Source organism: Pseudooceanicola spongiae (genome assembly GCF_014899185.1).
Classification (GTDB): domain Bacteria; phylum Pseudomonadota; class Alphaproteobacteria; order Rhodobacterales; family Rhodobacteraceae; genus Pseudooceanicola; species Pseudooceanicola spongiae.
In genome coordinates, this window is sequence record NZ_CP045201.1 from 3,049,196 (window position 1) to 3,279,231 (window position 230,036).

At 62.8% G+C, this 230,036-nt stretch carries 205 protein-coding genes, 1 tRNA gene and 1 riboswitch (2 of these 207 running past the window's edge); of the genes, 113 read left to right on the top strand and 93 right to left on the bottom strand.

Going from position 1 to position 230,036, the window contains the following annotated elements:
- From dnaA to gyrB, 7 genes are all read left to right on the top strand, one after another.
- Positions 1–252, top strand: the 3' portion of a protein-coding gene (gene dnaA / locus F3W81_RS14410; RefSeq protein ID WP_193079820.1) for a chromosomal replication initiator protein DnaA. 1,188 nt of this gene lie to the left of the window's left edge; only the last 252 of its 1,440 coding nucleotides appear in the window; its start codon lies off the left edge, out of view; the stop codon is at positions 250–252.
- Between the two features lie 189 nt (positions 253–441).
- Positions 442–1,215, top strand: a complete 774-nt coding sequence (locus F3W81_RS14415) for a transglutaminase-like domain-containing protein (protein ID WP_193079821.1) — start codon at positions 442–444, stop codon at positions 1,213–1,215.
- 459 nt (positions 1,216–1,674) lie between these two features.
- A complete protein-coding gene (dnaN, locus tag F3W81_RS14420) occupies positions 1,675–2,793 on the top strand; it encodes a DNA polymerase III subunit beta (RefSeq protein WP_193079822.1) in 1,119 nt (372 codons plus the stop codon).
- 68 nt (positions 2,794–2,861) lie between these two features.
- Positions 2,862–3,977, top strand: coding sequence for a DNA replication/repair protein RecF (gene recF / locus F3W81_RS14425; protein ID WP_193079823.1), 1,116 nt, complete (start codon positions 2,862–2,864; stop codon positions 3,975–3,977).
- On the top strand, positions 3,974–4,402 hold the full coding sequence (locus tag F3W81_RS14430) for a VOC family protein (RefSeq protein ID WP_193079824.1): 429 nt from the start codon (positions 3,974–3,976) through the stop codon (positions 4,400–4,402). The genes recF and F3W81_RS14430 overlap by 4 nt, the downstream gene beginning before the upstream one ends.
- Before the next feature lie 16 nt (positions 4,403–4,418).
- On the top strand, positions 4,419–5,039 hold the full coding sequence (locus tag F3W81_RS14435; protein WP_193079825.1) for a LysE family translocator: 621 nt from the start codon (positions 4,419–4,421) through the stop codon (positions 5,037–5,039).
- A 125-nt stretch (positions 5,040–5,164) separates the two neighbouring features.
- The gene (gene gyrB, locus F3W81_RS14440; protein ID WP_193079826.1) at positions 5,165–7,582 is read left to right on the top strand and encodes a DNA topoisomerase (ATP-hydrolyzing) subunit B; all 2,418 of its coding nucleotides are present in this window, start codon (positions 5,165–5,167) and stop codon (positions 7,580–7,582) included.
- An 81-nt stretch (positions 7,583–7,663) separates the two neighbouring features.
- On the opposite strand, the gene F3W81_RS14445 is transcribed toward gyrB, so the two are convergent.
- Complete coding sequence (locus F3W81_RS14445; protein WP_193079827.1) at positions 7,664–8,326, bottom strand: DsbA family oxidoreductase; 663 nt, start codon at positions 8,324–8,326, stop codon at positions 7,664–7,666.
- Between the two features lie 475 nt (positions 8,327–8,801).
- Here F3W81_RS14445 and F3W81_RS14450 point away from each other — a divergent pair, with 475 nt between their 5' ends.
- Complete coding sequence (locus F3W81_RS14450; RefSeq protein ID WP_193079828.1) at positions 8,802–9,782, top strand: alpha/beta fold hydrolase; 981 nt, start codon at positions 8,802–8,804, stop codon at positions 9,780–9,782.
- A 110-nt stretch (positions 9,783–9,892) separates the two neighbouring features.
- Here the strand turns inward: F3W81_RS14450 and F3W81_RS14455 are convergent, their stop codons facing one another.
- From F3W81_RS14455 to F3W81_RS14510, 12 genes are all read right to left on the bottom strand, one after another.
- On the bottom strand, positions 9,893–10,258 hold the full coding sequence (locus F3W81_RS14455; RefSeq protein ID WP_193079829.1) for a response regulator transcription factor: 366 nt from the start codon (positions 10,256–10,258) through the stop codon (positions 9,893–9,895).
- Between the two features lie 77 nt (positions 10,259–10,335).
- Entirely contained in the window at positions 10,336–10,983 is a 648-nt protein-coding gene (locus F3W81_RS14460) for a response regulator transcription factor (protein ID WP_193079830.1), read from the bottom strand.
- Positions 10,980–12,443 (bottom strand): sensor histidine kinase, encoded by a 1,464-nt coding sequence (locus tag F3W81_RS14465; protein WP_226941692.1) that lies wholly within the window; start codon positions 12,441–12,443, stop codon positions 10,980–10,982. The genes F3W81_RS14460 and F3W81_RS14465 overlap by 4 nt, the downstream gene beginning before the upstream one ends.
- A gap of 152 nt (positions 12,444–12,595) precedes the next feature.
- Positions 12,596–13,261, bottom strand: coding sequence for a sensor histidine kinase (locus F3W81_RS14470; RefSeq protein ID WP_193079832.1), 666 nt, complete (start codon positions 13,259–13,261; stop codon positions 12,596–12,598).
- A 190-nt stretch (positions 13,262–13,451) separates the two neighbouring features.
- A complete protein-coding gene (locus F3W81_RS14475; RefSeq protein ID WP_226941693.1) occupies positions 13,452–15,017 on the bottom strand; it encodes an MFS transporter in 1,566 nt (521 codons plus the stop codon).
- A 119-nt stretch (positions 15,018–15,136) separates the two neighbouring features.
- Positions 15,137–15,835, bottom strand: coding sequence for a YoaK family protein (locus F3W81_RS14480; protein WP_193079834.1), 699 nt, complete (start codon positions 15,833–15,835; stop codon positions 15,137–15,139).
- A 27-nt stretch (positions 15,836–15,862) separates the two neighbouring features.
- Entirely contained in the window at positions 15,863–16,300 is a 438-nt protein-coding gene (locus F3W81_RS14485) for a DoxX family protein (RefSeq protein ID WP_193083902.1), read from the bottom strand.
- Positions 16,300–17,214 carry a glyoxalase gene (locus F3W81_RS14490; protein ID WP_193079835.1) on the bottom strand — a complete coding sequence of 305 codons (915 nt, stop codon included), beginning with the start codon at positions 17,212–17,214 and terminating at the stop codon, positions 16,300–16,302. The genes F3W81_RS14485 and F3W81_RS14490 overlap by 1 nt, the downstream gene beginning before the upstream one ends.
- Before the next feature lie 25 nt (positions 17,215–17,239).
- Complete coding sequence (locus F3W81_RS14495) at positions 17,240–19,084, bottom strand: amidohydrolase (protein WP_193079836.1); 1,845 nt, start codon at positions 19,082–19,084, stop codon at positions 17,240–17,242.
- Positions 19,085–19,132: 48 nt separating this feature from the next.
- On the bottom strand, positions 19,133–19,378 hold the full coding sequence (locus tag F3W81_RS14500) for a XapX domain-containing protein (protein ID WP_193079837.1): 246 nt from the start codon (positions 19,376–19,378) through the stop codon (positions 19,133–19,135).
- 28 nt (positions 19,379–19,406) lie between these two features.
- A complete protein-coding gene (locus F3W81_RS14505) occupies positions 19,407–20,249 on the bottom strand; it encodes an alpha/beta fold hydrolase (RefSeq protein WP_193079838.1) in 843 nt (280 codons plus the stop codon).
- Positions 20,250–20,616: 367 nt separating this feature from the next.
- Positions 20,617–21,606, bottom strand: coding sequence for a pirin family protein (locus tag F3W81_RS14510; protein WP_193079839.1), 990 nt, complete (start codon positions 21,604–21,606; stop codon positions 20,617–20,619).
- A 225-nt stretch (positions 21,607–21,831) separates the two neighbouring features.
- Here F3W81_RS14510 and F3W81_RS14515 point away from each other — a divergent pair, with 225 nt between their 5' ends.
- From F3W81_RS14515 to F3W81_RS14560, 10 genes are all read left to right on the top strand, one after another.
- The gene (locus F3W81_RS14515; RefSeq protein ID WP_193079840.1) at positions 21,832–22,416 is read left to right on the top strand and encodes an ANTAR domain-containing response regulator; all 585 of its coding nucleotides are present in this window, start codon (positions 21,832–21,834) and stop codon (positions 22,414–22,416) included.
- A complete protein-coding gene (locus tag F3W81_RS14520; RefSeq protein ID WP_193079841.1) occupies positions 22,413–23,594 on the top strand; it encodes an ABC transporter substrate-binding protein in 1,182 nt (393 codons plus the stop codon). Before F3W81_RS14515 ends, F3W81_RS14520 begins: the two co-directional genes overlap by 4 nt.
- A 273-nt stretch (positions 23,595–23,867) precedes the next feature.
- Positions 23,868–25,235: a CmpA/NrtA family ABC transporter substrate-binding protein gene (locus tag F3W81_RS14525; RefSeq protein ID WP_193079842.1), complete on the top strand. Its 1,368-nt coding sequence runs from the start codon at positions 23,868–23,870 to the stop codon at positions 25,233–25,235.
- 181 nt (positions 25,236–25,416) lie between these two features.
- Positions 25,417–26,499 carry an ABC transporter permease gene (locus tag F3W81_RS14530; RefSeq protein ID WP_193079843.1) on the top strand — a complete coding sequence of 361 codons (1,083 nt, stop codon included), beginning with the start codon at positions 25,417–25,419 and terminating at the stop codon, positions 26,497–26,499.
- Positions 26,500–26,504: 5 nt separating this feature from the next.
- Positions 26,505–28,193, top strand: a complete 1,689-nt coding sequence (locus tag F3W81_RS14535) for an ABC transporter ATP-binding protein (protein WP_193079844.1) — start codon at positions 26,505–26,507, stop codon at positions 28,191–28,193.
- Complete coding sequence (locus F3W81_RS14540; protein WP_193079845.1) at positions 28,193–29,134, top strand: GAF domain-containing protein; 942 nt, start codon at positions 28,193–28,195, stop codon at positions 29,132–29,134. Before F3W81_RS14535 ends, F3W81_RS14540 begins: the two co-directional genes overlap by 1 nt.
- 15 nt (positions 29,135–29,149) lie before the next feature.
- Positions 29,150–31,582 (top strand): nitrite reductase large subunit NirB, encoded by a 2,433-nt coding sequence (gene nirB, locus F3W81_RS14545; protein WP_193079846.1) that lies wholly within the window; start codon positions 29,150–29,152, stop codon positions 31,580–31,582.
- The gene (gene nirD, locus F3W81_RS14550; protein ID WP_193079847.1) at positions 31,579–31,911 is read left to right on the top strand and encodes a nitrite reductase small subunit NirD; all 333 of its coding nucleotides are present in this window, start codon (positions 31,579–31,581) and stop codon (positions 31,909–31,911) included. Before nirB ends, nirD begins: the two co-directional genes overlap by 4 nt.
- Entirely contained in the window at positions 31,911–34,538 is a 2,628-nt protein-coding gene (locus tag F3W81_RS14555) for a nitrate reductase (protein WP_193079848.1), read from the top strand. Before nirD ends, F3W81_RS14555 begins: the two co-directional genes overlap by 1 nt.
- Positions 34,535–35,497, top strand: coding sequence for a glycosyl transferase family protein (locus F3W81_RS14560; protein WP_193079849.1), 963 nt, complete (start codon positions 34,535–34,537; stop codon positions 35,495–35,497). Before F3W81_RS14555 ends, F3W81_RS14560 begins: the two co-directional genes overlap by 4 nt.
- Here the strand turns inward: F3W81_RS14560 and glmM are convergent.
- Positions 35,494–36,834 carry a phosphoglucosamine mutase gene (glmM, locus tag F3W81_RS14565; RefSeq protein ID WP_193079850.1) on the bottom strand — a complete coding sequence of 447 codons (1,341 nt, stop codon included), beginning with the start codon at positions 36,832–36,834 and terminating at the stop codon, positions 35,494–35,496. The two genes, F3W81_RS14560 and glmM, sit on opposite strands and share 4 nt — an antisense overlap.
- A gap of 225 nt (positions 36,835–37,059) precedes the next feature.
- On the opposite strand from glmM, the gene F3W81_RS14570 reads away from it, so the two are divergent.
- On the top strand, positions 37,060–38,556 hold the full coding sequence (locus F3W81_RS14570; protein ID WP_193079851.1) for a phosphomannomutase/phosphoglucomutase: 1,497 nt from the start codon (positions 37,060–37,062) through the stop codon (positions 38,554–38,556).
- A gap of 91 nt (positions 38,557–38,647) precedes the next feature.
- On the opposite strand, the gene F3W81_RS14575 is transcribed toward F3W81_RS14570, so the two are convergent.
- From F3W81_RS14575 to F3W81_RS14595, 5 genes are all read right to left on the bottom strand, one after another.
- Positions 38,648–39,760: a flagellar basal body P-ring protein FlgI gene (locus F3W81_RS14575; RefSeq protein ID WP_193079852.1), complete on the bottom strand. Its 1,113-nt coding sequence runs from the start codon at positions 39,758–39,760 to the stop codon at positions 38,648–38,650.
- Positions 39,760–40,767, bottom strand: a complete 1,008-nt coding sequence (locus F3W81_RS14580) for a flagellin (protein ID WP_193079853.1) — start codon at positions 40,765–40,767, stop codon at positions 39,760–39,762. The genes F3W81_RS14575 and F3W81_RS14580 overlap by 1 nt, the downstream gene beginning before the upstream one ends.
- 3 nt (positions 40,768–40,770) lie before the next feature.
- Complete coding sequence (flgK, locus tag F3W81_RS14585) at positions 40,771–42,225, bottom strand: flagellar hook-associated protein FlgK (RefSeq protein ID WP_193079854.1); 1,455 nt, start codon at positions 42,223–42,225, stop codon at positions 40,771–40,773.
- Positions 42,226–42,283: 58 nt separating this feature from the next.
- Entirely contained in the window at positions 42,284–43,585 is a 1,302-nt protein-coding gene (locus F3W81_RS14590) for a flagellar hook protein FlgE (protein WP_226941694.1), read from the bottom strand.
- 133 nt (positions 43,586–43,718) lie between these two features.
- Positions 43,719–44,552, bottom strand: coding sequence for a flagellar motor protein MotB (locus tag F3W81_RS14595; RefSeq protein ID WP_193079856.1), 834 nt, complete (start codon positions 44,550–44,552; stop codon positions 43,719–43,721).
- A 187-nt stretch (positions 44,553–44,739) separates the two neighbouring features.
- Between F3W81_RS14595 and F3W81_RS14600 the strand changes: the two genes are divergently transcribed.
- From F3W81_RS14600 to F3W81_RS14610, 3 genes are all read left to right on the top strand, one after another.
- The gene (locus tag F3W81_RS14600) at positions 44,740–45,633 is read left to right on the top strand and encodes an NAD-dependent epimerase/dehydratase family protein (protein WP_193079857.1); all 894 of its coding nucleotides are present in this window, start codon (positions 44,740–44,742) and stop codon (positions 45,631–45,633) included.
- On the top strand, positions 45,630–46,280 hold the full coding sequence (locus tag F3W81_RS14605) for a sugar transferase (protein WP_193079858.1): 651 nt from the start codon (positions 45,630–45,632) through the stop codon (positions 46,278–46,280). Before F3W81_RS14600 ends, F3W81_RS14605 begins: the two co-directional genes overlap by 4 nt.
- 88 nt (positions 46,281–46,368) lie before the next feature.
- Positions 46,369–48,219, top strand: a complete 1,851-nt coding sequence (locus F3W81_RS14610) for a polysaccharide biosynthesis protein (RefSeq protein ID WP_226941695.1) — start codon at positions 46,369–46,371, stop codon at positions 48,217–48,219.
- On the opposite strand, the gene F3W81_RS14615 is transcribed toward F3W81_RS14610, so the two are convergent.
- The 6 genes from F3W81_RS14615 to F3W81_RS14640 form a co-directional block, all read right to left on the bottom strand.
- Positions 48,216–49,274: a dipeptidase gene (locus tag F3W81_RS14615; RefSeq protein ID WP_193079859.1), complete on the bottom strand. Its 1,059-nt coding sequence runs from the start codon at positions 49,272–49,274 to the stop codon at positions 48,216–48,218. The two genes, F3W81_RS14610 and F3W81_RS14615, sit on opposite strands and share 4 nt — an antisense overlap.
- Positions 49,275–49,411: 137 nt before the next feature.
- The gene (locus F3W81_RS14620) at positions 49,412–50,158 is read right to left on the bottom strand and encodes a siderophore-interacting protein (protein WP_193079860.1); all 747 of its coding nucleotides are present in this window, start codon (positions 50,156–50,158) and stop codon (positions 49,412–49,414) included.
- Positions 50,159–50,347: 189 nt separating this feature from the next.
- Positions 50,348–51,232 carry a formyltetrahydrofolate deformylase gene (gene purU / locus F3W81_RS14625; protein ID WP_193079861.1) on the bottom strand — a complete coding sequence of 295 codons (885 nt, stop codon included), beginning with the start codon at positions 51,230–51,232 and terminating at the stop codon, positions 50,348–50,350.
- Positions 51,233–51,268: 36 nt separating this feature from the next.
- Positions 51,269–52,171 carry a bifunctional methylenetetrahydrofolate dehydrogenase/methenyltetrahydrofolate cyclohydrolase FolD gene (gene folD / locus F3W81_RS14630; protein ID WP_193079862.1) on the bottom strand — a complete coding sequence of 301 codons (903 nt, stop codon included), beginning with the start codon at positions 52,169–52,171 and terminating at the stop codon, positions 51,269–51,271.
- Positions 52,172–52,326: 155 nt separating this feature from the next.
- Complete coding sequence (locus F3W81_RS14635; RefSeq protein ID WP_193079863.1) at positions 52,327–53,532, bottom strand: CaiB/BaiF CoA transferase family protein; 1,206 nt, start codon at positions 53,530–53,532, stop codon at positions 52,327–52,329.
- A gap of 126 nt (positions 53,533–53,658) precedes the next feature.
- On the bottom strand, positions 53,659–53,964 hold the full coding sequence (locus F3W81_RS14640; RefSeq protein ID WP_193079864.1) for an antibiotic biosynthesis monooxygenase family protein: 306 nt from the start codon (positions 53,962–53,964) through the stop codon (positions 53,659–53,661).
- A gap of 260 nt (positions 53,965–54,224) precedes the next feature.
- On the opposite strand from F3W81_RS14640, the gene F3W81_RS14645 reads away from it, so the two are divergent.
- The 3 genes from F3W81_RS14645 to F3W81_RS14655 all read left to right on the top strand — a co-directional run bounded on the left by F3W81_RS14645 (position 54,225) and on the right by F3W81_RS14655 (position 58,143).
- A complete protein-coding gene (locus tag F3W81_RS14645) occupies positions 54,225–55,649 on the top strand; it encodes an alanine/glycine:cation symporter family protein (protein WP_193079865.1) in 1,425 nt (474 codons plus the stop codon).
- Between the two features lie 124 nt (positions 55,650–55,773).
- Complete coding sequence (gene lhgO, locus F3W81_RS14650) at positions 55,774–56,964, top strand: L-2-hydroxyglutarate oxidase (RefSeq protein ID WP_193079866.1); 1,191 nt, start codon at positions 55,774–55,776, stop codon at positions 56,962–56,964.
- A 177-nt stretch (positions 56,965–57,141) separates the two neighbouring features.
- A complete protein-coding gene (locus F3W81_RS14655; RefSeq protein WP_193079867.1) occupies positions 57,142–58,143 on the top strand; it encodes an Ldh family oxidoreductase in 1,002 nt (333 codons plus the stop codon).
- Here the strand turns inward: F3W81_RS14655 and F3W81_RS14660 are convergent.
- The 6 genes from F3W81_RS14660 to F3W81_RS14685 form a co-directional block, all read right to left on the bottom strand.
- A complete protein-coding gene (locus tag F3W81_RS14660; protein ID WP_193079868.1) occupies positions 58,140–58,895 on the bottom strand; it encodes a sulfite exporter TauE/SafE family protein in 756 nt (251 codons plus the stop codon). The genes F3W81_RS14655 and F3W81_RS14660 overlap by 4 nt on opposite strands.
- A 39-nt stretch (positions 58,896–58,934) precedes the next feature.
- Complete coding sequence (locus F3W81_RS14665) at positions 58,935–59,903, bottom strand: D-2-hydroxyacid dehydrogenase family protein (RefSeq protein WP_193079869.1); 969 nt, start codon at positions 59,901–59,903, stop codon at positions 58,935–58,937.
- A gap of 69 nt (positions 59,904–59,972) precedes the next feature.
- On the bottom strand, positions 59,973–61,031 hold the full coding sequence (locus F3W81_RS14670) for a 4-oxalomesaconate tautomerase (RefSeq protein ID WP_193079870.1): 1,059 nt from the start codon (positions 61,029–61,031) through the stop codon (positions 59,973–59,975).
- Between the two features lie 13 nt (positions 61,032–61,044).
- On the bottom strand, positions 61,045–61,716 hold the full coding sequence (locus tag F3W81_RS14675; RefSeq protein WP_193079871.1) for a 4-carboxy-4-hydroxy-2-oxoadipate aldolase/oxaloacetate decarboxylase: 672 nt from the start codon (positions 61,714–61,716) through the stop codon (positions 61,045–61,047).
- Between the two features lie 51 nt (positions 61,717–61,767).
- On the bottom strand, positions 61,768–62,721 hold the full coding sequence (locus F3W81_RS14680; RefSeq protein ID WP_193079872.1) for a VOC family protein: 954 nt from the start codon (positions 62,719–62,721) through the stop codon (positions 61,768–61,770).
- A 12-nt stretch (positions 62,722–62,733) separates the two neighbouring features.
- The gene (locus F3W81_RS14685; RefSeq protein WP_193079873.1) at positions 62,734–63,465 is read right to left on the bottom strand and encodes a PIG-L deacetylase family protein; all 732 of its coding nucleotides are present in this window, start codon (positions 63,463–63,465) and stop codon (positions 62,734–62,736) included.
- Positions 63,466–63,659: 194 nt separating this feature from the next.
- Between F3W81_RS14685 and F3W81_RS14690 the strand changes: the two genes are divergently transcribed.
- Together F3W81_RS14690 and F3W81_RS14695 are read left to right on the top strand one after the other, a co-directional pair.
- Positions 63,660–64,847, top strand: coding sequence for a LysR family transcriptional regulator (locus F3W81_RS14690; RefSeq protein WP_193079874.1), 1,188 nt, complete (start codon positions 63,660–63,662; stop codon positions 64,845–64,847).
- Positions 64,848–64,950: 103 nt separating this feature from the next.
- Positions 64,951–65,424, top strand: coding sequence for a MarR family winged helix-turn-helix transcriptional regulator (locus F3W81_RS14695; RefSeq protein WP_193079875.1), 474 nt, complete (start codon positions 64,951–64,953; stop codon positions 65,422–65,424).
- A 127-nt stretch (positions 65,425–65,551) separates the two neighbouring features.
- On the opposite strand, the gene F3W81_RS14700 is transcribed toward F3W81_RS14695, so the two are convergent.
- From F3W81_RS14700 to glgB, 5 genes are all read right to left on the bottom strand, one after another.
- Positions 65,552–67,315 carry an ABC transporter ATP-binding protein gene (locus F3W81_RS14700; RefSeq protein ID WP_193079876.1) on the bottom strand — a complete coding sequence of 588 codons (1,764 nt, stop codon included), beginning with the start codon at positions 67,313–67,315 and terminating at the stop codon, positions 65,552–65,554.
- Positions 67,316–67,500: 185 nt separating this feature from the next.
- The gene (gene glgX, locus F3W81_RS14705; RefSeq protein ID WP_193083906.1) at positions 67,501–69,555 is read right to left on the bottom strand and encodes a glycogen debranching protein GlgX; all 2,055 of its coding nucleotides are present in this window, start codon (positions 69,553–69,555) and stop codon (positions 67,501–67,503) included.
- 116 nt (positions 69,556–69,671) lie between these two features.
- Positions 69,672–71,144, bottom strand: a complete 1,473-nt coding sequence (glgA, locus tag F3W81_RS14710) for a glycogen synthase GlgA (protein WP_193079877.1) — start codon at positions 71,142–71,144, stop codon at positions 69,672–69,674.
- 34 nt (positions 71,145–71,178) lie between these two features.
- Positions 71,179–72,450, bottom strand: coding sequence for a glucose-1-phosphate adenylyltransferase (gene glgC / locus F3W81_RS14715; protein ID WP_193079878.1), 1,272 nt, complete (start codon positions 72,448–72,450; stop codon positions 71,179–71,181).
- A gap of 79 nt (positions 72,451–72,529) precedes the next feature.
- Positions 72,530–74,734, bottom strand: a complete 2,205-nt coding sequence (gene glgB, locus F3W81_RS14720) for a 1,4-alpha-glucan branching protein GlgB (protein ID WP_193079879.1) — start codon at positions 74,732–74,734, stop codon at positions 72,530–72,532.
- A 263-nt stretch (positions 74,735–74,997) separates the two neighbouring features.
- Here glgB and F3W81_RS14725 point away from each other — a divergent pair, with 263 nt between their 5' ends.
- The 11 genes from F3W81_RS14725 to F3W81_RS14775 all read left to right on the top strand — a co-directional run bounded on the left by F3W81_RS14725 (position 74,998) and on the right by F3W81_RS14775 (position 89,463).
- Positions 74,998–76,638: an alpha-amylase family glycosyl hydrolase gene (locus tag F3W81_RS14725; protein WP_193079880.1), complete on the top strand. Its 1,641-nt coding sequence runs from the start codon at positions 74,998–75,000 to the stop codon at positions 76,636–76,638.
- Positions 76,639–76,692: 54 nt separating this feature from the next.
- Entirely contained in the window at positions 76,693–78,492 is a 1,800-nt protein-coding gene (gene treZ, locus F3W81_RS14730; protein WP_193083908.1) for a malto-oligosyltrehalose trehalohydrolase, read from the top strand.
- Positions 78,492–80,777, top strand: a complete 2,286-nt coding sequence (gene treY, locus F3W81_RS14735; RefSeq protein WP_193079881.1) for a malto-oligosyltrehalose synthase — start codon at positions 78,492–78,494, stop codon at positions 80,775–80,777. The genes treZ and treY overlap by 1 nt, the downstream gene beginning before the upstream one ends.
- 118 nt (positions 80,778–80,895) lie before the next feature.
- On the top strand, positions 80,896–81,141 hold the full coding sequence (locus F3W81_RS14740) for a hypothetical protein (protein WP_193079882.1): 246 nt from the start codon (positions 80,896–80,898) through the stop codon (positions 81,139–81,141).
- Entirely contained in the window at positions 81,134–82,111 is a 978-nt protein-coding gene (locus F3W81_RS14745) for a GGDEF domain-containing protein (protein WP_193079883.1), read from the top strand. Before F3W81_RS14740 ends, F3W81_RS14745 begins: the two co-directional genes overlap by 8 nt.
- Before the next feature lie 453 nt (positions 82,112–82,564).
- Complete coding sequence (locus F3W81_RS14750; RefSeq protein WP_193079884.1) at positions 82,565–83,923, top strand: ABC transporter substrate-binding protein; 1,359 nt, start codon at positions 82,565–82,567, stop codon at positions 83,921–83,923.
- Positions 83,924–83,951: 28 nt separating this feature from the next.
- On the top strand, positions 83,952–85,202 hold the full coding sequence (locus tag F3W81_RS14755) for a carbohydrate ABC transporter permease (RefSeq protein ID WP_193079885.1): 1,251 nt from the start codon (positions 83,952–83,954) through the stop codon (positions 85,200–85,202).
- A gap of 28 nt (positions 85,203–85,230) precedes the next feature.
- A complete protein-coding gene (locus F3W81_RS14760; protein ID WP_193079886.1) occupies positions 85,231–86,436 on the top strand; it encodes a carbohydrate ABC transporter permease in 1,206 nt (401 codons plus the stop codon).
- A gap of 4 nt (positions 86,437–86,440) precedes the next feature.
- Positions 86,441–87,487, top strand: coding sequence for an ABC transporter ATP-binding protein (locus F3W81_RS14765; protein WP_193079887.1), 1,047 nt, complete (start codon positions 86,441–86,443; stop codon positions 87,485–87,487).
- 116 nt (positions 87,488–87,603) lie between these two features.
- Positions 87,604–88,305, top strand: coding sequence for a glutathione S-transferase (locus F3W81_RS14770; RefSeq protein ID WP_193079888.1), 702 nt, complete (start codon positions 87,604–87,606; stop codon positions 88,303–88,305).
- A gap of 87 nt (positions 88,306–88,392) precedes the next feature.
- On the top strand, positions 88,393–89,463 hold the full coding sequence (locus F3W81_RS14775) for a D-alanine--D-alanine ligase family protein (RefSeq protein WP_193079889.1): 1,071 nt from the start codon (positions 88,393–88,395) through the stop codon (positions 89,461–89,463).
- 9 nt (positions 89,464–89,472) lie between these two features.
- Here F3W81_RS14775 and F3W81_RS14780 read toward each other — a convergent pair whose 3' ends face one another.
- The 6 genes from F3W81_RS14780 to F3W81_RS14805 form a co-directional block, all read right to left on the bottom strand.
- Entirely contained in the window at positions 89,473–89,859 is a 387-nt protein-coding gene (locus tag F3W81_RS14780; protein ID WP_193079890.1) for a DUF302 domain-containing protein, read from the bottom strand.
- A 152-nt stretch (positions 89,860–90,011) separates the two neighbouring features.
- The gene (locus tag F3W81_RS14785) at positions 90,012–90,956 is read right to left on the bottom strand and encodes a dihydrodipicolinate synthase family protein (protein ID WP_193079891.1); all 945 of its coding nucleotides are present in this window, start codon (positions 90,954–90,956) and stop codon (positions 90,012–90,014) included.
- Positions 90,957–91,080: 124 nt separating this feature from the next.
- Positions 91,081–92,394 carry a TRAP transporter large permease gene (locus F3W81_RS14790; protein WP_193079892.1) on the bottom strand — a complete coding sequence of 438 codons (1,314 nt, stop codon included), beginning with the start codon at positions 92,392–92,394 and terminating at the stop codon, positions 91,081–91,083.
- Between the two features lie 5 nt (positions 92,395–92,399).
- On the bottom strand, positions 92,400–92,915 hold the full coding sequence (locus tag F3W81_RS14795) for a TRAP transporter small permease subunit (protein ID WP_193079893.1): 516 nt from the start codon (positions 92,913–92,915) through the stop codon (positions 92,400–92,402).
- Between the two features lie 59 nt (positions 92,916–92,974).
- Complete coding sequence (dctP, locus tag F3W81_RS14800; protein WP_193079894.1) at positions 92,975–94,036, bottom strand: TRAP transporter substrate-binding protein DctP; 1,062 nt, start codon at positions 94,034–94,036, stop codon at positions 92,975–92,977.
- Positions 94,037–94,337: 301 nt separating this feature from the next.
- A complete protein-coding gene (locus tag F3W81_RS14805; RefSeq protein WP_226941697.1) occupies positions 94,338–95,054 on the bottom strand; it encodes a GntR family transcriptional regulator in 717 nt (238 codons plus the stop codon).
- 363 nt (positions 95,055–95,417) lie between these two features.
- On the opposite strand from F3W81_RS14805, the gene F3W81_RS14810 reads away from it, so the two are divergent.
- Both F3W81_RS14810 and F3W81_RS14815 read left to right on the top strand, forming a co-directional pair.
- Positions 95,418–97,391 carry a putative bifunctional diguanylate cyclase/phosphodiesterase gene (locus F3W81_RS14810; protein ID WP_193079895.1) on the top strand — a complete coding sequence of 658 codons (1,974 nt, stop codon included), beginning with the start codon at positions 95,418–95,420 and terminating at the stop codon, positions 97,389–97,391.
- Positions 97,392–97,518: 127 nt separating this feature from the next.
- Positions 97,519–97,818: a hypothetical protein gene (locus F3W81_RS14815; protein ID WP_193079896.1), complete on the top strand. Its 300-nt coding sequence runs from the start codon at positions 97,519–97,521 to the stop codon at positions 97,816–97,818.
- A 159-nt stretch (positions 97,819–97,977) separates the two neighbouring features.
- On the opposite strand, the gene F3W81_RS14820 is transcribed toward F3W81_RS14815, so the two are convergent.
- Positions 97,978–98,631: a LuxR C-terminal-related transcriptional regulator gene (locus tag F3W81_RS14820; protein WP_193079897.1), complete on the bottom strand. Its 654-nt coding sequence runs from the start codon at positions 98,629–98,631 to the stop codon at positions 97,978–97,980.
- Positions 98,632–98,634: 3 nt separating this feature from the next.
- Complete coding sequence (locus F3W81_RS14825) at positions 98,635–100,839, bottom strand: sensor histidine kinase (RefSeq protein ID WP_193079898.1); 2,205 nt, start codon at positions 100,837–100,839, stop codon at positions 98,635–98,637.
- Between the two features lie 172 nt (positions 100,840–101,011).
- On the opposite strand from F3W81_RS14825, the gene F3W81_RS14830 reads away from it, so the two are divergent.
- Both F3W81_RS14830 and F3W81_RS14835 read left to right on the top strand, forming a co-directional pair.
- Positions 101,012–101,704, top strand: a complete 693-nt coding sequence (locus F3W81_RS14830; protein ID WP_193079899.1) for a hypothetical protein — start codon at positions 101,012–101,014, stop codon at positions 101,702–101,704.
- Positions 101,705–101,788: 84 nt separating this feature from the next.
- Positions 101,789–103,012, top strand: a complete 1,224-nt coding sequence (locus tag F3W81_RS14835) for a surface lipoprotein assembly modifier (RefSeq protein ID WP_193079900.1) — start codon at positions 101,789–101,791, stop codon at positions 103,010–103,012.
- A gap of 63 nt (positions 103,013–103,075) precedes the next feature.
- On the opposite strand, the gene F3W81_RS14840 is transcribed toward F3W81_RS14835, so the two are convergent.
- The 7 genes from F3W81_RS14840 to F3W81_RS14870 form a co-directional block, all read right to left on the bottom strand.
- Positions 103,076–104,482 carry a YncE family protein gene (locus tag F3W81_RS14840; protein WP_193079901.1) on the bottom strand — a complete coding sequence of 469 codons (1,407 nt, stop codon included), beginning with the start codon at positions 104,480–104,482 and terminating at the stop codon, positions 103,076–103,078.
- Positions 104,483–104,510: 28 nt separating this feature from the next.
- A complete protein-coding gene (locus tag F3W81_RS14845; protein ID WP_193079902.1) occupies positions 104,511–105,797 on the bottom strand; it encodes a flavodoxin domain-containing protein in 1,287 nt (428 codons plus the stop codon).
- On the bottom strand, positions 105,794–106,774 hold the full coding sequence (locus F3W81_RS14850; protein WP_193079903.1) for an FAD:protein FMN transferase: 981 nt from the start codon (positions 106,772–106,774) through the stop codon (positions 105,794–105,796). Before F3W81_RS14850 ends, F3W81_RS14845 begins: the two co-directional genes overlap by 4 nt.
- Positions 106,771–107,406, bottom strand: coding sequence for a PepSY-associated TM helix domain-containing protein (locus tag F3W81_RS14855; protein ID WP_193079904.1), 636 nt, complete (start codon positions 107,404–107,406; stop codon positions 106,771–106,773). The genes F3W81_RS14850 and F3W81_RS14855 overlap by 4 nt, the downstream gene beginning before the upstream one ends.
- Before the next feature lies 1 nt (position 107,407).
- Entirely contained in the window at positions 107,408–107,926 is a 519-nt protein-coding gene (locus F3W81_RS14860) for a DUF2271 domain-containing protein (protein ID WP_193079905.1), read from the bottom strand.
- 4 nt (positions 107,927–107,930) lie between these two features.
- A complete protein-coding gene (locus F3W81_RS14865; protein WP_193079906.1) occupies positions 107,931–108,470 on the bottom strand; it encodes an EF-hand domain-containing protein in 540 nt (179 codons plus the stop codon).
- A 66-nt stretch (positions 108,471–108,536) separates the two neighbouring features.
- Positions 108,537–110,486 carry a TonB-dependent receptor plug domain-containing protein gene (locus tag F3W81_RS14870; RefSeq protein ID WP_226941698.1) on the bottom strand — a complete coding sequence of 650 codons (1,950 nt, stop codon included), beginning with the start codon at positions 110,484–110,486 and terminating at the stop codon, positions 108,537–108,539.
- Positions 110,487–110,778: 292 nt separating this feature from the next.
- On the opposite strand from F3W81_RS14870, the gene F3W81_RS14875 reads away from it, so the two are divergent.
- Entirely contained in the window at positions 110,779–111,222 is a 444-nt protein-coding gene (locus F3W81_RS14875) for a GNAT family N-acetyltransferase (RefSeq protein ID WP_193079907.1), read from the top strand.
- Positions 111,223–111,274: 52 nt separating this feature from the next.
- Here F3W81_RS14875 and F3W81_RS14880 read toward each other — a convergent pair whose 3' ends face one another.
- On the bottom strand, positions 111,275–111,742 hold the full coding sequence (locus tag F3W81_RS14880) for a DUF1203 domain-containing protein (protein WP_193079908.1): 468 nt from the start codon (positions 111,740–111,742) through the stop codon (positions 111,275–111,277).
- A 106-nt stretch (positions 111,743–111,848) separates the two neighbouring features.
- The gene (locus F3W81_RS14885) at positions 111,849–112,760 is read right to left on the bottom strand and encodes a LysR family transcriptional regulator (protein ID WP_193079909.1); all 912 of its coding nucleotides are present in this window, start codon (positions 112,758–112,760) and stop codon (positions 111,849–111,851) included.
- A gap of 127 nt (positions 112,761–112,887) precedes the next feature.
- Here F3W81_RS14885 and F3W81_RS14890 point away from each other — a divergent pair, with 127 nt between their 5' ends.
- From F3W81_RS14890 to F3W81_RS14925, 8 genes are all read left to right on the top strand, one after another.
- On the top strand, positions 112,888–113,859 hold the full coding sequence (locus F3W81_RS14890; RefSeq protein WP_193079910.1) for a Bug family tripartite tricarboxylate transporter substrate binding protein: 972 nt from the start codon (positions 112,888–112,890) through the stop codon (positions 113,857–113,859).
- Between the two features lie 91 nt (positions 113,860–113,950).
- Positions 113,951–114,445, top strand: coding sequence for a tripartite tricarboxylate transporter TctB family protein (locus F3W81_RS14895; RefSeq protein WP_193079911.1), 495 nt, complete (start codon positions 113,951–113,953; stop codon positions 114,443–114,445).
- Positions 114,446–114,457: 12 nt separating this feature from the next.
- Positions 114,458–115,948 (top strand): tripartite tricarboxylate transporter permease, encoded by a 1,491-nt coding sequence (locus tag F3W81_RS14900; RefSeq protein ID WP_193079912.1) that lies wholly within the window; start codon positions 114,458–114,460, stop codon positions 115,946–115,948.
- Positions 115,945–117,153: an acetylornithine deacetylase gene (gene argE, locus F3W81_RS14905; protein WP_193079913.1), complete on the top strand. Its 1,209-nt coding sequence runs from the start codon at positions 115,945–115,947 to the stop codon at positions 117,151–117,153. Before F3W81_RS14900 ends, argE begins: the two co-directional genes overlap by 4 nt.
- 105 nt (positions 117,154–117,258) lie before the next feature.
- Entirely contained in the window at positions 117,259–118,377 is a 1,119-nt protein-coding gene (locus tag F3W81_RS14910) for an exonuclease domain-containing protein (RefSeq protein WP_193079914.1), read from the top strand.
- Between the two features lie 89 nt (positions 118,378–118,466).
- Positions 118,467–118,678, top strand: a riboswitch (cobalamin riboswitch).
- 56 nt (positions 118,679–118,734) lie between these two features.
- Positions 118,735–119,778 (top strand): ABC transporter substrate-binding protein, encoded by a 1,044-nt coding sequence (locus F3W81_RS14915; protein WP_193079915.1) that lies wholly within the window; start codon positions 118,735–118,737, stop codon positions 119,776–119,778.
- Between the two features lie 71 nt (positions 119,779–119,849).
- Positions 119,850–120,824 carry a FecCD family ABC transporter permease gene (locus F3W81_RS14920; RefSeq protein WP_193083914.1) on the top strand — a complete coding sequence of 325 codons (975 nt, stop codon included), beginning with the start codon at positions 119,850–119,852 and terminating at the stop codon, positions 120,822–120,824.
- Positions 120,825–120,873: 49 nt separating this feature from the next.
- Entirely contained in the window at positions 120,874–121,134 is a 261-nt protein-coding gene (locus F3W81_RS14925) for an ATP-binding cassette domain-containing protein (RefSeq protein ID WP_193079916.1), read from the top strand.
- Positions 121,135–121,352: 218 nt separating this feature from the next.
- On the opposite strand, the gene F3W81_RS14930 is transcribed toward F3W81_RS14925, so the two are convergent.
- The 5 genes from F3W81_RS14930 to F3W81_RS14950 form a co-directional block, all read right to left on the bottom strand.
- Positions 121,353–123,209 carry a hypothetical protein gene (locus F3W81_RS14930; protein ID WP_193079917.1) on the bottom strand — a complete coding sequence of 619 codons (1,857 nt, stop codon included), beginning with the start codon at positions 123,207–123,209 and terminating at the stop codon, positions 121,353–121,355.
- 1 nt (position 123,210) lies between these two features.
- Entirely contained in the window at positions 123,211–124,494 is a 1,284-nt protein-coding gene (locus F3W81_RS14935; RefSeq protein WP_193079918.1) for a J domain-containing protein, read from the bottom strand.
- Positions 124,487–126,214, bottom strand: coding sequence for an Hsp70 family protein (locus F3W81_RS14940; protein WP_319022264.1), 1,728 nt, complete (start codon positions 126,212–126,214; stop codon positions 124,487–124,489). Before F3W81_RS14940 ends, F3W81_RS14935 begins: the two co-directional genes overlap by 8 nt.
- Before the next feature lie 849 nt (positions 126,215–127,063).
- Positions 127,064–127,816, bottom strand: a complete 753-nt coding sequence (locus F3W81_RS14945; protein WP_193079920.1) for an isocitrate lyase/PEP mutase family protein — start codon at positions 127,814–127,816, stop codon at positions 127,064–127,066.
- On the bottom strand, positions 127,813–128,886 hold the full coding sequence (locus F3W81_RS14950) for a bifunctional transcriptional activator/DNA repair enzyme AdaA (protein WP_193079921.1): 1,074 nt from the start codon (positions 128,884–128,886) through the stop codon (positions 127,813–127,815). The genes F3W81_RS14945 and F3W81_RS14950 overlap by 4 nt, the downstream gene beginning before the upstream one ends.
- 195 nt (positions 128,887–129,081) lie before the next feature.
- Here F3W81_RS14950 and F3W81_RS14955 point away from each other — a divergent pair, with 195 nt between their 5' ends.
- Positions 129,082–129,522 (top strand): GNAT family N-acetyltransferase, encoded by a 441-nt coding sequence (locus tag F3W81_RS14955; protein ID WP_226941700.1) that lies wholly within the window; start codon positions 129,082–129,084, stop codon positions 129,520–129,522.
- Between the two features lie 130 nt (positions 129,523–129,652).
- On the opposite strand, the gene F3W81_RS14960 is transcribed toward F3W81_RS14955, so the two are convergent.
- The 4 genes from F3W81_RS14960 to F3W81_RS14975 all read right to left on the bottom strand — a co-directional run bounded on the left by F3W81_RS14960 (position 129,653) and on the right by F3W81_RS14975 (position 133,626).
- A tRNA-Thr gene (locus F3W81_RS14960) sits at positions 129,653–129,728 on the bottom strand.
- Positions 129,729–129,815: 87 nt separating this feature from the next.
- Positions 129,816–131,381, bottom strand: a complete 1,566-nt coding sequence (locus F3W81_RS14965) for a heme biosynthesis protein HemY (RefSeq protein ID WP_193079922.1) — start codon at positions 131,379–131,381, stop codon at positions 129,816–129,818.
- 12 nt (positions 131,382–131,393) lie between these two features.
- A complete protein-coding gene (locus F3W81_RS14970) occupies positions 131,394–132,848 on the bottom strand; it encodes a COG4223 family protein (RefSeq protein ID WP_193079923.1) in 1,455 nt (484 codons plus the stop codon).
- 49 nt (positions 132,849–132,897) lie between these two features.
- Entirely contained in the window at positions 132,898–133,626 is a 729-nt protein-coding gene (locus F3W81_RS14975; protein WP_193079924.1) for a uroporphyrinogen-III synthase, read from the bottom strand.
- Between the two features lie 105 nt (positions 133,627–133,731).
- Between F3W81_RS14975 and tsaD the strand changes: the two genes are divergently transcribed.
- The 6 genes from tsaD to F3W81_RS15005 all read left to right on the top strand — a co-directional run bounded on the left by tsaD (position 133,732) and on the right by F3W81_RS15005 (position 139,113).
- A complete protein-coding gene (gene tsaD, locus F3W81_RS14980) occupies positions 133,732–134,823 on the top strand; it encodes a tRNA (adenosine(37)-N6)-threonylcarbamoyltransferase complex transferase subunit TsaD (RefSeq protein ID WP_193079925.1) in 1,092 nt (363 codons plus the stop codon).
- Positions 134,820–135,785 carry an NAD(P)H-dependent glycerol-3-phosphate dehydrogenase gene (locus F3W81_RS14985; RefSeq protein ID WP_193079926.1) on the top strand — a complete coding sequence of 322 codons (966 nt, stop codon included), beginning with the start codon at positions 134,820–134,822 and terminating at the stop codon, positions 135,783–135,785. Before tsaD ends, F3W81_RS14985 begins: the two co-directional genes overlap by 4 nt.
- 4 nt (positions 135,786–135,789) lie before the next feature.
- Positions 135,790–136,062, top strand: coding sequence for a YciI family protein (locus F3W81_RS14990; protein ID WP_193079927.1), 273 nt, complete (start codon positions 135,790–135,792; stop codon positions 136,060–136,062).
- On the top strand, positions 136,062–136,484 hold the full coding sequence (locus tag F3W81_RS14995; RefSeq protein WP_193079928.1) for an EVE domain-containing protein: 423 nt from the start codon (positions 136,062–136,064) through the stop codon (positions 136,482–136,484). The genes F3W81_RS14990 and F3W81_RS14995 overlap by 1 nt, the downstream gene beginning before the upstream one ends.
- 634 nt (positions 136,485–137,118) lie before the next feature.
- On the top strand, positions 137,119–137,553 hold the full coding sequence (locus F3W81_RS15000; RefSeq protein ID WP_193079929.1) for a universal stress protein: 435 nt from the start codon (positions 137,119–137,121) through the stop codon (positions 137,551–137,553).
- An 18-nt stretch (positions 137,554–137,571) separates the two neighbouring features.
- Positions 137,572–139,113, top strand: a complete 1,542-nt coding sequence (locus F3W81_RS15005) for an alanine/glycine:cation symporter family protein (protein ID WP_193079930.1) — start codon at positions 137,572–137,574, stop codon at positions 139,111–139,113.
- A gap of 79 nt (positions 139,114–139,192) precedes the next feature.
- On the opposite strand, the gene ahcY is transcribed toward F3W81_RS15005, so the two are convergent.
- Positions 139,193–140,587, bottom strand: a complete 1,395-nt coding sequence (gene ahcY, locus F3W81_RS15010) for an adenosylhomocysteinase (protein ID WP_193079931.1) — start codon at positions 140,585–140,587, stop codon at positions 139,193–139,195.
- 109 nt (positions 140,588–140,696) lie between these two features.
- Between ahcY and F3W81_RS15015 the strand changes: the two genes are divergently transcribed.
- Entirely contained in the window at positions 140,697–141,290 is a 594-nt protein-coding gene (locus F3W81_RS15015) for an HD domain-containing protein (RefSeq protein WP_193079932.1), read from the top strand.
- A complete protein-coding gene (locus F3W81_RS15020) occupies positions 141,287–141,775 on the top strand; it encodes a GNAT family N-acetyltransferase (protein ID WP_193079933.1) in 489 nt (162 codons plus the stop codon). The genes F3W81_RS15015 and F3W81_RS15020 overlap by 4 nt, the downstream gene beginning before the upstream one ends.
- Positions 141,776–141,847: 72 nt before the next feature.
- On the opposite strand, the gene F3W81_RS15025 is transcribed toward F3W81_RS15020, so the two are convergent.
- Both F3W81_RS15025 and F3W81_RS15030 read right to left on the bottom strand, forming a co-directional pair.
- A complete protein-coding gene (locus F3W81_RS15025) occupies positions 141,848–142,396 on the bottom strand; it encodes an ActR/PrrA/RegA family redox response regulator transcription factor (protein ID WP_193079934.1) in 549 nt (182 codons plus the stop codon).
- A 106-nt stretch (positions 142,397–142,502) separates the two neighbouring features.
- Positions 142,503–143,135, bottom strand: a complete 633-nt coding sequence (locus F3W81_RS15030; protein ID WP_193079935.1) for an SCO family protein — start codon at positions 143,133–143,135, stop codon at positions 142,503–142,505.
- Between the two features lie 103 nt (positions 143,136–143,238).
- Here F3W81_RS15030 and regB point away from each other — a divergent pair, with 103 nt between their 5' ends.
- The 8 genes from regB (at position 143,239) to trxA (ending at position 155,207) form a co-directional block, all read left to right on the top strand.
- A complete protein-coding gene (regB, locus tag F3W81_RS15035; protein ID WP_193079936.1) occupies positions 143,239–144,627 on the top strand; it encodes a sensor histidine kinase RegB in 1,389 nt (462 codons plus the stop codon).
- Between the two features lie 101 nt (positions 144,628–144,728).
- Entirely contained in the window at positions 144,729–146,303 is a 1,575-nt protein-coding gene (locus F3W81_RS15040; RefSeq protein ID WP_193079937.1) for a PAS-domain containing protein, read from the top strand.
- 65 nt (positions 146,304–146,368) lie between these two features.
- Positions 146,369–146,854: a tRNA (adenosine(37)-N6)-threonylcarbamoyltransferase complex ATPase subunit type 1 TsaE gene (tsaE, locus tag F3W81_RS15045; protein WP_193079938.1), complete on the top strand. Its 486-nt coding sequence runs from the start codon at positions 146,369–146,371 to the stop codon at positions 146,852–146,854.
- A complete protein-coding gene (locus tag F3W81_RS15050; RefSeq protein ID WP_193079939.1) occupies positions 146,847–147,866 on the top strand; it encodes an aminoglycoside phosphotransferase family protein in 1,020 nt (339 codons plus the stop codon). Before tsaE ends, F3W81_RS15050 begins: the two co-directional genes overlap by 8 nt.
- Entirely contained in the window at positions 147,842–148,534 is a 693-nt protein-coding gene (locus F3W81_RS15055; protein ID WP_193079940.1) for a nucleotidyltransferase family protein, read from the top strand. Before F3W81_RS15050 ends, F3W81_RS15055 begins: the two co-directional genes overlap by 25 nt.
- On the top strand, positions 148,527–151,448 hold the full coding sequence (gene addB, locus F3W81_RS15060; RefSeq protein ID WP_193079941.1) for a double-strand break repair protein AddB: 2,922 nt from the start codon (positions 148,527–148,529) through the stop codon (positions 151,446–151,448). Before F3W81_RS15055 ends, addB begins: the two co-directional genes overlap by 8 nt.
- Entirely contained in the window at positions 151,445–154,825 is a 3,381-nt protein-coding gene (gene addA, locus F3W81_RS15065; protein WP_193079942.1) for a double-strand break repair helicase AddA, read from the top strand. The genes addB and addA overlap by 4 nt, the downstream gene beginning before the upstream one ends.
- Before the next feature lie 61 nt (positions 154,826–154,886).
- Positions 154,887–155,207 (top strand): thioredoxin, encoded by a 321-nt coding sequence (trxA, locus tag F3W81_RS15070; RefSeq protein WP_193079943.1) that lies wholly within the window; start codon positions 154,887–154,889, stop codon positions 155,205–155,207.
- Between the two features lie 69 nt (positions 155,208–155,276).
- Here trxA and F3W81_RS15075 read toward each other — a convergent pair whose 3' ends face one another.
- Entirely contained in the window at positions 155,277–156,176 is a 900-nt protein-coding gene (locus F3W81_RS15075; protein WP_226941701.1) for a hypothetical protein, read from the bottom strand.
- Between the two features lie 110 nt (positions 156,177–156,286).
- Between F3W81_RS15075 and hslV the strand changes: the two genes are divergently transcribed.
- Together hslV and hslU are read left to right on the top strand one after the other, a co-directional pair.
- Entirely contained in the window at positions 156,287–156,841 is a 555-nt protein-coding gene (gene hslV / locus F3W81_RS15080; protein WP_193079944.1) for an ATP-dependent protease subunit HslV, read from the top strand.
- A gap of 28 nt (positions 156,842–156,869) precedes the next feature.
- Positions 156,870–158,177: an ATP-dependent protease ATPase subunit HslU gene (gene hslU, locus F3W81_RS15085; RefSeq protein ID WP_193079945.1), complete on the top strand. Its 1,308-nt coding sequence runs from the start codon at positions 156,870–156,872 to the stop codon at positions 158,175–158,177.
- A 7-nt stretch (positions 158,178–158,184) separates the two neighbouring features.
- On the opposite strand, the gene F3W81_RS15090 is transcribed toward hslU, so the two are convergent.
- The 3 genes from F3W81_RS15090 to F3W81_RS15100 are packed head-to-tail and all read right to left on the bottom strand — an operon-like array spanning position 158,185 to position 160,507.
- Positions 158,185–158,793, bottom strand: coding sequence for a Smr/MutS family protein (locus tag F3W81_RS15090; protein ID WP_193079946.1), 609 nt, complete (start codon positions 158,791–158,793; stop codon positions 158,185–158,187).
- Positions 158,790–159,851 carry a murein transglycosylase A gene (gene mltA, locus F3W81_RS15095; protein WP_193079947.1) on the bottom strand — a complete coding sequence of 354 codons (1,062 nt, stop codon included), beginning with the start codon at positions 159,849–159,851 and terminating at the stop codon, positions 158,790–158,792. Before mltA ends, F3W81_RS15090 begins: the two co-directional genes overlap by 4 nt.
- Positions 159,848–160,507, bottom strand: coding sequence for a Tim44/TimA family putative adaptor protein (locus F3W81_RS15100; RefSeq protein ID WP_193079948.1), 660 nt, complete (start codon positions 160,505–160,507; stop codon positions 159,848–159,850). The genes mltA and F3W81_RS15100 overlap by 4 nt, the downstream gene beginning before the upstream one ends.
- Before the next feature lie 105 nt (positions 160,508–160,612).
- Between F3W81_RS15100 and F3W81_RS15105 the strand changes: the two genes are divergently transcribed.
- Positions 160,613–161,092, top strand: coding sequence for an FxsA family protein (locus tag F3W81_RS15105; RefSeq protein ID WP_193079949.1), 480 nt, complete (start codon positions 160,613–160,615; stop codon positions 161,090–161,092).
- Between the two features lie 114 nt (positions 161,093–161,206).
- Positions 161,207–161,701 carry a protein-export chaperone SecB gene (gene secB / locus F3W81_RS15110; protein ID WP_193079950.1) on the top strand — a complete coding sequence of 165 codons (495 nt, stop codon included), beginning with the start codon at positions 161,207–161,209 and terminating at the stop codon, positions 161,699–161,701.
- Between the two features lie 6 nt (positions 161,702–161,707).
- On the opposite strand, the gene dnaQ is transcribed toward secB, so the two are convergent.
- The 4 genes from dnaQ to F3W81_RS15130 are packed head-to-tail and all read right to left on the bottom strand — an operon-like array spanning position 161,708 to position 164,412.
- Positions 161,708–162,400, bottom strand: coding sequence for a DNA polymerase III subunit epsilon (dnaQ, locus tag F3W81_RS15115; RefSeq protein ID WP_193079951.1), 693 nt, complete (start codon positions 162,398–162,400; stop codon positions 161,708–161,710).
- The gene (gene coaE / locus F3W81_RS15120; RefSeq protein ID WP_193079952.1) at positions 162,393–162,986 is read right to left on the bottom strand and encodes a dephospho-CoA kinase; all 594 of its coding nucleotides are present in this window, start codon (positions 162,984–162,986) and stop codon (positions 162,393–162,395) included. The genes dnaQ and coaE overlap by 8 nt, the downstream gene beginning before the upstream one ends.
- Complete coding sequence (locus F3W81_RS15125) at positions 162,983–163,816, bottom strand: shikimate dehydrogenase (RefSeq protein ID WP_193079953.1); 834 nt, start codon at positions 163,814–163,816, stop codon at positions 162,983–162,985. Before F3W81_RS15125 ends, coaE begins: the two co-directional genes overlap by 4 nt.
- A complete protein-coding gene (locus F3W81_RS15130) occupies positions 163,813–164,412 on the bottom strand; it encodes a Maf family protein (RefSeq protein ID WP_193079954.1) in 600 nt (199 codons plus the stop codon). Before F3W81_RS15130 ends, F3W81_RS15125 begins: the two co-directional genes overlap by 4 nt.
- A 434-nt stretch (positions 164,413–164,846) precedes the next feature.
- Here F3W81_RS15130 and hemJ point away from each other — a divergent pair, with 434 nt between their 5' ends.
- From hemJ to F3W81_RS15165, 7 genes are all read left to right on the top strand, one after another.
- A complete protein-coding gene (gene hemJ, locus F3W81_RS15135; RefSeq protein WP_193079955.1) occupies positions 164,847–165,293 on the top strand; it encodes a protoporphyrinogen oxidase HemJ in 447 nt (148 codons plus the stop codon).
- A 126-nt stretch (positions 165,294–165,419) separates the two neighbouring features.
- Positions 165,420–166,691: a transcription termination factor Rho gene (gene rho / locus F3W81_RS15140; protein ID WP_193079956.1), complete on the top strand. Its 1,272-nt coding sequence runs from the start codon at positions 165,420–165,422 to the stop codon at positions 166,689–166,691.
- Between the two features lie 29 nt (positions 166,692–166,720).
- Positions 166,721–168,013, top strand: a complete 1,293-nt coding sequence (gene mnmE / locus F3W81_RS15145) for a tRNA uridine-5-carboxymethylaminomethyl(34) synthesis GTPase MnmE (protein WP_193079957.1) — start codon at positions 166,721–166,723, stop codon at positions 168,011–168,013.
- A gap of 12 nt (positions 168,014–168,025) precedes the next feature.
- On the top strand, positions 168,026–169,894 hold the full coding sequence (mnmG, locus tag F3W81_RS15150) for a tRNA uridine-5-carboxymethylaminomethyl(34) synthesis enzyme MnmG (RefSeq protein WP_226941702.1): 1,869 nt from the start codon (positions 168,026–168,028) through the stop codon (positions 169,892–169,894).
- The gene (gene rsmG / locus F3W81_RS15155; RefSeq protein ID WP_193079960.1) at positions 169,891–170,505 is read left to right on the top strand and encodes a 16S rRNA (guanine(527)-N(7))-methyltransferase RsmG; all 615 of its coding nucleotides are present in this window, start codon (positions 169,891–169,893) and stop codon (positions 170,503–170,505) included. The genes mnmG and rsmG overlap by 4 nt, the downstream gene beginning before the upstream one ends.
- Entirely contained in the window at positions 170,495–171,304 is an 810-nt protein-coding gene (locus F3W81_RS15160; protein ID WP_193079961.1) for a ParA family protein, read from the top strand. Before rsmG ends, F3W81_RS15160 begins: the two co-directional genes overlap by 11 nt.
- A gap of 16 nt (positions 171,305–171,320) precedes the next feature.
- On the top strand, positions 171,321–172,226 hold the full coding sequence (locus F3W81_RS15165) for a ParB/RepB/Spo0J family partition protein (RefSeq protein ID WP_193079962.1): 906 nt from the start codon (positions 171,321–171,323) through the stop codon (positions 172,224–172,226).
- A 343-nt stretch (positions 172,227–172,569) separates the two neighbouring features.
- On the opposite strand, the gene hemW is transcribed toward F3W81_RS15165, so the two are convergent.
- The 3 genes from hemW to rph are packed head-to-tail and all read right to left on the bottom strand — an operon-like array spanning position 172,570 to position 175,037.
- Positions 172,570–173,727 (bottom strand): radical SAM family heme chaperone HemW, encoded by a 1,158-nt coding sequence (hemW, locus tag F3W81_RS15170; RefSeq protein ID WP_193079964.1) that lies wholly within the window; start codon positions 173,725–173,727, stop codon positions 172,570–172,572.
- A complete protein-coding gene (gene rdgB / locus F3W81_RS15175; RefSeq protein ID WP_193079965.1) occupies positions 173,720–174,328 on the bottom strand; it encodes an RdgB/HAM1 family non-canonical purine NTP pyrophosphatase in 609 nt (202 codons plus the stop codon). The genes hemW and rdgB overlap by 8 nt, the downstream gene beginning before the upstream one ends.
- Positions 174,321–175,037, bottom strand: coding sequence for a ribonuclease PH (rph, locus tag F3W81_RS15180; protein WP_193083920.1), 717 nt, complete (start codon positions 175,035–175,037; stop codon positions 174,321–174,323). Before rph ends, rdgB begins: the two co-directional genes overlap by 8 nt.
- A gap of 112 nt (positions 175,038–175,149) precedes the next feature.
- Between rph and hrcA the strand changes: the two genes are divergently transcribed.
- Both hrcA and F3W81_RS15190 read left to right on the top strand, forming a co-directional pair.
- Positions 175,150–176,205 carry a heat-inducible transcriptional repressor HrcA gene (hrcA, locus tag F3W81_RS15185; protein WP_193079966.1) on the top strand — a complete coding sequence of 352 codons (1,056 nt, stop codon included), beginning with the start codon at positions 175,150–175,152 and terminating at the stop codon, positions 176,203–176,205.
- A gap of 23 nt (positions 176,206–176,228) precedes the next feature.
- The gene (locus tag F3W81_RS15190; RefSeq protein ID WP_193079967.1) at positions 176,229–176,786 is read left to right on the top strand and encodes a nucleotide exchange factor GrpE; all 558 of its coding nucleotides are present in this window, start codon (positions 176,229–176,231) and stop codon (positions 176,784–176,786) included.
- Positions 176,787–176,840: 54 nt separating this feature from the next.
- Here F3W81_RS15190 and mutS read toward each other — a convergent pair whose 3' ends face one another.
- On the bottom strand, positions 176,841–179,498 hold the full coding sequence (gene mutS / locus F3W81_RS15195; RefSeq protein WP_226941703.1) for a DNA mismatch repair protein MutS: 2,658 nt from the start codon (positions 179,496–179,498) through the stop codon (positions 176,841–176,843).
- A gap of 126 nt (positions 179,499–179,624) precedes the next feature.
- On the opposite strand from mutS, the gene F3W81_RS15200 reads away from it, so the two are divergent.
- The 4 genes from F3W81_RS15200 to F3W81_RS15215 all read left to right on the top strand — a co-directional run bounded on the left by F3W81_RS15200 (position 179,625) and on the right by F3W81_RS15215 (position 184,134).
- The gene (locus F3W81_RS15200; protein ID WP_193079968.1) at positions 179,625–181,880 is read left to right on the top strand and encodes an NADP-dependent malic enzyme; all 2,256 of its coding nucleotides are present in this window, start codon (positions 179,625–179,627) and stop codon (positions 181,878–181,880) included.
- On the top strand, positions 181,881–182,738 hold the full coding sequence (locus tag F3W81_RS15205; RefSeq protein WP_193079969.1) for a ribokinase: 858 nt from the start codon (positions 181,881–181,883) through the stop codon (positions 182,736–182,738).
- A gap of 171 nt (positions 182,739–182,909) precedes the next feature.
- Entirely contained in the window at positions 182,910–183,272 is a 363-nt protein-coding gene (locus F3W81_RS15210; RefSeq protein WP_193083923.1) for a DUF7282 domain-containing protein, read from the top strand.
- 142 nt (positions 183,273–183,414) lie between these two features.
- Positions 183,415–184,134, top strand: coding sequence for a sulfotransferase-like domain-containing protein (locus tag F3W81_RS15215; RefSeq protein WP_193079970.1), 720 nt, complete (start codon positions 183,415–183,417; stop codon positions 184,132–184,134).
- 37 nt (positions 184,135–184,171) lie between these two features.
- On the opposite strand, the gene F3W81_RS15220 is transcribed toward F3W81_RS15215, so the two are convergent.
- Together F3W81_RS15220 and F3W81_RS15225 are read right to left on the bottom strand one after the other, a co-directional pair.
- Entirely contained in the window at positions 184,172–184,459 is a 288-nt protein-coding gene (locus F3W81_RS15220; protein WP_193079971.1) for an SCP2 sterol-binding domain-containing protein, read from the bottom strand.
- Between the two features lie 80 nt (positions 184,460–184,539).
- Positions 184,540–185,763, bottom strand: coding sequence for an argininosuccinate synthase (locus tag F3W81_RS15225; protein ID WP_193079972.1), 1,224 nt, complete (start codon positions 185,761–185,763; stop codon positions 184,540–184,542).
- 104 nt (positions 185,764–185,867) lie between these two features.
- Between F3W81_RS15225 and ilvA the strand changes: the two genes are divergently transcribed.
- Positions 185,868–187,094 carry a threonine ammonia-lyase IlvA gene (gene ilvA, locus F3W81_RS15230; protein ID WP_193079973.1) on the top strand — a complete coding sequence of 409 codons (1,227 nt, stop codon included), beginning with the start codon at positions 185,868–185,870 and terminating at the stop codon, positions 187,092–187,094.
- Here ilvA and F3W81_RS15235 read toward each other — a convergent pair.
- Positions 187,091–187,414: an Hpt domain-containing protein gene (locus F3W81_RS15235; protein ID WP_193079974.1), complete on the bottom strand. Its 324-nt coding sequence runs from the start codon at positions 187,412–187,414 to the stop codon at positions 187,091–187,093. The genes ilvA and F3W81_RS15235 overlap by 4 nt on opposite strands.
- 171 nt (positions 187,415–187,585) lie before the next feature.
- On the opposite strand from F3W81_RS15235, the gene F3W81_RS15240 reads away from it, so the two are divergent.
- Positions 187,586–188,890 (top strand): PP2C family protein-serine/threonine phosphatase, encoded by a 1,305-nt coding sequence (locus tag F3W81_RS15240; RefSeq protein WP_226941704.1) that lies wholly within the window; start codon positions 187,586–187,588, stop codon positions 188,888–188,890.
- Positions 188,891–188,910: 20 nt separating this feature from the next.
- Here F3W81_RS15240 and F3W81_RS15245 read toward each other — a convergent pair whose 3' ends face one another.
- Positions 188,911–189,342 (bottom strand): NUDIX hydrolase, encoded by a 432-nt coding sequence (locus F3W81_RS15245; protein WP_193079975.1) that lies wholly within the window; start codon positions 189,340–189,342, stop codon positions 188,911–188,913.
- Between the two features lie 83 nt (positions 189,343–189,425).
- On the opposite strand from F3W81_RS15245, the gene hslO reads away from it, so the two are divergent.
- The 6 genes from hslO to F3W81_RS15275 all read left to right on the top strand — a co-directional run bounded on the left by hslO (position 189,426) and on the right by F3W81_RS15275 (position 195,924).
- Positions 189,426–190,409 (top strand): Hsp33 family molecular chaperone HslO, encoded by a 984-nt coding sequence (hslO, locus tag F3W81_RS15250; protein ID WP_193079977.1) that lies wholly within the window; start codon positions 189,426–189,428, stop codon positions 190,407–190,409.
- On the top strand, positions 190,399–191,004 hold the full coding sequence (locus tag F3W81_RS15255; RefSeq protein WP_193079979.1) for a CoA pyrophosphatase: 606 nt from the start codon (positions 190,399–190,401) through the stop codon (positions 191,002–191,004). Before hslO ends, F3W81_RS15255 begins: the two co-directional genes overlap by 11 nt.
- Entirely contained in the window at positions 191,001–192,158 is a 1,158-nt protein-coding gene (locus F3W81_RS15260; RefSeq protein ID WP_193079980.1) for a CCA tRNA nucleotidyltransferase, read from the top strand. Before F3W81_RS15255 ends, F3W81_RS15260 begins: the two co-directional genes overlap by 4 nt.
- Before the next feature lie 81 nt (positions 192,159–192,239).
- Entirely contained in the window at positions 192,240–194,090 is a 1,851-nt protein-coding gene (locus tag F3W81_RS15265; RefSeq protein ID WP_193079981.1) for an ABC transporter ATP-binding protein, read from the top strand.
- Between the two features lie 39 nt (positions 194,091–194,129).
- The gene (locus F3W81_RS15270) at positions 194,130–195,347 is read left to right on the top strand and encodes a class I SAM-dependent RNA methyltransferase (protein ID WP_193079982.1); all 1,218 of its coding nucleotides are present in this window, start codon (positions 194,130–194,132) and stop codon (positions 195,345–195,347) included.
- A 208-nt stretch (positions 195,348–195,555) separates the two neighbouring features.
- Positions 195,556–195,924 carry a L,D-transpeptidase family protein gene (locus F3W81_RS15275; RefSeq protein WP_407692450.1) on the top strand — a complete coding sequence of 123 codons (369 nt, stop codon included), beginning with the start codon at positions 195,556–195,558 and terminating at the stop codon, positions 195,922–195,924.
- 81 nt (positions 195,925–196,005) lie between these two features.
- Here F3W81_RS15275 and dalA read toward each other — a convergent pair whose 3' ends face one another.
- Entirely contained in the window at positions 196,006–196,503 is a 498-nt protein-coding gene (gene dalA / locus F3W81_RS15280) for a divisome-associated lipoprotein DalA (protein WP_226941705.1), read from the bottom strand.
- Between the two features lie 226 nt (positions 196,504–196,729).
- On the opposite strand from dalA, the gene F3W81_RS15285 reads away from it, so the two are divergent.
- Together F3W81_RS15285 and F3W81_RS15290 are read left to right on the top strand one after the other, a co-directional pair.
- Positions 196,730–197,350 (top strand): L,D-transpeptidase, encoded by a 621-nt coding sequence (locus F3W81_RS15285; protein WP_193079985.1) that lies wholly within the window; start codon positions 196,730–196,732, stop codon positions 197,348–197,350.
- Between the two features lie 146 nt (positions 197,351–197,496).
- Positions 197,497–197,679: a hypothetical protein gene (locus tag F3W81_RS15290; RefSeq protein WP_193079986.1), complete on the top strand. Its 183-nt coding sequence runs from the start codon at positions 197,497–197,499 to the stop codon at positions 197,677–197,679.
- A gap of 77 nt (positions 197,680–197,756) precedes the next feature.
- On the opposite strand, the gene hemH is transcribed toward F3W81_RS15290, so the two are convergent.
- Positions 197,757–198,803 (bottom strand): ferrochelatase, encoded by a 1,047-nt coding sequence (gene hemH / locus F3W81_RS15295; RefSeq protein ID WP_193079987.1) that lies wholly within the window; start codon positions 198,801–198,803, stop codon positions 197,757–197,759.
- 87 nt (positions 198,804–198,890) lie between these two features.
- Positions 198,891–199,718, bottom strand: coding sequence for a methyltransferase domain-containing protein (locus F3W81_RS15300; protein ID WP_193079988.1), 828 nt, complete (start codon positions 199,716–199,718; stop codon positions 198,891–198,893).
- A 37-nt stretch (positions 199,719–199,755) separates the two neighbouring features.
- On the opposite strand from F3W81_RS15300, the gene F3W81_RS15305 reads away from it, so the two are divergent.
- Genes F3W81_RS15305 through F3W81_RS15320 form a run of 4 tightly spaced genes read left to right on the top strand, consistent with a single transcriptional unit; the run spans position 199,756 to position 202,042 of the window.
- A complete protein-coding gene (locus tag F3W81_RS15305) occupies positions 199,756–200,475 on the top strand; it encodes a double zinc ribbon domain-containing protein (protein WP_226941706.1) in 720 nt (239 codons plus the stop codon).
- A gap of 45 nt (positions 200,476–200,520) precedes the next feature.
- Positions 200,521–200,781, top strand: a complete 261-nt coding sequence (gene grxC / locus F3W81_RS15310; RefSeq protein ID WP_193079992.1) for a glutaredoxin 3 — start codon at positions 200,521–200,523, stop codon at positions 200,779–200,781.
- Entirely contained in the window at positions 200,778–201,611 is an 834-nt protein-coding gene (locus F3W81_RS15315) for a carbon-nitrogen hydrolase family protein (protein WP_193079993.1), read from the top strand. Before grxC ends, F3W81_RS15315 begins: the two co-directional genes overlap by 4 nt.
- A complete protein-coding gene (locus F3W81_RS15320; RefSeq protein WP_193079995.1) occupies positions 201,608–202,042 on the top strand; it encodes a MarR family winged helix-turn-helix transcriptional regulator in 435 nt (144 codons plus the stop codon). The genes F3W81_RS15315 and F3W81_RS15320 overlap by 4 nt, the downstream gene beginning before the upstream one ends.
- 9 nt (positions 202,043–202,051) lie before the next feature.
- Here the strand turns inward: F3W81_RS15320 and ubiG are convergent, their stop codons facing one another.
- Positions 202,052–202,798 carry a bifunctional 2-polyprenyl-6-hydroxyphenol methylase/3-demethylubiquinol 3-O-methyltransferase UbiG gene (gene ubiG, locus F3W81_RS15325; RefSeq protein ID WP_193079997.1) on the bottom strand — a complete coding sequence of 249 codons (747 nt, stop codon included), beginning with the start codon at positions 202,796–202,798 and terminating at the stop codon, positions 202,052–202,054.
- Between the two features lie 53 nt (positions 202,799–202,851).
- On the opposite strand from ubiG, the gene pip reads away from it, so the two are divergent.
- The 5 genes from pip to infB all read left to right on the top strand — a co-directional run bounded on the left by pip (position 202,852) and on the right by infB (position 209,401).
- Positions 202,852–203,820 (top strand): prolyl aminopeptidase, encoded by a 969-nt coding sequence (pip, locus tag F3W81_RS15330; RefSeq protein WP_193079999.1) that lies wholly within the window; start codon positions 202,852–202,854, stop codon positions 203,818–203,820.
- A 203-nt stretch (positions 203,821–204,023) separates the two neighbouring features.
- The gene (gene rimP, locus F3W81_RS15335; RefSeq protein ID WP_193080000.1) at positions 204,024–204,608 is read left to right on the top strand and encodes a ribosome maturation factor RimP; all 585 of its coding nucleotides are present in this window, start codon (positions 204,024–204,026) and stop codon (positions 204,606–204,608) included.
- Positions 204,609–204,613: 5 nt separating this feature from the next.
- On the top strand, positions 204,614–206,236 hold the full coding sequence (nusA, locus tag F3W81_RS15340; RefSeq protein WP_193080002.1) for a transcription termination factor NusA: 1,623 nt from the start codon (positions 204,614–204,616) through the stop codon (positions 206,234–206,236).
- Positions 206,237–206,260: 24 nt separating this feature from the next.
- Positions 206,261–206,851 carry an RNA-binding protein gene (locus F3W81_RS15345; RefSeq protein ID WP_193080004.1) on the top strand — a complete coding sequence of 197 codons (591 nt, stop codon included), beginning with the start codon at positions 206,261–206,263 and terminating at the stop codon, positions 206,849–206,851.
- Positions 206,852–206,893: 42 nt separating this feature from the next.
- Positions 206,894–209,401, top strand: coding sequence for a translation initiation factor IF-2 (gene infB / locus F3W81_RS15350; protein ID WP_193080005.1), 2,508 nt, complete (start codon positions 206,894–206,896; stop codon positions 209,399–209,401).
- Between the two features lie 592 nt (positions 209,402–209,993).
- Here infB and F3W81_RS15355 read toward each other — a convergent pair.
- The 3 genes from F3W81_RS15355 to F3W81_RS15365 are packed head-to-tail and all read right to left on the bottom strand — an operon-like array spanning position 209,994 to position 212,722.
- Entirely contained in the window at positions 209,994–210,395 is a 402-nt protein-coding gene (locus F3W81_RS15355) for a (deoxy)nucleoside triphosphate pyrophosphohydrolase (RefSeq protein WP_193080007.1), read from the bottom strand.
- Complete coding sequence (gene argJ / locus F3W81_RS15360) at positions 210,392–211,621, bottom strand: bifunctional glutamate N-acetyltransferase/amino-acid acetyltransferase ArgJ (RefSeq protein ID WP_193080009.1); 1,230 nt, start codon at positions 211,619–211,621, stop codon at positions 210,392–210,394. Before argJ ends, F3W81_RS15355 begins: the two co-directional genes overlap by 4 nt.
- Before the next feature lie 6 nt (positions 211,622–211,627).
- Positions 211,628–212,722 carry a peptidylprolyl isomerase gene (locus F3W81_RS15365; protein WP_226941707.1) on the bottom strand — a complete coding sequence of 365 codons (1,095 nt, stop codon included), beginning with the start codon at positions 212,720–212,722 and terminating at the stop codon, positions 211,628–211,630.
- On the opposite strand from F3W81_RS15365, the gene secA reads away from it, so the two are divergent.
- Together secA and F3W81_RS15375 are read left to right on the top strand one after the other, a co-directional pair.
- Positions 212,721–215,441 carry a preprotein translocase subunit SecA gene (secA, locus tag F3W81_RS15370; RefSeq protein WP_193080011.1) on the top strand — a complete coding sequence of 907 codons (2,721 nt, stop codon included), beginning with the start codon at positions 212,721–212,723 and terminating at the stop codon, positions 215,439–215,441. The genes F3W81_RS15365 and secA overlap by 2 nt on opposite strands.
- A 152-nt stretch (positions 215,442–215,593) precedes the next feature.
- On the top strand, positions 215,594–217,153 hold the full coding sequence (locus F3W81_RS15375) for a phosphate ABC transporter substrate-binding/OmpA family protein (protein WP_193080013.1): 1,560 nt from the start codon (positions 215,594–215,596) through the stop codon (positions 217,151–217,153).
- On the opposite strand, the gene F3W81_RS15380 is transcribed toward F3W81_RS15375, so the two are convergent.
- Positions 217,150–217,920 (bottom strand): IclR family transcriptional regulator, encoded by a 771-nt coding sequence (locus tag F3W81_RS15380; protein WP_193080015.1) that lies wholly within the window; start codon positions 217,918–217,920, stop codon positions 217,150–217,152. The genes F3W81_RS15375 and F3W81_RS15380 overlap by 4 nt on opposite strands.
- 115 nt (positions 217,921–218,035) lie before the next feature.
- On the opposite strand from F3W81_RS15380, the gene F3W81_RS15385 reads away from it, so the two are divergent.
- Together F3W81_RS15385 and F3W81_RS15390 are read left to right on the top strand one after the other, a co-directional pair.
- Positions 218,036–220,189, top strand: coding sequence for a malate synthase G (locus tag F3W81_RS15385; protein WP_193080016.1), 2,154 nt, complete (start codon positions 218,036–218,038; stop codon positions 220,187–220,189).
- Positions 220,186–220,608: a GlcG/HbpS family heme-binding protein gene (locus F3W81_RS15390; protein ID WP_193080018.1), complete on the top strand. Its 423-nt coding sequence runs from the start codon at positions 220,186–220,188 to the stop codon at positions 220,606–220,608. Before F3W81_RS15385 ends, F3W81_RS15390 begins: the two co-directional genes overlap by 4 nt.
- A gap of 36 nt (positions 220,609–220,644) precedes the next feature.
- On the opposite strand, the gene radC is transcribed toward F3W81_RS15390, so the two are convergent.
- From radC to dnaK, 3 genes are all read right to left on the bottom strand, one after another.
- Positions 220,645–221,406, bottom strand: coding sequence for a RadC family protein (gene radC / locus F3W81_RS15395; RefSeq protein WP_193080020.1), 762 nt, complete (start codon positions 221,404–221,406; stop codon positions 220,645–220,647).
- 312 nt (positions 221,407–221,718) lie between these two features.
- Positions 221,719–222,864, bottom strand: a complete 1,146-nt coding sequence (gene dnaJ / locus F3W81_RS15400; protein ID WP_193080022.1) for a molecular chaperone DnaJ — start codon at positions 222,862–222,864, stop codon at positions 221,719–221,721.
- Positions 222,865–222,951: 87 nt separating this feature from the next.
- A complete protein-coding gene (gene dnaK / locus F3W81_RS15405; RefSeq protein WP_193080023.1) occupies positions 222,952–224,865 on the bottom strand; it encodes a molecular chaperone DnaK in 1,914 nt (637 codons plus the stop codon).
- Positions 224,866–225,120: 255 nt separating this feature from the next.
- On the opposite strand from dnaK, the gene F3W81_RS15410 reads away from it, so the two are divergent.
- Complete coding sequence (locus F3W81_RS15410) at positions 225,121–225,717, top strand: alpha-ketoglutarate-dependent dioxygenase AlkB family protein (protein ID WP_193080024.1); 597 nt, start codon at positions 225,121–225,123, stop codon at positions 225,715–225,717.
- A gap of 5 nt (positions 225,718–225,722) precedes the next feature.
- On the opposite strand, the gene F3W81_RS15415 is transcribed toward F3W81_RS15410, so the two are convergent.
- Positions 225,723–226,544, bottom strand: coding sequence for an ABC transporter permease (locus F3W81_RS15415; RefSeq protein ID WP_193080025.1), 822 nt, complete (start codon positions 226,542–226,544; stop codon positions 225,723–225,725).
- Between the two features lie 186 nt (positions 226,545–226,730).
- Here F3W81_RS15415 and cysQ point away from each other — a divergent pair, with 186 nt between their 5' ends.
- From cysQ to galE, 4 genes are all read left to right on the top strand, one after another.
- Positions 226,731–227,501 (top strand): 3'(2'),5'-bisphosphate nucleotidase CysQ, encoded by a 771-nt coding sequence (gene cysQ / locus F3W81_RS15420; RefSeq protein ID WP_407692483.1) that lies wholly within the window; start codon positions 226,731–226,733, stop codon positions 227,499–227,501.
- 19 nt (positions 227,502–227,520) lie between these two features.
- Positions 227,521–228,774, top strand: coding sequence for a glycosyltransferase family 2 protein (locus F3W81_RS15425; protein ID WP_193080027.1), 1,254 nt, complete (start codon positions 227,521–227,523; stop codon positions 228,772–228,774).
- 129 nt (positions 228,775–228,903) lie between these two features.
- Complete coding sequence (gene galU / locus F3W81_RS15430; RefSeq protein ID WP_193080028.1) at positions 228,904–229,797, top strand: UTP--glucose-1-phosphate uridylyltransferase GalU; 894 nt, start codon at positions 228,904–228,906, stop codon at positions 229,795–229,797.
- 16 nt (positions 229,798–229,813) lie between these two features.
- Positions 229,814–230,036, top strand: the beginning of a protein-coding gene (galE, locus tag F3W81_RS15435; RefSeq protein WP_193080029.1) for a UDP-glucose 4-epimerase GalE. 761 nt of this gene lie beyond the right edge of the window; 223 of the gene's 984 nt are visible here — the first part of the coding sequence; its start codon is at positions 229,814–229,816; its stop codon lies beyond the right edge, outside the window.

The following is a 230,036-nucleotide window of genomic DNA, read 5'->3' on the forward strand; positions in this document are numbered from 1 at the left end:
GAACACTACAACATCCGCCTGTCCGATATGATCGGCCCCAAGCGCGTGCGCAGTTTTGCCCGCCCCCGTCAGGTGGCGATGTATCTGTGCAAGAAACTCACCTCGCGCTCCCTGCCGGAAATCGGCCGCCGCTTCGGCGGGCGCGATCACACCACCGTCATGCACGGCGTCAAACGGATAGAAGAGCTGATGTCGCAGGATTCCCAGATTGCCGACGATCTGGAAATGCTGCGCCGTTCGCTCGAGGCCTGATCTGACGGGCATTGCCCCGCCCCGATAATCCGGCAGGTGCTCAGGCACCGACCAGAGACGCACGTGGATGATGTGCAAACCCGGCGCCGCCCCAGCGTCGGGTTTGCCTTTGCCCGCAGCACGCTTTAGGCAGACAGACACCGGCGCACCGCGCCCCCTCTCCGCTCCCCCGACAGGATCCCCCAGCATATGCGCCTCAATATCGACGTGACGATGGAATATCAGCTTGAGGATCCGATGGTCTTCCTCGCCATCGAGGCCGCCGAGACCGAGGGGCAATCGGTGATCCAGCATCAGCTCGACGTCCAGAACGCCACCCTCTCCTGGGTTGATGGCGAAGAGGGCGTCGGCCAGCGGGTCTGGGCGCGGGTCGATCAGGACGTGATGCGGCTGCATTACCTCGCCACCGTGGATGTCACCCGGCAGAACAGCCCGCTTGAAGGGCTGCCCGCCACGCCGCGTCAGGATCTGCCCGGCTCGGTCATCAGCTTCCTGCGGCCGTCGCGGTTCTGCCAGTCGGATATGTTCACGCAATTTGCCGACCGCCAGTTCGGCTATCTCGATGGTGGTGACAAGATCGCCGCGATCCGCGATTGGGTCGCCGCCGAGATGACCTATGTCCCCGGCAGTTCGCACGCAGGCACCACGGTGCTGGATACCTTCGCCGCGCGCGAAGGCGTCTGCCGCGATTATACGCATCTGGTCTGCGCGCTGGCCCGCGCCGCCGATATCCCGGCGCGCTATGCTGCCGTCTATGGCCTTGGCGTGACGCCGCCCGATTTTCATGCGGTGGCGCAGGTCTGGCTGGACGGCGCCTGGCATCTGGTCGACGCGACCGGCATGTGCACCCCCGATACGCTGGTGGTGATCGCTGTCGGGCGCGACGCCTGCGACATCGCCTTCATGGAGACCGGCGCCTTCGCCAGCATGATCGCCCAAGAGGTCTCCGTCATCGCGCTCTGAGCTGCGCCGACGCCGCCACGTTAACCTCTTGGCGCGCCGCCTTTTCCGCACCGTCCGGATACCGACGCCATACCGACGTGATACCGACAGGCCGATTTGAGCGTTTTTGCCCGTTAACCCCTGCAAACAGCCCGATTCGCCTGTCGGACACCTGCCCACAGTCCGATGCCGTAGGGCCGCATTAATCCCGCCCCACCCCCGACAGAGCCATTTTCGCCCCCCTCAGAGGGCCTCGCATCACGCCCAATCGGCCCGCCACCGGGCTTGCGCTTCGGAGGCGTTGTTGTTTTATGGCCGCGCCTCGGGCCGCCAGCTGGCACAAAGCGATGAAATGCAGAAAAACCCGTTGTGCTGACTGTAGAAACGGGTAGTTTTTCGGTCCCGACAGATCGGGCCCGGCAACCCGGGTCCGGCGGGATCGGATCCGGCAAGATCGGAACAGGGACAGGGAAGAAAGCCATGAAACTCAGCATCGAACGCGCGGCTCTGCTCAAGGCGGTGTCGCAGGCTCAATCGGTTGTCGAGCGGCGCAATACGATTCCGATCCTCGCCAACGTGCTGATCGAGGCCGAGGGCAACGACGTCATGTTCCGCGCCACCGATCTCGATATCGAGGTTGTCGATAAGGCCCCCGCCATGGTCGAGCGCGCAGGCGCCACCACGGTTTCCGCCGTAACCCTGCATGAAATCGTCAGAAAATTGCCCGACGGCGCCATGGTGACCCTGTCCGATGATGGCACCGCAGGGCGTCTGATGGTGCAGGCGGGCCGCTCGAACTTCAACCTCGCGACCCTGCCGAAGGAGGACTTCCCCGTGATGGCCTCCTCCGAGTACAGCTCCGAATTCACCGCGCCGGCCCCGGTGCTGCGCCGCCTGTTCGACAAATCGAAGTTCGCGATTTCCACCGAAGAGACCCGCTATTACCTCAACGGCGTCTACATGCATGTCGCCGATGGCGATGAGGGCCGCGCCCTGCGCTGCGTCGCGACCGACGGTCACCGTCTGGCCCGCATCGACGCGCCCCTGCCCGAAGGCGCCGAGGCCATGCCCGGTGTCATCGTGCCGCGCAAGACCGTGGGCGAGCTGCGCAAACTGCTCGACGATGACGAGATGATGATCACCGTCTCCGTCTCGGAAACCAAGGTGCGATTCGCCACGCCACAGATCACCCTGACCTCCAAGGTCATCGACGGGACGTTTCCGGATTATTCACGGGTCATCCCGCAGAATAACACCCGCCGTCTGGAAGTGGACGCCGCCGAATTCGCCAAGGCTGTTGATCGCGTTGCGACCGTCAGCTCCGAGCGTTCCCGCGCCGTCAAGCTGAGCTTGGACGAAGATCGCCTCGTCCTGTCCGTCAACGCGCCTGACAGCGGCGCGGCCGAGGAAGAACTCGCCGTCGCCTATGCTGATGAGCGTCTGGAAATTGGCTTTAACGCCAAGTACTTGCTGGAGATCGCGAGCCAGGTTGATCGTGAGAACGCGGTGTTCCTGTTCAACTCCTCCGGCGATCCGACTCTGATGCGTGAAGGCAATGATCTGAGCGCGGTCTACGTCGTCATGCCGATGCGCGTGTAAGATCACCCGTTCCGGGCGATGCCTCCGGCGGGGATATTTTCAACAGGGAAACATGGGGGACTCCGGGTTTGGCGAAGCTTTGTCTGACCCGGCTGGAGCTGTCGCACTTCCGGTCCTGGAAGCATGGTGCGCTGTCTGTCGATCCGCGTCCTGTGGCCATCTGGGGGCCGAACGGGGCCGGTAAGACCAATATTCTTGAAGCGATTTCAATGTTTTCGCCCGGGCGCGGGCTGCGTCGTGCCTCGGCTGAGGACATGGTGCGCCGCTCCGAAGGGCTGGGCTGGAAACTGAGTGGGCTGGTCGCCTCGCTGCACCAGCGGCATGAGGTCGAGATGCGGGCCGAGGCGGGACAGTCGCGCAGCCTGCGCCTCGACGAGAAGGTCGCGCCGCAGGTGGCGCTTGGGCGGGTGGCCCGTGTGCTCTGGCTGGTGCCCAGCATGGACCGGCTCTGGACCGAGGCGGCGGAGGGGCGGCGTCGGTTTCTGGATCGCATGGTGCTGAGCTTTGTGCCCTCTCATGGCGATGTGACGCTGAGCTATGACAAGGCGATGCGCGAACGCAATCGCCTGCTCAAGGACATGGTGCGCGACGATCCTTGGTACCTCGCGCTGGAGAGGCAGATGGCGGAGGCCGGCGCGCAGATCAGGCTCAACCGGTTGAAATCGCTGCAAATGATCGCTGAGGCGACGGAGGAGGCTGAGACAGCCTTTCCCGCGCCGCAGCTGTCGCTGACCCATCCCGAGGGCGACCTGCCCGCGACAGAGGCCGATCTGCTGGCTGCGTTTCAGGACAACCGGCGGCGCGACATGGCCGCCGGGCGCACGCTGATCGGGCCGCACCGCATCGATCTTGAGGCCTTCTGGACCACCAAGGGGATTGCGGCGCGCGATGCCTCGACCGGAGAGCAGAAGGCGCTGTTGGTGTCGCTGATCCTGGCCAATGCCCGTGGGCTGGCGCGGGATTTCGGGGCGCCGCCGATCCTGCTGCTGGACGAGGTTGCCGCCCATCTTGACGCAAACCGTCGCGCCGCGCTTTATGACGAGATCTCGGCGCTTGGCGCGCAGGCCTGGATGACCGGCACCGGCCCGGAGCTGTTTGCCGAACTGGGAACGCGCGCGCAATACCTTGAAGTCACGGAAGAGGCTGGCGAAAGCCGCGCCACACAGAAGGATACCGCCGCATGACCCCGCAACGTGTCACCCTGATCACCCTCGGCGTCGCGGATCTGGCCGTTTCGCGGGCGTTTTATGCCGCCCTCGGCTGGCGCGCGGTCGAGGAGCAGGAGGGCGTCAGCTTTTACCAGATGGACGGTATGGCTCTGGGGTTGTTCGGTCTTTCGGATCTGGCCAAGGATCAGGGGCGCGCGGGGGCCACGCTCGGCACCGGGGCGATCACATTGGCGCAGAACATGGCGGATCGCGCCGAAGTCGATGCCGCCTGGGCCCAGGCCCTGCAGGCGGGGGCCACGGCCCTGAAGGCTCCGGAGGCCGTCTTTTGGGGCGGCTATTCAGGCTATTACGCCGACCCCGATGGCCACGTCTGGGAGCTGGCGCACAACCCCTTCTGGCAGCTCGATGAGACTGGCCGCCTGAGCATTCCCACCCCCTGAGCCATAAGGCCGCGACATGACCATCACACCGTTCGAGCTGGGCCTTTATGCCTATGCTCTGTTCATCCTGTTCCTGACACCCGGCCCGGTCTGGCTGGCGCTGGCTGCGCGCACGCTCTCGGGTGGCTATGGCGCGGCCTGGCCTCTGGCGCTTGGGGTGACGGTGGGCGATGCGCTCTGGCCGCTGATCGCGATGCTGGGGGTCAGCTGGCTGGTGGCGCAGTTCGATGGCTTTCTGACGGTGCTGCGACTGATCGGGGCGGTGATGTTTCTGATCATGGGCACTCTGATCATCCGCAATGCAGATCACAAGATTTCCTCCGACAGCCGGCTGACAAGGCCCGGCAAATGGGCCGGGTTTGCCGCCGGGGTGGCGGTGATCCTCGGCAACCCGAAGGCGATCCTGTTCTACATGGCGATCCTTCCGGGCTTCTTTGATCTGACGCGCATGACCGGCTGGGATATCGCCGCGATCATGGGGATTTCCATGCTGGTCCCGCTCATCGGCAACCTGATCTTTGCGGCCCTTATCAGCCGGGCCAAGCGGTTTCTGACCTCGGGCACGGCGCTGAAACGGGTCAACATTGTCGCGGGCTCCCTGATGATCTGCGTCGGCCTGATCATCCCGTTTGTGTGACCCGGACAGGGCCCCTTCAACGCACAGGCGAAAAGCGTCCCAGAGCGGCTAAAACTTGTGTCAGCAGCGTGACAATCCCCGCGTAAAAGCCTAGATTGGCATGTGAAATTCCAAAGGGGACACGCATGGCCGAGGCCCAACCGAATATGCCTGAGTACAACGCCGATTCCATCAAGGTTCTCAAAGGCTTGGATGCCGTCCGGAAACGTCCGGGCATGTATATCGGCGACACGGACGATGGCTCGGGTCTGCACCATATGATCTACGAGGCCGTCGATAACGGGATCGACGAAGCGCTCGCGGGCCACGCGGACTTCGTCAAGGTGATCATCCACGCCGATAACTCGGTTTCGGTGCGCGACAACGGCCGGGGTATTCCGGTCAGCATCCACACCGAAGAGGGCATCTCGGCGGCCGAGGTCATCATGACCCAGCTGCATGCTGGCGGTAAGTTCGACCAGAACTCCTACAAGGTGTCGGGCGGTCTGCACGGCGTCGGCATCTCGGTCGTGAATGCCCTGTCCGACTGGCTTGAGCTGCGGATCTGGCGCGACGGTAAGGCGCATTATGTGCGCTTTGAGGATTCCGTCACCGTCGCCCCGCTGATCGAGACCGGCGACGCGAATGGCGAACAGGGCACCGAGGTGCGCTTCCTGTCCTCGACCAAAACCTTCTCGAACCTCGATTACGACTACCACACGCTGGAAAAGCGCCTGCGAGAGCTGGCCTTCCTGAACTCTGGCGTGCGCATCACGCTGGAAGATCACCGCCCGGCGGAAATGCTCACGACCGAGCTGTTCTATGAGGGCGGCGTCAAGGAATTCGTCAAATACCTCGACCGTTCGAAGACCTCGATGTTCGCCGAGCCGATCTTCATCACCGGTGAACGGGACGACATCGGCATCGAGGTCGCGATGTGGTGGAACGACAGCTACAACGAGATGGTGCTGCCGTTTACCAACAACATCCCGCAGCGCGATGGCGGCACGCACATGGCGGGCTTCCGTGGTGCGCTGACCCGGACGATGACGAAATACGCCCAGGACAGCGGCATTGCCAAGCGCGAGAAGATCAACTTCACCGGCGATGACGCGCGTGAGGGGCTGACCTGCGTGCTCTCCGTCAAAGTGCCGGACCCCAAATTCTCGTCCCAGACCAAGGACAAGCTGGTCTCCTCTGAGGTGCGTCCCGCAGTTGAATCCCTCGTCGGGGAAAAACTGGCCGAGTGGTTTGAGGAAAATCCCCAGCAGGCCAAGATCATCATCGGCAAGATCGTCGAGGCCGCGCAGGCGCGCGAAGCTGCGCGTCGGGCCCGCGAACTCACCCGGCGCAAATCGGCGCTGGATGTGAACTTCCTTGCTGGCAAGCTCAAGGATTGCTCGGAAAAAGACGCGACCAAAACCGAAGTCTTCCTCGTCGAGGGTGACTCGGCGGGTGGCTCTGCGCAAACCGGTCGGGATCGTCGCACACAGGCCGTCCTGCCGCTGCGCGGCAAGATCCTGAACGTCGAGCGCGCGCGTTTCGACCGCATGCTCTCCAGCCAGGAAATCGGCAACCTCGTGATGGCGCTCGGCACCGGCATTGGCCGCGACGAGTTCAACATCGCGAAACTCCGCTACCACAAGGTCGTCATCATGACCGACGCGGACGTTGACGGCGCGCACATTCGCACCCTGCTGCTGACCTTCTTCTACCGGCAGATGCCGGAGCTGATCACCGGCGGCTATCTCTATATCGCGCAGCCGCCGCTCTATAAGGCGTCGCGTGGCAAATCCGAGGTTTACCTCAAGGATCAGGCCGCGATGGACGACTTCCTGATGGATCACGGGGTCGAAGGCGCCGTGCTGCAACTGGGCAATGGCAACGAACTCGGCGCGCAGGATCTGAAGCGCGTCGTCGCCGAGGCGCGTCAGCTGCGCCGTGTGCTCGACGCCTTCCCGACGCATTACCCGCGCCACATTCTCGAGCAGGCTGCGATTGCCGGGGCCTTCGTGCCCGGCGCGATCGATGCCGACCTTCAGGGCGTCGCCGAACAGGTTGCCGCCCGTCTCGACCTGATCGCGCTGGAATATGAGCGTGGCTGGCAGGGGCGCATCACGCAGGACCACGGCATCCGTCTGGCCCGCATTCTGCGCGGCGTCGAAGAGGTCCGCACGCTCGACGGTCCGATGCTGCGCTCGGGCGAGGCACGCCGCACCGGCAGCTTCACCAAGTCCCTGCAGGAGGTCTACTCGGTCCCCTCCAAGCTGATCCGCAAGGACAAGAGCCAGATGATCTACGGCCCGCTCGACCTGTTCAAGGCGATCCTGGCCGAGGGTGAAAAGGGTCTGTCGATCCAGCGTTACAAGGGTCTGGGCGAGATGAACCCGGAGCAGCTGTGGGAAACCACGCTGGACCCGGATGCGCGCACCTTCCTGCAGGTCAAAGTTGATGACATTGCCGAGGCAGACGACATCTTCACCAAGCTGATGGGCGATGTGGTCGAACCGCGCCGCGAATTCATCCAGCAGAACGCGCTGAACGTCGCCAACCTCGACTTCTGATCCGCGACAGGACCAAAGATCACAGGCCTTCCAGCCCCGCTCAGGGGCCGGGAGGCCTTTTTTATGCGCCCGGGCTCTTCTTCAGCCCGTCGCGGCTTCGGCCACCGCATCGCGCAGGATCTGTGCCATCACATCAGAGGGTTGCGCACCGCTGAACAGCAGCTGCTGGCCCAGAATAACGCTGGGAACGCCACGGATCCCCTCTTGCCGGGCGTCGACGTCCTGCGCCTCCACCAGCTCCCATAGGGCGGCGTTGACCGAAGGGCCGTGATCAAAGCCGACGTCCCGCGCGATGCTCCGCAAAACCTCCGTGCGCCCGACATCCTGACCTTCCACGAAATAGGCCTGAAACAGGGCCTCGACCGCACGGTTCTGCAAGGCGGGGCCGCCCGCCCGCAGCGCATCCGCGATCATGACGTGCGAGGCCAGCGTATTGGGCGTGCGCGTGATCAGGTCATAGCGGAAGCCGATCCCGACCTCCTGCCCGACATCGGCCACCTGTTTGTCCATCGCCTGACTTTTGGCGAGCGAGCCGAACTTGGCCGTGCGATAGGCCGTCCGCTCTGCGCCATCATCGGGCATGTCCGGGTTCAGCTGAAACGGGCGCCACTCCAGCTCAAAGTGCAGCCCCTCAGAGGCGAGCTGCGTCAGTGCACCTTCAAGGCGGCGCTTCCCGATGAAGCACCAGGGGCAGATGGTGTCGGAGACGACGATCAGTGTCTCGGAAGGGGTCGGTGTCGGCATGGTCTTCTCCTGCTGAGGCGGGGCTGAGGGCCGGGTCCACGGACAGGGCTCTCACTGGCGAATCGGTGGGCCTTTGCCGCCGGTAGGTCTTTGGACGGGCCGGCGCGGGCGCATGAAGAGGCTGGCTCATACCGTGGGCATTGAAAAGCATACCAAGGTTTCGGATGCAGGTCTGCCCGCGGCGGAAAAACGGCCACGCCCACGCCATCCCGATCAATTTATCCCTTATTTTCATATGGAAGCGCACGGAAATCGCACCCCCAAGCCGCCAGAGGAGCGCCATGTCGCCGCATCGAGTGCAGGCATTTTTTCCCGACCTGCGGGATCGTAAACCAAGGTATAATTTCGGCCCCTGCCTCCCGCTCCTAGGTCTGGGTCACACATGGCGATGGTAGCCCGGTCAGGATCGCAAACGGTGGCATGCCCCCCCCCAGCGAACACCCGAACCTTGCCGCACAGCAACAGGAGACTTCACATGTCAGGTCAGACTTTCCACATGTCCCGCCGCGTCTTTATCGCCGGGACAGCAACGATTGCAGGGACCGTCTACCTGTCTCGTCCCGGCTTTGCCCAAGCCAATCTCAATCATTCCAATCAAAACGGAGACATCATTATGTCCAGCGGATTTGTCACGACCACAGACGGCACTCAGATTTATTTCAAGGATTGGGGCCCCCGTGACGCCCAGCCGATCGTGTTCCACCATGGCTGGCCGCTGAGCGCCGATGACTGGGACACCCAGATGCTGTATTTCCTCGGCAAGGGCTACCGCGTCGTGGCGCATGACCGCCGGGGCCATGGCCGCTCCTCGCAGGTCGATACCGGCAACGACATGGACCACTACGCCTCTGACGCCTCGGCCGTGGCCGAATTCCTCGACCTGAAGAATGCGGTGCACATCGGCCACTCGACCGGCGGTGGCGAGGTTGCCCGCTATGTCGCGCAGTACGGCGAACCGCAGGGCCGTGTGGCCAAGGCCGTTCTGGTCAGCGCGGTGCCGCCGTTGATGCTGAAAACCGCCGCCAACCCCGAAGGCACCCCAATCGAAGTCTTCGACGGCTTCCGCGAGGCGCTGGCCGCGAACCGGGCACAGTTCTACATGGATGTCGCCTCGGGCCCGTTTTACGGCTTCAACCGCACCGGCGCCAAGGTCTCGCAGGGGGTGATCAACAACTGGTGGCGTCAGGGCATGATGGGCGGAGCGCTTGCGCATTACGAAGGCATCAAGGCCTTCTCGGAAACCGATCAGACGCAGGACCTCAAGGACATCTCCGTGCCGACGCTGATCCTGCAGGGCGATGACGATCAGGTCGTGCCCTACCGGGACGCCGCGATCAAACAGAAAGAGCTGCTGAAAAACAGCGAAATCAAGATCTATCCGGGCTTTCCGCACGGCATGCTGACGACCCATGCCGAAGTGATCAACCCCGATATCCTTGCCTTCATCAAGAAGTAAGGCCGCAATTTCAGCGACTTGGAGGGAAAGCGGGCCAAACCCGCTTTCCCTTTACGACATCCGGAGCGGCGCCGTGCCCGCGCTATCACCGGACAGGCAAGCGACAGCGCTCAGACAGAGGCCGCTTCGATAGCATCCAGCAGGGCATCCGGATCAACCGGCTTGGTCAGGAAAGCGCGCGCGCCGTGCTCCAGCGCCTGCTGACGCGACGCAGTGGTCGGATAGGCGGTCATGACGATCACCGGCTTCAGCCAGGACCGACGCGCCATTTCCTCCTGCAGCTCGATGCCCGACATTCCGGGCATATGCAGATCGGTGACGATACAGTCGAACACACCGGGGTTGTCACAGGCCAGCAGCTCTTCGGCCGTGGCAAACTCCGTGCCCTCCATCCCAGCCGAGCGCAAAAGATTGTCGACGCTGGCGCGCACGCCGGGATCGTCATCGACGATCGCTACCATCAGGGGGTGGGACATCACATAACTCCAAACGCCCGAACGCCGAAACCTATCTCAGGGATGTAGCGGCCGCGTTCCCCAGAGCACCATCATACCTAGATACTATACCGGTGAATGCTGTCATCGCGCACACCCAATTGTTCGGCCATGCGTACCAGATCGGCCAGCGACTGTGCCACCATCTTTCGCATCACGTTGCCACGGTGAATCTTGACGGTAATCTCGCTCAGGTCCAGCCGGGCGGCGACCTGTTTGTTCATCAAACCCGTCACGACAAGCGCCATCACCTCTTTTTCGCGCGGGGTCAGCCCATCATACTGGCGTTGCAGCTGGAGGCTTCGCTCAAACTCGGCCCGTCGGCCCAGATCCGCCAGCAGAGCCGCCTCGACCGCGCCCAGCAGCTGATCGTCGTCAAACGGCTTGGGCAGGAAATCGACCGCCCCGGCACGCATGCCCCGCACGGTCATCGGGATATCGCCATGCCCGGTGATCAGCACCACCGGCACCGCATAGGCCAGTCTTGCCAGCTTTTCCGTGAACTCCAGCCCGCTTTCTCCCGACAGCCGTACATCCAGCACCAGACAGCACCGGGTTTCAGGCCGATCCGCCGCGAGATAGGCCGCCGTGCTCTCGTAAAGACGCACCTCATACCCGCAGGAGCGCAAAAGGCTGCTGATTGAGCCGCGTACATGCGGATCGTCGTCAATGACGCTCACGCATCCCGGTGTCAGCGTTTCCGTCATGCCGCAGTCCTTTCCTGCTTGTCGCGAACCGGCAGGCGCAACCGCATCGTCACGCCACCCCCTGCATTTTCTGACGCCACCAGCGTGCCGCAGTGCTGCTCCATGATCGAGCGGCAAATCGTCAGACCCATGCCCATCCCCTCGGCCTTGGTGGTGAAAAACGGGCTGAACAGCGCCTCGGGGTCGCGACCTTTCAGACCCGAGCCGCTGTCACTGACCGTGATTTCGACAAAGGCCCCGTTGCTGCGACCCTCGATGGCAATCTCGCGCTGGTCGGTGGGCGTGGCCGTCATCGCCTGCTGCGCGTTCAGCAGAAGGTTCATCAGGACCTGCTGCAGCTGGACACGGTCGGCACTGACGCGCGGCAGGCTCTCGGGCACATCGACCCGCAGCGCAATGCCAGAGGCCGCCAGATCGCGCTGCAACAGCGCAATCGTATCGCTCACCAGCGGATCGACCCGCAGCGCCACCTGCACGGGGTCCGCCTTGCGCGACAGATCGCGGACCCGCGCCACCACATCCGCGGCCCGCGTTCCGTTCGACGCGATCTCCTCCAGACAGGTCGTGACCTCAGCCGCGTCAGGGGGGTCACGCGTCAGCCAGCGCCGCCCGGACCTGGCATAGGTGATGATCGCGGACAGCGGCTGGTTCACCTCATGCGCGATCGAGGCCGCAATCTGGCCCAGCGTCGTCACCCGCGACATATGCACCAGCTCCGCATGAGAGGCGGCCAGCCGCTGCTGGGCCTCGTTGCGCTCGGTGACGTCGAGTGCGGTGATCAGAACCCGCTCCCAGCCCTGATCGTCTGGCGGCAGGGCGACCCGCAAAACCACATCCACCAGCCCACCCGCCTTGGTCTGAAACTGCGCTTCGGCTTCGACCGGGACTTCTCCGGCCAGCAAGCGCGCAAAGATCTGCGCCTGTGTTGCCTGCGCCCGGGCGGTGTGGTGCTGCATGACATTGCCACCGATCATCTCGCCGGGGTGGCTGTAGCCGAACAGGTTTGCCGCCTGTTGGTTGGCGTTGCGCACACTGGCAAGCGCGCCGCTGGTGCGCACCATCTCTTCGGTCGCGGCCCCGCCGCCCTTGAGAGCCTTATAGGCCGCAGACCAGTCGGACTCCCAGATCGGGAAGCCGGCGGCGTTGAAAATCGTCACATAGCGGGCATCCGCGCGCCGCCGCTCAGCCGCCGAGGCGATCTGGCCTGCGCAGAGCACACTGGTGACCACAATCGACAGCAGGCTGACCCCAAGCCGCATCGCAGACGAATCCAGCGGCTCATCGCTGTGGCAGATGACATATCCCGCCAGCGCCAGCGATGCACAAAGCCCGCCGCTCAGCAGCACAAGCCTGCGCTGGCCGGCCCAGGCCGCGATCACCACGACAATCGTATAAAGAACGGCCACCGCCCCCTGAAGCGGGCTCAGCACGTCGAGCGCAAAGATACCGAGCGCCAGCAACAGCGACAGAGCAGCATGCGCAATGCTGACACTGCGCCTTGCCTGTCCGGTCCCGTCCGGAACAGCCCGCCGCCACCCTGCCAGCAAGCGCCGGATTGGGCGCAGACTGGCTTTGGTCCGGGGCCGGGGCAATCGATCAGGCGCGGCCGTCGTCACTGGTTCTTCAGCTCCAGCCGAAAGCGCAGACCGGGGTTTGCATCTTCCCAGACGGCGACGCCGCCCAGCTGGCGCACGGTCTTGTCGATCAGCCTCTGGCCCAGCCCGGTGCCATGCGCATGCGCCTTCTGGCTTGCGACACCGCGCCCTCTGTCCTGCACGCTCAGCTCGAAGCGGCCCGGCGTGATCCGGCGCAGCCCGACGAAGATGTCGCCCGGCTCGCCCACAAGATAGGCAAACTTGCAGGCATTGGTGACCAGTTCGATGACCAGCATCCCGATCCGCGTCGCACTGCGCGCGTCCACCATGACCGTATCGGCGCGCAGGATCAGCCGCCGGTGCTCGGGGCAGCTTTGGGCGAACTGGTCGCACAGACGCTCCAGAAACGGCTGCAGGTCGACCAGCTGTTGCGTGCTGGAATCCTGCAGCAGGCGATGCACCCCGGCAATGGCCCAGATCCGGGCATGGGTACGGTTCAACGCCTCGCGCGCATCGTCATTGTCCACCGCACGCGCTTCGCGTGACAGCAGCACCGAGACCAGCTGCAGATGGTTCGCAATGCGATGATTGGCTTCATCTGCCGCGCTCAGCTCAGACAGCGGCGGCAAAACGGTGCCCGAAACCGAGGGCCCGAAGTCCTGTTCAAAAAGTGTCGCGTGCATTTTCCGTCTCCCGCTCAAAGTGATCCAGTCAATACGGATATCTTGGGTGCAAAGGGCGTTTGTCGCTATCATACGCAGGTTTGGGCATACGCAGGTTTGGGGTCGTCCCATGGGCAGGTCACACCTGCGTATGATCGCCCCCGCACCCAGGGCGCAGGGGGGCTGCGGTCAGCAGACAACACCGCGCAAACTACCTCTGCGGCGCAATAAGGTGGCGCACGAGAGGCTTTTCCTCGCCGATATGAAAGGCCTGCGCTGCGTCCTGCACCACCCGGTCGGCGTTGGTGACGCGGGCGTGCTGGCGCATATGCTCCAGCCAGCTCTCCACCATGAACGTCTCAACGATCACACCGGGATTGGCCGCATCCTCGAACAGCCCCCACCGGATCGCCCCGTCGCGCTTGCGGATCTTGCGCAGCCGCGCCATCGCCAGCGTGAAGGCCGCCATGTCCCCCTGGGCGAGGTGATATTCGATGGTGATCATCACCGGCCCGCGATCGGCTGTCGGTTCCAGCGCAACAATCGGACTGGGCCAGTGATCCGAGGGCGAGAAGTCGATCGCTGAGGAGGTGTTCAGCGCAAACGGTCGCGCCACCAGCAGCGTCGTCACAACCAGCCCCGCAGCGGCAATCAAGAGCGTCACAGGGATGCCCACATAGCCCGCCAGCGCCCCCCAGAGCAGCGATCCCAGAGACATCGCGCCCTGAAAGATCAGCAGATAGACAGCCAGCGCCCGCGCCTTGACCCAGCCCGGCGATCCCGCTTGCGCTGCGCCATTCAGCACCGACATCATCGCGATCCAGCAGATCCCGATGACAAACAGCAGCGCGCAGGCAAGGGCAAACCCGCTCGTCACCGCGAGGCAGGCCAGCGCCAGCGCCATGCCCACCGAAGCCAGCAGCGACATCCGGTTCGAGGTCACAAGCGCGCGCAGGCGCGGCATCAGCACGGCCCCTGCCACCGCGCCAATGCCCATGAAGCCCAGCAGCGCGCCATAGCCCGCCGCCCCCTGCCCCAGCGTGTCGCGCGCGATCAGCGGCAGCAGCGCCCACATGCTGCTGGCAAAGACGATGAAGGCCGCCGTGCGCACCAGCACCGCCTGCAGCTCGGACGAGCGCAGGGCATAACGCAGGCCCACCCGCATCGCGCCGCTCAGATGTTCGGCGGGCAGCAGGCGCACGTCAGCCTTGCGGTTCCAGCGCCACAGCACCAGCACCACCCCCAGCGTCGACAGGGCATTCAGCGCGAACACCGCCTCCGGCCCCGTGGCCGCAATGATGAAACCCGCCAGCGCCGGGCCAATCGCCCGCGCGATGTTGATCGCCAGCCCGTTCAGCGTCACCGCATCCTGCAGCGACTCCCGCTCGACCAGCTCGGGCACGATCGCCTGAAACGCCGGGGCCGACAGCGCCGCCCCGATCGCCATCAGCGCCGTGAACAGCAGCAGCATCCCCGAGGTCATCAGCCCCGCCCATGTCGCCACGGCCAGCGCCCCCGCAGCGGCGATGGCGAACAGCTGCGACCAGATCAGGATCTTGCGACGGTCAATGATATCCGCCAGCGCCCCCGCCGGCAGCGCCAGCAGGAACATCGGGAAGGTCGAGGCCACCTGCACCAGCGCCACCACCAGCGGATCCGGCGAGAGCGAGGTCATCAGCCACCCGGCCCCGACGCTCGACATCCATGTGCCGATATTCGACACCAGCGTCGCGATCCAGAGCGCGCGGAAAATCGGGACGGACAGGGGATGCTTCACGCCGCCACCCCGCGCCATGTCGCCATGGTCAGACGACCCGGACTGGGAAGGGAAAACGCGGTGGGGGCAAGGGGCACGATCAGGTCCTCAGAGGTAAAAAGGGGGAAAGGCGCGCGCGATCAGCCTGCAATCCGGCGGGCTGACGCGGGGTGAAAGGCGCACAGCACCGAGGCCGCCAGCGCCATCGCTCCGGCCAGCGCCAGCGGCGCGTAGATATCATAGCGATAGAGCAGCGCTCCGCCGATCGCCGCCCCCAGAAAGATTGCAACCACGGCGCCGATCCGGCGCGCCCAGTTCGGGTTGGCCCCACCGGCGGCGCGCGAATCCGCCCCCAGCCCGGTCAGCGTCATGGTCAGCACGGTCGTGGTCAGATCCGCCACCTTCAGCTGACGGATCGTGGCATTGCGAAACCCCATCGCGACAGCGGTCAGGGCGATGATCGCGAACATCCGCCACTCCGGCGTCAGCGTCTCGAAGTCATAGCCAAGCGCAACCACGGCAGCCGTGCACAGCAAGGCCGCCTCCACCACGCCGGCGACCAGCAGCCAGCGCCGCTCGGTCTTGCCGACGTGCAGACGGATGGCGCGGCCCCCCAGCATCGCCCCGACCACGAACATCGCGATCCCGAGAATACAGGGCGCGGCGTGAAAGCCCGGCGCACCACTGGCGGCAAAGCCCAGAAACACCACGTTTCCGGTCATATTGGCGGTAAACACCCGCCCCAGCCCCAGCACGCTGGCCGCATCCACCAGCCCGGTCGTGACCGACAGCACGAGCAGCAAAGGCACGCGCGGGTCCATGGTCCTGATGTCGATCATGATATTTCCCAACCTGTTTTCGCTGTCTCAGCGCCCGGCACGCGCCTCTCTGGCGCGCCGATCCGCGATCATCGCCACCAGAACGAAGCCGCCGATCAGGCCGATGTGTTCAAAGAAGGCATTCATCGCCATGAAGCGGTCCTGCCCCGCGGGCATCGCCCAGAAGTTGTTGGCCACGAAAGCCGCCAGCAGCGTGAACACGCCCAGCATCCCCGCCCCCAGCCAGACCAGCCGCCCCGACAGTATCAGCGCCGGGCCGATCAGCTCCAGCGCGATGGTGATCGCCGCCCAGAGCGCGGGCGGCGTCACCCCGAAATGCGCCTGTTCCGCAACCGCACCCGGCCAGTCAGTCAGCTTGGTCAGCCCGCCCAGCAGATAGGCCCCGACCAGCGCCAGCCGCGCCAGAAACCACACCGCCGGATGGCTGAGGATGACTGAGACGAAATGTGGTGTATCGCTGCGCATCACGATTTGCCCCCGGCTGAGTGGATCTCGGCGATATGGCCACCGGGGAACTGCACCATCGCCGACATCCGCGCGCCCGCCTTGTGCGGCGCGACCAGCGTTTCAACATGCGCCGCCCTCGCACGGTCCAGCGTTGCGCCCAGATCCGCCACTTCATAGCCCATCATGTCGCGCCCATAGGGCCAGGGCAGCTGACCGTCGGTCACGATGACCAGCATGTCGCCATAGCCCGAGGTCAGGCTGATCTGGCGATAGGTCGTGCCGGGCATCCCGATTCCGGCGCCATCCGCGTCCGGCATATCGCTTGTGACCTCGGCATGGGCAAAACCGCTCCAGCTTGTGACAAAGGCATCTGCGGCGTCGGCGGTCAGATAGATGCGGTTTTCGGGCACGCTCTCCAGTGGCGTGACGCTGGGCTTTTTGGTGTGCGTGTAGAGCTGCATGTTCACGCCACCGGGCCATTGCACCACCACGTCGCGCCCAATCGGATCGGGAAAGGTGTCGACCAGCCGCGTCGCCCCATGCGCCACGGCTGAGGCGGCGGCGGCATCGATATCACTGACAAGATACCCCGTCCGCTCCGCCCCGAAGGGATAGGGCACCGGCGTCATGAACCCGAAGACCGAGATCGTCCCCGCAGGCGTCAGCACCAGCTGAGATTTCGTCTTGCTGGTCGTCGGCGTCACCTGAAACTGCCCCTGCGGGGAGGTCGTGCCGCCAAAGGTCGCCTGAAAGCTGGCAACGAAGGTGTCGAACTGGTCCGGCGCCACATAGACGTGGTTGGTGTCATACTGCGGCCCGACGGCAAAATCCGCAGCCGGCGTGACATCGCTCGCAATGTCCTGCGCCACAAGGGGGCCGGCCAGCGCCGCGCTGATCGCAATGGCGGCTGAGAACAGGGAAAAAGGCTTCATCGTATATCTCCGTTTCAAAGGGTCCTCAGACCGCCCAGCAGCCACAGCCAAATGCGCCCCAGAACGACTGCACGTCCGCCGCCGGAACATCCGCGCCGAGCGCTGCCGCATGGTCATGCCCATGCACCCCGCAGGCCGAGGCACAGCCGCAGGCGCGCGCAAGGGTCTGCGCGGTTTCTGGCGTGCGGTGATAGCCGCCGAAGGTGGCCACCGGCGACCAGTCGGGCATCGGGCGCGGCAGCTCTGGTGACATCGGGGCATAGTCGCCCTCGCCATAAACCACCTTGCCACCCAGCACCGTCAGGACCGAACGCAGATGCGGAATCTCGGCCTCGGGCACGCTGAAGAAATCGTCCGACAGAACCGCAAGGTCGGCCAGCTGGCCCGCCTTGATCTGCCCCTTCTTGCCCACCTCGGAGGAGAACCACGTGTTCTCATGCGTCCACATGCGCAGCGCCTTTTCGCGGCTGACCCGGTTGGCGGTGGGATAAAGCCCAAGCCCGCCCACCGTGCGCCCCGTCACCAGCCAGTTCAGCGACACCCAGGGGTTATAGCTCGCGACACGCGTCGCATCGGTGCCCGCGCCCACCGGAATCCCGGCCTCGATCATTTTGGCGATGGGGGGCGTGCGCTCTGCCGCCTTCTGGCCATAGCGTTCAACGAAATCTTCACCCTGATAGGCCATACGGTGCTGTACGGCGATGCCGCCCCCAAGCGCCGCGATCCGGTCGATATTGCGGTCGCTGATCGTCTCTGCATGGTCGAAGAACCAGTTGATGCCGTCAAACGGGATATCGCGGGCGACCTTCTCATAGACATCCAGCGCGCGGCTGATCGTCTGGTCGTAGGTCGCATGCAGCCGCCACGGCCACTTGTGTTCAGCCAGCAGCCGGATCACCGGCTCAAGGTCGCCCTCCATGTTCGGCGGCATGTCCGGGCGCTCGACCCGGAAATCCTCGAAATCGGCGGCGGAGTAGACCAGCATCTCGCCCGCGCCGTTGTGGCGATAGGTGTCGTCGCCCTGTCCCGGGCTGACCTGCCCGACCCAGCCGGTGAAATCCGCCAGCTCTTCTTTCGGCTTCTGGGTGAACAGGTTGTAGCTGATGCGCAGGGTCAGCTGATCCTCGCTGTGCAGCTTTTCGATGATGTCGTAGTCGTCGGGATAGTTCTGAAAGCCGCCCCCTGCATCGATCACCCCGGTCACCCCAAGGCTGTTCATCTCGCGCATGAAATGCCGGGTGGAGTTCAGCTGGTATTCGGGCGGCAGCTTCGGCCCCTTGGCCAGCGTCGAATAGAGGATCGTCGCGTTCGGATGCGCCAACAGCAGCCCCGTCGGATTGCCCGCCGCGTCGCGCACGATGTCGCCCCCCGGAGGGTTCGGCGTGTCCTTGGTATAGCCCACCACCCGCAGCGCCGCCGCATTCAGCAACGCCCGGTCATAGAGGTGCAGGATGAACACCGGCGTGTCAGGCGCGACCGCGTTCAGCTCCTCGATCGTCGGCAGGCGCTTTTCGGCGAACTGGTGTTCGGTAAAGCCGCCGACCACCCGCACCCACTGCGGCGCAGGCGTGTTGTCGACCTGCCGCTTCAGCATCGCCATCGCATCCATCAGCGACGGCACGCCATCCCAGCGCAGCTCCATGTTATAGTTCAGACCGCCCCGGATGATGTGCATGTGGCTGTCGATCAGCCCCGGGATGATCCGCCGCCCCTTGGCATCGATCAGCACCGCCTCGGGCGCGGCGGCGCGCACCTCCTGCTCACTGCCGACGGCGAGGAATTTGCCATCGCGGATCGCGACCGCCTGCGCCTGCGGGTTCTCGGTATCGAGCGTGCTCACCTTGGCATTGAACAGGATCATGTCTGTCATCGGGGTCGTCCTTTGGGAGGGAGAGAGGGGGTCAGGCAGCGCGCGGGCTCACGACTTGCCACTGCCGGGCAGCTTGCCCAGCACATGCTCGTGCGCCTCGTTGCGCAGGTAGGCGACAGCGGCGCTGGGGTGGATGGCCAGCTGCTTGACCAGCGGGATCACCTGCTCGCCGATCAGAATGCCCAGCAGCCCCACCAGCGCCACCGCCGGCGGCGCCGGAGAGCGCACCCCGAGAAGGCTGTAGACAATTCCGACCAGCAGGCCGGCCCCGAGTGAAAAGAGGTATATTTTCATCTGTTGAGTCCTTCTCGGTATGGCGGGATCAGTTGCGCACGAAGGCCAGGATATCGGCGTTCAGCACATCGGCATTCACGGTCAGCATGCCGTGGGAAAAGCCCGGATAGACCTTCAGCGTGGCATCGGGCAGCAGGCGGGCCTGCACCTCGGAGGCCTGTTTGTAGGGCACGATCTGGTCGTCATCGCCCTGCAGCACCAGTGTCGGCACCGTCATCGCCTTCAGGTCAGCGGTCTGGTCGGTTTCCGAAAACGCCTTGATCCCGGCGTAATGCGCCAGCGCGCTGCCCGTCATGCCCTGACGCCACCAGTTGTCGATCACCGGCACCAGCACCTCGACGCCGTCGCGGTTAAAGCCATAGAACGGCCCCGACGCGACATCGCGGAAGAACGCCGCGCGATTGGCCTTCAGCGCGGACCGGAAGCCATCGAAGACCTCCATCGGCAGACCCTCGGGATAGCTCTCGGTCTTCGCCATGATCGGCGGCACCGCAGCCACCAGAACCGCCTTGGCGACACGCCCCGCCGGAATACCGTGCTGCGCGACATAGCGCGCCACTTCGCCGCCGCCGGTGGAATGGCCGACATGCACCGCGTTCTTCAGATCGAGGTGCGCAAACACCGCCGCCGCGTCTGAGGCATAGTGATCCATGTCGTGCCCGGTGCCGACCTGAGACGAGCGTCCGTGCCCACGCCGGTCATGCGCCACGACGCGAAAGCCCTCGTCTAGGAAAAACAGCATCTGCGCGTCCCAGTCATCCGACGACAGCGGCCAGCCATGGTGGAAAACGATCGGCTGGGCGTCCTTGGGACCCCAGTCCTTGAAAAAGATTTCGGTGCCATCGGCGGTGGTGACAAATCCTGTCGACATCTTGGTCTCCTGTGCGGTTTGCAATTGAGTTCGGTCTTGTCAAAGCGACGCGCTCAGGTCCGCCGCCCCGCCAGAGCAGACCCCGGCAGGCGCGGCGCAGATCAGGATCTGGCACGCGGTATCAGTTGTGTCTGGGGGCAAGGGTCAGGCCACCGCTCCCTGGCTGTCGCAAGGGTACGGGGCGCGGGGTCACGGCGAAATCATACTAAGGTTTGCGCCGATGAAGCTTATGTATTTGAAGGGAAACCCGCGCAGTATGTCGCCCGGTCACAGCCTGTATGATCGCCTCATTGCACAGCCGTATAGCGCCGCCTCACATACCATGGCACGGGGCGGCGAAGGCATCTTCAAGGTCCGGGCGTTGCCCTCAGCGGCCCGGAGAGCGCGCCCCGGCCCGCATCGGCATCAGCTTGCCCGGCGTGTCCTCGGGTAGCGGGATGAACTCGTCACGGTCGGTCGGCGGCAGATCGAACCGGCCCTTGCCCCAGTCCTCCATCCGCCAGGCGATCTTGGCGGCCTCGATCCGTTCCTCGCTTGAGGCGACGAAGTTCCACCAGATATAGCGCGGCCCGTTCAGCGTCGCCCCGCCCAGCGCCATGAAGCGCGCGCCCTCGGCCCCGGCGCGCACGCTAATCTTATCGCCGGGGCGGAACACCATCATCTGCCCGGCGCGAAACACCTCGCCCGCCACGGAAATCTCGCCATGGGTCACATGGAGGCCGCGATCCTCGTGGTCGTCGGGCAGCGGAAAGGACCGCCCCGGCTGCAAGGTCACATCCAGATAGAAGGCCTCGGAAAACAGCGTCACCGGAGCAGTCTTGCCGAATGCCGTGCCCAAAATCAGCCGCGCCGTGATGCCCTCGGCCTCCAGCATCGGCAGCTCCGGCGTGCCGAAATGTTCAAACAGTGGCGCGCGGTCTTCATGCTCCTCCGGCAGGGCGATCCAGGTCTGAATGCCATAGAGGCTCTGCGGCCCCTCCCGCTCGACCGAGGGCGAGCGTTCCGAGTGGCTGACGCCCTTGCCCGCCACCATCCAGTTGACCTCGCCCGGTTTGATCAGCTGGTCGCTGCCGATGGAATCGCGGTGATGGAAGACACCTTTATAAAGGTACGTGACCGTGCCCAGCCCGATATGGGGATGCGGGCGCACGTCGAGGCCCTGCCCCGTGACCAGCTCGGCCGGGCCCATCTGATCGAAGAAGATGAACGGCCCGACCATCTGGCGGCGCGGCGCTGGCAGGGCGCGGCGCACCTCGAAGCCACCGATATCGCGGGCGCGCGGCACGATGACCGATTCAATCGCATCGCGGGCAATCGCATCAGGGTCGGTCAGGTCAACGGAAGGATTCCAGCTCATGTCACTCTCCTCTGGTTTCCTCAAAGCTATCCGCTTTGCCCTGCATTGCACCCCCTCAATCGCGCACAGCCTCTCTGCGCGCTCTCTGCACGGCGGCCCCGCCAGCACGCCCACCACAAGGCATTGCCGGTTTCTTGGGCAGTCTGTCGGATTGTCCCAAGGTCGCAGAGCGGCGCGCCGCGATGCCCGTTTACTTCGCCGCCCCTTCAGCGACATTTCAAACCCATGCCGGACAAGCTTTCCATCATCGTCGTTGAACCAGACCGGGATCGCGCCCTGCTGATCGTCGACAGCCTGCGTGGTGCCGGCGACTACGACATCCACGTCATCTCCGAGGTCACCGGCCTCGCCCGTTCGATCCGCGCCCATAATCCCGACATGGTTCTGGTCGACATCGCCAACCCCTCTCGTGACACGATAGAGGAGCTGGCGCTGGCCTCCGGCCCCCTCGACCGTCCCGTCGCCATGTTCGTCGATCAGTCCGACGTCGGCCTGACCCGCACCGCGATCGAGGCAGGCGTGTCCGCCTATGTCGTCGATGGCCTCAAGGCCGACCGGGTCAAGCCGATCCTCGACGCCGCCGTCGCCCGTTTCAACATGTTCCAGCGGATGCGCACTGAACTCGCCGCCACCAAGAAGGCGTTGGAGGAACGCAAGGTCATCGACCGCGCCAAGGGCGTGCTGATGAAGGCCCGCAGCGTCAACGAGGACGAAGCCTATGCCCTGTTGCGCAAAGCCGCGATGGACCAAGGCCGCCGCGTCGCCGATGTGGCGCAGGCGCTGGTGAGCACCGCAGGACTGCTGGGATGAAGGGCGAAACGCTGTCCGTGGGGTACATCGGGCTGACCGATGCCGCCCCGCTGATCGTCGCGCAAGAGATGGGCTTTGCGTCCGAAGAAGGCCTCGACTTCGACCTCAACAAGGCGCCCTCCTGGTCGTCGCTGCGTGACATGCTGGTGTTTGGCCGGGTCGAGGCGGCGCATATGCTCTCTCCCGTGCCGGTCGCCTCGGCGCTTGGCCTCGGGGGCAGCGGCGGGCCGATCTCGGCCGTGTCGGTGCTGTCGGTCAACGGCAATGTCATCGGCGTCAGCAACGATCTGGCGCAGCGGCTGCGCGACGTCGGCCACGACTTCGCCTTCAACGACGCCCGCAGCGCCGGCCTCGCCTTGATCGCCGCCAAGAACCCCGACAAACCCCTGCGCATCGGCGTCCCCTTCCCCTTCTCGATGCACGCCGAACTTCTGTACTACTGGCTGTCGGCTGTCGGCCTGCCCGCGCCGCAGGGCCTGCTGATCCGCACCATCCCCCCGGCGCTGATGGCCCAGGCCATGGCCGCGGGCGAGATTGACGCCTTCTGTGTCGGCGAACCCTGGGGCTCCATCACGGTCGAGAACGCGGCCGGAGAGCTGCTGCTGCCGACCCGCGCGATCTGGGCCTTCGCCCCGGAAAAGGTGCTGGCCGTGCGCACCGACTGGGCCGACGCCCAAAGCGATCTGCTGGGCCGCCTGATCCGGGCGGTCTGGCGCGCCGGGCGCTGGCTCTCCGATCCCGCCTCCAAGACTCTTACCGCCGAGATCCTGTCGGCCTCCACCTACCTCGACCTGCCGTCCGAGGTGCTGGACCGTGCTCTGTCGGGCCGCCTCATCATCAATCCGCGTGGCGATATGCGCGACGTGCCGGGCTTTGTCGGCTTCCACAAGGGCACCGCTACCTTCCCCTGGCGCAGTCAGGCGGAATGGATCGCCCGGCAGCTCGCCGCCCGCACCGGGCTGGATCGTGACGAGGCCATGCGCGCCGGTCGCGCCGCCTTCCGCACCGATCTGCACCGCGCCGCCCTCGCCGGATCCGAGGCCGACCTGCCGGGCGCCTCGATGAAGATTGAAGGCTCGATTCGCACTGAGACCTCCATCGCCTCCGCCGCCGGGCACCTGTCGCTTCTGCCCGACACCTTCTTCGATGGCCGCGTTTTTGAGCCGTCCGCCGACTGACGCCCAAAAATTTCGCGCAAATCTGCCCGATACCGTGCATCTGCAGAAATCTGCCCGGCACGCTCATCTTCTCTTTGCTTTTGCGCCCCGCCTCAGCTTTACGTTGATCTGCAGGTAGGCAATGGCGCCCACCGACAGAATTTTCCCACCACTGGGTACGACTGAGCAAAGCCGCTCGACTCTCTGATGCACAGGCATCGGGGCATGTCGATGTGGCTTTTTTCGTGTTTGCCTGGGCGGTTCTGAACCCCGGGCCATAAACGGGGTAACCTTATGAAGACCTTCCTCCTCTCTCTCGCCGCGACCACCGCGCTTGTCGCGCCTGCCCATGCCGAAATGCTGGCCCTCGAAAAGGACGTCCTCACCTTCGGCTTCATCAAGCTGACCGACATGGCCCCCCTCGCCGTGGCCTATGAACAGGGCTTTTTCGACGACGAGGGCCTGTTCGTGACGCTTGAGGCGCAGGCCAACTGGAAGGTCCTGCTCGACGGCGTCATCGGCGGCCAGCTCGACGGCGCGCATATGCTGGCCGGTCAGCCCCTCGCCGCGACCATCGGCTACGGCACCGAGGCGCATATCGTCACCCCCTTCTCGATGGACCTGAACGGCAACGGCATCACCGTCAGCAACGAGGTCTGGGACATCATGAAACCCCAGCTTGAGACGGGCGCGGATGGCAAGGTCATGCACCCGATCTCCTCCTCCACCCTGAAACCCGTGATCCAGAAGTTCGCGGCCGAGGGCAAACCCTTCAACATGGGCATGGTCTTTCCGGTCTCGACCCACAACTATGAGCTGCGCTACTGGCTTGCCGCCGGCGGCATCGAGCCGGGCTATTACAGCCCCGAAAACGTCTCCGGTCAGATCAACGCCCAAGCCTATCTCTCCGTCACCCCGCCGCCGCAAATGCCCGCCACGCTCGAGGCGGGCACCATCTCCGGCTATGCCGTGGGCGAGCCGTGGAACCAGCAGGCGGTGATCAAGGGCATCGGCGTGCCGGTCATCACCGATTACGAGATCTGGAAGAACAACCCCGAGAAGGTCTTCGGCATGTCCGCCGAGTTCACCGAGGCCAACCCCAACACCACCCTCGCCGTGACCAAGGCGCTGATCCGCGCCGCCATCTGGCTGGACGAGAACGACAACGCCAACCGCGAAGCCGCCGTCGAGATCCTGTCGCGCCCTGAATATGTCGGCGCCGACCCGGAGGTGATTGCCAACTCGATGACCGGCACCTTCGAATATGAAAAGGGCGACACCCGCGACGTCCCCGACTTCAACGTCTTCTTCCGCTACAACGCCACCTACCCCTTCTACTCCGACGCGGTCTGGTACCTGACCCAGATGCGCCGCTGGGGCCAGATCGCCGAGGCCAAGCCCGACAGCTGGTATGACGAGGTCGCCCGCTCCGTCTACAAACCCGAGATCTATCTGAAGGCTGCGCGCATGCTGGTCGACGAGGGCCTCGCGGACTCGGCGGACTTCCCTTGGGACAGCGATGGCTACAAGGCCGCGACCCCCGGCGCGGATGTGATCGACGGCATTGGCTACGACGGCAAGACCCCGAACGCCTACCTCGAGTCCCTGCCCATCGGCCTCAAGGGCGATCAGAAAGTCGTCGGAAACGAGATCCAGGGCTGATCCGACACACCGGCTCGCCTCGCCACTCGCACGCCCAAAACACGGGACGGCGGGCGGGGCGATGCTCGTCAGAGCGAGCGCCGAACACCGTCCACCCCCCGAAAAACGCACCGTTCAAATACCGTTCAGATACCGACCAGATACCGACGTGCTTTTCGCCGTCAGATCAGAGAGTTGACCGATGACAACAGTCGATCCCGATTTTGCCCGTGCTCAGGCCAAAGCGGCCCGCCGCGCCAGCCTTTTCACCCGCATCAACACCGCCGACAAATGGCTCAACGTCCTCGGCCTCGCTTGGATCACGCCGATCCTCAAGGCGCTGGCGGGTGACAATCCCCGTGCCCAGCTGGGGGATATCTGGCGCCTGCTGCTGGTGCCGCTGCTCGCCATCGCCGTCTTCCTGTCGCTCTGGGGCTACCTCGCCCCCAAGGTACAAACCTCGCTCGGAGCCATCCCCGGCCCTGCCGCCGTCTGGCAAGAGGCCCTCGTGCTGAACCACGACGCGATGCTCAAAGCGGAAAAAAAGGCGGATTTTCAAGACCGTATCGACAAGCGCAACGCCCGCCTGATCGAACAGGGCAAGGCCGATCAGGTCAAGGACATCCCCTATACCGGCGCGCCGAGCTATTACGAACAGATCTGGACCTCGATCAAGACGGTGTTCTTCGGCTTCCTCGTCGCCTCCGCCATCGCCATCCCGCTCGGCATCGCCGCGGGCCTCTCTGTCACCGCCAACGCCGCCCTCAACCCGTTGATTCAAATCTTCAAACCGGTCTCGCCACTGGCCTGGCTGCCGATCGTCACCATGGTCGTTTCCGCCGTCTACGCCACCAACGACGGCATGTTCTCCAAATCCTTCCTCGTCTCGGCGATCACCGTCACGCTCTGCTCGCTCTGGCCGACGCTGATCAACACCTCCCTCGGCGTCGCCTCCATAGACAAGGACCTGATCTCGGTCTCCAGAGTGTTGAAAATGAACACTTATACCAAGATCACCAAGCTGGTCCTGCCCTCCGCCCTGCCGCTGATCTTCACCGGATTGCGCCTGTCGCTCGGCGTCGGCTGGATGGTCCTGATCGCGGCCGAGATGCTGGCCCAGAACCCGGGCCTTGGCAAATTCGTCTGGGACGAGTTCCAGAACGGCTCCTCCTCCTCGCTCGCGCGGATCATGGTCGCGGTCTTCACCATCGGCATCATCGGCTTCCTGCTGGACCGGGTCATGTACGCCCTCCAGTCCCTCTTCACCTTCTCGAACAATAGGTAAGCAGCATGGCAATCCTGAGTTTTGATAACGTAAACAAGGGCTTCGGCACCGGCCTTTCCCGTGCCGAGGTGCTGCGCGGCATCTCGCTGGATGTGCAAGAGGGCGAGTTCGTCGCCATCCTCGGATTCTCCGGTTCGGGCAAATCCACCCTGATGAACCTGATCGCGGGGCTGGAGTTTCCCGACAGCGGCACCGTCACCTTCAAGGGCGCGCCGATCACCGGCCCCGGCCCCGAGCGCGGTCTGGTGTTTCAGAGCTATTCGCTGATGCCTTGGCTGACCGTGATGGGCAACGTCATGCTGGCCATCGACGCCGCCAACCCGCGCCTGTCGAAGAAAGAGAAACAGAAAAAAGCGTTGCATTACATTGCGATGGTCGGTCTCTCCCACGCCGCCACGCGTCGCCCTGCGGAACTGTCGGGTGGCATGCGCCAGCGCGTCTCGGTCGCCCGCGCTCTGGCGCTGAACCCCGAAATGCTGCTGCTGGATGAACCCCTCTCGGCCCTCGATGCCCTGACCCGCGCCAACCTCGCCGACGAGATCCTCGAGATCTGGGAGCGTGACCGCAAGACCTGCATCCTGATCACCAATGACGTGGACGAGGCGATCCTGCTGGCCGACCGCATCGTGCCGCTGAACCCCGACGGCACCCTGGGCGAGGCGATTCCCGTCACCCTGCCGCGTCCTCGCGACCGCAGCGAAATGAACCATGACGAGGGCTTCAAGGCCCTGCGCGCCCGCGTCACCACCTACCTCATGGACGTTGGCATCCAGTCCAGGATTGAGGGCTCCCGCAGCCTGCCCAACGTCCAGCCGATCCACAGCCTGCCCGCCGCCGTAAAGGATGCGCAAAAAGGCATGATCGACCAGAAATTTCTGTCTTATGAGCAGCTTCATAAGATTTACCCGACACCCAAAGGCCCCCTCACCGTGGTCGAGGATTTCAATCTCAAGCTCAACCGCGGCGAATTCGTCTCGCTCATCGGGCACTCGGGCTGCGGCAAATCCACCGTTCTGACGATGACAGCTGGCCTCAATGCGATTTCGAAAGGCGTAATCAAGCTGGACGGCTATGACGTGAAGGGCGCCGACCCGGAACGCGCCGTCGTCTTCCAGTCGCCGAACCTGTTCCCTTGGCTGACCGCGCGTGAAAACGTCGCCATCGGCGTCGACAAGGTCTACCCCAAGGCCAGCCGGGCTGAGCGTCAGGACGTCATCGAATACTACCTCGAACGCGTCGGCATGGCCGACTCGATGGACCGGCTGGCGGACTCGATGTCCAACGGCATGAAGCAGCGCGTCGGCATCGCCCGCGCCTTTGCCCTCAGCCCGAAACTGCTGCTGCTGGATGAACCCTTCGGCATGCTCGACAGCCTCACCCGGTGGGAGCTGCAGGAGGTCCTGATGGAGGTCTGGAGCCGCACCAAGGTCACCGCCGTCTGCGTCACCCATGACGTCGACGAGGCGATCCTGCTGGCCGACCGCGTCGTCATGATGACCAACGGCCCGCAGGCCACCATCGGCAAGATCACCGAGGTCAAGCTGCCCCGCCCGCGCACCCGCAAGGCGCTGCTGGAGCACCCCGATTACTACCTCTACCGCGAGCAGGTGCTGAGCTTTCTCGAAGAATACGAGCATGGCGCGACAGGCAAATCCGCCGCCAAGGATGACACCGCAAAGCAGGAGGCCGCGTGATGGACGCCGCACTCGATCTTCCCGTCAAGACCTTCATAGAAGTCGCCGAAATCTGGATACCCGAGGGCGACCGGCTGGTGCTGGCCGAGGGGCACTATGGCGCGCTCGACAGCTTTGCCGACGCCTCGCGCCACGCCAGTTTCGCCCGTGGCGAGGGCCTGCCCGGCAAGGCCTGGGCCGAGGAACGCCCCGTCGTGCTGAAGGCCTTCGACGGCTCCTACTTCCAGCGCACCGAGGCTGCGCAGGAGGCTGGGCTGACCGCCGCCGTCGCCGTGCCCGTCTTCAGCGGCAAAACCCTGAAGGCCGTTCTGGTCGTGCTCTGCGCCAATGATAATGTCCGTACCGGCGCCATCGAGGTCTGGAAGGAAAACGACGGCGTATTGATGCTGGACGATGGCTACTACGGAGCCGCGCGGCATTTCGAGTGGGTCTCTCAGCACACGCATTTCCCGCGTGGGCAGGGCCTGCCCGGCGGCGTCTGGGCCTCGCAAACGCCGATGCTGATGCGCGACCTTGGCTCGGGCTACCGCTTCATCCGCGCCGACAGTGCGGGCAAGGCGGGGCTGACGACCGGCCTCGGCCTGCCGATCCCGGTGCCCGGTGGCGCGACCTACGTTCTGGCCCTGCTCTCGGCCCTCGGCACCCCTATCGCCCGCCGGTTCGAGCTGTGGGATGCCCGCGCCGCCCGCGTCGGCAAGGCCGAGAAATCGGCGGTGCTGGCGGATGGCATCTGCGCCCGCGAGGGCGCGCTCTGGGTCGGTGAGACAGAGGAGCCGCGCCGCGTCGCCGCCTGGCAGGGGGTGATCGGCCGTGTCCTCGCCACCGGTCTGCCGGCGGTCGAGAGCGGCACTTCCGCGCTGACCCACGGCTATGACACCCTCGTCGCGCTGCCGATCCATCTGGACGGTGAAGTCGCCCATATCGTCGCCTGGTATTGCTGAAAGGACACCAAGAACATGCAGAAACTGGTCATAATCGGTGCAGGCATGGCCTCTGGCCGTGTGCTTGAGCACCTGCGCGACACCGCGCCCGACACTTTCGAGATCACGCTTTTCAACGCCGAGCCGCGCGGCAACTACAACCGCATCATGCTCTCGCCCGTGCTGTCGGGCGAAAAGACCTACGACGAGATCGTCACCCATGACGATGCCTGGTACGCCGACAACAAGGTGACCTGCCGCTTTGGCGAAAAGGTTATCGCGGTGGACCGCGCGCGCCGCGTCGTCATCGGTGAAAATGGCGAGGTGCCCTATGACAAGCTGATCTTCGGCACCGGCTCCTCGCCCTTCATCATCCCGCTGCCCGGGCACGACAAGCAAGGCGTCGTTGCCTACCGCGATCTGGAAGACACCACCGCGATGATGCAGGCCGCAGGCAAGCCGAACGCCCGCGCTGTCGTCATCGGCGGCGGCCTACTGGGGCTTGAGGCCGCCGCCGGTCTGCGTCTGCGCGGCATGGAGGTGACGGTGTTGCATATCTCGACCCACCTGATGGAGCGTCAGCTGGACGAGGCCGCCGGATACCTGCTGCGCCGCGATCTGGAAAAGCGCGGCATCAACGTGATCCTGCAGGCCTCGACACAAGAGATCGTCGGCGGCGCTGCGGCTGAGGCCGTGCACCTCGCCGATGGCACCGTGCTGCCCTGCGATATCGTCGTCATGGCCGTCGGCATCCGCCCCGCCGTGCAGCTGGCGCGTGACTGCGGCCTGACCTGCGGGCGCGCGATCGAGGTCGATGCCCAGATGCAAACCTCCGACCCCGATATCTATGCGGTCGGCGAATGCGTTGAATTCAATGGTAATCTCTTCGGCCTCGTCGCGCCGCTCTATGATCAGGCCAAGGTGCTGGCGAAAACCCTGCTGGGCGAGGAAGATGCCTTCAAGCTGCGCGAGCTGTCGACCAAGCTGAAGGTCACCGGCTGCGATCTGTTTTCCGCCGGGGATTTTGCAGGCGGCGACGGGCGCGAGGATATCGTTTTCCGCGACCCCGGGCGCGGCGTCTACAAGCGGTTGGTGATCGAGGATGACCAGCTGATCGGTGCTGTCATGTACGGCGACACCGCCGACGCCAACTGGTTCTTCGGGCTGATCAAGGACGGCACCGATATCTCGGAAATGCGCGACAGCCTGATCTTTGGCCCGGCGTTTCAGGGGGGTGCCCAGGCGGACCCTATGGCAGCCGTTGCAGCCTTACCGCCTGAGGCGGAGATTTGTGGCTGTAACGGCGTCTGCAAGGGCACCATCACCGCGGCAATCGAGGGCGGCGCGACCGACCTCGGCGCGATCCGGGCCACCACCAAGGCCAGCGCCTCCTGCGGGACCTGCACCGGGCTTGTCGAACAGGTGCTGTCGGTCACGCTGGGCGATGCCTTCGTGCTGCCCGCCGCGCAACCGGTCTGCAAATGCACCGACCTGACGCATGAAGACGTCCGCCGCCTGATCAAGGCGCAACAGCTGAAATCCCAGCCCGCCGTCTGGCAGCAGCTGGCGTGGAAAACCCCCAACGGCTGCCATGTCTGCCGTCCGGCGATCAACTACTACCTGCTCGCCGACTGGCCACTTGAGTATCAGGACGACCTGCAATCGCGCTTCGTCAACGAACGCAATCACGCCAACATCCAGAAGGACGGCACCTATTCCGTCATGCCGCGCATGTGGGGCGGCATCACCACCCCGGACGAGCTGCGCGCGATTGCCGATGCCGCCGACAAGTTCAAGGTGCCCACCGTCAAGGTCACCGGCGGCCAGCGCATCGATCTGCTCGGCGTCAAGAAAGAGGACCTGACCGACATCTGGTACGACCTCAATCAGGCGGGCATGGTCTCCGGGCACGCCTATTCCAAGGGGCTGCGCACCGTGAAAACCTGCGTCGGGACGGATCACTGCCGCTTCGGCACGCAGGATTCCACCGGCCTCGGCATCAAGCTAGAGAAAAAGCTCTGGGGCTCGTGGACGCCGCACAAGGTCAAGCTGGGCGTCTCGGGCTGCCCGAGGAACTGCGCCGAGGCAACCTGCAAGGACGTCGGCATCATCTGCGTCGACAGTGGCTATCAGGTCAGCGTCGCCGGGGCGGCGGGCATGGACGTCAAGGAAACCGAACGCCTGCATGACGCGCGGACCGAGGAAGAGGCGATCGAATGGGTCGCCGCCTTCGTGCAGCTCTATCGCGAGAACGGCAAGTATCTGGATCGCGCCTATAAATGGGTCGCCAAGGTCAGCCTCGACTGGGTGAAGGAAACCCTCGCTGACGACGCCACCCGCGCCGCGCTGAACGAACGGTTCGAGATCTCGCAATCCGTCTACCGCAAGGACCCCTGGGCCGATCACAACCAGAGCCGGGCCGCGCTCTACCAACCCCTCGCCGATCTCACACAGGAGGCCGCAGAATGAGCTGGATCGACATCGGTCACATCGACGACATCCCCCTGCGCGGATCGCGCGTGGTGAAAACCCGCGCTGGCTGCCTCGCCGTGTTCCGCACCGCCGAGGCTGAGGTTTTCGCCGTCGGCAACACCTGCCCGCACAAGGGCGGCCCCCTGTCCGAAGGCATCGTACATGGCACATCCGTCACCTGCCCGCTGCACAACATGATCTTCGATCTCGAAACCGGGCAGGCGCAGGGCGCGGACGACGGCAGCATCCCGACCTATCCGATCCGCATCGAGGCCGGTCGCCTGCTGCTCGACGCCGCCTCAGTTGCCCAGAGGAGCGCCGCCTGATGAGCGCGCGCCCGCCCGAGGTCCGCTCGACCTGCCCCTATTGCGGCGTCGGCTGTGGCGTCCTGCTCAGCGCGGGCGAGGCAGGGCTGGCGGTACGCGGCGATCCCGATCATCCGGCCAACCTCGGGCGGCTCTGCTCCAAGGGCACCAACCTTGGCGAAACCGTGGATCTTGAGGGGCGGCTGCTCCACCCCCTCTACAAGGGCGCACGCATCGACTGGGACACGGCCCTGCAGACGGTGGCCGATACATTCCGCACCACGATTGCCGAACATGGCCCCGACAGCGTCGCTTTCTACGTCTCCGGCCAGCTGCTGACCGAGGATTACTACCTCGCAAACAAGCTGATGAAGGGGTTCATCGGATCAGGCAATATCGACACGAATTCAAGGCTCTGCATGGCCTCCACCGTGGCGGGGCACAAGCGTGCCTTCGGCACCGATACCGTCCCCGGCACCTACGCCGATCTTGAGCTGGCCGATCTGGTGGTCCTGACCGGCTCCAACCTCGCCTGGTGTCACCCGGTGCTCTACCAGCGCATCGTCGCGGCCAAGGCGGCCAGGCCGAACATGAAGATCGTCGTCATCGACCCGCGCCGCACCGCCACCTGCGACGGCGCCGACCTGCATCTGGCCCTGAAACCCGGCAGCGATGTCGCGCTGTTCAACGGGCTGCTCGTCGCCATCGCGGATCAGGGCGCGCGCGACGCCAGTTTCGCGGATCGTGTCGACGGTTTCGAGGCCGCGCTCGCTGCGGCGCGCGCAGGCGACCTCACCGTCACCGGCATCGCCCCGGCGCTGATGCAGCAGTTCTTCGACCTCTGGATCGCCACCGAAAAGGTCGTCACCGTCTTCTCCCAAGGCGTGAACCAGAGCGCCTCCGGCTCCGACAAGGTCAACGCGATCCTGAACTGCCACCTCGCCACCGGGCGGATCGGCCGCCCCGGCATGGGCCCCTTCTCCGTCACCGGCCAACCCAATGCCATGGGGGGGCGAGAGGTCGGCGGGCTGGCCAATACCCTCGCCTGCCACATGGACATCGAGAACCCCGATCACCGTCAGGCCCTGCGCCAGTTCTGGGATGCGCCAATAATGCCCGAGCGCGCTGGCCTCAAGGCGGTCGAGATGTTTCAGGCCGTCGCCTCGGGGCAGATCAAGGCGCTCTGGATCATGCACACCAACCCGGCCGTCACCATGCCCGACGCCGACGCGGTCAAGGCAGCCATTGCAGGGTGTGACTTCGTTGTTTGCTCCGACATCACCACCCAGACCGACACGGCGCGGCTGGCCGACATGGTGCTGCCCGCCACCGCATGGGGCGAGAAATCCGGCACCGTCACCAACTCAGACCGCACGATCAGCCGCCAGCGTGCCGCCCTGCCCACCCCGGGCGAGGCCCGCCCCGACTGGGCGCAACTGGCCGAGGTTGGTCGCCGCATGGGCTGGCACGCCGCCTTCGACTTTGCCACCCCGGCCGAGATTTTCCGCGAATACGCCGCCCTTTCCGGCATCGCGGGTGGCTTCGGGCTCGACTTCGACATCTCCGGCCTCGCGGGTCTTTCCGACACGGCCTATGACGCGCTCACCCCAACCCGCTGGCCGGTCAGCGCCCAAAAGACCGGCGGGCGCTTCTTCGGTGATGGCCGTTTCTTCACGCCCTCGGGCCGCGCGCAGATGCTGGCGCTGACCCACCGCGCTCCCGTCGCCCGGCTGCAGCCGCGCTACCCCCTGCGTCTCAACACCGGGCGCATCCGCGACCAGTGGCACACGATGACGCGCACCGCGAAATCGCCGCGCCTTTCCGCTCACCTCGCCGAACCCTTCCTTGAGCTGCACCCCAGCGACGCCACCGCGCGCGGCATCACCCCCTCGGCGCTTGTCGAGGTCACGACGCCCCATGGCCGCGCCATCCTGCGCGCGCTGATCACCGACCGCGTGCAACCGGGCGAGGTTTTCGCGCCGATGCACTGGACCGGCGAAAACGCCCCCTCTGCCCGCATCGATGCACTGATCGCCCCTATCACCGACCCCGTCTCGGGCCAGCCCGAAAGCAAGGCGGCCGCCGCCCGCATCGCGCCCTTTGACGCCAAATGGTACGCTTTCGCCATCTCGGCCGAGGGCTTCACCCCCGATACCCCCTACTGGGCGCAGGCGAAAACCGCCCACGGCTGGCGGGCGGAAATCGCCGGCACCACTTTACCCGACGACTGGGAGGCCTATGCTGCAACCCTGTTCGGGATCGAGGGGGCCGAGATGCAAAGTCTGTCAGATACCAATCGCGGCACTTTCCGCGCCGCGTTCCATGACGCAGGCCGCCTCAAGGCCGCGCTCTTCGTCTCGCCCACCCCCGTCGCCGTGATGCGCGACTACCTCGCCGGGTTGACGGGCACCGAGGCGCCCTTCGCGCTTTCGGGCCGCATCGGCGCGGACCAGCCGGACCCCGGCCCGACCCTCTGTTCGTGTTTCGGTGTTGGCGTGAACACCATACTTGCCGCCATCGCGGATCAGGGCCTGCGCTCGGTCGCGGCCATCGGTGCGGCCCTTCAGGCGGGCACCAACTGCGGATCCTGCCGCCCCGAACTGGCCGAGCTTCTGGCCCGCATCCCGGTGCGCGAGGCCGCAGAATGACCCTCGCCCCGCATGTGCGCACCCTTGGCCGAGGCCCCGGCCGCTCCCGCTCGCTGACCTACGACGAGGCGTTTGACGCCATGCGCCTGATCCTGTCGGGAGAGGCCGAGCCCGAGGCGATCGGCGCGCTGTTGATGCTGCTGCGCATGAAGGGCGAAACCCCGGAGGAGATCGCCGGTTTCGTCGCCGCCGCCCGCGCCACCCTGCCCCAGATCACGCCGCCCGCGCTCGACTGGCCGTCCTATGCAGCGGGGCGCAGCCGGGGGTTGCCGTTCTTCCTGCTCTCGGCGCGACTTGTGGCACGCGCGGGACAGACGGTGTTGCTGCACGGCTGGAACTCGGAACACCACATGGCCGAAAGCGCCTCGGTCCGTCAGGCCCTGCCCTTCGCCGGGATCCGCACCGCCACCTCTGTCGAACATGCCGGGTCGCTGCTGGGCGAAGAAGGCATCGCCTATCTGCCGCTCGAATCCTTCCAGCCGGGCCTGCTCGACATCATGCGCCTGCGCGACAAGCTCGGCGTGCGGTCCTGCGTGAATACCGTGCTGCGCGTGCTGAACCCGGCCCATGCGGCGGCCAGTGTGCAGGGCGTCTTTCACCCGCCCTACCGCGACCTTCAGGCCGATGCGGGCAAGCTGCTGGGCCAGCATAGCCTGACCGTCATCAAAGGCGGCGGTGGCGAGTTCGAGCGTCACCCCGCCAAGGCCATCGCCCTGTTCGGTCTGCGCGACGCCGCCGCGTTCGAGGGCACCGCCCCCGCGTTGCTGGACGAAAATACCAAGCTGAACCAGGGCTGGACCGACCCAGCCCTGCTGACGCAGCTCTGGTCCGGTGACTGGCAGGACCCCTTTGCCGAGGCCATCGTTATCGGCACTGCGGAACTCGCGCTCGACACCCTCGGTATCCGCGATCCCGGCGCAACCGCGCGCCGCCTCTGGGAGACGCGCAGCCCGGCTTAACTCTCGTCGCGCACGGCCTGCACGATAGCGTCTATGACAGTGTCGAGCAGCGCCATATCCTCAGCTTCGCCCATCACGCGGATCAGCGGCTCGGTCCCCGACTTGCGGATCAGCAACCGCCCCCCCGCACCGAGCGCCGCTTCACCATCCGCAATCGCCTGCTGCACCGCGTCACTCTGCAGCGGGGCCTTGCCCTCGGCGTAGCGCACGTTGACCAGTTTCTGCGGCACCGGCGTAAAGACCGAGGCCAGCTCGCTCGCCGGCCGGCCGGTCTGCACCATCGCCGACAGGAACTGCAACGCCGCCAGCAGGCCATCGCCCGTGGTCGCGTGATCCGTCATAACGATATGGCCCGACTGTTCGCCGCCGAGGTTGAAGCCGCCCGCCTGCATCCGCTCGACCACATAGCGATCGCCGACCGCCGTGCGCTCCAGCGCGATGCCGCGCCCTTGCAAAAACCGCTCCAGCCCGAGGTTCGACATCACCGTCGCGACCAGCGTATCGTTGGCCAGCCGCCCCTCGTCCTTCCAGCGCGAGGCGATCAGCCCCATGATCTGGTCGCCGTCCGCGACCTTGCCATTCTCGTCGATCAGGATCACGCGGTCCGCGTCACCATCCAGACAAATGCCCACATCCGCGCGCGTCTCGCGCACACGCCGCACCGCCTGTTCGGGGCTGGTCGAGCCGCAATCCTCGTTGATATTGAAGCCGTTCGGCTCCACCCCCATCGGGAAAACCTCGGCCCCCAACTCCCACAACACCTGCGGCGCGGTGCGATAAGCGGCGCCGTTGGCGCAATCCAGCACGATGCGCAGCCCGTCCAGACGGGTCGTGCGCGGCAGGCTGTTCTTGGCAAATTCGACGTAGCGCTCGCGCGCATTCTCGTACCGGCGGGCGCGCCCGATATTGGCGGACTGCGCCGGGGGCACCCCCTCCTCCATCAGCCGCTCGATCTCGGCCTCGGCCTCGTCCGACAGCTTGAAGCCATCGGGGCCGAAGAATTTGATGCCATTGTCCTCGGCCGGATTGTGGCTGGCCGAGATCATCACCCCAAGGTCCGCGCGCAGCGAATGCGTCAGGTACCCGATCGCAGGCGTCGGCACCGGGCCGAACAGAAACACGTTCATGCCGGTCGAGGTGAACCCCGCCGTCAGCGCATTCTCCAGCATATAACCCGACAGCCGCGTGTCCTTGCCGATGACCACCCGGTGTTCCTGCGCGTCCCGTCGAAAATAGCGCCCCGCAGCCGCCGCCAGCCGCAGCGCCACATCCGCCGTCATCGGCCATTTATTGGCCCGCCCACGCACGCCGTCGGTGCCGAACAATTTCTGTTTCATCTGGACTCTCCGACGCTTGCCTATGACAGTGGCGTATAAAGCGCGACGGCGGTGCTGTCCAATGGCGCCGACCTGCATGAATTACCGGCGGGCCTCCGCCGCTTCTTGACGTGTTTATGATTTTTCATCCGGCGCTCACGGGCGTCTGTTGATCGATCCCGAAAGGCCCGCTACGACTGACTGCGTGAACGCAATTTTTGATCTTTTCCGACTGGACGCTTTGGCATGACAAAACCCATTTCCACCGTCACCCCCAATACCTGGGAGTTCCTGCGTGACCCGATGATCAAGCCCACGGGTTTCCGGGAATATGACGCCCGCTGGAAATACCCTGAGGAGATCAACCTGCCGGGCATGACCGCCCTCGGGCTTGGCCTCGGGACGCAGATGTTCAAACGCGGCGTCGAGCCCGTCATCGCCGTCGGCAATGACTACCGCGACTATTCGCTGACCATCAAGAACGCGCTGATCCTCGGGCTGATCCAGGCCGGTATCACCGTCAAGGATATCGGCCCCTGCATCACGCCGATGGCCTACTTCAGCTCGTTCCACCTCGGCGTGCCGGGTGTCGCGATGGTCACCGCTTCGCACAACCCCAACGGCTGGACCGGCGTCAAGATGGGCTTTGCGATGCCCCTGACCCACGGCCCCGACGAGATGAGCGAACTGCGCGATATCGTTCTGAACGGTGAAGGCGTGGCGCGCGACGGCGGCAAGATCGAGTATGTCGACGGCGTGTTCGATGCCTACATCGACGACCTGATCGGCGACTTCAAGATGACCCGCAAGCTCAAGGTCGTCTGCGCCACCGGCAATGGCACCGCTTCGGCCTTCGGCCCCAAGGTATTCGAGCGTCTCGGCGTCGAAATCGTGCCCTCGCACAACACGCTCGACTACACCTTCCCGCATTACAACCCGAACCCCGAAGCCATGGAAATGCTCCATGACATGTCGAAATCGGTCACCGACTCGGGCGCAGACTTCGCGCTCGGCTTCGATGGCGACGGCGACCGTTGCGGTGTTGTGGATGACGAGGGCGAGGAAATCTTCGCCGACAAGGTCGGTGTCATCATGGCCCGCGACCTGATCAAACTCTACCCCGGCTCGACCTTCGTGGCCGACGTCAAATCCACCGGTCTCTTCGCCTCCGACCCTGACCTGATTGCGGGCGGCGCCGTAGCGGACTACTGGAAAACCGGCCACAGCCACATGAAACGCCGCGTGCATGAACTCGGCGCGCTGGCGGGCTTCGAGAAGTCCGGCCACTACTTTTTGGCCGAGCCGATTGGCCGTGGCTACGACGACGGCATGCGCGTCGCCGTCGAGATCTGCAAGCTGATGGACCGCAACCCTGACATGAAGATGTCGGACCTGCGCAAGGCCCTGCCGGTCACCTACTCGACCCCAACCATGTCGCCCTATGCCTCCGACACCGAAAAGTACGACATTCTTGAGCGCGTCGTGGCCAAGCTGGTCGCCATTGCGGATGCGGGCGAAACCTTCGCTGGCAAGCCGATCAAGGAAGTCGTCACCGTCAACGGCGCCCGCGTCATTCTTGAGAACGGCTCCTGGGGTCTGGTGCGCGCTTCGTCGAACACGCCGAACCTCGTCGTGGTCTGCGAAAGCTCGGAAAGCGAAGAAGAGCTGCGTGCGATCTTCAAGCAGATCGACGATGTGATCCGCACCGAACCGGGCGTTGGCGACTACGACCAGACGTTCTGATCGACAGCACTTGCCGCCCACACCGGCGCGTATGGAAACGAAAAAGGGGTCAGGCAACTGACCCCTTTTTTATGCCACGTCGATGCTGTGGTCAGCGCACCACAAACTCCGCATGCAGCGCACCGGCGGCCTTGATGCTCTTGAGGATGTCAATCATGTCGCGCGGTGACACGCCGAGGGCATTCAGCCCGGCCACCACCTCCGAAAGCGACGTGCCCTCGTCGATTTCGGCAAGTCCGATGCCCGGCTCCTCCTGGATCGCGGCATTGGTACGCGGCACCACGACCGTCTGCCCTTCGGCAAAGGGGTTCGGCTGCACCACGATCGGCGCCTCCTCGATGCGCAGGGTCAGGTTGCCCTGCGACACCGCAACCCGGCTGATGCGCACATCATTGCCCATGACGATCGTGCCAGAGCGTTGATCCACCACGACAACGGCCTTCAGCTCAGGCTGAACGCGGATATTCTCGATCCGTCCCAAAGCATGCGCGGGCGAGGCCATACGCGTCTTGGTGATATCCAGCCGCACCGTGCCTGAATCGAGCATTTCAGCGACTCTGCGGCCGAATTCCCGGTTGATGGCGTCCTCGATACGTCCCGCCGTGGTAAAGTCGGGACTGCGCAGGGCCAGCCGCAAGCTCGTCAGCGAGGAGAGCTGAAAGTCCACCTCCCGCTCGACCCGGGCGCCAGAGGGGATGACACCGGAGGTCGGCACCCCTTGAATAATGGTTGCCGCATCGCCCTCAGCCGAGGCGCCGCCAGCGATCACCGTGCCCTGCGCCACCGCATAGATCTGCCCGTCCGCGGCATTCAGCGGCGTCATGATCAGCGTCCCGCCCAGCAGACTGCCAGCGTCCCCGATGGCCGAAACCGTCACGTCGATCTGGCCGCCCGCCCGTGCAAACGGCGGCAGGCTGGCAGTGACGAAGACCGCAGCGACGTTCTTGGGGCGGAACTGTTCACCCGCCACGTTGACGCCCAGCCGCTCCAGGATGTTGGACATGATCTCTTCGGTGAAGGGCGCATTGCGCAGCCCGTCGCCGGTACCGTTCAGCCCGACCACCAGCCCGTAGCCGACCAGATCGTTGCTGCGCACGCCGTCGAATTCCACCAGATCCTTGATGCGGATCGGCGCGGCCACCACCAGCTGCGGCAGGATCAGCCACAGGGCCAGCGCCAGACAGGACAGTCCCTTTTTCAGCATCACAGGAAATCCGTCAGCGACAGGCGCGACAACTTTACCGTCACCGAATAGAGCGCCTCCAGCTGGTATTGCAGGTCCTCCAGCTGGGTCGCGACTTCGTACTGATCGACCTCCAGCAGCTCGGTCCGCGCCATCAGATAGCTGGTACGTTCCGCCGCAATCCGTGTCGCGCTTTCCTCAGTGCGGGCCTGAGCATAGCCAAGATCGGCGCGGATCCGCACCAGCCCCTCTTGCTGAAACGACAGGCCCTGACCGCCGGTCATCAGCAACTCTTCCTGCAACGCGCGCGGAAATCCCAGCGACTTGTCCGCCGCCAGTGCCGCCATAGCGGTGTGCTTGAGCAGCAAGCGGATCGAATCGTCGTCGGCACGCAGATCGAGGTTCACCGTCTCTCCCGCACCCAGCCGGAATGGCGGCAGAGAGGTGGTCGAGCCCTGATAGGCCATCGTCTCGAACCCGCCGCCGGCCCCCTCGAACCAGGTGTCCAGCTTGGCCTGAATGCCGGCCAGCGTCGTCTCGCCGCTGATCAGGGTGCGCAGTTCGTCCAGCATCTCGGTCGAGGACACCAGCGCCGTCTTGTCGCTGTCGACGCCCGAAAACAGCGACCGCCCCGCCACTTCGGTGTTGAGAGCGTTGACCATCAGCGCCATGTCCTGCACCGCGCGGTCCGACACGTTGTACATCACTTCGACGACCTTGCTGTTGGCCGCGCTCATCGATGCGAGGCCGAGGTCGGTCGCCGAATCCTGAAACTGTCCCAGCACGGTCTGCATCGCGTCGGTGAACAGGATCGCCTCACCCGTTGCCGCGTCATAGCCCTCCAGCAGGGTCAGGTTGCGCTGTACGTCAGACAGATAGGAATAGCTGCCCGAAAGATGCCGCGACACATCCGAGGTGCGCCCGCTCGCCAGCTCCTGAACCAGAGAATTCATCCGTGTTTTCAGATCGGTATGCTGTTGACGCAGCATAAAGCTCTGGGCGAGATCGCCAATGGAAGTCATGGACATGGCTCAGATCCTCATCAACATATCGATCATGGATTCGACGGTTTGCACGATCCGCGCATTGGCGGCATAGGTTTGTTCGATCAGCAGAATGCGCTGCATCTCCTCGTCGGTATCCACGCCATCGGCCAGCAATCGCTCCTGCAATTCGGACTCCTTGGTGCTGGCGAAACTCAGGTTCTGTTCGGAGTGATTGCGCCGCGCTCCGACGATGGATTCCAGGCTCGACGCAAGACCGGCAGCCGAGATCCCGGTGGAGCCGAAGACGGCAGACGTCGGAACGCGGCGTGCGCTCAGGGCTTCCATCATGTCGTTCAGCAGGGTCGACTCGCCCGCGCTTCCGGGCGTCGCCGCGCCGAGGCCAGCGCGCAGATGCCATGTCTCGCCGCCCTTGTCGGGATCGACGATCGCATTCACCTCGATCCGCCCCGAAATGCCGACCTCATCGGCCGCGGCAAAGGTGAACCCGCTGTCGGTGAACAGCCCCGGATCCCCCGGCGCCCGCGTCGTATCCATCCCGGCGTCCTGAAACCGCTCGATCATATCGCGCGCGGCGGTGTCGAGGTTGGCCTGAGACTCCACCGCCAGCGTGTCGCGGATTTCAAACAGCGCGCCCAGGCGGCCACCGCTGACCGGCCCGGTGGCTGAGTCGGTGTTCACCCCGACGCCGTTGATCGTCAGCCCCGAGAGCAGGCCATTGCCACGAGTCATGTTCGCGGTGATCGTGTTGGTGCGCGAAAACTCAAGCTTCGCGGCCGTACCATCGATCAGGATCGCCCCCCCCGGCGTATAGAGCGCCAGCGTGCCATTGCCGCGAGGCGCTTCGATCACCGGCACGATCTCGGACAGCTCATCGATCACAGCCTGGCGATGATCCATCAGAGAGGCCGTTTGCCCCCCCGTATTCTTCTCTTTCGAGATCGAGATATTCAGCGACTGCACCTGTTGCAGCAGGGCATTGGCGCGCTCGACCGTGGCGGCGATTTCGGAATCGGCTTCTTCGCGGATCTTCTGGATGCCGTCATTCGCCGAAGTGAACCCTTCGGCCAGATCCTTGGCGGCGATCAGCACCCCGTTCAGCCGTTCGGGCAGATCCGGGCGGGCGGCTGAAGAAATCAGCGCATTTTCGAACGTCGCCATGCGCCCGGACAGCGATCCGCTGTCCTCTGGCGTGCCGGTCAATCCCTCCATCCGCTTAAAGAACTTGGCATTGGTTTCGGCATAGGCCACGTCAGACCCTGCGGCCCGCCAATCGCCGACCAGACGGGAATCGACGTGGCGGACCACCCCGTTGATCATGACTCCGCCGTAACTGCCGGTCTGGCGGGTCGAGATTTCCAGCTCGCGCCGGCCATACCCGTCGTTCAGGGCATTCGAGATATTCGACGACACGACCGAGGCCGCGCGCCCGGCAACCGTCAGCCCTGACAGGGCGTTAGAAAGAGCTCCGGACAGACTCATCGCTCAGACCTTCCATTTTGGAAAAGGGGGCGGCGCCCATTCAGGGCGCCTGCCGGGATCAGCGCTTGATGTTGGTGGTTTCCTGCATCATCTCGTCCACCGTCTGGAACACCTTGGCGTTCGACGAATAGGCGCGCTGCGTGCGGATCATGTCGGTCAGCTCCGAAGCGACATCGGTGGTCGATTCCTCGCGGGCAAAGGCGACCATCTCGCCCGTTGGACCGTCATTGGCGTCCCACAGGAAGAAGGCGCCACTTTCCGGCGTCACCGCGAAGGTCTGATAATCCATCGCGGCCATGCCGTTCAGGTTGGCGACATCGGCCAGAGGTACCTGAAAGATCGTGACCCTTGCGCCGGTGTTGTAGATCGCCCGGACGTAGCCATTGGCATCCACCTCGACCGAGCTCATCGTGCCCACGGGGGAGCCGTCCTTGCTGATCGTTTTGGGCACGAAGGAAGAGCCAAGCTGTGTCAGCCCGCTCGCCGTGTCCTCGGCACCGAGGTCGATCTCGATCGGGCCACTGGCAGAGGTCACGATCACCTTGCCGGTGGTCGGGTTCCAGGCGGTGCCGGTCGTCTCAGCCACCGTATCGATGGTGCCGCCGGCAGTGCGGGAATCGTTGAAGGTCATCAGATAGTCACCGATGATCGCGCCGCCAGAGCCGCTGTCCGCCACCTCCATTTGCCAGGTGTTTGAGGCACCTGTCGCGGGAATCGTCGGCGTGAAGGTGATGGTCAGCGTCTCGGATTTACCCAGGTTGTCGTAGTATTCGATCACCATTTCGCGGGAATCGCCGGTGGCATCGGATTCCGTTTCAACGGCAGGAAGGTTCACACCCAGCCTCACCGCGGTTGTCGGTGCGCCGGAAAAGGCGTTCAGGTCAATCTGCACAGGCTGCAGCCCCGTTGAGGCTTCGCGCGGATAGGTCGGAATGGTGCCATCCGCATTTGCCGGCCAGCCCAGCAATGTCAGGCCCGATTCCGTACGCAGATATCCTTCTTCGTCGGTCCGGAACGACCCTGTAGAGGTCAGCATCATCTGCTCGAATGTGCCGGTCTGCTCGATCTCGGAGGAGGAGGCGACGGGCAACATGCCCCGGCCCCGCACCGCCAGATCGGTCGGATTTGACGTGCCCACCAAGGTGCCACGCTCATCCACCAGCCGCTGCACGGAGGAGCGCACACCGCCCGCCGTATAGCCGCCGCCATTGGCGCCAATCACCATGGAATGAAAGTCCGCTTCGACCCGCTTGTAGCCATATGTCGAAGAGTTCGCGATATTGTCCGCCACTGTCGCCAGCTTTGCCGCGTTCGTTGAGAGCCCGGCCACCCCCGCATTTAGCGATGAGGAAATAGTCATGAATACGCCTTTCTGCTGCATCGACCTTTCGTCTCTGCCACAGCTAAGCGCCGTGCCTTAAAATGCCGCTAACAACTAAAATCATCCACACTTCGCGCGCGCCGGGATGGCCCGGCCGCGCCAGTTCTCTGCCTCAGCGGTCGCTGCGCAGCAGGATGATCTCTAGGCGATTGTTGCGCAAGGACATCGGATTGCGTGCCGACAGCTCCCGGTCCGCATGTCCCGTCACGCGGATAATGCGATCGGGATCAAGGTGTTGCGCAATCATCAGCCGCCGCATTTCCTCAGCCCGTTGCGTCGAAAGGCCCCAGACCGGGTTGTCGTTCAGCACCACGGGACGGGCGTGGACATGCCCCTCAACTGCCATCTTGTTGGACACGATCGAGGTGACGCGCACCAGCATGGAGGCGATCTGTCTCAGCAGCGGTGTCGCCTCCAAAGTGTCGTCGACAAACAGTGTTGCATTGTCGGTATCGAACAGCTCGATCACCAGACCTTCGTCGGTGATCCGGCTGACGATGTGGCGCAGCAGATCGGGATGCACATCGCTTTCGCCACTGCGCCCGGCGAGCATCTTTTCGATCTCTTCCAGTGCTTTGGTTTCGGCCTGCTCTGCCTCGGATTTTTCGTTGCCGCTGGATTTGTCCTGCGCCGTCGCGTTGAGCGAGGTCGAGCCGGTGCCCACTTCCGGCAGCACGATTTCGGAGAACACGCTCTCCCCGCCAAAGGCGCCGTCGCCACCTCCGGACACCTTGTTGATCGGAATCGTCGGGCTGAAGTAGTCCGCAATTCCGCTGCGCTGTTGTTCCGTCGTTGCATTCAGCAGCCACATCAACAGGAAGAACGCCATCATCGCCGTGACAAAGTCGGCATAGGCCACTTTCCAGGCCCCGCCATGGTGCCCGCCGCCGCTGACGACTTTCTTCCGTTTGATGATGACTGGCGCGACATTGGATTGTCCGGCCATCTCCACCACCTGTTTTACTCACCCATCCAAAGTCATAGGGGGCAAGCATTGCGGTCGGCTTAATATCTGCAATTGTTGGCACTCTGCCGCCCTCCCGCAACAAGCCGCGCGCCACCTGCCGCCACATCGAAACGAAAAATTAACCACCGCAGCCGATAGCCTTGGTCCGCACAAGAGGAGGCACTGGATGACGGGACCGATGGCAGGACATATCCTCTTTCTCGGCAGCGATGGCCGTGTCGGCCGGATGCTCCGCCAGGTGCTGAGCTGCCCGCCGCAGGATCTGGCGGAGTTCGCCCGCCGCCCGCTGATCTGGCAGGCGCGCGCGCCCCGCGCCGGGGCCGCAACGCTGTGCTGGTCGCCGGGCGTCCCCCTGCCCGAGGGCCTGCGTGCCGGGGTGATCGTGGCGCTGTGGGGCGTGACACCAGGAACCCCTAATGACTTAGAAAACAACACTTTTCTGGCTCAAACCGCGCTAGACATCGCCCGACAAACCGGCGCGCGCCGCGTGCTGCACATGTCCTCCGCAGCGGTCTATGGCGCCCCGACCTTTGCTGTCTCCGAGGCCACTCCGCCACAGCCACGCACCCCCTACGGGCTGGCAAAACTGGCGATGGAGCGCGCCATTTTCCAAGCCCGAACCAAGGGCAACGGCCCCCGAAATACCCTTCTGCGTCTGGGAAATGTCGCCGGTGCGGATGCGCTTTTCGGCAACCTGACCGGGCCGGTGACCCTGGATCGCTTCGCCGATGGTCAGGGGCCAAGCCGCAGTTATATCGCCCCGCGCGATCTGGCCCGCGTCATCGCGCGGCTGGCCATCTGCCCCCTGTCGCAGCTGCCCGAGGTCCTGAACGTCGCCGGTCCGCATCCGGTCGCCATGGCCGATATCGCGCGCGCCGCCGGGGTCGCGATGACATGGCGCGCCGCCCCGCCTGAGGCTCTGGCGCGCATGACCCTCGCCACCGACGGCCTCAGCGCTCTGGGGCTGCACCTGCCCGACAGCAGCGATCCGGCTCGCCTTGTTGCGCAGTGGCGCACCTATACCGCCGACATCGCGCCCCTGCACAGGATCGCCGGATGACCGCCTCGAAACGCGCTCTGGACCTGACGCTGGCGCTGCTCGCTCTGGCTCTGCTCTGGCCCGCGCTGCTGGGGGTCGCCCTGTGGCTGCGCCTGCGCGAAGGCGGGCCAGTGCTGCACATCTCGGAACGGATGAAGGCGCCGCAGACCGCCTTCGCGCTGGTCAAGTTCCGCACCATGGCCCCCGATCCGCAGGACCGTGGCGTCTCTGGCGGCGACAAGGCCCGGCGCATCACCGCCACAGGCGCATGGCTGCGCCGCACCCGCCTCGACGAACTGCCCCAGCTCTGGAATATCCTGCGCGGCGACATGAGCTTTGTCGGCCCGCGCCCGCCCCTGCGCCAGTATGTCGAGCAATTCCCCGAGATCTACGGCGCGGTTCTGGCCTGTCGCCCCGGCCTCACCGGCCTCGCCACACTGGAATTTCACCAGCAGGAGGAGGCCCTGCTGCGCGCCTGCACCACCCCTGAGCAGACCGAGCAGACCTACATCCGTCGCTGCATTCCGGCCAAGGCGCGCCTTGATCTGCTGTACCGGCGCAACCGCTGCCTGCGCCTCGACCTGCTGCTGATCCTGCGCACGTTGACCCGCCGCGCCCCGTCACTTCGGCGCGGGTCGGGCAGCATCGCGCGTCGCCCTGCCGAATGACACCGGCGCTGTTAGCCGGATCATTACCAATTGGCTGTTTAGCTGCGTGAACGCGCCGATGCGCGGCATGAAACTGAACAGGAAACCAATGGCACTGCGCTTTATCACCCGGCTGGGCACAGGTCAGAAATCCGCGATCCTGTTGTCGCTGGATGCCTGTATCGCGCTGATGTCACTCGCCGGGGCCGACCTTCTGCTCAACGGGACGCTGCCCGATCTGCGCACCACAGGCGACGGTCGCTTCATGCTGTTGGCCCTGCTGACGGTCCTTGGCACCAGCATCTATCTCGGCCTGCACCGGATGAAGCTGCTGGCCTATGAAAAGCACGGCATTGTCGAAACCGGCATCCTCGCCGCCAGCCTCGGGGCCAGTTGCACCCTGGCCAATGCCCTGCCCGGCGCGCGGCTGCCTGCGGAACAGGTGCTCTTTGCCAGCCTGTTGTTTCTGGCGCTCTTCGTCGCGGCGCGACTGGCCTTGCTGCGGCTGACAGCGCTGCTCTATCGGCTGGCCAAGGCCCGCCAACGATTGCTGATCTATGGCGCGGGCAAGACCGGACAACGCATCGCCGCCGCTCTGGGCGAAGACGACGGGCTGATGCCGGTTGCTTTCCTCGACGACAATCCCCGCCTGCAGAGCCTCTCTGTCGCCGGATTGCACGTCTATTCGCCCATGCGGATCAAGACGTTGGTGCAGCGCCTCGACATCGACGCCATTGTTCTGGCCGTCCCGGACGAGGCCCGTCTGCGCCAGATGCAGACCCTGTCGGACCTGCCCTGCAAGACGCTGACCCTGCCCTCGCTTGCTGAACTTCTGGCGGGCAAGCGCCCCGCGCAGGCCCCCAGCCGCATTGCTCTGCAGGACCTGCTGGGGCGCAAACGGCTGGATCTGGAATTCCCCGAGGCGGGCGACAGTTACGCCGGCAAAAGCATCCTGATCACCGGCGCCGGCGGCTCCATCGGGTCTGAGCTTTGTCGCCAGCTCGCCGCCCTCGCGCCGGCCCGGCTGGTGCTGCTGGAACACTGCGAACTCGCGCTCTATTCCATCGCGCACGAACTGGCCGACCTGCATCCGCATCTGGCGACGGTGCCCGTGCTCGGCTCGGTCTGCGATGCGCCGCTGGTGCGCGCGCTGCTGGCCGAACAGGGCATCGACACCATTCTGCACGCGGCCGCTTACAAACATGTGCCCATGGTGCAGCGCAATATCTTCGCGGGGCTGCGCAACAATGTCATCGGCACCAAGACCCTGACCGAGGCCGCCGCGGATGCCGGGATCGACCGGTTCATCCTGATTTCCTCGGACAAGGCCGTGCGCCCCACCAGTGTCATGGGCGCAACCAAGCGTCTGGCCGAGGAAATCGTCCAGGATCATGCCACCCGCACGACCCGCACCTGTTTTTCCATGGTGCGATTCGGCAATGTCATCGGCTCCTCCGGCTCGGTCATTCCGCTGTTTCAGGATCAGATCGCGCGCGGTGGCCCGGTCACCGTCACCCACCCCGAGGTGTCGCGCTATTTCATGACCGTGACCGAGGCCGTGCGCCTCGTCCTCACCGCCGGGTCCTTCGCGCGGGGGGGCGAGGTTTTCGTGCTCGACATGGGCGACCCGGTGCCGATCCTGCAGGTCGCGCGGCAGATGATCCGTGGTGCGGGGTTGAGCATCCGCGACGCCGACACCCCCGAGGGCGAGATCGAGATCCGTTTCACCGGGTTGCGCGCCGGCGAAAAGCTGCACGAAGAGCTGTTCATCGGCGCCGACATGCTGACCACGCCCCACGACAAGATCCTGCGCGCCCAAGAACAGCATCTGTCGCAGATTGAGGTCGCCTCGGCCCTGTCCGAGATTCGCCGCGCTCTTGAGGCGCGCGATACCGATGCCGCTGCCACCGCCCTGTCGAAATGGGTCTCGGACCGTGCCCGGATCAAGGCGACAGGCTAGGCCTTCCAGGTCTTGCGCAGCACGCGCATCCAGTTGCCGGAGGCGAGCTTTTTCATCAGCGCCGCATCGACCCCGTGATCGGTCAGCGCCGCCCGCAAGGCAGGCAATCCCGCGCAATCGCCGATGCCGTCCGGCACCACCGCGCCGTCGAAATCCGACCCGAAGCCAACCCGGTCCTCCCCCAGAATCCCGATCAGGTGGTCGAGATGGCGCAACAGCACCTCCAGCGGGAAATCCCCCGCCATTTGCCCATCGGGGCGCAGGAAGGACGAGGCGAAGTTGATGCCAACCATGCCGTCGCTGTCCGCAATCACCCGCAGCTGCCGGTCCGTCAGGTTGCGCGCGGTGTTGCAGACCTCCCAGGCGTTGGAATGCGTCGCGACCAGCGGCGCATCCGACAGCGCCGCCACGTCGTCAAAGCCCTTTTCGTTCATATGCGACAGGTCCAGCATAATGCCCAGCCGGTTGCATTCCGCCACCAGCGCCCGCCCCGCCGCCGTCAGCCCGCCGCCGATATCCGGCGTCGCGGGAAAGCGGAACGGCACCCCTTCGGCAAAGATCGTCGGGCGACTCCAGACCGGCCCGAGCGAGCGCAGCCCCCGCGCATACAAGCCCTCGAGCGCGCCCAGATCAGCGCTGATCGCCTCGGCGCCCTCGATATGCATCACCGCCGCCATACGATCCCCGGCCAGCGCGGCCTCGATCTGATCGACGCTGGTGCACAGATCGATCACGCCCTCCGCCGCCAGAGCCTCAATCGCCGCGACCCCCTCCAGCGTGATCTTCAGCGCATGACCCTGATCCAGCGGCGCCGGCAGCGGCACGTCGTAGGAGGCGTTGGCGAAATCCTCCATGCGAAAGGCACCGGCGGGGCTGGGCACGAATATGGCGAAGAAACCGCCGCCGAAACCGCCCGCACGCGCCCTCGGAAGGTCGATATGACCGCCCACCAGACCGTCGCGCACCTGCGCGGCTGTCGCCTTGCCGGTGATCAGCTTCAGCACCAGATCGTTGTGGCCGTCAAAGATCTTCGGCTCTGCAAGGTTGCCCGTCATGTCCCGCTCCTGTCGCGCTGATTTGGGCCATCACACCCCCGCAGGCGGCGAAACACCAGTGCTCAGCGGGGAAATTTCGCGCCCTCTATGAAAAAGGCGCCCCAAACGGGACGCCCTGTCAGCACCGTGACGCGGCTTCAGTCGAAACTGACGGTCTTGTCCGGCTCGCCCGCGACCCAGTAGCCCGCAGATTTGGTCCAGACCAGAGGATGCCCGGCCTCGATGAAATAGGCCCGCACCGCCTGCGTGACCGAGGCTTCGGCGGCGATCCAGATGAAGGTGCCTGCGCCGAAGGGCACGTCCCTCACCGCCGCCAGCAGAGCCCCTGCATCGGCGGCCTCGGGGCGATGCACCCAGGTGACATCAAGATCGGCCGCGCTTTCAAACACCTGCTCTTCGGCGGCGTCGCGCACGGCGGCGAACATGCTGACCTTTGCGCCCGCCGCGGCCTCTTCGGCAAAACGACCCATGGCGGGCAGCGCGGTTTCATCGCCGATCAGCACCCAGGCGTCAATGTCGCCCGTGATCTTGCGCGACCCGCGCGGCCCACCGATGTTGAGCGTATCGCCCACCTTTGCCTCGACCGCCCAGGCGGTGGCAGGCCCCGCGTCATGCAGGGCGAAATCCAGCACCAGTTCACGCGCGTCGGTATCATAGCGGCGCGGGGTGTAGTCGCGCATCACCTTCTCCTCCGTCTCGGAGGGGAGGAAGATCTTCACATGGTCATCGAAAGAGCCGCTGACGAAATCGCCCAGATCCTCGCTGGTCAGGGTGATGCGGATCATCTGCGGGGTGACGTGGTTCTTGGCGGTGACGGTCAGCGCGCGGCGCTTCAGCTCAAACCGCAGGCGTTCGATGGTGGGGGGAGTGAGGGTATCGCGCATGCGCTGTCCTGTTCTGCTTGGATGAGTCGGCCCCGGCGCAGCGCGCCCTTGTACCAGACTGTTTCACTCAGGATACGCCCGAGCCGAGCGCGGGTGCAACCCAAACCGATGCCCCGCCGCCAAAAGCAGCAAAAGCCCCGGCATCGAACCGGAGCTTTTGCTTTTGGCGGCGGCTGAGAGGATCGCGCCTCAGCCCATACGCTCAGACGCGTAGCTGCCCGGGCTGGCCGGGAAGACGACCGTCTTGTTGCCGTTCAGGAACACCCGGTGGTGGATATGGGCGTGGATTGCCCGCGCCAGCACCTGGCTTTCCACGTCGCGCCCGAGGCTGACATAGTCCGCCGGGCTCTGCGCATGGGTGACGCGCACGGTGTCCTGCTCGATGATCGGACCCTCATCCAGATCGGCGGTGACATAGTGAGAGGTCGCCCCGATCAGCTTCACGCCGCGCTCATAGGCCTGCTTGTAGGGGTTGGCGCCCTTGAAGCTCGGCAGGAAGGAGTGGTGGATGTTGATGATCCGCCCGGACATCTTCTGGCACATCTCGTCGCTGAGGATCTGCATGTAGCGCGCCAGCACGATAAGCTCGGCACCCGTGTCACGCACCACGTCCATGATGCGGCTTTCGGCCTCGGGCTTGTTCTCTTTCGTGACCTTGATGCAATGGAACGGAATGTCGTGGTTCACCACAACCTTCTGATATTCCATGTGGTTCGAAATCACGGCCACGATATCCACCGGCAGCGCCCCGATCTGCCAGCGATACAGCAGATCGTTCAGGCAATGGCCAAAGCGCGACACCATCAGGATGACCTTCATCTTGTGATCGGGGTCATGGATGTCCCAGATCATGTCGAAATCACCCGCGATTCTGGCGAAGCCTTCGCGCAGCTGCTCCAGCGTCTTGCCGGTCTCGCTGACGAAGGTGGTGCGCGAAAAGAAGCGCCCGGTCTCGGTGTCGTCGAACTGCGCCAGATCACGGATGTTGCAACCCATATCGGCGAGGTAGCCCGAGACCTTGGCCACGATACCGCGCTGCGTCTTGCAGGTGACGGTCAGGATGTATTCGCTCATGTCGGTTTCCTAATTTGCACTTCGGCAATGAAGAGTTCAGGCGGTCAGCCCCTCGGGTTCGGGCAGGCCATTGGCACGGCAGCAGGCGGTCAGCGTATTGGCGAGCAGGCAGGCGATGGTCATCGGGCCGACGCCACCGGGCACCGGCGTGATCGCACCCGCCACCTGCACCGCGCTGTCATACGCGACATCGCCGACCAGACGCGTCTTGCCCTCGCCCTTTTCCGGGGCGGGGATGCGGTTGATGCCGACGTCGATCACCGTGGCACCGGGCTTGATCCAGTCGCCGGGGATCATCTCGGGGCGGCCAACGGCAGCGACGAGGATATCGGCGCGCCGACAGACCTCGGCCAGTTCCTTGGTGCGACTATGCGCAATCGTCACCGTGCAGCTGTCGCCCAGCAGCAGCTGCGCCATCGGCTTGCCGACGATATTGCTGCGCCCCACGACGACCGCGTTCAACCCCGACAGATCCCCGAGGTGATCGCGCAACATCATCAGACAGCCCAGCGGCGTGCAGGGCACCATGGCCTTCTGCCCCGTGCCCAGCAACCCGACGTTGAGCACGTGAAAGCCGTCGACGTCCTTGGCCGGATCAATTGCGGACAAGACCTTGGCCTCATCGATATGTTTGGGCAGCGGCAGCTGCACGAGGATACCGTGCACTGCCGGATCGGCGTTCAGCTTCGCCACCAGCGCCAGCAGATCCGCCTCGGGCGTCTCGGCGTCCAGCTTGTGCTCGAACGAGGCCATGCCTGCCTCGACCGTCTGCAGGCCCTTGTTGCGCACATAGACCTGGCTCGCGGGATCTTCGCCCACCAGCACGACCGCCAGCCCCGGCGTGATGCCATGGGCGGTGTTCAGCGCGGCCACGCCCTTGGCAACCTTGCCCCGTACCGTTGCGGCGAATGCTTTCCCGTCAATCCGTGTCGCTGTCATGATATCCTCGGCGTCCTGTTCCGTTCGGCCTCGCCGTAGCGGAAATTCACCCCAAGGGACAGATGGCCGCGCACTCAACCCCGACCTGTTTCGCATCAAGAACGGCGTCCCCGCTCCAAACGGTTCCGTTAGACGCCAAATCTTTCCGAAACGCGTCAGTCTTCGGTGCGCCGCGACCGGAACGCCCATGTGCCATTGCCCAGCAGCGGCCCCGCCTTGTCCAGCACCAGAGGCGAGCGTGAGAAGGCGATCGGCGTGCGCAGACCGGCCAGCCCCTCGGGGGCGATCTTCATGCCGCGCGCCTCGACCTGCGGTTCGGCCAGCGCCTCGGCCACCGTATTGATCGGCCCGCCGGGCACGCCCGAGGCCTCAAGCGCCGCGATCAGATCCGCCTTCGTGCGCAGGCTGGTCCGCGCCGCGATCATCGGGCAGAGCACATCACGGTGCCGCACGCGCGCCGGGTTGGTCGCATAATCGGGGTCCTGCGCCACGCCCTCCATTCCCAGCATCTGACACAGCGCCGCGAACTGGCCATCGTTGCCACAGGCGATGACGAAATGCCCGTCGCTGGCCGGAAACACCTGATAAGGCACGATACTGGTATGCGCATTGCCGACCCGCGTCGGATTTTTGCCGCCCATCAGATGCGCCATGCCCTGATTGCTCAGCAGCGCGACGCCGGTATCGAGCAGCGACAGATCGACATGCTGGCCCTTGCCCGAGCGCGTCCGCTCGATCAGCGCCGCCTGAATGCCGATGATGCCATAGAGGCCCGTGACGATGTCCGTCACCGCGATGCCGACCTTTTCAGGCTCATGCTCGGGCGAGCCTGTCAGGTCCATCAGCCCGCACATGCCCTGGATCAGAAAGTCATAGCCCGGCTGGCGCGCCCTCGGTCCGGTCTGCCCGAAGCCGGTGACGCTGGCATAGATCAGACCGGGATTGCGCGCCGACAGCGCGTCATAATCCAGCCCGTATTTCTTCAGCCCGCCGAACTTGAAGTTCTCGATGACCACGTCGGCCTCGTCGATCAGCGCCATCAGCCGCTTCAGATCGGCGTTGTCACTGAAATTGCAGACAATGCTGGTCTTACCCCGGTTGGCCGAGTGGAAATAGGTCGCCACCGTCTCGACGCCGCCCTTGCCGTCGTCGCGCTCGATGAACGGCGGGCCCCAGCGGCGCGTGTCATCGCCCGCCGGGCTTTCGACCTTGATGACCTCGGCCCCCAGATCGGCCAGCGTCTGCCCGATCCAGGGTCCTGCCAGCACCCGTGCCAGTTCGACCACCTTCAGGCCCGCCAAAGGGGCGCTTTCGGGTGCGCTTTCGGGGGCGGGGGTCTGATTGGGGGCCGTGTCTTGCATCTGCCTGTCCTTCCGGGGTCTCGGCCCGGCGCGCGGGCATGATCTTGCCTCATACCTACCGGCTCAAAAGCCCCGATTGAAACAAGTAATCATCATGGCTTGATGCACAGACCGCATGAAGCTGACTTACGCGCCGAACCCCGGCACGACTGGCTCCGAGTGATCGACGCTCGGCGCTTGAGTAAAGAACGGCCCCGCCAGCGCGCGCCACTCCTGAAACCCGTCCGAATTGCGGAAGGTTTCAGTATGGGCTTCCAGCGTCTCCCAGAGGACATGCAGGCGGTACATGCCGGGCGTTTCGATCACCCGTTCCAGCGACATGCCATGGCAGCCCTCGGCGGCCTGAAAAATCGGAACGGCCTGGCCCACGGCCTGCAGAAACTCGGCCTCCTTGCTGGGGTAGATCACCAGCTGCGCGATTTCACGGATCATCTGTTTTCCTTCGATTTGAGGCTCATACTGGCGTCACGATTTCAGGTCGCAGCGCCCTTTGCCAGAGAATTCTACCCCGCCAACCACCTGAAAAGACGCGTAAAATTACGGCTCTGCGGCCTAGCCCCCCGCAAGAAAATCGAATCTTGCATTGCCACGCCCCCCTGATCGCCCCACCATAGCCTTGTTCATTTGGCCAAATATGATCAGGCAAGACGGCATCCGCCGCGCCATTATAAGATCAACAAGGGGGACGAAACTTGGGCTTCTTCGACACGATACTGAACGCCATCAACGACCTGACATGGGGCTGGGCGCTGATCCCGTTCCTCGTCATTCTGGGCTGTTTCTTCACCATCTCCAGCGGCTTCGTGCAGTTCCGCTTTTTCAAACGCATGTTCCGCGTTCTGGGCCGCAGCCCGGATAGCGACCCCAACCAGATCAGCGCGCGCGCGGCGCTTCTGGTGTCGGTCGGCGGGCGCGTCGGCGGCGGCAATATCGCCGGTGTCGCAGTCGCCATCACCGCAGGCGGCCCCGGCGCCGTGTTCTGGATGTGGGCGATCGCGCTGATCGGCATGTGCTCGGCGCTGGTCGAAGCGACGCTGGCCCAGGCCTTCAAGCGCTCCGAGGACGGCGGCGCCTATCGTGGTGGCCCGGCGCAGGCCATCGTCTACGGCCTGGGGCAGAACTATCGCTGGCTCGCCGTGGTCTATGCGGTCTGCCTGATCGCCTCTTTTGCCATCGGTTTCAATGCCTTCCAGGGCAATACCGTGGCCGGCGCGGCGCTTGACAGCTTGTCCATCCCGCGCCTCTACACCGGCGCATTCCTCGCCGTCGCCACGGGCCTCATCGTCTACGGCGGCATCCACCGTATCGCCAAGGTCGCTGACGTCATGATCCCGGTCATGGCCATCGGCTATCTCGGTATGGCGGTCGTCGTCATCCTGCTCAACATCACCGGCCTGCCCGGCGTGATCTGGGATATCGTCGCCAACGCCTTCGGCTTCCGCGAAGCTGTCGCCGGCGGTGTCGGTGCGGCCATCGCGCAGGGTCTGCGCCGTGGTCTGTTCTCGAACGAAGCGGGCCTCGGCTCCGCCCCCAACGTCGCGGCGACCGCCTATGTGCGCCACCCCGTCAGCCAGGGCATCACGCAGAGCTTTTCCGTCTTCATCGACACCATCATCGTCTGCTCCAGCACGGCCTTCATCATCCTTCTGGGCGATGTCTACCAGCCGGGCGCCGAAGGCGTGGACGGTGTCGTTCTGACCCAGCAGAGCCTTGTCAGCCATGTCGGCTCCTGGGCGCAGTACTTCCTGACGGCGGCAATCTTCCTCTTCTCGTTCTCCTCGATCATGTACAATTACTACCTCGGGGAAAACGCGCTGAACTTCATGACGAAGAAACCGATCGCCGTGCATATCCTGCGCATCGCGATCATCGGCATCGTCTTCCTCGGCGCCGTGGCACCGGGCGCGACGGCGGTCTTCAACTTCTCCGATCCGATGATGGGCATCCTCGCCGTGGTCAACCTGTTGGCGCTGATGATGATGTTCCCCATCGCGCTGCGGCTGATCAACGACTTCCGGAGTCAGCTCGACTCCGGCATGAAGCGGCCGGTCTTCGATCCGAAGGCCTTCCCCGACCTCGACACCGACCCGACGGCATGGCCCGACGCGCCTAAGTAAGCGCGGCCAGTCACCACGCCTGAAACCACGCAAAAAAGGGCGCCCCCGTGGCGCCCTTTTTCATGGCCCCCTTGCACCGCCCCGCGCCACGGGCGATCCTGCGCCAACACCAAGGGGGCCTCACATGATCCATGATTACTGCGTCATCGGCGGCGGCATTGTCGGCCTTGCCACGGCCCGCGCGCTGCTGTCGCGCACCCCCGGCGCCAGCCTGATCCTGCTGGAGAAAGAGACCGCCCTCGGCCAGCACCAGACCGGCCATAACTCCGGCGTCATCCATTCCGGCATCTACTACGCCCCCGGCTCCTTCAAGGCCAAGCTCTGCCGTGAGGGCGCCGCGCGCACCAAGGAATTCTGCCAGCAGCACGCCATCCCGTATGAGGATCGTGGCAAGATGATCGTCGCGACCCGGCCAGACGAGGTGCCCCGCCTTGACGCCCTGCACGCCCGCGCCGGGGAAAACGGCATCCGGGCCGAGCTGATTTCCGGTGCTGAGGTCACCGCCCGAGAGCCTGAGATCACCGGCCTGAAGGGCATCTTCGTGCCTGAGGCCGCGATCGTGAACTACACCAACCTGCTGCACGCCATGGCGGCCGAGATCATCGCCCAAGGCGCTGAAATCCGCTATGCCACCCACCCCAGCGCCATTGCCGAGGGCGGCAATACCGTCACCGTCACCACCGAGGGCGGTGTGATCGAGGCGCGCAAGCTCATCGCCTGCGCCGGTCTGCAATCGGACCGCATCGCGCGCATGGCGGGGATCGACCTCGACCTGCAGATCGTGCCGTTTCGCGGCGAATACTACCGCCTCACGCCGCGCCGCAACACGGTCGTCAGCGCCATGATCTATCCGGTGCCCGAACCCGGTCTACCCTTCCTCGGCACCCACCTCACCCCGATGATCGACGGCACCGTCAGTGTCGGACCGAACGCCATGCTCGGCTTTGCCCGCGAAGGCTACCCAAAATTCTCGCTCAACCTGCGCGACACGCGCGACATGCTCGCCTTCCCCGGCTTCTGGCGCACCATCCGCCAGTTCATCAAACCGGGCCTGAACGAGCTGGGGAACTCCCTCTTCAAGTCCCGCTACCTCGAAGAGTGCCGCCGCTACTGTCCGGCGCTTGAGCTGTCGGACCTGACCCCGATGACCTGTGGCATCCGTGCCCAGGCGGTGATGAAGGACGGCACGATGCAGAGCGATTTCGTCTTCCGCACGACGCCCCGGATGCTGCACGTCTGCAACGCGCCCTCACCCGCAGCGACTTCGGCCCTGCCCATCGGCGACATGATCGCCGACAAGGTTCTGGCCGCCTGAAACGTGTGCTGAGGGGGCCAAAATCGCACCGTTCAGTTACCGTTCAGATACCGACGCAATACCGACGTTTGAATCTGGCGGTTTTCAGGGCCGTCCCGCCTGCCGCTATCGCCTTGACCTCGCCCCTCCCAATGGGCCAACTCCGCCCCGACCCTCCCCTGATCAGAGCGCCCCGTCATGACCGACCTTCGCCTATCCCTCGCCGATGCCCGCGCGCTGATTATTGAGACGCTGCTGCGCTGCCGCACCTCTCAACCCAATGCCGAGGCCGTCGCCGAGGCCCTCTTAGCCGCTGAACTTGCAGGACAATTTGGCCACGGCCTGCGTCGCGTGCCCGCCTATGCGGATCAGGCACTGATCGGCAAGGTCGACGGTTTCGCCACCCCCACGGCCCAGCAAACCCGCCCCGGCGCGCTCTATATCGACGCCGCCCACGGTTTTGCCTATCCGGCGCTGGATCTGGCGCTCGACTGGCTGCCCGGGGCCGCACGCGCCAACGGCATCGCCATCGCCGGCATCCACCGCTCGCACCATTGCGGCGTCGCCGGGGTGCCGGTAGAAAAGCTTGCAAATCAAGGGATTATCGGCATTCTGATGGCCAATGCCCCGGCCTCCATGGCGCCCTGGGGCGGCGAACGGCCCCTCTTCGGCACCGATCCCATCGCCTTTTCCGCCCCTATCGAGGGGGCCGAGCCGGTGGTCATCGACATCTCCCTCTCCAAGGTCGCGCGCGGCAAAATCATGACCGCCGCGCAAAAGGATGAACCCATCCCCGAGGGCTGGGCGCTGGACGCCGACGGCAACCCCACCACCAACCCGCACGAGGCCCTCAAGGGCAACATGCTGCCCATGGGCGACAGCAAGGGGATTGCACTGGCGATCATGGTAGAGATGCTCTGCGCCGGGCTGACCAACGCGAATTACGCTTATGAAACAACGCCTTTCCTGACGTCCGAGGGTGGCCCGCCCGCCTCCGGCCAGACCCTGATCGCCATCGACGCCGGCGTTTTCGGCCCCCACGCAGGCGCCCGTTTCGCCGCGCTTGCGGGCGAGATCGAGGGGATGGAGGGCGCCCGCCTGCCCGGTCGCCGCCGCCAGGAGATCCGCCGCCAGATCACCGCCGAGGGCATCCCCGTCGACGACGCCCTGCTGCAGGCCATCGACAAGATCGCCCGCTAGAGCAGCGCCGCCACCCCGGTCCAGATCAGCCGCAGTGAAATCAGGATCAGCACCCAGTTCAGCGCCCGCTTGAAGTTGTGGTCGCTGATCTTTTCCAGCAGCAGCCGGCCCGCCACGGTGCCCAGGAATCCGGCAAGGATCATCATCGCGATGAACCCCGCCCATGGCCCGAAGGCAAAGCCAAGCGTGCCAAACGCGATGGTCTTCAGCACATGCTGGAGGGTCATCATAACCGCATGAGTTGCCACGTGTTTCTGGCGTGGCAGCTCAAGCGATTTGGTGAAATTCGCCACGAAAAGTCCGGTTGCTCCGAAGAACATGGACAGAAAGCTCGACAGCCATCCGGTCAACGCGGGCCAGGCCGCCAGCCACTTCGGCGGCTTTGCCAGAACGCTCCAGATCACGAACAGACCGACACCCAATTGCACCACCGCTGGCGGCAGGTTGACCACAACCGACCCACCCATCGCGACGCCGATCCCGGCGCCGATCGCGAAGGCCAGAAACGGCTTCCAGTAGACATGCCGGATCAGGATAACGGCCCGGAAGAAGTTCGATCCGAACTGAATTACCCCATGGATAGGGATCAGCGCCAGAGGCGGCACCAGGCTTGCCATGATCGCCAGCAACAGCGCCCCGCCCCCGATGCCGAGTGCGACGGTGATGAAGGAGCCAAAAAAGCTCACCGCCGCCAGAAACAGCGCGATATGCGGCTCCAGCCCGTTGAAAAGAAACGTGGAAAAGCTGTCCATGGCGCTCAATGTCTCGATTTGCGACACCGTCTCAAGGCATCATTCACGGACCGGATTGATCACATGGATCGGCTCACCCGCCGCAAAGGCGCGGATCTGGTCGTAGATATCGGTGAACTGCAGGTTCAGCTCGTCTTCGGTGACGTAGCCGATATGGGGCGTGCAGATGACATTGGGGTGGTTGATCACCGGATCACGGGTGTCCGTCAGCGGCTCCCTGTCGAACACGTCGAGCGCGAGTGTGCCGGGCCGCCCAGCCGCAAGTGCCTGTTCCAACGCACCTTCTTCGACCAGCCCCGCCCGCGAGGTGTTGATGAAACCGGCCGAGGCCTTCATCCGCATCAGATCCGTGGCGCTGACCAACCCGCGCGTGCTCGCCGTCAGGCGCACGTGCAGGCTGACGAAATCACTCTCGGCGAAGAAGGCAGCGCGGCTGGGGGCCACCTCGGCCCCATCCGCCAGCGCCCGGTCGCGCCCGGCGTCACTGGCCCACCACCAGACCTTCATGCCGAAGGCACTGGCATATTGCGCCACCTGTTTGCCGATCCGCCCATAGCCATAAAGGCCAAGACGCCGCCCCGACAGGGTCTGCCCGACGCCCATCTGCCAGTGTCCGGCGCGCAGGCTCTGCATCTGCTGCGGAAGTTGCCGCGCCGCTGCGAGGAGTAGGGCAAAGGTCAGCTCAGCGGCGGCATTGGGGGGCGTATCGCCACTGGTGCGCGAACACAGCATGACGCCATTAGCGCTGCAGGCGTCCACATCGACATGCGGATAGACGCCGCGCTGGCTGATCAGTTTCAGGTGCGGCAGCCGCTGCAAGAGGGGCGCAGTGATATGGGTCCGTTCACGGAACAGAACCAGCGCCTCGGCGTCCTTCAGCCGCTCCGCGAGGGTATCGAGGTCTTCGCTGTGGTCCGTCCAGACCGTCACCTCATGCTCATCAAGCATCTGAAAGCTGGGCAATTGCCGCAGCGTGTCGAACCAATCGTCGAGTATATGAACCTGCACGCGCGGCCTCTTTCTACGGATCAGCCCCTGTCCTGCACGCCAGTTAGCGCGCGGACCCTGACAGACAACCTAGCGCGGAAAGACCAACCCTTCGAACAATTTTCGAGCGGTGCGCAACGTCCCGGCGGCAATGATCCTGCCTGTGTCATCGGTTTCGATCAAAACCTCAGCGGCTCCTGATGGGTGTTCGATGGAAAAGCGGCCGTCGCCGGGCAACACAGCCAGATCTGCCGCCGCGCTGCCCTTGATCAGGCAGGCGCTGGCCACGGTCACCGCCGCGAAGACGCCGATACTGGCGTGGCAACGGTGCGGGATGAAACTGCGCGTCGACAGGCTGCCCCCTTCGCTTGGCGCGGAGATCAAAGTCATCTTCGGCACCGATTTGTCGGTGACATCGCCGAGGTTCATCAACGGACCGGCCTGCAGACGGATCGCCTCCAACCGCGCTTTAAGCGGGGCATTTGCCTCCATTTCCTCGCGGGTTTCATGCCCCGTCGCCCCAAGATCGGAGGCCCGCAGGATCACGCAAGGCATCCCGTTGTCGATCAGCGTGCACTCCACCCCGTCGATCACATCGACCGCGTTCCCCGTTGGCAGCATCACCCCGCCGCCGGTCATCGAGCCTGCAATATTGGTGAACATCAGCGGAATCGGCGCGTGCCCCCCCGGCACGCCGTCGATCATCGCCTCGCCCTTGTAGGTGACCTTGCCGCCGGGAGTCTGCACCTTGGCCACTGCGACTTCGCCGGTGTTCAGCATGTGAATGCGAACCTCTGTCAGGTCACCGGAGGCCGCGACGAGACCACGTTCGATCGCGGCGGGGCCGACGCCAGCCAGGATATTGCCGCAGGCTTGAGCATCGGTGACAACGGCCTGATCGACGAAAACCTGCAGGAACAGGTAGTCGACATCGGCATCTTTGCGCGACGAGGGCGACAGCACCGCCACCTTAGAGGTCAGCGGACCCGCCCCGCCAATCCCGTCGATCTGTCGTGGATCAGGGCTGCCCATCACGCTGAGCAAGACGGCATCGCGCGCCGCCACATCGCCCGGCAGATCACTGGCAAGAAAGTACGCACCCTTCGAGGTGCCGCCGCGCATCCAGATGCAGGGAATACCGTCGCTCATTGTCCTGCTCCTGTCAGATGTATTTCAGACCCTTGGCCGCGAGCCGTGGCCGCATGTCGTAGATATCGAGGCCAAGTTCACCCGCCGCCAGACGCAGCCTTTTGGCCTCCTCCGCCGCGAGGCGTTTTTCGACAGCCCGAAGCACCTCTTCGGCCTCATCACGCTTGACCACGCAGACGCCGTCATCATCGGCACAGATGATATCGCCAGCCTCGATCGCAGCACCGGCGCAGACGATGGGGATGTTCACCGAGCCAAGGGTCTCCTTGACGGTACCTTGTGCGAAGATGGCCTTGGACCAGACAGGAAAGCCCATCTGGGTCAGGTCCCGCGTGTCACGCACACCGGCGTCGATCACCAGCCCCTTGCAGCCCCGCGCCATGGCCGAGGTCGCCAGCAGATCGCCGAAATAGCCATCCTCGCAGGGCGAGGTCGGGGCGAGGACGAGGATATCCCCCTCCTGCAACTGCTCGATCGCGACGTGCAGCATCCAGTTGTCCCCCGGCGCGGCAGAGATGGTCACGGCGCTGCCAGCAACCATCGCCCCGGCGTAGATCGGACGCATGTAGCTGTGCAGCAGGCCCTTGCGACCTTGCGATTCGTGCACCGTGGCGACACCGGCACGCCCGAGCGCCTCAATAATCGCCGGATCGGCGCGCTGGATATTCTGTACGACAACGGCCATCTGGGCCTCCTTCTGACTAGACATCGCGCCGGATAAGCGGCGCGGCAAAGGTCACGCTTCGACCGGCGGAGTGCCGTGGGTGTGGAACGTCTCGATGGTTTTCAGCCCCCAGGCCTGACCCTTCTTGCGGTCGGCCTCGGTCCAGATCACGGGCTGACAGTCCGGGTCGAGGATCAGCCGCGCCCCCGCATTGGCGATCTCGACACGGTTGCCCGCAGGCTCCCAGACGTAGAGGAAAAAGGTATTCTGGATCGCGTGTTTGTGCGGCCCCGTCTCGATATGCACGCCGTTTTCAAGGAAGATGTCGGCGGCGCGCAGGATATCCTCGCGCTGATCGGCAGCGTAGGTGACATGGTGGAACCGGCCCTGCCCGCCGCCATGCTCCTCGGTGCAGGCGAGGTCATAACCCTTGTTGTTGACGGTGAACCAGCAGCCCCCGATGCGCCCGTTGTCCAGCTGGATCATCTCGGTCACCTTCGCGCCAAGACAGACCTCCATGAAGCGGCGGAACTCGGCCACATCCGAAGACAGCAGGTTCAGGTGATCAAGGCGGCGTGGTGCGGCGCCCGTATGGTGAAAGCGGCTGGCGTTGTTCTTCAGCGCAGGCTTGTCGGCGGTGCCATGGCGGTATTTCACCGTGTCGAAATAGATCTCGAACGTATGGCCAAAGGGATCCTCGAACCGGAAGGCGCGGCCATGGCTCTGGTCACCCTCAACCCAGCCGATCACCTTGAACCCACTCGCCTTGATCGCCGCAACGCGCCGCTCCAGCGCCGCCTGCGATGCTGCGCGATACCCGATGTGGCCCACCCCGGTCGTCTCCGATCGGGTCAGCTTCAGCGTGCAGAATTCATAGTCGTCCCACGCCCGAAGATAGGCCGAGCCTTCGTCCTGCCCGCTGATCGTCAGACCATAGATCCGGGTAAAGAAATCAAGGCTTTCGTCGAACTTGTTGGTCAGCATCTCGACATGGCCGAGATGCGCCAGATCGTCAAAATCGGACATGGGTGACTCCGTTCAGAGCGTATCGACCGTGCGCGGAAACACTGACTGGAAGCCTTCCGCATACTGACAATCCCGCCCACCGGACTGACCACCGGAGTTGCGCTTGAAGTGGTTGGCACGCTGCTGGGCGACGCGGGTATAGTAGTCCCACAGATGCACCTGGCCCTGCATACATTCCATCGCGGCACGCTTCTTGTCCCAGACGGACGTGATGTCGAGGAAGGTATCAGGCTTCCAGCCCATCTGCTCGGTCTGGTGCGGCTCAAACAGGTAGAGCTGCGGCGCGCCCAGCACCTTTTCCCCCGGATTATGACCCCAGGCCTGGGCGATCATCCTCGCCTCAAGCGTCACTTGGGTCATGTACATGTGGTCGGTGTTATAAGGGTCATACTGGCTGTGGCTCATCATGAATTTCGGCTGAACCTTGCGGATCAGATCGACCAGGCGGTACTTGTCCTCCTTCTCCAGATGCAGCGGATAGTCCCCAAGATCGAAGCATTCCAGCGCGTGCACCCCAAGCGCCTCGGCGGCGGTTTCGGCTTCTTTCCGGCGGATATCCTTGACCTCCTGCAGCGACTTGCCCTCTTTCCAGAGGCGCGCGCTTTCGCCACGTTCGCCGAAGGACAGGCAGGCGACAGTCACGTCATATCCCTGCTCGGCGTGCGAGGCGATCGCCCCCCCGCAACGCCAGACGAAATCAGCAGCATGGGCGCTGATCACCAGCACGGTCGGTTTTGAGCTCATCAGAGATCTCCCTACGAATGTCGTCGCAGAGTGCGCCCAAAACAGGCAGATGCCAAATTTGAACGCCGTGCATAGCTATAAGTTAGTGCTATAGTATAGTCTCAGTAAGGTCTGATAAGATACTGCGAACAATCTTGATTGACCCAAAATCCATAAGTTTTGCACAAACCCAAGTACATGAGAGGGCAGCATGGATGAAATGGAACCTGCGTCACCTGAGGGTCTTTCTCGCTGTGGTCCATCATGCCTCGGTGTCTCGCGCCGCTGAAGAGTGCCACCTTTCGCAGCCTGCGGTCACACAGGCGATTGCAAAACTTGAAGCGGGTTTCGCTGCGCCCCTGTTTCAGCACAAGGCCCAGGGCTTGTTCGTCACCGACGCGGGACAGGCTCTTGCACGGCGGGTAAGGCGCGCGCTGGAGCGCATTGACCAGGCTACGGCCCCGATTTCACCCCGTCTTGCGGCCACCGCAACGGCGTCTCAGCTGCAAGCCCTGATCGCGGTGCGGGAGCTTGAGAACTTCACACTGGCGGCTGGCAAACTGGGACTGTCCCAGCCCACGGTTCATCGCGCCGTCACCCGATTGGAGGCTGAGGCGGACAAGCCCCTCTTTGAACGGACGGCTATGGGGATCCGCGGCACACGTGCCTGCCGCTTGCTGGCTGAGGCCGCCCAGCTCGCCTTCGCCGAGCTGGATCAGGCGGAGATGGACCTGGCCGAAATCGCCGGTAGCGAGGTCGGCCAGATCGTCGTCGGGGCGATGCCGCTTTCGCGGTCTTTCATGCTGTCGCAAGCCATCATCGCCTTTCGCGAGAGCCGCCCATCGGTCTTGATACGGGTCGACGAAGGCCCCTACGATGATCTGCTGGCGGGCCTGCGCAGAGGCGAGATCGACGTCCTGATCGGTGCCCTGCGCGACCCCCTGCCGATTGGAGACGTGGTGCAGGAGATGCTGTTTGAGGATGACCTGATCCTCGTCGCGGGCCCCGGTCATCCACTGCTGGCCGAGGCCCAGCCAACACTGGAGCAAACGGCGGATTTCCCTTGGATTTTGGCCCGCAAAGGTACTCCGTCGAGAGGCATCTTCGATCAGCTGTTCGCCAGTCGGCCAATGCCGCAAAGTATCGTGGAAACCGGGTCGATGATCCTGATGCGGCAGCTGCTCCGACAGTCAGATCACATCGGCTTCATTTCACGCCTTCAGGCAGCTGCGGAAATCGAATTGGGTCTTATGGTGCCCCTGCGGATTGATCTGAGCGGAACACAGCGACCGATTGGCATTACAACCCGCCTGGACTGGATTCCAACGATTGCGCAAAAAATTCTGATTGATGAAATCAAGATTTCAGTAAATCTAAAAACGCCCTCCCCAGCGGAAGATTGAACCTTGCGTATTATTCATGACGGGCAATTTAAGGACTTGTCGCATGACTGATTTAAAAGGTATTCAGAAATATTAATGTAAGTTCACTACGAAAGAAATCCTGGTGCCAACAGAAAACCGCTCCGCCTTAGATGCAGATATTTCCAGCGCAATCAAGGACGTCGCTATTCTTGACACTTTGACTCATCTATTGAGGCGGGCGCATTTTAGAAATGAGTTTCTTTTCAGCAGCACTTTCGGGGAAATGGGCTTAACATCCCGCCAAATGGTTCTGCTTGTCGCGATTGCCCAGAACCCCGGGGCCTCTCAGAAAGTGATCGGGGATATCGTCGCGCTGGACGTGAATACCGTGAGCGATACGCTACGCAGAATGGAGCGGAAGCAACTGATCGAGCGCATCGCATCCAAGGCGGATGGTCGTTCGATCGCAGTGCGCCTGACCGCTATCGGTCTGAGCGTTCTGGAAGAAGGGCTATCTAGGAATCCAACCCTGCAAGCGCAGGTGATCGAGCGACTTGATCCCGAAGAAGCCGCCAAGCTCAAGATCCTGCTGCGAAAATTGCTCGGCTTCGAATAGACTGCTGCGCGGACCGCAGGCATAAGCCGCTCTCTTCTGGATGCTCTCAAAATCCAGTGGGCCTGCCAAGACAGCGACAGGCCCCATCCAGCAGCCCGCCCCACGTCGAGCGCACTGCCGCAATCAGTTACATATCGTACTGCAGATCGTAGGAGCGTTTGAAGAAGTTCTCGTTCTTCAGCAACTCGGCAGGACTGCCACGTTCGACGACCTCACCATCCTTCACCACCAGAATTTCATCCGCGCGCATGACCGATGACAGCCGGTGCGCGATGACGATGGTCGTGCGGCCCTTGGACAGATCGTGCAGAGCTTTCTGGATCTCGGCCTCGGATTCCGCGTCCAAAGCGCTGGTGGCTTCGTCCAGCAGCAGGATCGGAGCATCACGCAGGATGGCGCGGGCGATCGACAGCCGCTGACGTTGCCCACCCGACAGGTTGCCGCCATTTTCGCCGACGTCGCAGTCATAGCCACCGGGAAGCTTGCTGATGAACTCATGCGCGTTAGCAGCCTTGGCCGCCGCAATGATCTCGTCATCAGTGGCACCGTCGCGGCCAAGGCCGATGTTATGCTTGACGCTGCCCGCGAACAGGAATGTGTCCTGCCCCACAAAGGCCATGTTTTCGCGCAAAGACGCGAAGGTCACATCGCGGATATTCGCCCCGTCAATTTCCACCTGGCCTTCGGTCGGATCATAGAGGCGCATTGACAGGTTCAGGATCGTGGATTTGCCGCTCCCCGAAGGACCGACAAGTGCCGTGGTCTTGCCCGCAGCGAATTCCAGGTTCAGCGTCTTGAGAACAATCTCGCCCTGGCCTTCGTAGTTGAAGGAGACATCGCGGAAGGCCACTTTCCTAGGCCCTGCCGGCAGGGGTTTTGCCCCCGGCGTTTCCACCATGGTGATCGGGTGATCCAGAAGATCATACATCATCTTGACCCCGACCAGCCCGGTCTCGATCCCGATACGCATCGAGGCAAGCCGGCGCGCAGGGTCATAGGCCATGATCAAAGCTGTCAGGAAAGACAGCAGCTGCCCCTGCGAGGTCACAATGCGCTCGCCGAAAATCGTTGTCGCGCTCAGCGCGAGGATCGCAGCAATGGCCAGTCCCGAGAGAACGTCCATCATGGGCATCGTCGCCGCTTGCAGGCGCGAGATAGAGTTCGACATCCGCTCGACACGGGTGACGGCCTCGTTCATGCGGGCAGCCATGTGATCTTCCAGTGCGAAGGCCTTGATCACCCGGATGCCCACCGACGTCTCGGTTGCGACCTTGATGATCGCCCCCAAGGAGACCATCTCGCGCGTGACGATGGTGCGCACCCTGGAAACAAGGCTTCGGATGCCGAACAGCGCGATCGGAATGGTCACGATGGTCACGGCCGACAGCAGAGGCTGTTGCGCAAACATCACGTACGCGAGGCCGATCAGCGTAAAGAGGTCACGCACAAAGGACAAAAGCACGGTGTCCAGAACCGCACGGGCAGCCTGTGACGCCTGCGTCAGACTGACAAGCGTGTCGGAGGAACTTTTCGCCCCGAAATAGGCCACGCCCTGCTGGATCAGCCGGTCGAACATCTTGATCTGCTGCGAGGCGATGATGCGGTTGCCGGCGATGCTCAGGAAAACCGCCTGAAGATACCCAGCAATCCCCTTGATCGCGAAGATACCCGCAACGGCCATAGCCACAGCGTAGACCCGATACGTCGGCTCGTCCGGAGACAGGGACTGCACGATATCCTTCATGATCCAGGCCGAAGCCGCAGTCGTCCCTGCAACAAAGAACATCGACATGATGGCAAGTGCGTACCACTTTGCCTGAGCCTGATAGTTTTCGCTCAGAAGCCGGTAGAGCAACTTCTCCTGAATGCCGGGAAACAACTTTGCAAGCATGAGCATCTCTCGATCTGATATTTCGCGGCCTAAGTACACGCTGAGCTGGTGAAGTTCCAGCGCAACAGGGCTGCGCCCGCCACCGGACGTCACGGTCCGGGGCGGGTCTGGCGGCCTGATCGCTATCTAATAGCGCGCCGGGCAGATTTTTAGGGCCAGAAGAATGATCCTAGCAGGGCCAACGCTTAGGGTGCGGCGTCAAAGACCACGACGGTTTCTGCGGCCACGGCCACTTCGGTTCTGCCGGGAACCAGAAAAACCGTGGTCTGGCGCGCCGCCGTCGTGTCCATGATGCGCCGCCAGCGGCGCCGACCCGGCGGGTCCGGCAGTTGCACGGTGCAATCACCGCCACCATTGATCACCGCAAACAGCACATCGTCGCTCATCGAATAGCCGGGCGTCGCCGAAGCGGCGCGGATCTCGACACAGAGGCAGCGGAAATTCGGATCATGCCAGTCCTCGGTTGTTGGCGGCTCTCCGTCAGAGCGCCGCCAGGAGAGATCGGGAATGCCATCGCGATGTCGTGGCTTGGAATGCAGGAACAGCCTCTGCCGCAAGACCGGGTGATCGCGCCGCATCCGGGCCAGCCAGGCCACGAAATCTGCAAGGTCATGATCCGGGCGATCCCAGTTGACCCAGGCGGTGGCATTGTCCTGAGCATAGGCATTGTTGTTGCCGCCCTGGCTGTTGCCGATCTCGTCCCCCGCCAGCATCATCGGTGTACCCTGACTAAGGAACAGCGTCGCCAGCATGTTGCGCTTGCGCCGGGCGCGTGCCGCCAGAATATCGGGGTCCAGCGTCGGCCCTTCGGCGCCCAAGCCATCGGAGTGGTTGGGCTCATGCCCGTCGCGATTTTCCTCGCCGTTCCCCCAGTTGCGCTTGGCGGAATAGCTGACGATATCTTCCAGCGTGAACCCGTCGTGCGACGCCAGAAAGTTGACTGAGGCCGTGGCCGCGCGACCGTCGTGATCGAACATGTCGGCAGAGCCCATCAGACGCCCGGCGATACTTGAGGTCACCCCTTCATCACCCTTCCAGAACCGGCGCACATCATCGCGGTAGCGGTCATTCAGCTCCATAAACGGATGCGGCCAGGCCCCCAGCTGATACCCGCCGGGCCCAAGATCCCAGGGTTCGGCTACAAGTTTGACGTTGCGCAACACCGGATCCTGCTTGATCGCCGATATAAATCCGCCTCGCGCATCAAAGCCCGCAGGCCCACGCGCCAGGGACGTCGCCAGATCAAAGCGGAAGCCATCCACATGCATCACCTCGACCCAGTAGCGCAGGCTGTCCATGACCATGCGCAGCACCGCCGGGTGCCCAAGGTTCATGGTGTTGCCGCAGCCGGTGTCGTCGATATAGTAGCGGGGATCCTCGGCCAGCCTGTAGTAAGCGCGGTTGTCCAGCCCTCGGAAGCTCAGCGTCGGGCCAAGCTGGTTGCCCTCGGCAGTATGGTTGTAGACCACGTCGAGGATGACCTCGATCCCGGCGCTGTGGAACCGGCGTACCATGGTCTGGAATTCCCAGATGTCGCCTCCGCTCATGAACCTCGGATCAGGCGCGAAAAAGCCGATGGTCTGATAGCCCCAGAAGTTCGATAGCCCCTTCTCCACCAGAAACCGCTCGGACAGATGCGCCTGTACCGGCATAAGCTGCACAGTGGTAACGCCGATCTTGTCGAGGTGATCCAGCACGGGCGCCGAAGCCATGCCAAGGAAACTGCCGCGTTTGCGCGGATCGACGCCGGGGTGGCCCGCCGTCATCCCCTTCACATGCGTCTCGTAGTGTACCGAGAGCGACCGGCGATGGTTCGGCCGCCTGTCATTGCCCCACGGAAAATTGACGTCCACCACCTCAGCCTTGGGCATCGCGAACGCGCTGTCGCGGGAATCGAACCCCAGATCGGTGCGCGCAGTGCCGGGGCGATAGCCAAGCAGAGCATCCGACCACCGGAACCGCCCCGTGATCTTGCGCGCATAGGGGTCCAGCAGCAGCTTATTGTGGTTAAAGCGCAAGCCTTGCTCAGGCTCATGCGGCCCGCGCGCTCGGTAGCCGTACAGGCTGCCCGGCGACAGCCCTGCCACATAGACATGCCAGATATCCCCGTCGCGTTCGCGCAGCGGAATGCGCGCCAGCTCACGCCGCCCGTCGGTCGAGAACAGGCACAGGTCGATCCCATGCGCCTCCCCCGAGAAGACGGCGAAGTTCACGCCCTGCCCATCCCATGTGGCCCCCATCGGGTCGGGCCGGCCAGCAGACAGGCCATGGTGCGGCAGCTTGTTGGGAATATCCCGGCTGCGGCTTCTGCGTTCGATACTTGGCCCGAACAAACGCGGGTCCCGTCCATTTACGCTCATTCAGTCGCCTCGGAGATGATATCGGAATATAGCGTGGCATAGGCACCAGCAGAGCGTTCCCAGCCGAAATCGGCCTTCATGCCGTTCTTCTGGATCTGTTTGAAGGTTGTCGGGGCGGCATACAGCGTGATCAGCTGCATCAGCGCGTCATACAGCCCCCCCGCGTCAACGCGCGACATCATGATGCCGGTGGCAACACCCGCGCCCAGGGCCGCCGGATTGGCCGCGATCACCGTATCCGCCAACCCTCCGGTCGGCGCTACGAGCGGCACGGCACCGTAGCGCAAGCCATAGAGCTGGGTCAGACCGCAGGGCTCAAACCGCGATGGCACAAGTATCGCATCAGCGCCTGCGTACATCAGGTGTGACAAGGGTTCGTCATAGCCGTGCGCCATGCCAACCTGCGCAGGCCAGCGCTCGGCGGCATCGCGAAACGTCTTTTCGATCGCCTTGTCGCCAGACCCGAGGACAGCCAAGCACCCGCCGGCCGCAACATACCCGGGCAGCACCTCGGCCAGCAGGTCCAGCCCCTTTTGCGTGGTCATCCGACTGACAACGGCAGCGAGCGGCCCGGATCCCGCCTCAAGCCCGAACCGCTCCTGCAATGCCTTGCGGTTCTTGGCACGCGATGCGGGGCGCGCTGCGGAATAAGGTGTGACGGCAGCGTCGGTTTCGGGATCCCAGACCTCGAGGTCGATGCCGTTCAGGATACCGACCACCGGCTGATCCAGCGTAGAAATCACCCCGTCGAGACCCATCCCGAACTCAGGCAGCGAAAGTTCGGCGGCATAGCGTGGTGACACGGTCGACACGCGATCCGCACTCAGCAGCCCCGCTTTGAGAGCGCTGACCTTGCCATAGAACTCCAACGGGCCGTCATCGAAACCCTCACCGTCGATCTTCAGACCCGCCAGCCGGTCCGGCTGGGTCAGGCCCTGAAAGGCGATGTTGTGGATGGTCAGCAGGCTGGGCACGGCCACCCCCTGCTGACGCAGGTACAAAGGCGCCAGTGCCCCCTGCCAGTCATGGGCGTGCACCAGCTCCGGGCGCCAGCCATCGCGCAGACCGTCGCGGGCGATCTCCATCGCGACCCAGGACAAGGCGGCAAAGCGTTCGGGGTTGTCGGGATAATCCTGCCCCAGCGTATCAAGATACGGCCCCCCATCGCGCGCAAAAAGGTGCGGCGCGTCGAGCAGAAGGACCGTCATATGGCCCGTCCTGCCGATCCGCACCGTCGCAGGTTCGCCGAACAGATCAGCCGATTTCCAGACCTCTTCTGTCTTGCCGAGCGCTTTCGCAACACCGGGATACGCCGGCAAAAGAACCCGCATTTCCCAGCCATGACGCTCGAGTGCCCAAGGCAAGGCCCCGCATACATCCGCGAGGCCCCCCGTCTTGATCAGCGGTACACATTCGGATGTTACCGACAGGACCCGCCGGGCACCGCCCGCTCCCGAAATGCTCGTCATCGCCTCATCCTTTGCTTCGCATCAGGCGAATGGATTACCCATTTTCAGCCAGCCAGCGATCCACCATCGGTTGGGTCAGAAGCGTCACACCGCCCTCACTGACCCGGAACCATTTCGCATCTTCCACAGGGTCTTCGCCCACCACGAGCCCGGGCGGCACCCTGACACCGGCATCCACGACGACTCGGCTCAGGCGCGCGCGCCTGCCGACGACGGTATAAGGCATCGCCACCACCTGAAACAGTTCAGCATAGCTATGGGTGCGCACGCCGTTGAAAAGCAGGGATTCACGGACTTCGGTGCCCGAAATGATGCAATTCCCCGCGATCATCGACGACACCGCAGACCCGCGACGCCCGTCCTCATCATGGATGAACTTGGCGGGAGGATTGACCTCGCCATAGGTCCAGATCGGCCAGGCGGTGTCGTAAATGTCCAGCTCAGGCGTGAAATCGGTCAGCGCGATATTGGCGGTGTGATAGGCATCGATCGTGCCGACGTCACGCCAGTAGACGCCCTCGTTCTCGCCTGTGCGCACGCAGCTGTCCTCGAACAGATGCGCCACGGCTTTGCCTTTGCTGACCAGTTGCGGGATCAGGTCATTGCCGAAATCATGGCTGGAGTCCGGATCAGAGGCATCCGCAATCAGCATCTCGCGCAGGAAATCCCAGCGGAAGACGTAAATCCCCATCGAGGCCAGTGCGAGGTCCGGTGCGCCCGGCATGGCGGGTGGATCGGCGGGCTTTTCCAGGAAATCCGTGATGCGCTTGTTGGTGTCGACGGCCAGAACACCAAAAGCGCTGGCCTCGGCGCGCGGCACTGTCAGACAGCCTATGGTCACATCCGCGCCGGTATCTACATGTTCGCGCAGCATCACCTCGTAGTCCATCTTGTAGATGTGATCCCCGGCGAGGATGACGATATAGTCGATCTTGTAGCTGTCGATGATGTCGATGTTCTGGGTCACGGCGTCGGCGGTGCCCAGATACCACTGATTTTCCGACACCCTTTGCGAGGCGGGCAGGATATCGAGGTATTCATTCCGCTCGGCCCGAAGAAACGACCAGCCACGCTGCAGGTGGCGGATCAGCGAATGCGCCTTGTACTGCGTGGCGACGGCAATCTTGCGCATCCCGGAGTTATACGCGTTGGACAGAGCGAAATCGATGATCCGCATCTTGCCGCCGAAATAAACAGCCGGTTTGGCGCGAGTATCCGTCAGCTCTTTCAGCCGGCTTCCGCGCCCACCGGCCAGGATAAAGGCCATCGATCTGGCGCTTAGTTTCTGGGTTGTAATAGGTTTCATTTTACTGACCCTCCCTGCCAGTCAAAGTCCTGATAAGACGTAATCAGGACAAAGCATTCTTGCCATTTGGCGTCGCCTGTCACCGCGCGGCCCGCAAAAAGATCACGGAAAGCGGTGGTACAGTCATAACAGCTATCGCGGGCAACACGTTCCCACTGACAGCCTCGGCAGTCACGGAACCCATGTTCCCACGGTTGCCGCCGCCATAAATTTCAGCATCGGTGTTCAGCACCTCCTCCCAAACGCCCGTTTTGGGCAGAGGGAGTGCGTAATTGCTGCGTTCGACGGGGGTGAAATTGCACACGACCGCAATCTCAGCGTCGCCCTCCTCCGCGCGACGCAGGAACGCGAGTATCGAATGATCGGAGTCATGCTCGACCAGCCACTCGAACACCGCGCCGCCCAGATCATCGCGGTGCAGAGCCGGTTCCGAACGGTAGAGGCGGTTCAAATCGCGCACGAGCGCCTGTACTCCGACATGGGCGGGATCTTCCAGCAGGTGCCAGTCGAGGCTGATGTCGTGATTCCATTCGCGCGCCTGCGCAAACTCGCAGCCCATGAACAGCAGCTTCTTGCCCGGATGCCCCCACATGAAGCCGTAATAGGCCCGCAGGTTGGCAAACTGCTGATCAGGGGGTCCGGGCATTTTGCCCAGCATCGACCCCTTGCCGTGCACCACTTCGTCATGGCTGATCGGCAGGATGAAATTCTCGGAAAAGGCATAGACCAGACCGAAGGTCAGCTTGCGATGGTGATAGGTGCGATGGATCGGATCCTCGCCCATGTAGGCCAGTGTGTCGTTCATCCAGCCCATGTTCCACTTGTAGCCGAAGCCGAGGCCATCCTCGTGCACCGGTCGGCTGACACCGGGAAACGAGGTGCTCTCCTCCGCCACCGTCATGATGCCGGGCGCCGCGCCATAGGTCTCGACGTTCATCTCGCGCAGGAAGGATATCGCCTCAAGATTCTCGCGCCCGCCGTGAATATTGGGCACCCATTCACCTTCAGGGCGGGAATAATCGCGATAGAGCATCGAGGCCACGGCATCGACCCGCAGCCCATCAACGCTATATTCCGTCAGCCAGTAAATCGCGTTGGCGATCAGGAAGTTACGCACTTCACGCTTGGAATAGTCGTAGATCAGCGTGTTCCAGTCGCGGTGAAATCCCTCACGCGGATCAGCATATTGATAGAGCGGCGTGCCATCAAACCAGCCGAGGCCATGCGGATCGGTCGGGAAGTGCCCTGGCACCCAGTCCAGGATCAGCCCCATCCCCGCGGCCTGCGTCGCCGCAACAAAGGCCGCGAACTCGTCCGGCGTCCCGTGGCGGATGGTCGGAGCATAAAGCCCAACCGGCTGATAGCCCCAGGACCCGTCGAAGGGAAACTCCGACACCGGCATCAGCTCGATATGGGTAAAGCCCATGTCGGCGGCATAGGTGACCAGCTCAACCGCCAGCTCATCATAGCTCAGCCGTCTGCGGTCCTCCTCAACCTTGCGCCGCCAGGACCCCAGATGCACCTCGTAAATCGAGATGGGTGAAGATACCGCCTGCCGCTCAGCCCTTGCCGCGCGGGCCTCCGGTGCAGGCGGCTGTGGCAGACTGCGCACGATGGAGGCCTGCGCGGGTGGATGTTCAGACCCAAAGGCGACCGGATCGGCCTTTTGCGGCAGGCTCATCCCATCCGGCCCCAGAATGTCGTACTTGTAAGCGGCCCCGACGCCAACTTCGGGCAGGAAAATCTCCCACACACCCGACACACCGCGCATCCGCATGGGATGGCGCAGCGGCGACCAGCCGTTGAAATCCCCCACCACCGAAACGCGGCGGGCATGAGGCGCCCAGACAGCGAAGACCGTGCCCTCGACCCCCTGATGGGTCACGGGGCGCGCGCCAAGCTTTTCCCACAGGCGCAGATGCCGCCCTTCTGAAATCAGGTATTCGTCCAGTTCGCCCAGCACGGGGGCAAAGCTGTAGGGATCATGCCGGTCGTTGTCGCCTTCCGCGCGCGCAAGGCGCAGACGATAGCCCGCGTCGGCAAGCACCGCTTCAGGCAAACCCGTCAGAGTGAAAATACCCCCGCCCTCTGCCTGCATTTCGAGCACATCTGTCGAGCTGTCCGGCACACAGAACATCCGCTCCACTTCGGGATCAAACGCGATCAGGGTGTCGCCATGCAGCCCCAGAATGTCAAAGGGCGCCCCGTGGCGGCCTTGTCGAATAGCCTCAAACGCGGCGAAATCTGGGGTAAAAGGTACTGTTTCACTGGAATTACTGCTCATTGCCCCCCCATCGCGCCGAAACCGGCTGCGCGGCCATACCTGCAGAACCAACACGTTCGCCCTCCGGCAGTTCCCCACATGCAAAACGGGGACCGGCCTTGTGCAGATCAAATCAGCATAACCTGTGCAGCGCCACCCTTGAAAGACGCGCCACACACGCAACCATTGTATTCACAATCTCTCCGTCCCATCCTTTTGACAAGAGAAGCAGACCCTCTGCGATTCTTGCCAGGCCCCGGAATATAGCTGACCAAGGACACTGCATGTCGAACCGTCCAGCCGACCCGACCCCGAAACGTACAGGACCAGACTGGTGGCGGGGTGCGATCCTCTATCAGATTTATCCCCGCAGTTTTCAGGACGACAATGGCGACGGCATCGGCGATCTGCCCGGTATCACCCGGCGGCTTGATCACGTGGCGAGCCTTGGCTGCGACGGCATCTGGCTGTCGCCGATCTTTCCCTCGCCGATGGCAGACATGGGCTATGACGTTTCGGATTACGTCGATATCGACCCGCTGTTCGGCACCCTTGCGGATTTCGAAGCGCTGATCCTCCGCGCCCATGACCTCGGGCTCAAGGTCGTCGTCGATCAGGTGATGAACCACTCGTCCAGCCTGCACCCCTGGTTTGTCGAAAGCCGCAGCAGCCGCGACAACCCGCGTGCCGACTGGTATGTCTGGAAAGACCCGAAACCCGACGGTTCGCCCCCCAACAACTGGCCCTCGGTGTTCGGCGGCCCGGCCTGGACATGGGATGGTGAGCGGCGGCAGTACTACCTGCATTCCTTCCTGGCCGAGCAGCCCGACCTCAATTACCTCAACCCCGATGTGCAACAGGCAGTGCTGGACGCCATGCGCTTCTGGCTGGAACGCGGCGTCGACGGCTTCCGTCTCGATACCGTGAACTATTTCTTCTACGACCCCGAGCTGCGCGATAACCCCGCCAAGTCCTTTGGCACCGAAAAGCCGCCTGTGAACCATTACGACTGGCAGCTTCACCTCTATTCCAAGAGCCGCCCCGAGAACGTCGACTTCCTGCGCCGGATGCGCGCCCTGACGGACGAGTTTCCCGACCGGATGCTGCTGGGCGAGGTGGGCGATACCGATCAGGCGATCGAGCTGATGGGCGAATACACCTCGGGCAGCGACAAGCTGCACATGGCCTATTCCTTCGACATGCTGTCCGACCACTATACGCCTGCGCATTTTCGCGAAGTCATCGATGGCTTCTGGGAGGGGGCGCCGGACGGCTGGCCGCTCTGGTCGATGTCCAACCATGACGTCGTGCGCCACGCCACCCGCTGGGCCGCCAAGGACAGTGGCGATGATGCGCTGGCGCGCCAGGCGATTTCGCTGCTGCTGGCGTTTGAGGGCTCCATCTGCCTCTATCAGGGAGAAGAGCTGGGGCAGACCGAAACGGACCTTCTCTATTCAGAGCTGACGGATCCCGTCGGGCTGCGCTTCTGGCCCGCCAACAAAGGCCGCGATGGCTGTCGCACGCCGATGGTCTGGGTCGCGCAGGATGCTCAGGGCGGGTTTACCACGGGCACGCCATGGCTGCCGGTCAAGCCGCCGCAAGCCGCCCGGGCGGTGGATCTGCAAGAGGCAAACACCGCCTCGATACTGACGCATTACCGACAGATGATTTCCTACCGTCGCGCCACCCCGGCACTGGACCATGGCAAGATGCACTTTACCGAAGCCCCTGATCCAGTGCTGCGCTTCACCCGTGGCGAGGGTGCGAAAAGGCTCGATTGTGTGTTCAACCTGTCGACATCACCGCAGCAGGTTCCCTGCAAGGGCACCATCGTCGGGCCGTCTCAGGCGGCGAGCCTTGGTGATGATCTGTTGTCTCTCGGCGCGAATGGCTGGGCCTTCGTGACCGATTCAGATGCCGGCTGAGACCACAAAAATGCTGCTAAAACCTTTTAACTGCTGAGGTTTATGATGGATCAGATGGGCCTGCCAAAGACTGCTTCCGCCGACCCATCCATCGCAAAACCTCGTGGCACCTACTGGGGTGTGCATCCGGTCGGACAGGACGACGCAGGCCAGATCCGCTGGCACGCGACGCTCTGGGCGCCTGAGGCATCCGCGGTGACGCTGCTCCTCGACGACCAGCGCATGGCGATGACTTCCGGCGCGAACGGCACCCACATTCTTGAGTTTTCCGCCCCAAAGAATACCACATATGGTTTTGACCTCGGGTCTGGCCTGCGCCCCGACCCAGCCTCTCGCCGTCAGTTGCAGGGCGTGCACGGCCCCTCTGTTCTGGTCGATTCCGCTTACACCTGGCCCCTCTCGGAGGCCGGATGGACTGGTCGCCCCTGGGAAGAGGCTGTTATCCTCGAAATCCAGATCGGGCTGTTCACCCCCGAGGGCACCTTTTGCGCTGCAGAGAAGCGTCTTCAAGGATTGGCCGACATCGGAGTTACGGCGGTCGAAGTGATGCCGGTCGCTCAGTTCTCCGGCCATCAGGGTTGGGGATATGATGGTGTCCTGCCCTTCGCCCCCCATGCCGCCTATGGCACACCGGCTGAGATGAAGTCCTTTATCGCCGCCGCCCATGCCCTTGGGATCGCTGTGATTCTGGACGTCGTCTACAACCACTTTGGCCCTGACGGTGCCTATCTGCACGAAATCGCACCCGCTTTCTTCGACCCGGAACGCAACACCCCCTGGGGCGCCGGGATCGACTATACCCGCCCCGCAGTGCGCGATTTCTTCCTCTCCAACGTCGCAATGTGGATGGGTGAGTTTCACATAGACGGACTTCGCATCGACGCCGCGCATCAGATCAAGGACCCGACAACGCCCGAAATGCTGCGCGAAATCGCGGCAACAGCCCGTGCCGCGGCCGGTTCGCGCACCGTCTGGCTGGTGCTGGAAGATGAGCGGAACCTGACATGGCCCATCGACGCCAGCGCTGACCTGTTCGACGCGCAATGGAACGACGACTACCACCACGCCCTGCATTGCCTGCTGACCGGCGAGAACGAGAGTTACTACGCGCCATTTGCAGTCGCCCCCATGGACGATCTGCTGCTGGCCCTGCGCGAAGGTCAGGTCGATCAGGGACAGGCCCGCCCCGCCGGTGCCGCGCCGCGTGGCACCCCGTCGGCGCATTTGCCGGTCACTGCCTTCGTCAACTCCAACCAGACACATGACCAGGTCGGCAACCGCGCGCGGGGCGAGCGGCTGATCAGCCTCGTCGGCGAGGATGCGGCCTGGATCGCCCACGCTCTGCTGCTGACAACTCCCTTTGTTCCAATGCTATTCATGGGCGAAGAGGTCGGCGAGATGGCACCTTTCTGCTTTTTCGCCGACCTGCCCGAACCCCTCGCCAGCGCCACCCGCAACGGGCGGCAGGCAGAGTTCGCCCGGTTTTCTTCGTTCAGCGGTCAGGTGCCCGACCCCATCGCGCGGGGAACCTTCGACGCCTCTCGCCCCTACCTCGGCCCGGCGGAACGGCAGGCCAGATGGCGCGACTGGACGGCGCGGCTGCTGAGCCTGCGCCAGCGCCAGATCCTGCCGCTGACCCGTTCGGCCCAGCAAAGCCCGACCGAGGCACAGGCCACAGGTCCGCTCAGCCTCGCCGCGCACTGGCACTTTGCCGCGGGCAGTCTGCAAATACAGGCAAACCTCGGCGCACCGCCTGACACCCCCGCAAAGCCGATTTCCGAGCCCGACATTGCGGTCGGCAATATCGCGACAGACGCATTCGCCTTTGCCGTCAAGATCCGGTCCGTCTCGTGATGGCGCAAGGACTTCCCGAGGCCCTCGCCACGGCCACAGCAACCTATCGCATCCAGCTGCGCAACGGCGTCACTTTCGCGGTGGTCGAGGACTGGCTGCCCCATCTCGCACATCTCGGCATCAGCCACCTCTACCTGTCCCCGATATTCACCGCGCAGAGCGGGTCGACCCACGGCTATGACGTGACCCGCCCGGATCAGATCGACCCGTCGCTCGGCGGCGATGATGGGTTCGAGAGGCTGGCACACAGCGCGCATGCGCATGGTCTATCGGTGGTGATCGACATCGTGCCCAACCACACCGCGCTCAGCTTTGAAAACCTCTGGCTGCGGGATGCCTTGCGCTATGGCCCCGATAGCCGGTTCGCCCGGCATTTCGACATCGACTGGGCCGAACGGATGCGCCTGACCATGCTCGGCGCCTCCTTTGAGACGGTGATCTCGCGCGAGGAAGCCAGACTGGCCGACGACCCGGACGGCCCTGTTCTGCACCTCGCCGGGCTGTCTGTCCCGCTGAACCCTGACACCTGTGAGGGATTGACGCGCGGGGTGCTGGATATCGCCACACTGCGCAGCCTGCACGACAAGCAGCACTGGCAGCTGGTCCATTGGGAGATGGAGCGTGATCACCTCTCGCACCGCCGCTTCTTCAACGTGACCTCGCTGATCGGGATGCGGATAGAAGACTCGCAGGTGTTTGAGGACATGCATGCGCTGACTTTCGCGCTGATTGACCGGGGTCTGGTACAGGCCCTGCGCGTCGATCATGTCGATGGGCTGGCCGATCCCGGTGCCTATATCGACCAACTTGCAGCGCGTCTGCCCGGCACGCCGGTCTGGGTGGAAAAGATCCTGACCGGGGACGAGGGGCTCGACACAGACTGGCCCGTCGTGGGCACCACCGGATATGAGGCCGGGCGCGCCATTGCAGCGGTGCTCAGCCAGCCCGAGGGTGTCGCTCGGCTCAAGATGGCCTGGGGTGAAACGACCGGCGGCAGCGGCGATTTCCACAGCGCCCTGCGCACGGCCAAGCAGGAGGTCATCCGTCTGGAGCTGTCGGCAGAACTGGCTCAGCTTATCGCATTGGCGCGGGCTCTGGTGGCCGAACTGCCGCATCTTGAGACCGGCAGCGAAACCCTGCGTGAAGTGCTGATCGCCCTGCTGATCGAGATGCCGCGGTATCGCACCTATTTCACCGACGCCCCTCCTCGGCCTGAGGACTTGGCGCTGTGGCAAGATGTTGTGGATCGTGCCGCCACCCAGCTGCGCAGTGACCGGGTGCTGCGCATTCTGGGGACGGAAATCGCGGGCGGCACATCCAGCCCGGCGCAAAACCTGCGCGTGCGGTTTCAGCAGGTCACCGGCGCTCTGCTGGCCAAGGCGCACGAGGACACCGCTGGCTTTCGCTACATGCCCTACCTCGCCGCGAATGAGGTGGGTGCGGACCCCGATGCCCCAACCATGAGCACGCAAGCCTTTGCCGCCTTCTGTCAGGACCGGCTGCAACACTGGCCCGGCGCGCTGACGCTGACCTCCTCTCATGACACCAAACGATCCGAAGATGCCCGGATGCGCCTTGTGGCAACCAGCCATGATCCGGAGGCGTTTCTGGCTCTTCTCTCGTCGATCACCCTGCGCCCCGATGCGGCCGGTATTGCGCCCGCTACGCTGTGGCTGCTGGCGCAAAGCGCGCTTGCCATCTGGCGGGCTACAGATGATCTTCAGGGCAGCGATCTGGGGCCACGTCTGGCAGAGCACCTCAGGAAGGCGCTGCGCGAGGCCAAGCAGGTCACCTTCTGGCCCTACCCAAATGCCGCGATCGAAGACCCGGTCTGTGCGCTTGCCGAGGCCCTCATGCGAGAGTGGCAGGGCGCGCCGCCCGCCGCCCTGCTGCGGCTTTGCGCTCTGGGCGAGGCACTGTCGCTCTGCCAGTTGGCCCTGAAGTGCACCATGCCCGGACTGCCGGATATTTACCGGGGCACGGAGGGTGCCGCTCTGGATCTGACCGACCCAGACAACCGGCGGCCCATCGACCTGCTCCACCTCTCCACCCTGCCAACCCAAAGCGGGTTCGACGGGCAAAAGGCGAGGCTGTTGACGCAGTTGCTGGCTGCGCGCAAGGCGGCCCCCTCCCTGTTTCTGAGCGGCGATTTCGACATCGACGCCAGCGCTAAGGGCATCACCCTGCGGCGCAATTCAACGGATGGCGCATCCCTCCAGCTGACCCTCAATCCAGAACTTCCCTGCGAAAATGCCGTGACGCTGCACTTTCATATGCCGGACTGAGCGCATTGCCCCACAAGGTTTGTTCCGCATCGTTGCTCTGACAAAGTGGTCCGTGTTATCAGATTCGGTGTGAGTTCGATTAACGTCGCGCAGGTAAAAGCGACCAAGGGTGTGCAAGATGCCGCATTCCAAACAGATCAAGACTGTCGAGATGGCAATGAAGCCAATCGGGGACATGAAAGTACCCGAACCCCTGCGCGCCAGTGTCGACAAGCAGAACCAGATCCTTCTGGATCTCGCTTTGTCGATGGTAAACGCCGGATTGTCGGAACAGCAGGTCCGCTCAACCATCGAAACGGCCTGTGCCTCGTACCGCGATGAATTGATTACGACTGTTCTGGCGATAAGGGCACAAAATGGATGAACGACGCAAACTGAATGACGAGCAGGGTCGTCTTGCCGCCCTGAGGCGCGCAGGCTTGCTCGACACGCCACGCGAAGAACCCTTTGACAGGATTACCGAACTCGTCCGTTCCGTGCTGAATGTGCCTATCGCAACTGTCACTCTTGTCGATGCCGAACGGCTTTGGCTGAAATCGGTTCTCGGGTTGCAGGTTACAGAAGTCCCGCGCGAAGTCTCCTTTTGCACGCATACCATCCAGTCCCACGAGGCCCTGATCGTAGAGGACGCAACGCAGGACGCCCGCTTTCGCGACTATCCCTATGTCTTGGGCGAGCCGGGCGTGCGCAGTTATCTGGGCATCCCGCTTGAAACTCCGGATGGCTATAATCTCGGGGCGCTCTGCGCCATTGATACGGTACCAAGGCAGTTTTCTGCCGCAGACGTCGCGATCATGACGAACTTCTCCCGCCTCGTGATGAACGAACTGGAGCTGCGCCAGATCGCCATGAGCGACTCGCTGACCGGCGCCATGACCCGGCGCGGCTGGATGGAAGCCGTCGAGACTCAGATCGCGCGGTGCCGCCGGAATGGTCAGCCCTCCTCGATCGTGCTGCTGGATGTCGATCATTTCAAACGGATCAACGATACCCATGGCCATCCCGCCGGCGACAGAATTCTGCGCGCCATCTCGCAGGCCTGTTTCGAGACGCTGCGTGAAGCCGATCTTTTTGCCCGCATCGGCGGCGAGGAATTTGCCATTTTCCTGCCCGTGACGGACTCTGTCGAAGCGGCGGCACTGGCAGAGCGGCTGCGCGATCGGATTTCGCAAACCTCGTTTGATCTGGACGGCACACCGGTGCGCGCAACTGCCAGTTTCGGCATCACCGAGGTGCCCCCCTATATCGAAGGCGTCGAGGCCGGTCTGCGATTGGCCGATGCCTTGCTGTACAAAGCCAAGACGGACGGTCGCAACCTCTGCCGCGTCGCTTGAAACACGCCCGGAAACCAGAAGTGCACACTTATTAAGCTATTTGACACTCATTCCCCCACGGACGAAGCGCGGGCATGCGACGCCCAGCTGATCCGTGCGATTTTGCCAAAAGCCTGACCGAACGCTACCAATCTTGCGCATTTTGCGTGAGCGGGCGGCGCAGAAAATCCTTGAAGGGCCCACCTGCCTCGCGACTGATCCGCAGAGCCAAGCACGCTTTGGGCTGTTATTTGCCTCTCCCAAAGGTTGACTTGTCGCCCATCACCCCGCTCAATACAGGCGTTGGCGTCCATTAACCGCGCCTGACGGACCGGGATAAGAAGCACCCAAGTGCCCGCCCCGCATGAATATTGCAGTATGACCCGGTTACAGGAGCGCCACTTTTCCGGCCGGGCCACGCCATTTTCAAATGGCGCTGCCGTAGAACGCAAAGACGATCGGGAGGATCACATGATGTCACTTCGCCCCCGCGGCGCCTACGCGACCGCGCTACTCAGCACCGCTTTGGCGGTATGTCTCGGCCAGGCCGTTGCCGCGCAGGACCTGCGCCTCTGGACGACCGAGGAACAGCCCGAACGGCTGGCCCGTCAGGAACAACTCGCCGCTGATTTCGAGGAGGCCTCGGGCATTTCCGTCGCTGTCATCCCGGTCACCGAAAGCGATCTGGGCACCCGCGCCACCGCCGCCTTTGCTGCTGGCGATTTGCCGGACGTGATCTACCACACGCTGCAGTATGCTCTGCCCTGGGCCGAAGCAGGCCTTCTGGATACCGAAGCCGCGACCGAGGTGGTCGAGGATCTGGGCAAGGACACTTTCGCCCCCGGCGCACTGGAAATGGCTGCCTTTGACGGCGGCGTCGCCTCGGTTCCGGTCGACGGTTGGACTCAGATGATCCTCTATCGCAAGGATCTGTTCGAAGAAAAAGGCCTTGAGCCGCCAACCACTTACGCCGCAGTCACCAAGGCCGTCGAGGCCCTCAGCAACCCGCCGGAGATGTATGGCTTTGTCGCCGCCACCAAGGTTGATGACAATTTCATGAGCCAGGTTCTGGAACATGTCTTCCTCGCCAATGGTGTCAGCCCGGTCGGCCCCGATGGCTTGCAGCCGCTGGACGAAAAGAAAACCGTCGAAGTGCTGAACTTCTACAAGACCATCGCCGATGCCTCGCCCCCCGGTGATCTCTACTGGAAGCAATCCCGCGAGGTCTACTTTGCGGGTGACGCCGCGATGATCATCTGGTCGCCGTTCATTCTGGACGAGCTTGCCGGCCTGCGTGACAGCGCCCCGCCAACAATGACGGATGATCCCACCTCTGCGGAACTCGCGTCGAAAACCGGGATCGTCACCAACTTTGCCGGCCCCTCCAATCCGGACGGTGCCGCATGGGCCGAGATGAACATGTTCGGGATCACGGTCGATGCCGGCATCGACAATGCCATCGATTTCGTCAAGTTTTCGATGAACGAAGGCTACATGAATACCCTGGCGATCGCGCCCGAGGGCAAGTTCCCGATCCGTCGCGGCACCGCAGAAGAGCCGACCAAGTTCTCTGATGGATGGGCCAAGCTGGACGTGGGCGTGGATCGCAAGGCGCCGCTGGGGGATCTCTACTCCGCTGACATGATTGACGAAATCGTCGGTGGCCTTGATGTCGCACAGCGTTGGGGGGTTGAGGATGGTCAGCTCGCCCTCGCGTCCCAGATCGTGAACACCCAGATCATCAACCGCTATGTACGCGAGTTCATCGATGGCCAGCGCTCGGCTGAAGACACCGTCGCAGTGATGAACGAAGAGCTGGCCAAGGTTCAGTAATGCAAACCCGTACCAAGAGGGGCGCGGCATGAGCAGCGCCCCTACCTCCGCACCACAACCGCCGCGCGGCCGGGGCCCACTGGCCCGGCGCGAAGCCCGACTGGCCTGGCAATTGCTGGCGCCAACGCTTGCCGCGGTCTCGCTGGTCGTGATCCTGCCCCTGCTGGCGATCTTCTGGATTTCGTTCAAGCCGGTGACGCTGGCCGATCTGCGCCCACCTGCGCCGGTGGTGCGCGAAAGCCTGCGTGGCTCTGGCGACAAGATGCGGATCGAATACAGCCTGCGCAACTCCTCGCAGGATCAGACCGTTTCCGGCGTCGTGCTAACAGATACCCTGCCCGACAGCCTGTCTTTCAATGGCCAGCCCGAGGCCCCCTGCGTCGCCGATGGCCCCGCGATCACCTGTGATTTCGGCGATATCGAGGGCGGCTTTCGCACCCGTGTCGCGATCCCCGTGACCGGTCAGGGCGACGAGGACGCGCTGGAAGCGGCGGCTGAGGGCTCCGAACCGACGATCACTGGAACCGCCCCCAACATCCTGACAAACCTCAATTTTTCTCTGAAGAACTTCGCTCGTGTGTTTGACGGCAGCGAGTTCTGGCGCGTGCTTGGCGTGACCCTGTTCTACACCTTCTTCGGCACCGCCGGGGCGCTGGTGGTGGGCCTGTTCGCGGCGCTGTTGCTGGACCGTTCTTTCAAGGGCCAAGGCATCCTGCGCGGTCTCTACCTGTTTCCCTACGTCGCCCCCGTGATCGCCGTCGCCTTTACCTGGGTGACGCTGTTTGATCCTTTTTCCGGCTCGGCCAATGCATTGCTGATCCGCATGGGGGTCAGCGAAGGCGCGATCAACTTCTTCGGCGAACGCCCCCTCGCGCTGATCATGGTGACCCTGTTCGAGGTCTGGCGCTATTTCCCGCTGAGCTTTCTGTTCATTCTGGCGCGGATGCAGTCCATCGACACGGACATGTACGAAGCCGCCGATATGGACGGCGCCTCGCCCTTCCAGAAGTTCCGCTACCTGTCGCTGCCGCAGCTTCTGGGCATTCTGTCGGTGCTGTTCCTGCTGCGATTCATATGGACGTTCAACAAGTTCGACGACATCTTCCTGCTGACGGGCGGCAATGCCGGGACGCGGGTGCTGACAGTCAGCGTTTATGAACAGGCCTTCGACCTTGCCAATATCGGCGCGGGCGCGGCGGTGGCGGTGGTGATCTTCCTCTGCCTGACGATCTTCAGCATCTTCTTCTTCCACGTCATGAGCCGGGAGGAAGGTCTGTGACTCAATCGCCCCAAGATCGGAGGCCTGCATGCAGAGCCTGAGAACCGGATATCTGACCGGCGCGGCCCTCGGCGTGCTCTGGTCCTTCACCATGGCGGTGACCGTCGCCGTCGCGATGAGCTTTGCCACCGGCGACGGGTTTCGCCCCGGGATCATCGGGTTCATCCTGGCCGGGCTGATCTGCGGTGCGGGGTCCGTGCTGGTGGGCCGCTGGGGCGCAGTGGCGCTTGGCGTCGCGCTCTACGCCCTGCTGACCTTCGTCGGCCTGCCGCCGGTTCGGGCCGAGGCTGAGCTGTTACATGTTGTTCTGACGGCCCTTTTCGGCGGGGCCGCACTCGGCCTCGGCATGGCAGCGATCACCGGAGGCCTGCCGAGCAGTGCTCTGACCCGGCATGAATTCGAGGCCGCCGTGATCCGTTTCCTGACCGGGTTCGGCTATGTGTTCTTTACTGCCATCGTGGTGATCCCCTTCTACGTCATGGTGATGACCAGCCTGAAAAGCCAGCAGGCGCTGCTGCAGAACCCGCTGGATTTCAGCCTGGACCTGTCGCGCGGCTGGGGTCTGTTCGACAGCTACAGAGAGCTGCTAACCAAGTACAACTTTGGCCGCTACCTGATGACCAGCTTCTTCATCTCGGTGCTTACCGTCTTGATCACGCTAGCCTTTTCGATCCCGGGCGCCTACGCCGTGGCACGGTTGCGGTTTCGCGGACGCACGATGATGTCGCGCTCGGTGCTGCTGATCTACATGGTGCCGATGATCGTGCTGGCGCTGCCGATCTATATCGGTTTCTCGATGGCGGGCCTGCGCAACACGCTGTTTGGCATCGTGATGATCTACCCCGTCACCACCATCCCCGTCGCGCTCTACATGCTGCAGGGGTACTTTCGTGGCCTGCCAGCGGAGGTCGAGGAAGCCGGTCTGATGGACGGGCTGAGCCGCCTTGCGGTGATCTGGAAGATCACCTTGCCGCTGTCCCTGCCCGCTCTGGCGTCGGTGTCGCTGTATGTCTTCATGATCGCCTGGAACGAATTCCTGTTGGCTTTTATGCTGCTGGATGACCCGTCGAAGTTCACTCTGACCCGGGGGATCGCCAGCCTGAACTCCTCGGAAATTCCGCGTCAGCACCTGATGGCCGGGGCCGTGATCGCGACAGTTCCGATCATGGCGCTGTTCCTCGGGTTGGAGCGGTTCATGACACGCGGGCTAACCGCGGGATCTGTGAAAGGATAAGCCGATGAGTGCTATCACATTGAAAGCAGTCGAAAAATGGTACGGCCCGGTGCAGGTCATCAAGGGCATCGACCTTGAGGTCCACGCTGGCGAGTTCGTGGTTTTCGTCGGCCCTTCGGGGTGTGGCAAGTCCACTCTGCTGCGCATGATCGGTGGGCTGGAAGAGATCAGCCGGGGTCAGCTGATGATTGCAGGGCGCGACGCCACCAGCGAAGCGCCGAGCCAGCGTGGCTTGTCGATGGTGTTCCAGAGTTACGCGCTTTACCCGCATATGTCGGTGGCCGAGAACATGGGCTTCAGCCTGAAAACTGCCGGGGCTCCGAAGGCCGAGATCGACGCCAAGGTCGGGGCGGCTGCCGAGGTGCTGAAGCTGGAAGAAATGCTGGAACGCCGCCCCAAGGACCTGTCCGGCGGGCAACGTCAAAGGGTGGCGATCGGCCGTTCGATCGTGCGGGACCCGACGGCATTTTTGTTCGACGAACCGCTGTCCAACCTTGATGCGGCGCTGCGGGTCGAGATGCGCTACGAGATTGCCAAGCTGCACCAACGCCTTGAAAAAGCGATGATTTACGTCACCCACGATCAGGTTGAGGCGATGACTCTGGCGGACCGGATCGTCGTTCTGGACGCCGGGCGGATCGCGCAGGTCGGCACGCCGAGGGAGCTGTACGAGAGGCCTGCGAACCTGTTCGTGGCGCAGTTCATCGGCTCGCCCAAGATGAACGTCATGCCCTGCACGACGACGGGCGGGCGTTGGAGCATCGAGGGCGGACGTGGCGATGAAAACGCGCCCGAAGGCGCTGTCCACCTTGGCATCCGGCCGGAGCATATTGAGGTTTTGCCAGCCGGTCAGGGCGACTGCGATGTGCGTCTGGATGTGGTGGAATACCTTGGCGCAGATACATTTCTTGTCTGTGACGGGGGGCCTCTGGGCCGTCTGACGGTGCGGGTGATCGGCAATACGGTGCTGCGCCCCGGCGCCGTTTGCGGCCTGCGGTTTGAGCGCACCATGATGAGCTTTTTTGACGCCAACGGGCAAACCCTGCGCTAGGCTGAGCGCGGTCCGGAGGGGGCCGCCAGATCACTGAAAACGGCCAGATCGGGGTGTCGGTATCTGGTCGGTATTGCGTCGGTAAATGAACGGTGCGATTTTGAAAGGGAGAAGGCATGGCCGATTTCACTTTGTACTACTGGCCGATCCCGTTTCGCGGCCAGTTCGTGCGCGCCACTCTCGCCCATGTCGGGGCCAGCTGGGACGAGGCCGGGTTCGACGAGACCTTCGCGCAGCGTGCCTCGGATCCTGCCGCGCAAAAGCTGCCGCATATGGGGCCGCCGGTGCTGGTGGATCATCAGCGCGATTGCACCCTGTCGCAGATGCCCGCGATCCTGAGCTATCTGGGCGAGGTCTATCGGCTGACGGGCTGCTGTCCGGACACGCATGCGATCTGCCTGAAGGTGATCTGCGACGCCAATGACGTGCTCTATGAAATGACGCGCTACAACGGTGCGCAGTTCTGGAGCGATGAGGCCTGGGCGGAGTTTTTGCCGCGTCTGGCGCGCTGGATGGGGATCTTTGAAGAGGTCGGCGCGCGGCACGGGCTGAGTGCCGGCGAGGGCTATGTTCTGGGAACCGACGCGCCGGGTCTGGCGGATCTGGTCGTCGCGACGCTCTGGGGCACCATGACGGCGCGGTTCGCGCCGCTGCGCGGGATGCTTGACGCGGAGGCCCCCGGCATCGCGGGCCTGACGGACCGCATCAGGGCGCTGCCGGAACAGGCCGCGCTGATCCGCCAGAGCGATGCCGCCTATGGCGAGGTCTGGTGCGGTGGCCAGATCGAGGAGTCCCTGCGCCGGGTTCTGCGGAGCTGAGACGCTGGACCTGAATCTGCGGCGCTGCGCTTGTGGGTGCCGGACCCTGCCCCTATCGTCGCGAAAACGCACCTGATTGAGGCTGAGATGACCCGCACCCCCGACACGAAACGCCTGCGGATCCTGATCCTGTTCGGCGGCCGCTCTGACGAGCATGAGGTTTCCATTCTATCCGCGACCAACGTGATGGCCGCGATTGATCGCGCGGCATTTGATCCGGTGCCGGTCTATGTCGCGCGCGACGGCGTCTGGCGGCTGAGCGATTTTGTCGACGGCGCGCTGAGCCTGCCGGTGGCGGGCGCGGCGATCTGTCCGGTGCCGGGTGGACGCGGGCAGGTGGTCTGCCTTGATGGGTCGGCGCTGGCGCCGGTCGATGCGATCTTTCCGGTGCTGCATGGCCAGTGGGGCGAGGATGGCGCGGTGCCGGGCGTGGCGGCGGTGGCGCAGATCCCGCTGGTCGGCTGCGGCATCCTCGGCTCGGCCAATGCGCTGGACAAGGAAATGGCCAAGCGGCTGTTGGCCGGGGCGGGCCTGCCGGTGGCGCGCGCGGTGACGCTGCGGGCGGACGCGCCGGTGGCGTTCGAGGTGCTGGCGCAGGAGCTGGGGTTGCCGTTCTTCCTCAAGCCCGCGACCCAAGGGTCGTCGGTCGGGGTCGGCAAGGTCAGCAACGCAGTGGAGTACCACGAGGTATTGGAGCGCGGCTTTGCGCTGGATCGCAAGATGCTGGCCGAGGCTTTCGTGGCCGGACGCGAGGTGGAATGCGCGGTGCTGGAGGAGGCGGACGGCACCCTGATCGTGTCGCGCCCCGGAGAGATCGTGCCGGGGGCGGGCCATGCCTTTTATACCTATGACGCCAAGTATATCGACGCCGATGGCGCGGATCTGCGGGTGCCTGCGGATCTGCCCGAAGCGCAGGAGGCGCATATCCGCGCCAGAGCGGCCGAGGCGTTTCGCGCGGTCGGTTGCGATGGCATGGCGCGGGTCGATTTCTTTTTGCTGCCGGATGGGGCGCTGATCGTGAACGAGCTGAACACCATCCCCGGTTTCACCGATGTCAGCATGTACGCCAAGGTCATGGCGGTCAGCGGCGTCCCTTATGGCGAGGTGATCAGCCGCCTGATCGCACATGGCATTGCGCGGTTTCAGGCGGGGGGCTGAGCGCCCCTGTCAGATCGCGTCGACGGCCATTTGCATCAGGTCGCGCACTTGGCGCGCGACAGTTTTCAGCGGGTCGTTGTCGATGGCCGACATCGAGGCGACGGGGTCGATCGCGCTGACCTCGACGCCGGTGTCGGTCTGGCGCAGGATCACGTTGCAGGGCAGCATGGCGCCGACGCGCGGCTCCATCCCGATCGCCTCAAGCGCCATGCCGGGGTTGCAGGCCCCGAGGATGACATAGGGGGCGAGGTCGGCGTTGAGCTTTTTCTTCATCGTCGCAGCGACGTCGATTTCGGTCAGCACGCCAAAGCCCATGCTGGCGAGGGCGGCGCGGGTGCGGGTTTCAATGTCTTTGAAATCAGCGCCGGTGAACTGACGATCGAGGGTATAGCTCATGTTCCGTGTGTCCTTGAGAGGTACGAGGGGCAGGGGCGTCCTGCAGCGGAGACAGAGGTATTCCATTTCGGGAATGTGACAAGGTCCGTCCTGTCTGCCACCGGTGTAACGGCAGCAGAGCAGGCGGACCTTGCTTTGGATCAGTGCCAAGCTCAGGCGGGGTTGGAGGCGCTCCAGTCCGCGTACCAGGTCTTGAACAGGCGGTACTGGCTTTCGACGTAGTTGCGCTGCGCAGCCGAGAGGGCGTCGTCTTCGTTGAAGTGCAGCGTGTAGGCGGCGTCGCCCTCCAGCACCATCAGGTGTTTGTAGTAGAGCACGAGGTCCGCGCCCTCATCGAAGGACGACAGCACACCGAGGGCGGCGTCAAGCTCCAGCGCCTGAGCGCGGGCTTTCGCGTCGCCGGTCGCGGCTTTCTTGCAGAGCGAGACGAGGTGCAGGACTTCGCGGGGCAGGGCGTTGCCGATGCCGGTGATGGCGCCGGTGGCACCACAGTTGACGAAGCCATGAAAGACGTTGGTGTCGACGCCGACCATCAGGGTGACGTCATCGCTCTCGGACGTGATGTTTTCAGCCGCATAGCGCAGGTCCGCCGCGCCGCCGAATTCCTTGAAGCCGATCAGGTTGGGGTGTTCGGCGCGCAGGGCAAAGAACAGGTCGGCGCGGGTGGCAAAGCCGTAGTAGGGGCTGTTGTAGATCACCGCAGGCAGGTCGGGCGCGGCAGAGAGTACGGCCTTGAAGTGCGCCTTTTGCGCCGACACAGAGGTGCCGCGCGACAGCACGCGGGGGATGACCATCAGGCCCTTGGCACCGGCTTCGGCGGCGTGGGCGGCGTGGGCGACGGCCTCTTTCGTGTTCACGGCGCCGGTGCCGACGACAACGGGGATACCGGCGGCGGCAAGGCGGGCGACGCCTTCGCGGCGCTGGTCATCGGTCAGCAGCGGCCAATCACCCATGGAGCCGCAATAGACCACAGCGGACATGCCCGCCGCGATCAGCGATTTGCCGGTGACGACGAGGGCGTCGTAGTCGGGCTGGCGATCGGGGGTGCAGGGCGTCATCAGGGCGGGGATCGAGCCGGTGAAGATGTTGTCGGTCATGGTGCTTGGTCCTTAGGTTAGGGCAGGGCGCAGGGGGCCTTCGGGCAGTGCAATGCTGCCCGCTGGTCTGGCCGTCAGGTGAGCAGCGCGATCTGCGCCACAGGTTCGGAAAGGCAGGCTGGGGCTAGAAGCCCACGATCTGGGACGGCAACCATGTGGCCAGCGCCGGAAACAGCGCCACAATGGCCAGGGTTGCCAGTTGCAACAGGATGAAGGGAACGACGCCCCGGCACATCTGGCCATAGGTCATGTCGGGCGGGGCAATGGATTTGAGGTAGAAGATCGAGGAGGCCATCGGCGGCGTCAGATAGCTGGTCTGGATGACGATGATCGCCATTGTGCCGAACCAGATCGGGTCGATCCCGGCCTGACGGATGAAGGGCGCGAACAGCGGCACGCAGATCAGTACATTCGCCGTCCAGTCCAGCACGAAGCCCAGCAGCAGCACGATCAGCAGGAAAAAGACGATCATGCCAGCGTTGCCAAAGCCAGCCGCCTCAACCGCGTCACGGATCAGGCGGGAGCCGCCGTTGGCCGCGAAAGTGCCCATGAACATCGTCCCTGCCGCCACGATCAGCAGGATCATGGCTGAGATGCGGACGGTGATCTTGAGGGACTCGCGCAGCATCGTCAGGCTGAAACGTCCGTAGAGAATGCAGAGCAGCAGGGCCCCGACAGCGCCGACCGCCGCCGCCTCGGTCGGAGAGGCGATCCCGGCGAGGAGCGAGCCGAGCACGGCAAAGATCAGCGCGCAGATCGGCAGCATCGAGGTCAGCGTCACCCAGAGCTTTTCACGCAGCGACATGGTGGCGATGTCATCGACGAAATCGACAGGCTCGGGCGGGTCGATCATGCCTTGGATGATCAGGTAGGCGATGAACAGCACGATCATCAGCAGACCGGGCAGCATCATGCCGGCCAGCAGCTCGCCCACGGAAATCTGGGCGAGGGCGGCGTACATCACGGCGATGACCGAGGGCGGGATCATCGTACCGAGCGAGCCACCGGCGCAGATGGTGCCCGCGATCAGGCTGTTCTTGTAGCGATAACGCTGCATGGCGGGGATTGCCATCATGCCGATCATCACCTCGACCGCGCCGACAACCCCGGCGGCGGCGGCAAAGACCGCACCCATGGCGATGGTGGCGACGGCCAGACCACCGGGCAGGCGGCCCAGCCAGATCTGCATGACGCGGAACAGCCGCTCGGCAATGCCGGAGCGTTCCAGGATCGCGCCCATCAGCACGAACATCGGGATCGCGGAGAGAATGAAGTTGGTCGCGGCGGAATAGAACGAGCCATAGAGCTGGCCAAAGACATGCGGCCCGAAGGCCAGCAGACCGGCCCCGGCAGAGACCACGATCAGCGAAAAGGCGATCGGGATGCCGGTCAGCACCAGAACGAACAGCAGCGGAAACATGAAGGCGGCGACGGACATCGGGCTCAGACCTCAAGATCGAAGGAAGAGTGGGTGTGGCCCAGAAAGGCACGCAGGCCCTGAACCGCGACTTGCAGCGTCAGAGCCACGAGGCCAAGCGCCAGCAGCCCGTAGAAGGGCCACATCACCGGCGCCCAGGGGCTGACCATCTCGACCTCGTTCGACGTCCAGGCGCGCAGGGTGCGCTGCAGGGCGAACCACGACAGCCCGGCAAAGATCGGCGTCAGAAGCAGGAAGAAGACCACGCCTTCGATTGTGCGGCGCAGGCGGGGGGGCAGTTTTTCAGCGAGAAAGTCGATGCGCACATGGGCATCTTCGCGCAGGGCATAAGCCGCGCCGAGGATGAACAGCGTGCCGGTGCACATGTAGGAAATGTCGAAAGCCCAGATCGTCGGCGCGCTGAAGAGATAGCGCGCCGCGACCTCGAAGATCATCGCGGTGACCAACACGATCGCGACGCCATCCGCGATGCGCGAGAGCACCAGCGAAAATCCGTCAACGATTGAGAAGAGTCTGGTCATGTTGGTCACCCTGTTGTCACGTCCCATTCGGGATCGGTGGTTTCATCGCCCTTGCGGGATCAGTCCTGATTGCGGATCAGGTACTTGCTTTCGGCGGACCAGGTGGCCTCGAAGGCTTTGTACTTGGTCAGCAGATCGTCCATCGCGGGCTTGCCGGCGTCTTTTTCGGCGGCGGCCTTCTTGGTGATCCAGTCGACACCGGCTTCGGAGAGTTCGGTGACGAAGGTGGGATCGAGGGTGATGATCTCGTTCTTGCCGCTGCGATAGGTTTCCATCGCTTTGACGTCGGCGCTGTAGAAGTGGATCAGGCCTTCCATCGTGGTCATCTCGGCGGCTTTTTCGATCAGCGGCTTGAGATCGTCGTCAACCGCATCCCAGGTTTCCTGCTTCAGAACGACTTCCCAGAGGAAGGTCGGCTGGTGGACGCCGGGAACGATGATGTACTTGGCGGCTTCATGGAAACCCTCGGGCAGGTTGGCAGAGGGGGGGCCCCATTCGATCAGGTCGACGCCCTTGCGTTGCAGCAGGGTATAGATCTCCCCCGGTGGCACGACGGTCGGGACGGCGCCGAAGTATTCGCGCATCACTTCGGCCCAGGGACCGGAGGTGCGGTATTTCAGACCCTTGAGGTCAGCGGCGGTTTTGATCGGCACATTGGAGTGGGCCATGATCTCGGACGAACCGATGCCGACGATGAGGCTCTTGAAGCCTTCGCTGGCGCGCAGGTCGTAGAGGGCTTCCTTGCCGCCGTCCTCGTAGATCCAGGTGATATAGGCTTCCGGGCCCATGCCACCGGGGAAACCGGCGAAGATCGCGTTGATCGGGTCCTGATTGACCAGATAGCTGGGGGTCGAGTGGCCGGCCTTGATGATGCCGTCGCGCACGCCGTCATAGACCTGCAGGGCAGGGACGAGGACACCGGCGCCGAAGGGCTCGATCTCGACCCGGCCGCTGGTCAGCAGATCGACGTTGTCGGCAAAGCGTTCCAGGAAGTTGACATAGAAGGGCGAGCCTTCGGGCACCGAGGTCGGCACCTGCCAGGTGATATCTGCCGCCGACGCGGGGATCGCGGCGACCAGCAGGGGGGCAACCAGTGCCCAGCGTTTGAGAGTCTTGAACATGGTTAGATCGTGGCTCCTGTTGTGCACGGGGGAAAATCGACGCCCCAGTGTCATTGTTGGTCAGTCGCGGGCCGGGGCCCATGCGACCGGAACACCCCGTCGAAGGGAGACTGTGGCAACCATACATATTTGTATTTTTCGTGTCGACATGAAAAATATTGTAAAAATATTTTGGCTAAGCGGTTCTGGAGACACGGAAAAGCGCACACCTTGAGGGCTGCCCCAGCCCCATTCGGGGCGCAGGACAGGTCAGGTCGGGTTCAACAGGGGGTGATTCGACAGGCCGTGGGGCGGGATGCGCCTAGAGCGTCATGTCGCCGTTTTCGCGCCGATCCGAGGTGATATAGGCCTGTATCTGGCGCACGATCTGGTCGGCGTGCTGCTTGGCGATGCGGTCCGAGGCGGCGACGTCACGGGCTTCGATCGCGCGGACCATCTCTTCGTGTTCATCCAGAAACAGCGCCGGCAGGTCGTCGTTGAACGAGGAATAGTAGAAGCGCAGCAGGCGGCGGCCTTCGTCCAGCAGGCGGTCGAACATGTCGCAATAATAGTGATTGCGACCCGCAGCGGCGATGGCCGAATGGAAATCGCGGTTCACCTCGATCATGTCGGAAATATCGCGGGCGGCGACGGCCTCGGCATAACCCTGTTGCAGCTCGCGGATGGTCAACAGGTCTTCGGCGGTGTGGTTGGCGGCGGCCAGACGGGTGGTGACGCGGTACATCAGGGTCAGGGCGTCGAAGAACTGCGGCAGGTCCAGCAGGTCGATCGGGGCCACGATGGTCGAGCGGTTGGGCAGCGCCAGCACCAGCCCTTCGCCCGCCAGCTTGATCAGCGCCTCGCGGATCGGCGTGCGGGACATGCCGAAGCGCTCGGTCAGGTTGGTTTCGTCAATCGGGCTGCCGGGGCGCAGGCGCAGCTCAAGGATCTCGCGCTTGAGGGTGTCATAGACCGTCGCCACACCCGAGCCGCGCCGGCGTTTGGTCTGTTCCAGCGAAGGGATCATCGGTTTTTCCATCGGCACACCCCGGCTGAAAGACACATCATCAAGACACTGCGTCTCAGTAGTCAAAAATATACATGATGTCGACAATCTCTCGGCCTCGGGCTGTAGCGGACGCCAGGGGCGACATTCTTATTTGTGTAACAAATCTTTCTGGACTTCACGCCTCGGCCACCCGAACATGGAGAGGAGCATCCGTACGACACCGGACAGCAGGGATTCTGGTCATGCGACCACATCCCGTCCTGAACGGGGGAGGATTTCGATGGTACGCCGAATGAGTGGTGCCTTGCGCCCTTCGCTGGCGGCGCGTCCCGGATCATCCCGGCGCCGCGAGACACCTGCCGCCGGGGCCACCCGCGGGCAGAGGGCGACAGCATGAACTACAGCCGGCTGCAGACAGACCTGAAATCGCTGTCCGTGCGCCCGCGCAAAGAGGATCTGGAGCATCTGATCCGCTACACGCCCATCAGCTGCGTGTTGTCGATCGTCGTGACGGTGATCGTGATGATCGCGACCTGGTCGCTGGTGGGGGGCACGGTGCTGTGCATCTGGGCGGCCTATACTCTGGCCATCAACGGCTGGGTCCTGATGCGGGCACGGCTGGGCAGTGGCCGGGTGCGCCGGGTGACCGCCAAGGCGCTGATCAAGGTGCGCGTCTTCGCCATCCTGATGGCGCTGCCCTGGGCGACACTGACGCTGCTGGCCTTCAGCCTGTGGGACGAACAGCAGCTGGTGCGCGTGATGTCGTCGTTTGCGGCGGTCGGGATGGCGGCGGGCGGGGCCTTCATGCTCTACCGGGTCATCTGGTCGGCCTTGCTGTTTCTGGTGACCATCCTCGGCGCGGTGATCATCGCGGTGCTGTTCTCGGACGTGCCGGGGGGCTGGTCGATCGCTGCCTTCGCCGCAGTCTACTGCGTTTTCCTGTCCCATTTCGCGATCAACTTTGCCCGGCTGGACTGGAGCCGCAACGAAGCCGTAGATGCCCTGACCTCCACCGTCGGAGAGCTGGAACGCGCCAATGACCGGATATCGGAGCTGGCGTATACCGATATTCTGACCGGGCTGTGCAACCGCGCCGCGTTTCAAATCGCGCTGAACAAGGCGCTGGAGGGCGCGGCGGGCACGCAGGGATTTGCGCTGCTGTTGATGGATCTGGACCGGTTCAAGAACGTCAACGATACGCTGGGGCATCTGACCGGCGATGATCTGCTGGCCGCCGTCGGGCAGCGTCTGGTGGCGATCTGCGCTGAGCCGGATGTCGTCGCGCGCCTGAGCGGCGACGAATTCGCCATCCTGTGCCATACGCCGCGCGCCGAGGCGGGCGCGCTGATGCAACGCATCGTCGCCACAATGGCAGAACCGTTTCAGATCAACGGCATCACCATCCATTCCGCGATCTCGGTCGGGGCGGCGTTTTGCCCGACGGATGCGACCAATTCGGAACGCCTGATGGGGCTGGCCGATCTGGCCCTGCGCGAGGCCAAGACCGAAGGTCAGGCGCAGCTCTGCCTCTACAGTCCCGCTCTGGGGGAGGCCTTCGAGGAGGCGAACCACCTGGCGGAAGAGGTGCGCAGCGCGCTGCGGACCGGGGCGCTGGCGGTGCATTATCAGCCCAAGTTCCGCCTGAGCGACGGCAAGATGTTCGGGGCCGAGGCGCTGGTGCGCTGGAGCCATCCGCAGATGGGCTATGTCTCGCCCGACCGGTTTCTGCCGATTGCGGCTGAGCGCGGACTGATCCCCGAGGTGACGACGGCGATTTTCGATATCGTGCTGCAGGACATGGTGGACTGGCGCGAGGCTGGGATCTGCGTCGGTCCGGTGGCGATCAACCTGCACGCCAACGACCTGAAATCGCCGGATGTTCTGCTGGGACATCTGGAGCGGGCGCTGGCCAGGGGCTTTGGCCCCGAGCATCTGATCCTCGAAATCACCGAGGGTTGCTTTAACGAACGCAACCCCGAGGCCGCGATTGCCCTGCTGAAACAGATCTCGGCCATGGGGTTCGAACTGTCGCTGGACGATTTCGGCACCGGATATGCGGCGCTGTCGCATCTGCGCACCCTGCCGGTGTCGGAGATCAAGATCGACCGGTCCTTCGTGGCCGAGATCAACCACTCCGACCGCGATCACACCATTGTCGCGGCGACGCTGGCCATCGCCCGCAGTGCCAGTCTGCGCACCGTGGTCGAAGGCGTCGAAACGCTGGAGCAGCTGCGCACGCTGCAGGCGCTCGGCGCGGATTTCGGGCAGGGGTATTACTGGACGCGCGCCCTGCCAGCCGCCGAGCTGCTGCGCCGGGTGCAAGGCATGACGCCCGCGCCCGACGAGACGAAAGAGACGCTTTTCTAGGGCGCCGAACATCGGTTTTCCTCAGGAAAATGCGCGTTGGACCCGTCGTGCCCCCCTGAACGGGGGAGAGACTCCGCATGGGCCTGTCCGGTATAGAATCACGGGTATTGCGGAGGAGGACAAGCTCGTGAAAAACCGATTCATTTTTTATTACGTAGTGCCTTTGACCGCGCTGGCGGGCCTGCCGGGATGCGGCGGCATGGCCGGGGCAGCCGGGCAGGCGCTGGCCGGGTCTGCCGCAACAGGAATGGTCACCAGCGGATCGAACAAGGCGCGGTTTTCGCGTCTCAACTGTGAGCAGCTGGCAGCCGAGGTCGCGGGGGCGAAACGCGGCTTGATCAATCCGCTGACGATCCCCTCGACCCAGGCCTATATCAAGGATGCCCAATCCGTCGCCGCCAGCAAAGGCTGCGCCCCCGCAGCCTGACCTGATGTGACCTGACCTGACGTGATCTGACCCGGAGACGACTTTACCCCGAAGAGTGCGGCCCCAAGCGCAGTCTTCCTGCTGCCTATCCCCAGTGCAGCGACCCTCAGGCACCGGCGCAAGCCCTGCCTGAGGGCTTTTTTTGGGCCGCAGGCGGGGTCAGTCGGGCTTGCGCGGTTCGGTTTCCGACAGGCCCATGCTGGCGGCGTGCCAGGCGGCTTCGGCCCGCGATGAGATCCCGAGCTTGCGATAGATCGTCTTGATGTAGCCCGCGACGGTGGTCACGGCGAGGTTCAGCTCGGCCGCGACCTCGGTGTTGCGCATGCCGCGCGCGATCAGTGCCAGCACCTCGAGTTCGCGGCGGGTCAGGCTGGTGTGTTCGTCCATGACGGGGCCGGTGCGGCGGAAATGCTCCATGATGCGGCGGGCGATGGCGGGGGACAGCGGCGGGATGCCTTCGCTGATGCGCGCCAGCTGACCAGCCAGCACGGCGCGGGGGCTTTCCTTCAGCAGATAGCCATCCGCCCCGGCCGAGAGCGCCGCCACAACGGTCGCATCGTCGCCCATCACGGTGGTCACCACGCAGAGCGTTTCGGAGCCGGACTCGCGGATGGCGCGCAGCACGTCGAGGCCAGACCCATCCGGCAACCCGAGGTCGATCAGCGCCAGATCGGGCATCCACCTCAGCGCCCGGCGCGCCTCGCGGACGGTCGCGACGGCGGTGATCTCGGCCCCGGTGAAGGCGTCTTTGGCGAGGTCGATCAGCCAGTTGCGGGTCTCGAAGACATCCTCGACGATCAGGATCCGCTGCATCGTTCAGGCGCTCATGCGCCGGACCGGCCTGTCGGCGGCGGCGGCGGGCAGCGGCAGACGGGCGCTGAGCGTGGTGCCCTGCGCGCCCGAGCGGATGTCGAAGGTGCCGCCACAGGCCGCGATCCGGTCGGTCAGATTGGCGATGCCGTTGCCGGGCACCGCCGTTGCGACATCGAACCCCGCGCCGTCATCGCTGAGCGAGATGTTCAGATGCGCATGATCAAAGCTGATGCGGGCGATGGCATGGGGCGCATGGGCGTGACGCAGGATGTTGTTGGCGCCTTCCCGAAAGAAAGCGCGCAGCACATGGGCCTCGGCCGCGGCAAGCTCGATATTGGGGATCGCTTCGGTCTGCCATGAAAAGCTGACGCCGACGGCCTCCATATGCTCGCTGATCTGGCCGCGCAGATCGGCCAGAAGGCGCGGCAGCGGCGCCCCGATGCTGGAGGGGTTGGAGATGATCTCGCGCAGGTCGAGCAGGGTCTGGCGGATCAGCATGTCCTTGCGGTCCACCTCGGCGCTGTGCAGCGCGCCCAGCAGCTGGACGCCGATGTTGTCGTGCATGTCGCGGTTGATCCGGCTGCGCTCCTCGGCCACGGCACTTTCATAGGCGATGTGCTGGGCCAGCGACCGCCCGAGGATGTCGTTGATGCCGCGCGCGTGGTGCAGATCGCGGCTGGAGAACAGCCGCCGCCCGCCCGCAGCCCATCTGAGGCGCAGGTCCGGCAGGCAGCCCGCGCCCGGCAGATCCAGCGCCTCGCCCCGGTCGACCAGCTGCGGCGCGGCAAGGCCCTTGGGGGAGAGGGTGATCTGCAGCGGCTCAAACCGGTCCTGCCAGAAGGCGCGCAGCTGACGCTCCTGCTCGACCGGGTCATGGGTCAGGGCGATTTCGGTGATCTGGGCAAAAACCTGATCAAAGGGCGTCTCGTCCGTCTTCCTCAGGCGGATCTGCAGGGCGTGGCGCAGCGGCAGGTAGGCAAAGCCGACCACCGCCAGCGACAGCCCCAGTGCCGCATCCTTTTGCAGGGACAGCACCAGCACCAGCGCGGCGTCCAGCCCCAGAAGCAGCAGAACACCCGCGCCGTAGAACACCAGCTGAAACGCCCAGTCCGACAGATCGAAGAGACGGTATCTCGCGATGCCAAGGCCGAGGCCAACATAGATGGCGAGGAAGAAGATGAAGGCGTGCCCCTGCGAGATGCCCGGCTCAACCCCCGACAGGAAGGGCAGGACGATCGTGGCGACAAAGCCGCCCGCGCCAAGGATCACAGACAGGCCGAACCATGTCAGCACCGCGCGGGCCGAGGGGTCGTTGCGGCTGATGAGGTATTGCGCCGCAATGCCGCCCAGCAGCGCCAGCATGGCAGCGGCCACCGGGATCTGGATGTTGTAGCTTTGCAGTGGCGCACCGATCACCAGCGCGACGATCCAGCCCCCCAAAAGCACCGGCGTCAGTAGCAGCGCCCAGCCGTGCACCAGCCGTTTGGGATAAATCAGGAACAGGTTGATCATGCCGACCCCGAACAGCAGCGTGCCCGCACCGTTCATGCGGGTGAAGATGTTCAGCAGTGTCCGGGACAGCGCCAGTTCGCGGGTGCTGTAGATCGCGGCGGCATAGGCGGCCATCGCCAGCCCGATGCCTGCCAGCAGGAAGTACCACGCCGAGGGCTGGCGCGGCTTCAGCGAGACGATCCAGCCGCCAAGGCAAGGACCCGCCAGACCGACGAAAATCTGGATCCAGAACACCGCCGGCAGATCGCGCAGCGGGCGCGCAGGGACCGGGGTGACGCGCTGGCGGATCAGCGCGCCGTCCTTTTCGACCTCAAGCACCACTTCGCCGCCGCGCAGCATCGCGGCCAGCATCTGCTGACGGTCGAGGAAATGGCGCAGCATCCCGGCCTCGGGGATATAGTCCGGCTCCTCCACCAGATCGAGCGTGCCGAGGCGCAGTCCGGCGTCCTGCGGGCCGGAGGCCGGCGCAATCGAGAGCAGATGGGCGGGCGCGGGAAGGGCGGCGGAGGGCCCCGTGCTGGCGCTCAGCACGATGGGGTCGAGGGTATGGGCCGCCGAGGGGTTGGTCCGCTCCAGCGTCAGGCCAAGCCAGGGTTGCGAGATGGCCAGCAAGATGACCAGCGCCGCAGCGGCAAACGCAGCGAACCATGTGGCCAGCAGCACCACAACCGGAGACCTGAAGACAAAGGCATCCATACCCTTCACCCCTTGCGACCGAAGGCAACAGGCCCGCAGGACAGCCCGACCCTCATCCCACCCTACACATATCACCCGCGCTGGACGCCCCCTGAACAGGGGGAAGACGAGACGGCGGGAAAGCAGACTATGGGCGATGCTAGGCGTCATTTATGTAGAATCGGAAGAAAATATGAAAAAATTTATTCAATTGCCCCGACCTGCCGTTAACCTTTTCGTCTCCGGGGTGGCTTTGATCGGGCTCGCGGGGTGTCTCGGCTCCTCCGGGGGGGGCGCTGCCGGTGGCGGTGGCGGGACCGCATCGCCGCAAACCGCCAACGCCTTTCAGGCGCAATTCGACCGGGTCACCGGGCAGGGACCGACCAGCGACCTGCCGACCTCGCTCAGCGGGACGTACACCGGGGCACTACGGGTGGATGTGACGGATGCCAGCCAGACGGTCGGCGAGGTCTTTGGCGATGTGAACCTGCAGGTCAGCTGGGCCGACGGACAAACCACCAACCCCTTCAGCGGCAACGTCGACAATCTGCGCGGCTCGATCAAGGGCGAGCCATCGGGGGCCATCGAGGGCACTCTGACCGTAGACAATGCCATGCCCGCCAGCATCAGCCGAAGCGTCAACACGATCAACGCCCCCATCATCGGCCCGACCACGCTGGCGACCGGCGCGATGAGCGTCATTGTCACCGGCGATCTGACCGCCGCAGGCGAAACGGTTGAGACCAACCTGACGCTGGGGGGCAATTTCTATGGGCCGGGGGGCACGGCAATGGCCGGTCCGGTGGTCGGTGGGTTCCGAACCGGGCAGACCGCCGCGATCTTTGACGGCTCGGCCGCGGGTACGTTCTACGCCGAAAAGCAGTGATCCGGCGCGCGCGGTGACACCTCCCTCCGGCCTCGGATTGCGCCTGTGATCCGGGCCGGGGGGATTTTGCAGAATGCGATCCTCATGACCCTCAAAAAGCTCTCAGCCGGCCTGCTGGTGCTGCTGTGCCTGACGCTGGGCGCGGCGACGACCGCCCGCGCGCAGACCCCGACCGCGCAGCAGCAGGAGGCGCGTTTGTGGGATCTGGCAGTCGAGGCGGGTCGCAAAGGCCAGACGACACAGGCGCTGGCACAGATGGAGCGGCTGGTCTCGCTGCGCCCTGACGCCGCGCGCTATCACTACGAGCTTGGTATCCTGCTGGCGCAGCTGGGGCAGGACGACCGCGCGCGCTATCATCTTGAGCTGGTGCGCGGGGGCGATCTGCCGCCAGAGATCCGTGCCGAGGTGATCCGCAGGGTGCAGGCCATCGACCAGCGCCGCCCCTGGGACGGATACCTGCGCTTCGGCCTGGTGCAGGAGAGCAATCCGGCGCGGCGCACTGCGGCGGAGAGCCTGCAGATCGGCGGGTTGAGTTTCACGATCAATCCCGCAGCGCGGGCACAATCGGCGCGGGGGCTGAACCTGGGCGTCGGGGCCACGGCGCAGAACGCACTGAAGGCGCGGCTGAACTTGCAGGGCGCGGTGCACGCGGATGCCACCTTTTATGACGGCGATGCGCCGGATGACGTGCAGCTGCGGGGCAGCGTCACTTTGCAGTATTTCGGCAACGCCGGGCGGCAGAGCGGGCTGGGTCTGGCGCTGACGCCGCGCTGGCTGGACGGTGAGGCCTATGCGAAAACGCTGCAGATTTTTGCCACGCACAGCCGACCGCTGACGCAATCGGGCACGCTGGACGTGATGCTACGGCGGGGAAGGATCGACTATGCTCAGCCCGGCGTCGCCCCGCTGGATCAGAGCGAAGTGCAACTGACCTATCGCCATGCCGCCTCGCCCCGGCTGGCGTTTCACGGCGGCCTCAGCGCCGAGCGGCGCAGCAGCGCGGCGGCTTGGGAGAGCGGGCGGGTCTTCGGGCTCAGCGCCGGGGCGACCTATGCGTTTGAGGGCGGGGTGGTTGCAGGTCTGGACCTGAACGCGCTGTCACGCCGCCACGACAGCCCGCACCCCCTGTTCGGCAAGATCCGCGAAGATCATCTGGTCGTCGCCGGTCTGCGCCTGCTGAACCGCGACTGGAGCTGGCGCGGCATGACCCCGGTGCTGTCGCTGGCCTGGGAAAAGCAGACCTCAACACTGGCCTATTACAGCTATGACAACCTGCGCATGGGGCTGACCCTGACCAAGCGGTTCTGACGCTGTGATCTGCCGGTGAGACCCTGCTCCGGTCGCGCGTTGGACCGGAGCAGGGGGCGGGGGTTACTTGCGACGGATCATGGTGATCAGATCGCCAAGCGCATCCTCGGGGCCGAAGGATTTGTTCACCGCGTAGACGGTGCCGTCCCCGGTCACGATGACGTCGTTGGGAAAGTTGCCAAGGGCAAGGTTCGCGGCAATGCGGCCCTGCGTGCTGACGGCGGTGAGGGTGCCCGCACCGCGGTTTGCGACCCATGCGAGGCCGCCCGCCGCATCATGACCGACGCTGAGCGCCCCGGCCCCCACCGGCACGTCATGGCGCACTTCGCCTGTCGCGGGATCGACCAGCAGCAGGTCATCGGAGTCCTGACCGGTGACGAAGACCAGCCCGCTTTCGGCATCGAAATCGACGCCGGTGGCATGGATCGCCCCCGGCAGCGCGAAGACCGAGGCGACACTGCCGGTTGTGGTGTCGATCACCGCGAGCTCGCTTGTGGCGCGCGAGGTGACGAACAGGCGGTTGCCGAACGTGTCCAGCGCCAGGTTCATGACATAGAAGTTTTCGCCGCGCAGGGTGCTGTCGATCTCGATGATGCGCACCGGCTCCAGCGTTTCGGCGTCGAAGACATGCACCTTGGCGGTCGCGGAGGAGGTCACGTAAACGCGGTCATGGGCGGGGTCCACCAGCACTTCGCGGCTGTGATAAACTTGGCCTTGCGGGAACTGCTTGATCAGCCTCAGGTCGTCCTGCGCATAGACGGCGACGCTGTTGCTGGCGGTGTTCGTCACCCATAGGGTGCCGCGCGCCTCGTCCAGCGCGATGCCGAAAGCGGCGGCGGGAGCATCGGCGAAACGGCCACCGTCGTCAGTGCGCAGGTCCTGCGGATAGGGCGCGGGTGCGGTCCGGGCGATCACGTCAAGCGTCTCGGGGTCCAGTTTCAGAAGCGCCGCCATCATCGGCCGGAACGAGGAGGCGGTGACGAAGAGTGCGTTGGAGGTCGGGCTATGGGCCAGCTGGTAGAGGCCCGGCGCGGGGGATTTGACCGAGGTGACGGAGTATTCCCCGGCGCCCAAGAGCGGGACATCGGGTGAGATCTTGAGATCTAGCAGCTTGGTGGTGGAGGGGTCGGTGCCCAGCACCACGATGGGGTGCATCCCGACGGCGGCGGTGTCGGGCAGGCTGAATTCGAACGACAGCCGCCCTTCGGCATCGGCGACCAGCGGGGTGTCCCCGGTCAGCCGCTCAAGGCCTCGCTGCAGGGTGATATCCTGTCCCGGTACGAACCCGTCGCCGCGCAGCACCACGGTGCTGCCGGGAAAGATCGGCTGCTGCGGCGCGGCGGCAGAAACGCGGAAACTGCCGGACTGAGGGGTCGGCGTGGGAAAGGCGGATTGCGCCAGCGCGGGCAGGGCGGTGAGGCTGAGCAGCAGCGCGGCGGCACTGGATTTCAGGAAGGGTCTGAGGGTCATCAAGGGGTCCTTTCGGTATGGCGCGGGGTCAGTAGAGATCAGTCAGAACGCGGCCTGCGGCTTGCATCTGGCACAGCTGCCCGGGCGCGAGGGTTGCTTTCAGCGCCGCGAGGATGGCGTCGCCGGGGGAGCGGCTGCCGCTGATCACGAGGGTCGCGCCGTCTTGCGCGGTGAAGTCGCGCAGGGCGGTCGCGTGGTCGACGATCCAGTCGGGCAGGCGCTGTGGCTGGGGTCCGCGGGATAGCACGCAGTCGATGCGCAGGCGCGGCGGGGCCTCGCGCTCAAGCGCCTGCAGCGGTGCGAAAGGGGTCTGCCGCTCGCCGTGGATCAGCCAGAGCGGGGCGGTGCCGGGCCGGTCCATACGGGCGCGCAGCGGGCCAAGCGTTGCGGCAAGGCCGGTGCCGGTGGCGATCAGCAGCAGCGGGTGATCGGCCTCAGCGGCCCTCTCAAACGCGGCGTGGTGGGGGGTGTCGCGCAGGGTCAGGCGCAGGGACCCGCCCACCGTCAGACCCGCCGTCAGCCAGCCGGAGCCGAGGCCGGTTTGCCCGTCCAGCCCACGACGCTGGCGCAGGATCAGGGCGACCTCGCCGCTCTCGGGCAGGGAGGCGACGGAATAGCTGCGGTGTTGCGGCGTGCCGTCGGGGGCCATCAGCGCGACATCGGCAATCGCGCCGGGGGTCCAGTGGGTGGGGCTCTGGGGGCGCAGGCTTAGGTGGAAGACGGGCTCCTGCGGCGCATCCGGGGTCAGCAGGCTGCGATGGGTCAGGTGCCACTGGTCGGCGGGGTCGATGCCCACCTCACGGCGCCAGCGGGCCAGATCGGCTGGGGCCCCGCGATCCACCTCGACACGGGGGAACAGCGGCGCGGCGCCGCGCGCCAGCAGCGCCGCGTCGATCTGGCGACCGAAGCCGCAGAAGGCGGGATAGCTGCGATCGCCAAGGGCGAGCAACCCGTAGCGCAGGCCGGAGAGGTCGCCGGGACGGATCGCGGCCAGCCGGGGGAGGAAGGCGCGGGCGTTGTCCGGTGCCTCGCCATGCCCGGCGGAGGACAGCAGGAACCAAGCCTCGCGGGCGCGCTTGAGGGCCTCGGGGGTGACACTGCCTAGCGCGCGGGCCTCGGCCCCGAGGCGTCGGGCGTGGTCCTGCGCCAGACGTTCGGCCAGCCCCGATTGCGAGGCAAAGAGCACCAGAGGGGTATCGTCGGGCGAGGTGTGCTCTGCCGTGGTGCGACGCCAGAGCAGGAGCAGCAGCCAGGCCAGCCCCAGCGCTGCGGCCACGGCGATGCGCAGGGGCGAGAGGGTCAGCGTCGGGATCACGCGGCATCCTCCCAGTCGCTGAGGCATGCGCTGCGGCGAACGCCGTTGCGAAGGGTGAGCAGGGCGGGCAGGCTTTGCGCGGTGGCCAGCGCCAACGCGTCCTCGGGCGGCAGGACCATCAGCGCAGAGGCCCAGGCATCGGCAAGCGCGGCGCGGGGGTGAAACACATGGGCCGACAGCACCGCCTCGTCGCAGGGCTGGCCGGTCGCGGGATCGAGGGTATGGCTCCACCCCGCGCCCGCGCCAGAGCGGCGTCGCCAGCAGCCCGAGCCGGCCAGCGCCATACCGTGCACAGCAGCGAGGCAGCGGGGCAGGGCTGCGGCGGGTGGGGTTTCGATGTCGATCCACCAGGGCTGGCCCTCGGGCGACAGGCCGCGCGCGGCGATCTCGCCGCCGATCTCGATCAGGTGGATGCTCAGGCCCGAGGTGGAGAGACGCTGCGAGGCGAGGTCCACCGCCCAGCCCTTGGCGATGCCGCCGAAGTCGAGCCAGAGGCCACCGGGCTGGAAGACATGCGCGCCTTGCAGCCGTAGCCTTGCACGACCGCAGGCGCCGCGCGCGGCCTCCAGCGCCTCGGGCTCCGGGGGCGCGGTGACCGGGCCGGAGGGTCCGAAGCCCCAGAGGTCTGCAAGCCGCCCGAGCGTTGGATCAAGCGCGCCGCTGGTGAGGTCGCAAAGGCGCAGGCTGTCGTTGAGAAGGGCGATGACCGGTGCGGGCAGCCGGTGCCAGCCCGGCGCGGCGTGATTGAAGCGGGAGACGGCGCTGTCGCGGCTCCAGAGGCTGAAAAGGGCGATGGTTTCGGCGCAGGCGGCGTGCACGATCGGCACGGGATCGGGCAGACCGGGGGCGCTCCAGCAGGTCAGATGCCAGCCGGTGCCCATCGTCGCGCCCTGCGCCGTGGTGCGCTGCCAGCCGGGTCCAGCCATGTCTTGGGGCGCGCCGGGCTGGATCAGGACGGGGTGGGGCGCGGTCGTCATGCGTGCACGAACAGCAGGAACAGGATGGCGGGCAGGGCCAGCCCGCCTGCGGTGACGGGCCATGTCGCCGGGCGCGCGCGGGCGTGCATCAGCAGGATGCCGAAACCGCTGAGCGCAAAGAGCAGGGTGCCGAGGGCGAGGGCATCGATCACGAAGGGCCAGGCTGCGCCACTGTTGCGGCCCTTGTGCAGGTCGGCAGCCAGCGCCAGCCAGCTGCGGCGGGTGATCCTGACCTCTGCCGTCGCGCTTTGGCGGTCGATGATGACGCGGCCTTCACCGCCGGGACGCGGCAGGTCGATCCAGACCTCGCGGGCGTCGAAATCGGCCTGAATCCCTTGCAGCGGCACGCTGACGCGTGGCGACAACCAGCCCGCAAGCGCCTCGGGCAGAGGCAGGGTGCCAGAAGCCGGGGCGGCGCTGAGGACACCTTGCAAAGGCGCGGGCAGGGTCAGCGTCTGTGTGGTGATCTCGGCCCGCGCGGGGATCAGGCCGGGGTGGTTCAGCAGAAAGCCTGTGGTGGCAAAGAAGATCAGGGTCGACAGGCTCGCCGCGCCGGTGATCCGGTGCCAGAGGGTGAACTGGCGCAGCCAGAAGGCGCGCCCGCCCGGCAGCATCGGTGCGCCAGAGGCCATGTCAGGGCTCCACGGTCAGGGTCACGACGCCAAGCTCCTCGGCGCCGCGGGTGGTTTCGCGGGCGGCGGTGCCGGTCCACGCGAAGGGCAGGCGGACCAGATCGCGGCCGCCATCTTCGCGCGCGACCTCGACCGCGAGGGTGTACACCCCCGGGGCGAGATCGGCGAGCGGCGCGGCGTCGCCCGACAGCCGGATCTGATAGCTGCCGGGGCCGCGCGTCGGGCCGCTGATGCCGTCGGCGGGCAGGGTCATTGCTTCGCCGCTGGCGCGCCACCAGCTGCGCAGGTTCTTCAGAAAGCTGGTGCCGAGGTTGTCGCGCAGGCGGGTGTCATACCAGACCGCCAGCGTCGCCTGTGGCGCGCCCTCCGCGCTCTCGACCCAGGCGGCGAGATAGGGGCGGTAGTAAGCGGGCGCTGTCACCTCAGGCAAGGTCAGGTCGAGGGTGATCTCTGCGCCTTGTGCGGAGGCGGCGGCGAGGCCCCCGGCCAGGACCGGCAGAATGCGGCGCGACAGGGACATAGGATCAGCCCTCGGTTGGGGTGTCGGCGGTGCCATCGTCCTCCGGCGCCGGGATCGGGTCGGAGGCATCGACCACGCCATTCTCGTCGGTGTCGTGGCGGCTGAAGGTCGAGGCGGCGACAAGCTGCTGTTCGGCCCAGGAGAGGGCGCCGTCGCGGCTGCGGTCGACGATGGCGAAACGAACATGCGCCTGCTCAAGGGATTTCTCATACCGGTCGTCCTTGTCCAGCGCCTGATCGGCGTATTGCTGGTCCAGCCGGCCTTGGAACTCGGCGACGTATTCGGCCTCGTTCAGCGCGCCGTCGCCATCGGTATCGGCGGCGTCAAAGCGGGATTTGCGGATGGCGTTGTATTCATCCAGCGCAACGGCGCCGTCGCCGTCGGTGTCATAGGCGGCAATGAAGGCGGCCTTTCTGTGACCACCGGCCACGCCGGGGGCTGGGCGGTCTGCCGTTTCGGTTTCAGAGCCGGTGTCAGCCTGTTGGGCCAGAGCCGGGGCGGCGGTGGACAGGACAAGGGCAAGCGGGATCAGGATTTGGCGCATATCGGTTCTCTTCTGAGCTGGAGTGTGGCGGGCACGCGCCCGCCGAAGGGATGGCGGCGGGTCGGATCAGAACGTCCGGCCAACCGAGACCTTGAGAGTGCGGCCCGGTGCGGCGCGCGTGGCGAGGTGCGGCTGGTAGTATTCGTCCAGCAGGTTTTCGACGCCGACGCGCATCTCGACCCCCTCAAGCACACCGGATTTCGCGGTGTAGCCTGCCGAAACGTTGTGCAGGAAAACGCCCGGCGTCGGGGTGGTGGCGCGATCCATGTCCATCACCCAGACCCCCTCCCACTTGAGGTTGAGGCCGGAGTCATAGCGCTTGCCGAAGCCGACGCGCACCTTGTCCGCAGGCTGCTGGGACCAGAAGTTGGTCGCCGCCCCCGCGGTGCGGTTGTAGCCATTGGCGACACTGGCGTTCAGGTCCGCGTAATAGCCGGCGTCGGTGGCATAGGAGGCCTCGATCTCGACACCCTCCATCTCAAGATCGGTGACATTGCTGTAGCTGGTCACGTCCCAGACATCGGTGTGGTAGGCGTTGAGCTTGAGCGCCAGACGGTCGCCCGAGGCGAACAGGTCGCGCCGGTCGTAGGACGCGCCCAGCTCCCACGTCTCGGCCTTTTGCGACTGGGTCATGTAGGCGGTATTGGTCAGGTCATCGAGGATCGGCATCCCCTCGGTATAGGCCCAGGAGCCGAAGACGGCGAAACCGCTGGCCCACTGATAGCGCAGCGAGGCACCGCCCATCAGCGCGGAGTTATGGTACTTGCCGTAGCCATGTTCGGTGCCGTCGATGTTCTGGTCTTCAAAGCGCAGCGCAGGCGAAAAGGTGAAGCCGCCAAAGGTCATGTCATCGACAAGGAAAACCGCGAAGCGTTCGTCATCGCCGCCGGGCGCCGAGGCGGCATCCTTGCGGTCCTTCAGCATGTATTCCGCCCCCAGACGCAAATTGTGATCGGCTGCGCCGGTGGCGAACTCCATGGTGTTTTTCACGGTCAGCTTGGTCGTGACATAGTCCTGATCCGCGTTCAGCAGCGCCGTCGTGCTGCCGGTCGAAGATTGCTGATCAATGGTCTGCTGCGCCCGGCTGAGGGTCACGTCGATGTTCACCAGATCACTGTCGAGCGAGTCGTAGCTGTAGCTCAGCACACTGGTTTTCGAGTGGATATCGCGGTCGACATTGCCGAAGTTGGTCGACCCGAACTGGTCGTAGGGCACGTCCTTGTCCGAGCTTTGCGTGTCGGAATAGCTGAAGGTCAGCGCATGTTCGCGGTCCTGCCCAAAGTGGAAGGTGCCCTTGGCGAGGTAGGAAGGCGTGGTGAAATCGGTGTTTTCAACCGTGTCACCATGGCCATCCTTGTAGGTGTCCTGCGTCCGCCAGGTGTAGTTGAACAGCAGCTCAACAGCCTCACTGGCCTGCCACGCGAGGGTGGAGGAGGAGACAACACCGCCGCCGTTGGAATTGTACCCGACATATTGGCGGGCGGCGAAACCATCCTGCCCCTTGGTGAAATCCGAGGCGTCTTTCGTCTCGAACCGGACCACGCCACCGATTGCACCGGAGCCATACTCGAACGTCCCGACCGAGCCGCGGATCACCTCGGCCTGCTTGTAGAGCGCGGGATCGGTGTAGAGCTGCGTGCCGATCCGATACAATTCCTCAGCGCCGCTGGTGGCGCCGTCGACAAGGATCTGCACGGTCTGGTCGGTGCCGTATGTGCCCGACCACGCGCCCATGCCGCGGATGTTGATGGCCGATCCACCGGGGGTCGAGCCGTTGACAAGGTTCACGCCGGGCACGGAGTCCAGCAGCTCAGCCGTGGTCGAGGCCTGCCGATCATCCATCTCCTCCTGATCGATGACGGTGATCGGGGTCGCGGTCTGGGTCTGCACGGCGCGGTCGGATTCAACAGTGATCGGGTCCAGAATGATATCGGTGGACTGGGCAAGGGCGCCATGGGGCAAGGCAAAGGCCACGCTGCCCAAAAGCAGTCGACGCAGGGTCGCGGAACGATCCATCTCAAGGTCCTATAGGTTGCGCAGGGGGTGCGGAGAGGCACGCCCATCGTCAATGATTTTCGGGGAAATGCTGGATGCCTTGAGGGGCTCTGGCCTGAGGGCGGTTATAAGCGGTGTCTCGCCGGTGTCAATCCCGACAGATACACTCAGGAATAAATTTTGACCCAAGCGTTTGGCCGAGCGGGCGATGGGATTTTCCCACATGGACAGGCTGCCGCCTTATGCCCCGCTGCTTGCTGTCGTCTGGCGCAAACGGTGCTAAGGATGCCGCGTTTCAGCAAGGGGAAAGACAATGACGATCCGCCCAGCCCACAAGACCGACGTGCGCACTCTGGTCGGCCTCTACGCGGCGTTTTTCCGCGAGGATGCTATAGACACGCCCGTCGAGACCATTGAAGCCAACCTCGCGCTGATGATGGCGGACCCGCGCGCCCGCATCTTCGTGGCTGAGGGCGACGGCGAGATCTTAGGGTTTTCGTCCGGAACACTGACCTTCGGCGTGGAATTCGGCCGCTCTGCCGAGCTTGAGGATCTTTATGTCGTTCCGTCAAAGCGAGGCGCCGGATGGGCGAGGAAGCTGGCAACCTCGGTCTTTGACTGGGCCATCGCGGAGGGGGCGAACGAGACGTTTCTGGTCATCACACCGGAAGCGGAGCGGGATCAGTCGCTCACCGCCTTTTACAGCAAGCTCGGGTTTTACAGCTCGCAAAGGATCACGATGATCCGGGCCAGATAGAACGGCACCGAAGAGCGCCGTGGGGCGGTTTTCGGTGCCCTCCGGGGCAGGATCAGGCGCGTGAAATCAGGCCCGAGAAACATCCGCGCTTGGCATTATGCGCGTGGATATAGGCGATGGCCGGGTTGTCGAACAACCTGTGGATCAACGGCTCGATCCCATCGCCTTCAGCGATCTCGGCCTCAAGCATGAACCCGAGGTCGTCATATCCGCGCAGTGCGATCAGCCGCCGCGTCATGACAGGTGGGACGTGGCCCACCTGATCAAACACCGTCTCCGCCCCCTCCTGCACGAAGATCGCGTGGCAGGACCGATAGGGCGAGCTGACCGGCAGATGCGCGTAGTTGAGAAGCAGGGCGGTGTCGCCGACCGCGATATCCTGCATGGCAACGCGGTCGGGGAAGCCGGGGCAGCTGTCGACGCGGTAGCGCACCACCCCGTGCCCGGCCAGCTCCGCATCGGACAGGCCGTAGAAGGCGTGAAAAGGCGCGGGGTCCAGCCCGGTAATGCGATAGGTCATCTTGGTTTCCTCTGTCTGTTGAGACACCGGATCTGGACCAAAGCGGGCCCCCCCTCAGCCCGTTTCATGCGCATTCTGCACGTCAGAGCCGGACGTGGCCGCAAACTCAGCTGACCAGACCGCGCGCTTTCAGCTTGTCGATCTCGCGCGAGACGACATCGGAGAACGCTTCGCCAATCCCGCTCAGCGGGCGGTCCTGCGGCGTGAACTGCGCAATTTCCCAGGTGATCGGGGGGATCAGGCGATGCGCGGTGGCCTTCGTCGCATCGACCAGCTGCAGCGCGACCGGATCGACGATGGCGACGCCAAGGCCACGCTCCACCAGTTTGACGACGCCGTGCAGGGTGCGCAGTTCGGTCACGATGTCGCGCTGGACGTTGATGGTTTCCATCATGTTGTCGATGCGGTGGCGCAGCGGGCTGCCCTCGGCCAGATCGACAAAGCGTTCACGGCGCAGGCGGGGCAGGGGGATGTCGCCCGCCTCGCCCAAGGGGTGGCCCTTGGGCAGGATGCAGCGCGCCTCGCAATGGGCCAGCGGCAGGGTTGCGCCGCCGAAAGCCTCGGGGTTGAGGGTGATCCCGAAGGCCATATCGCAGCTGCGCGCGCTGATCATATGCAGCATTTCGGCCATGCCAACGTCGATGATCTTGACCGACACATCGGGGTTGGTTTCACGAAACTGGCTGAGCGCGTCGAGCAGAAACGTGTCGCAGAAGATCGGTTGCGCGGCGATTGTCAGGTGCCCGACCTGTCCATTTGCAATCGCGATCGCCTCCTGCTCCAGCATCCTCAGGCCGGAAAGGTGCTGGCTGACCATCTGATGAAAGCGGAACGCCTCGGACGTCGGAACCAGCTTGTTGCGTTTGCGCACAAACAGGGTGAAGCCGATATTTCCCTCTAATGACTGTAACATACGGCTGACCATCGGCTGACCGGCGGCGATTTCATCCGCCGCCAGCTTGACGCTGCCGAGGCGCATGTAGGCATCGAATGCTTGCAACTCACGAACCTTATACACGCCAAAACCTCTCAGTATGCATTTTTGGCAATCTATACGCCAATATTGCGAAAACTGGAATACTGTGAATGTTTCCCCTCATTCAACAGAACCCGATCGCCAGGTCGGAGTGTTCAAGTGAGGTAAAATGAAAAAAATTCTCGGTACCATTGCATCCGTGGCGATGCTTGCAAGCGGCCCCGCCTTTGCGGACGGCTATCCCGATCAGGCCGTGACGCTGGTTGTCCCCTATGGCCCCGGTGGCGCATCGGATCTGGCCGGTCGCGCGCTGGCCGATACCGCGCAGCCCTATCTGGGTCAGCCGGTGACGGTGATGAACAAGCCCGGTGCCGGTGGCATGTCCGGCGCCCGCGCCGTGACCGAAGCCGATGCGGATGGCTATACCCTGCTGCTGGCCCGCGTCGGCATGGCGCTGTCGCCTGCCGTGACGCCGGATTCGGCTGTGGCGTGGGATTCCTACACCTTCCTCGGCGCGCTTGAGGCGACGCCGATGATCCTCGCAGTGCGCGGCGATGCCCCCTACGACACCCCCGCCGACCTGATCGACGCGATCAAGGACAGCAAGGGTCGCATGACCTATGCCGCCTCGGGCGCGACGGCCATCGACGGCTTCACCACGCAGTCGCTGCTGGCGGACAACGATCTTGACCCGCTGACCGCCGCGACGCTGATCCCCTACAAAGGCGGCGGCGCGCTGGCGACGGCTCTGCTGGGCGGGCACGTCGATTTCGTGGCGATGGCCGCGGCCTCGCTGATGCCGCACATCCAGAGCGGCGACATGAAGGCCCTGATGGTCTTCGCACCGGCCCGCATGGATACGCTGCCGGATGTGCCGACCGCTGCCGAGCTCGGCTATGAAAAGGCCGGTCAGGTTGCTGGGTGGAGCGCGCTATATGGTCCCAAGGATCTGCCGGAAGACGTCGTTGCCAAGTGGCATGACGTGCTGGGCAAGGTTGCGACCGACGAGAAGTGGCTGGAGCTGGCCAAGCGTCGCGGCTCGATCTCGACCATCGGCACCGTCGACATGAGCGATTATGCCAAGGCACAGTACGAGCTGTTCAACGGCATGGCGAAAGACTTCGGCTACCTGCCGAACTAAGCCGACACCCCCGGCGTGGCCCCATCTGCGGGCCACGCCAGCCTTTGCCCGTCTGTTCGGGATACCCTTCCCCCACTGCTGGAGCTTCCCCATGGCCAAGCCCGTTTTCCGGGGCCTATTGGTTGCGGCATTCTTTGCCCTCACCCTGTTTGTCCTGATCCCCCCTTTCGTGCCGCGCCCCGCCTTCATCCCCGGCTTTGCACCGCCGCCCGACATGTGGCCGCGCACCGTCTGCATCACCGGCATTGCGCTTGGCCTGATCTCGGCCCTCGCGGGCGTGCTTGGCCCCCGGATCGCGGATGAGCCTGTCGACACCGACGGCAGCAGCCGCGCCCGCATGATCGCGCGCTTCATCGGCGTCGTGGCCTGTTTCGCGATGTTCCTGATCGTGGTGCCCTATGTCGGCTTTCTGGTCGGCACGATTGCCCTGACCCTCGCCGCGATCCTGATGACCGGAGAGCGTGGCCGCTGGCTGTGGACCCTACTGCTGGCCGTCGGCGGGCCGATCCTGATCCTGCTGTTCTTCCATTCGGTACTTGGCACACAGTTCCCCAAGGGCCTTCTATCCAAGCCGTTCGGCTTTTGACCGGAGAGACCGATGCTACATGAAATTCTGAGCGCGCTTGTCGAGGTTGCCACCTTTCAGAACCTGCTGATCATGATCGCGGGCATCTGGGGCGGCGTGATCGTCGGTGCCATTCCGGGCATGACCGGCACCATGGCTGTGACGCTGGCGCTGCCGTTTACCTTTTACATGCAGCCGGTGCCCTCGATCCTGCTGCTGGTCGCCCTCTACAAGGGCTCGACCTATGGCGGGTCGGTGTCGGCCATCCTGATCAAGACGCCGGGCACGGCATCGGCTGCCTGTACCGCGCTCGACGGCTACCCGCTGGCGCAGCAGGGCAAGGCCGGCAAGGCGCTGAACATGGCGCTCTATTCCTCGGTGATCGGGGATTTCGTCTCCAACATCTCGCTGATCTTCTTTGCCGCGCCGCTGGCCCTGCTGGCGCTGAAGGTCGGGCCGCCCGAATACTTCATGCTGATGCTTTTCGCGCTGACCACCGTAGCCGGTGTGTCGGGTGGGTCGCTGCTGCTCGGGCTGATCTCGGGTGGGCTGGGGCTGCTGCTGGCGACGGTGGGCGAGGATATGTATGGCTCGTTCCGCTTTGCCTTTACCAACGACATGCAATCCGGGCTGGCCATCGCGCCGGTGCTGATCGGGCTGTTCGCGCTGCCCGAGCTGATCAAGCTGATCGTGCTGCGCGCCGCCCACAAGGACGAAGCCGCCAAGCTGGGCGACCAGAAAGTCACGCGGGCCGAGTTCATGGGCTCGTTGCGCACGATCCTCAAGGGCAGCGCCATCGGCTCGATCATGGGGGCAATCCCCGGCATCGGTCCGTCGGCGGCAGCGTTCTTTTCCTATGGCGAGGCGCAGCGCAGCTCCAAGAACGGCAAGAACTTCGGCAAGGGCGAGCTTGAGGGCATCGCCGCGTCTGAATCCGCCAACAACGGTGCCTGCGGTGCGACAATGATCCCGCTGCTGGCGCTTGGCGTGCCGGGGGATGTGATCACCGGCGTCATGCTGGGGGCCTTCATGATCCAGGGCCTGACCCCCGGGCCGCTGCTGTTCCAGACCAACATCCACGAGGTTTACATGCTGCTGATCGGCATGCTGGTGTCCTCGGTCCTGCTGTTCTTCGCGGGCAAGATCACCATGCGGATGTTCTCTTACGTGTCGCACATCCCGCAGACGCTGCTGACGCCGCTGGTGCTGCTGCTGTGCCTGTTCGGGATCTACTCGATCTCCTCCAGCATGTTCGACGTGGCGGTGCTGCTGGGCATGGGGCTGGTCGGTTTTGGCATGTTCCTGCTGAATATTCCGGCGGCGCCCTTCCTGATCGCCTTTATTCTCGGCCCGATGCTGGAAGAGAACCTGCGCCGTGCACTTGCCATTTCGCGCGGCGATCCCAGCGTGCTGGTCTCCTCTCCGATCACCTGGATCTTCTCGGTCCTGATCCTCTTCGTGATCACCATCACGGTCCGCCGTGAAATTCAGAAAAGCAAAGACAGAAAGGCTGTTGCGGCATGAGCATGCAAAGTCACCCCTCCTATCTCTCCGATGACATGCTGGCGCGCGCCAAGGCGCAACTGGCGACGTTGATCGGGTTTGATACGGTGTCCAAGCGCAGCAACCGCCCCCTGATCGACCACATGGCCGCCTATCTGGGCGACCTCGGGGCCGACATCACGATCCTGCCTGACGAGAGCGGCGAAAAGGCCAACCTGATCGCCCGCTTCGGCCCTGCGGATGTGCCCGGCCTCGTCTGGTCGGGCCACACCGACGTGGTGCCCGCGGACGAGCCGGAGTGGGAGAGCGACCCCTTCGAGATGATCGAGCGGGACGGCTATCTGTTCGGGCGTGGCACCTGCGACATGAAGGGCTTTGCCGCCTGCGTCATGGCCGTCGCGCCCGAGTTGGCGCGCGCGCCTCTGTCCCGCCCGGTCTACCTGTGCTTTTCCTATGACGAGGAGGTCGGCTGCCTCGGCGCGCCGGCCATCGCGCGCCACCTCGCGGCCCTGCCAGTATCACCGGAGTTCGCGATCATCGGCGAGCCGTCGATGATGCAGCTGATCACCGGCCAGAAGGGCAAGATCGCAATGCGCGCCGAAATCACCGGCACCTCCGGGCATTCGTCCTTCGCGCCGCAGCACGTCAACGCGATCGAGCACGCCGCCGAGGCCATCGGCCGCATCGCCGCCCGTGCCCGCCGCTACCTCTCTGAAGGGCCGTTCGACCCTGATTTCACCGTGCCCCATGCCACGATGCTGACCACGATGATCGACGGCGGTGTCGCGACCAATATCACCCCCGACAGCGCCGGTTTCACCTTTGAGCTGCGCTCGATCAGCGGCATGGACCCGGAGGCTGACATGGACGCTCTGCTGGCCGAGATCGAAGCCGAAGTTTGCGTGCCCATGGCCGCAAAGGCGGCGGGCACCGGCATCCGCTTTGACCGCCTCTTCGCCTATCCGGCGATGGGGGATGCGCGCGACACCGCAGGGTTTGCGCGCTACGCCGATCTGCTGCCCGAATGGGGCGGCAAGGTATCTTTCGGCTCAGAAGGCGGCGTGTTCGAGCAGATCGGCGGGGTTCCGGCGGTCATTGTCGGCCCCGGCTCGATCGATCAGGCGCACAAGCCGAATGAATTCGTTGCCCTTGAGCAGTTGCGCCAGTGCCTCGGCTTCCTCGGATCGCTGATCGAGGCAATTTCCGAGCCGCCCACGGCCGGCTGATCCCCCACCGCACGGGGCGTCTGCATCCCATCCGGGACGCCCCGTGACATTTGCAGCGATGTTCGCCAAAATGGGATCATCGCTGCAAACAGAACTGAGGGATGAATGCCGTTCAAGACATGGCTACGGGACAGGACGCAGGCGGCGGCAGAGGCCGGGTCAGACCACACCGCCCAAAGGGATCTGCCCGCAGGCCGCAAAGGGACCTCGTCTGACATCCGGACCACGACCCGTCTGACAGAGGTGCCGCCCTTTGCGCTCCCCGAAGGCCCGTTCCGGTTTATCGCTCTGGATGTCGAAACCGCCAACTCCGATGCCGCCAGCATTTGCCAGATCGGTCTGGCCTGCGTGCGCCATGACGGCACGGTCCATGTCACCAGCAGCCTCGTCGATCCGGAGCAGCGCTTTTCCGGCTTCAACGTGACCCTGCATGGCATCGGCCCGGATGAGGTCCGTGGTGCCGCGACATTTCCCGTCGTTCTGGCACAGATCGCGCCTCTGCTTGGGCAACAGCTCATCATCCAGCACAGCCCCTTCGACAAGCGCGCCATGTATGCGGCCTGCCGCAGCTATGGCATCGCGGAGCCTGACTGGAGCTGGGCCGACAGCGTGCAGATCGCCCGACGCGCCTGGCCGGAATTTCGCGGCAACGGCGGACATGGGCTTGGCCACCTCAAACAGGCGCTGTCGCTGGATTTCGAGCACCACGATGCGGGCGAAGATGCCAAGGCCGCCGCGCTCGTCGTGTTGCTGGCCGAGGAGCGCACCGGCCTGACCCTCGCCGAGATGATCGCCCCGCCGCGCAAAAAGACCTCGAAAACAGCGCAGTCCGCCTCACCTCTCGCCACACTGCGCAAACTGGACGCGCTTGTGGCGCGACTTCAGCAGACACGGCCCTTGTCGCAGGCCGAGGTCGCGCAACTGCGCCGAGAAAGCGGCCTGCCAACGCCCCCCTCCGCAGAGGGCGTCAGTGCGCAACTCGTCGCCTCCGATCATGACCTCTGCGAACAGGTCGAGCGTCTTTCGCTGGCCTGCCATGCCCATTTCGAGACCGGCGAAATCCCCGCGTCCCATACCGCGTGGCGCGTCGCCATCCTGCTCAGCAAGGGTCGGCACGCAGAGCAGGAGCGTGCCTTCCTGACCGCATGGTGCCGCCATTTCGCAGGGCACAGCGGCGGGCGATTTGAGGCTCTGGCGGTGCGGGCCCGCAAGCGCACCCTCTGAGGGGCCTTCGACGCGCCCGACAACAGCGCCTGCCCCCCCTCGCGTCATGCCCCAGCGCTCCTGCAGCTTGACAAACAGCCCCCCAAGACAGAAATTCCCGCCCGAACGGTTCCCCACGGGATGAAAAGGGAACCCGGTGCCGCAGCTTGCCCTGCGAAATCCGGGACTGCCCCCGCAACTGTAAGCGCGCGTTCCGATCCAATCGCCGCAGACGGCGAGGCCACTGCATCTTTCGATGCGGGAAGGCGGTGTCGGAACCATGCCCGCGAGTCAGGAGACCTGCCGTTCCGGCCCCGTGATCACGCGGGTCTGACACCTCTATGACCACCGGACGGGGCGTCCGGAAAAGGAGCATCAATGTCTCGCATCTCTCGCGGCCCCCGCCGCACAATCGGCATGCTTGCGGGCCCTCTGCTGGCGCTCTCTGCCACTCAGGCCCACGCCCAGCCGACGCAGTATCCCGTCGACATCCGCAATTGTCAGCGCACCGTCAGCGTCGATGCGGCCCCCGAACGGGCGGTGTCCATCGGGCAGGGGACGACGGAAATCCTGCTCTCCCTCGGGCTGGCTGAGCGCATCGTCGGCACCGGGATCTGGCTGGCGCCGCTGCCCGCCGCGCTGGCCGAAGCGGGCAATGCCCTGCCGCGCCTTGCGGACAACTCCCCCAGCTTCGAGGCCGTGCTGAACACCCGGCCCGACTTTGTCGCAGCCCAGTGGGTCAATGACATCGCCCCCGAACAAGCGCGTGTCGCAACCTTCGATCAATTCGCGGATTTCGGCGTCACCACCTATGTCTCGCCCGCCGAATGCGCCAAAAGCGACTTCAGCGCCGGCAGCGGGGACGGTGCTCGCTCGCAGGCCTGGAGCATGGACCTGCTGAACCTCGAAATCGCAGAGCTGGCGCGCATATTTGACGTGCAGGACGCGGGGGACGCGCTGATCGCCGCCAATGCCGCGCGGATCGACAGCGCCGCCTCTCACGCCGCCACCCTGCAGGCCAGAGACGTTTCGGTGCTCTACTGGTTCTCCTCGCCGCAGATCGACGGCGAGGCCTATGTCGCCGGGCGTTTCGGGGCCCCGGCGTGGATTTCCGATGTCGTCGGCGTGCGCAACGTGATCACCTCGGACGAGGAATGGCCCCTCGTAGGCTGGGAAACCATCAGTGGCCTCGACCCCGACGTGATCGTTCTGAGCACCATGGAGCGGCGCAACCTGCCCGGCGATGATGTCGCGGCCAAGCGCGCATTTCTGCAGACCGATCCCGTTGCGAGCCAGCTGAGCGCGGTGCGCAACGGCCACCTGATCGAGATGTCAGCGCAGTCGATGAACCCGACCCTGCGCGCCGTCGACGGCGTCGAGACCCTCGCCGATGGCCTGCGCCTGCAGGGTCTGACCGAGTGATCGCCACCTCCCGCAGCGCGCTGCATCAGCATGCGGTGCTGAGGCTGGGTCCGTTCCTGCTGCTCGCCATCATGGCGCTGCTGGCGGTGACGGCGGCCGCGGTTCTGATCGGGGAAATCGTCGTGACACCGCAGGAGGTGGCCCGCACCCTAGGCAATCGCCTCCTCGGTCTCGACATGGCGGTCGACCCCATCCACGAAGGCATCATCTGGCACTACCGCCTCAGCCGCGCGGCCGTGGCCATCTGCTCCGGTGCGGCGCTGGCGATCTGCGGCACCGTTCTGCAAGCGCTGCTGCGCAACCCGCTGGCCGAGCCCTACCTGCTGGGGATTTCGGCAGGCGCCTCCACCGGGGCGGTCGCGGTCATCGTGCTGACGCTGGGGGCCGGGGCGCTGACGGTCTCCGCAGGGGCCTTCGCCGGGGCCGGTCTGGCCTTCGCTTTCGTCGCCATCCTCGCCTTCGGCTCCGGTGGCGGGACCGAGCGGATCATCCTTGCCGGGATTGCCGGGGCACAGCTGTTCAACGCCGCGACCTCTTTCATCGTCACCTCCTCGGCCAGCGCCGAGCAGACCCGCGGGATCATGTTCTGGCTTCTGGGCAGCCTCGGCGGGGTGCGCTGGCCCGATGCGGCTATCGCCTTTCCGGTCACGGCGCTCGGGCTGGCGGTCTGCCTCTACCGCGCGAGGGCCCTCGATGCCTTCGCCTTTGGGGAGGATGCCGCCGCCTCGCTCGGGGTGGAGGTGTTGCGCGTGCGGGTCGAGCTGTTCGCCCTGACCGCCCTGCTGACGGCGGCAATGGTCAGCATCGTGGGCGCTGTCGGCTTTGTCGGACTGGTGGTCCCCCATGCCACGCGGTTCCTCGTCGGGCCGTCGCATGGCCGCCTGATCCTCGCCTCGGCCCTTGCGGGAGGCGTCTTCATGGTGGCCGCCGATGTGCTGTCGCGCGTCGTGCTGCCCGGGCAGGTCCTGCCCATCGGCGTGATTACGGCGCTGTTCGGCGCACCTGCCTTCGCCTTCATTCTCTGGCGGTCGCGGGGCACGCGATGACCCTGCGCACCGAGGATATTTCCTGGAGACCGTCTGCACCGCCCCCTTTGTGCACGGCGTCACCCTGCGCCTGCCCGACACGGGCGTTCTGGCGCTGGTCGGGCCGAACGGCTCGGGCAAGTCCAGCCTGCTGCGATTGCTGGCCGGGCTGCGCCAGGGCACCGGCGGCGCGGCCTATCTTGATGACCGCCCCATCCAGAGCTTTCGTCGCGCAGACCTGGCCCGGCGCATGGCGCTGATCGAACAGCAGGCCACCACCATGATCGTGAAACGCGTCGAAGGACGGTCAAGAAAACCGGAAATGTGCTGACGCATTTGGGCTCGGGTCCCGATAAATCCGAACGTGTCTAAGATGTGTGGGCGCGACATTCCAGCCCTTGGCCACCAGTCGCACCTTGCACCGGAGGAGGCTGGCGGCAGCCCTTTCGCGCGGTCTTGCGAGGCGCAGCATACCACGGCGCACCAACTTGAAGGGCGGAGAGCTGTCGTTCGCAGCAATCGCAAGTTTGGTAAAAGGCCCCCTTCTTACTACAATGACATTAACCAGAACCACGAGCCTCGCGCTGCCGACCGGACGAGACTGTCCAGCAGAAGCCCGTAGGCCCTCATTGCATCACATATCGACCCCTCGGCGATTGACATTCTGACCTCCAAGGCCGCGACATTTTCGATATCCACCGGGATCCCATAAGGGGTGCGGTGGTATTCGCATTTTGGCGACAGCCCGGATACCGGCAGGTCGGGGTCGCTGTTTTCCGGGCTGGAAGAAAATGTCTGGCTGGCGAGAAAAGCGAGTAGGTCCTGGCGACCTTCAAGGGCCCGTCTGACGACCTGCAATCGGGTGTCGGCGGGATCGGGCGGCGACACGCGCGACGTTCCCAGAGCTAGAAACTGCGGCGCGCTTTCGTTTCGGGTGGTGAGCGTGGTCGCGGGTATTTCGACCGACCTGAAAGCATGTGCGTCCGGCTGCGTGATCGCCGTTTCATCGCGATAGTCTCGCCATATGCGAAGATCGCGGACACCAGCCGCGGGATCCTGGCGCAGGGCAAGCGCGCCCAGAACATCGGTTTCACCGTCCCACGCGAAGGTGGCAGATGGTGCCAAGGGCCGTTCCACGCCGTCCCAAGTGGCGACCCACTGCGTGAGCGCCGGCGTCTGCGGCGCGGGTGCGGCGGGCTTTGGCGCATAGACAGTAAAGCTGCCTTTTCGATAGACCACATTGAGGTGCGGGAAAATCCAGCTTTCCCGACAGCTTGCCCAGGCGATACCGTCCCCGCAGCTTTGCGCAGTCAGATCGTAATCGATGGGCAACCCCAGCGCGGCTTCGCACAGCATCTGCACGCCGGGTGTCCCGGCGGCGTCATCCGATGCAAGGACACAGCGATACTCTTCTGTTGCCAAAGGACCGGCGCGTTTGCGACCTGTCACGGCGTCTTGCAGGGCGTTGAGGGCGGCGGTTGCGGACCAGACGGCAGGCGGGATCCGCAGCGATACCTTGTCCGCAGGGACGGTCAGCTTCTGCTCATAGACAGGAAGCGGCACCCCGAAATCCGGTAGCGCTTGGATGGATGACATCTGACGTGACATCTCTTCGACGTCCTGCAGGCCCCGCTCGATGGCATCACCCGGGCTGCGGGCAGCGAGCCGCGCAGCCCAAGCGTCGAATTTCAGGTCGGCCAATCGTTTCCGGACGGGATCTGGCGGCTCGCTTGCGGCGGTGTCATGAAGGGTGACGTAGTCGTCGAAGGCCTTGTCGGCGTCGGCGCTGGCTTTGCTCGCGACAGTCTGCGCCACGTCTGCCGCGGCCTTCAGGTGGACCGCGATAAAGGCGTCGGCTTTCGCCACTGTCACACGGGTGCCAGCGCTGCTGCCTGTCGAGCGAAACAGCGCATCGAGATCCTTGAAGGCGAGGGTCAAACCTTCTGAGAATACGGCGTAGTTGGCGTCATCTTCAGCGTAGACACCGGCGTACAGCGCCATGCTACTCAGAAACGGCTGGCGTTCGCGGTTTTTCTCCATCTGTGCCGCGGCCAGATCCAGATCACCTTTGATCCGCTGTTCAACCTCTGCCCGGTCGGTCGTGCCGAACGCCCAAGCCCATGGATGCCGGTCGGCAAGGTCATGGAAGGTCAACGCCCCCTCACTCCATCGCAGATCGTCGATGTAGCGGGCGGGCTCGATGCGTGGGGGCGGCGGAAGTCCGGTCCACCGGGTCGAAGGCACCAGGAGTTCTGCCGCGACAATCGTCCCGACCACCGCCACAAAGCCGCCCATTCTGTGCCACTCCGCCCGTGTGAACATGCGCGGTTCGCTTTGGCTGCCCTCGCGGTAGAAGGCATAGGAAAGACCGATCACGACCAAGGCTGAAAACCCGTACCAGAACATATCAGACCGCCAGCCGCCAGATGACCTGCACCACGCGGTAAACGTAGTAGGTGATCATCAGCGTGCGCGGGCGGGCAAAGAACAATTCCAGGATTCCCGGCATACGCGCATCGCGCCGTGGCTCAGATGCATGCGCCTGCGCGTGTTCGCGCGCCCGCGCGCGCTCGCGGTCAGCAGCGGCGGATAGCGCACCGTGGCGATCAAGGACGCGGTGCAGCCAATCGTATTGCTGACGTTCCCACGGATGGTTTCCGAAATGGCGGGTCCATCCAAAGGTGTCATCCAGCAGCGCCAACAGATCCGGGGTCATCCAGTCCGCATAGGTCGGCCATCTGATACCACTGTTGCCGCCCGATGCTTCGGCGATGTGAAAGCGTAACTGGTTGTCGAGGTTCTGAAATTCGTCCAGCGCCTGAATGTCTTCGCGCTGCAGGATCGGTTTGCAGGTTTCCACCATATCGTCGGCGTTCGCGTCAAACGCAGCCTTGAGATCAGCCATGGCCACGCCCACGGGCGACAGGTCGACCCAGGCTTTCTGGTGCCTGTCGAAGTACGAGCCGTGGTCGTCCTTGTATGCCTCGTTCTGTTCGTGCTGAAATTTCTCCAGGACGTCGACGGGCGCCGCTGCCGCGTTCCGATCAAGGACCGACGCGAACAGCGCTTGGACCGTGTTGAAGCTGCGCGCGGTGTAGGCATTCATGGGTCGCACCTGCAACAGGCCGATGTCGTTGGCCAGGGCGCGGATCAGATCGTCAGTCAGCCACGCCGGGCGCGTCCCTTCTATCGGCTCCCATACCGGTTTGGTGTGCCGACGCTCTTCGGGATCGGTGGCGGCAAAAATGAATTCGGTAATCTGGTCGAGGAAAGCATCGGCGTCGTGCTTGTCCAATGCGATGCGGGCTTCGGCGAACGCGGGGACCCTCGTCGCTGCGTCAGGACCACCGGCGACCATCCAGCGGATCACGCTCTCGCTCAGCTTGCCCTTCGGCGAGGTATCAAAGTTCCAGTTCAGCGCGTCGTCGTAGTGCCATTCGATCCGCCGCACCGGCATGAGAAGCTGACTGCCGGTCTCTGTTTCCACCGACGTCTTCGCGGGCGCTTCGGCAATCGGCAGCTGTACAGGAACCGTGCGGCGGGCCTGTTCGAACGCCTCACGTAATTCCATGAAGGCGGCGCGGTCATCTTCGGGACGGGTGACCTTGAGAAGCCGGGCGTAGGCGGATTTGACGTCCGATTGCGTTGCGGTATCGCGGCTCAGGCCAAGAACCTTGAACGGATCAGTCAAAGACACTGCTGCCTTCGATACTCTTGAGCATCCCCTCGATCCTGCTCCTCGTGTGAGCGATCAGGCGTTTGTCATAGGTGCGCAGCGCCTCTTCGAACTCACCCAGCAACATCCCTATCTCTGTCCTTTGACGACCCAGGGCATTGCCGTAGGCCGCAGTGACATGCGAGATCAGCGCCTCGTTGACAGCGTCCTCGCGCGGGTGGATCTTAATCCGCTCCAGTTCCTTGAACCGTTTCGCGATTGCCTCGGCACTCATGGCACCGGGCGCGTTTTCGATGATCAGCGTCTTGGTTTCTTTCGTGGCCAGCGTCGTCGCGATGACCTCCAGCACCCCGGAACTGTCGTAGGTGAACCGCACGTCCACCTTTTCATAATCCGCCGTGTTGTAGGGCAGCGTGATCTTGTAAGACCCAATCCGAATGTTGTCGCGCACATAGGGCGCTTCGCCCTGATAGATGTTCAGATGCAGCTGCGTCTGCCCAAGCTGAACCGTCTCAACCATCTGGTTGCGGCTGGCCGGGATGGTGGTGTTGCGTTCGATCAGCGGCATGAAGAGCCCGTTCTCGAAGTGGCCGTCAGCACCGGTCTTGCGCGACGTCTCGAACCCCAGCGTGAACGGGCACACATCTGTCATCACGACATCGTCGAGCGCCACATCACGCGAGACCAGTCCGGCCTGCACAGCCGCCCCCAAGGCAACCACGGTATCGGGATCGAGGGCGTATTCGGGAAAGCGTTTGAACAGCCGCGTGATCAGATTGCGCACCGAGAGCATCCGCGTGGCGCCCCCGACCATGACGATCCGGTCGATCTGGGATGCGGACAGACCGGCATCGCCGATGGCCCGCTGCAACGGGACTTTCATACGGTTCACAAGGTCTGCGGTCAGGTCCTCGAACGTGTCGCGCGACAGGCTGAGGATGCGCTCCTCCTCCGCGTGTCTATATGACAGAGAGACGCGCGGCTCATCCGACAGAAGGTGCTTCGCGTGATCGGCGACGGCGCGCAGGCGCGACAGTTCGGACGCTTCGATGTCGGACAGTTTGAGCCCCAGCGTTTTCGCGAAATAAGTGACGATCCGGTCGGTGAAGTCCTCCCCCCCAAGAAACGCATCGCCCGCAGAAGCCCTCACCTCCATCACGCCGGAAAACATTTCCAGGATCGACACGTCGAATGTGCCGCCGCCCAGATCGACAATCAGAAAGGTGTTTTCAGCCTCTTTGTCCTGCAGCCCGTAGGCAAGCGCGGCCGCGGTCGGCTCGTTGATCAGACGGCGGACAGTCAGTCCCGCCAACTTGGCCGCCGTGATCGTCGCCTTGCGCTGAATGTCGTTGAAATACGCAGGCACGGATATCACTGCCTCGGAGACTTCCTGGCCCAAAAACACCTCTGCATCGGCCTTGAGGGCGCGCAGGACAAAGCTGGACAGATCTTCGGGGCTATAGGCCTTTTTCTTGAGCAGGGTCGTCTTGCTCGTCCCCATCAGACGCTTGAACCGCGCTGCGGTGGCGCCGGGACTGTTGATCAAATGGTCCTTGGCAGAGGCACCCGTAATAACGCGTTCCTGCCCATCCATATGTACTGCGGAAGGTGTGAGGGTCGCGCCCATCGAATTAGGGATCAGAACTGGACCCTGTTCAGTGAATACCGAAACGAGAGAATTCGTCGTCCCAAGGTCGATGCCGATGATCATTTTGGAGAACTCTGAAGCGACCATACAGAATTGTTGATTCTGACCGGACGACGCGGGGAGAATTCGTTTTTTCAAAGTATCGCCAAGCACGATTCTTCACAATCGAAATTGCAAAATGAACTGCACCAGAGTCGCGTTGTGACATCGCCTTAAGCAACTTTACCTTTTCCTCTTCTTCTCCTGTCGCCCCCCGCATTTTATTCGTTCGATATCAGCCGAAAGCTCATCAGGACCCCAAAATGCGACCCGCACGGGAGGGTCGGAGACGAATGGCCGCTTCTGGCCATTCGGTCCGTAGTCGCTCGGTCAATTGCCCCCTTGCGCCGTCCGGTATCTGCGCTTGACGGTCGTAGGAGCGCTGCACAGCGTCTTGCAAACGGGGCTCTTTCCGGTCCATCGCAGTGGCCGCCACGAACGCTCAGAACTGTTTCCAGATGCAATCTTGCTCTGTATTCTGGCGGCTACGTCAGCGCGGTTCCTAGGGATTACCGGGTGTAATCAATTATTTATTTCGCATCCCAATGAATCGACTATCTGACTTTTTCCGCTTTGGATTTTTGCCGGGCCGAAAGGAACATGGGTGCATCGAAATGGCGCTCCCATGCGCTGCCCTAAGGAAACAGACATGAACGTACATACCAACCCGCTTGCGGGAACGGAGGAGCTTTGCCTCCCGCCCTCTGACGTGTAGGACAGCAATGCCAAAGCCGGGCGCACCTGCGCGTTCGGCTTTGGCCAAACGAACATCCTCAGCGATCAAATCCCTTGTCAGACGCCAGGCAAAACGGAACCGCCTGCCACAGGTCGGACGCCAATCGCGCTTAGGCGGTCTGCTCACCACTGCCTTGGGCGTCTTGGCCGGCCCTGCAGACTCTACTTCAGCGCACCAAAACGGTCTTTGAGGTCAGACATCGCATTGATGTATGGTCCTGGGCCATAGCTGACGCGAGAGACGCCGAGATCAGCGACACTGGCGATGGACGTCAGCTCGCCCATCATCATGACATTCACAGGCAGGCTGACGGCATCCACGATTGTCTGGATCAGCGCATGATCGGTCAGCCCGGGAACAAAGAACCCGTCTGCACCAGCGTTCTTGTAGGCGGCCTCGCGTGCGATGGCTTCGCCGACCCGCATCGCATGGGTTGAAGGATCCGTCCCGAGAAACAGATCCGTCCGCGCATTGATGAACAGGTCAACCCCTTCCTCGTTCGCGGCCTGCCGCACAGCTTTGATCCGCTCGATCTGATCCTCGACGGCATAAAGCCCTTCACCCTGAACGATCTGATCTTCAAAGTTGATGCCGACCGCGCCCGCCTGGATGATCCGGCGCACGTTCTCTGCAACCCGGTCGGGGGCGACGGCATATCCCCCCTCAAAGTCTACGGTGACAGGCAGATCACTGCTCTCCGCAATGCGTTCAACGATCTGAACGACCAGATCCAGCGGAATGTCCTCGCCATCCTCAAAGCCATGCGCCGCAGCCATCGACCAGCTTCCCGTTGCGACTGCCTTGGCACCAGACTCCGCCAGAGCCTTAGCACCGCCAGCGTCCCAGATATTGTAGAGCACGAGCGGTTCGCCCTTGATGTGAAGCGCCCTGAACGGCTGTGCCTGATGCGTCATTCTGCATGTTCCCTGGATGTTGAGCGGTAGTGTCGTTCGATCTCCAGCAGCTTCTGCTTGCGCCACAGGCCACCGCCGTATCCCGTCAGCGATCCATCGGCGCCGATAACCCTATGGCAGGGCACGACAAGCGCGATCTGATTGGCTCCATTGGCGCGTGCCACCGCGCGGCTGGCAGAGGGGCGCCCAAGGCGTCTGGCGATGTCGGAGTAGCTGCGGGTCTGCCCGGGCGGGATCCGCCGCAGCTCCTCCCAGACGCTGCGGGCAAAGGACGATCCGCCATAGGCAAGCGGCGTCAGGAAATTGGCAGAAACCCCGTCAAAAAAGGCAGCAAGCTCGCCTCTGATTTGCTCTCCGGGTGGCGTTTTGCCGACCCCGATCTTGCCTTTGGCAAAGGCATCCAGCTTGCCCAGCTCAGCTTGCAGGGCCTTGCGGTCGATGAATTCCAGCAGATGCAGCTGAGACTGGCTGCAAACCGTGATCATGTTTCCGAGCGGCGTTTCAATCCAGTTGGCAAAGAGGATCGGCGTGCTGTCCAGCCTGCCCGGCGCACGGCCCAGAAGCTTTGCAAACGACACCCTGAACGCGCTGGCGGATTCGAACCCGGCGTCCAGCTGCGCATCGATCACCCGCCCACCGTCCGAGATCGTCGCAAACCCATCGCGCAGCCGGCGCTGTCGGGCCATCTCAAGAAACGTCATCCCGAATTGCCGTTTGAAACTGCGCCTCACCGTCGAGAGGTCAAAGCCCATGCGGTCAATGTCGCTCTCTGACCAGCGATACTCCGGACGCTCATCCAGCGCCGACAGAAGCGCGGCAATCGCCGGGTCGGCGGAGGCCATCGGCTGCAGCGGATGACACCTCTTGCAGGCACGGAAACCGGCCTCGATGCACGCACCAACCGACGCGTAGAAGGTGCAGTTTTCCGTCTTGGGCTTGCGCGCGGGGCAGGTCAGCCGACAGAAAGTGCCGGTCGTCGCGACGCCAACATACGCCTGCCCATCATAGGCCGCGTTGCGGTCCAGCAGCGCTTGATACAGCGTGTCGTGATCTGGGAGGTCAAATAACATGCCGGAACCTTAGCCGCTTGGCCGAAGCTGTGCCGCCGGAAATCAGGCGTCTATTTTTCTTTTTGCCGACATTGGCGCAGTCGCACCAAAATGGTACTTCGACCCGCTCAACCTCCCCTCGCGCAAGGCGCGGAGACGGTTCGAGCCCTCAACCAACGGCGTGTAAACGCGCGAAGCCCAGCGGAATGCCCATCCATGCACGCGATCACCCTCTCCGACGCCACCAACGTTGACCCCTCCGCCCTCGCCGACATCCGCGTCGAGGCGATGCGACCAAGCCTCGAAGCCGTCGGTCGCTTCGATCCGGAGAGGGCGCGCAACCGTTTCTTGGAAACCTACGACTCCCGCGACACGCGCGTTGTCTGGTCCGGCGAGGATCTGATTGGATTCTATGTCGTCCGCGACCGCTCCGACCATCTCTACCTTGATCACATCTACATCCGGCCAGACCATCAGGGCGGCGGCTTGGGCCGGCGCATCGTCCGCTCCGTTCAGGACCGGGCACGGGAGGCTGGCCTGCCGCTGCGCCTCATGGCGCTTCGCGACAGCCCTGCAAATGCGTTCTACATCTCGCTCGGATTCGGTCTGGAGAGCTCAGACGCGCTCGACAACTACTACACCTGGAACCCCGATTGATCTGCCTGCCCGAGAGGCACGCGTGACCCCCGGAGACCAGCCGTTGGTTCCATAGTGGTTCCACGACATCGCAAAAACAAAAGGACGCCCCGGAGGGCGTCCATTTTTTACTTACGTTTCAGTAAGATAGTGGTGCCGCTGAAGGGATTCGAACCCCCGACCCCATCATTACGAATGATGTGCTCTACCAGCTGAGCTACAGCGGCACGTCTTGGACCAGGGCGACAATCACCGGGGTGAAAACCGCCATCGTGCGGCGGGGCTATAACACCCCTCCGCGGCTTGGGAAAGTGCTATTTTCGCCCGAAACGCGGTGCCTCCGCTGGCGCGATGGCGGCCTCTTCCTCAGGCAGCACCTCTGCGTCAGGCACCTCGTTCACGCTGGCCGAGGCGCGGGTCTCGGGTTCCACCGGCTTCGCCGCCTCGGGGGCCGCGTAATCCGGATTCGGATCGGCGGGTGCGGGCACGTTCACCGCGTCGTCGATGCGACCCACGATCAGAGGCAACATGTGCTGCGACATCGGGGTCTGGTATTCCGTCGCGGGCGGCACTTTCCAGGCCAGCGTGTCGAAAGCCTGACAGTTTTCGCAGATCGGCACCCATTCCGCATGCACCTGATTGCAGTTCTCGCAGGTCCATTGCGGGCCACGCGGGGCACTGACAGCGCGGGTCAGCCAGCCCTTGACGATGGCATCGGCACTGCCCTCGCCACGCTCGATCGCGGCCATGATGGTCAGCGCACGGGCATCGGGGGCGACGACCGCCAGATCACCGAGGGCACGGCGCGCCTCGGGGAAATCCTCAGCACCGATGTTCAGCTCGGCCAGCAGCAGCCGTGTCTCGCGGTGCTCGGGCTGGATGCGCGTCAGGGTGCGAAAGCGTTTCAGGCGGGCCTCGGCGCTCTCGTCCGGCTCAAGGGCGGCAAAGGCGGCGGCGAGGTCGGGGTGCGGCAGCGCCTCCCAGGCCTTTTTCAGCACGCGCGTGGCGTATTTGATCTTGCCCTGCTCGGCATAGGCACGGGCGGCAAAGCAAGCGGCGGGGATCAGGTCGGGAGACAGGCGGTTAGCTTCGATCGCGGCTTCGCGGGCCTCGATGGAGCTGTTCTCGTCGATCACCGTCTTGGCCTCGCTCAGCGCCAGCACCGCGTCGCGGCGCTTGTGCACGTCGCGGGGCAGGGCGCCGGTGCGCAGCTTGGCCTTCAGCGTGGCGCGCGCACCCTGCCAGTCCTGGCTGCCGGCCTGCAGGCGCAGCAGGGTATCCTGCACCTCGACATGGCCGGGTTTCAGCGCAAAGGCCTTTTCGGCCAGCTTCATCGCCGTCTCGGTATCGCCCTCTTCCAGACGCTGCTTCATCAGCCCGCGCACCCCGACAAAGCGGGTGCGGTCATCGGCCAGCAGGCGCTTGTAGGCTTCCTCGCGCTTGCGCTTGTCGCCCGTCAGCTCCGCCGCCTGCGCGGTCAGCAGGTTGGTCATCTCGGGGCGGTCGAGGTAGCGTTCCGCCTTGTGCGCCTTGGCAATCGCCAGACGCCCCTCGCCCGAGGCCAGCGCCATCATGCCTTCGCTGAGGGCCTGCAGCCCCTTGCGTTCGCGGTTGCGGTCGAAATAGCGGGTCAGCGCGGTTTCGTCGCCGTTAATGAAGCGCAGCAGCGCCACCAACATGCCCACGACCTTGCTGATCACCCAGACCGCCGCGACCAGCAGCAACAGCGCAATCACCGCCTTGATGGGCGTCAGGTTATATTCATACGCCCCAAACGCGATCCGCACGCCACCTTCGAGGTCCAGCAGATAGCTCGCCCCCAGAGTGAGAGCGGCCACGATGACGACGAAAACGACGATTTTGACAAGCGACCATAGCATAGGGTGAAATCCTTAGTTCGTCTTGAAATCGGCCATCATCGCCTCTTGGGCGGTGACAGCTTCGGCCCGGCCCGACGCGAGGTCGATCCAGGGTTGTATTTCGCTCTTGGCGGTGTCGGGCAGGGCGGAAAGTTCGTCCAGCGCCTCGCTCAGCTGACCGTCGCGCAACTTGCCCTCGGCCCGCGACAGGATCGCGTCCGGGTCGTTGCCTTCGCGCGGGTTCAACGACCGCGCGCCCAGCTGGTTCTTGAGGAACGACACCACCGACGACGTATCGCCATTGTCGCGCGTCACCGCCAGCGCCTTGCGGGCATACTCGGGGAACTCGTCGCGCAGGCGGGCCATCGTGGCGACACCGGCGGCCGCGTGGCTGTCCAGCGGTGCCGGAATCTCGATCCCCAGATCCGCCAGCGTCTGGATCGGCGCCTCATAGGGGTCGCCCGCATCCAGCGACGACCCGATCCGCACGAGCGACGCGCGGATCTGCGTTTCGCGCGCCGTATTCGCCGCGTCGGCCTTCATCTCCTGCGACTGCGCGATCATGTCCTCGATCTCGCTCCGCTGGTCCTGCATCGCCTGTTGCAGCTTGGTCAGCTCGCCCTCATAGGCCTTGATCGCCTGATCCGAGACGCCCGTTTCAACAGGGCGCTTTTCGATCGCGGTCAGACGCGAGGTCAGGTTCGACAGGCTGGCGGCGTTCTGATCGGTGGCAGAGGACACATCCGCAACGCTGGATTTCAGCGCCGCCAGATCGCTGCCAAGGCTCTCAAGCCCCGACAGATCCGGCTCTGCCGTCACGCGCGACTGCAATTCGGCAATGGTGCGGGTGTTCTGGGCAAGGGCCGCAGACTGCTCCTCAACCTTGGTGCGCAGGTCCGCCGTGCCGCCGCCGCTCATGAACGGTGCGCCATCGGGATAGAGCGCCAGCGCCAGACCAAAGCCCAGCCCTGCCGCGATCACACCGCCCAGCAGCGCCGGAAAGAAGCCACCGCGCTTGACGACGACCCGTTCGACAACACGCTCGGCCGCGGGTTCAGCCGCACTCTTGGCCTTATTAGCGGCGGGTTTCGCCTTGCTGGAGGGGATGCTGCTCGCCATCACCGGCGCGGCATCCGCCGCATCTGTCTCACTGTCGCTGTCGCGCTCGGCCCCGAAGGTGGCGGCGTCGCTCTCGTCCATGGTGCGGGGATCATGGGTGGGGGCCGCCAGATCTGTGTCACCGGAGGTGGCCGTGATTGCAGCCTTCGCGGGGGCCCGTTCGATCGGCGCATCGCGCGGATCATGCAGCGGCGCGCGCAGGCTCACCTGTTCGGCCAGCGCTGTCTCGTCCGCCTCGGGAACCGCCTCGACCTCAGAGGCACCCTCGTGCACATCCTCGGCAGGCGCCGCCGTAGGGGCTGCGCTGGTATCGGCCACAGTCGGAGCAATCCCGGCCTTGTCTGTCTTGTCGTCGGTCTTCTTGGCCACGGATCAATCCTCTTCGATTCTCAAATAACGCAGCAAATACACTGGCAGCTTAGCCGCCACCCCCACGCGTCTCAAGTTGATGCGCTGCGGCGATAAGTCCAGTTATCACACCTAGCATTGTTTCGCCGCTGGGGTGGGCGGCAATTTCGACACGCTTGGTTTCCAAACCTTCAATCTCAGGGGAAATCATCGGACTGATCGCCGCGATGAGCAAGGGCGCATCGCCCCGCCAGGCCTGCGCAAACAGTCGCGCCGAACCGGGTGAGTATAATGGCGCCACTATCGGCGCGGCCCCCGCCATCGCTGCCAGAGCCTGCGGCGTCAGGGGGCGGGGCTGCTGGCGATAGGCCTCGACCCCCTGTGCGTTCAGGCCCGCGGCGCGCAAATCTGCCGCCAGATCACCGCGATGCTGCGCGCCACGCAGGTGCAACAGCGGCTGGCGTGGGGTGTCGCGCAGGATCAGCGCCCTGAGGTCATTCGCATCGCCATCAGCGGAAATCGCCTCATGACCAGCGGCTCGGGCGAGGTCTGCCGTCGCATTGCCCACGCAATAGGCACGCCGCGCGCCCCCCCTCCAGGCCCGCACGCCGTTGCGCGAGGTGAAGATCAGCGCGCTGTCGACGTCACGCCGCGCGATCTCCTCCAGCGCGGCCACATCGAACAGCACCTCCTGCAACGGCGAGATCACACAGCGCACATTGCTGGCACGCGCCGCGATATCTTCCGCCAGACGCTGCGCCTCGGCCTCGGGCCGGGTGATCAAGACCACGGGTTGCATGCCGTCCCCCTTTTGCGCCGCCCTGCACAGCAGATCCGCTGGCAGAGTTGTTTGCACGCTGTCGCGGTGTTACCTGCCCCTCAGGATTTTCGCAACGGACCGGCCATGACCCAAGACCTGATCTTCCTCGGCATCGAAAGCAGCTGTGACGATACCGGCGCCGCTGTCCTGCGCGGCCAGCCCGGGACCGCCCACGTGCTGTCGTCGGTCGTTGTCGGCCAGAACGACCTGCACGCGGCCTTCGGTGGCGTCGTGCCGGAAATCGCCGCCCGTGCGCATGCCGAAAAGCTCGACACCTGCGTGATCGAGGCGCTGGCGCAGGCCGGACTCACCCTGGCGCAGGTTGACGCCATTGCTGTCACCGCGGGCCCCGGCCTGATCGGAGGGGTCCTGTCCGGCGTCATGTGCGCCAAGGGGCTGGCCGTCGCGACAGGCAAGCCGCTGATCGGGGTCAACCACCTCGCCGGTCATGCGCTGACGCCGCGCCTGACCGATGGCATCGCCTTTCCCTACCTGATGCTGCTGGTCTCGGGTGGGCACTGCCAGTTCCTTATGGTGCGCGGCCCGCAGGATTTCACCCGCCTCGGCGGCACCATCGACGACGCCCCGGGCGAGGCCTTCGACAAGACCGCCCGCCTGCTGGCGCTGCCCCAGCCCGGCGGCCCCTCGGTCGAGGCCGAAGCGCTGAAGGGCGACCCCAAACGCTTTCCCTTCCCCCGCCCCCTACTGGACCGCGAGGGCTGTGACATGAGCTTTTCCGGCCTGAAAACCGCCCTTCTGCGCACCCGCGACAGCGTCATGGACGGCGATGCCCTGCGCATCGGCGACCGCGCCGACCTCTGCGCCGGGTTTCAGGCCGCCGTCGTCGACGTGCTGCGCGAAAAGACCCGCCGCGCGCTGGCGCTCTACCTCGCCGAGTCGCCAGCCCAGCCGACCCTCGCCGTCGCTGGAGGCGTCGCCGCCAACACCGCGATCCGCACCGCCCTGATGGATCTCTGTGCCGAGACGGGAACCACCTTCACCGCCCCGCCGTTGGCCCTGTGTACCGACAACGCCGCGATGATCGCCTACGCGGGGATTGAGCGGTTTGCCCTGGGAGAGGTGGACGACATGACCCTGATGGCCCGCCCGCGCTGGCCCCTCGACACCGCCAGCCCGTCGATGCTCGGCAGTGGCAAGAAAGGCGCCAAGGCATGATCTCCGTTCTTGGGGCAGGGGCCTTCGGCACCGCGCTCGCCGTCTCGATGCAGCGCGAAAGCGACGCGCGCACCGTCTGGCTCTGGGGCCGCAACGCCGACGTGATGGCCCAGATGCAAGCAAGCCGCGAAACCCCGCGCCTGCCCGGCGTCAGCCTGCCGGACGGGCTGACCTGTGCGTCGGACATGGCCTCGCTGCCAGCGCACGGCCCCATCCTGCTGGCCACCCCGATGCAGACCCTGCGCGCCCTGTTGACCACCCACGCGGCGCAGCTTTCGCACCGCACGCTGGTGATCTGCTGCAAGGGGATCGAGCTGTCGAGCGGCCTGCGCGCCTCTGAAGTGCTGGCCGAGGTGCTGCCCGACGCGACCCCCGCCACTCTGACCGGACCCAGCTTTGCCGCCGATATCGCGCGCGGCCTGCCGACCGCCCTGACGCTGGCCTGCGGCGACGCCAATTGCGCTGAAACCCTGCAAAATCAGCTCTCTACCCACAGCCTGCGGCTCTATAGCTCGACCGATATCATCGGCGCAGAGCTTGGCGGCGCGCTGAAAAACGTCATCGCCATCGCCTGCGGTGCCGCCATCGGCGCGGGTCTGGGTGAGAGCGCCCGCGCCGCCCTGCTGACCCGCGGCTACGCGGAAATGCAGCGTATGGCCGCCGCCCTCGGCGCCCAGCCCGAAACCCTCGCCGGGCTGTCGGGCTTCGGCGATCTGACGCTGACCTGCACGTCAGAGCAATCGCGCAACTACCGCTTCGGCGCCTCCATCGGGCGGGGCGAGGCCTTTGATCCCGCCGTCACGGTTGAGGGCGCGGCCACCGCCCGTGCCACCCATGACGTCGCCAAACGCCTCAACCTCGACATGCCCATCACCGCCGTTGTCACCGGTCTGGTCGAGGCGCGTCTTGACGTCGCCACCGCGATGGACATGCTGCTGTCACGACCGCTGAAAAAGGAATGACCCGATGCCCTTCGTCATGATCGCCCGCGACAAACCCGACTCCCTTTCCCTGCGTATGGCCACCCGCGACGCGCACCTCGCTTATGCCGAGGACACCGGCGTCGTGATGTTCGGCGGCCCGCTGCTGTCGGATGAGGGCGAGATGCGCGGCTCCATGGCCGTGCTCGACGTGGCGGACCGCGCCGCAGCGCTGGAGTGGTCGAAAAACGACCCCTACGCCAAGGCCGGCCTGTTCTCCGACGTCGAAATCTCGGCGTGGAAGCGGGTCATGGGCTGATGCGCTACTGGCTGTTCAAGACCGAACCCGGCACCTGGGGCTGGGACGATCAGCTGGCCAAGGGCGACGCGGGCGAGGAATGGGGCGGCGTGCGCAACTATCAGGCCCGCAATTTCATGCGCGAAATGGCTCTGGGCGACCGGGGCTTTTTCTATCACTCGGTGCACGAAAAGCGCGTCGTCGGCATCGTCGAGGTCTGCGCCACCTCGCACCCCGACAGCACGACCGACGATGCCCGCTGGGACTGCGTCGACATCAAAGCAGTGCGTTCGTTCACGACGCCCGTCACGCTGGACCAGATCAAGGACGACCGGCGCCTTGCCGACATGATCCTCGTGAAAAACTCCCGCCTCTCTGTGCAGCCGGTCACCCCCGAGGAATGGCAGCGCGTCTGCGACATGGGCCAGACCGACCCGGACTGACACAGCCCTTCGGCACAGACAGAGACGTAGATCCCAACGCCAGACCCGTCTCCACCCCAAACCGAAGTTCCGCCTGCAAACGCAACACCCCCACACAAACAGCGGCGGCGACGTGCCCCTCTGGGGGACACGTCGCACGGCGTTTTGCGGACGCACCAAAACGCTCTGCCGAATTTAAACGGAGAGTCGGCCTGACCCGTTACCCTCCGTCACCCCACGTGCTCCCTAAGCACCACACGTGTATCTGATCTGAAAGGTCCGGGCCTACATAGCCGTGAAACCTTGATACCTCGGCCGTCTCCATATAGCAAATTCGGAATACATAGAATGTGACCCATTTCCGAAAGGTTTTGGTAACCTCGACTCCCTCTCAGGCTGTCCCAACATGCGGAACGGTATGGAGTTCGGCGCCGCAATCCTTGCTGCAACGCAGCGAAAATGCGCCATTTTCCCGCTGAAAACCCTCTAAATCCCGAAATGCATGCCATTTCCGGCAAAACTCCATGACAAAGTGCCGCACCTCAAGGCAGTCTGGTGCCATGTAGCGTCACACGCTGCACGCGACCCAACTGAACATAACGGGGGACCGATCCGGCCCTGACCGGAGGGGACCCCCGAAAAAAAGGGGGAAGTCATGTCCAAGGAAATATTCGTCGTGGCCTATGAGGGCGCGGACGACAGCACGCTGCTCAACTACGCCATCGAACGGGCGCGAAAAGAGGATGCGACGCTACATATCGTCCATGTCCTCGAATGGTCGCCCTATACATTCCTCACCCCGCAGGAAGTCGAGGAACGCCACACCCGCCGCAAGCATGAAATGACGCGCGCCCGTGAGGCGATCATCGAGCCCGCCATCGCCATTGCCACCGCCGCCGGTGTCGAGGCGACCGGCGAGATGCGCTATGGTCAGGTGGTTGAGCTGATCGCCGCCACGGCCACCGCCAAGGGGGCCGCGATGATCTTTGTCGGGCGCTCGGGCTCCAATTCGATTTCGGCCCGTGTCTTCGGATCGGTCCCGCTGGGGCTGGCGCAGATTGCGCCCGTGCCCACCGTCATCGTCCCCTGAACAGAAAGGCCGACCCTCATGAAGACTCTTCACGCACTCACCGCGGCCACTGGTGCGGCCCTGATGGCAGCGCCCGCACAGGCCCAGTCCATTGACGCCACCATCAACCAGATGTTTGCCGACTATACCGGCTGGTACGTCAACCTCATCTTCGCCGACCTGCCGGGCACCAACTTTTCCTGGATCGCGCTCTGGCTGGTGGTCGGCGCGCTGGTGTTCACCGTCTACTTCGGCGCCATCCAGATCCGCGGCTTTGCCCACTCCATCGCGCTGGTCAAGGGCGACTACTCCGATCCCGATGACGCGGGCGAGGTCAGCCATTTTCAGGCGCTGGCCACAGCGCTGTCGGGCACCGTCGGCCTTGGCAATATCGCGGGTGTCGCGGTTGCCGTCGGCATCGGCGGACCGGGCGCAACCTTCTGGATGGTGATCGCCGGCCTCTTCGGCATGGCGAGCAAGTTCACCGAGTGTACGCTGGGGGTGAAGTATCGTAACGAATACCCCGATGGCCACGTCTCGGGCGGGCCGATGTACTATATCACCAAGGGCTTCAAGGAACGCGGCCTGCCCGGTGGGCGCGTCATGGCGGTGGTGTTCTGCGTCTTCACCATCCTCGGCGCCCTCGGCGGCGGCAACATGTTCCAGTCGAACCAGGCCCACGCCCAGTTGGCGGGGATCTTCGGCGATTACCCCGGCTGGATCACCGGCATCGTCCTGGCGGTGGTGACCTTTGCCGTCATCGTCGGCGGCATCAAGTCCATCGCTCAGGTGACGGAAAAGATCGTGCCCTTCATGGGGGTTTTCTACGTCGTCGTGTCGCTGATCATTCTGGCGATGAACTATCAGATGATCGGCTGGGCCTTCGGTCAGATCTTCATGGGCGCCTTTACCGGCCTCGGCGTGGTCGGCGGCTTTACCGGCGCGCTGATCCAAGGCTTCCGTCGTGCCGCCTTCTCCAACGAAGCGGGCATCGGTTCGGCCGCCATTGCCCACTCGGCCGTGCGCACGAAAGAGCCTGTGACCGAGGGCTACGTCGCCCTGCTTGAGCCCTTCATCGACACCGTCGTCATCTGCACCATGACCGCGCTGGTCATCGTCATCACCGGCGTGCTGAACGTCGATGCCGACACCGGCCTCTATATCTGGAACGCCGAGGCGGGCCGCATCTCGACCGAGGGCGAGGTCTCCGGCGTCGCCCTGACCTCTGCCGCCTATGCGCGGGCGTTTTCGTGGTTCCCCTACCTGCTGGCCATCGCGGTGGTGCTCTTCGCCTTCTCGACGATGATCTCCTGGAGCTACTATGGCCTGAAAGCCTGGACCTACCTCTTTGGCGAGGGCAAGGTGATCGAGACGGCCTTCAAGGTGATCTTCTGCCTGTTCATCGTCATCGGCGCGGCGGCCAACCTCGGCCCCGTGATCGACTTCTCTGATGCAATGCTCTTCTCGATGGCGATCGTGAACATCATCGCGCTCTACTTCCTGATGCCGATCGTCAAGCGAGAGCTGAACAGCTACATCCGCCGCCTGAAATCCGGCGAGATCAAGCGCTTCAAGCACTGAGGCTTGCGGCAAAAAACGAAAGGCCCCGCATTATCTGCGGGGCCTTTTTTATGTCCAACGGGGCAGGTGGCCCCGAGGATCAGTAGCGGTAGTGTTCCGGCTTGAACGGGCCATCCGGCGTGACACCGATATAGGCCGCCTGCTCCGGGGTCAGCTTGGTCAGCTTGGCACCGACGCGCGCCAGGTGCAGGGCTGCAACCTTCTCGTCCAGATGCTTGGGCAGAACGTAGACTTCGTTCTTGTACTGGTCGCCCTTGGTCCACAGCTCGATCTGCGCCAGCGTCTGGTTGGTGAAGGACGCCGACATCACGAAGGACGGGTGGCCGGTGGCATTGCCGAGGTTCAGCAGACGCCCCTCGGACAGCAGGATGATGCGGGCGCCCGAAGGCATCTCGATCATGTCCACCTGGTCCTTGATGTTGGTCCACTTGTGGTTCTTCAGGCTGGCGACCTGGATCTCGTTGTCGAAGTGACCGATGTTGCCGACAATCGCCATATCCTTCATCGCGCGCATATGCTCGATCCGGATGATGTCCTTGTTGCCGGTGGTGGTGATGAAGATGTCGGCGCTATCGACGACCTCTTCCAGCAGAACCACCTCAAACCCGTCCATCGCGGCCTGAAGCGCACAGATCGGATCGGCCTCGGTCACTTTCACACGCGCGCCAGCCCCCGACAGCGACGCCGCCGAGCCTTTGCCCACATCGCCGTAACCGCAAACGACGGCAACCTTGCCGGCCATCATGGTGTCAGTGGCGCGGCGGATACCGTCGACCAGCGATTCCTTGCAGCCGTACTTGTTGTCGAACTTCGACTTGGTGACGGAGTCGTTCACGTTGATCGCAGGGAAGGGCAGGTGGCCGCTTTTCTGCAGTTCATAGAGACGGTGCACACCCGTGGTGGTTTCTTCCGAAACACCCTGAATGGCCTCGCGCTGCTTGGTGAACCAGCCGGGCATGGCCGCCATACGCTTTTTGATCTGCGCGAAGAGGAAGGTTTCTTCCTCGCTCTGCGGGGTCTCGATCAGATCGGTTTCGCCGGCTTCGACGCGGGCACCGATCAGGATGTACATCGTGGCGTCGCCACCATCATCCAGGATCAGGTTGCAGGTGCCTTCGGGGAAATCAAAGATCTTGTCGGCGTAGTCCCAATATTCTTCCAGCGTCTCGCCCTTGATGGCGAACACCGGCGTGCCGCCTTCGGCAATCGCCGCGGCAGCATGGTCCTGGGTCGAGAAGATGTTGCAGCTCGCCCAGCGAACCTCGGCCCCCAGAGCGACAAGCGTTTCGATCAGTACAGCCGTCTGGATCGTCATGTGAAGCGACCCGGCAATCCGCGCGCCCTTCAGGGGCTGAGCTTCGCCGAACTCCGAACGCAGCGCCATCAGGCCCGGCATTTCGGTCTCCGCGATGTCCAGTTCCTTCCGTCCGTAGGCGGCGAGGTTAATGTCCTTTACGATGTAGTCCTGGGTCATGTAGTCCGTTCTCCTGGTGGGTCGGTCCCTAGCCGGGATATCAGTTGCCCGAAAGCTCGACAATGGCAGGTCCGGATATGTACCGCCACAGCATGACGAAGGTGTAAACATGAAGCAAGCCAGAGCATGGCAACGCATGTTGTCCGGGCGCAGGCTCGATTTGCTGGATCCGACGCCCTTCGACATCGAGATCGAGGATATCGCTCACGGTCTGGCCTTCGTGGCCCGCTGGAACGGTCAGACCCATGGCGACTATGCCTATTCCGTCGCCGAACATTCGCTGCTGGTGGATGCGCTGTTTTGCCGCCTCAACCCCGGTGCCAAAGCCGCAGAACGCCTCACCGCGCTGCTGCACGACGCCCCCGAATATGTGATCGGCGACATGATCTCGCCCGTGAAGGCCGCCATCGGGCCCGAATATGACGTCCTCGACAAGCGCCTCGCCGCCGCGATCCACATCCGCTTCGGTCTGCCCGCGTCCACGCCCAAGACCCTCAAGACCCGCATCAAGAAGGCCGACCGCGTCTCTGCCTGGATGGAGGCCACCCAGATCGCCGGGTTCTCGGAAGCCGAGGCGAGCAAGTTTTTCGGCCGCCCCGACGCCGCCGTGATCGACGGGCTGAGCATCGTTCTGCGCCCCGCCTCCGAGGTACGCGCCGATTTCACCGCCCAGCACGCCCACCTGATGGAGCAGATGACATGACCACAATCCTCACCCGCCGCGCCGGGGTGCTCGACTGCGCCGCCCTCGCTGACCTGCTGAACGAGGTGATCGCGCAGGGTGGCACCACCGCCATGCTCGCCCCCGTGACGCGCGATGATCTGGCTGCCTGGATGGCGCGCAGCGACCGCGCCGTCTGGACCCTGGCCGAGGACGAGGCAGGCACGCTGCTCGGCTTTCAATGGATCGAACCGCACGCCCAGCACGGGGACAAGGTTGGCCAGATCGGCACCTATGCCCGCATCGGCAAGACCGGCCTCGGCATCGGCTCGGCACTGTTCGAGGCGACCAAGACCGGCGCGCGTGCCGAGGGCTATGCTTGGATCAACGCCGAGATCCGCGCCGACAACACCGGCGGGCTGATCTATTACCAGAGCCGTGGGTTTGAGGATTATGGCCGGATCAAGGACTACGCCCTGTCCGATGGCACCCACGTCGACAAGGTGCTCAAGCGCTACGATCTGTGAGAGGCGCGATTTTCGCACCGTTCACTTACCGCCGGAATACCGACCGGATACCGACATCCCGATTTGGGGTATTTAGCGGGGCGAACGCTTGGCCAGAATCCGTTGCAGGGTGCGGCGGTGCATGTTCAGCCGACGCGCCGTTTCGGACACGTTGCGATCACACAGCTCATAGACCCGCTGGATATGTTCCCAGCGCACCCGGTCCGCGCTCATCGGGTTTTCCGGCGGCGGGGGCAGGGCATCGCCAAGCGCCAGCAGGGCATTGGTGATATCCGTCGCATCCGTCGGCTTGGAGAGATAGTCCGTCGCGCCGATCTTGACCGCCGCCACGGCAGTTGCAATCGCACCATAGCCGGTCAGCACAACCACCCGGCAATCGGGCCGCGTCTCGCGCAGAACCTCAACCACGTCGAGGCCGTTGCCATCCTCAAGCCTCAGATCACAAACGGCAAATCGCGGTGGGCGGGCCTTGGCCAGCGCCTTGCCTTCCGCGACCGAGCCTGCGGTCTGCACGTCAAATCCGCGCTTTTCCATGGCCTTGGCGAGGCGTTTCAGGAACGGCTCGTCATCATCGACAAGCAGCAAAGTCTTGTCGTCGCCGATATCCAACTGGTCATCCATATGCGCCACGCCTTCCTAAATCGCGCGCGGTACTCCGACCTGCGGAGCAACGGCGCTTACCCTAAGGTAGTAAGCGCGATGTGCGCTGTCGTCAAACCTCTCGCCCTCAGGACGCAGCGTCGATAAAGCACGCCATTTGCGCCGCCATCTGCTCTGCGGAGAGGTCCCGGCGGTAGAAATCCGCAAGACCGCGCCCCGGGAACATGAGGTAAGAAAATGTCGAATGATCAACAAGATAGTAGTCCTTGTCCGCCGGATCTTCGGGGACGTTGATCTTGTAATAGCTGCGGTAGGCCTGGCTTGCGGCCCGCAGCTCTGCGTCACTTCCACTCAGGCCCAGCAGGCGCGGGTGCAGATAGTCGGTGAACTGCTTCAGGTGCTCGGGCGTGTCGCGGCCCGGGTCGACCGAGATGAAGACCGGCGTCACCTCTTTGCCCTGTTGTTCAAGGATTTCCACGGCTTGCACATTGCGCGAAAGATCCATCGGGCAGACATCCGGGCAGTAGGTATAGCCGAAATAGATCAGCGTCGGCCCGGTGATCACATCCGCGTCAGTGACCGTCTTTCCGGTCTCGTCGACCAGCGTGAACGGCCCACCGATCTGCCCCGCTCCGCCCGCGACCGTCGTGCCCCGGCAAGCGGCAAAGGCATCCTGAGTGCCCTGCCGCGACGCATACCACAAGCCGCCGGTCAGCCCGACAATCGCAGCCACGGCGGCGATAGCGTATAGGCGCAACATATGGGCCTTCCTCACTTGCGATTGCCTGATGGTGGTACAACACCTATCAATCAGGGCACCAAATGCAATGTGACGCGTTGCGCCAAACCGCAAAAGGCCGCCCATGACCGACACCGATTTTCCGATCCAGAAGGGCCAGAACCGCGGCAACTGGATCCGGCTCAGAACCCTTATTCTATTGCGTTGGGGGGCCATCACAGGACAACTATCCGCCCTGCTGGTCGCAGCCGAGGTCTATCACCTGACGCTGCCCTATGGCTTGTGTTTCTTCGTCGTCGGCATCTCGGTCATCGGCAACCTGGTGGCCAGCGTGATCTTCCCCGAAAGCAAGCGCCTGACCGAGGCAGAGAACCTGCTGATGGTGCTGTTCGACCTGCTGCAACTTGGGCTTCTGCTGTACCTCACCGGGGGTCTGCACAATCCGTTTTCCATCCTGATCGTCGGGCCGGTGACCGTGTCCGCCGTGGCGCTGACAGCCCGGTCCTCGCTGTTCGTCGGCTCGACCGCCATCGTCCTTGTGACCCTGCTGTCCGAGTTCCACCTGTCGCTGCGCACCGAGGATGGCAACGTCCTCGAAGTGGCCGAACTGTTCCTGTTCGGAAACTGGTTAGCCATTGTGATCGCTGTTATTTTCCTCGGCATCTATTCTCGCTGGATCGCGACCGAGATGCATTCGATGTCCGACGCCCTGCAAGCTACCCAGATGGCCTTGGCCCGCGAACAGAAGCTGACCGACCTCGGCGGTGTGGTCGCTGCCGCCGCGCATGAATTGGGCACGCCCCTGGCCACCATCAAGCTGACCTCGGCCGAGCTGATAGACGAGCTGGACGATCAGCCTGAGCTGCAGGAAGACGCACGCCTGATCCGCGATCAGGCGGATCGGTGCCGCGATATCCTGCGCTCCATGGGGCGCGCCGGAAAGGACGACTTGCACATGCGTCAGGCGCCCCTGTCGACGGTGATCGAGGAAGCCGCCGAACCACACCGAGAGCGCGGCAAGCTGATCCACTTCACCCATGGCGACGGCAGCGACCTGCCCCCCGCGATCCTGCGTCAACCTGAGCTGATCCACGGCTTGCGCAATCTGGTGCAGAACGCCGTAGACTTCGCCAATGGCAACGTCTGGGTCGACAGCTCCTGGGACGAGACTGAGATTTCAGTGCGCATCATGGACGACGGCCCCGGCTATTCGCCGACGGTTCTGGGGCGGATCGGAGACCCCTTCATGCGTCGTCGTCGCATGGCCTCGGATGGCCACGCCCGCCCTGAATATGAAGGCATGGGTCTGGGCCTGTTCATCGCAAAAACCCTGCTCGAACGCACCGGGGCCGAGCTGACCTTTGCCAATGGCAGCGACGATGCGCTGGATAGCCCGGAGATCGAGACCGAGCGCACCGGCGCCATCGTCGAGGTGACATGGCCCCGCAGAAAGATCGATGTCCCCGCAGGCGAGGCCTCTCAGCCGCTTGGAGAAAATATTCCAATTCGCTGATACTGTCGCAAAATAACCGGAAATGTGCTAAACTCAGACACAATTAAGGATTTATTTACCACTTCAGTGCCACTCCATTGGTAGAATTGTTGGAGCCTGCTGTGATCCTCGACACCGGCACACATCTGGCTGGACTGAGCCTTTACGAGATACTGATGGCGGTCGCGCTGAGCATCGTTCTGTCACTGCTCAGCCTTGGCCTGATCGCCGTTCTCACGCGGCGCGGGTCGCTTGAGCGGGCCGGGACAGGTGATGTTGCGGCCATGACCACCTCGGTTTTTCTGTTCGATGAACAGCGGCTGGTCTCCGCCCCGTCGGAATGGCGCGAGCATCTTGAAACCTTCGGTCACGATGCCTCGGACTGGGAGGTCTTGCGCCAGCTGCTGCTCCCCCGCTTCCCCGGAATGCCCGAACTGCCTGAACTCGCTACGGACGAACTGTTTCGCAGCCTGAACGCTCGCTACTCTGGCGACAGCGGGGTTCTGCGCTTGCGGCAGGTCGGCCACCGGCTGCGTGTGACCCTGCGCGAAACCGAGGCGGGCAGCCTCGTTCATCTGCACACGGCCCAGCTGAACGGCCAGCGGCTGGACCAGATGACCGCGCTGGTCGAATACTTGGCGATCCCGATCTGGACGATGAACACCAATGGTCAGGTGCTGCGCAAGAACGCTGCCTACCGGGCGCTGGAGGAGCAACTGGAGGGGTCGTCCGACGTCAATGTGCCGCTGGTGCGCAATACCGAGGCCGCAACGGATCGCCCGGTTTTCACCTATCGGATCATGCTCGACCCGCGCGGCCGCCTGCCAGAGCGCTGGTTTGATGTCTCCGCCCGCCGCATCGAGGATGGCTGGCAATGCTCAGCGCAGGACGTGACAGCGCTGGTGCGGGCCGAGCTTGCACAGCGCAATTTTGTCCAGACCCTGACAAAGACCTTCGCACAATTGTCGACCGGCCTTGCGATCTTCGACCGGGATCGCCAGCTGATCCTGTTCAATCCGTCTCTGGTCGATCTGACCTCGCTATCGCCGGAGTTCCTGACGTCCCGGCCGGCTCTGTCGCATTTTTTCGACCACCTGCGCGATCAGCGCATCATGCCGGAGCCCAAGAATTATGCCTCCTGGCGCGAGCAGCTGAGCGCGCTGGTCAGTGCCGCCGCCGATGGTCGCTATCAAGAAACCTGGAGCCTGCCCTCCGGCGCCACGTACCGGGTCACGGGCCGGCCACACCCCAATGGCGCTATCGCGTTTCTGTTTGAAGATATCAGCGACGAAATCGCGATGACCCGGCGCTTCCGCCAGCAGCTCTCGTTGTCCCAGTCGGTGCTGGATGCCATCACCGACCCGATCGTCATTTTCGATGCACAGGGGCTGATGAGCTATTGCAACGCTGCCTACCGACGCCTGTTCCAGATTGAACCGCAAGAGGATCTGTCCGGCATCGTGATCCGAGATGCACACCGTATGTGGTGTCGCAAGGCCTCCGACGCAGCAGGTCTTGGGGAGTTGCTGGAGAGATTGCTGACCCGGCCCGATCGACTGGACTGGAAGCACACAATGCACTTTCGCGACGCCGGAGAAGTGTCCTGCAGCGTGGTACCGCTGGTCTCAGGCGCCTGCATGGTCAATTTCGGCCTCATGCGGGTCCCCTCTGTTCCCGTGGATACCGCTGCGGAATAGCCGCGCCGGACTGGCTACTGCCATATCCCGCTTGCGACGGGTCAGGGGCGCGGTAATGTCGCGCCATGAGCAGTCACACATTCCAGATACGGGCCACACTCGCCTCACCAGAGGCGACATGCGCCTTCGCGCAGCGGCTTGGCGCGCGCCTGAAGCCCGGCGACGTGATCCTGCTGTCGGGCGGCATCGGAGCCGGCAAGACGCATTTCGCACGCTGTCTGATCCAGTCGATCCTTGTCGCACCCGAGGACGTTCCCTCGCCCACGTTCACCTTGGTGCAGGAATATGACACGCAGAATGGTCCGCTCTGGCACGCCGATCTCTATCGCCTGTCGGACCCGCTGGACGCCGTCGAACTGGGGCTGGAGGACGCTTTTGAGCAGGCGATCTGCCTGATCGAGTGGCCCGACCGTCTTGGCGATCTGGCGCCGACTGAGGCGCTGCGCATCGACTTTAGCGTCGACGCAGTTCATGACGAGGCGCGAAACCTGCTGATCGACGGCCCTGCTGGCGCACAGACACTCATCAAAAAGGCACTGGCAGATGGATAGAACCGGGCAAAAACTGCACTTCGTCTCGACAACAGACTGGGCCGACGCCCGGATCGTTCCCCTCGCAGGCGACGCCTCGATGCGAAAGTACGACCGCTTGCACAAGGCCGACGGGCGCACAGCCGTGCTGATGGACGCCCCACCCGATAAGGGAGAGGACGTCCGGCCCTTTCTAAGCATTGCGCGCCACTTGCTGAGCGTAGGACTTTCCGCTCCGCAAATCCTTGCGAAAGATGAAGAAAACGGCTTTCTGCTGATCGAAGACCTCGGCGACGCGCTCTATGCCCGTGTCGTAGTGGAGCAACCCGAGCTAGAGACGACGCTTTACGAAGCTGCTGCTGAGGCGCTGGTCGCACTGCATCAAGGACCCTCGCCAGAGGGACTGAAGGCCTACGACCCCGCGACGATGACCCAGCTCAGCTCTCTCGCCTATATCTGGTATCAGGAAGGGGTCACCGGGAAAGATCCTGTGGGTCTTGAGGCTTTCACAGGCATGTTCGACCCCGCTCTGCAGGAGACGACTGGCACCCCAGAGGTTGTGATCCTGCGGGATTATCACGCTGAAAACCTGCTGTGGCTACCAGATCGTCAGGGCATTGCCCGCGTCGGGCAGCTCGACTTTCAGGACGCAATGCTCGGCCACCGGGCCTATGACCTCGTCTCGCTGCTGCAAGACGCCCGCCGCGATGTTCCGCCTGCACTGGAAGAGGCGATGATTGCCCATTTCATCGCGTCATCCGGGGCAGAGCCTGTTGCCTTTCGTCGCGCCTATGACATGCTGAGCGTGCAGCGCAACCTGCGCATTCTGGGCGTCTTTGCACGCCTTTGCATGCGCGACGGTCGTCCGCACTACGTTGATTTCATTCCGCGCGTCTGGGGCTACCTGATGCGCAGTCTTGAGCGTGAGGGAATGGTGGATGTGCGCCAGCGTCTGCTGAACGACCTTCCCACGCCGACACCTCAAGCCCTTCAAGCACTGAAAGAAAAATGCGCCACACGCCCGCTTCCCTGATGCTGTTCGCCGCCGGGTACGGAACCCGGATGCGCCCTCTGACAGACACGCTCCCGAAGCCCCTGATCGAGGTTGCGGGCAAGCCGCTGCTGACCCATGCGATGGAGCAGGTCGCCCACATGCCCGACCTGAAGGTCGTGGCCAATGCGCACTACAAGGCGGATCAGATCGTCGACTATTTCGCTGGCACGGGCGTCATGGTGAACCGCGAGGCGCCCGATCTGCTCGACACTGGGGGAGGATTGCGCAATGCGCTGCCGCTTCTGGGGGATGGTCCGGTTTTCACCATGAACACGGATGCAGTCTGGAACGGGCCGTCTGCTCTGGAGTGCCTGGCACAGGCATGGGACCCAGAGCGTATGGACGCGCTGCTGCTGGGCGTGCCCCCTGAGCATGCACTTGGTCACGCGGGGCAGGGCGATTTCAGCGTCGACGCCGAGGGGCGCGCAGCGCGCGGACCGGGCCTGATCTATTCCGGCGTTCAGATCCTGCAGACGAAAGAGCTGCTGGAGATCGAGGACTCTGTGTTTTCACTCAACGCGCTCTGGGATCGGATGATCGTGCGCGAGCGGCTGTTCATCCTGCCCTATCCCGGTCAGTGGTGCGATGTCGGGCGCCCTGAAAATATCGCCATGGCCGAAGCCATGCTGCGGGGCGAGGATGTTTGAACGCTCCGAGACGCCGCGCCTGTTCGGCATCCCTCCCGGCGCCGATTTCCCGAAAGAACTGCTGCGCGGGCTGAACGCGCGGATGCAGGGCCGTCCTCCGCACGAGGTGGCGCGGGTTCAACTGGTGGTCAACACCCGCCGCATGGCGCGACGCATGCGCAGCATTTTCGATGCCGGTCCGCCTGCGCTGCTGCCCCAGGTCCTGCTGCTGACGGACCTGAAGGGCGCGGAGCCGATCCCACCCTCGATCTCTCCCATACGCAGGCGTCTGGAGCTGATCCGTCTGCTGTCCGCCTTGCTCGATGCCGAACCGGATCTGGCCCCCCGCGCCGCGCTCTATGATCTTGCCGACAGTCTGGCCAAGCTATTGGACGAGATGCAGGGCGAAAACGTGACGCCTGCGGACATCGCCCGGCTTGATGTCACCGACATGTCTGGCCACTGGGCGCGCAGCCTGCGGTTTCTCGACATCGTCAACAGCATTCCCCGCGACGGCGACATGCCCGATCCAGAGCAACGCCAGCGACGTGTCGTGGAATCGCTGGTAGCCGAGTGGCAGGCGCACCCGCCGCAGCATCCGATCATTCTGGCAGGCTCAACAGGGTCGCGCGGTGCGACGCATCTGCTGATGCAGGCCGTCGCCCGCCTGCCGCAGGGCGCGGTCGTCCTGCCCGGCTATGACGAACATGTCCCCGAGGCGATCTGGCAGCGGCTAGATGAGCCTCTGACGGGCGAGGATCACCCGCAGTTCCGCTTTCGCAAACTGATGCTGGGGCTGGGATTGGAACCCTCGGACGTTACCCCCTGGGTCGACGACGTGCCCTGCAACACGGCGCGCAACCGGCTGGTGTCGCTGGCCATGCGCCCCGCCCCCGTGACGCACCAGTGGCTTGAGGAAGGCCCGGCCCTCGGCGATCTCGACACGCCGACGCGCGACATCACATTGGTTAAAGCCACATCCCCGCGCGCCGAGGCGATGGCGATTGCGCTGCGTCTGCGCAAGGCCGCCGAGGATGGCCAGATGGCTGCCCTGATCACGCCTGATCGGATGCTGACACGTCAGGTCAGCTCGGCGCTCGGTCGCTGGGGCATCGTGCCAGACGACTCCGCAGGCACTCCTCTGCAGGTGACACCGCCGGGGCGCCTGCTGCGTCAGGTCGCCCGCCTGTTCATCGCGCCGCCGAACGCGGTCGACCTGCTGGCCCTGCTCAAGCACCCGCTGACCCACTCTGGCGCCAAGCGCGGTCCGCATCTCGATCTGACCCGGAAGCTTGAGATCTACCTGCGCCGTCACGCCCGCCCGATGCCCGACACCGACGATCTGCTGGCCTTCGCGGCCCGTCAAAGCGGGGAGTTCGCGCCGCTTTGGGCCGAGTGGCTGTGCACCCATGTCTTTGACGCCGCCGCGCCCGAGCCGATCCCTCTGGCGAGCCGCGTCATCAACCACATCGCGCTCGCCGAGATAGTTTCGCGTGGCTGTATCGAGGACGCCACCGGCACGATCTGGGACAAGGATGCGGGCATCGAGGCGCAGCGCATCATGGCGACACTGGCCGAGGACGCCGCCTATGGCAGTGACTTTGCCGCGCGCGATTACGGCGATCTGGTTGGCGCGATCATCGCCAATGGTGAGGTTCGCAACCCCGAGGAGCCGCACCCTCATATCCTGATCTGGGGCACGCTGGAGGCGCGCGTTCAGGGCGCCGATCTGGTGATCCTCGGCGGTCTGAACGAGGGCAGCTGGCCCGAGGCGCCGACGCCCGACCCCTGGCTGAACCGCCAGATGCGGAAGGACGCCGCCCTGTTGCTGCCCGAACGCCGCATCGGTCTTTCGGCGCATGACTTTCAGCAGGCGATCGCCGCGCGGGAGGTCTGGCTCAGCCGTTCCATCCGCTCGCAGGACGCAGAAACCGTGCCCTCGCGCTGGCTGAACCGTCTGACCAACCTGCTGAGCGGCCTGCCCGATGCCGGCCCAGAAGCGCTGCGCAGGATGGAGGCGAAGGGCAATGACTGGCTGGCCATGGCCCGCCTCATCGAGACACCCTTCACCGCGCCCCCGGCCACGCGCCCCGCGCCCTGTCCGCCCGTCGACGCCCGCCCGAGGGAGCTTTGGGCCACCGACATCCGCAAGCTGATCCGCGACCCCTACGCGATTTATGCCAAGCGCATCCTGCGCCTGTCGCCGATGAACCCACTGATGCGCGAACCCGATGCGCTGATGCGTGGCATCGTCAGTCACGAGGTAATCGAGGCCTTCGTGAAAGGCGTCTGCGAGGATGGCCTGCCCAACACCCCCGAAGCGCTGCTGCAGATCGCCAGCGAGGTACTGGAGCGCGAGGTGCCCTGGGGCGAGGCGCGGGTTCTCTGGCACGCCCGTCTGGGCCGCATTGCGGGCTGGTTCACCGCGCATGAGGCCGCACGCCAGATGGAGGCAGCGCAGATCCAGTATGAACAGGTCGGCAAGGCGATGATCGCGGGTCTCGGCTTTACCCTCGCCGCCAAGGCGGACCGGATCGATCTTGACCATGCCGGCCGGGTGCATCTGTTCGATTACAAGACCGGCATGCCGCCCTCAAAGGATCAGCAGGCGCTGTTTGACAAGCAGCTGCTGCTGGAATCCGCGATTGCCGAGCGTGAAGGCTTTGGCACCATGGGCCCGCGCACCGTCGCACGAGCGGTCTACATCGGCCTCGGCTCCAACCCGGTGGAGGCACCGGCACCGCTGGACGAAAACTCGCCCGGACAGGTGTGGGAGGAGTTCACCGAGCTGGCCCGCGCCTGGCTGGAGCCGACCCGCGGCTATACCGCCCGGCGCGCCATGTTCGACATGAACGACACCAGCGACTACGACCTGCTGTCGCGCCATGGCGAATGGGACGTGACGCAGGACCCCGACAAGAGGACCGTCGAATGATCGCCCGCGACCCCGCCTCCGCCCGCCAGATCCAGGCCGCGCTGCCCGACCGCTCGACCTGGCTGTCGGCCAACGCAGGCTCGGGCAAGACCCGCGTGCTGACCGACCGTGTGGCGCGGCTGCTGCTGGATGGCGTGTCGCCGCAGAATGTGCTCTGCCTGACTTATACCAAGGCCGCCGCGTCCGAGATGCAGAACCGGCTGTTCCAGCGCTTGGGCGAATGGGCGATGCTGGCGGACGACGCGCTGCGCAAGGCGCTGGCCCGGCTGGGGGTCGAGGATGAGATCGACAGCCGCCGTCTGGCCCGCGCGCGCACGCTGTTCGCCAGCGCAATCGAGACGCCCGGCGGGCTGAAGATCCAGACCATCCACTCGTTCTGTGCCGCGCTGCTGCGTCGCTTTCCGCTGGAGGCCGGAGTCAGCCCGCAGTTTCAGGAAATGGAGGACCGCAACGGCACCATCCTGCGCGACGAGGTGATCCAGAAGATCGCAGAGGGGCCCCATGCCGCCATACTGGAACGCGTCGCCTACCTTCTGACCGACGAGACGTTTCGCGGCCTGACGCAGGAGGTCGCGAAGCATCAGGACCTCTTCGCCCAGCCCCTCGACATCACCGCGGTCGAGGCGGCGCTGAACCTCGCCCCAGGCCTGACGACGCAGGACGTGCTGGACAACGCCTTCACCGAGGCCGATCTGGCGTTCCTTCCCAGCCTGATAGAGATGCTGCGCGCAGGCACGACCAAGGGCGATGCAAGCGCGCTCGAGATGCTGTCGCAGATCGACACCCGCTCACTCTCTGCGCTGGAAGTGCTTGAGGACCGGTTCCTGACCAAGTCCGGCAAGGCGCCCTTCACCCCGACGAAATTTCCCGGCAAGGACGCCAAGGCCGCCCACCCCCACCTTGTGCCCCAGATCGAGGACTGGCAGATCCGCGTGTCAGAATGGCGTGACACCCGCGTCGCCATCGCCGCCCGGGACAAGGCACTGGCTCTGCATGATTTCGCCCGCGTTTTCCTGCCCGCTTATGCGGCGGCGAAAGAGGCGCGCGGCTGGCTGGATTTCGACGACCTGATCCTGCGCACCCGTGACCTGCTGACCAATACCGTGGTCTCGCAATGGGTGCTCTGGCGGCTCGACGGTGGCATCGACCATATCCTTGTTGACGAGGCGCAGGATACCTCGCCCGTGCAATGGCAGGTGGTTTCGGCCTTGGCGCGGGAGTTCACCTCGGGCGCTGGCGCGCGCGACGACGTGATGCGCACGATCTTCGTGGTCGGCGACAAGAAGCAGTCGATCTATTCCTTTCAGGGCGCTGACCCCAGCGAATTTGATCGGATGCGCGACACCTTCGCCGACAGCCTGCGCCACACCGGCGAGCCTCTGCAATCGCTTGAGCTTGAGTATTCCTTCCGCTCCGCCTCGACCGTGCTGAACCTTGTGGACCGGGTGTTCGACGGGCGCGATGCGGCGGGCTTTACCACCGACCAGCGCCACCGTGCCTTCAAGGCGGCGATGCCGGGGCGCGTTGACCTCTGGCCTCTGGTCGAGAAATCCAAGGACAAGGACGAACGCGACTGGTTCGATCCCGTCGATTTGCTGGCCGCCACCGACCATAACGTCATGCTGGCGAAACAGATAGCCGAGTCGATCCGGGATATGCTGAGCTCCGGTCAAACCATCCCCGAAGAGATCGGCCATACGGGAACGTATGCACGCCGCCCGGTGCGGGCCGGCGATATCATGATCCTGGTGCGCCGTCGCTCAACCGTGTTCAACGAGCTGATCCGTGCCTGCAAAAAGGCCGACCTGCCGATCGCTGGGGCAGACCGCCTGAAAGTCGCCGCCGAGCTTGCTGTGCGCGACATTGGGGCGCTGCTGAGCTTTCTCGCGCTTCCAGAGGATGACCTGTCGCTGGCCTCGGTCCTGAAATCGCCGCTGTTTGGTTGGGACGAACAGGCGCTCTACGACCTTGCGCACAAACGCGGCGACCACAAACGCCTGTGGGAAGCGATGAAGCTGCGCGCGACGGAATACCCCGCCACCTTCGCGATGCTGACCGATCTTCAGGAACAGGCCGACTTCCTGCGCCCCTATGACCTGATCGAACGCATCCTGACCCGGTTCGAGGGACGGCGCAAACTGCTGGGCCGTCTGGGCGAGGAGGCCGCCGATGGCATCGACGCTCTACTAGATCAAGCGCTGGTTTATGAGCGGACCGAGGTGCCCAGCCTGACCGGCTTTCTGGTCTGGATGGAGGCCGACGCGCTGGAGATCAAACGCCAGCTCGACAGTGCCGGGGACCAGATCCGCGTGATGACGGTGCACGGCTCCAAGGGGCTGGAGAGCCCCATCGTGATCCTGCCCGAAACACTGATCTCGGCCCCGCGGTTCGACGACAAGATCGTGCCAGCGGGGACCGTGCCGCTATGGTCGGTGTCGCAAACCGAAGCCCCCGCCGCGTATCGCACCCTGCGCGAGGAGAAGATCGAGAGGCTGTCACAGGAACGCGACCGCCTGCTCTACGTCGCCATGACGCGCGCCGAAAAGTGGCTGATCGTCGCCGGGGCGGGGACCGAGGGCAAATCCGGCAACGATTGGTACAGCCGCATCCGCGAGGCGATGATCGAAATGGGGGCAGGCGAGCATGACCACCCCGGCGGCCAGGGTCTGCGGCTGGAAAACGGCGACTGGGACGGGCTGGAGCTGGACGTGCCAGCGCCCATCGTCACGACCCAGCCGGTGCTGGAGGCCTGGGCGACCGACAAAGCGCCGCGCGCCGAGGGCGAGGCGAAAACCCTCAGCCCGTCCAACTTGGGCGGCACCAAGGCGCTACCGGGCGAGGCCGGGCTGGACGAGGACGCCGCCAAGAAGCGTGGCCGTCAGGTCCACCTCTTGCTCGAACATCTGCCTCTGCTGGAGCCTGCGGACTGGGCGGCCGAGACAGATACCCTACTTGAAACCGGCCCGGACGCGGCGGGAGAGGCCGAGCGCACCCTGCTGCTGCAAGAGGCCAGCCGCGTTCTGACCAGCGCCGCGACAAGGCCGTTCTTTGAGGGCACTGCCCTCGCCGAAGTATCGATCACCGCGGCCCTGCCAGAGCTGGGCGGGCAGCGCATTCACGGCACCATCGACCGGCTGATCGTGGCCGACGATCATATCCTTGCCGTCGATTTCAAGACCAATGCGGTTGTTCCCGACACGATAGCTGACGTCCCGACGGGTTTGCTACGGCAGATGGGCGCCTATGCCTCGGCGCTGTCGCAGATCTATCCTGACCTGCCGATCCGCACGGCAATCCTGTGGACGCGCAACGCAACCCTGATGCACCTGCCGCACGATATTGTCATAGCAGCCCTGCAAGAGAGCACCCCCGCTTGACCGCCGACCGGGGGAGACTTAGGTTCAGGCCCAACACGAATTCCCCCGATGGAGAGAAATCATGACGACCGTTGCTGTCACGGACGAAACCTTCGACGCCGAAGTCAAAAACTCCGATATCCCCGTTCTGGTCGATATCTGGGCTGAGTGGTGCGGCCCCTGCAAGCAGATTGCCCCCGCGCTTGAGGAGCTTTCCAATGAGATGGAAGGCAAACTGAAGATCGTCAAACTGGACGCCGACACCAACCCTACGTCGGTCATGGCCATGGGCGTTCGCGGCATCCCCGCGCTGTTCATCTTCAAGAACGGCGAGATCGTCTCTAACCGCACCGGCGCCGCCCCCAAGGCCGCGCTGAAGAACTGGATCGACGAATCCATCTGAGATCATTCGCCTGATATGACATTTGATAAGGGGCGCCACTGTGGCGCCCTTTTTCGTGTCCGGTTGCGGTCAGAGCGGGATGCCACCACGACGCAATGCACCTGCAATCTTTTGAGGCGCATCGTCGCGCCCTGCATTTATGCTCATCTTTTGCCAAAACCACCATATATAGGTGGCGAAATCAGGTCTATGCTCTGCGATCTGGTCAAAGTCCTCTGGACCCAGAGCAATGTGATGAAAGTCGATCCGCCCAAACAGCAGCGCTGGCTTTTCAAAGAAGAACCCCGAAAATGCTGCCGCCGAGTTCTCGGTCACGACATAATCGCAGGCTTGTAGGCATTGCTCCATCGGTGCCTTGCTCAGCTGCAAACGTGGAAAACGCCGCGACAGATCCTTTACGGCACGCAGTTCCGCTTTGGAGTAGGTCACCTTTGGGTGCAGGGTCGCCAGGATCTTGCGATGCGGATCACCCTCCAGGGTTCGCTCAAGCATCTCGATAGGGGCGCAGGTCTGAAACAGACGATGCTCCAGCAGGCGCGATTGCAGCGGCACGTAGACGGCTCCCTCGCGCGTCGCCTTACTGGGCGCGTCTTTGAAAAGTCGCTTCTGCCAGCGCTTGAAGAACGTCTGTGCCTCAGCCCTGTCAATCTCTTCGGGACGGAACGTGCGCCGGGCCACCCGCCAATTCCAACGCTCGGCAAAGGGCTCAATCGCCCAGAAGGGGTAGTGGTAGACCCGACGAAACGTCAGGGCGCGGTCATGGGTCGGGTGTTCCATGTGAAACAACGCGTACCCGGGCTTGTCAGGGGCGTCGGCGCGGGCGCGCGCGCCCGTTTCCTCCAGAGAAATGGCATAGCCCGCGTGCCCCAACACCTCGGTCACCAGAGAGAGGAAGTTATGCTGACCGGCGGCCGCGCTCGCCAGCAGTCCGGGCTCAAGATACAGCCGCATTTCTCTGGGGTGATCCATGGCCGAAACGCTACCCGCGGCACAAAGCTGCGGCAAGCGGGATATGGCCCAAGCCCTTGCCGCCCCGCTCCAAGGCCCTCATATACCCTCCCAGACCAAAGGAGATTTACATGGCAGAGAGCGACTTTCCCGGCTGGCACGGTACGACGATCATCGGCGTGCGCAAGGGGGGCAAAGTGGTCGTCGCAGGTGACGGGCAGGTTTCCCTGGGTCAGACCGTCATCAAGGGCACAGCCTGCAAGGTGCGCCGTCTTTCGCCCGGTGGCTACGACGTTGTGGCGGGTTTCGCGGGCTCCACTGCCGACGCCTTCACCCTTCTGGAACGGCTGGAAGCCAAGCTTGAGGCAACGCCCGGCCAGCTGGCCCGCGCCAGCGTTGAACTGGCCAAGGACTGGCGCACGGACAAGTACCTGCAAAAGCTTGAGGCAATGCTGATCGTCACCGACGGCAAGGATCTGTTCGTCATCACCGGTGCCGGCGACGTTCTGGAGCCTGAGAATGACATCGCAGCGATCGGATCGGGCGGCAACTTCGCCTTGGCCGCGGCGCGCGGAGTCTATGACTATGTCGAAGACCCGGAACAGATTGCCCGCAAGGCGATGGCGATTGCTTCGGATATCTGCGTCTACACAAACGGAAACCTGACCGTGGAGAGCATCGGCTGATCGCCGGTCGCCCTGAAAGGACCCCTTCATGACTGACCTGACACCCCGGGAAATCGTCTCGGAACTCGACCGTTTCATCATTGGCCAGCAGGACGCCAAGCGCGCCGTGGCAGTGGCCCTGCGCAACCGCTGGCGCCGCAAGCGGCTGTCCGATGATATCCGCGACGAGGTGTATCCCAAGAACATCCTGATGATTGGTCCCACCGGCGTCGGTAAGACCGAGATTAGCCGCCGTCTGGCAAAACTGGCCCGCGCGCCCTTCATCAAGGTCGAGGCAACGAAGTTCACCGAAGTCGGCTATGTCGGCCGGGACGTCGAACAAATCATCCGCGACCTCGTCGACAGTGCCATCGCTATGACCCGTGAGCACATGCGCGAAGATGTGAAATCCAAGGCCCATGAAGCCGCCGAGGAACGCGTGATCGACGCCATCGCTGGCACAGATTCACGGGACGGCACGCGCGAGATGTTTCGCAAGAAACTGCGCAGCGGCGATCTGGACGAAACTGAAATCACGCTGGAGGTGGCCGACACCTCGAACCCGCTCGGCGGGATGGAGATCCCTGGTCAGCCCGGCGGGCAGATGGGCATGATGAACCTCGGCGACATCTTCGGCAAAGCCTTTGGCGGCCGCAAGGTCACCAAAAAGCTACGCGTGGCAGACAGTTACGCTCTGCTGATCAGCGAAGAGGCCGACAAGCTGCTGGACGAGGAAACGGTGAACCGCGCCGCTCTCAGCTCGGTCGAGGAAAACGGCATCGTCTTTCTGGATGAGATCGACAAGGTCTGCGCCCGCACCGATGCCCGTGGTGGTGACGTGTCCCGTGAAGGTGTGCAGCGCGACCTGCTGCCGTTGATCGAGGGCACGACGGTATCGACCAAGTATGGCCCGGTGAAGACCGACCATATCCTGTTCATCGCCTCGGGGGCCTTCCACATTGCGAAACCCTCCGACCTGCTGCCCGAACTGCAAGGCCGCCTGCCGATCAGGGTTGAGCTGAAACCCCTGACAGAGGGTGATTTCGTTCGTATTCTGACAGAGACCGACAATGCGTTGACCCTTCAGTACTCGGCCATGCTGGGCACCGAGGACGTCAACGTCACCTTCACCGAAGACGGTATCGCGGCCCTTGCGCGTATCGCGGCCGAGGTAAACCAATCCGTCGAAAACATTGGTGCACGTCGGCTTTATACTGTGATCGAGCGGGTGTTCGAGGAGCTTTCCTTCAACGCCCCTGACCGCGGTGGCGAAACGATCGCAATTGATGCCGCCTTCGTCGACAAGAATGTCGGAGCGCTTGCGGCCTCCTCGGACCTCAGCCGCTACGTGCTGTAAGCGCGGTCTAGCGGTTGCGTCGCAGATATATGTAATAGGCTCCGGCCCCGCCATGTCTGGCGTGGGCCGAGGTCACCTGCAGCACCAGCTGAGACAGGGGCGGTATCGACAGCCAGTGGGGCAACTGGTGGCGCAGGACTCCGTGGCGCACGGGGATGGGGCCGTCCTCGGCCTCCTTGCGGCCCTTTCCGGTGATGACCAGCACCAGACGGCATTCATTCTGAACGGATCGAAAGATAAACGCGCGCAACGACTGGTGCGCCCGTTCTACCGTCATGCCATGCAGATCGATCCGCGCCTCTGGCAAAAGTTTGCCTTTGGTCATGCGAGTGTGGGTCTTCTTGTCCATGCGCACGGGCGCACTGCGCAGCCGTTCCCCAATCGGGGCCAGCAAGTCGTGTGCTCCGGCACTGTGCGACGCTTTCTGGCCCAACTGAAAGGGCATGATGTCATGGTGCGGGGCAGGGGGATCATCTTCCGGAACCTGACGACGTTCCTTCTTGACCACCGGCTGCGCGACAGTCTTGCGCGCAGGGACCAACCGCTCGGTCGAGCTGGCGACCTTCTCCCACAGTTCCAGCTCCTCGGGGCGCAGAGGGCGACGGCGGCGGCTCATTGGATATCCTCAATCAGCATCGCATAAGCCCGCTGGATCGGCATCAGCACGATCAGGCGCCCTGCGTCCTTCATGCGGCCAGCCTCACGTCCCGCGCCTTCACCAGTGCCCATGAAGACATCTGCGCGCTGCGGGCCTTTTATGGCTGATCCTGTGTCCTGAGCTATCATCAGGCGCCGCATACCACGAAAGCCCTTCTTTTCAATCCAAACCGGTGCTCCCAGTGGGATAAAGGCCGGATCAATGGCAAGACTGCGGCCCGGAGTGATCGACCGGTTCATCGCCCCTTTCGGCCCCGCGTCAGGGGGAACGTCCTCAAGCACACGGAAAAACACGTAGTTGGCGTTGTGGCGCAACAATTCTACGCCCTCGACCGGGTTGCGTTTGACCCAATTGCCGATGACCTTGGCAGAAACCTGATGCGGCTCATAAATCTCACGTCGGACCATTTCCTGACCGATCGAGCTGTAATCCTGGCCATTGTTTCCCGCATACCCAAGGCGGATATGATTGCCGTCCGGCAGCCTGATACGGCCCGAACCCTGTATTTGCAGAAACAAAAGTTCAACAGGGTCGTCGACCCAGGCTATCTCAAGCCCGCGTCCGGCCAGGATGCCCGTCTCCTCGATCTCCCGCCGTGTGAGCCACGGTGTGCCGCTCTCCATCTCCGGGGGCATTGCGTAGACGGGATAGCGAAAGCGGCGGCTGGGGGTATTCGATCCGTCGAGTTCAGGCTCGTAGTAGCCCGTGAACACGGCAGGGGTGCCGTCCTGGATCAGAACCGGAGCAAAGAACATCTCGAAAAATGTGCGGGCATGATCGGTGCTGTCTCTGGCGAGATGACAAATCGCCTGCCAGTCCGCATCCTTCATATCGCCGCAGGTGTTCAGAAAAACGTTCAAAGCGGCTTGCTGATCGTCCGCCGACCAACCGCTCAGACCTTCATAGTCCAGAACAGCATAGGTCGGCGTGAAAGGATCAGAGGCAGCAATGGCGGGAAGCTGGGCAAGCGCGGCACTGCAGATCGCCACATATGCCGCAGCCGCCCGATGGATCATTCGCCCGTGGCGACAAGCTGCCAGTTGAGGTTGTCGGAGCCGATTTTGCGCTCGAACGTCCAGATATCCAGCTGTGTCTTGATCTTGCCCGGCTCACCTTCGACGATCTCGCCGTTGGCGTCGCGCACGACCTGGGTCAGTTGGCCGAGGTAGCGCACAGTGAATTCTGCCGTTTGGGTATCGGCGTCGAACTCTGCCTCACTCAAGGTCATTTCCTTGACGCCGACAAACTCGCCCTCGACCGTCAGGCCCTGCTGTTCGCGCATATCCACGACCTGCGCGAAGCTGGAATAGACGTCGGGCGCCAGAAACTCGCGCACATCGTCCAGCTCACCCTTCTCAAAGCCCATCAGGATCATCTCATAAGCAGCACGCGCGCCACCAAGGAATTCGGAAACGCTGAAGTCCGGCTCGATCGACTTGATATTGGTGATGGCTTTGGCGGATGCGCTGTTCTCGGGAACGTGATCGGTGATGTCCGGATCCGGTCCCCCGTCGATCACTTCAAAGTTCGATGTGCGCGCCGCGGGCACGGGATTAGTGGCGACGGGAGGTTTTTCAAAGCCTTCCCTCGTTCCAAGGACATTTTTAAGACGCAGGATCAGGAAAACGGCGATCCCCGCAAGAACCAGTAGCTGGAGAATAGGCGAATTCATGAAAACCTCTTGGACCTCTGGGCATGGTAACAGAATGAACTCGCTCTTATGTAGGTGACGCGCAGGGTTGAGTCCACTCTGCCACCCGAAAGAGGAGTAAGTTCCATGTGGCTACTGTTGGCGTTCATCGCAATCCCGATGATTGAAATCGCCCTATTTATTCAGGTCGGCGGTCTGATCGGCCTCGGCTGGACGCTGGCCATCGTTCTGTTCACCGCTGTGTTGGGGACCTGGCTGGTACGCAAACAGGGCGCTCTGGCTCTGAACAACATCCGCAGGAGCTTTTCCGAGCTGTCTGATCCGTCGGCCCCACTGGCCGATGCCGCGATGATCCTGCTGGCTGGCGCGCTTCTGGTCACTCCCGGTTTTTTCACCGATGCGCTCGGCTTTGCCCTGCTGACCCCGGTGTTTCGCCACGCTGCTTTCAACTTTCTGCGCAAGCGCGTGAAAGTGCAGAGCTTTAGCATGGGTTCGGGGCCCACCCAGAGACCAAGCCCGGATTCTGATATCATTGAGGGCGATTATTCCGAAATTGATCCGCCCAAACGCCCCACTCACAACCCGTCTGGCTGGACCCAGCACTGAGATCCGGAAACCTGATCTTTATGACTTGCCACATATCTCATTGTGGCGTTGAGACGCGTTGGCCAAGCTGGTAGGACATTCGCCAACATCTCAACCTTCCGCAGGAGCAGACAAATGGCCGATGATCTTCCCAATGGTGCCGCACAGCAGGCACCACAGGTAAAAATGAACGTACTGACGCAGTATATCCGCGACATGTCGTTCGAAAACATCCTGGCGCGCAAACCCGCAACTGGCCAGGTGCAACCGGACGTCAAAGTTCAGGTCGCCCTCGACGCGAAAAAGCGCGAAGCTGACAATCAGTTCGAAGTGCTGATGAAGCTGACGATCAATTCTGTCGCCAAGGACACCGGCGACTCCATGTTCCTCATGGAGCTGGAATATGTCGGTATCTTCGCCATCGAAGGTGTTCCAGACGAGCAGATGCATCCCTTCCTGTTGATCGAATGCCCGCGGATGCTGTTCCCCTTCGTGCGCCGTATCGTCAGCGATGTGACCCGTGACGGTGGCTTCCCGCCATTGAACCTCGACACGATCGACTTCGTTCAGCTCTATCGCGCCGAACTTCAGCGTCGTGCGGCGGCTCAGCCGACTGCACCGGCCAACTGATCGGCATCAGCCGAGCTTTTTCCAGATCGCGGCGTCGCCCATCTTGTCGACAAACTTGGCATGGGCGGCGCTCTCCGTCTCGCTCAGCCGCGAGGGCAAAGCGGCGGGCCTAGGACGCGGGCGCCAATCATCATCAATCTCTACGGTCGTTTTGCTTTCCTGTTTCGGGGCCAACACCAGATCGGGCTGACGGCCACCGACCAGCTCAAGATACACTTCGGCCAAAATCTCGGAGTCGAGCAGGGCCCCGTGCAGTGTCCGCGCGGAGTTGTTGATCCCAAAACGACGGCAAAGCGCATCGAGCGACGCAGGCGACCCTGGGAACCGCTTGCGCGCAATCGCCAACGTGTCGAGCGCCTGAGATATCGGTATCTTTGGCTTGCCCAGCCAGCCCAGCTCCGCATTCAAAAACTTCATATCGAAGCTGGCATTGTGGATGACCAAGCGCGAGTCACCGATGAAATCCAGAAAATCTTGCGCAACATCCGCGAAGACCGGCTTGTCGGACAGAAACTCCTCGCTCAACCCGTGCACACGGAACGCATCATCAGGCATGTTGCGTTTGGGATTGATATAGACGTGAAACGTCTCTCCAGTCGGCATGTGGTTCAGCAACTCAACAGCGCCGATCTCGACCAGACGGTCCCCCTGATCAGGTTCAAAACCGGTGGTTTCGGTATCGAGGACGATTTCACGCATTGCTGAGGCCTTGTCTGATTGTCGAAACGATGGCTGCCACCTGCGCTTTCGCATGTTCAACAGTGTCCGTCAAAACAACGTAGGTTGCGCGTTGGCGTTTTTCCGCATCGGGCAGCTGTTTGGACAGTATCATTTCAAACTGTGCCTCGGTCATGGTCCCCCGTGACATGACGCGCGCTCGCTGTATTTCAGCAGGAGCAGTCACAACGACCGTCGCGTCGACTCCTTGCGATCCGCGCCCCTCAAACAGCAGGGGAATGTCGAGCACGACGATGTCAGATATCGCATTTGCCACGAAGGCTTGTCTGTCATCTGCCACCAAGGGGTGCACAATCGCCTCGATACGGGGCAGTGCCGTCGGATCCTCAGCAATGATCTTCTTCAAGACGTCGCGCGAAACTGACCCGTCGCGTGTCGCCTCAGGGAACACCCCAGATAAAGGGACCACGGCAGATCCGCCAATGCCATACATGCGGTGCACAGCTGCATCCGCGTCCCATACATCACAGCCTTCCGCAGCGAACAGCTTGGCCGTGGTTGACTTCCCCATCCCGATCGAGCCGGTCAATCCTATCAAAAAGCTCATTTCAAGGCGGCCGCGCGCAGTTCAGGCGTCACCTCTGGCCGTTGACCAAACCAACGCTCAAACCCCGGCACGGCCTGATGCAGCAGCATGCCAAGCCCATCGACAGTCGTGCATCCAGCCAACCGCGCCGCCTGCAAGATCGGTGTCTCCAAGGGGTTATAAACCAAATCGGTCACGACTTGCCCCTCATGCAGACCATCGAGTGCCACATTCAGACCAGAATTTCCGACCATGCCCAAAGACGTGGTGTTCACCACCAAATTCGCGTCCGCTATCATGGAGCCTGCCTGTGACCATTCGACGACGTGCAAGCGAGGGCCAAACTCCTGTCGCAATGCATGGGCGCGCTCGATCGTTCGGTTTGAAATCAGAATTTCAGGCACCTCTGCCTCAATCAGGGAGCATATCACAGCCCGTGCTGCACCTCCGGCTCCGAGCAAGGCGGCAGCGCCTACTTTAGGATCCCAACCGCGCGCGCGCTGATGAAGGTTCTCAATAAATCCATACCCATCCGTATTGTCGGCGAATATTTCTCCATCTGCACTGAAAAATAGGGTATTTGCGGCGCCAATGGCCTTCGCGCGGTCTGAAATCCGATCTGCAATTTGGAGAACCACTTCCTTATGAGGGATCGTGATATTCACACCCACGAATCCAACATTCGGAAGCGTATGCAAAACTTCTTTCAGCTTTTCTTCTGTCACATGCATGGGGATGTAGTGGCCACGCAAGTTCAGTGACTTAAGCCAGTAGCCATGCACTTGAGGAGACCGCGAATGCGCTATCGGATTGCCGATGACACCGGCGAGCGGGATGCGTTCATGGGTCATGAGTCGATAACTCCTCTTAACGCCAGGTAATCCAGGATCTCAAGCAGAGGCAGCCCCATGACTGCAAAATGGTCTCCATCGATCTTGGAAAAAAGTCGGCTCCCTTCTGCTTCGACTTGGTATGAGCCACAGGCATGGGAAATTTCGGGCCAGTTTCGTGAAATATAAGAGTCCAGGTAGCTGTCAGAGATCGGCCGCATCGTCATTCTGACGTCACTGACCTTGCGCCAGATCGCCCTGCCGTCCTGACAAATCACGGCGGCAGTGAACAGTTCATGCGTTTTGCCCGACAAAGTCCTTAACTGCGCCCCTGCGTCGTCACTGCTCTCAGGCTTCGATAAAATTCTTCCGTCAAATGCCAAGACTTGGTCACAGCCTATGATGAAAGCACTTGGCTCTTTCATGCTGACTTTCTCGGCCTTGGCTTGTGCGAGAGCGTCCGCGATGTTTCGCGGGCTCTCCCCCTCGGCGAGCATAGCACTCTTAATCATTTCTTCATCAACGCGTGGCTTCATGACGCTGAAGGACACGCCGGCGCGCTGTAACAGTTCCGCCCGTATCGATGAACCTGAAGCCAAGATGATGCTGTGTTGCATGGGGATAACCTAGTGAAAAACTCGCTATAAAGTCTGGCTAACTTCTGGAAAAAATTGACGCTGAGCGCAAGGGGCGTGCCCCCCTGTGGGGGACTCACCCGAGTCGGCTGAGTCGTTCGAGAAACGCCCTCTGTGGAGAAGAGTAACCTGATTTGTTCTTTCTCAGGATTCGCCCCAGAAATGATCCACAGTTGGACGTAAATCAATCTGATGGTCTTTTGCTCTCACATCCGACTGAAATCATTGGATGAAAAAAAATACGGTGGAAAACTTTCCTTAGATGACTCCAAGTTTACCCCCAACTTATCCACAGTGTGTAAGACCGTATGGAAAACCAAAGTATCCACAGAAAGAAGCGGTACTACATCAAACAACAATCTTTTCTTTAAATAGTATTGAAGGGTATGAGGGAGACCGATGAACGGAGATCGCGCATGTCTGACTTCCTCGCTCTGGCGTACCCATGGACGAAAAGTCTTCACATCATTGCTGTGATCAGCTGGATGGCAGGGATCTTCTATCTGCCAAGACTTTTTGTGTATCATGCTGAGCAGGGGCAGAACGCACAGGTCGATCAACTATTCCGAACGATGGAGTACAGACTGCTGCGCGCGATCATGAACCCAGCCATGATCGCAACCTGGATCTTCGGCCTCGCACTGGTTTTCACACCCGGCATCGTGGACTGGTCCTTTGTCTGGCCCTGGACCAAAGCCGCAGCGGTGCTCTCAATGACATGTTTTCACCATTGGCTGGGAAAACGACGTAAGGACTTCGAGCGTGGCGAGAATGTTCTTACAGGGCGCCGCTACCGAATGATGAACGAAGTTCCGACGCTTTTGATGATGATCATCGTCTTCTCCGTCGTCGTGAAGTTCTAGAAGAATTGACTCAATCCGTTCCAGCGCCTATGTACCGCGCCAAGTCGCCCGTCCGGGTGAATTGCTTTCCAGACATAGAACTGATCGCGTGCTCCTCAGTTGAGCCGATCAAAGGACATTTATTCGATGAGTGAGAACCGCCTCAATCTGTACGATCTCAAGGCAAAAAGCCCAAAGGATCTTCTGGCCATGGCCGAAGAGCTGGAGATCGAGAACGCCTCGACCATGCGCAAGGGCGAGATGATGTTCCAGATTCTTCGCGAACTCGCGGATGAAGATTGGCAGATCGGCGGCGATGGTGTGCTGGAGGTCCTGCAGGACGGTTTCGGATTCCTTCGGTCGCCAGAAGCGAACTATCTTTCCGGACCGGACGATATTTATGTCTCTCCGGACATGATACGGCAGTTTTCGCTGAGGACTGGGGATACCGTTGAAGGCTTGATGAAGCAGCCTGACGACAACGAACGGTACTTCGCACTGACAACGGTGTCTTCGATCAACTTTGAAGATCCTGAAAAGGCGCGCCACAAAATTGCGTTCGACAACCTGACACCGCTCTATCCGGATGAGCGGCTGAAGATGGAAGTTGAGGATCCCACGATCAAGGATCGTTCTGCCCGAATCATCGACCTTGTTGCGCCGATTGGCAAAGGTCAGCGCTCTCTGATCGTTGCTCCCCCGCGGACTGGTAAAACGGTTCTGCTTCAGAATATTGCAAATTCTATCGAGAAAAATCATCCTGAGTGCTATCTGATCGTTCTGCTGATCGATGAGCGCCCGGAAGAGGTGACTGATATGCAGCGTTCTGTAAAAGGTGAGGTCATTTCCTCAACCTTTGACGAGCCTGCGACGCGCCACGTAGCAGTTTGCGAGATGGTGATCGAGAAAGCTAAGCGCTTGGTAGAACACAAGCGAGATGTTGTTATCTTGCTTGATTCGATAACTAGGCTTGGTAGGGCATTCAACACTGTGGTGCCTTCATCGGGTAAAGTTTTGACGGGCGGCGTCGATGCAAACGCTCTCCAGAGGCCGAAACGGTTCTTTGGCGCAGCTCGGAACATCGAAGAAGGTGGCTCCCTGACCATCATTGCAACGGCGCTGATCGACACTGGCAGCCGTATGGACGAGGTGATTTTTGAAGAATTCAAAGGCACGGGTAACTCGGAAATCGTCTTGGATCGCAAGGTTGCCGATAAGCGCGTCTTCCCTGCTATGGATATTCTGAAGTCCGGGACCAGGAAAGAAGAGCTTTTGGTCGACAAAATCGACCTGCAGAAAACGTTTGTTCTTCGCCGGATACTCAACCCCATGGGTACGACGGACGCGATTGAGTTCCTGATTTCAAAATTGAAGCAGACGAAGACAAATTCTGACTTCTTTGATTCCATGAACACCTGATCTGGGCACTCGCTCGGGGAGGAATGAATATGGATACCATCTTTGCCCTAGCGTCAGCGCCAGGCAGGGCAGGCGTTTCGATTGTTCGGATATCAGGCCCCTTGGCTTTGATGGCTGCTGAAAACTTCGGAATCAAAAAGGCGATACCCCGGCACGCTCTTCTGAGGACTTTAAGAGACGCCGATGGCGAAGTCCTCGACAGTGCTTTGGTACTTTATTTCGAAGGACCTGAAAGCTTCACGGGCGAGGACGTTATTGAACTGCAGCTCCATGGCAGCCCGGCAATTATCACGAGTGTTTTGCGCACATTGGGAGATATGTCAGGGCTCAGGATGGCTGAAGCGGGGGAGTTCACAAGAAGAGCCCTCGAAAACGGCAAGATGGACCTATCGCAGGTGGAGGGTCTTGCCGATTTGATCGACTCTGAAACTGAGGCCCAGAGACGCCAGGCACAAAGGGTTTTTGCCGGAAAACTCGGTGAGATCGTTCAAATTTGGCGCCGCGATCTGATAAGAGCAGCGGCGCTACTGGAAGCCACAATCGATTTTGCTGATGAGGACGTACCTGTTGACGTCCGACCTGAAGTGAATCAGCTCCTTTCCGATGTGCAAACGAGCCTCAAAAGCCAAGCCATTGGTGCAGAAGTTGCTGAACGCGTGCGTAACGGGTTCGAAGTTGCGATTATTGGAGCACCGAATGCGGGTAAATCGACTCTTCTCAACTACTTAGCGGGTCGCGAAGCCGCAATAACTTCATCGATAGCGGGTACAACTCGCGACGTTATTGAAGTGCGCATGGATTTGCGCGGATTGCCAGTTACTCTTCTAGATACGGCTGGTTTGCGCGATACCGATGATGTTGTTGAAGCAATAGGCGTGGAACGTGGTAAAGCTCGCGCTGAGCAAGCAGATCTTCGTATTTATCTCTTAGCTCCTGGCGAGACTCCTCTATTTCCCATGAAAGCGGATGACTTGGTCCTTCGTGCCAAGGTTGATCTTTATGACGACCTCGATGGTGTAAGTGGTGTAAGTGGTGTAACGGGGCATGGTGTCGATTCGCTGATTGATCGGTTGGCGACAGTTTTCACCGAACGCTCGTCTCTGGTTGCTACGGCAACACGCGAGCGCCACCGGCTGGCAATCCTTCGTTCATTAGAGTATCTGACTAATGCAAGAAATATGTTGCGTGATTCCGCTTATGGTGAGGATGTGATTGCCGAAGAGCTTAGGTCAGCTATCCGCTCGCTTGATTCTTTGGTAGGCATCGTCGACGTGGAAACTCTGCTTGGTGAGATTTTCGCTAGTTTCTGCATCGGTAAGTAGGAGTTGTTTCACGTGAAACAATTGGATTTTGACGTAGTGGTAGTCGGTGGCGGTCATGCTGGTTGCGATGCAGCCCATGCTTCTGCGCGCGTTGGAGCGAAGACTGCGCTTATCACGCTGAAAATGGATGGAATCGGCGTGATGTCCTGTAATCCAGCCATTGGAGGGTTGGGTAAAGGTCACCTAGTTCGGGAGATAGATGCTCTCGACGGGCTGATGGGAACGGTTGCTGATAAAGCTGGCATTCAATTTCGGTTGCTAAACAGGCGCAAAGGTCCTGCAGTTCAAGGACCGAGAGCACAAGCAGACAGGTTTGTCTATAGAACAGAAATGTTGAAGCAGATGACCACACTCCCGGGCTTGAGCATATTAGTTGGTGAGGTCGTTGACTTTATTATGCACCTTGGGCGCGTGACAGGTCTCGTGCTGTCTGATGGCTCAGAAATAACCGCGCGATCAGTGGTTCTGACAACTGGGACATTTTTACGCGGTTTGATTCATATAGGCGACAAGAGTTTTTCTGGTGGCCGGATGGGCGACAACGCGGCGAATCGCCTTGGTGATCGAATGGACAGTTTCGGTTTGCAAATGGGACGTTTGAAAACAGGGACTCCACCAAGGCTGGATGGAAAAACAATCAATTGGGACGTCTTGGAAAGCCAGCCGGGCGATGAAACTCCCGTGATGTTTTCTTTTCTTTCTAATAAGCCGAATTTGAAACAGGTTTCATGTGGTATCACACACACTAACATGAAAACTCACGATATTATCAGGGACAACCTGTCCCGATCCGCGATGTATGGTGGTCATATTGAGGGTGTGGGCCCTCGTTATTGCCCCTCAATCGAAGATAAGGTGGTCAGATTTTCAGATAAAGAGTCACATCAGATTTTTCTTGAGCCAGAAGGGCTGGGGGATCACACGATATATCCGAACGGCATTTCTACCTCACTGCCGCAGGATGTTCAGGAGGATTATGTCAGGTCGATTAAGGGTCTTGAAAACGTCCGTATTCTTCAGCCTGGATATGCAATTGAATATGACTACGTAGACCCTCGTGCACTAGATAGCCGGCTGGCGTTGAATGACGTGCCAGGTTTGTTTCTGGCAGGTCAGATTAACGGAACAACTGGATATGAGGAAGCCGCGGCTCAGGGGGTTGTAGCTGGTGTAAATGCTGCGAAAGAAGCGGTTGGCGGGGATCCTGTGTTTTTTAGCCGTTCCAACAGTTACATCGGCGTAATGATCGACGATTTAACTACGCGTGGGGTCTCAGAGCCTTATCGTATGTTCACTTCGCGTGCTGAATTTCGATTGTCGCTGAGGGCTGATAACGCTGATCAACGTTTGACTGACATCGGAATTGAAGCTGGGCTTGTTAAAAAATCGCGCGCTGAGCTCTTCTCCGATAAGATGGAACATTTGGAAAAGGGAAAGTCTCTACTCGAGGGCTGTGTCGTTTCGCCTAAGGTTCTGAATCAAAACTTTGTCAAGATTAGCGAAGATGGCAAACAACGGTCTCTCTATCAGGTTTTGTCGTTCCCTGAAGTTTCGGTATCTGATTTGGAAATGATTGAACCGAAGCTTTCATCTCTGAACGAAGAGACAAAGACGCAGCTAAAAAACGATGCGCTATATGCTACTTACGTGGAAAGACAACGTCATGACGCGGAGATTCTGAAGCGCGATGAATATCGGAATATACCTAGCAATTTCGACTATGGTCTGCTGGAGGGATTATCCAACGAGCTGAAGTTCAAACTTCGGACTGTTCGGCCGTCCAATCTCGCTCAGGCGGGTAGGATTGAGGGGATGACCCCGGCAGCTTTGGCGTTGATATTATCCAAGCTCAATCGGCAAAACCGGGAACGCTCTGCGTGAGTAAAAATGACATTTTCAACGATGTTTCACGTGAAACATTTGAGAGGCTCGAAACATACGTTGATCTTCTGGTTCGGTGGAACAGCAAGATCAACCTTGTGAGCAAGACAACAATCCCACAAGTTTGGGAACGCCATCTTACTGATTCTGCACAACTATTTTCGCTCAGCTCGACTTTCACATCTTGGGTGGACATGGGGAGTGGTGGTGGATTTCCAGGACTTGTAATCGCTATTTATGCTGCAGAGTTCTGTTCTGAAGGCCATGTAACTCTCATTGAGTCAGATCAGAGAAAGTGCGCATTTCTGAGAACAGTCGGTCGCGAAACTGGGGTCGATGTAACCGTCATTTCAGAAAGAATTGAGTCAGTTCCTCCCCAAAACGCAGACGTTATCAGCGCGCGTGCGTTGACGTCCCTTGATGGCCTATTAGAATTCTCCGTGAGGCATATGGATCCAAACGGCACAGCACTCTTTTTAAAGGGCGCGCGGTGGAATCTTGAACTGGAGGAGGCAAAGCGCCTTTGGCGCTTTCGTTACGAGGCCCATCAGAGTAAGACCGATCCAGAGGCTGTCATCCTAGAAGTCGGAGGAATCGAACGTGTCCAATAGTCCTGATTCAAAGGGTCCGAGGATTGTAGCGATTGCAAACCAGAAGGGTGGGGTCGGGAAAACGACTACCGCAATTAATTTGGGTGCTGCGCTTGTAGAGCAAGGGCGCAAGGTGCTTCTTATTGATTTGGATCCCCAAGGAAACGCCTCCACTGGCCTAGGTATTGAACCCGAAAAACGCGAAAATACCGCGTATGAACTACTCCTCGACGATGCGAGCCTCGGAGATGTAATTCAGGCTTCCTCGATCAAAAATTTTGACATTGTACCAGCGACGGTGGACTTGTCGTCGGCCGATATCGACCTGATCTCAAACGAGAAAAGGTCTCACCTTCTGTACGATGCACTTCGCCAGCCAGCGATGGATGCATACGAATATGACTATGTCCTTATAGATTGCCCGCCGTCTCTGAACTTGCTCACAGTGAACGCTATGGTGGCGGCGCATTCTATTCTCGTTCCACTGCAGAGTGAGTTCTTCGCGCTTGAGGGACTTTCGCAGCTTATGTTGACCATTCGTGAAGTCCGTCAGAGCGCAAACCCCAATCTGCGGATTGAGGGAATAGTTCTCACGATGTACGATTCACGAAACAATCTGAGCCAGCAAGTTGAAGAAGACGCGAGAAGTAATCTTGGAGATCTCGTGTTCAAAACTATTATTCCCAGGAACGTTCGTGTCAGCGAAGCTCCTTCGTTTTCCATGCCGGTTCTAGAATTCGACCCGACTTCAAAAGGTGCGATGGCATATCGAGCTTTGGCTGGCGAATTGCTTAAAAAACACGAAAAAGTCGCAGCCTAAAGTTGAGGAAACTGCCATGGAAAAGAAAAGAACGCGTGGACTTGGCCGTGGCCTCTCTGCACTTATGGCGGACGTAACGCATGAGGACGATGTTGCAGCAGTAGGCTCGTCACGGCGTCCTGACATGCTTGTTCCTATCGAGAACGTTGTCCCCAATCCTGACCAACCGCGCCGCACCTTTACGTCTTCGCAACTTGAAGAACTTGCGTCGTCGATCCGTGAAAAGGGTGTAATTCAGCCTCTAATCGTACGTCCCAAGCCAGGAAGTGTCGGCCAGTACGAAATCGTCGCTGGCGAACGTCGTTGGCGTGCGGCGCAAATGGCAAAGTTGCATGAGCTCCCTGTTTTAGTACGTGACTTCAATGACATAGAGGTTCTTGAAGTCGCCATCATTGAAAATATTCAACGCGCGGACCTAAATCCGATCGAGGAAGCTGCTGGATTTAAGCAGTTAATGGAGAAGTTCGGCCATACTCAGGAAAAGCTGGCTCAGGCTCTCGGGAAAAGCCGGAGCCATATCGCTAACCTGATGCGTCTTTTGCAGCTTCCAGATGAAGTCCGTGAGATGCTTCAGGAAGGCCAACTCTCTGCTGGCCATGCCCGTGCACTGATCACATCCGATGATCCCGTAATGTTGGCGCGTCGCGTCGTCGACAATGGATTGTCCGTGCGTGCGACTGAGCAACTGGCTAAGAAACCTGATGCAGCGCCCAGGAACGTGCGTGTAGGCCCAGCTGCGAGTAAAGCTCTCGGAGAAAAGGATGCCGATACGAAGGCGTTGGAGGGTGATTTGTCGGCTGCTCTTGGTATGAAAATCGAAATCGATCACATGTCCGGGCAGGAGTCAGGAAAATTGTCCATTCGATATGAGTCTCTTGAGCAATTGGATGCACTTTGCCAGATCCTAAGTGAAGCCCGTTAGGGCGAGTCCAGATAAAAATCAGGACGTACGCCAGAGATGCGCTCTGGAGCGAAATTAGAACTGGGCGCAATCAGAGTATAACTTGCAAGACGAAGGCACAGGCAATCGAAAGAGAAGGTAATTTCTAACTTTTTACGACATTCCACCACATGTAGTTCAGTTTTCAATCCTTGAACCTAAATATGGGTGTTAAATAGCCAGTTACGGAGGCATTTTGAGCCGTGGCTAAAGCAGAATGCGAGCGGAAATGCGAAGGGTACAGTCGGTAAATGTAGCTATACCGCTCCGACTGGGCCCAATTCGAGGCTAATCAGACTGATGAAAATCCAAATTTAGGGCATTCTTAGTCCGCCAGCAGAACATCCAGCACAGCATTCAACAGCATTCGGCCTTTGTCGGTCACAGATAGCTGTGAATGGTCTCGCTTGACCAAGTTCAGATCCGTCAGTTCAGAGATTTTAGATTCTGGTACGGGCGAGCCATTGAGGTTCTCAAAACGCCCAAGATCTATGCCTTCTCTCAGGCGAAGACCCATCAGAAGGTACTCCTGGGCCTGCTCTGGTCCGCTGAGTTCCTCGCGTAATTTGTCACCGTTCCCAGCCTCGGCGTGCTTTAGCCATTCTCCCGGTGCACGAAACGCCTCAGTTGCGTGCCTGTTTCCATTGAGCGTAACCCGTCCATGGGCCCCTGGACCGATCCCTAGGTAGTCGCCATAGCGCCAGTAGAGCGAGTTGTGCCGGCTACGAGCACCTTCACGTGCATGATTTGACACCTCGTAGCACTCAAAGCCATGTTCTGCGCATAGGGCTTGTGTCAACTCATACATATCTGCAGCAAGATCGGGATCTGGCAGACCGCGAAGCTTTCCACGTTTGTATCTGTCCCCAAAGGCTGTGCCATCCTCGACGGTCAGCTGGTATAGTGACAGGTGGTCTACTGCCAAGCTAAGTGCTTGTCCAAGCTCACTTTCCCATTCAGAAAGTGTTTGATCCTGACGCGCATAAATGAGGTCAAAACTCACGCGGTCAAAGTGAGCACGCGCAATGTCAAATGCCCGCATGGCTTCTTCAACGGTATGCAGGCGCCCGAGTTTTGCGAGATCGCGATCATTCAGCGCCTGGAAGCCCATCGAGATGCGATTGACGCCAGCGCTCGCATATCCCTTGAAGCGATCTGCCTCGACGGATCCAGGGTTAGCTTCAAGGGTGATTTCGACGTCGTTGCCCTGCGGCCACAACCGCCGGATGGTGGATATGACGGCATCGACGGTCTCCGGCTCCATCAGGCTGGGGGTACCACCGCCAAAAAATACGGATTGTACAACCCGGCCGGGCGTCAGCACAGAGTAGCGTTCCAGTTCAGTGACGTAGGATTTAATCCAACGCTTCTGATCTACATGTTGTGCTACGTGGCTGTTGAAGTCACAATATGGGCATTTTGATTGGCAAAACGGCCAGTGAACGTAGATGCCGAAACCGGCGTTTTGCCAATCCTCACTCAAAACAACTAGTCACAAGCTTGGCGAAAGCATCTGCCCTGTGGGACATCGCATTCTTGATGTCCGGATCCATCTCGGCGAAGGTTTCATCGTAGCCTTCAGCTTGGAACATGGGGTCGTAGCCGTGTCCCTGTTCGCCGCGCATAGGCCATGTCAGCTGGCCATTAACCTTGCCGACAAAAATTTCGTCGTGACCGTCTGGCCAGGCAAGACAGAGTGTGCAGTTGAACGCAGCCGTACGGGGGAGGGGCGCGTTCTTTTCTTCCAGAAGCGTCCAGACCTTTTCCATCGCCATCGGAAAGTCCCGGCCGTTGGGAGTTTCTGCCCAATCCGCCGTATAGACACCGGGCGCACCATCCAATGCATCGACCGAGATCCCACTATCATCGGACAACGCGGGTAGGCCGGTTTGCTTGGCTGCAAAATGCGCCTTGATCCGCGCGTTCCCGATGAAATTATCCTCGGTTTCCTCAGGCTCTTCCAGCCCATGGTCTGCAGCGGAGCTTACAGTGATCCCGTAGGGTGCCAACAGATCCCCAATTTCGGCAAGCTTGCCTTTGTTATGCGTCGCAATGACCAATTCTTTGCCGTCAAATTTACGCATTTGTGGCCTCTTTCTGAATCGCAACCAGCTCATCAATGCCCTTCTCGGCCAGATCGAGAAGTTCGTTCATCTGTGCGCGGGAATAGGTGGAGCCTTCCGCCGACATCTGCACTTCGATGAGTTTCTTCGTGCCCGTCATGATGAAATTACCATCAACGCCAGCTTCGCTGTCTTCAGGGTAGTCGAGGTCCAGAATGGGTTGGCCAGCGTAAATACCACAGGAAATCGCCGCGACCGGATCTACCAGCGGGTCAGAGACGACATCGCCTGTCTTCATGAGCTTGTTGACTGCCAGACGCAAGGCGACCCAACCGCCGGTGATCGACGCGCACCGCGTGCCACCATCGGCCTGAATGACGTCACAGTCGATTGTGATCTGGCGTTCGCCCAAGGCGACACGATCGACACCAGCGCGCAAAGAGCGACCTATAAGCCTTTGAATCTCAACGGTTCTTCCGCCCTGTTTGCCCATTGCAGCCTCACGACGCATGCGCGACGTTGTCGAGCGCGGCAGCATCCCATATTCAGCAGTGACCCATCCCAGACCAGAGCCCTTGATGAAGGGCGGCACGCGCGGCTCAATGGTCGCGGTGCACAGCACGTGGGTGTCACCGATCTCGATCATGCAGGAGCCCTCTGCATGTTTCGTGACGCCGGTTTCGATTGAAACTGCGCGCATTTCGCTTAGATCTCTTCCAGATGGTCGCATCGGATACCCCTTTATCTGCGGCCCCTGATATGCAAGCGGGTGGTGCAAAGGCAAGCCCCGTTGACCTTTCGGCACTGTGCACTCTAATGGCGTCTCGGGGAAGGTTGAGGATATGAATACCAACAAGTCGATCCTTAACGAGTTGAACGACCGGACACGTGAGGTGTTTAGACGGGTCGTTGAGGGATATCTGGAGACAGGTGAGCCCGTAGGCTCGCGTACCCTTACACGGCTGATGAACGAAAAGGTCAGCGCGGCCACGGTGCGCAACGTGATGCAGGACCTCGAATATATGGGCCTGCTGGATTCGCCGCACGTGAGTGCAGGGCGGGTGCCGACGCAGCAAGGCTTGCGGATGTTTGTCGACGGTCTGCTGGAGGTCGGAGATCTGGCCAGTGATGACCGCGAAAAGATCGACGCGACGATCGGCAACGGCGGCGATGTCGGTGCTATTCTTGATCGCATAGGCTCCGCGCTGAGTTTCGCGACGCGCGGCGCCTCTCTGGTGCTTGCGCCCAAGCATGAAGCACCGATCAAGCACATCGAATTCGTTGGTCTGGGCCATGATCGCGCGCTGGTCGTTCTGGTTTTTGCAGACGGGCATGTCGAGAACCGCATCTTCAACCCTCCGCCTGGGCAGACGCCAAGCTCGATGAGGGAGGCCGCCAATTTTCTGAACTCCCTTATGGCGGGGCGCACGCTCAGCGATCTCAAAACGGTTGTTTCACGGGAAATCGACGCGAAAAAACAACAGATTGATGGATTGTCTCGGGCGCTTGTCGAAAGTGGATTGGCGGTCTGGGATGGCGAAGGCGAGACCTATGAGCGACTGATCGTACGGGGGCGCTCCAACCTGCTGGACAGTGAAGAGTCCGATCTCGACAGGATCCGTGTGCTGTTTGACGACCTTGAGCGCAAGCGGGATATCGCCGAATTCCTCAACCTGACCGAGGGCGGTGAGGGTGTGAGGATTTTTATCGGTTCTGAGAACAAACTTTTCTCACTTTCGGGTTCCTCTTTGGTGGTCTCTCCTTATATGAACGCTGATCGAAAGATTATCGGTGCGGTAGGGGTCATCGGGCCCACGCGGCTCAACTATGGGCGCATCGTTCCGATCGTGGATTACACGGCGCAGCTGGTGGGGCGGATGATTTCCGACCGCCGCTAGTAGCCCGACGATAGAGGTGAGTTATGGCAGAGCCGAGAGACGAGGATTTTCTGGACGACCCGGAAGCCGTTGAAGACGACGCTTACGAGGACGACATGGAAGCAATCGAGAGCGAGGAAGCCGAGATCGAAGCACTTCGGGCTGAACGCGATGCGTTCAAGGACAAGTTCATGCGGGCTCTGGCCGATGCGGAAAACTCGCGCAAGCGGGCGGACAAGCAGCGGCGCGAGGCCGAGAACTATGGTGGGGCGAAACTGTCGCGTGACATCCTTCCGGTTTATGACAACCTGACCCGCGCTCTGGACGCGGCAGGCGAAAAAACCGAGGAAAATGCGGCACTTCTGGAGGGGATCGAGCTGACCATGCGTGAGCTGGTCAATACCTTCCGCAAGCACGGGATCGAACCGATCACGCCGAAAATCGGTGATAAATTCGACCCGAACCACCACGAAGCGATGTTCGAGGCTCCGGTTCCGGGCACGAAAGCCGGCGAGATCATTCAGGTCTCGGCAGAGGGCTTCATGCTTTATGACCGTCTGCTGCGCCCCGCTCAGGTGGGCGTCAGCTCCAACCCCGGTTGAGGGGCGGCCCCTTTTGGGGGCCACTGAGACACGACTTTTGAGAGGCGTTCCGCGTTAGTTTTCGCGGGACGCCTCTTTCAGTTTGTAGAGCAGATCCAGCGCATCGCGGGGCGAAAGTTCGTCTGGATGGATGCCATTTAGCATGTCGGTAAGCCGTCGGTATTGCGTCGGTAACTGGTCGGACACTTTTGGCGCAGGCGGCGAGGCGGCGAACAGCGGCAGATCGTCGATCATCGCCTTGGGATTCTTGGACGAGCGCGCAGTATCCTCCAGCGAGGCGAGCACGTCGCGGGCGCGCGCGACGACGCTGTCGGGCAACCCGGCCAGTTTCGCCACCTGCACACCATAACTGCGATCGGCGGCACCCATGCGGACCTCGTGCAGGAAGATCACGTCGTTGTCGTATTCGCGCACGGCGACGGTGGCGTTCTCGACCCCGGGGAGACGCTTCGCGAGGTCGGTCATCTCGTGGTAGTGCGTGGCGAAGAGGGCGCGGGAACGGTTGACGCCGTGCAGATGCTCCAGCGTGGCCCAGGCGATCGAGAGGCCGTCATAGGTGGCGGTGCCACGGCCAATCTCGTCCAGGATCACCAGCGCGCGGTCGTCGGCCTGATTGAGGATGGCTGCCGTCTCGACCATCTCGACCATGAAGGTCGAACGGCCGCGTGCGAGGTCATCCGAGGCGCCGACGCGGCTGAAGATCTGGCTGACCAGACCGATATGGGCACGGGTGGCGGGGACGTGGCTGCCCATCTGCGCCAGCAGGGCGATCAGGGTGTTCTGGCGCAGGAAGGTCGACTTACCGGCCATGTTCGGACCGGTCAGCAGCCAGATCGCCGCCGCCTCGGCATCCGCAGACAGCACGCAATCGTTGGCGATGAAGGGGTGACCCTGCCGGCGCAGCGCCTGCTCAACAACCGGGTGCCGGCCACCGATGATTTCCAGCGCGCGGGAGGTGTCGACCAGCGGGCGGGTCCAGTCCTCGGCCCGGGAAAGATCGGCGAGGGCGGTGGTCAGGTCGAACTCGGCCAGCGCACGCGACAGCTGGGTGAGGGCGGGGGCGTCGTTCAGGATTGCCTCGCGCAGGGAGGCGAAGAGCCGCAGCTCGATCCCCTGTACCTGACCGGCGGCGTTGAGGATGCGGGTTTCCAGGTCCGACAGATCAGGCGTGGTAAAGCGCACCTGATTGGCGGTGGTCTGGCGGTGCTTGAAGGCGTCGGAGTGCGGCGGCTTCAGCATCTTTTCGGCGTGGGTCGAGGTGACTTCGATGAAGTAGCCGAGCACGTTGTTGTGCTTGATCTTCAGCCCCGTGATGCCGGTCTGTTCGGCGTATTGCTGCTGCATCTGGGCGATGACGCCGCGCCCCTCATCCCGCAGGGTGCGGATCTCGTCGAGTTCGGCGTCGTAGCCCTTGGCGATAAAGCCGCCGTCGCGCGCCAGCAGGGGCGGTTCGGCGATCAGGGCGCTGTCGAGCAGGGCAAGGAGGTCCTCGTGCCCTGTGAGGTCACTGGCACAGGCGCTCAGCAGCTCTGGCAGCTCGGTCCCCGAGAGGAAGTGCGAGATCGTCTCGGCCTGTTCCAGCGCGTTGCGGATGGCGGCCAGATCACGCGGGCCGCCGCGCTCCAGCGCCAGCCGCGACAGGGCGCGGTCGAGGTCGGGCACCTTGCGCAGGGCGGCGCGCAGATCCTCGGACAGGCGGGTCTGGTCGGCGGCGAAGTCGACCGCGTCGAGGCGGTCGGTGATGGTGGCGAGGTGGCGCGAGGGCGAGGAGATGCGACGCTCCAGCAGGCGGGCACCGACGGCCGTGACGGTGCGGTCGATGGCGGCGAGGAGGGAGCCCGCGCGACCGCCGCCAAGGGCATGGGTGATCTCAAGGTTGCGCCGGGTGGCGGCGTCAATCTGGACGGAACTGTCGGCGGCTTCGCGCAGGGGCGGGCGCAGCAGCGGCAGTTTGCCCTTTTGGGTGATGTCGAGGTAGTCGACCAGCGCGCCCATGGCCGAAACCTCGGCCCGGGTGAACTGCCCGAAGCTGTCGAGGGTGCCGACGCGGAACAGATCGGTCAGGCGCTTGGTCGCATTGGTGCTGTCGTAGGAGCCACGCGAGAGCGGCGTCAGGGCGATGTCGAAATCCTCGACCAGCGGGCGCAGCTCAGCCTCGTCCGCGTCGCTGACCAGCAGTTCGGAGGGGGCGAGGCGGGCGAGTTCGGGGCCGAGCTTGACGGTGGCCAGAGGCATCACGTGAAACGAGCCGGTCGAGATGTCGACCCAGGCCAGCGCGGCTTCGTCCCGGACGTTGGCATAGGCGGCGAGGAAGTTGTGACGGCGCGCCTCGAGCAGCGAGTCCTCGGTCAGGGTGCCGGGGGTGACGAGGCGCACGACATCGCGGTGCACGACGGACTTGCCGCCGCGCTTCTTGGCCTCGGCGGGGTCCTCCATCTGTTCGCAGACGGCGACGCGAAAGCCTTTGCGGATCAGCGTCAGCAGATAGTTTTCCGCCGCATGAACCGGGACACCGCACATCGGGATATCCTCGCCCAGGTGCTTGCCGCGCTTGGTCAGAGCGATGTCGAGCGCGGCCGAGGCAGCGATCGCATCGTCGAAGAACATTTCGTAGAAATCGCCCATCCGGTAAAACAGTAGGGCGTGCGGATATTGTTCCTTTATTTCAAGGAATTGCGCCATCATCGGTGTGACTGCGGCAACGGTGTTCATGAGGCCCCCAAAGTGCTTTGCGCTAGGGTACAAATCATGGAGGGGCTGCGAAAGGCGAAAGCGCGTGACTGTTGAGAAGATCGTGGGCCTTGTGTATGACGCAACGACCTTTGGAGGACCGTTGCGATGACAAAAGCCAAGATCAGCCGTGAAGACGCGCTTGCCTTTCACCTGGAACCCACCCCCGGCAAGTTCGAGATCACGGCGACCGTGCCGATGAACACGCAACGGGATCTGAGCCTGGCCTACAGCCCCGGCGTGGCCGTGCCCTGCGAGGAAATCCACGCCAACCCCGAGACGGCCTATGACTACACCAACAAGGGCAACCTTGTGGCGGTGATCAGCAACGGCACCGCGGTGCTGGGTCTGGGCAACCTCGGCGCGCTGGCCTCCAAACCGGTGATGGAGGGCAAGTCGGTGCTGTTCAAGCGCTTCGCCGATGTGAACTCGATCGACATCGAGCTGGACACTGAAGATCCCGAGAAGATCATCGAGGCGGTCAAGCTGATGGGCCCGACCTTCGGCGGCATCAACCTTGAGGACATCAAAGCGCCCGAGTGTTTCATCATCGAACAGCGCCTCAAGGAAGAGATGGACATTCCCGTCTTTCACGACGACCAGCACGGCACCGCCGTGATCTGTGCCGCCGGCCTGATCAACGCGCTGCACATCAGCGGCAAGAAGATCGAGGATTGCCGCATCGTGCTGAACGGTGCCGGGGCGGCGGGGATCGCCTGTCTTGAGCTGCTGAAGTCGATGGGCGCGACCCATGACAACTGCATCATGTGCGACACCAAGGGCGTGATCTATCAGGGCCGCACCGAGGGCATGAACCAGTGGAAGTCGGCCCATGCCGCGCGTACCGGTCTGCGCACGCTGGCCGAGGCGCTGGAGGGCGCGGATGTCTTCCTCGGCGTGTCGGTCAAGGGCGCGGTGACACAGGCGATGGTCAAGAGCATGGCGCCGAATGCAGTCATCTTCGCCATGGCGAACCCCGACCCGGAGATCACGCCCGAAGAGGTGCACGAGGTGCGCGAGGACGTGATCGTCGCCACGGGCCGGTCGGACTATCCCAATCAGGTGAACAACGTCCTCGGTTTTCCCTACCTGTTCCGGGGCGCGCTGGACATCCACGCCCGCGCCATCAACGACGAGATGAAGATCGCCTGCGCTCAGGCGCTGGCGAAACTGGCGCGTGAGGATGTGCCGGACGAGGTCGCCGTCGCCTATGGCAAGGCGCTGACCTTCGGGCGCGACTACATCATCCCGACGCCGTTCGATCCGCGTCTGATCTACGTGATCCCGCCCGCTGTCGCGCAGGCCGGGATGGAGACGGGCGCCGCACGTCGTCCCATCGTCGACATGGACGCCTATGAGCAGACGCTGAAATCGCGCATGGACCCGACGGCGAACATCCTGCGCGGCATCCATGCCCGTGCTCGCAACGCTCAGGCGCGGATGATCTTTGCCGAAGGCGACGACCCGCGCGTGCTGCGGGCGGCGGTGATGTACCAACGCTCCGGCCTCGGCGAGGCGATTGTTGTTGGCCGTGAGACGGACGTGATGGAGAAACTGGCGGCGGCGGGCCTCGGCGATGCCTTCGAGGAGCTGACGATCGTCAACGCCGCCAAGACCGAGCATCTGACGCGTTACAAAGAGTTCCTTTATGACCGCCTGCAACGCCGCGGCATGGACCAGCAGGACATTCACCGCCTCGCCGCGCGCGACCGGCATGTCTTTGCCGCGCTGATGCTGGCGCATGGCCATGGCGACGCGCTGATCACCGGTGCGACGCGCAAATCGGCGCATGTGATGGAGCTGATCAACCACGTCTTTGACGCCGACGCCGAACATGGCGCGGTCGGCACCACGGCGATCCTGCACAAGGGACGCATCGTGCTGATCGCCGATACGCTGGTGCACGAATGGCCGAACGAGCACGACCTCGCGGATATCGCCGAGCGCAGCGCGGAAGTGGCGCGCGATCTGGGTCTTGAGCCTCGGGTCGCCTTCGTGTCGTTCTCGACCTTCGGCTATCCGGATTCCGAGCGGGCCGAGAAGATGCACCTTGCCCCGACCGTGCTGGAAAAGCGCGGCGTCGATTTCGAGTACGAGGGCGAGATGACGGTCGATGTGGCGCTGAACGCCCGCTCGCGCGAGAATTACCCGTTCTCGCGGCTGACCGGCAATGCCAATATCCTCGTCGTGCCGGCGCGCCATTCGGCCAGTATCAGCGTCAAGCTGATGCAGGAGATGGCGGGCGCTACGGTCATCGGGCCGATCCTGTCGGGCGTCGATAAGCCGATCCAGCTATGCTCAACGGGCGCGACGGTGAGCGATATCCTCAACATGGCCGTTCTGGCCGCCTGCAAGGTCAAGTAAATGGCGATCTGGAACCTCGGCTCGGTCAATGCTGACCTCGTCTACCGGGTGAAGCATATGCCCAAACCCGGCGAGACCCTGTCGGCGCATGGCCATCAGCGGGGCCTCGGCGGCAAGGGTGCGAATATGTCCGTGGCCTGCCATCGCGCGGCGTCACACGTGGAACATATCGGTGCCGTGGGCGATGACGGGCTGTGGATGAAGGCGCGGCTGGCCGAGTATGGCGTCGGCGTGGCGCATCTGGCCGAGGTTGCAGGGCCGACCGGGCAGGCGATCATCCTGCTGGATGACGCTGCCGAGAACGAGATCATCATCCTTGCAGGCTCCAACCACGCTGTGACGGAGGCGATGATCGAGGCGGCTCTGGCGGGGGCGACGGCGGGCGATATCGCGGTGTTCCAGAACGAGACGAACGCGCAGGTGGCTTTTGCGCGCGCCGCCAAGGCTGCGGGACTGCGGTTGGCTTATGCCGCCGCGCCCTTCGAGGCGGAGGCGGTTGCAGCGGTGCTCGAGCATCTGGATATCCTCGTGATGAACGCGGTCGAGGCGGAGCAGCTGGAGTCCGCGCTTGGCCGTGCGCCACAGGATCTGCCGGTGGCGGATGTGGTGATTACCCTCGGCGGTGACGGTTGCCGCTGGATCCATACCGCCAGCGGTGCGGTGCGCGATTTTGCAGCGCCCAAGGTGGTGCCTGTCGATACCACGGGGGCGGGCGATACCTTCACCGGATATCTGCTGGCCGGGTTGGATCAGGGCTTGGCGATGGAAGAGGCGCTGGCGCTGGCGCAGAAGGCCGGGGCGTTGATGGTCACGCGCCTTGGCACGGCGGACGTGATCCCGATGCGGGACGAGCTGTAACGTATCTGTGATGCGATTTTCGCGCCTGACGGGAAACCGTTGCGCGCCCTGTGACGTGTCTGCTGGGGATCGGGGCAATCATCGCCCCGGCTGAACACGTAAAAACCAGGGAGTTCTGACATGAACCGCATTCTGATTGCCGCCACTCTGACCGCTTTTGCCGCCCCCGCGATGGCGGCTGATCACATGATGTCGCCGATGGTCGAGGCGATGGACCAGGACGTCTCGAACGGGATCGTCAGCGCCTCCAAGGTGATGGCGCCGTCGAACGGATGGATGGTCGTGCACCGCACCGACGCCGAGATGAAGCCTGGCCCCGTGGTCGGCTATGCGCCGCTGCGCGAGGGTGAAACCGATGATGTCGCCGTGATCCTGCAGGAACCGGTGATGTCGGGCGACATGCTGATGCTGATGGTCCACGCCGAAGACGGTGGCATGAAGACCGGCGTGTTCGAATACACGCTGGGCGCCAAGGAAGACGGCCCGATCAAGCCCGATGGCAAGCTGGTGATGGCGACCATCACGGCGAAATAAGCGCCGCTTTTTACAGAGTGACGCAGGGGTCGGGGCCACAATGCCCCGGCCCCTTTTTCGTGTCGCTTGGCATTTGGCACACGCGCGCCTAGCCTCGACTTTCGCGGATTGATGCTATGTCACACGTGAAACAGGAGGCGTCATGAAGCTGGCAGTCTGGTCCGGGCCGCGCAATATCTCGACTGCGATGATGTATGCCTTTGGCAATCGCGCGGATTTCGCGGCGGTGGACGAGCCGTTTTATGCGGCCTATCTGGCGCTGACCGGCCTGAGACATCCGATGCGCGACGAGATCCTTGCGGCGCAGAGCCAGGACGTGGCCGAGGTGATTGCTGAGCTGACCGGCCCGGTGCCCGATGCCAAGATGCACGTCTATCACAAGCACATGGCCCAGCACATGCTGCCCGAAGTGCCGCGCGACTGGTTCACGGGGATGCGGCATGTCTTTCTGATCCGCCACCCGGCCCGCGTGCTGCCCAGCTTTGCCGCCAAGTACGACCAGACCACGCTGGCCGATATCGGGATCGTGCAGCAGGGAGAGCTCTATGACCAGCTGGTGTCAGAGGGGCACACGCCGGTTGTCGTCGACAGTGTCGATATCCGTGCTGATCCTGAGGGGATGCTGCGGGCGCTCTGCGAGGAGGTCGGGCTGGAGTGGGACCCGGCGATGCTGACCTGGCCTGCGGGGGCAAAGCCCTTCGATGGCGTCTGGGCGGATGTCTGGTACGGCGCGGTGCACCGCTCAACCGGGTTCGCGGGGCCTGAGGGGCCGGTGCCGGTGCTGGAGGGCGCGCTGGCCGAGATGGCCGAGGCGGCGCTGCCGACTTATGAGAAGCTGGCCGGCCGCCGTCTGAAGGCTTAATCTTGCGCCAGGTTTTCGAATTATACACAAGATGTGGTTAAGATCCCAGCATCTTGCCCAGCTTCATGGCAACGGACATATCACCTGAGACCTTGATCTTGCCCATGGCGAAGGCGGTCACCGGGTTCAGCTTGCCCGCGATCAGCTTTTCCAAGTTCTTGTGCGAGATATGGATGGTGCAGTCGGCGGGGTCATCCGCCAGACGGGCGGTGCCGTCACTGATGGTGATCGCGCCATCGTCGCCACAATCGAACTTCAGGCTGTCGTCGATCGGCTTGCGATCCAGTCCGCGCTGAAACTTGTCCGCGATCTCTTGCAGGGTCATGCCGTGCTCTCCTCCCATGAAAAACGCCGCTCCAATGGGTATTGGAGCGGCGTGATATGTGCAGCAAGTGTGACGTTACATCACTTCAGGCGACGGTTCCGGGCGGCCAGCAGCTTGAGCCGCAGGGCGTTCAGCTGGATGAAACCGGCGGCGTCTTTCTGATCGTAGGCACCGGCGTCTTCTTCGAAGGTGACGTGTGCTTCGGAGTAGAGCGAGTGATCGGACCAGCGGCCAACGGTCGTGGCGAGACCCTTGTAGAGTTTCAGGCGGACGGTGCCGGTGACATGCTCCTGGCTCTTGTCGATCAGGGCCTGCAGCATTTCGCGTTCGGGGCTGAACCAGAAGCCGTTGTAGATCAGCTCGGCGTAGCGGGGCATGATCGAGTCTTTCAGATGGCCTGCGCCGGAATCCAGCGTGATCTGTTCGATGCCACGGTGCGCCTCAAGCAGGACGGTGCCGCCGGGGGTTTCGTAGATGCCGCGGGATTTCATGCCGACGAAGCGGTTTTCGACGAAATCGAGACGACCGATGCCGTGCTTGCCGCCCAGCTCGTTCAGCTTGGTCAGGATCGTGGCGGGGGACATCGCCTCGCCGTTGATCGCGCAGGCGTCGCCTTTTTCAAAGCTGATCTCGACGAACTCGGGTTCGTTCGGGGCCATCTCGGGGGCAACGGTGCGCTGGTAGACGTAATCGGGCGCAGCGACGGCGGGATCTTCCAGCACTTTACCCTCAGAGGATGTGTGCAGAAGGTTCGCATCAACCGAGAAGGGTGCTTCGCCGCGTTTGTCCTTGGCGATCGGGATCTGGTTCGCCTCAGCGAACTCCAGCAGACGGGTGCGGCTGGTCAGGTCCCATTCGCGCCAGGGAGCGATGACCTTGATGTCGGGGTTCAGAGCGTAGGCGGACAGCTCAAAACGGACCTGATCGTTGCCCTTGCCGGTGGCGCCATGGGCCACGGCATCGGCGCCGGTCATGGCGGCAATCTCGACCAGACGTTTGGAGATCAGCGGGCGCGCGATCGAGGTGCCCAGCAGATACAGACCTTCGTAAAGGGCATTGGCGCGGAACATCGGGAAGACGAAATCGCGCACGAATTCTTCGCGGACGTCTTCGATATAGATGTTTTCGGGTTTGATCCCCAGCAGTTCAGCCTTCTTGCGGGCGGGGTCGAGTTCTTCGCCCTGACCGAGGTCAGCGGTGAAGGTGACCACTTCGCAACCGTATTCGGTCTGAAGCCACTTCAGGATGATCGATGTATCGAGGCCGCCGGAATAGGCCAGCACGACTTTCTTGGGCGCGGACATGTCTACTTCCCTCTTTGGGTTTTCCCCGCGCGATAGCGGGTTTTCCGGCTGGGCACAAGGTCAGGCCCCTTGCGTATAAGGCCTAAGAGCGTAAGACATCGCCCATGAGTGAGTTTCAGGATAAAGCCCGTGCAGCCATGCACGCGATGCGAGAGGTGTTCCCCGCGACGCCTCTGATGCGCAATGACCATCTGTCAGTGAAATATGACGCCGATATCTGGCTCAAGCGCGAAGATCTCAGCCCGGTGCGCAGCTACAAATTGCGCGGCGCCTTCAATGCGATGCGCAAGGTTCATGGGGCCAGCGCCTTTGTCTGCGCAAGCGCGGGCAACCACGCGCAGGGCATGGCCTTCATGTGCCGCCATTTTGAGGTTCCCGGCGTGATCTTCATGCCGGTGACAACGCCGCAGCAAAAGATCGACAAGACGCGGATTTTCGGTGGGGCGTATGTCTCGATCAAGCTGGTGGGCGATTATTTCGACGACACGCTGGCCGAGGCACAGCGCCATTGCGCCGAGATCGGCGGCCATTTTCTGGCGCCGTTTGATGATGACGACGTGATCGAGGGGCAGGCCAGTGTCGGTGCCGAGATCGAAGACGAGATGCCGGAGCTCGCCGACATGATCGTGCTGCCGGTGGGTGGCGGCGGTTTGTCGTCTGGCATGCGCAGCTATTTTGGCGACCGGGTTGCCCTGCGCTTTGTCGAGCCGTCGGGCGGCATGTCGCTGCGCGCCGCGGTCGAGGCGGGTGAGCCGGTGACGCTGAAGAAGGTCGACAGTTTTGTCGATGGCGCGGCTGTTGCGCGGATCGGGGCGAAGCCGTTTGCGCGCCTCAAGGGCATCCGGGCCGAGGATGTTCTGGCCGCCCCCGAGGATCGCATCTGCATCACCATGCTGGAGATGCTGAACGTCGAGGGCATCGTACTGGAGCCTGCGGGCGCCCTGTCGGTCAACGCGCTGGAGGATCTGCGCGACGAGATCCGCGGCAAGCGGGTGATCTGCGTCACCTCGGGCGGCAACTTCGATTTTGAACGCCTGCCGGAAGTGAAGGAGCGCGCACAGAGGTTCGCGGGGGTGAAGAAGTACTTCATCCTGCGGCTGCCGCAGCGCCCCGGGGCTTTGCGCGATTTCCTCGACATGCTGGGGCCGGACGACGACATCAGCCGGTTCGAGTACCTCAAGAAATCAGCCCGCAACTTCGGGTCTGTGCTGATCGGGATCGAGACAAAGGATGCCGCCAATCTGGATGCGCTTTATGCGCGGATGGAGGCGGATGGCTTTGCCTATCGTGACATCACGACAGATCCGGTGCTGGCCGAGTTCCTGATCTAGGCGGCCAGTCTGGCGGGCAGCTCTGCCAGAAAAAGTGCTTTGCTTTCGAGATAAGTGGTCTGGATCGCGTTGAGATCGACGCGATCCGCACAGCCTTCGCCCGCCAGCTTTTCGCCCTGTGCGCAAAGCGCGGCGCAGGCCCTGAACCCCAGTGTCATGGCGCTGCCCCTGAGAGCATGCAGATCCTCTTCCAGCTGGCTGGACTGGGGCAGGTGGTTCAGCGTGGTTTCCACCTCCTCAAGGAAGATCGAGATGACCTCGTCAAAGCCGTCCTGCCCGACGTCGTTGCGCAATTCCAGTATCTGGCCCCAGGAAATCATGTCGTGCCCCGTCCTTTGATCCCAAAGGCACCGTAGAGCTGAAATGTTAATTGAACCTGAAACATTAGGGAAAAATAGACATTTAAGAGGGCCTTAAGCCTGCGGCCCTAAGTTGAGGCGAAGCGGGCCCGGGTCGACCCGGGGGCAGGGCAGCCAGGGCGGGCAGATCAGGTGCAATCACATTCGGCAAGGACGCTACCAGATCAGCAGGTCTCGGGGCCCGCGGATCTGGTGGACAGCCAGGCGACGGCGCTGCCACCGCGCCGCGTGCTGGTGGTCGATGACAGCCGTTTGCAGAGGCGCGTTCTGGCCGTCCTGCTGGGCGGCTGGGGTTTTGAGGTCCACGAGGCGACCGGAGGAGAGGAGGCGCTGGAGATGGGCCAAATCCTGCAGCCGGATCTGGTGATCAGTGACTGGATGATGCCCGGCATGGACGGCATCCGTTTTTGCAAGGCCTTCCGCGAGATGGTGCGCGAGGAGTACGGATATTTCATCCTTCTGACCTCGAAAGCCGACAGGATGGACGCGGCAGAGGGGCTCGATGCCGGGGCGGACGACTTTCTGACGAAGCCCGTCAACAAGGCCGAACTGCGGGCCCGGCTGAACGCGGGCGAGCGGATTTTGGACATGCAGCGCCAGCTGACGGAAAAGAATCGCATCATTCGCCAGACGGTGGACAAGCTGCAGGCGGCGCATGACTCCATCGACAGCGACCTGATCGAGGCGAAAAAGCTGCAACAATCGCTGGTGCGCGAACGCCATCGCGATTTCGGATCTGCGCAAGTGTCACTGCTGTTGCGCTCGGCCGGGCGCGTGGGTGGCGATCTGGTGGGGTATTATCCGATCAACGCCACCAGCTTTGGCTGTTTCGCGATCGATGTCTCGGGGCACGGCATCACCTCGGCGCTGATGACGGCGCGGCTGGCTGGCTATCTGTCTTCCGCGGTGCCTGAACAGAACGTCGCGCTGAGGGCGGTTGGGGATGGCAGTTTCGCCGCCCGTCCGCTTGCCGAAGTGGCGCGGCATCTGAATGATCTGGTGCTGAGCGAAGTCACGACAGAACATTATTTTACCATGGTTCTGGCGCATGTGTCGCTGGACAGTGGCGAGGTCAAACTGGTGCAGGCGGGGCATCCGCATCCGGTGGTGCAGCGCGCCGATGGCCGGATCGAAGAGGTCGGGCGGGGCGGAGTGCCGGTCGGGTTGCTGCCCGACGTAGCCTTTGAGGACGTGACGCTGACGCTGTTTCCGGGCGATCGACTGCTGATCCAGTCAGACGGAATCACGGAATGCCCGGACCCCGGGGGAACATTGCTGGGCGAAAATGGCCTGTTCGAATTTCTGAATGATCTCAGAGAAGTGAGGGGCGCGGCCCTGCTGGAGGCAATCCTTTGGAAGCTGGGACTTTACGCAGGCGATGCGGAGTTTCCCGACGATATCTCGGCGGTGCTTGTGGAATATCCGGGGGGCGGATGAGGCTGCGTGTCTGGCCCGTGTCAGAGCAGGGCGCGCAGGAAGTCGCGGTCGCCGGGGTTGGCAATCAGCTCCAGCGCGACTTCGAATTCGAGCCAGACGGCGGTGTGGTCCGGCTCCATCGGGTCAGAGCGGCGCACAGTCGGGCGCGCAAGAAAGATGTGGCACATCTTTTCGGCGTGCAGATCATAGTCGGGCATATAGACAAAGCGGCGATAGGCGCCGAGGTGGCGCGGCGTGCCGATAGCCCAGCCGGTTTCTTCCCAGACCTCGCGGTGCAGCGCCTGAATGGCGGATTCACCGGCATCGATGCCGCCGCCGGGCAGCTGAAATTCGGGATCCGGCTGCGCCTGGAAGGTCATCAGCAGCTTGCCGTCGCGCGGCAAAATCGCATAGGCGCCGGGCCGCAGAGTGTAGTTTTGGCCTGTCACAGGCGGGGTACCGTAGCGGCGCATAGGGGCTTTGTCCTTGAAGGTGGGTCGCTTGCCCCTTACGTCGCACCGCGTTATGCCAAGAGCAAGCGCATAGGATATTCCCCATGACCATCAGCACGAAGATTGCCTGGGACGACACCGTTCTGCCGTTCCAACTCGACAAAGCAGACGTCCGTGGCCGCGTGGCCCGGCTCGACGGGGTGCTCGAAGGCATCCTGAAACAACACGATTACCCACCTGCCGTTGAGGCGCTTGTCGCCGAGATGGCGCTGCTGACCGCCCTGATCGGCCAGACCATCAAGCTGCGCTGGAAGCTGTCGTTGCAGATCCAGACCCGTGGCGCGGTGCGCATGATCGCCACCGATTACTACGGCCCGCAGGAAGATGGCGAGCCGGCGCGCATCCGTGCCTACGCCAGTTTCGACCGCGACCGCATCACCGACAGCAACCCCTTTGATCAGGTGGGCGAGGGCTATTTCGCCATCATGATCGACCAGGGGCATGGCATGGCGCCTTATCAGGGCATCACACCGCTGGCCGGGGGCTCTCTCACCTCCTGTGCGGAGGCGTATTTTGCGCAGTCCGAGCAGATCCCGACGCGCTTCAGCCTGTCTTTCGGCCGCTCGACCGAGGTTGGCGGAGAAGAACACTGGCGCGCCGGTGGCGTGATGGTTCAGACGATGCCGAAAGCCGGGATGCATGTCGAAGAAGGCTCGGGCGAGGACGGGTTGCTGCAGGCGCAGGATCTGGTCAGCGGCGATGCCGAGGAAAACTGGAACCGGGTGAACTTTCACCTCAACACGGTTGAACAGCTTGAGCTGATCGGCCCCAGCGTGGCCCCGACGGACCTGCTGGTGCGTCTGTTCCATGAGGAAGGCCCGCGTGTCTTCGATGCTCAGCCGGTGCGGTTCGGCTGTTCGTGTTCCGAGGAGAAGGTGCGTCAGAGCCTGTCGATCTATTCGGCCAAGGACATCGAGAAGATGACCACCGACGAAGGCAAGGTGACTGCCGATTGCCAGTTCTGCGGTGCCCATTACGTGATGGACCCAGCGACGGTGGGGTTTGAGGCCGGAGACAATGCAGGCTGACGCCGCCACTTTTGACCGCATTACCCAAGCTCTGAAGACGGCGCAGACGCCGTCTTCAGATTTCGACCTGAACAAGGATGCGCATCTGATTGCCGGGCTCAAGACGCGCCCCGCCGGTGTGCTTTGCGCGCTTCAGGAGGTGGAGGGCAGCCTGCAGGTGATCCTGACGGTGCGCTCGTCAGCCCTGAAGCACCACCCGGGCCAGATCTCTTTCCCCGGAGGCAAGCAGGAGGACAGCGACGCCGATGTCGTGGCCGCCGCCCTGCGCGAAGCCCGCGAAGAAATCGGCCTGCCCTCCGATATTGTCGAGGTGCTGGGCTGCCTGCCTGCGCATCAGACCGTGACCTCGTTTCAGGTGACGCCGGTGATTGCCCGCATCCACGGCGACTTTATCGTTCGCCCCGAGCCCGGCGAGGTGGCCGAGGTGTTTCGCGTGCCGCTGGCGCATGTGCTGGATGCCAGCCGCTATTCGGTGCAGTCGCGCGCCTGGCGCGGCGAGATGCGGCATTATTTCACCGTACCCTACGGGCCCTACTACATCTGGGGTGCGACAGCGCGGATGCTGCGCGTACTGGCCGAGGCCGTCGGGCAATGACCCTGATCAGTGGGGAATGGCTGCGCCGTGAGGCGACACAGGCCGTTTGCGCAATGCTGACCGACGCCGGGTTTCAGGCCTATTTCGTTGGCGGCTGTGTGCGCGATGCGCTGATGGGTCTGCCGGTCGGCGATGTCGACATCTGCACCGACGCCCACCCCGAGAAGGTGCAGACCTTGGCGGAGGCCGCCGGGCTCAAGGCCATTCCCACCGGCATCGAGCATGGCACGATCACTGTCGTCTCTGGCGGCATCGCGCATGAGGTCACAACCTTTCGCCGCGATGTCGAGACCGACGGCCGCCATGCCGTCGTGGCGTTTTCGGAGTCGATCACGGAAGATGCGCGGCGGCGCGATTTCACGATGAATGCGCTTTATGCCGACCCAAAGGGGCAGGTTCTGGACCCGCTGGGCGGCATGGCTGATCTGCAGGCGCATCGACTGCGCTTTATCGAGGATGCGGATCTGCGGATCCGCGAGGATTACCTGAGAATCCTGCGGTTTTTCCGCTTTCATGCCCGCTTTGGCGACCCCCAGGCTGGGCTTGACCCCGATGCCCTCAGCGCGATTGCAATGAATGCCGAAGGGCTGGACACACTGTCGGCCGAACGTGTCGGTTCCGAGATGACGCGGCTGCTGGCCGTGCCGGACCCGGCCCCGGCAATGGCGGCGATGCAGAGGACCGGCGCGCTGATGCATGTGCTGCCCGGGGCCGAGTGTGCAGCGCTGGCACAGCTGATCCACGTGGAACGGCTGGCGGGGCTTTCCCCGGATTTTGTCGCGCGACTGGCGGCGATCGGTGGCGAGGACGTGGCAGAGCGGCTGCGTCTGTCGAAAAAAGAGGCAAGCAGGCTGGCGCTTTACCGCGCAGAGGTCGGCTCGGCACGCGGAGCGGGCGAGCTGGGGTATCGCCTTGGCCGTGACCCTGCGCAGCAAATTGTCGCGCTGCGCATCGCCATGCTGGAACTGCCCTTCGACGCCGCTATGTTCAGTCTGGCCGGGCATGGCGCGCAGCAGGTCCTGCCGGTCAGGGCGCAGGATCTGATGCCACAGTTTCAGGGCGCAGCCCTCGGGGCCGAGCTGAAAGCGATCGAGCAGCGTTGGATCGCGTCGGATTTCACGCTGGACCCTGCCGCCCTGCTGGGCAAACACTGACGCCAAGGCACTTTCGGCGCGATCCCGGCGCGGCTGATGCTGTGGCACTCGGCTGCCGTTAGGGCCGCAAGGAACGCGTTGATGATACACCCCGAGAAGATGATTGATCCCTTCCTTGCGACGCAGAAGGCGCCGCCGCAGAGCCTGCTGAAGTTCCTTCGCTGGGCCTTGCAGGGCAGTGGCCATGCGATCCTGCTGGCCACGGTCTTTTCCGTCATTGCCGGCGGGATCGAAGCGGCGACCGCCTGGATCCTGGGCCGGGTGATCGACAGCGCCCAGACGAAGGGCCCGGAGGCATTCTTCAGCCTGACCAACCTGCCGCTGGTGATTTCGGCCGTGGCGTTCTTTCTGCTCGCGCGGCCGCTGTTCAACGGGCTGGCTTCGGGGATCAACGCGATCATCATCCAGCCGAACATCTTTGCGCTGGTGATGCAGCGGCTGAACCGCTGGACCATGGGCCAGTCGATCACCTATTTTGACAATGATTTCGCCGGGCGCATCGCTCAGAAACAGCTGCAGACGGCGCGCGCCTCGACCGAGGTGGTGGTGGAGATGATCAACGTCGTCGCCTTTGCGCTCGCGTCCGTCGTAGGGGCCGCGGCGCTGGTGATGGGGATCAATGGCTGGCTGGGCGTGATCTTGGTGCTGTGGATGATCGGGTATTGCCTGCTGATCCGCCTGTTCATTCCCAAGGTGCGCGGCCGGGCAGGGCGGCGCGCTGCGGCTCGGGCCATGGTCACGGGGCAGATCGTCGATACGGTGACCAACGTCAAAACGGTCAAGCTGTTCGCCCATGCGGATCACGAGGAACGCGCCTCCATGGATGCTCTGTCGGGTTATCGCACGGCCGCGCTGGAGTTCGGCTATGTCTCGGCGTGGTTCAGGTTTTGCCTTCTGCTCATCGGGGGGCTGCTGCCGATCCTATTGGTTGGCGGCGCCCTGATCTTTTGGGCGCAGGGCACGGCTAGCGTGGGCGATATCGTGGCGGCAGGGGCGGTTTCGGTGCGGCTGGCGCAGATGACCGGCTGGGTCAGTTTCTCGCTGATGGGGATCTATGCCAATATCGGAGAGGTCGAGGACGGCATCCGGACGCTGGCCACCCCGATGCGGCTGCTGGATGAGCCGGGCGCGGGCGCCTTGTCGGTGCCGAATGGCGCCATCCGGTTCGAGGGCGTTTCCTTTGCCTATGGCCAGAAAAAAGGCGGCATCCGTGGCGTGGATCTGGAGATCGCGCCGGGCGAAAAAATTGGCATCGTGGGGGCTTCGGGGGCAGGGAAATCGACGCTCGTGTCGTTGCTGCTGCGCCTCTACGACACCGAAGGCGGGCGTGTGCTGATCGACGGTCAGGACGTTGCGAAGGTGACGCAGGATTCGCTGCGCCGTCAGATCGCGCTGGTCACGCAGGATACGGCGATGTTCAACCGCTCCGCCCGGGAGAACATTCTGTACGGCCGTCCGGATGCGAGCGATGCGGATCTGTTTGCGGCGGCGCGGCAGGCCGAGGCGGATCATTTCATTCGCGATCTGACAGATCTGCAGGGCAACGCTGGCTATGATGCGCGGCTCGGCGAGCGGGGCGTCAAGCTGTCGGGCGGGCAACGTCAGCGCATTGCTCTGGCGCGCGCCATCCTGAAGGACGCACCGATCCTGGTTCTGGACGAGGCGACCAGCGCGCTGGACAGTGAGGTCGAGGCGCAGATCCAGCTGGCTCTGGAGCGTGTGATGCAAGGCAAGACGGTGCTGGCGATTGCGCACCGTCTGTCGACGATCGCCCATATGGACCGGATCGCGGTATTGGAGGCAGGACAGATCGTCGAGCTGGGCAGCCACGATGAACTGCTGGCGCGCGACGGCGTTTATGCGCGCTACTGGGCGCGCCAGTCTGGCGGCTTCCTCAACCTCGACCAGGATGATGGCACGGGTGCCGAATAGGGCTTTGCCGGAAAGACGCGCTGCGATAGAGGGGCGGCCATGAACACATATGACATCCAGAGACTGGGCCATCATGGCGATGGCGTTGCCGAGGGGCCGATCTTTGCCCCGATGACCCTGCCGGGCGAGACCGTGAGCGGCGTTCTGTCCGGTCAGCGGCTTGAGAACGTCAAGATCATCACGCCGTCGGTGGAACGCGTTGCCGCCCCATGCCGGCACTTCAAATCCTGCGGTGGCTGCGCGGTGCAGCACGCGGGCGAAGGCTTTGTGGCGACCTGGAAGCGCGGCATTGTCGAGACGGCTCTGCAGGCGCAGGGGATCGACGCGACGTTTCTGGAGGTCATCACGTCGCCCGCGCAGTCGCGGCGGCGTGCGTCCCTGTCGGCGCGGCGCACCAAGGGCGGGGCGATTGCCGGGTTCCATGGCCGTGCTTCGGGTGCGATTGTCGAGGTTGTCGATTGCAAGCTGCTGCATCCCGATCTGATGCGGGCGTTGCCGGTGGCTGAGGCGCTGGCGATTGCCGGGGCCGGCCGCAAGGGCGAGCTTTCGGTGCAGGCGACGCTGTCGGAGGGCGGGCTGGATGTCTCTGTCACCGGCGGCAAGCCGCTGGACGAGGCGCTGCGTCTGAAGCTGAGCGAAGAGGCCCAGCAGCTGGGTTTGGCGCGTCTGGCGTGGGAGGGCGAGGTTGTCGTCACCCGTCAGTCGCCGGTGCAACGTTTCGGCCGGACGCAGGTCGTGCCGCCTCCCGGTGCCTTCCTGCAGGCGACAGCCCATGGCGAGGCGACGCTGCGTGACGCCGTGATGCGAATCACCAAGGGGGCCAAGTCGGTCGCCGATCTGTTTGCCGGCTGCGGCACCTTCGCGCTGCCCCTGTCCGAACATGTGGATGTTCTGGCAGTTGAGGGGGATCGCGCCATGACCGAGGCGATGGAGCAGGGCTGGCGGCGTGCCGGTGGTCTGCACCGGCTGCGGCCCATGGTGCGCGATCTTTTCCGCGATCCACTGGTGCCCGAGGACTTCAAGGGGATCGACGCTGTGGTCATCGACCCGCCGCGTGCGGGTGCCGAGGCCCAGACGCGGCAGCTCGCCGAGGCCCGCGTGCCGGTCATTGCCGCCGTGTCTTGCAACCCCGGCACCTTCGCCCGTGACGCCCGCCTACTGATCGAGGCGGGCTATCGCATGGGCCCGGTTCAGGTCGTCGATCAGTTCCGCTGGTCGTCCCATGTCGAGCTCGTGACCGACTTTTCGCTCAACTAATCGTGAGGGCGACATTGCCTCTTCTGCGAAAAGCCGGGTTTTGATAGGATGCCTCTCAGAGCATCAATCAAAAAAAGATCGAAAAACGATGATACGGGCAGTATTGATCCTGGTCCTGGCGTTTGCCGCGGCTGGGTGTTCTTCTAAGTTTCAAACGTATGACGGGCCGCAAGTCACCCGGATACATGTCTTCAAAGAGGACCGTCGCATGTACCTCATGCACGGGCCGCAGGTGTTGAAGGCCTATGACATCGGGCTGGGGTTCGCCCCGGTCGGAACCAAGCAGTTCAGCGGTGATGGCAAGACGCCCGAGGGCGACTATTACATCGACCGTCGCAACCCAAACTCCGCTTTCCACCTGTCGGTCGGGATTTCCTACCCCAAACCTGATCAGGTGGCCTTTGCCGAGACGATTGGCAAAACTGCGGGGGGCGACATCTTTATCCATGGCGGGCCGCGCAACTATCGCAACGCGCCAAGGGATTGGACGGCCGGCTGCATCGCAGTCACCGACGAAGAGGTCGAAGAGATTTACGCCATGGTCGGGGATGGCACGCCAATCTCGATACACCCCTGACGTTTTGGCATTTGAGGCATTGAAAAAGGGCGGCCCCGCGGGGTCGCCCTTTTTCGTTCATTTCCGATGGGGTGCGCTGGCTCAGTTCGAGGCCAGATAGGCGGGCTGACCTGCCTGACGGCTGCCGAGGATCATCGTCCACCAGATCTTGCCGTTGCCCTCCTGGTACCAGGCAAAGCCCAGATCCGTGGCGCGTTTGTCCAGGATCACGCGGCGGGTGTCGTCTTCGTCCATCCAGGCCGAGAGGGTTTCGATCTCGGTCTCGAAGGTCTCGGAAATGTTCTCGCCAATCAGGTTGCCGCGGTAGCCGACGCGCTGCACCCGATCAAGCGGCGAAGACCCGTCGGACCCGAAATGCCAAGGGCGGTTCTGGTTGGCCATGTCGCGCGAATGGGTCGCAGCGGCTGCGGTCAGTGCCGAATCAAGGACCAGAGGTTGGGCGCCGGAAGCAGAGCGCAGCGTGTTCACGGAATCCAGCATCTCATAGGGAATGCGGTTTTTACCGTCCGAGGGGATGCGGTAAAGTTTGGGCAGGGGTTTCCCGTCCGCAGCAAGCCGCGGCGGCTCAGATCCCGGCATTGTGGCGCAGCCAGAAAGTGCCAGAAGAGCCGATACGAGAAGAATTGTAATGCGCATATTCGTCCTGCCGTTTAGGAGAGCTATCTAACCGCTTATCGCGGCCCTTGATCTGTAGCAAACGCACAACGATGTGAAGTGGTTCACTGACACTTGTTTGATTTGCGACTGAGGCATCTGCGCCATACAATCGTTACAAAATTCCGATGCGACGGACACGGAGACAAAAATGAGCATCCCCACCGACACCAAACAGTCACGCCGCGCGTTCCTCGCGACCGGCGCAGTATTCCTTGCAACCCCCGCGTTGTCGCAGAGCCAGTCTGCAACTTACGCGGCTCCTTTCGCAAATTCCACAGAAGTCGAACGCGACCCGACTGAGTCGACCCGCCGGAACGTCTCGTCGTTCCGCGCGCTCGACTGGGAGCCGTACTTCAACAACACCGTTAACGGTGCGATCCTGGTGGATATTGATTCGCGCGCGCTGCACTACTGGTCTGAAGACCGCAGCATCTACAAACTGTACCCGACGTCGGTTCCGGTCACGGATGACCTGACGCGGCGGGGCAGCACAAGCGTGACGCGCAAGGTCGAGAACCCGTCCTGGGCCCCAACCCCTGCGATGAAAGTGCGCAACCCCGAATGGCCTGAATTTGTCGGCCCCGGCCCGGATAACCCACTGGGAACACGCGCACTTTATCTGAGCTGGACCTACTACCGGATCCACGGCACCCACGACACGCGTAAAATTGGCCGTCGTTCGTCCAATGGCTGCATCGGTTTGTACAACGAACACATCGAAGAGCTGTATGAACTGGCCAAAGTGGGCACCCAAGTGTTGCTTATTTGACGACATTTCCCTGTGGCCGTGAGAGCTTACGCATCTTCCAATTGCAATGGTATGTGCGTCCCGCTTATGACGGAATCACGAGGTAAGTCTTGGGTGCTTGCTGTGGTAACTTTCGTTCACTGCGCAGGCCTTTTCTGGAGGTTAACATGAAAAAATTCGTACTCGCCGCTACTCTGGCAGCTGCTGCTACAACCGCGACTGCTGGCTCCTACGCCGAGCCGGTCATCGAAGCACCGGTCATCGTAGAAGAAACCACCAGCTCGTCGACCGGCATCGTTCTGCCGCTCATCCTGCTGGCAGTGGTTGCTGCTGCTGTCGCCGCCAACTAATCGGCGCACGACATCAAATAGAAAAGGCGGTGAAGCAATTCACCGCCTTTTTTTTGTTCTGAAGGTGGGGAGGCTGGTTACAGCCAGCCCGCCAGGTTCGCCTCGATTCGTCCCATGAGGGCGCCGATGTGGGCATCGTCATCGTTCAGGCACGGGATGTAGGTGAAGCTTTCACCGCCTGCGTGCTCAAAACTTTCGCGAATCTCCTCGTTGATTTCTTCCAGAGTTTCGATGCAATCGGCGGAAAATGCCGGCGCGATGACGGCGATTTTCTTTTTGCCAGCCTCGGCCAGTGCCGCCACATGCTTGACAGTGTAGGGCTGCAGCCATTTCTCGGGGCCGAATTTCGACTGGAAGGTCGTGGTGATCTTGTCATCCGCCCAGCCCAGCCGCTCTTTCAGCAGGCGCGTCGTCTTCACGCACTGGCAGTGGTAAGGATCGCCCTGCGTCAGATAGCGGAACGGCAGCCCGTGGTAGGAGCAGACGAGGATATCCGGCTTGGTTTCCAGCTTGTCATAGGCGCGCTCAACTGACTGGGCGAGGGCGTCGATATAGGCGGTGTCGCTGAAATAGGGGGGCAGGGTCCGGCTGGCGGGTTGCCAGGTTTCGTCCATCAGCGCACGGAAAAACTGGTCGTTGGCCGTGGCGACGGTGGCGCCCGCGTATTGCGGATAAAGCGGGCAGAACAGGATCTTGGTGCACCCCGCCGCGACCATCTCGCGGACCTTGGACTTGGTTGAGGGGTTGCCGTAGCGCATGCAGAAATCGACCATCACATTGGCGCCGTAGCGCTGCGCCAGCGCGGCCTGAAGCTTGACCGTCTGCTGACGTGTGATGGTCAGAAGCGGGCTCTCATCCGCCTCGTTGTTCCAGATCGAGCGGTAGGCCTTGCCGGATTTCGACGGGCGGATCGTCAGGATGATGCCCTGCAGGATCGGCTGCCATTTCCAGGCGGGATAGTCGATGACGCGGCGGTCCGAGAGGAATTCGGACAGATAGCGGCGCATCGACCAGTAGTCGGTGCCATCGGGCGTGCCGAGGTTGGCCAGAAGAATGCCGACCTTTTCGCGCGGGATGGCAGGGTGATCGGCTGCGGCATGGGTCGGTCGGGTCGCGTCGGTCATGGTCGTCTCCTGCTGGGTCTTATCGCTGATAGAGGATGTGCCCCGGGGGTCAACATGGGACGCCATGCCTGTGACGATGGGTCCGCGTCATGGCTTCAATGGGTTTTCATCCGTGCCGAGCGCTGCCGCCAGAGAGGACATGGCCGAGCCGGGGCGCAGTGGTTTTTGCTGCGAGTCGTCCGGCGCCCAGCCCGTCAGGGTGATCAGCTCGAAAGTGGCGGTGACACGGCCATCCGCATCCCCGTAGTTTTGTTGATAAAGCTCCATCGCGCGCAACAGAACGGCCCGGCGGGTGGGCTTGCGCAGTCGGTCATTCAGCGCGTTGGACTCTCCCATAGCGCGAAGATCATGCAGTAACTTCAAGGGAGAGCTGAAGCTGATACTGAGTGCGTCGCTGTCGGCCACCGGCAGGGCAAGGCCCGCACGCTGAAGCAAACCGCCAAGATCGCGGACTTCGCCCATTGGGGCGACGCGGGGCGACAGGCCGCCGGTGATCTCGACCTCGGCCTCGGCCAGGGAAATGCGCAATTCAGTCAGGGTGTTACCGCCGAAGAGCACGCCGAGGAACAGACCGTCGGGGCGCAGAGAGCGGCGGCATTGAATCAGCTGACCGACAAGATCGTTGCTCCAGTGCATATCGAAGACATGCATCACCAGATCGGCGGATCCGGGCGCAATATCGAGCACCTCAGCCGCCTGCACGATGCGGGGCGGCGTGGCAAAGCCTGCTGCCAACTCCTGCCAGTGCTCTGGAAAAGGCGTTACAAGGACGGCGTCCTTAAAGGACCTGTTAACGAAACTTATCCGATCCTGCAGGTCCTCGGCGACGAGCGCATGCAGAAACAACCCGTCCGCAGTGGCGCGGGCGCGGCGGTGGAGCAGGGCAGTGGGGTCAGTCAGGATCGGATGTGTCATGAGCCGGATAGATAGGTCCTTGGGATCGGCAGTTCAAATGACAATGCGGTTGATCTATCCGCCACGCTGTCTGGGCTGCGGCGGGTTGGTCGAGAGTGACTTTGGCCTGTGCGCCGCCTGCTGGAGCGATACGCCCTTCATCGGAGGGGTGGTCTGTGATGGATGCGGGGCGCCATTGCCGGGTGGGCAACGTGGCGAAACAGCCCATTGTGACGACTGCTTGCGGTATCCTCCGGTCTGGGCGCGGGGCCGGGCGGCGATGATGTATGCGGGGCAAGGGCGCAAGTTGGTGATGGCCCTGAAGCATGGTGACCGCCACGATATCGCGGCCCCAGCCGCCGATTGGATGGTCGAGGCCGCAGAGCCACTTATCGAGGCGGGCATGATCGTGGCGGCCATTCCGCTGCATTGGCGGCGGCGCGTGAAGAGGGGCTACAACCAGTCGGCACTGCTGTCGCGGGCCATTGCAAAGCGGCTGAAGCGCTTTGATGTGATCGACCAGCCGGATCTGCTGCAACGCCTCAAGCGCACCGATTCGCTTGAGGGTAAGGGGAGAGAGGAGCGCCATGCGATCTTGTGTGACGCGATTTCGGTGACGCCCCGCCACATTGCAAAACTGCAGGGGCGTCCGGTGCTGATCGTCGATGACGTGATGACCTCAGGCGCGACGTTTTCGGCTGCAAGCATCGCCTGCATCGCGGCGGGCGCGGGATCCGTTTCGGTGCTGGCTCTGGCGCGCGTGGGCAAAGCATCCTAGGTTAAGGGCGAACGCATAATGCGCCTGAACGGAACGGAGCCGACGATGCAGACGATTGATATCTATACCTCTCCCACCTGCGGATTTTGCCACGCGGCCAAGCGGCTGCTGAACGAAAAGGGCGCAGGGTTCAACGAAATCAACGTGTTGGGTGAGCCTGTACTGAAAGAGGCAATGATCCAGCGCGCCAATGGTGGCTATACCGTGCCGCAGATCTTCATCGGCGAAACCCACGTGGGCGGCTGTGACGAGCTTTATGCGCTTGAGCGGGCGGGCAAACTGGACGCCCTACTGGCTGACGCATGAAGGCCGCGCTGCTCCAGATCACCTCGTCCGACGACCCTGCAGCCAACCTTGCGATGGTGCAGGGGATGGTGGCCGAGGCCGCCGCGAACGGCGCAGGCTTCGTGCTGACGCCCGAGGTGACGAACTGCGTCTCGTCGTCGCGCGCCCGTCAGACCGAGGTGCTGCAGATGCAGGACGACGACCAGACGCTGGCTGGGCTGCGTGCACAGGCGGCAGATCTGGGGATCTGGCTGCTGATCGGCTCGCTGGGGCTGAAGACCGGCGACGCCGATGGACGGTTTGCCAACCGGTCGTTCCTGATCAATCCTGAGGGTGAGATCGCGGCCTGGTACGACAAGATCCACATGTTCGATGTCGATGTCGACGCGACCGAAACCTACCGCGAATCCGACGGCTATCGCCCCGGCGACCGTGCGGTTGTGACTGACACGCCCTTCGGCAAGATCGGCATGACGATCTGCTATGACGTGCGATTTCCCTATTTGCACCGCACACTTGCGCAAGCGGGTGCCACGATCCTGACGGGACCAGCCGCCTTTTCGCCCGTCACCGGAGCCGCGCACTGGGAACCCCTGTTGCGTGCCCGGGCCATCGAGACTGGCTGCTACGTTCTGGCCCCCGCACAGACCGGCACCCACCCGCGCAGCACTGGCAAGGAGCGTCGCACCCACGGCCATGCGCTGGCCATCGCGCCCTGGGGCGAGGTGCTGCTGGACATGGGGACCGAGCCGGGCATCGGCTACGTCGAACTGGAGCCCGAAGCGGTGACTTCGGCGCGGGCGCGCGTGCCTGCCCTGCGCCACGACCGGGACTATTCGCTGATCCAATGAGTGAGCCAAAAAATTCGCTCGCCATCGCGCTGTTTTCAGAGGTTCTGGCGGCTGATCAGATGATCCGGAACCGTCTTGCGCGTGTGCTGCCCAAGGGGATGGAGCTGTCGCATTTCTCGGTGCTCAATCACCTCGGGCGCTCCAATGAGGAAAAGAGCCCGGCGCAGCTGGCGCAGACGTTTCACGTGACGCGCGGCGCGATGACCAACACGCTGTCCAAGCTGGAATGGGCCGGATACGTTCATATCCGGCCCGACTGGGATGATGCGCGGCGCAAGATGGTGGCGATCAGCCCTGCGGGTCGCATGGCGCTGGATACGGCTCTCTCGGCCATAGCGCCGATGATCTCCGGCGTGCTTGAGGATCTGGGCGAGGACAAGGTCCGTGCCGCCCTGCCGATCCTGCGAGAGCTGCGCAGCAAGCTGGAGTAACGCCGCGCCCTATTCGGGGCGCAGCGCGGCAGTGACGTAGTTCACGCTCAGATCCCGGTCCGAGATCCGCCACTGCCAGCTCACCGGGTTGAAGACATAGCCCTTGCGATCCACCGGGTTCAGCCCCGCATTGCGCATCAACTCGTAAAGCTCATCCGGAGTGATGAACTTGCGCCAGTCATGGGTGCCCTTCGGCAGCCAGCGCATGATCACCTCGGCCCCGAAGATGGCCATGGCATAGCTCTTGGGATTGCGGTTGATCGTGGAGCAGAGATGCAGCCCACCCGGTTTCAAAAGATCGTGACAGGCGGTCAGATAGGCCTGCGGATCAGCCACGTGCTCGACCACCTCCATGTTGAGGACGACGTCGAACTGTTCGCCCGCCGCGGCCATCGCTTCGGCGGTAGTGTGGCGATAATCGATCTCCAGACCCGACTGTTCGGCGTGCAACTGCGCCACGGGAATGTTGCGCGGCGCGGCATCGGCGCCGACGACCGTGGCGCCAAGACGCGCCATCGGTTCGCACAGCAACCCGCCGCCGCAGCCAATATCGAGCAGGCGCAACCCCTCAAAGGGGCGCTCTTTCTCAAGATCGCGGCCATATTCGGCGGCAATCTGGCGTGTCACAAAGTCCAGACGAACCGGGTTCATCATATGGAGCGGCTTGAATTTGCCCGCCGGGTCCCACCACTCTGCGGCCATCGCCTCGAACTTGGCGACTTCGCCGGGATCAATCGTGTTTATGTCGGTTTGCATTCCGCGCTCCTTGCGGTCATGGTGCCTCTTGCCCCTTACTATACGAGACATTGATGGATAGAAACTCGGGCCAAATGAGCGCAGGGCAAGTGTTGTACCCAGCCATAGATCCGTTCGATCAGCAGATGCTGGATGTCGGGCAGGGCCACAGCGTCTATGTCGAGCAATCTGGCAATCCTGACGGCCAGCCAGTCGTGGTGCTGCACGGCGGGCCCGGCGGCGGCTGCTCTCCGGCGATGCGCCGCTATTTCGACCCCGCTCATTATCGCGTGATCCTGTTCGACCAGCGCGGCTGCGGGCGTTCACGCCCCCACGCCAGCGTCACCGACAACACCACCTGGCACCTCGTCCGTGATATCGAGCTGATCCGTGAAACCCTCGGCATTGACGCGTGGACGGTCTTCGGTGGCAGCTGGGGCGCAACCCTGGCGCTGATTTACGCCGAGGCACACCCGGATCGCGTCAGCCACCTCGCCCTGCGTGGCGTGTTCATGATGACTCAGTCCGAGCTCGACTGGTTCTATGGCGGCGGCGCGGCTGCCTTCTGGCCCGACACCTGGTCCCGCTTCGCCGCGCTCATTCCCGAAGAGGAACGCGGCGACATGATCGGCGCCTATCACCGGCGTCTGTTCAGCGGCAATCAGGTGGAGGAAGTCAAATACGCCAAAGCCTGGTCGGCCTGGGAAAATGCCCTCGCCTCGATGGCCAGCACCGGCAACGGCGGAGAGCCTCCGGGTCAGTATGCCCGTGCCTTCGCGCGGCTGGAGAACCACTACTTCACCCACCTCGGCTGGCTTGAGGAAGGCCAGCTTCTCGCCAATGCCGATCGCATCGCACATATCCCCTGCTACATCGTTCAGGGCCGATACGACATGATTTGCCCGCCCCGCATGGCCTATGCTCTGGCCGCGAAACTGCCCCTTTCCGATCTGCGCATGATCGGCGATGCGGGGCACGCCCTGTCTGAACCGGGCATTTCTGCGGAACTGGTGCGCGTGATGGATCGCATTGCCATGGGCTGACCCGGCCCCCGTTTCCCTGTTTCCAAATATCCCCGCCGGAGGCTTGGCGCCGCGCAGTGGTGCCAATTTCCTTTCCCCCTTGCGATTCGTCAGACCCCGGCGTATATGGCGGTCATCAGCGGCGTGTCGGTGCCTCTCGGAACCAACGCTCCACCGGAAGCAATGACGGGCCGCGCGCCCGTTTTTTTATGCCCGGATGACCCATGACTGACCTGATCGCCAAGACAACCATCGACAACCGCCTGGCCGCGATCGTCACCCCTGTCATTGAGGACATGGGCTTCGAACTCGTCCGTATCCGCCTGATGGGCGGCGAGACCAAGACGCTGCAAATCATGGCCGAACGGCCCGGTGGCGGTATCGAAGTCGACGAATGCGCCAAGATCTCGACCGCCGTTTCCGCTATTCTCGATGTCGAGGACCCGGTGAGCGACAACTACAACCTTGAGGTCTCCAGCCCGGGCATCGACCGGCCACTGACGCGCCTGAAGGATTTCGACACCTTCGAGGGCTATGAAGCCCGGCTTGAGACCGACGAGATGGTCGCGGGGCGCAAACGCTTCAAAGGCGTGCTCGCAGGGATCGAGGGCACCGAGGTGCTGATCAATATCGAAGACCGCGGTGAGGAAATCACCGTCGGTCTGGAGTTTGACTGGCTGGTCGACGCCAAGTTGGTGCTGACCGACGAGTTGATCAAGGAAATGCTGAAGGCTCGCAAGGACGCGGGCGTTCTGAATGAAGACAGTTTTGACGAGATCGAGACCGATCCGGACTCCCAGGAGGACTGAGAACAATGGCCATCACCTCTGCAAACCAGCTTGAGCTGTTGCAAACCGCCGAAGCTGTTGCCCGCGAAAAGATGATCGACCCCGGTCTGGTCGTCGAAGCGATGGAAGAATCCCTCGCCCGTGCCGCGAAAAGCCGTTACGGCAGCGAAATGGACATCCGTGTCAAGATCGACCGGAAGACCGGCCGCGCCACCTTTACCCGTGTGCGCACCGTTGTCGGCGACGAAGAGCTTGAGAACTATCAGGCAGAGCTGACCGTCAAACAGGCCAAGCAATACATGGCCGATCCGCAAATCGGGCAGACCTACGTTGAGGAAGTCCCGCCCGTGGACATGGGCCGCATCGCGGCACAATCCGCGAAACAGGTCATCCTGCAGAAGATCCGCGAAGCTGAGCGCGATCGTCAGTACGAAGAATTCAAGGACCGCGCCGGCACGATCATCAACGGTCAGGTCAAACGCGAAGAATACGGCAACGTCATCGTCGACGTGGGTCGTGGCGAAGCCATCCTGCGCCGGAACGAAAAGATCGGCCGCGAAAGCTATCGCCCGAACGACCGGATCCGTTGCTACATCAAGGACGTGCGTCGCGAAGCGCGTGGCCCGCAGATCTTCCTCAGCCGGACAGATCCGCAGTTCATGGCCGAGCTGTTCAAGATGGAAGTGCCCGAAATCTACGATGGCATCATCGAGATCAAGGCCGTCGCCCGTGACCCGGGCTCGCGCGCCAAGATCGCAGTTATTTCCTTCGACAGCTCGATTGATCCGGTCGGCGCCTGCGTCGGTATGCGCGGCTCCCGTGTTCAGGCCGTCGTGAACGAGCTTCAGGGCGAAAAGATCGACATCATTCCGTGGTCCGAAGACATGCCGACGTTCCTCGTGAACGCGCTGCAACCGGCCGAAGTGACCAAGGTTGTTCTGGACGAGGAAGCCGAGCGTATCGAAGTCGTCGTCCCTGATGAGCAGCTTAGCCTCGCGATTGGCCGCCGTGGTCAGAACGTGCGTCTTGCCTCGCAGCTGACCGGCCTCGACATCGATATCATGACCGAAGCGGATGAATCCGCCCGCCGTCAGAAAGAATTCGAAGTCCGCACCAAGCTGTTCATGGACGCGCTGGACGTGGATGAGTTTTTTGCTCAGCTGCTGGTCTCGGAAGGCTTCACGAACCTCGAAGAGGTTGCCTATGTTGAAGTCGACGAACTGCTGGTGATCGACGGCGTCGATACCGACACCGCTTCGGAACTACAGGCCCGTGCCCGTGACAACCTGGAAGCCCAGGCAAAAGCGGCTCTGGATCACGCCCGTGAACTGGGTGCTGAGGACAGCCTTATTGAATTCGACGGCCTGACGCCCCAAATGGTGGAAGCACTGGCCGAAGATGGCGTGAAGACCCTTGAGGATTTCGCCACCTGCGCTGACTGGGAGCTGGCCGGTGGCTGGACGACCGTCAACGGTGAAAGGGTCAAGGATGAAGGTCTTCTCGAAAAATTCGAGATGTCCCTCGAAGAGGCGCAACACCTCGTGATGTCCGCTCGTGTCCTTCTGGGCTGGGTGGATCCGTCCGAGCTTGAGCCAGATGTTGAAGATGACGCCGCCGATGATGGCGACGCCGAGGAGACCGAGGCTTAAGGCCTCGGTTCGGGGGTGCCGAATATGACGCGTGGCGGCACAGAGAAGGACCATGCAGATGGTCCCGAACGGAAGTGCATCGTAACGGGAGAGGTCCAGCCGGTTGGCGGCCTCGTTCGTTTTGTTGTGAGTCCTGATGGCCTGCTTGTACCGGATGTGCTTGAAAAGCTGCCCGGTCGGGGCATCTGGATTACAGCGAATCGTGATGCGATCGATACGGCGGTGAAGAAAAAGCTTTTCGCACGCGCCGCTAAAACTCAGGTCACTCTGCCCGACGGGTTGGCTGATCTGGTCGAAGAACAGCTCTTGCGGCGGGTGACAGACCTGCTTGCGCTGGCTCGCAAGTCGGGTGATGCCGTGGCGGGATACGAAAAAGTAAAAGACTGGCTGTCCAAGGACGTGGCCGATGTTCTGATCCAATCCTCGGATGGATCAGAGCGCGGCAAGTCTAAGCTATCTACCCCTTACATGGGTAAATTTATTGGATGGCTGACCTCAAACGAGCTGGGCTTGGCCTTTGGCAGGGAAACTGTCATACACGCCGCCTTAGGAACTGGCGGTTTGAGTAAACGTGTTGTAGAGGAAGCCGCAAGGCTTAAGGGCCTGCGGGTCTGACGCAGAGGCGGGAGGGTCCCGCCTGAAAGGATTAAGAGCCATATGAGCGACAACGACGGTAAAAAGACTTTGGGTGTGCGTGGCGGCGGGTCCCGGCCAGGGAACGTGAAGCAGAGCTTCAGCCATGGGCGCACCAAAAACGTCGTGGTGGAAACCAAGCGCAAGCGCGTTGTCGTACCCAAACCGGGTGCAGGCAAAGCGGGCGGTGGTAACCCGTCCTTGGGTGATCCCTCCAAACGTCCCGCCGGCATCACTGATGCCGAGATGGAACGCCGGCTGAAGGCTGTTCAGGCCGCCAAGGCCCGTGAGGTGGATGAAGCCGCACAGCGTGAGCGTGATGAACGTGAGCGTGAAGAAGAACGTGCGCGCCGCCGCGAAGAAATGGAATTGAAAGAGCGCGAACAGCGTGAGGCCGAGGAAAAGGTCAAGGCGAAAGCCGCAGAGGAAGAGCGCAAGCGTTCCGAAGAGGAAGAGGCCGCCAAGCGCGCCGCTGCTCAGGCTGCTGCTGGTCCCGCGGAAGAAGCCCAGCCTGCGCGTAATGCTGGCGGCAAGACGACCGCTGCCCGCATCAACAAGCCCGCCGGTGGAACACCTGAACGCGCTGCTGACCGGGACGATCGTGCCGGCCGTGCGAAAGCGCGTGACGATGGTCGCCGCTCTGGCAAGCTGACGCTGAACCAGGCACTGACTGGTGGCGAAGGTGGACGTCAGAAATCCATGGCCGCGATGAAGCGCAAGCAAGAGCGTGCGCGTCAGAAAGCCATGGGCGGCAACGTCCAGCGTGAGAAAGTTGTGCGCGATGTTCAGGTGCCCGATGCCATCATGGTTTCGGAACTGGCAAACCGTATGGCCGAACGTGTGGCTGACGTGGTCAAATCGCTCATGAAAATGGGCATGATGGTCACGCAGAATCAGACGCTCGATCAAGATACTGCCGAACTGATCGTCGAAGAATTCGGCCACCGTATGGTCCGCGTCTCCGACTCTGACGTTGAGGATGTGATCCACCAGACCGAAGATGATCCGAAGGATCTGAAACCGCGTCCGCCGGTCATCACAATCATGGGTCACGTTGACCACGGCAAGACGTCTCTCTTGGATGCGATCCGCAAGACCAAGGTTGTGGCTGGCGAAGCTGGCGGCATCACGCAGCACATCGGGGCCTATCAGGTCACCACCGATAGTGGCGCGGTTCTGTCCTTCCTCGACACACCCGGTCACGCGGCTTTCACCTCGATGCGCTCTCGCGGTGCACATGTGACGGACATCGTGATCCTGGTTGTGGCAGCCGATGACTCGGTCATGCCGCAGACGATCGAAGCGATCAACCACGCGAAAGCGGCGAAAGTGCCGATGATCGTGGCGATCAACAAGGTCGACAAGCCTGCAGCGAATGCCGACAAGGTGCGCGCTGAGCTGCTTCAGCACGAGATCGTCGTCGAGAAGATGTCGGGCGATGTGCAGGACGTCGAAGTCTCTGCACTGACCGGTCAGGGCCTGGATGAACTGCTTGAATCCATCGCGATTCAGGCCGAGATCCTCGAACTGAAAGCCAACCCTGATCGCGCCGCCGAAGGTGCCGTGATCGAGGCGCAGCTTGATGTGGGTCGTGGTCCTGTTGCGACGGTTCTGATCCAGAATGGTACTCTGAAACAAGGCGATATCTTCGTCGTGGGCGAGCAGTACGGTAAGGTCCGTGCGCTGGTGAACGACAAAGGTGAGCGCGTTGCAGAAGCTGGCCCCTCTGTGCCTGTCGAGGTTCTTGGCCTCAACGGTACGCCCGAAGCCGGTGACGTTCTGAACGTCGTCGCGACTGAAGCGCAGGCTCGTGAGATCGCCGAGTATCGCTCCAACGTCTCGCGTGAGAAGCGCGCAGCGGTTGGTGCGGGTACGACGCTTGAACAGCTGATGGCGAAAGCCAAGGCGGACGAGAGCGTCAACGAGCTGCCGATTATCGTCAAAGCTGACGTTCAGGGCTCTGCCGAAGCGATCGTTCAGGCGATGGAGAAGATCGGCAATGACGAGGTGCGCGTTCGCGTTCTGCACTCCGGCGTTGGTGCCATCACCGAAAGCGATATCGGCCTGGCCGAAGCCTCCGGTGCTCCTGTCTTCGGCTTCAACGTGCGGGCCAATGCGCCTGCCCGTCAGTCGGCGAACCAGAAGGGTGTCGAGATCCGCTACTACAGCGTGATCTATGACCTCGTGGATGATGTCAAAGCAGCGGCCTCTGGCCTGCTGTCCGCAGAAATCCGCGAGCACTTCATCGGCTATGCGAAGATCAAAGAGGTCTTCAAGGTGTCGAACATTGGTAAGGTTGCCGGGTGTCTGGTAACCGAGGGCGTCGCGCGACGCTCCGCTGGTGTACGTCTGCTGCGTGACAACGTTGTGGTACATGAGGGCACGCTGAAAACACTGAAGCGCTTCAAGGACGAAGTGGCCGAGGTTCAGTCTGGTCAGGAATGCGGTATGGCGTTCGATAACTACGACGACATTCGCCCGAATGACGTGATCGAGATCTTTACCCGCGAAGAAGTGACGCGGACGCTCTGATCCGTTTCAAGCACTGAGAATAGCAAAAGGCCGCTCTTTATGAGCGGCCTTTTCGTTTGTGAGTGGCGCAGAGATAGCTGGAGACCGGCTGGCCAATAGTCAGCACGACAAACGAAAAGGGCAGCCTGTGGGCTGCCCTTTCGCCGTCAATTCGTTGTTCGTGTCAGGCCGCTGCGGTCTGCGAAACTGGTGTGCCAGCGAACAGTTTCTGGCCAACACGTACTTCGACTTTTCCGTTCGGGAGCGCACGAACGAACGTGCCTTGAACGGAAACACAGGTGCCCACGGTGATGGTCTTAAGCATTGTCAATCCTAACCCCCATAAAGTTGCTGTCCTATTTGTACCGCAGGGATTGTTAACAAATCATCTAAAAAATACTCACTCTTAACCAAATCATCACAAATTCTGCATAAATCGACGCCGCAATGCAGAAAGCTCGCTGCATGGCAGCAGCAGATGCGTAAAAAATAGCGTTTTGATTTCGGATTGTGCGCGCGAGTTTTAGGCAAGTGCCTAATATTTCTGATTTTTCCAAAATCCGGGAAAACCCGAGCATTTTCAACGCTTGATCTTCACAATAGTGATTCGGCTTCAGAGCCAGTCGCGCAAAATGGGGATCAGGGGAACATCGGCGGGCGGCATCGGGTACTTTGAGAAGTCAGAGACCCTGGCCCACGCAAGTTTCTGACCTTCCTTGCCCTCCGGCACGCCTTCCCATCGCCGACAGGCGAAGAGCGGCATAAGAAGATGGAAGTCATCGTAGGCGTGGCTCGCGAAGGTTAGGGGGGCCAGGCAGGACGACCACGTGTCGATGCCCAGCTCCTCCTTCAGTTCGCGGATCAGTGCGACCTCGGGGCTTTCCCCGGCCTCAACCTTGCCGCCTGGGAATTCCCACAGGCCGGCAAGGCTTTTGCCCTCAGGGCGCTGCGCCAGAAGCACCCGTCCGTCGACGTCGATCAGAGCGACCGCGGATACCAGAACAATCTTGGTCAAGAGCGATAGTCTGCGTTGATCGAGATGTAGCCGTGCGTCAGATCGCAGGTCCAGACAGTGCAGGTACCGCCACCAAGGCCGAGGTCGACCGAAATGCGGATCTCCTGCTGCTTCATGACAGCCGCGCCCTGATCTTCCTTGTAGTTGGGCGAGACCCAGCCATTTTCCGCCACGAGGATATCGTCAAAGCGGATGGTCAACAGGTCGCGATCGGCGAGGGCGCCACTTTTGCCGATCGCCATGACGACACGACCCCAGTTCGGGTCCTCGCCCGCGATGGCGGTCTTGATCAGCGGCGAATTGGCGATGGACATGGCATGGGTCTTGGCATCGGTATCAGAGGCGGCCCCGGAGACGTGGATCTCGACGAACTTCGTCGCCCCTTCGCCGTCTTTGACGACCTGATGCGCCAGATCCATCATGACGCCGCGCAGCGCGTCGAGGAACGCGGTACTGTCGGCTGTCACCTCTACACCCGAGGCGCCGGTTGCGCCCATCAGCAGCGTGTCTGAGGTCGAAGTATCGCTATCGACCGTGATGCAGTTGAAGGTCACATCCGTCAGCGCGCTCAGCATGTCCTGCAGGACGGAGCGTTCGACCTTTGCATCCGTGAAAATGTAGACCAGCATCGTCGCCATATCCGGCGCAATCATGCCAGAGCCCTTGGCAATGCCGGCGATCTTGACCGTACCGCCGGGCAAGCTGACCTCGGTGGTGGAGCCCTTGGCGAAGGTATCGGTCGTCATGATGGCCTGTGCGGCCTCTTCGATCTTGCCCTCGTCGAGAGCTGCGACAAGATCGCTGAGTTTGGCGGTGACGCGCTCATGAGGCAGGGGTTCGCCGATGACTCCGGTGGAGGAGGAGAACACGCGGCTCTCCTCGATCCCGAGGGCGGCAGCCGCGGCCGTGGTCACGGCGCGCGTCGCCTCGATGCCGTTCTTGCCGGTAAAGGCATTGGCATTGCCGGAGTTCACCACGATGGCGGCGCCGGAGGTGCTGTCCAGGCCGATCTTTTCCTGGCAATCGAGCACAGGAGCAGAGCGGGTGGCGGAACGGGTAAAGACCCCGGCCATAGTCGAGCCGGGGGCCAGAGCGGCGAGCATGACATCTTTGCGCCCCTTGTATCGCACGCCAGCCTCGACGGTGGCGAAACGGACACCGTCAATGACCGGAAGGGCCGGAAAAGAAGTCGGTGCGAGGGGAGACGTGGGATATTTGCCCGCCATTGGGGATCACTCCAGAAGACCAGTGTTGTCCAGAACCGAAGGATCGATGCCTTCGGATGCGCTTTTATTCACATCGGCTTTTGCGACGAGTTCGTCAATATAGGCGTTGGTGACCTGCTCTTGCAGTGTGTTGCGGATTTTGCCCTCAACATCAGCCAGTTCGGGGGCTTGCTTGCGGGTTTCGATCAGCTCGATCACGTGCCAGCCGAACTGAGTCTGTACGGGGGCACTGATCTGACCGGGCTCAAGCGTCTTCACGGCGTCCTCGAACTCTTTCACCATCATGCCGTCGCTGAACCAGCCAAGATCGCCACCATTCGGGCCGGAAGGGCCGGTCGAATTGTCGCGGGCAAGTTTGGCAAAATCTGTGCCGTCGTTGAACTGTTTGATCAGCTCTTTCGCTTCATCTTCGGTTTTCACCAGAATGTGCGCGGCGTGATATTCTTCTTTCGGCTCATAGCCGTCGCCGTATTCTTTGTTGTACTCGGCCTTCACCATCTCGTCGGTGACGGCAGTCTTGAGGTAGTCTGCCAGAGACACGGCCGCCATCATCGAACGGCGGGTATTGTCGAGCGACATCTGAACGCCCTCCGGCACGTCGCCGGTGAAGGCCTGTTCCAGCACCGTCTGGTTGATCAACTGGCTCAAAAGACCAGGAAACAGAAGGTTTGCAGGCATTTGCTGGTACTGTTCCGGCAGCGAGGCGCGCGCCGTGATCAGGTGACCAAGGGTGATATCGGTGCCGCCGACAGTAGCGACAACGGTATCGGCGGTAACTGGCTCGCTCGTCGCCTGATCGGCGGTTGCGGCGGGCTCGGTCGTGGTGGTTTCGGGGGCAGCTGCCGGTGCGGCAGTGTCCTGAGCAAATGATGCGATTGGCATCGAAACCGCCAGAACGGCGGCGCATGCGAGACGGTGCAACATGAGTTTTCCTTTGCATTGCCGCACTGGGGCGCGGCGTTGACACTTATGGACCTGCCCACTACATCGCCTTATGGCAAAGGGTCGAGCGGCCGGTTCGGGCCTTTTGTATGGGTCCTGATCGTAACGCACAAGCAGGGCCCGAAACACGATGGCGTCAGAGAGCGGAACATAGATCATGCTGGGTATCGGAACACTCGCCAAGAAGGTCTTCGGGACCCCGAACGAACGGCTCGTGAAGGCGACGCGCCCACTGGTCGCGAAGATCAACGCGCTGGAGGAGGAGTTCAAAGCCCTCTCAGATGCGCAACTTGTCGAAAAGACAAATGAATTCAAGGCACGCGTCGCAGGGGGCGAAAGCCTTGATGACCTGCTGCCGGAGGCCTTTGCGAACTGTCGTGAAGGCGCACGCCGGGCCATCGGCCTGCGCGCTTTTGACGTGCAGCTGCTGGGCGGCATCTTCATGCACCGCGGCAATATCGCCGAAATGAAGACGGGCGAGGGCAAGACCCTTGTCGCAACCTTCCCGGCCTACCTCAATGCCCTCAGCGGCAAGGGCGTGCATGTCGTCACGGTGAACGACTACCTCGCCAAGCGCGACGCGGAATGGATGAGCAACGTCTACGGTTTTCTCGGCCTGACCACAGGTGTGGTGCACCCCGGCCAGACGGATGCCGACAAGAAAGCCGCCTACGCCAGCGATATCACCTATGCGACCAACAACGAGTTGGGCTTCGATTACCTGCGCGACAACATGAAATCGGATCTGAATGATCTGTATCAGCGCGAACATAACTTCGCGATCGTGGATGAGGTCGACTCGATCCTGATAGATGAGGCGCGCACGCCGCTGATCATTTCCGGCCCCTCCCAGGATCGCAGCGACCTCTATGTCGCCATCGACAAGCTGATCCCCGAGCTGAACGAAGCCCACTATACCGTCGATGAAAAGCAACGCTCCGTCAGCTTTTCGGAAGATGGCAACGAACTTCTGGAACAATTGCTGCACCAGCATGGTCTGCTGGAAGAGGGTCAGACGCTCTATGATCCCGAAAGCACCACCATCGTGCACCACGTCAACCAAGGTCTTCGCGCACACAAGCTGTTCCTGAAGGACCAGCATTATATCGTGCGCAACGGCGACGTGGTTCTGGTGGACGAATTCACCGGCCGCATGATGTCCGGTCGTCGTCTCTCCGACGGTCTGCACCAGGCGATCGAGGCCAAGGAAGGCGTCGAGATCCAGCCGGAAAACGTCACACTGGCTCAGGTCACCTTCCAGAACTACTTCCGTCTTTACAACAAGCTGGCGGGTATGACCGGCACCGCGCTGACCGAAGCGGACGAATTCCACGAGATCTATGCGCTCGGTGTCGTCGAAGTGCCGACCAACCGACCCATCGCGCGGATCGACAATGACGATGCGATCTATCGCACCCAGCGTGAGAAATACGAAGCGATCATCGAAGAGATCAAGAAGTCTCACGAAAAGGGCCAGCCGGTTCTGGTCGGGACAACCTCGATCGAAAAGTCCGAATTGCTGTCCGAACTGCTGAAAGCGGCCAAGCTGCCGCATAACGTGCTGAACGCGCGCCATCACGAACAAGAGGCGCAGATCGTTGGGGATGCGGGCAAGCTGGGCGCGGTGACGATCGCGACCAACATGGCTGGCCGCGGCACCGACATCAAACTCGGCGGCAATGTCGAGATGAAGGTGATGGAGGCGCTGGCCGCCAATCCGCATTCCGACCCCGACCCCATCCGCCACCAGATCGAAGCCGAACACTCCGAAGCTGAAGAGCAGGTGAAAGCCGCCGGTGGTCTGTATGTGCTGGCCACGGAACGCCACGAAAGCCGCCGCATCGACAATCAGCTGCGGGGTCGTTCGGGCCGTCAGGGCGATCCGGGGCGCTCCAGCTTCTTCCTGTCGCTGGAAGATGACCTGATGCGCATTTTTGGCTCGGAACGGCTGGAGAAGGTGCTGTCCGGTCTGGGCATGAAGGAAGGCGAGGCGATCATTCACCCTTGGGTGAACAAATCGCTGGAACGCGCGCAGGCCAAGGTTGAGGGCCGCAACTTCGATATGCGCAAGAACGTGCTGAAGTTCGATGACGTGATGAATGACCAGCGTAAACTGGTCTTCAGCCAGCGCCGCGAGATCATGGAAGCCAAGGATGTCTCCGAGATCACGCAGGACATGCGCTATGAGGTGATCCAGGATCTGGTCGCCGAATTCATGCCGCCGAAAACCTACGCGGATCAGTGGAATACCGAAGGCCTCTATGTCGCCTGCATCGAAAAGCTGGGCATCGACGTGCCCGTCATCGACTGGGCCGACGAAGAGGGCGTGGATGACGAGTCGATCATCGAGCGTCTTGAGAAAGCCAGTGACGAATCGATGGCTGCAAAAGCCGCAGCCTTCGGTCCTGACAACATGCGCACCATCGAAAAGCAGGTCCTGCTGCAGACCATCGATGGCAAATGGCGCGATCACCTGCTGACGCTGGAGCATTTGCGTTCGGTCGTGGGCTTCCGTGGATATGCGCAACGTGACCCGCTGAACGAGTACAAGAACGAAGCCTTTGCGCTGTTCGAATCGATGCTGGATGGGTTGCGCGAAGACGTCACCGCGACGTTGGGCCGTGTCCGCCCGCTGACCGAAGAAGAACAGCAGCAGCAGATCCAGATGCTGCAACAGCGTATGGCGACCCAACAAGCCGCGGTGGATGATGCCTTCCACAAGGCCGAGGCCGCCGCTGCAGACGAGCCGATCAATGAGGCCGCGCTGCCTGGGTTTGACGAAAATGATCAGTCCACATGGGGCGAGCCGGGGCGCAATTCCCCCTGTCCCTGTGGTTCGGGCAAGAAGTTCAAACATTGCCACGGCGAGATCGTCTGATCTGATCATTGACCGGGGCCTCTCTGGCCCCGGTCAATGCGTGATCTGCCACGCTGACTTTCGCGCGCTGCCTCCGCCGGTGACACGTTCTCAGCTTGAAAATCCGACCTGATGTTCGGACACTTCGTGCATGCTGTCCCCGAGGTTTCCTGATGCGTTGTTTTCGTGCGGTCTGTTGCTGCGCACTTTTCCTTTTCTGCATTGTTGGCGGGGCTTTGGCGCAGGACGTGACGCTGAAGTCGCGCGATGGCCTGGTTGCACTCAGCGGCAACCTGCTGGGCTATGACGGCGAATTCTATCGCGTCGACAGTGACTATGGCGTGCTGATGCTGGATGGGTCCGGTGTGCTCTGCGAGGGCCCCGGGTGCCCCAATCTGGACGATTTCGTGGCCGAGCTGCGGATTTCGGGTGCGGCGACCATTGGCAATGTGCTGATGCCGGCGCTGGTGGAAGGCTTTGGACTGCGCTTCGGCTACAGTCTGCAGCGCGAAGAGGCCGCTTCCGATACCGTTGTCTATACGCTGACCGAGAACCCGCAGAACCGTGTCGCAGGCCGCTTTACCATTGTCAGCAGCAACACCGACGCCGGATTTGACGCTCTGCTGAACGAGGGCACGGACCTAGTGATGGCGCTGCGTGAAATCCGCCCCGACGAGTTGCGCGCTGCGGGTGCCGCAGGTCTGGGGGATCTGCGCCACAAGGGACGCTCGCGTGTTCTGGCGTTGGATGCCTTGGTGCCGATCGTGGCGCCGGGCAATCCGGTTCGCAGCATTGCCATTCCCGATCTGGCCCGTGTCCTGTCGGGCGAGGTCGACAACTGGACCCAGCTTGGCGGGCCAGATGCGCCAATCGCCGTGCATGTGCGCGCCACGACCTCCGGCCTCGGGCAGGCGGCTGAGGACAGCCTGCTGAGCCCCATTGGCGCGACCCTGTCGCCTCAGGCGGTGCAACACGACAGCGACGCCGCTTTGCTTGAGGCCGTGCTGGCGGATCCCTTCGCGATTGGTCTGTCCTCCTCCAGCGCGGTAGGGACTGCGGTCAGCCTGTCGCTGGGTGGGGCCTGTGGCGTGACGCTGCAGGCGACGCCACGCAATGCCAAAACCGAGGATTATCCGCTGACAGCGCCGGTATTCCTCTATCAACCGGCGCTGCGTTTGCCGAAACTGGCGCGCGAATTCCTCAGCTATACCCGCAGCGCACAGGCGCAGTACGTGATCCGCCGCGCCGGCTTCGTGGATCAGTTGCCCGAAGAAGTGCCAATCGACGCACAGGGGGACCGCTTTGCCAATGCCATCGCCCATGCCGGGTCCGCGGTGCCACTGGAAGAGTTGCAGCGCATGACTGCCAGGCTCTCCGGCATGAAGCGACTGACCACCTCGTTTCGGTTTCAGACGGGATCGGCGGATCTCGATGCGCAGTCTCAGTCCAATGTCGCGCTGATGGCGCGGGCGCTGGAGAGCGGCCAGTATGATGGTCGGGACGTGATCTTTATCGGCTTCTCGGATGGCGAAATCGGTGTTGAACAGAGTGGCGAAAGCGCTGCCGAGCGGGCCGAGACGGTGCGTCGGGCGGTTCTGGCTGCCGCGCAAACCATTGATCTGGATCGGATCGATCTGAAGACGGATGCCTTTGGCGAGGCGATGCCGATAGCCTGCGACGACAGCGCCTGGGGTCGGGACGTCAACCGCCGGGTCGAGGTCTGGGTGCGTTAAAGCGCGCTGCCTCCCATCGCCAGCGACAGCTCTGCGGCGATCCGTTTCACCGTCTCGCCGCATCGCGCGACCTTCTCGGCGCTCATCCGCGCGGCGAGGCCTGAGACGGAGATGGCGCAGGCCGGTTCACCCTCCGGCCCCCAGACCACAGCGGCCACGCAACGCAAGCCGATCACATATTCCTCATCGTCCACGGCAAAGCCTTGCTGGCGGATGCGGGCAATTTCGGCCAGTGCGGCTTCGGGAGTGGTGAGGCTCCGGGCCGTTGCTGCGCGAAACCCGTGCCGACGGATCAGGCGCGTAACCTCCTCATCCGGGCGGGTGGCTAAAATGGCCTTGCCCATGCCAGAACACAGCACAGGCACGCGTCCACCGGGGGGCGAAATGGCGCGCATGATCTCGCGGCTTTCGACCTGGCTGAGGGTGACCACCTCGCCATCCTCGATGACGCCGAGGTTGGCTGTTTCATGGGTGGCGTCGCGCAGGCGTCGCAGAAATGGCGTCGCGGGGGCCACCAGATTGCGCGACAGCACATAAGCCGCGCCAACCGTGTGGGCACGCCGCCCCACATGCCAATGGCCAGAGGCAGCATCGGGCTGCAGAAATCCCCGCTGTTCCAGCGTTGTCAGCAACCTGTGCGCGGTGGATGCGGCAAGGCCTGCGCGCCGCGCGACTTCGGACAGGCGCAGGCCGTCAGGCTCGGCGGCGATCAGCTCCAGCAGGGTCAGGGCACGGTCGACGGATTGCACGATGTGACTTTCACTCATCCCCGAACCTTTCCATTTTACCGGTTCACCTTTCCATATCGTGGAAAGCGGCGCAAATCTGATCGCGCTGCGGCGGATGACGGGTATGGTGGCACAAAGAGCTCAGGAGAGACCGATGACCCAATATGTGACCCGCGCGGGCCTGTCAGTTGCCGCAGAACTGGCCGATCTGGTCGAAACCCGGATGCTGGATGGACTGGAAATCGACGCAGAGACGCTGTGGCAGGGCTATGCCGCGCTGCTGGCCCGTCTTGTCCCCGAAAACCTGCGTCTGCTTGAGGTGCGCGAGACGCTGCAACGTCAGATCGATGACTGGCTGATCCGCCATAAGGATCAGCCTTGGGACGCCAACGCCTACAAGGCCTTCCTGACCGAGATCGGCTATATCGTACCCGAAGGCCCCGCCTTCGAGATCGGGACGACCAACGTCGATGCCGAGATTGCCACGATCCCCGGGCCGCAGCTGGTGGTGCCGGTGATGAACGCCCGCTTTGCGCTGAACGCCGCCAATGCCCGCTGGGGCTCGCTCTATGACGCGCTCTATGGCACCGATGCGCTGCCGGGCGCGCCGACAGGCAAGGGCTATGACGCCGCGCGTGGGCAACAGGCCGTCAGCTGGTCTGCCGAGTTCCTCGACCTTGCCGTGCCGCTGAAAAGCGCCAGCCACGCCTCTGTCACTGCCTATCGTCGTGAGGGCGAGACGCTTGTGGCCGAAGTCGATGGCAAGGCGCATGGTTTCAAGGACCCGTCGATCTTTGTCGGCTACATTGAGGAGGGCGACACCGCGACCTACATGCTGCGCCACAATGCGCTGCACATCGGGCTGGTGATCGACCCTTCGCATCCCGTCGGCAAGGACAGCCCGAGCGGTCTGCGCGATGTGCTGCTGGAGAGCGCCATCACCGCCATTCAGGACTGCGAAGACAGTGTCGCCGCCGTCGATGCCGCCGACAAGACCGCCGTCTACGCCAACTGGCTGGGACTGATGACCGGCGAACTGAGCGAGACTTTCTCCAAGGGTGGCAAGGAGATGACCCGCGCGTTGAACCCCGACATGGCGCTGACCTCGCCCAGCGGAGAGGCGATTTCGCTGCCCGGGCGTGCGCTGATGCTGGTGCGTAACGTCGGCCATCTGATGACCACTGATGCCGTCAAGTTCGAGGGTGAGGAAACCCCCGAGGGTATGCTTGACGCGCTTCTGACGGTGACGGCAGCGATGCACGACCTGAAGAAAACCGACGGTCTGCGCAACTCCCGCTGCGGCTCGGTCTACGTGGTGAAACCCAAGATGCACGGCCCGGAGGAGGTCGCCTTTGCCGATGCGCTCTATGCCGGGGTCGAGGATGTCCTTGGCCTGCCGCGCAACACGGTCAAGCTGGGCGTGATGGACGAAGAGCGCCGCACGTCGGTCAACCTGCGCGAATGTATCCGGGCAGTGAAGGACCGGCTGGTGTTCATCAACACTGGCTTCCTGGATCGCACGGGCGACGAGATCCACACCTCGATGCAGGCCGGAGCCTTTGTTCCCAAAGGGGAAATGAAGGATGCTGCCTGGCTGACGGCCTATGAAAACGGCAATGTCGATGCAGGTCTGGCGACCGGCATGCAAGGCAAGGGGCAGATCGGCAAGGGCATGTGGGCGAAACCCGATGTCATGTCCGAGATGCTGACAGCCAAGCTGGGCCACCCGATGAGCGGTGCGAATACCGCCTGGGTGCCATCGCCCACAGCCGCGACGCTGCACGCGACGCACTATCACCAGGTCGACGTTTTCGCCCGTCAGGACGAGCTGAAATCCCGTGAGCGCGCCAGCCTCGACAACCTTCTGCGCCCGCCTTTGCTGGGGGGCCGCAACCTGACCGAGGACGAGGTCAAAAGCGATCTGGAGAACAACTGCCAGGGGATCCTTGGCTATGTCGTGCGCTGGATTGATCAGGGTGTCGGCTGTTCCAAGGTGCCCGATATCCACGACGTGGGTCTGATGGAGGATCGCGCAACCCTCAGGATTTCCTCGCAATATCTCGCGAACTGGTTGCTGCATGGGCTGATCACCGAGGCTGAGGTCGAGGATGCCTTGCAGCGTATGGCCCTTAAGGTCGACGCACAGAACGCAGGGGATCCGGCCTATACGCCGATGGCGCCCGGCTTTGACGGTGTGGCCATGCAGGCCGCGCGGGACCTTATTTTCAAGGGCGTTTCGCAGCCCTCCGGTTATACGGAGCCGGTTCTGCATGCGCGCCGTCGTCAGGCCAAAGGAGAGACCGCATGATTTCCGTTCAACGACTGGATGCCCGCGACGCGCAGGTGATGATCGCTGGTGCCCGTGCGCGGGCTGAGGAGATCGGGGTGCCGATGTGCATCGCGATCACCGACGAGGGCGGCAACCTTGTCGCGTTTGAGCGCATGGACGGCGGCAAGGTAACCTCGATCACCATTGCCATCGACAAGAGCTTCACCGCTTCTGGCGCGAAGCGGGCGACGCATGAGTATGGCACGGCGAGCCAACCGGGCTCTCCTGCATATGGTATCTCCTCAGCGATTGGGGGGCGACTGATGGTGGTCGGCGGCGGTTTTCCTGTGATGGTCGGGACCGCCTGCGTGGGTGGCATCGGGGTCAGCTCCGGCACGGCGGATCAGGATATGCAGGTCGCTCAGGCGGGTGTTGAGGCCTTCTTGTCCACCTTATAATTGGCTCGGCCCGCCCCGAAGGGCGGGCCGGATCCGCTAGAGATAACCATCGGCGCGAAAGCTGAGTTCGCGGGATTTGCCGATGATGATATGGTCGTGCAGCGTGATGCCAAGCGCCTTCGCCGCGACCTCAATCTGCAGCGTCATCTCGATATCGGCGGGTGAGGGCGTCGGATCCCCTGAGGGATGATTATGCACTAAAATCAACGCACTGGCATTGACTTGGAGGGCGCGTTTGACGACCTCGCGCGGGTAGACCGGAACATGATCTACGGTGCCTTTGCCCTGTTCCTCGTCTTCAATCAGCACATTCTTGCGGTCGAGGTAGAGCACCCGAAACTGCTCTGTCTCGCGGTGCGACATGGTCATGTGGCAGTAGTCGAGCAGGGCATCCCATGAGGTGAGGACCTGTTTCTGCATGATCCGCGCGCGGGCGAGACGTTGCGCGGCGGCCTCGATCAGCTTCAGCTCGCAGATGACGGCCTCGCCAACCCCGCTGACGGCCAGCAGACGTTCCACCGGAGCGGTCAGGACGCCGTTGAAATCTCCGAATGTTTCGAGCAGGTTATGCGCCAGAGGCTTCATATCCTGACGCGCATTGGCACGAAACAGAACCAGCTCCAGCATCTCGTAATCGGGCAGGGCGGCCGCGCCGCCGGTCATGAAGCGGGTGCGCAAACGCTTGCGGTGATCGCGGATATAAGACGGCAAGCGGCCCGGCGGAAGCGGCGTCAGATCGACCTCTTCGGCGTCGAAGAGGGGCAGGGACGCTTCGTGAAAGGCGGGCGGCTGTGACATCGGTTCAGGATGGGTCAGAGCGGTTAGCAAGTGGTTAACGGCCCCCTGAAAGCGCCTGCGTTTGAGGAGCAAAAGGGCCAAATCGGGATGTCGGTATTGCGTCGGTATCTGAACGGTAACGGAACGGTGCAAATTTCCCGGTGCTGAGGGGGCAGGCGTTGACCTCGGAGCCTCGCCACCCGAGTGATTTTCCACTTCGGAAAAATCAGGAGATCAGGGGAATGCGCCGCAGGCGCTCCACCGGGTCACGGCATGCAAAAGGGCGACCCGGCGGGCCGCCCTTTGTGCTTTGTCTGAGGGGGTCGGCCGCGCCTAGCCCTTCATCGAATCCCAGAAGTTCTTCACCGAGCGGAAGAAGCCTTCGCTCTCGGGGTTGTTCTCTTCCGAGAGATCTTCGAACTCGCGCAGCAGTTCCTTTTGGCGGCCCGTCAGGTTGACCGGGGTCTCGACTGCCATCTCGATGAACATGTCGCCATGGCCACCACCGCGCAGGGCGGGCATGCCCTTGGAGCGCAGGCGCATCTGACGGCCAGACTGGCTGCCTTCGGGAATTTTCACGCGGCTGCGGCCACCGTCGATCGTGGGCACCTCGATATCGCCACTGAGGGCGGCTGTCGCCATCGAGACGGGCACGCGGCAGAACAGGTTGTTGCCCTCACGCTCGAAGATATCGTGCTTGGCCACCTCGATGAAGATATAGAGGTCGCCCGAGGGACCACCGCGCATGCCGGCTTCGCCTTCGCCACCCAGACGGATACGGGTGCCGGTTTCGACGCCTGCGGGAATGTTCACCGAGAGCGCACGGTCACGTTCAACACGGCCCTGGCCATGACAGACCGAGCAGGGATTCTTGATGATCTGGCCCATGCCGGAACAGGTCGGGCAGGTCCGCTCAACCGTAAAGAACCCTTGTTGCGCGCGCACCTTGCCCATGCCTGCGCAGGTCGGGCAGGTGGTGGGTTCGCCACCGCCTTCGGCACCGGAGCCTTCGCATTTGGTACAGGTGACGGCGGTCGGCACCTTGATCGACTTTTGCAGGCCCGAATAGGCCTCCTCCAGCGTGATTCGCATGTTGTAGCGCAGGTCGGCACCACGGGTCGCGCGTTGCCGCCCGCCGGGTTGCCGCCCGCCCATGAAATCGCCGAACAGGTCGTCGAACACATCCGAAAAGGCCGAGGCGAAATCGCCCTGACCCCCAGCACCGCCGCCACCGGGGCGCTGGCCCATGCCACCTTCAAAGGCGGCATGGCCGAAACGGTCATAGGCGGCCTTCTTCTCGGCGTCCTTCAGAACCTCATAGGCTTCGTTCACTTCCTTGAACTGATCTTCGGCCTTGGGGTTGTCGGAATTGCGGTCCGGGTGGAGCTCTTTTGCCTTGCTGCGATAGGCTTTCTTGATTTCATCAGCTGCGGCCCCCTTCTGGAGGCCGAGGACGTCGTAATAATCGCGTTTTGCCACTTCAGGTCATCCCTTCCTTGGAACGGAAAAAGGCCGGCCCGCCCGAGGGGAGGACCGGCCTTAGAGGTTCCTCAGCGTTGGTAAGACTTACCCACGCTTGTTGTCATCCAGGTCCTCGAAGTCGGCGTCGACGATACCGTCGTCGTTCGAGGAGCTGCGGCTGTCTGCGGCAGAGGGTTCGTCATCCGGTTCGGCAGATTGTGCCTTGTAGATGGCTTCGCCCAGCTTCATCGCCGCTTCGGTCACGTTCTGGATGCCAGAGCGGATCTTGTCGGGGTTCTTGCTTTCGATCTCGTCCTTGAGCGCGGCCATGGCCAGTTCGATCGCCTCGACGGTGGTCGGGTCGACCTTGTCGCCGTGTTCCTCGAGCGATTTCTCGGTCGAGTGGATGAGGCTTTCGGCCTGGTTGGTCGATTCGACCAGATCCTTGCGCGCCTTGTCGGCATCGGCGTTCTCTTCGGCGTCCTTCACCATCTTCTCGATGTCGGCGTCGGAGAGGCCACCGGAGGCCTGGATCGTGATCTTCTGCTCTTTGTTGGTGCCCTTGTCCTTGGCGCCGACGGAGACAATGCCGTTGGCGTCGATGTCGAAGGTCACCTCAATCTGGGGCATGCCGCGCGGTGCGGGGGGGATATCCTCAAGATTGAACTGGCCGAGCATCTTGTTGTCGGCCGCCATTTCCCGTTCGCCCTGGAAGACGCGAATGGTCACGGCGTTCTGGTGATCCTCGGCGGTCGAGAAGACCTGGGATTTCTTGGTCGGGATCGTCGTGTTGCGGTCGATCAGACGGGTGAAGACACCACCCAGCGTTTCGATGCCCAAGCTCAGCGGGGTCACGTCGAGCAGAACGACGTCTTTCACGTCACCTTGCAGAACGCCGGCCTGAATGGCGGCGCCGAGGGCGACGACTTCGTCCGGGTTCACACCCTTGTGCGGCTCTTTACCGAAGAACTTGGTCACTTCTTCGACCACTTTCGGCATCCGGGTCATACCGCCGACCAGAACGACTTCGTCGATGTCGGAGGTCGACAGACCGGCGTCTTTCAGAGCGGCGGCACAGGGCTTCATAGACGCCTTGATCAGGTCGCCGACCAGTTGTTCCAGTTTGGAACGGGTCAGTTTCATGACCATGTGCAGCGGTTGACCGTTCGAACCCATCGAGATGAAGGGCTGGTTGATTTCGGTCTGGCTGGAGCTGGACAGTTCGATCTTGGCTTTTTCAGCGGCTTCTTTCAGACGCTGCAGGGCCATCTTGTCCTGCGTCAGATCGACGTTGTGCTCCTTCTTGAACTCACCGGCGAGGTAGTTGACGATGCGCATGTCAAAGTCTTCACCCCCCAGGAACGTGTCGCCGTTGGTGGATTTGACTTCGAAAAGGCCGTCGTCGATTTCCAGGATCGTGACGTCGAAAGTACCGCCGCCGAGGTCATAGACCGCGATCGTCTGGGTTTCTTTCTTGTCGAGACCATAGGCCAGAGCAGCCGCTGTCGGTTCGTTGATGATCCGCAGCACTTCGAGGCCAGCAATCTTGCCGGCGTCTTTGGTGGCCTGACGCTGGGCGTCGTTGAAATAGGCAGGCACGGTGATGACGGCTTGCGTCACTTCTTCGCCGAGATAGCTCTCAGCGGTTTCTTTCATCTTGCCGAGGATGAAAGCGGAGATTTGCGAGGGAGAGTATTTCTCGCCCTTGGATTCGACCCACGCATCGCCGTTGCCACCGTTCACGACGTTGAACGGCAGGTTCTTCTTGTCCTTGGCCAGATCGGAATCGTCAAAGCGACGGCCGATCAGACGTTTGACACCGAAGATGGTGTTGGAGGCGTTGGTCACGGCCTGCCGCTTGGCGGACTGGCCGACGAGGCGTTCTTCGTCGGTGAATGCGACGATGGACGGTGTGGTGCGTGCACCTTCGGAATTCTCGATCACCTTGGGTTGCGAACCATCCATGATGGCCACGCAGCTGTTCGTGGTGCCGAGGTCGATACCGATCACTTTGGACATGTTTTCGATCCCTTCTACTTAAGGCGATTTTTCGGGGCGCTGACCCGTTCCGGCATCTGCGTCCCGATCCGGTTGCAGCAGCCAGAAAGACTGTCTGGCGAGCTTCTGGGCGTATATAAGGAGGGGGTCTGGGGCCTGCAAGCCGCTCACGGGGGGGTGAGCAGCAAAAAAGCAGCCTTTTTTACCTGCCGGGGTCGGGTGAGGGCCTTTGAAAGGTCAAGGACACAAGGCTCTGGCACGACGGGAGGCGTGATCATGCCACTGAACATTCGGGGTGTGGAAATCTATCCACAGCAGCTGGACCGGCCTGCTCAGGAGGCGCTGGTCGAGGAATTGCGCGCCGTTCAGGCCGTCGCGCCGCTGTTTTCGCCGCGCACGCGGGGCGGTCAGATGTCGGTACGAATGACCTCGGCGGGGAAATACGGCTGGTATTCGGACGGGCGCGGCTATCGCTATGAAAGCACGCATCCGGGGGGCGGCGACTGGCCTGCGATCCCGGCCAGCGTGCTGGCGCTGTGGCATGAGCTGACGGGGCTGGACCGTGCGCCCGATTGCTGTCTGGTGAATTACTATGGCGACACCGCCCGCATGGGGCTGCATCAGGACCGTGACGAGGCCGACTTCAGCTGGCCGGTGATGTCGGTGTCGCTGGGTGATGACGGGCTGTTTCGCATCGGCAACGAGACGCGGGGTGGCAAGACCGAATCGATCTGGCTGGCTTCGGGGGATGTGGCGCTGCTGACGGGACCGTCGCGGCTGGTGCATCACGGGATCGACCGGATCCGGCCGGGATCCTCGACGCTGCTGGCGAAGGGCGGGCGCATCAACCTGACCTGCCGGGTGGTGGACTGAGGCGGTTAGCGCCGCGCCTCCCACGAGACGGAGGCGTGGCGGGAGGTGTAGAATTCCCCGATCATGCCGATGCAGAACACCGCCAGCGCGACGTACAGCGCGTAGCTGAGCGAGGAGAAATGCGGGTTGTAGTTGATGAAGATGTCGCCGCGCGCCTGATCGATCGTGTGATAAAGCGGATTCCAGTCGAACAGGTTGCGCATTTTCGGGTTGAGCTGGTTGGCGACGAACATCTTGCCCGAGGCGATCATGTTGGCGCGCTGATAGACGGTCGCAAGGATGCCAGTGACCGAGGGCGCCCAGGGCTTCATCGCCAGAAACACCGTGCCCACGGCAATGCCGTAGAGCCAGGCGACAAGGATGCAGGAAAACGCGGCGGCAGGATCCTCGATCACGAAATGGGTCATGCCGACGTAGTAGAGAAATAGGATCAGCGCCATCGTCAGCACTTGGATATAAAGTGTCGAGATGGCGGCGGAGGCGATGGTGATGATCGTGTTCATCGGCGCATGTTTCATCATGGGCGAGGCCGGCCCCTCGGACCCCATGACGGCGCTGACGGCGCGCACATGGGTCATGTAGATGAAGACGCCCGACATCATGAACAGCATGAAGTCGCCGCGAATGGCAGAGCGGCGCAGCCCCAGAACAGCATACATCAGATAGAAGATCGCGATCATGATCACGATTCGCAGCATGTTCGTCATGATCGACATGACGGCATAGCGGTGGCCTTTGCGCACGGTATGGGCCGTGGTGTGAAACACCAGCTCAGCCATGGAGAGAGCGGATTGCAGGCGGGTTCTGTTCACTCTCTGCTGAAACATGTGCACCTGCTGGCCGGGATCTGCGATACAATCCGGGGATGTCTTGCTGTTCACCAATCGGTGCAACATAACTTGCCCCAATGTTCTAATCAATTATGGCCAGGACAGTTGCGGGGCGGTTAATGGGCCTGCCCTGAAAAGACCTTGAAGGAGAGACTTTTGGATTTCGAAAAACTGACCCAAGTGATGCGCAAGCTGGCATTGGATGCCGGTGACAAGATCATGGATATTTACAACGCTGACGATTTTGACGTGAAGACCAAGTCCGACGACAGCCCCGTGACGGCGGCGGACGAGGCAGCAGATGCGTTGATTTCAGCCGGGTTGCGCGCGGAATTTCCCGACGTGCTGCTGGTGACGGAAGAGCAGAGTGAGTCGCACAAGGAGCTGGCGTCGACCTTCCTGATCGTTGATCCGCTGGACGGCACCAAGGAATTCATCAACCGGCGCGGCGACTTCACCGTCAATATCGCGCTGGTCGAAAATGGCGTGCCGACGCGCGGCGTGGTCTATGCGCCCGCCAAGGATCGCATGTTCTATACGCTGGCCGATGGCTCGACCGTCGAAGAGGCGGCGCCGTTTGATCGCGATGTGGTCGGCACGCTGACCCCGATCAAGGTCTCGTCGCCGGACAACGCGGCCCTGATGGTGGTGGCGTCGAAATCGCACCGCGATGCGGCGACGGACGCCTATATCGGCAAATATGCCGTGAAGGACATGAAAAGCGCCGGATCGTCGCTGAAGTTCTGTCTGGTCGCGACGGGCGAGGCGGATCTGTATCCGCGCGTCGGGCGCACGATGGAGTGGGACACGGCGGCCGGTCACGCGGTTCTGGCGGGAGCGGGCGGCGCGGTCGTGCGCTTCGACACGCATGAGCCGCTGGTGTACGGCAAGGAAGGCTATGCCAACCCGTTCTTCATCGCCTACGCCCCCGGCGTGGACCTGAAGGAGGCCTGATCCCTCAGGCAAAAGGCCCATGCAGCCCGGCCCGGCACAGATCCGCTTTAGCGTCATCGTGGTCAGCCGTGGCCGTGGCGATGCTTTGGCGCTCTGCCTGACCGGGCTGAGCCGTCTGGCCTATGGGGCCTATGAGATCATCGTCGTCGCCGATCCTGACGGGTTGGCGGCGGTCGCGGCCTCTGGCTTCGGGGATGAGATCAAGCAGGTGCCCTGTTCGCAGGCCAATATTGCGGCCGCACGCAATCTGGGGTTGCGCGTCGCGGCAGGAGAGGTGGTGGCCTTTCTAGACGACGACTCGGTGCCGGAGCCGGGCTGGCTGGCACATCTGGCGACAGCTTTTGCCGATTGCGATGTTGCGGCGGCGGGGGGCTTTGTGCGGTCGCGCAATGGTATCAGCTATCAGTTCACGACCGCCGCGGTGGATGCCTGTGGCGAGACCAGACCTCTGGCGGTCGACGGCGCGCAGATCACCTGCCTGACGACGCGTCCGGGCGACGCAATCAAGACCGAAGGCACCAATATGGCGTTCCGCCGGTCGGTTCTGGCAGAGGTCGGCGGCTTTGATCCGGCCTATCGGTTCTATCTCGATGATGTCGATCTGAACATGCGGCTGGCCGCGCGCCACTGCCTCAGTGCCGTCGTGCCGCTGGCCGAGGTGCACCACCATCCCGCCGCCAGCGCCACCCGTGAGGGCACAGGGGTGGCGCGCGATCTGCACGAGGTCGGTGCCAGCACGGCGGTTTTCCTGCGCCGTCACTGTCCGGCCGCGCAGCACGGGCCTGCGATTGCACGGCTGCGCGCGGCGCGGCGGCGCACACTGATCGGGCACATGATCTCGGGTCGGCTGGAGCCGGGGCAGGTCGGGCGGTTGCTGGCGGGCTTCGATGCCGGGGTCAGCGCCGGATTTATACGCAAGTGCGGAAATCTTTTGCCGCTGCCCGCCGCCGTGGCAGCATTTCGCCCATTCCGGTCGCGACGCGCCGGTGCACCGCTGGTCATGGCGACAAGGCGGTTCCGCTGGCGCGGGAAACTTGAGCAGGCGGAGCAGTTTGCACGCGAAGGCCGCCCTGTGACACTCTTCGTCTTTTCTCTGTCAACTCTGTATCATAGGGTCGCCATGACCGGATCCGGAGTATGGGTTCAGAGCGGAGGAACCTTCGGGAAGAGCCAGCGTTCTGACAAGGCGGTCAATGTCTGGCGTTTTGCCAGCAGGGTTTCGCACGAGGCGGGCCGTATTGCCCGTCAAAGGGGAAATGCGCCACCCGACTAGGTCTTGGTCGTATTGGAGAAACCGTTAAGGTTTCGTTACTTTTTTAGACGAGAACTCGTGCTTTGATTGCACGGTTCATGTATCAAGGCCCGTGATAGCGGGCACCAAAGAATGAGTTGAGGGCACAGCGTGAAGAACAAAATCACAAAAGCAATCTTTCCGGTCGCCGGGATGGGGACGCGTTTCCTGCCAGCCACCAAATCCGTACCCAAAGAGATCATGACGTTGGTAGATCGTCCTCTGGTCCAATATGCCATCGACGAAGCCCGTGCCGCTGGCATCAAGGAATTCATCTTTGTCACCTCGCGCGGGAAATCCGCGCTGGAGGATTATTTTGATTACGCCCCCCAGCTGGAAGACGAGCTGATCAAGAAGGGCAAGACCGAGCTGCTGGATGTGCTGAAATCCACCTATATGGACAGCGGCGCGATTGCCTATATCCGCCAGCACAAGGCGCTTGGTCTGGGACACGCCGTCTGGTGCGCCCGTCGCCTGATCGGCGATGAGCCGTTTGCCGTTCTGCTGCCCGATGACGTCATCTCTGCCGAAAAGCCCTGCCTGCAGCAGATGGTCGAAGCCTTTGAGGAAGAGCCCGCCTGCATGGTTGCAGCGATGGAAGTGCCCGCCTCCAAGGCCAGCTCCTACGGGATTCTGGACATCAACGAAGACCGTGGCGATGTCGTGTCGGTCAAGGGCATGGTCGAGAAGCCGAAAGAGGGCACTGCGCCGTCGAATCTGGCTGTCATCGGTCGCTACCTGCTGACCCCGCAGATCATGAAGAACCTCGACGATCTGAAAACCGGTGCCGGTGGCGAGATCCAGCTGACCGATGCCATTGCGGACGAGCTGAAGGCCGGTCGCGCGGTCAACGGCTTCCGCTTCAACGGTCAGCGCTTCGACTGCGGTTCCAAAGCCGGGTTCCTGCAGGCGACTGTGTCGTTCGGTCTGGGTCGTGAGGATCTGCGTGACGAACTGCGCGGTTTCCTCGAAGACATCATGCAAGTCGAACACGCGGCACAGTAAAGCCGGGGCCTGAGAATTGGATCATGTTCTGGTAACCGGGGGTGCGGGCTATATCGGCTCGCACGCCTGCAAGGCATTGAAGCGGGCCGGGTTCGTCCCGGTCACATTCGACTCATTGGTGACGGGCTGGGAAGACGCGGTCAAATTCGGCCCGTTTGAAAAGGGTGATCTGCTGGATCGCCAGCGGCTGGACGAGGTTTTTGCCAAGTACCAGCCGATCGCGGTGATGCATTTCGCCG

Bases quoted from the DNA above. Each gene is read 5' to 3' on its own strand.
- F3W81_RS14415 (WP_193079821.1), top strand. From the start codon at position 442: ATGCGCCTCAATATCGACGTGACGATGGAATATCAGCTTGAGGATCCG.
- dnaN (WP_193079822.1), top strand. From the start codon at position 1,675: ATGAAACTCAGCATCGAACGCGCGGCTCTGCTCAAGGCGGTGTCGCAG.
- F3W81_RS14430 (WP_193079824.1), top strand. From the start codon at position 3,974: ATGACCCCGCAACGTGTCACCCTGATCACCCTCGGCGTCGCGGATCTG.
- F3W81_RS14435 (WP_193079825.1), top strand. From the start codon at position 4,419: ATGACCATCACACCGTTCGAGCTGGGCCTTTATGCCTATGCTCTGTTC.
- gyrB (WP_193079826.1), top strand. From the start codon at position 5,165: ATGGCCGAGGCCCAACCGAATATGCCTGAGTACAACGCCGATTCCATC.
- F3W81_RS14445 (WP_193079827.1), bottom strand. From the start codon at position 8,326: ATGCCGACACCGACCCCTTCCGAGACACTGATCGTCGTCTCCGACACC.
- F3W81_RS14450 (WP_193079828.1), top strand. From the start codon at position 8,802: ATGTCAGGTCAGACTTTCCACATGTCCCGCCGCGTCTTTATCGCCGGG.
- F3W81_RS14455 (WP_193079829.1), bottom strand. From the start codon at position 10,258: ATGTCCCACCCCCTGATGGTAGCGATCGTCGATGACGATCCCGGCGTG.
- F3W81_RS14460 (WP_193079830.1), bottom strand. From the start codon at position 10,983: ATGACGGAAACGCTGACACCGGGATGCGTGAGCGTCATTGACGACGAT.
- F3W81_RS14470 (WP_193079832.1), bottom strand. From the start codon at position 13,261: ATGCACGCGACACTTTTTGAACAGGACTTCGGGCCCTCGGTTTCGGGC.
- F3W81_RS14480 (WP_193079834.1), bottom strand. From the start codon at position 15,835: ATGATCGACATCAGGACCATGGACCCGCGCGTGCCTTTGCTGCTCGTG.
- F3W81_RS14485 (WP_193083902.1), bottom strand. From the start codon at position 16,300: ATGCGCAGCGATACACCACATTTCGTCTCAGTCATCCTCAGCCATCCG.
- F3W81_RS14490 (WP_193079835.1), bottom strand. From the start codon at position 17,214: ATGAAGCCTTTTTCCCTGTTCTCAGCCGCCATTGCGATCAGCGCGGCG.
- F3W81_RS14495 (WP_193079836.1), bottom strand. From the start codon at position 19,084: ATGACAGACATGATCCTGTTCAATGCCAAGGTGAGCACGCTCGATACC.
- F3W81_RS14500 (WP_193079837.1), bottom strand. From the start codon at position 19,378: ATGAAAATATACCTCTTTTCACTCGGGGCCGGCCTGCTGGTCGGAATT.
- F3W81_RS14505 (WP_193079838.1), bottom strand. From the start codon at position 20,249: ATGTCGACAGGATTTGTCACCACCGCCGATGGCACCGAAATCTTTTTC.
- F3W81_RS14510 (WP_193079839.1), bottom strand. From the start codon at position 21,606: ATGAGCTGGAATCCTTCCGTTGACCTGACCGACCCTGATGCGATTGCC.
- F3W81_RS14515 (WP_193079840.1), top strand. From the start codon at position 21,832: ATGCCGGACAAGCTTTCCATCATCGTCGTTGAACCAGACCGGGATCGC.
- F3W81_RS14520 (WP_193079841.1), top strand. From the start codon at position 22,413: ATGAAGGGCGAAACGCTGTCCGTGGGGTACATCGGGCTGACCGATGCC.
- F3W81_RS14525 (WP_193079842.1), top strand. From the start codon at position 23,868: ATGAAGACCTTCCTCCTCTCTCTCGCCGCGACCACCGCGCTTGTCGCG.
- F3W81_RS14530 (WP_193079843.1), top strand. From the start codon at position 25,417: ATGACAACAGTCGATCCCGATTTTGCCCGTGCTCAGGCCAAAGCGGCC.
- F3W81_RS14535 (WP_193079844.1), top strand. From the start codon at position 26,505: ATGGCAATCCTGAGTTTTGATAACGTAAACAAGGGCTTCGGCACCGGC.
- F3W81_RS14540 (WP_193079845.1), top strand. From the start codon at position 28,193: ATGGACGCCGCACTCGATCTTCCCGTCAAGACCTTCATAGAAGTCGCC.
- nirB (WP_193079846.1), top strand. From the start codon at position 29,150: ATGCAGAAACTGGTCATAATCGGTGCAGGCATGGCCTCTGGCCGTGTG.
- nirD (WP_193079847.1), top strand. From the start codon at position 31,579: ATGAGCTGGATCGACATCGGTCACATCGACGACATCCCCCTGCGCGGA.
- F3W81_RS14555 (WP_193079848.1), top strand. From the start codon at position 31,911: ATGAGCGCGCGCCCGCCCGAGGTCCGCTCGACCTGCCCCTATTGCGGC.
- F3W81_RS14560 (WP_193079849.1), top strand. From the start codon at position 34,535: ATGACCCTCGCCCCGCATGTGCGCACCCTTGGCCGAGGCCCCGGCCGC.
- glmM (WP_193079850.1), bottom strand. From the start codon at position 36,834: ATGAAACAGAAATTGTTCGGCACCGACGGCGTGCGTGGGCGGGCCAAT.
- F3W81_RS14570 (WP_193079851.1), top strand. From the start codon at position 37,060: ATGACAAAACCCATTTCCACCGTCACCCCCAATACCTGGGAGTTCCTG.
- F3W81_RS14575 (WP_193079852.1), bottom strand. From the start codon at position 39,760: ATGCTGAAAAAGGGACTGTCCTGTCTGGCGCTGGCCCTGTGGCTGATC.
- F3W81_RS14580 (WP_193079853.1), bottom strand. From the start codon at position 40,767: ATGTCCATGACTTCCATTGGCGATCTCGCCCAGAGCTTTATGCTGCGT.
- flgK (WP_193079854.1), bottom strand. From the start codon at position 42,225: ATGAGTCTGTCCGGAGCTCTTTCTAACGCCCTGTCAGGGCTGACGGTT.
- F3W81_RS14590 (WP_226941694.1), bottom strand. From the start codon at position 43,585: ATGACTATTTCCTCATCGCTAAATGCGGGGGTGGCCGGGCTCTCAACG.
- F3W81_RS14595 (WP_193079856.1), bottom strand. From the start codon at position 44,552: ATGGCCGGACAATCCAATGTCGCGCCAGTCATCATCAAACGGAAGAAA.
- F3W81_RS14600 (WP_193079857.1), top strand. From the start codon at position 44,740: ATGACGGGACCGATGGCAGGACATATCCTCTTTCTCGGCAGCGATGGC.
- F3W81_RS14605 (WP_193079858.1), top strand. From the start codon at position 45,630: ATGACCGCCTCGAAACGCGCTCTGGACCTGACGCTGGCGCTGCTCGCT.
- F3W81_RS14610 (WP_226941695.1), top strand. From the start codon at position 46,369: ATGGCACTGCGCTTTATCACCCGGCTGGGCACAGGTCAGAAATCCGCG.
- F3W81_RS14615 (WP_193079859.1), bottom strand. From the start codon at position 49,274: ATGACGGGCAACCTTGCAGAGCCGAAGATCTTTGACGGCCACAACGAT.
- F3W81_RS14620 (WP_193079860.1), bottom strand. From the start codon at position 50,158: ATGCGCGATACCCTCACTCCCCCCACCATCGAACGCCTGCGGTTTGAG.
- purU (WP_193079861.1), bottom strand. From the start codon at position 51,232: ATGAGCGAATACATCCTGACCGTCACCTGCAAGACGCAGCGCGGTATC.
- folD (WP_193079862.1), bottom strand. From the start codon at position 52,171: ATGACAGCGACACGGATTGACGGGAAAGCATTCGCCGCAACGGTACGG.
- F3W81_RS14635 (WP_193079863.1), bottom strand. From the start codon at position 53,532: ATGCAAGACACGGCCCCCAATCAGACCCCCGCCCCCGAAAGCGCACCC.
- F3W81_RS14640 (WP_193079864.1), bottom strand. From the start codon at position 53,964: ATGATCCGTGAAATCGCGCAGCTGGTGATCTACCCCAGCAAGGAGGCC.
- lhgO (WP_193079866.1), top strand. From the start codon at position 55,774: ATGATCCATGATTACTGCGTCATCGGCGGCGGCATTGTCGGCCTTGCC.
- F3W81_RS14655 (WP_193079867.1), top strand. From the start codon at position 57,142: ATGACCGACCTTCGCCTATCCCTCGCCGATGCCCGCGCGCTGATTATT.
- F3W81_RS14660 (WP_193079868.1), bottom strand. From the start codon at position 58,895: ATGGACAGCTTTTCCACGTTTCTTTTCAACGGGCTGGAGCCGCATATC.
- F3W81_RS14670 (WP_193079870.1), bottom strand. From the start codon at position 61,031: ATGAGCGACGGTATTCCCTGCATCTGGATGCGCGGCGGCACCTCGAAG.
- F3W81_RS14675 (WP_193079871.1), bottom strand. From the start codon at position 61,716: ATGGCCGTTGTCGTACAGAATATCCAGCGCGCCGATCCGGCGATTATT.
- F3W81_RS14680 (WP_193079872.1), bottom strand. From the start codon at position 62,721: ATGTCCGATTTTGACGATCTGGCGCATCTCGGCCATGTCGAGATGCTG.
- F3W81_RS14685 (WP_193079873.1), bottom strand. From the start codon at position 63,465: ATGAGCTCAAAACCGACCGTGCTGGTGATCAGCGCCCATGCTGCTGAT.
- F3W81_RS14690 (WP_193079874.1), top strand. From the start codon at position 63,660: ATGAAATGGAACCTGCGTCACCTGAGGGTCTTTCTCGCTGTGGTCCAT.
- F3W81_RS14700 (WP_193079876.1), bottom strand. From the start codon at position 67,315: ATGCTTGCAAAGTTGTTTCCCGGCATTCAGGAGAAGTTGCTCTACCGG.
- glgX (WP_193083906.1), bottom strand. From the start codon at position 69,555: ATGGGGGCCACATGGGATGGGCAGGGCGTGAACTTCGCCGTCTTCTCG.
- glgA (WP_193079877.1), bottom strand. From the start codon at position 71,144: ATGACGAGCATTTCGGGAGCGGGCGGTGCCCGGCGGGTCCTGTCGGTA.
- glgC (WP_193079878.1), bottom strand. From the start codon at position 72,450: ATGAAACCTATTACAACCCAGAAACTAAGCGCCAGATCGATGGCCTTT.
- glgB (WP_193079879.1), bottom strand. From the start codon at position 74,734: ATGAGCAGTAATTCCAGTGAAACAGTACCTTTTACCCCAGATTTCGCC.
- F3W81_RS14725 (WP_193079880.1), top strand. From the start codon at position 74,998: ATGTCGAACCGTCCAGCCGACCCGACCCCGAAACGTACAGGACCAGAC.
- treZ (WP_193083908.1), top strand. From the start codon at position 76,693: ATGGGCCTGCCAAAGACTGCTTCCGCCGACCCATCCATCGCAAAACCT.
- treY (WP_193079881.1), top strand. From the start codon at position 78,492: ATGGCGCAAGGACTTCCCGAGGCCCTCGCCACGGCCACAGCAACCTAT.
- F3W81_RS14740 (WP_193079882.1), top strand. From the start codon at position 80,896: ATGCCGCATTCCAAACAGATCAAGACTGTCGAGATGGCAATGAAGCCA.
- F3W81_RS14745 (WP_193079883.1), top strand. From the start codon at position 81,134: ATGGATGAACGACGCAAACTGAATGACGAGCAGGGTCGTCTTGCCGCC.
- F3W81_RS14750 (WP_193079884.1), top strand. From the start codon at position 82,565: ATGTCACTTCGCCCCCGCGGCGCCTACGCGACCGCGCTACTCAGCACC.
- F3W81_RS14755 (WP_193079885.1), top strand. From the start codon at position 83,952: ATGAGCAGCGCCCCTACCTCCGCACCACAACCGCCGCGCGGCCGGGGC.
- F3W81_RS14760 (WP_193079886.1), top strand. From the start codon at position 85,231: ATGCAGAGCCTGAGAACCGGATATCTGACCGGCGCGGCCCTCGGCGTG.
- F3W81_RS14765 (WP_193079887.1), top strand. From the start codon at position 86,441: ATGAGTGCTATCACATTGAAAGCAGTCGAAAAATGGTACGGCCCGGTG.
- F3W81_RS14770 (WP_193079888.1), top strand. From the start codon at position 87,604: ATGGCCGATTTCACTTTGTACTACTGGCCGATCCCGTTTCGCGGCCAG.
- F3W81_RS14775 (WP_193079889.1), top strand. From the start codon at position 88,393: ATGACCCGCACCCCCGACACGAAACGCCTGCGGATCCTGATCCTGTTC.
- F3W81_RS14780 (WP_193079890.1), bottom strand. From the start codon at position 89,859: ATGAGCTATACCCTCGATCGTCAGTTCACCGGCGCTGATTTCAAAGAC.
- F3W81_RS14785 (WP_193079891.1), bottom strand. From the start codon at position 90,956: ATGACCGACAACATCTTCACCGGCTCGATCCCCGCCCTGATGACGCCC.
- F3W81_RS14790 (WP_193079892.1), bottom strand. From the start codon at position 92,394: ATGTCCGTCGCCGCCTTCATGTTTCCGCTGCTGTTCGTTCTGGTGCTG.
- F3W81_RS14795 (WP_193079893.1), bottom strand. From the start codon at position 92,915: ATGACCAGACTCTTCTCAATCGTTGACGGATTTTCGCTGGTGCTCTCG.
- dctP (WP_193079894.1), bottom strand. From the start codon at position 94,036: ATGTTCAAGACTCTCAAACGCTGGGCACTGGTTGCCCCCCTGCTGGTC.
- F3W81_RS14805 (WP_226941697.1), bottom strand. From the start codon at position 95,054: ATGGAAAAACCGATGATCCCTTCGCTGGAACAGACCAAACGCCGGCGC.
- F3W81_RS14810 (WP_193079895.1), top strand. From the start codon at position 95,418: ATGAACTACAGCCGGCTGCAGACAGACCTGAAATCGCTGTCCGTGCGC.
- F3W81_RS14820 (WP_193079897.1), bottom strand. From the start codon at position 98,631: ATGCAGCGGATCCTGATCGTCGAGGATGTCTTCGAGACCCGCAACTGG.
- F3W81_RS14825 (WP_193079898.1), bottom strand. From the start codon at position 100,839: ATGGATGCCTTTGTCTTCAGGTCTCCGGTTGTGGTGCTGCTGGCCACA.
- F3W81_RS14830 (WP_193079899.1), top strand. From the start codon at position 101,012: ATGAAAAAATTTATTCAATTGCCCCGACCTGCCGTTAACCTTTTCGTC.
- F3W81_RS14835 (WP_193079900.1), top strand. From the start codon at position 101,789: ATGACCCTCAAAAAGCTCTCAGCCGGCCTGCTGGTGCTGCTGTGCCTG.
- F3W81_RS14840 (WP_193079901.1), bottom strand. From the start codon at position 104,482: ATGACCCTCAGACCCTTCCTGAAATCCAGTGCCGCCGCGCTGCTGCTC.
- F3W81_RS14850 (WP_193079903.1), bottom strand. From the start codon at position 106,774: ATGACGACCGCGCCCCACCCCGTCCTGATCCAGCCCGGCGCGCCCCAA.
- F3W81_RS14855 (WP_193079904.1), bottom strand. From the start codon at position 107,406: ATGGCCTCTGGCGCACCGATGCTGCCGGGCGGGCGCGCCTTCTGGCTG.
- F3W81_RS14860 (WP_193079905.1), bottom strand. From the start codon at position 107,926: ATGTCCCTGTCGCGCCGCATTCTGCCGGTCCTGGCCGGGGGCCTCGCC.
- F3W81_RS14865 (WP_193079906.1), bottom strand. From the start codon at position 108,470: ATGCGCCAAATCCTGATCCCGCTTGCCCTTGTCCTGTCCACCGCCGCC.
- F3W81_RS14870 (WP_226941698.1), bottom strand. From the start codon at position 110,486: ATGGATCGTTCCGCGACCCTGCGTCGACTGCTTTTGGGCAGCGTGGCC.
- F3W81_RS14875 (WP_193079907.1), top strand. From the start codon at position 110,779: ATGACGATCCGCCCAGCCCACAAGACCGACGTGCGCACTCTGGTCGGC.
- F3W81_RS14880 (WP_193079908.1), bottom strand. From the start codon at position 111,742: ATGACCTATCGCATTACCGGGCTGGACCCCGCGCCTTTTCACGCCTTC.
- F3W81_RS14890 (WP_193079910.1), top strand. From the start codon at position 112,888: ATGAAAAAAATTCTCGGTACCATTGCATCCGTGGCGATGCTTGCAAGC.
- F3W81_RS14895 (WP_193079911.1), top strand. From the start codon at position 113,951: ATGGCCAAGCCCGTTTTCCGGGGCCTATTGGTTGCGGCATTCTTTGCC.
- F3W81_RS14900 (WP_193079912.1), top strand. From the start codon at position 114,458: ATGCTACATGAAATTCTGAGCGCGCTTGTCGAGGTTGCCACCTTTCAG.
- argE (WP_193079913.1), top strand. From the start codon at position 115,945: ATGAGCATGCAAAGTCACCCCTCCTATCTCTCCGATGACATGCTGGCG.
- F3W81_RS14910 (WP_193079914.1), top strand. From the start codon at position 117,259: ATGCCGTTCAAGACATGGCTACGGGACAGGACGCAGGCGGCGGCAGAG.
- F3W81_RS14915 (WP_193079915.1), top strand. From the start codon at position 118,735: ATGTCTCGCATCTCTCGCGGCCCCCGCCGCACAATCGGCATGCTTGCG.
- F3W81_RS14920 (WP_193083914.1), top strand. From the start codon at position 119,850: ATGGCGCTGCTGGCGGTGACGGCGGCCGCGGTTCTGATCGGGGAAATC.
- F3W81_RS14930 (WP_193079917.1), bottom strand. From the start codon at position 123,209: ATGTTCTGGTACGGGTTTTCAGCCTTGGTCGTGATCGGTCTTTCCTAT.
- F3W81_RS14940 (WP_319022264.1), bottom strand. From the start codon at position 126,214: ATGGTCGCTTCAGAGTTCTCCAAAATGATCATCGGCATCGACCTTGGG.
- F3W81_RS14945 (WP_193079920.1), bottom strand. From the start codon at position 127,816: ATGACGCATCAGGCACAGCCGTTCAGGGCGCTTCACATCAAGGGCGAA.
- F3W81_RS14950 (WP_193079921.1), bottom strand. From the start codon at position 128,886: ATGTTATTTGACCTCCCAGATCACGACACGCTGTATCAAGCGCTGCTG.
- F3W81_RS14955 (WP_226941700.1), top strand. From the start codon at position 129,082: ATGCACGCGATCACCCTCTCCGACGCCACCAACGTTGACCCCTCCGCC.
- F3W81_RS14965 (WP_193079922.1), bottom strand. From the start codon at position 131,381: ATGCTATGGTCGCTTGTCAAAATCGTCGTTTTCGTCGTCATCGTGGCC.
- F3W81_RS14975 (WP_193079924.1), bottom strand. From the start codon at position 133,626: ATGCAACCCGTGGTCTTGATCACCCGGCCCGAGGCCGAGGCGCAGCGT.
- tsaD (WP_193079925.1), top strand. From the start codon at position 133,732: ATGACCCAAGACCTGATCTTCCTCGGCATCGAAAGCAGCTGTGACGAT.
- F3W81_RS14985 (WP_193079926.1), top strand. From the start codon at position 134,820: ATGATCTCCGTTCTTGGGGCAGGGGCCTTCGGCACCGCGCTCGCCGTC.
- F3W81_RS14990 (WP_193079927.1), top strand. From the start codon at position 135,790: ATGCCCTTCGTCATGATCGCCCGCGACAAACCCGACTCCCTTTCCCTG.
- F3W81_RS14995 (WP_193079928.1), top strand. From the start codon at position 136,062: ATGCGCTACTGGCTGTTCAAGACCGAACCCGGCACCTGGGGCTGGGAC.
- F3W81_RS15000 (WP_193079929.1), top strand. From the start codon at position 137,119: ATGTCCAAGGAAATATTCGTCGTGGCCTATGAGGGCGCGGACGACAGC.
- F3W81_RS15005 (WP_193079930.1), top strand. From the start codon at position 137,572: ATGAAGACTCTTCACGCACTCACCGCGGCCACTGGTGCGGCCCTGATG.
- ahcY (WP_193079931.1), bottom strand. From the start codon at position 140,587: ATGACCCAGGACTACATCGTAAAGGACATTAACCTCGCCGCCTACGGA.
- F3W81_RS15015 (WP_193079932.1), top strand. From the start codon at position 140,697: ATGAAGCAAGCCAGAGCATGGCAACGCATGTTGTCCGGGCGCAGGCTC.
- F3W81_RS15020 (WP_193079933.1), top strand. From the start codon at position 141,287: ATGACCACAATCCTCACCCGCCGCGCCGGGGTGCTCGACTGCGCCGCC.
- F3W81_RS15025 (WP_193079934.1), bottom strand. From the start codon at position 142,396: ATGGATGACCAGTTGGATATCGGCGACGACAAGACTTTGCTGCTTGTC.
- F3W81_RS15030 (WP_193079935.1), bottom strand. From the start codon at position 143,135: ATGTTGCGCCTATACGCTATCGCCGCCGTGGCTGCGATTGTCGGGCTG.
- regB (WP_193079936.1), top strand. From the start codon at position 143,239: ATGACCGACACCGATTTTCCGATCCAGAAGGGCCAGAACCGCGGCAAC.
- tsaE (WP_193079938.1), top strand. From the start codon at position 146,369: ATGAGCAGTCACACATTCCAGATACGGGCCACACTCGCCTCACCAGAG.
- F3W81_RS15050 (WP_193079939.1), top strand. From the start codon at position 146,847: ATGGATAGAACCGGGCAAAAACTGCACTTCGTCTCGACAACAGACTGG.
- F3W81_RS15055 (WP_193079940.1), top strand. From the start codon at position 147,842: ATGCGCCACACGCCCGCTTCCCTGATGCTGTTCGCCGCCGGGTACGGA.
- addB (WP_193079941.1), top strand. From the start codon at position 148,527: ATGTTTGAACGCTCCGAGACGCCGCGCCTGTTCGGCATCCCTCCCGGC.
- addA (WP_193079942.1), top strand. From the start codon at position 151,445: ATGATCGCCCGCGACCCCGCCTCCGCCCGCCAGATCCAGGCCGCGCTG.
- trxA (WP_193079943.1), top strand. From the start codon at position 154,887: ATGACGACCGTTGCTGTCACGGACGAAACCTTCGACGCCGAAGTCAAA.
- F3W81_RS15075 (WP_226941701.1), bottom strand. From the start codon at position 156,176: ATGGATCACCCCAGAGAAATGCGGCTGTATCTTGAGCCCGGACTGCTG.
- hslV (WP_193079944.1), top strand. From the start codon at position 156,287: ATGGCAGAGAGCGACTTTCCCGGCTGGCACGGTACGACGATCATCGGC.
- hslU (WP_193079945.1), top strand. From the start codon at position 156,870: ATGACTGACCTGACACCCCGGGAAATCGTCTCGGAACTCGACCGTTTC.
- F3W81_RS15090 (WP_193079946.1), bottom strand. From the start codon at position 158,793: ATGAGCCGCCGCCGTCGCCCTCTGCGCCCCGAGGAGCTGGAACTGTGG.
- mltA (WP_193079947.1), bottom strand. From the start codon at position 159,851: ATGATCCATCGGGCGGCTGCGGCATATGTGGCGATCTGCAGTGCCGCG.
- F3W81_RS15100 (WP_193079948.1), bottom strand. From the start codon at position 160,507: ATGAATTCGCCTATTCTCCAGCTACTGGTTCTTGCGGGGATCGCCGTT.
- F3W81_RS15105 (WP_193079949.1), top strand. From the start codon at position 160,613: ATGTGGCTACTGTTGGCGTTCATCGCAATCCCGATGATTGAAATCGCC.
- secB (WP_193079950.1), top strand. From the start codon at position 161,207: ATGGCCGATGATCTTCCCAATGGTGCCGCACAGCAGGCACCACAGGTA.
- dnaQ (WP_193079951.1), bottom strand. From the start codon at position 162,400: ATGCGTGAAATCGTCCTCGATACCGAAACCACCGGTTTTGAACCTGAT.
- coaE (WP_193079952.1), bottom strand. From the start codon at position 162,986: ATGAGCTTTTTGATAGGATTGACCGGCTCGATCGGGATGGGGAAGTCA.
- F3W81_RS15125 (WP_193079953.1), bottom strand. From the start codon at position 163,816: ATGACCCATGAACGCATCCCGCTCGCCGGTGTCATCGGCAATCCGATA.
- F3W81_RS15130 (WP_193079954.1), bottom strand. From the start codon at position 164,412: ATGCAACACAGCATCATCTTGGCTTCAGGTTCATCGATACGGGCGGAA.
- hemJ (WP_193079955.1), top strand. From the start codon at position 164,847: ATGTCTGACTTCCTCGCTCTGGCGTACCCATGGACGAAAAGTCTTCAC.
- rho (WP_193079956.1), top strand. From the start codon at position 165,420: ATGAGTGAGAACCGCCTCAATCTGTACGATCTCAAGGCAAAAAGCCCA.
- mnmE (WP_193079957.1), top strand. From the start codon at position 166,721: ATGGATACCATCTTTGCCCTAGCGTCAGCGCCAGGCAGGGCAGGCGTT.
- F3W81_RS15165 (WP_193079962.1), top strand. From the start codon at position 171,321: ATGGAAAAGAAAAGAACGCGTGGACTTGGCCGTGGCCTCTCTGCACTT.
- rdgB (WP_193079965.1), bottom strand. From the start codon at position 174,328: ATGCGTAAATTTGACGGCAAAGAATTGGTCATTGCGACGCATAACAAA.
- rph (WP_193083920.1), bottom strand. From the start codon at position 175,037: ATGCGACCATCTGGAAGAGATCTAAGCGAAATGCGCGCAGTTTCAATC.
- hrcA (WP_193079966.1), top strand. From the start codon at position 175,150: ATGAATACCAACAAGTCGATCCTTAACGAGTTGAACGACCGGACACGT.
- F3W81_RS15190 (WP_193079967.1), top strand. From the start codon at position 176,229: ATGGCAGAGCCGAGAGACGAGGATTTTCTGGACGACCCGGAAGCCGTT.
- mutS (WP_226941703.1), bottom strand. From the start codon at position 179,498: ATGAACACCGTTGCCGCAGTCACACCGATGATGGCGCAATTCCTTGAA.
- F3W81_RS15200 (WP_193079968.1), top strand. From the start codon at position 179,625: ATGACAAAAGCCAAGATCAGCCGTGAAGACGCGCTTGCCTTTCACCTG.
- F3W81_RS15205 (WP_193079969.1), top strand. From the start codon at position 181,881: ATGGCGATCTGGAACCTCGGCTCGGTCAATGCTGACCTCGTCTACCGG.
- F3W81_RS15210 (WP_193083923.1), top strand. From the start codon at position 182,910: ATGGCGGCTGATCACATGATGTCGCCGATGGTCGAGGCGATGGACCAG.
- F3W81_RS15215 (WP_193079970.1), top strand. From the start codon at position 183,415: ATGAAGCTGGCAGTCTGGTCCGGGCCGCGCAATATCTCGACTGCGATG.
- F3W81_RS15220 (WP_193079971.1), bottom strand. From the start codon at position 184,459: ATGACCCTGCAAGAGATCGCGGACAAGTTTCAGCGCGGACTGGATCGC.
- F3W81_RS15225 (WP_193079972.1), bottom strand. From the start codon at position 185,763: ATGTCCGCGCCCAAGAAAGTCGTGCTGGCCTATTCCGGCGGCCTCGAT.
- ilvA (WP_193079973.1), top strand. From the start codon at position 185,868: ATGAGTGAGTTTCAGGATAAAGCCCGTGCAGCCATGCACGCGATGCGA.
- F3W81_RS15235 (WP_193079974.1), bottom strand. From the start codon at position 187,414: ATGATTTCCTGGGGCCAGATACTGGAATTGCGCAACGACGTCGGGCAG.
- F3W81_RS15245 (WP_193079975.1), bottom strand. From the start codon at position 189,342: ATGCGCCGCTACGGTACCCCGCCTGTGACAGGCCAAAACTACACTCTG.
- hslO (WP_193079977.1), top strand. From the start codon at position 189,426: ATGACCATCAGCACGAAGATTGCCTGGGACGACACCGTTCTGCCGTTC.
- F3W81_RS15255 (WP_193079979.1), top strand. From the start codon at position 190,399: ATGCAGGCTGACGCCGCCACTTTTGACCGCATTACCCAAGCTCTGAAG.
- F3W81_RS15260 (WP_193079980.1), top strand. From the start codon at position 191,001: ATGACCCTGATCAGTGGGGAATGGCTGCGCCGTGAGGCGACACAGGCC.
- F3W81_RS15265 (WP_193079981.1), top strand. From the start codon at position 192,240: ATGATACACCCCGAGAAGATGATTGATCCCTTCCTTGCGACGCAGAAG.
- F3W81_RS15270 (WP_193079982.1), top strand. From the start codon at position 194,130: ATGAACACATATGACATCCAGAGACTGGGCCATCATGGCGATGGCGTT.
- F3W81_RS15275 (WP_407692450.1), top strand. From the start codon at position 195,556: ATGTACCTCATGCACGGGCCGCAGGTGTTGAAGGCCTATGACATCGGG.
- dalA (WP_226941705.1), bottom strand. From the start codon at position 196,503: ATGCCGGGATCTGAGCCGCCGCGGCTTGCTGCGGACGGGAAACCCCTG.
- F3W81_RS15285 (WP_193079985.1), top strand. From the start codon at position 196,730: ATGAGCATCCCCACCGACACCAAACAGTCACGCCGCGCGTTCCTCGCG.
- F3W81_RS15290 (WP_193079986.1), top strand. From the start codon at position 197,497: ATGAAAAAATTCGTACTCGCCGCTACTCTGGCAGCTGCTGCTACAACC.
- hemH (WP_193079987.1), bottom strand. From the start codon at position 198,803: ATGACCGACGCGACCCGACCGACCCATGCCGCAGCCGATCACCCTGCC.
- F3W81_RS15300 (WP_193079988.1), bottom strand. From the start codon at position 199,718: ATGACACATCCGATCCTGACTGACCCCACTGCCCTGCTCCACCGCCGC.
- F3W81_RS15305 (WP_226941706.1), top strand. From the start codon at position 199,756: ATGACAATGCGGTTGATCTATCCGCCACGCTGTCTGGGCTGCGGCGGG.
- grxC (WP_193079992.1), top strand. From the start codon at position 200,521: ATGCAGACGATTGATATCTATACCTCTCCCACCTGCGGATTTTGCCAC.
- F3W81_RS15315 (WP_193079993.1), top strand. From the start codon at position 200,778: ATGAAGGCCGCGCTGCTCCAGATCACCTCGTCCGACGACCCTGCAGCC.
- F3W81_RS15320 (WP_193079995.1), top strand. From the start codon at position 201,608: ATGAGTGAGCCAAAAAATTCGCTCGCCATCGCGCTGTTTTCAGAGGTT.
- ubiG (WP_193079997.1), bottom strand. From the start codon at position 202,798: ATGCAAACCGACATAAACACGATTGATCCCGGCGAAGTCGCCAAGTTC.
- pip (WP_193079999.1), top strand. From the start codon at position 202,852: ATGGATAGAAACTCGGGCCAAATGAGCGCAGGGCAAGTGTTGTACCCA.
- rimP (WP_193080000.1), top strand. From the start codon at position 204,024: ATGACTGACCTGATCGCCAAGACAACCATCGACAACCGCCTGGCCGCG.
- nusA (WP_193080002.1), top strand. From the start codon at position 204,614: ATGGCCATCACCTCTGCAAACCAGCTTGAGCTGTTGCAAACCGCCGAA.
- F3W81_RS15345 (WP_193080004.1), top strand. From the start codon at position 206,261: ATGACGCGTGGCGGCACAGAGAAGGACCATGCAGATGGTCCCGAACGG.
- infB (WP_193080005.1), top strand. From the start codon at position 206,894: ATGAGCGACAACGACGGTAAAAAGACTTTGGGTGTGCGTGGCGGCGGG.
- argJ (WP_193080009.1), bottom strand. From the start codon at position 211,621: ATGGCGGGCAAATATCCCACGTCTCCCCTCGCACCGACTTCTTTTCCG.
- secA (WP_193080011.1), top strand. From the start codon at position 212,721: ATGCTGGGTATCGGAACACTCGCCAAGAAGGTCTTCGGGACCCCGAAC.
- F3W81_RS15365 (WP_226941707.1), bottom strand. From the start codon at position 212,722: ATGATCTATGTTCCGCTCTCTGACGCCATCGTGTTTCGGGCCCTGCTT.
- F3W81_RS15375 (WP_193080013.1), top strand. From the start codon at position 215,594: ATGCGTTGTTTTCGTGCGGTCTGTTGCTGCGCACTTTTCCTTTTCTGC.
- F3W81_RS15380 (WP_193080015.1), bottom strand. From the start codon at position 217,920: ATGAGTGAAAGTCACATCGTGCAATCCGTCGACCGTGCCCTGACCCTG.
- F3W81_RS15385 (WP_193080016.1), top strand. From the start codon at position 218,036: ATGACCCAATATGTGACCCGCGCGGGCCTGTCAGTTGCCGCAGAACTG.
- F3W81_RS15390 (WP_193080018.1), top strand. From the start codon at position 220,186: ATGATTTCCGTTCAACGACTGGATGCCCGCGACGCGCAGGTGATGATC.
- radC (WP_193080020.1), bottom strand. From the start codon at position 221,406: ATGTCACAGCCGCCCGCCTTTCACGAAGCGTCCCTGCCCCTCTTCGAC.
- dnaK (WP_193080023.1), bottom strand. From the start codon at position 224,865: ATGTCCAAAGTGATCGGTATCGACCTCGGCACCACGAACAGCTGCGTG.
- F3W81_RS15410 (WP_193080024.1), top strand. From the start codon at position 225,121: ATGCCACTGAACATTCGGGGTGTGGAAATCTATCCACAGCAGCTGGAC.
- F3W81_RS15415 (WP_193080025.1), bottom strand. From the start codon at position 226,544: ATGTTTCAGCAGAGAGTGAACAGAACCCGCCTGCAATCCGCTCTCTCC.
- cysQ (WP_407692483.1), top strand. From the start codon at position 226,731: ATGCGCAAGCTGGCATTGGATGCCGGTGACAAGATCATGGATATTTAC.
- F3W81_RS15425 (WP_193080027.1), top strand. From the start codon at position 227,521: ATGCAGCCCGGCCCGGCACAGATCCGCTTTAGCGTCATCGTGGTCAGC.